This window comes from Ignavibacteriales bacterium (assembly GCA_016709765.1).
Taxonomy (GTDB): domain Bacteria; phylum Bacteroidota; class Ignavibacteria; order Ignavibacteriales; family Ignavibacteriaceae; genus IGN3.
Map to the genome: position 1 here is coordinate 57672 of JADJMD010000015.1, position 205201 is coordinate 262872.

The 205201-nt window shown below is 33.8% G+C and carries 164 protein-coding genes, 1 other RNA gene and 19 pseudogenes (1 of these 184 running past the window's edge); 92 read left to right on the plus strand and 92 right to left on the minus strand.

What is annotated here, in order from left to right:
* The 3 genes and pseudogenes from IPJ23_17555 to IPJ23_17565 form a co-directional block, all read right to left on the minus strand.
* A pseudogene (locus tag IPJ23_17555) lies at nt 1–93 on the minus strand (PhoH family protein); it reaches 1270 nt to the left of the window's first position.
* A gap of 181 nt (nt 94–274) precedes the next feature.
* On the minus strand, nt 275–1729 hold the full coding sequence (locus IPJ23_17560; GenBank protein MBK7632470.1) for a tetratricopeptide repeat-containing sensor histidine kinase: 1455 nt from the start codon (nt 1727–1729) through the stop codon (nt 275–277).
* Nucleotides 1730–1869: 140 nt separating this feature from the next.
* Nucleotides 1870–2202: a tetratricopeptide repeat protein gene (locus IPJ23_17565; protein ID MBK7632471.1), complete on the minus strand. Its 333-nt coding sequence runs from the start codon at nt 2200–2202 to the stop codon at nt 1870–1872.
* A gap of 352 nt (nt 2203–2554) precedes the next feature.
* Here IPJ23_17565 and carA point away from each other — a divergent pair.
* The 15 genes and pseudogenes from carA to IPJ23_17640 all read left to right on the plus strand — a co-directional run bounded on the left by carA (nt 2555) and on the right by IPJ23_17640 (nt 18688).
* Nucleotides 2555–3630: pseudogene (gene carA, locus IPJ23_17570) on the plus strand (glutamine-hydrolyzing carbamoyl-phosphate synthase small subunit).
* A 28-nt stretch (nt 3631–3658) separates the two neighbouring features.
* A pseudogene (gene carB / locus IPJ23_17575) lies at nt 3659–6823 on the plus strand (carbamoyl-phosphate synthase (glutamine-hydrolyzing) large subunit).
* Between the two features lie 604 nt (nt 6824–7427).
* Nucleotides 7428–8015, plus strand: coding sequence for a T9SS type A sorting domain-containing protein (locus IPJ23_17580; GenBank protein MBK7632472.1), 588 nt, complete (start codon nt 7428–7430; stop codon nt 8013–8015).
* A gap of 227 nt (nt 8016–8242) precedes the next feature.
* On the plus strand, nt 8243–8602 hold the full coding sequence (locus IPJ23_17585; protein ID MBK7632473.1) for a hypothetical protein: 360 nt from the start codon (nt 8243–8245) through the stop codon (nt 8600–8602).
* A pseudogene (locus IPJ23_17590) lies at nt 8572–8742 on the plus strand (RNA polymerase subunit sigma-70). Before IPJ23_17585 ends, IPJ23_17590 begins: the two are co-directional and overlap by 31 nt.
* Before the next feature lie 1808 nt (nt 8743–10550).
* Nucleotides 10551–10922 (plus strand): T9SS type A sorting domain-containing protein, encoded by a 372-nt coding sequence (locus tag IPJ23_17595; protein ID MBK7632474.1) that lies wholly within the window; start codon nt 10551–10553, stop codon nt 10920–10922.
* Nucleotides 10923–11139: 217 nt separating this feature from the next.
* On the plus strand, nt 11140–12933 hold the full coding sequence (locus IPJ23_17600; protein ID MBK7632475.1) for a serine/threonine protein kinase: 1794 nt from the start codon (nt 11140–11142) through the stop codon (nt 12931–12933).
* 104 nt (nt 12934–13037) lie between these two features.
* The gene (locus IPJ23_17605) at nt 13038–13643 is read left to right on the plus strand and encodes a tetratricopeptide repeat protein (GenBank protein ID MBK7632476.1); all 606 of its coding nucleotides are present in this window, start codon (nt 13038–13040) and stop codon (nt 13641–13643) included.
* A 197-nt stretch (nt 13644–13840) separates the two neighbouring features.
* Nucleotides 13841–14410, plus strand: coding sequence for a sigma-70 family RNA polymerase sigma factor (locus IPJ23_17610; protein MBK7632477.1), 570 nt, complete (start codon nt 13841–13843; stop codon nt 14408–14410).
* 18 nt (nt 14411–14428) lie between these two features.
* Complete coding sequence (locus tag IPJ23_17615; protein ID MBK7632478.1) at nt 14429–14773, plus strand: hypothetical protein; 345 nt, start codon at nt 14429–14431, stop codon at nt 14771–14773.
* Nucleotides 14704–15273, plus strand: coding sequence for a serine/threonine protein kinase (locus tag IPJ23_17620; protein ID MBK7632479.1), 570 nt, complete (start codon nt 14704–14706; stop codon nt 15271–15273). The genes IPJ23_17615 and IPJ23_17620 overlap by 70 nt, the downstream gene beginning before the upstream one ends.
* A complete protein-coding gene (locus IPJ23_17625; protein ID MBK7632480.1) occupies nt 15255–15893 on the plus strand; it encodes a hypothetical protein in 639 nt (212 codons plus the stop codon). The genes IPJ23_17620 and IPJ23_17625 overlap by 19 nt, the downstream gene beginning before the upstream one ends.
* A 59-nt stretch (nt 15894–15952) precedes the next feature.
* On the plus strand, nt 15953–16606 hold the full coding sequence (locus IPJ23_17630; GenBank protein ID MBK7632481.1) for a tetratricopeptide repeat protein: 654 nt from the start codon (nt 15953–15955) through the stop codon (nt 16604–16606).
* Nucleotides 16607–16652: 46 nt separating this feature from the next.
* A complete protein-coding gene (locus tag IPJ23_17635) occupies nt 16653–16976 on the plus strand; it encodes a tetratricopeptide repeat protein (GenBank protein MBK7632482.1) in 324 nt (107 codons plus the stop codon).
* 228 nt (nt 16977–17204) lie between these two features.
* A pseudogene (locus tag IPJ23_17640) lies at nt 17205–18688 on the plus strand (T9SS type A sorting domain-containing protein).
* A gap of 55 nt (nt 18689–18743) precedes the next feature.
* Here the strand turns inward: IPJ23_17640 and IPJ23_17645 are convergent.
* Both IPJ23_17645 and IPJ23_17650 read right to left on the minus strand, forming a co-directional pair.
* Nucleotides 18744–19543: pseudogene (locus IPJ23_17645) on the minus strand (M48 family metallopeptidase).
* Between the two features lie 104 nt (nt 19544–19647).
* Nucleotides 19648–21015, minus strand: a pseudogene (locus IPJ23_17650) (TrpB-like pyridoxal phosphate-dependent enzyme).
* 277 nt (nt 21016–21292) lie between these two features.
* On the opposite strand from IPJ23_17650, the gene ychF reads away from it, so the two are divergent.
* Both ychF and IPJ23_17660 read left to right on the plus strand, forming a co-directional pair.
* The gene (gene ychF, locus IPJ23_17655) at nt 21293–22375 is read left to right on the plus strand and encodes a redox-regulated ATPase YchF (protein ID MBK7632483.1); all 1083 of its coding nucleotides are present in this window, start codon (nt 21293–21295) and stop codon (nt 22373–22375) included.
* A gap of 15 nt (nt 22376–22390) precedes the next feature.
* Nucleotides 22391–23446, plus strand: coding sequence for an ATP-binding protein (locus IPJ23_17660; GenBank protein ID MBK7632484.1), 1056 nt, complete (start codon nt 22391–22393; stop codon nt 23444–23446).
* Between the two features lie 45 nt (nt 23447–23491).
* Here IPJ23_17660 and IPJ23_17665 read toward each other — a convergent pair whose 3' ends face one another.
* A complete protein-coding gene (locus IPJ23_17665; protein MBK7632485.1) occupies nt 23492–25441 on the minus strand; it encodes a S9 family peptidase in 1950 nt (649 codons plus the stop codon).
* Nucleotides 25442–25576: 135 nt separating this feature from the next.
* The gene (locus tag IPJ23_17670) at nt 25577–25855 is read right to left on the minus strand and encodes a hypothetical protein (protein ID MBK7632486.1); all 279 of its coding nucleotides are present in this window, start codon (nt 25853–25855) and stop codon (nt 25577–25579) included.
* 316 nt (nt 25856–26171) lie between these two features.
* Here IPJ23_17670 and nifJ point away from each other — a divergent pair.
* The 4 genes and pseudogenes from nifJ to IPJ23_17690 all read left to right on the plus strand — a co-directional run bounded on the left by nifJ (nt 26172) and on the right by IPJ23_17690 (nt 33641).
* A pseudogene (gene nifJ, locus IPJ23_17675) lies at nt 26172–29758 on the plus strand (pyruvate:ferredoxin (flavodoxin) oxidoreductase).
* 82 nt (nt 29759–29840) lie between these two features.
* A complete protein-coding gene (locus tag IPJ23_17680; GenBank protein MBK7632487.1) occupies nt 29841–30830 on the plus strand; it encodes a dihydroorotate dehydrogenase-like protein in 990 nt (329 codons plus the stop codon).
* A 275-nt stretch (nt 30831–31105) separates the two neighbouring features.
* Nucleotides 31106–32248 carry a metallophosphoesterase gene (locus tag IPJ23_17685; protein MBK7632488.1) on the plus strand — a complete coding sequence of 381 codons (1143 nt, stop codon included), beginning with the start codon at nt 31106–31108 and terminating at the stop codon, nt 32246–32248.
* A 154-nt stretch (nt 32249–32402) separates the two neighbouring features.
* Complete coding sequence (locus tag IPJ23_17690) at nt 32403–33641, plus strand: T9SS type A sorting domain-containing protein (protein ID MBK7632489.1); 1239 nt, start codon at nt 32403–32405, stop codon at nt 33639–33641.
* A gap of 73 nt (nt 33642–33714) precedes the next feature.
* Here the strand turns inward: IPJ23_17690 and IPJ23_17695 are convergent, their stop codons facing one another.
* On the minus strand, nt 33715–34635 hold the full coding sequence (locus tag IPJ23_17695; protein ID MBK7632490.1) for a hypothetical protein: 921 nt from the start codon (nt 34633–34635) through the stop codon (nt 33715–33717).
* A 267-nt stretch (nt 34636–34902) separates the two neighbouring features.
* Here IPJ23_17695 and IPJ23_17700 point away from each other — a divergent pair, with 267 nt between their 5' ends.
* Nucleotides 34903–35133, plus strand: coding sequence for a hypothetical protein (locus tag IPJ23_17700; protein MBK7632491.1), 231 nt, complete (start codon nt 34903–34905; stop codon nt 35131–35133).
* Between the two features lie 57 nt (nt 35134–35190).
* On the opposite strand, the gene IPJ23_17705 is transcribed toward IPJ23_17700, so the two are convergent.
* The 7 genes from IPJ23_17705 to IPJ23_17735 all read right to left on the minus strand — a co-directional run bounded on the left by IPJ23_17705 (nt 35191) and on the right by IPJ23_17735 (nt 45896).
* Nucleotides 35191–38772, minus strand: a complete 3582-nt coding sequence (locus tag IPJ23_17705) for a T9SS type A sorting domain-containing protein (protein ID MBK7632492.1) — start codon at nt 38770–38772, stop codon at nt 35191–35193.
* Between the two features lie 66 nt (nt 38773–38838).
* Nucleotides 38839–41094, minus strand: a complete 2256-nt coding sequence (locus tag IPJ23_17710) for a T9SS type A sorting domain-containing protein (GenBank protein ID MBK7632493.1) — start codon at nt 41092–41094, stop codon at nt 38839–38841.
* 140 nt (nt 41095–41234) lie between these two features.
* Nucleotides 41235–42617, minus strand: coding sequence for an ATP-dependent protease ATPase subunit HslU (gene hslU / locus IPJ23_17715; GenBank protein MBK7632494.1), 1383 nt, complete (start codon nt 42615–42617; stop codon nt 41235–41237).
* Nucleotides 42618–42641: 24 nt separating this feature from the next.
* Nucleotides 42642–43181: an ATP-dependent protease subunit HslV gene (gene hslV / locus IPJ23_17720; protein ID MBK7632495.1), complete on the minus strand. Its 540-nt coding sequence runs from the start codon at nt 43179–43181 to the stop codon at nt 42642–42644.
* A gap of 72 nt (nt 43182–43253) precedes the next feature.
* Entirely contained in the window at nt 43254–43871 is a 618-nt protein-coding gene (locus tag IPJ23_17725) for an isoprenylcysteine carboxylmethyltransferase family protein (protein MBK7632496.1), read from the minus strand.
* The gene (gene rpoN / locus IPJ23_17730; GenBank protein ID MBK7632497.1) at nt 43871–45325 is read right to left on the minus strand and encodes an RNA polymerase factor sigma-54; all 1455 of its coding nucleotides are present in this window, start codon (nt 45323–45325) and stop codon (nt 43871–43873) included. The genes IPJ23_17725 and rpoN overlap by 1 nt, the downstream gene beginning before the upstream one ends.
* Nucleotide 45326: 1 nt before the next feature.
* The gene (locus tag IPJ23_17735) at nt 45327–45896 is read right to left on the minus strand and encodes a DUF3109 family protein (protein ID MBK7632498.1); all 570 of its coding nucleotides are present in this window, start codon (nt 45894–45896) and stop codon (nt 45327–45329) included.
* A gap of 174 nt (nt 45897–46070) precedes the next feature.
* Here IPJ23_17735 and IPJ23_17740 point away from each other — a divergent pair, with 174 nt between their 5' ends.
* Genes IPJ23_17740 through IPJ23_17750 form a run of 3 tightly spaced genes read left to right on the plus strand, consistent with a single transcriptional unit; the run spans nt 46071 to nt 51114 of the window.
* On the plus strand, nt 46071–46841 hold the full coding sequence (locus tag IPJ23_17740) for an SDR family NAD(P)-dependent oxidoreductase (GenBank protein ID MBK7632499.1): 771 nt from the start codon (nt 46071–46073) through the stop codon (nt 46839–46841).
* A 36-nt stretch (nt 46842–46877) separates the two neighbouring features.
* A complete protein-coding gene (locus IPJ23_17745; protein ID MBK7632500.1) occupies nt 46878–50732 on the plus strand; it encodes a lamin tail domain-containing protein in 3855 nt (1284 codons plus the stop codon).
* 1 nt (nt 50733) lies between these two features.
* Entirely contained in the window at nt 50734–51114 is a 381-nt protein-coding gene (locus IPJ23_17750) for a TIGR03987 family protein (GenBank protein ID MBK7632501.1), read from the plus strand.
* A gap of 24 nt (nt 51115–51138) precedes the next feature.
* Here the strand turns inward: IPJ23_17750 and IPJ23_17755 are convergent, their stop codons facing one another.
* Together IPJ23_17755 and IPJ23_17760 are read right to left on the minus strand one after the other, a co-directional pair.
* Entirely contained in the window at nt 51139–51990 is an 852-nt protein-coding gene (locus IPJ23_17755; protein MBK7632502.1) for a DUF72 domain-containing protein, read from the minus strand.
* A 60-nt stretch (nt 51991–52050) separates the two neighbouring features.
* The gene (locus IPJ23_17760) at nt 52051–52494 is read right to left on the minus strand and encodes a hypothetical protein (GenBank protein ID MBK7632503.1); all 444 of its coding nucleotides are present in this window, start codon (nt 52492–52494) and stop codon (nt 52051–52053) included.
* A 497-nt stretch (nt 52495–52991) separates the two neighbouring features.
* Between IPJ23_17760 and IPJ23_17765 the strand changes: the two genes are divergently transcribed.
* A complete protein-coding gene (locus IPJ23_17765) occupies nt 52992–54503 on the plus strand; it encodes a T9SS type A sorting domain-containing protein (protein MBK7632504.1) in 1512 nt (503 codons plus the stop codon).
* A 20-nt stretch (nt 54504–54523) separates the two neighbouring features.
* Here the strand turns inward: IPJ23_17765 and IPJ23_17770 are convergent, their stop codons facing one another.
* On the minus strand, nt 54524–56830 hold the full coding sequence (locus tag IPJ23_17770) for a hypothetical protein (protein ID MBK7632505.1): 2307 nt from the start codon (nt 56828–56830) through the stop codon (nt 54524–54526).
* A gap of 159 nt (nt 56831–56989) precedes the next feature.
* Between IPJ23_17770 and recN the strand changes: the two genes are divergently transcribed.
* From recN to IPJ23_17835, 13 genes are all read left to right on the plus strand, one after another.
* Nucleotides 56990–58696 carry a DNA repair protein RecN gene (recN, locus tag IPJ23_17775; GenBank protein MBK7632506.1) on the plus strand — a complete coding sequence of 569 codons (1707 nt, stop codon included), beginning with the start codon at nt 56990–56992 and terminating at the stop codon, nt 58694–58696.
* 70 nt (nt 58697–58766) lie between these two features.
* Nucleotides 58767–59678, plus strand: coding sequence for a hypothetical protein (locus IPJ23_17780; protein MBK7632507.1), 912 nt, complete (start codon nt 58767–58769; stop codon nt 59676–59678).
* 12 nt (nt 59679–59690) lie between these two features.
* Nucleotides 59691–60236 carry a hypothetical protein gene (locus IPJ23_17785; GenBank protein ID MBK7632508.1) on the plus strand — a complete coding sequence of 182 codons (546 nt, stop codon included), beginning with the start codon at nt 59691–59693 and terminating at the stop codon, nt 60234–60236.
* An 82-nt stretch (nt 60237–60318) separates the two neighbouring features.
* Complete coding sequence (gene hemW / locus IPJ23_17790; GenBank protein ID MBK7632509.1) at nt 60319–61449, plus strand: radical SAM family heme chaperone HemW; 1131 nt, start codon at nt 60319–60321, stop codon at nt 61447–61449.
* Nucleotides 61450–61596: 147 nt separating this feature from the next.
* Nucleotides 61597–62811: a dicarboxylate/amino acid:cation symporter gene (locus IPJ23_17795; protein ID MBK7632510.1), complete on the plus strand. Its 1215-nt coding sequence runs from the start codon at nt 61597–61599 to the stop codon at nt 62809–62811.
* Nucleotides 62812–62853: 42 nt separating this feature from the next.
* On the plus strand, nt 62854–65553 hold the full coding sequence (locus IPJ23_17800) for an immune inhibitor A (GenBank protein MBK7632511.1): 2700 nt from the start codon (nt 62854–62856) through the stop codon (nt 65551–65553).
* An 82-nt stretch (nt 65554–65635) separates the two neighbouring features.
* Nucleotides 65636–67063, plus strand: coding sequence for a ferrous iron transporter B (locus IPJ23_17805; protein MBK7632512.1), 1428 nt, complete (start codon nt 65636–65638; stop codon nt 67061–67063).
* 76 nt (nt 67064–67139) lie between these two features.
* Nucleotides 67140–68018, plus strand: a complete 879-nt coding sequence (locus IPJ23_17810; GenBank protein MBK7632513.1) for an arsenic efflux protein — start codon at nt 67140–67142, stop codon at nt 68016–68018.
* A 21-nt stretch (nt 68019–68039) separates the two neighbouring features.
* Nucleotides 68040–68816 carry an exodeoxyribonuclease III gene (xth, locus tag IPJ23_17815; GenBank protein ID MBK7632514.1) on the plus strand — a complete coding sequence of 259 codons (777 nt, stop codon included), beginning with the start codon at nt 68040–68042 and terminating at the stop codon, nt 68814–68816.
* Nucleotides 68817–68820: 4 nt separating this feature from the next.
* Nucleotides 68821–70164 carry a deoxyribodipyrimidine photo-lyase gene (locus IPJ23_17820; GenBank protein MBK7632515.1) on the plus strand — a complete coding sequence of 448 codons (1344 nt, stop codon included), beginning with the start codon at nt 68821–68823 and terminating at the stop codon, nt 70162–70164.
* A 212-nt stretch (nt 70165–70376) separates the two neighbouring features.
* The gene (locus tag IPJ23_17825) at nt 70377–72293 is read left to right on the plus strand and encodes a PAS domain S-box protein (protein ID MBK7632516.1); all 1917 of its coding nucleotides are present in this window, start codon (nt 70377–70379) and stop codon (nt 72291–72293) included.
* 130 nt (nt 72294–72423) lie between these two features.
* Complete coding sequence (locus IPJ23_17830; protein MBK7632517.1) at nt 72424–73311, plus strand: rhodanese-related sulfurtransferase; 888 nt, start codon at nt 72424–72426, stop codon at nt 73309–73311.
* 280 nt (nt 73312–73591) lie between these two features.
* The gene (locus tag IPJ23_17835) at nt 73592–75433 is read left to right on the plus strand and encodes a toxin-antitoxin system YwqK family antitoxin (protein ID MBK7632518.1); all 1842 of its coding nucleotides are present in this window, start codon (nt 73592–73594) and stop codon (nt 75431–75433) included.
* A 71-nt stretch (nt 75434–75504) separates the two neighbouring features.
* Here the strand turns inward: IPJ23_17835 and IPJ23_17840 are convergent, their stop codons facing one another.
* The gene (locus IPJ23_17840) at nt 75505–76338 is read right to left on the minus strand and encodes a DUF2911 domain-containing protein (GenBank protein ID MBK7632519.1); all 834 of its coding nucleotides are present in this window, start codon (nt 76336–76338) and stop codon (nt 75505–75507) included.
* Nucleotides 76339–76441: 103 nt separating this feature from the next.
* Here IPJ23_17840 and IPJ23_17845 point away from each other — a divergent pair, with 103 nt between their 5' ends.
* On the plus strand, nt 76442–76984 hold the full coding sequence (locus IPJ23_17845) for a hypothetical protein (GenBank protein ID MBK7632520.1): 543 nt from the start codon (nt 76442–76444) through the stop codon (nt 76982–76984).
* Between the two features lie 43 nt (nt 76985–77027).
* A complete protein-coding gene (locus tag IPJ23_17850; GenBank protein ID MBK7632521.1) occupies nt 77028–77840 on the plus strand; it encodes a TonB family protein in 813 nt (270 codons plus the stop codon).
* On the opposite strand, the gene IPJ23_17855 is transcribed toward IPJ23_17850, so the two are convergent.
* Nucleotides 77833–78972 (minus strand): 4-phosphoerythronate dehydrogenase, encoded by a 1140-nt coding sequence (locus IPJ23_17855; protein MBK7632522.1) that lies wholly within the window; start codon nt 78970–78972, stop codon nt 77833–77835. The two genes, IPJ23_17850 and IPJ23_17855, sit on opposite strands and share 8 nt — an antisense overlap.
* 138 nt (nt 78973–79110) lie before the next feature.
* Here IPJ23_17855 and mgtE point away from each other — a divergent pair, with 138 nt between their 5' ends.
* The 10 genes from mgtE (at nt 79111) to IPJ23_17905 (ending at nt 90628) form a co-directional block, all read left to right on the plus strand.
* Nucleotides 79111–80490 (plus strand): magnesium transporter, encoded by a 1380-nt coding sequence (gene mgtE, locus IPJ23_17860; GenBank protein MBK7632523.1) that lies wholly within the window; start codon nt 79111–79113, stop codon nt 80488–80490.
* A 108-nt stretch (nt 80491–80598) separates the two neighbouring features.
* Nucleotides 80599–81480, plus strand: coding sequence for a glucose-1-phosphate thymidylyltransferase RfbA (gene rfbA, locus IPJ23_17865; protein MBK7632524.1), 882 nt, complete (start codon nt 80599–80601; stop codon nt 81478–81480).
* 4 nt (nt 81481–81484) lie between these two features.
* On the plus strand, nt 81485–82033 hold the full coding sequence (rfbC, locus tag IPJ23_17870; protein ID MBK7632525.1) for a dTDP-4-dehydrorhamnose 3,5-epimerase: 549 nt from the start codon (nt 81485–81487) through the stop codon (nt 82031–82033).
* Between the two features lie 23 nt (nt 82034–82056).
* The gene (locus IPJ23_17875; GenBank protein ID MBK7632526.1) at nt 82057–83223 is read left to right on the plus strand and encodes a DegT/DnrJ/EryC1/StrS family aminotransferase; all 1167 of its coding nucleotides are present in this window, start codon (nt 82057–82059) and stop codon (nt 83221–83223) included.
* Nucleotides 83224–83231: 8 nt separating this feature from the next.
* Complete coding sequence (locus IPJ23_17880; protein ID MBK7632527.1) at nt 83232–84884, plus strand: hypothetical protein; 1653 nt, start codon at nt 83232–83234, stop codon at nt 84882–84884.
* Nucleotides 84885–84890: 6 nt separating this feature from the next.
* Nucleotides 84891–85859 (plus strand): GDP-L-fucose synthase, encoded by a 969-nt coding sequence (locus tag IPJ23_17885; protein MBK7632528.1) that lies wholly within the window; start codon nt 84891–84893, stop codon nt 85857–85859.
* Nucleotides 85856–86983: a GDP-mannose 4,6-dehydratase gene (gmd, locus tag IPJ23_17890; GenBank protein MBK7632529.1), complete on the plus strand. Its 1128-nt coding sequence runs from the start codon at nt 85856–85858 to the stop codon at nt 86981–86983. The genes IPJ23_17885 and gmd overlap by 4 nt, the downstream gene beginning before the upstream one ends.
* 53 nt (nt 86984–87036) lie before the next feature.
* Nucleotides 87037–88284, plus strand: a complete 1248-nt coding sequence (gene pepT, locus IPJ23_17895; GenBank protein ID MBK7632530.1) for a peptidase T — start codon at nt 87037–87039, stop codon at nt 88282–88284.
* 83 nt (nt 88285–88367) lie between these two features.
* A complete protein-coding gene (locus tag IPJ23_17900) occupies nt 88368–89615 on the plus strand; it encodes a U32 family peptidase (protein MBK7632531.1) in 1248 nt (415 codons plus the stop codon).
* 62 nt (nt 89616–89677) lie between these two features.
* Nucleotides 89678–90628 (plus strand): calcium/sodium antiporter, encoded by a 951-nt coding sequence (locus tag IPJ23_17905; GenBank protein ID MBK7632532.1) that lies wholly within the window; start codon nt 89678–89680, stop codon nt 90626–90628.
* A gap of 8 nt (nt 90629–90636) precedes the next feature.
* Here IPJ23_17905 and IPJ23_17910 read toward each other — a convergent pair whose 3' ends face one another.
* From IPJ23_17910 to IPJ23_17925, 4 genes are all read right to left on the minus strand, one after another.
* Nucleotides 90637–90879 carry a signal peptidase II gene (locus tag IPJ23_17910; GenBank protein MBK7632533.1) on the minus strand — a complete coding sequence of 81 codons (243 nt, stop codon included), beginning with the start codon at nt 90877–90879 and terminating at the stop codon, nt 90637–90639.
* A gap of 12 nt (nt 90880–90891) precedes the next feature.
* Entirely contained in the window at nt 90892–91086 is a 195-nt protein-coding gene (locus IPJ23_17915; protein MBK7632534.1) for a signal peptidase II, read from the minus strand.
* A gap of 71 nt (nt 91087–91157) precedes the next feature.
* Nucleotides 91158–91712, minus strand: a complete 555-nt coding sequence (locus IPJ23_17920) for an inorganic diphosphatase (protein MBK7632535.1) — start codon at nt 91710–91712, stop codon at nt 91158–91160.
* Between the two features lie 14 nt (nt 91713–91726).
* Complete coding sequence (locus IPJ23_17925) at nt 91727–93028, minus strand: sodium:proton antiporter (GenBank protein MBK7632536.1); 1302 nt, start codon at nt 93026–93028, stop codon at nt 91727–91729.
* A gap of 194 nt (nt 93029–93222) precedes the next feature.
* Between IPJ23_17925 and IPJ23_17930 the strand changes: the two genes are divergently transcribed.
* On the plus strand, nt 93223–94908 hold the full coding sequence (locus tag IPJ23_17930; GenBank protein MBK7632537.1) for a proline--tRNA ligase: 1686 nt from the start codon (nt 93223–93225) through the stop codon (nt 94906–94908).
* An 82-nt stretch (nt 94909–94990) separates the two neighbouring features.
* Here the strand turns inward: IPJ23_17930 and IPJ23_17935 are convergent, their stop codons facing one another.
* Complete coding sequence (locus IPJ23_17935; GenBank protein ID MBK7632538.1) at nt 94991–96976, minus strand: oligopeptide transporter, OPT family; 1986 nt, start codon at nt 96974–96976, stop codon at nt 94991–94993.
* A gap of 14 nt (nt 96977–96990) precedes the next feature.
* Entirely contained in the window at nt 96991–99801 is a 2811-nt protein-coding gene (locus tag IPJ23_17940; protein MBK7632539.1) for a S8 family serine peptidase, read from the minus strand.
* A 284-nt stretch (nt 99802–100085) separates the two neighbouring features.
* Between IPJ23_17940 and rsmI the strand changes: the two genes are divergently transcribed.
* A complete protein-coding gene (gene rsmI, locus IPJ23_17945) occupies nt 100086–100766 on the plus strand; it encodes a 16S rRNA (cytidine(1402)-2'-O)-methyltransferase (protein ID MBK7632540.1) in 681 nt (226 codons plus the stop codon).
* 8 nt (nt 100767–100774) lie between these two features.
* Nucleotides 100775–101263 carry a hypothetical protein gene (locus tag IPJ23_17950; protein MBK7632541.1) on the plus strand — a complete coding sequence of 163 codons (489 nt, stop codon included), beginning with the start codon at nt 100775–100777 and terminating at the stop codon, nt 101261–101263.
* A gap of 469 nt (nt 101264–101732) precedes the next feature.
* Here IPJ23_17950 and IPJ23_17955 read toward each other — a convergent pair whose 3' ends face one another.
* The 3 genes from IPJ23_17955 to IPJ23_17965 all read right to left on the minus strand — a co-directional run bounded on the left by IPJ23_17955 (nt 101733) and on the right by IPJ23_17965 (nt 106018).
* Nucleotides 101733–103229 (minus strand): response regulator, encoded by a 1497-nt coding sequence (locus tag IPJ23_17955; GenBank protein ID MBK7632542.1) that lies wholly within the window; start codon nt 103227–103229, stop codon nt 101733–101735.
* 528 nt (nt 103230–103757) lie between these two features.
* Entirely contained in the window at nt 103758–105209 is a 1452-nt protein-coding gene (gene rlmD, locus IPJ23_17960) for a 23S rRNA (uracil(1939)-C(5))-methyltransferase RlmD (protein ID MBK7632543.1), read from the minus strand.
* 92 nt (nt 105210–105301) lie between these two features.
* Nucleotides 105302–106018, minus strand: a complete 717-nt coding sequence (locus IPJ23_17965; protein MBK7632544.1) for a methyltransferase domain-containing protein — start codon at nt 106016–106018, stop codon at nt 105302–105304.
* Nucleotides 106019–106154: 136 nt separating this feature from the next.
* On the opposite strand from IPJ23_17965, the gene IPJ23_17970 reads away from it, so the two are divergent.
* The 5 genes from IPJ23_17970 (at nt 106155) to IPJ23_17990 (ending at nt 110656) form a co-directional block, all read left to right on the plus strand.
* Nucleotides 106155–108188 carry a S9 family peptidase gene (locus IPJ23_17970; protein ID MBK7632545.1) on the plus strand — a complete coding sequence of 678 codons (2034 nt, stop codon included), beginning with the start codon at nt 106155–106157 and terminating at the stop codon, nt 108186–108188.
* Nucleotides 108189–108196: 8 nt separating this feature from the next.
* Nucleotides 108197–108613, plus strand: a complete 417-nt coding sequence (locus IPJ23_17975) for a DUF1232 domain-containing protein (protein ID MBK7632546.1) — start codon at nt 108197–108199, stop codon at nt 108611–108613.
* Nucleotides 108614–108717: 104 nt separating this feature from the next.
* Entirely contained in the window at nt 108718–109251 is a 534-nt protein-coding gene (locus IPJ23_17980; protein ID MBK7632547.1) for an NUDIX hydrolase, read from the plus strand.
* Between the two features lie 62 nt (nt 109252–109313).
* The gene (locus tag IPJ23_17985; GenBank protein MBK7632548.1) at nt 109314–110072 is read left to right on the plus strand and encodes a geranylgeranylglyceryl/heptaprenylglyceryl phosphate synthase; all 759 of its coding nucleotides are present in this window, start codon (nt 109314–109316) and stop codon (nt 110070–110072) included.
* 2 nt (nt 110073–110074) lie between these two features.
* Nucleotides 110075–110656: an SIS domain-containing protein gene (locus tag IPJ23_17990; GenBank protein ID MBK7632549.1), complete on the plus strand. Its 582-nt coding sequence runs from the start codon at nt 110075–110077 to the stop codon at nt 110654–110656.
* A 15-nt stretch (nt 110657–110671) separates the two neighbouring features.
* Here the strand turns inward: IPJ23_17990 and proC are convergent, their stop codons facing one another.
* Both proC and IPJ23_18000 read right to left on the minus strand, forming a co-directional pair.
* Nucleotides 110672–111487: a pyrroline-5-carboxylate reductase gene (gene proC / locus IPJ23_17995; protein ID MBK7632550.1), complete on the minus strand. Its 816-nt coding sequence runs from the start codon at nt 111485–111487 to the stop codon at nt 110672–110674.
* A gap of 70 nt (nt 111488–111557) precedes the next feature.
* Nucleotides 111558–112115 (minus strand): DUF192 domain-containing protein, encoded by a 558-nt coding sequence (locus tag IPJ23_18000; GenBank protein ID MBK7632551.1) that lies wholly within the window; start codon nt 112113–112115, stop codon nt 111558–111560.
* A gap of 53 nt (nt 112116–112168) precedes the next feature.
* On the opposite strand from IPJ23_18000, the gene IPJ23_18005 reads away from it, so the two are divergent.
* Nucleotides 112169–113017 (plus strand): S9 family peptidase, encoded by an 849-nt coding sequence (locus tag IPJ23_18005; GenBank protein ID MBK7632552.1) that lies wholly within the window; start codon nt 112169–112171, stop codon nt 113015–113017.
* A 72-nt stretch (nt 113018–113089) separates the two neighbouring features.
* Here the strand turns inward: IPJ23_18005 and IPJ23_18010 are convergent, their stop codons facing one another.
* The 6 genes from IPJ23_18010 to IPJ23_18035 form a co-directional block, all read right to left on the minus strand.
* Nucleotides 113090–113893 carry a 50S ribosome-binding GTPase gene (locus IPJ23_18010; GenBank protein MBK7632553.1) on the minus strand — a complete coding sequence of 268 codons (804 nt, stop codon included), beginning with the start codon at nt 113891–113893 and terminating at the stop codon, nt 113090–113092.
* Between the two features lie 2 nt (nt 113894–113895).
* Nucleotides 113896–114921: a metal-dependent transcriptional regulator gene (locus IPJ23_18015; protein ID MBK7632554.1), complete on the minus strand. Its 1026-nt coding sequence runs from the start codon at nt 114919–114921 to the stop codon at nt 113896–113898.
* Nucleotides 114922–114928: 7 nt separating this feature from the next.
* Nucleotides 114929–115588, minus strand: coding sequence for a metal-dependent transcriptional regulator (locus IPJ23_18020; protein MBK7632555.1), 660 nt, complete (start codon nt 115586–115588; stop codon nt 114929–114931).
* A 90-nt stretch (nt 115589–115678) separates the two neighbouring features.
* Nucleotides 115679–116317, minus strand: coding sequence for a cobalamin-dependent protein (locus IPJ23_18025; protein ID MBK7632556.1), 639 nt, complete (start codon nt 116315–116317; stop codon nt 115679–115681).
* A 126-nt stretch (nt 116318–116443) separates the two neighbouring features.
* Complete coding sequence (locus IPJ23_18030) at nt 116444–116977, minus strand: cob(I)yrinic acid a,c-diamide adenosyltransferase (protein ID MBK7632557.1); 534 nt, start codon at nt 116975–116977, stop codon at nt 116444–116446.
* A 32-nt stretch (nt 116978–117009) separates the two neighbouring features.
* Nucleotides 117010–117948 (minus strand): MBL fold metallo-hydrolase, encoded by a 939-nt coding sequence (locus IPJ23_18035; protein ID MBK7632558.1) that lies wholly within the window; start codon nt 117946–117948, stop codon nt 117010–117012.
* Between the two features lie 121 nt (nt 117949–118069).
* Here IPJ23_18035 and IPJ23_18040 point away from each other — a divergent pair, with 121 nt between their 5' ends.
* Nucleotides 118070–118336 carry a hypothetical protein gene (locus tag IPJ23_18040; protein MBK7632559.1) on the plus strand — a complete coding sequence of 89 codons (267 nt, stop codon included), beginning with the start codon at nt 118070–118072 and terminating at the stop codon, nt 118334–118336.
* A gap of 7 nt (nt 118337–118343) precedes the next feature.
* On the opposite strand, the gene IPJ23_18045 is transcribed toward IPJ23_18040, so the two are convergent.
* The 6 genes from IPJ23_18045 to IPJ23_18070 form a co-directional block, all read right to left on the minus strand.
* Entirely contained in the window at nt 118344–119084 is a 741-nt protein-coding gene (locus tag IPJ23_18045; protein MBK7632560.1) for an NAD-dependent deacylase, read from the minus strand.
* A gap of 71 nt (nt 119085–119155) precedes the next feature.
* Nucleotides 119156–119938, minus strand: coding sequence for a tetratricopeptide repeat protein (locus tag IPJ23_18050; protein MBK7632561.1), 783 nt, complete (start codon nt 119936–119938; stop codon nt 119156–119158).
* 24 nt (nt 119939–119962) lie between these two features.
* Nucleotides 119963–120961 (minus strand): HD domain-containing protein, encoded by a 999-nt coding sequence (locus IPJ23_18055; GenBank protein ID MBK7632562.1) that lies wholly within the window; start codon nt 120959–120961, stop codon nt 119963–119965.
* A 52-nt stretch (nt 120962–121013) separates the two neighbouring features.
* Nucleotides 121014–121523, minus strand: a complete 510-nt coding sequence (locus IPJ23_18060; protein MBK7632563.1) for a UpxY family transcription antiterminator — start codon at nt 121521–121523, stop codon at nt 121014–121016.
* An 8-nt stretch (nt 121524–121531) separates the two neighbouring features.
* Entirely contained in the window at nt 121532–122863 is a 1332-nt protein-coding gene (locus tag IPJ23_18065) for a UDP-glucose/GDP-mannose dehydrogenase family protein (protein MBK7632564.1), read from the minus strand.
* Nucleotides 122864–122942: 79 nt separating this feature from the next.
* Nucleotides 122943–124508, minus strand: coding sequence for a PAS domain-containing protein (locus tag IPJ23_18070; GenBank protein ID MBK7632565.1), 1566 nt, complete (start codon nt 124506–124508; stop codon nt 122943–122945).
* 141 nt (nt 124509–124649) lie between these two features.
* Between IPJ23_18070 and IPJ23_18075 the strand changes: the two genes are divergently transcribed.
* Complete coding sequence (locus tag IPJ23_18075; protein ID MBK7632566.1) at nt 124650–126929, plus strand: TonB-dependent receptor; 2280 nt, start codon at nt 124650–124652, stop codon at nt 126927–126929.
* Nucleotides 126930–127015: 86 nt separating this feature from the next.
* Here the strand turns inward: IPJ23_18075 and IPJ23_18080 are convergent, their stop codons facing one another.
* The 4 genes from IPJ23_18080 to IPJ23_18095 all read right to left on the minus strand — a co-directional run bounded on the left by IPJ23_18080 (nt 127016) and on the right by IPJ23_18095 (nt 131623).
* Nucleotides 127016–127906 carry a T9SS type A sorting domain-containing protein gene (locus IPJ23_18080; GenBank protein MBK7632567.1) on the minus strand — a complete coding sequence of 297 codons (891 nt, stop codon included), beginning with the start codon at nt 127904–127906 and terminating at the stop codon, nt 127016–127018.
* A gap of 451 nt (nt 127907–128357) precedes the next feature.
* Nucleotides 128358–129524 (minus strand): NAD(P)/FAD-dependent oxidoreductase, encoded by a 1167-nt coding sequence (locus IPJ23_18085; GenBank protein MBK7632568.1) that lies wholly within the window; start codon nt 129522–129524, stop codon nt 128358–128360.
* Nucleotides 129521–129745 carry a 4Fe-4S binding protein gene (locus IPJ23_18090; GenBank protein MBK7632569.1) on the minus strand — a complete coding sequence of 75 codons (225 nt, stop codon included), beginning with the start codon at nt 129743–129745 and terminating at the stop codon, nt 129521–129523. The genes IPJ23_18085 and IPJ23_18090 overlap by 4 nt, the downstream gene beginning before the upstream one ends.
* Before the next feature lie 3 nt (nt 129746–129748).
* Nucleotides 129749–131623, minus strand: a complete 1875-nt coding sequence (locus tag IPJ23_18095; protein ID MBK7632570.1) for a DNA primase — start codon at nt 131621–131623, stop codon at nt 129749–129751.
* 129 nt (nt 131624–131752) lie between these two features.
* On the opposite strand from IPJ23_18095, the gene ispG reads away from it, so the two are divergent.
* The 8 genes from ispG (at nt 131753) to ruvA (ending at nt 140253) form a co-directional block, all read left to right on the plus strand.
* Nucleotides 131753–133753 carry a (E)-4-hydroxy-3-methylbut-2-enyl-diphosphate synthase gene (gene ispG, locus IPJ23_18100; protein MBK7632571.1) on the plus strand — a complete coding sequence of 667 codons (2001 nt, stop codon included), beginning with the start codon at nt 131753–131755 and terminating at the stop codon, nt 133751–133753.
* A gap of 186 nt (nt 133754–133939) precedes the next feature.
* Nucleotides 133940–135046 carry a Nif3-like dinuclear metal center hexameric protein gene (locus tag IPJ23_18105; GenBank protein ID MBK7632572.1) on the plus strand — a complete coding sequence of 369 codons (1107 nt, stop codon included), beginning with the start codon at nt 133940–133942 and terminating at the stop codon, nt 135044–135046.
* Nucleotides 135047–135060: 14 nt separating this feature from the next.
* Nucleotides 135061–135795, plus strand: a complete 735-nt coding sequence (locus IPJ23_18110) for a hypothetical protein (GenBank protein MBK7632573.1) — start codon at nt 135061–135063, stop codon at nt 135793–135795.
* A gap of 137 nt (nt 135796–135932) precedes the next feature.
* Nucleotides 135933–136373: RNase P RNA component class A (gene rnpB, locus IPJ23_18115), an RNA gene on the plus strand.
* A 33-nt stretch (nt 136374–136406) separates the two neighbouring features.
* On the plus strand, nt 136407–138140 hold the full coding sequence (recJ, locus tag IPJ23_18120; GenBank protein ID MBK7632574.1) for a single-stranded-DNA-specific exonuclease RecJ: 1734 nt from the start codon (nt 136407–136409) through the stop codon (nt 138138–138140).
* Between the two features lie 2 nt (nt 138141–138142).
* Nucleotides 138143–138865: a YebC/PmpR family DNA-binding transcriptional regulator gene (locus tag IPJ23_18125; protein ID MBK7632575.1), complete on the plus strand. Its 723-nt coding sequence runs from the start codon at nt 138143–138145 to the stop codon at nt 138863–138865.
* Nucleotides 138866–139038: 173 nt separating this feature from the next.
* Complete coding sequence (ruvC, locus tag IPJ23_18130) at nt 139039–139578, plus strand: crossover junction endodeoxyribonuclease RuvC (protein ID MBK7632576.1); 540 nt, start codon at nt 139039–139041, stop codon at nt 139576–139578.
* Between the two features lie 96 nt (nt 139579–139674).
* Entirely contained in the window at nt 139675–140253 is a 579-nt protein-coding gene (gene ruvA, locus IPJ23_18135) for a Holliday junction branch migration protein RuvA (protein ID MBK7632577.1), read from the plus strand.
* A 96-nt stretch (nt 140254–140349) separates the two neighbouring features.
* Here ruvA and IPJ23_18140 read toward each other — a convergent pair whose 3' ends face one another.
* The 11 genes and pseudogenes from IPJ23_18140 to IPJ23_18190 all read right to left on the minus strand — a co-directional run bounded on the left by IPJ23_18140 (nt 140350) and on the right by IPJ23_18190 (nt 149585).
* On the minus strand, nt 140350–141006 hold the full coding sequence (locus tag IPJ23_18140; protein ID MBK7632578.1) for a fumarylacetoacetate hydrolase family protein: 657 nt from the start codon (nt 141004–141006) through the stop codon (nt 140350–140352).
* 13 nt (nt 141007–141019) lie between these two features.
* Nucleotides 141020–142114 (minus strand): glycosyltransferase family 9 protein, encoded by a 1095-nt coding sequence (locus tag IPJ23_18145; GenBank protein ID MBK7632579.1) that lies wholly within the window; start codon nt 142112–142114, stop codon nt 141020–141022.
* A gap of 1 nt (nt 142115) precedes the next feature.
* Nucleotides 142116–143380: pseudogene (locus tag IPJ23_18150) on the minus strand (asparagine synthetase B).
* Between the two features lie 57 nt (nt 143381–143437).
* Nucleotides 143438–144687, minus strand: a pseudogene (gene clpX, locus IPJ23_18155) (ATP-dependent Clp protease ATP-binding subunit ClpX).
* 8 nt (nt 144688–144695) lie between these two features.
* A complete protein-coding gene (locus IPJ23_18160) occupies nt 144696–146534 on the minus strand; it encodes a tetratricopeptide repeat protein (protein MBK7632580.1) in 1839 nt (612 codons plus the stop codon).
* A 95-nt stretch (nt 146535–146629) separates the two neighbouring features.
* Nucleotides 146630–147250 (minus strand): hypothetical protein, encoded by a 621-nt coding sequence (locus tag IPJ23_18165; GenBank protein MBK7632581.1) that lies wholly within the window; start codon nt 147248–147250, stop codon nt 146630–146632.
* A 116-nt stretch (nt 147251–147366) separates the two neighbouring features.
* Complete coding sequence (locus IPJ23_18170; protein MBK7632582.1) at nt 147367–147726, minus strand: energy transducer TonB; 360 nt, start codon at nt 147724–147726, stop codon at nt 147367–147369.
* Nucleotides 147727–147745: 19 nt separating this feature from the next.
* A complete protein-coding gene (locus tag IPJ23_18175) occupies nt 147746–148519 on the minus strand; it encodes an energy transducer TonB (protein ID MBK7632583.1) in 774 nt (257 codons plus the stop codon).
* Nucleotides 148485–148952 carry a hypothetical protein gene (locus tag IPJ23_18180; GenBank protein MBK7632584.1) on the minus strand — a complete coding sequence of 156 codons (468 nt, stop codon included), beginning with the start codon at nt 148950–148952 and terminating at the stop codon, nt 148485–148487. The genes IPJ23_18175 and IPJ23_18180 overlap by 35 nt, the downstream gene beginning before the upstream one ends.
* A 109-nt stretch (nt 148953–149061) precedes the next feature.
* Entirely contained in the window at nt 149062–149286 is a 225-nt protein-coding gene (locus IPJ23_18185; protein ID MBK7632585.1) for a sigma-70 family RNA polymerase sigma factor, read from the minus strand.
* A 47-nt stretch (nt 149287–149333) separates the two neighbouring features.
* A complete protein-coding gene (locus IPJ23_18190) occupies nt 149334–149585 on the minus strand; it encodes a sigma-70 family RNA polymerase sigma factor (protein MBK7632586.1) in 252 nt (83 codons plus the stop codon).
* A 299-nt stretch (nt 149586–149884) separates the two neighbouring features.
* Here IPJ23_18190 and IPJ23_18195 point away from each other — a divergent pair, with 299 nt between their 5' ends.
* From IPJ23_18195 to IPJ23_18215, 5 genes are all read left to right on the plus strand, one after another.
* Nucleotides 149885–150958: a VWA domain-containing protein gene (locus IPJ23_18195; GenBank protein ID MBK7632587.1), complete on the plus strand. Its 1074-nt coding sequence runs from the start codon at nt 149885–149887 to the stop codon at nt 150956–150958.
* 150 nt (nt 150959–151108) lie between these two features.
* Entirely contained in the window at nt 151109–152251 is a 1143-nt protein-coding gene (locus tag IPJ23_18200) for a 1-deoxy-D-xylulose-5-phosphate reductoisomerase (GenBank protein ID MBK7632588.1), read from the plus strand.
* A gap of 26 nt (nt 152252–152277) precedes the next feature.
* The gene (rseP, locus tag IPJ23_18205) at nt 152278–153633 is read left to right on the plus strand and encodes an RIP metalloprotease RseP (protein MBK7632589.1); all 1356 of its coding nucleotides are present in this window, start codon (nt 152278–152280) and stop codon (nt 153631–153633) included.
* Nucleotides 153634–153815: 182 nt separating this feature from the next.
* On the plus strand, nt 153816–154931 hold the full coding sequence (locus IPJ23_18210) for a histidine kinase (GenBank protein ID MBK7632590.1): 1116 nt from the start codon (nt 153816–153818) through the stop codon (nt 154929–154931).
* Nucleotides 154932–154935: 4 nt separating this feature from the next.
* Nucleotides 154936–155655, plus strand: coding sequence for a response regulator (locus IPJ23_18215; GenBank protein ID MBK7632591.1), 720 nt, complete (start codon nt 154936–154938; stop codon nt 155653–155655).
* A 103-nt stretch (nt 155656–155758) separates the two neighbouring features.
* Here IPJ23_18215 and IPJ23_18220 read toward each other — a convergent pair whose 3' ends face one another.
* The gene (locus tag IPJ23_18220; GenBank protein MBK7632592.1) at nt 155759–157714 is read right to left on the minus strand and encodes a TonB-dependent receptor plug domain-containing protein; all 1956 of its coding nucleotides are present in this window, start codon (nt 157712–157714) and stop codon (nt 155759–155761) included.
* A 234-nt stretch (nt 157715–157948) separates the two neighbouring features.
* Here IPJ23_18220 and IPJ23_18225 point away from each other — a divergent pair, with 234 nt between their 5' ends.
* The 7 genes from IPJ23_18225 (at nt 157949) to IPJ23_18255 (ending at nt 164118) form a co-directional block, all read left to right on the plus strand.
* Nucleotides 157949–158233: an HU family DNA-binding protein gene (locus IPJ23_18225; GenBank protein ID MBK7632593.1), complete on the plus strand. Its 285-nt coding sequence runs from the start codon at nt 157949–157951 to the stop codon at nt 158231–158233.
* Between the two features lie 73 nt (nt 158234–158306).
* Nucleotides 158307–158720, plus strand: a complete 414-nt coding sequence (locus IPJ23_18230; protein MBK7632594.1) for a GNAT family N-acetyltransferase — start codon at nt 158307–158309, stop codon at nt 158718–158720.
* Between the two features lie 137 nt (nt 158721–158857).
* Nucleotides 158858–160117 carry a hypothetical protein gene (locus tag IPJ23_18235; protein MBK7632595.1) on the plus strand — a complete coding sequence of 420 codons (1260 nt, stop codon included), beginning with the start codon at nt 158858–158860 and terminating at the stop codon, nt 160115–160117.
* Between the two features lie 36 nt (nt 160118–160153).
* Complete coding sequence (locus tag IPJ23_18240; protein ID MBK7632596.1) at nt 160154–161245, plus strand: alpha-glucosidase C-terminal domain-containing protein; 1092 nt, start codon at nt 160154–160156, stop codon at nt 161243–161245.
* An 11-nt stretch (nt 161246–161256) separates the two neighbouring features.
* Nucleotides 161257–161634 carry a hypothetical protein gene (locus IPJ23_18245; protein ID MBK7632597.1) on the plus strand — a complete coding sequence of 126 codons (378 nt, stop codon included), beginning with the start codon at nt 161257–161259 and terminating at the stop codon, nt 161632–161634.
* Nucleotides 161635–161722: 88 nt separating this feature from the next.
* On the plus strand, nt 161723–162958 hold the full coding sequence (locus IPJ23_18250) for a hypothetical protein (GenBank protein ID MBK7632598.1): 1236 nt from the start codon (nt 161723–161725) through the stop codon (nt 162956–162958).
* An 8-nt stretch (nt 162959–162966) separates the two neighbouring features.
* Nucleotides 162967–164118: an AI-2E family transporter gene (locus tag IPJ23_18255; GenBank protein MBK7632599.1), complete on the plus strand. Its 1152-nt coding sequence runs from the start codon at nt 162967–162969 to the stop codon at nt 164116–164118.
* 61 nt (nt 164119–164179) lie between these two features.
* Here IPJ23_18255 and IPJ23_18260 read toward each other — a convergent pair whose 3' ends face one another.
* The 6 genes and pseudogenes from IPJ23_18260 to IPJ23_18285 form a co-directional block, all read right to left on the minus strand.
* Complete coding sequence (locus IPJ23_18260) at nt 164180–165184, minus strand: DUF4922 domain-containing protein (protein ID MBK7632600.1); 1005 nt, start codon at nt 165182–165184, stop codon at nt 164180–164182.
* Between the two features lie 6 nt (nt 165185–165190).
* Nucleotides 165191–166305: pseudogene (locus IPJ23_18265) on the minus strand (glycosyltransferase family 4 protein).
* Nucleotides 166306–166325: 20 nt separating this feature from the next.
* A complete protein-coding gene (locus tag IPJ23_18270) occupies nt 166326–167678 on the minus strand; it encodes a SpoIID/LytB domain-containing protein (protein ID MBK7632601.1) in 1353 nt (450 codons plus the stop codon).
* A 298-nt stretch (nt 167679–167976) separates the two neighbouring features.
* Nucleotides 167977–170583 carry a DUF4397 domain-containing protein gene (locus tag IPJ23_18275; GenBank protein MBK7632602.1) on the minus strand — a complete coding sequence of 869 codons (2607 nt, stop codon included), beginning with the start codon at nt 170581–170583 and terminating at the stop codon, nt 167977–167979.
* 237 nt (nt 170584–170820) lie between these two features.
* Entirely contained in the window at nt 170821–171645 is an 825-nt protein-coding gene (locus IPJ23_18280; GenBank protein MBK7632603.1) for a T9SS type A sorting domain-containing protein, read from the minus strand.
* Between the two features lie 1044 nt (nt 171646–172689).
* Nucleotides 172690–173246 (minus strand): annotated as a pseudogene (locus IPJ23_18285) (DNA-3-methyladenine glycosylase I).
* Between the two features lie 161 nt (nt 173247–173407).
* Between IPJ23_18285 and IPJ23_18290 the strand changes: the two are divergent.
* From IPJ23_18290 to IPJ23_18300, 3 genes and pseudogenes are all read left to right on the plus strand, one after another.
* Nucleotides 173408–173584: a hypothetical protein gene (locus IPJ23_18290; protein MBK7632604.1), complete on the plus strand. Its 177-nt coding sequence runs from the start codon at nt 173408–173410 to the stop codon at nt 173582–173584.
* Between the two features lie 2 nt (nt 173585–173586).
* Nucleotides 173587–174216: a hypothetical protein gene (locus IPJ23_18295; protein MBK7632605.1), complete on the plus strand. Its 630-nt coding sequence runs from the start codon at nt 173587–173589 to the stop codon at nt 174214–174216.
* A 780-nt stretch (nt 174217–174996) separates the two neighbouring features.
* Nucleotides 174997–175916 (plus strand): annotated as a pseudogene (locus tag IPJ23_18300) (NAD-dependent epimerase/dehydratase family protein).
* Nucleotide 175917: 1 nt separating this feature from the next.
* Here the strand turns inward: IPJ23_18300 and IPJ23_18305 are convergent.
* From IPJ23_18305 to IPJ23_18335, 7 genes and pseudogenes are all read right to left on the minus strand, one after another.
* Nucleotides 175918–176436, minus strand: a complete 519-nt coding sequence (locus IPJ23_18305) for a hypothetical protein (protein ID MBK7632606.1) — start codon at nt 176434–176436, stop codon at nt 175918–175920.
* Nucleotides 176437–176446: 10 nt separating this feature from the next.
* Nucleotides 176447–176692 (minus strand): hypothetical protein, encoded by a 246-nt coding sequence (locus IPJ23_18310; GenBank protein MBK7632607.1) that lies wholly within the window; start codon nt 176690–176692, stop codon nt 176447–176449.
* A 2-nt stretch (nt 176693–176694) separates the two neighbouring features.
* On the minus strand, nt 176695–177309 hold the full coding sequence (locus IPJ23_18315; protein MBK7632608.1) for a YdeI/OmpD-associated family protein: 615 nt from the start codon (nt 177307–177309) through the stop codon (nt 176695–176697).
* A 42-nt stretch (nt 177310–177351) separates the two neighbouring features.
* Nucleotides 177352–177624, minus strand: a complete 273-nt coding sequence (locus IPJ23_18320) for a hypothetical protein (GenBank protein MBK7632609.1) — start codon at nt 177622–177624, stop codon at nt 177352–177354.
* Nucleotides 177625–177912: 288 nt separating this feature from the next.
* Nucleotides 177913–178151 (minus strand): annotated as a pseudogene (locus IPJ23_18325) (DUF1059 domain-containing protein).
* A 78-nt stretch (nt 178152–178229) separates the two neighbouring features.
* Nucleotides 178230–178526: a hypothetical protein gene (locus IPJ23_18330; protein ID MBK7632610.1), complete on the minus strand. Its 297-nt coding sequence runs from the start codon at nt 178524–178526 to the stop codon at nt 178230–178232.
* A 47-nt stretch (nt 178527–178573) separates the two neighbouring features.
* A complete protein-coding gene (locus tag IPJ23_18335) occupies nt 178574–179002 on the minus strand; it encodes a hypothetical protein (GenBank protein MBK7632611.1) in 429 nt (142 codons plus the stop codon).
* A 181-nt stretch (nt 179003–179183) separates the two neighbouring features.
* Between IPJ23_18335 and IPJ23_18340 the strand changes: the two genes are divergently transcribed.
* Entirely contained in the window at nt 179184–179483 is a 300-nt protein-coding gene (locus IPJ23_18340; protein MBK7632612.1) for an inner membrane CreD family protein, read from the plus strand.
* Nucleotides 179474–180307 (plus strand): cell envelope integrity protein CreD, encoded by an 834-nt coding sequence (locus tag IPJ23_18345; GenBank protein MBK7632613.1) that lies wholly within the window; start codon nt 179474–179476, stop codon nt 180305–180307. Before IPJ23_18340 ends, IPJ23_18345 begins: the two co-directional genes overlap by 10 nt.
* Before the next feature lie 119 nt (nt 180308–180426).
* On the opposite strand, the gene IPJ23_18350 is transcribed toward IPJ23_18345, so the two are convergent.
* The 16 genes and pseudogenes from IPJ23_18350 to nuoE all read right to left on the minus strand — a co-directional run bounded on the left by IPJ23_18350 (nt 180427) and on the right by nuoE (nt 197516).
* A complete protein-coding gene (locus IPJ23_18350) occupies nt 180427–180645 on the minus strand; it encodes a hypothetical protein (protein MBK7632614.1) in 219 nt (72 codons plus the stop codon).
* Entirely contained in the window at nt 180642–180824 is a 183-nt protein-coding gene (locus IPJ23_18355; GenBank protein MBK7632615.1) for a hypothetical protein, read from the minus strand. The genes IPJ23_18350 and IPJ23_18355 overlap by 4 nt, the downstream gene beginning before the upstream one ends.
* Nucleotides 180825–180891: 67 nt before the next feature.
* On the minus strand, nt 180892–182049 hold the full coding sequence (locus IPJ23_18360; protein MBK7632616.1) for an MFS transporter: 1158 nt from the start codon (nt 182047–182049) through the stop codon (nt 180892–180894).
* A gap of 47 nt (nt 182050–182096) precedes the next feature.
* Nucleotides 182097–182624 carry a bacillithiol transferase BstA gene (gene bstA / locus IPJ23_18365; GenBank protein ID MBK7632617.1) on the minus strand — a complete coding sequence of 176 codons (528 nt, stop codon included), beginning with the start codon at nt 182622–182624 and terminating at the stop codon, nt 182097–182099.
* A 67-nt stretch (nt 182625–182691) separates the two neighbouring features.
* A complete protein-coding gene (locus IPJ23_18370) occupies nt 182692–183540 on the minus strand; it encodes a UbiA family prenyltransferase (protein MBK7632618.1) in 849 nt (282 codons plus the stop codon).
* A 126-nt stretch (nt 183541–183666) separates the two neighbouring features.
* Entirely contained in the window at nt 183667–183807 is a 141-nt protein-coding gene (locus IPJ23_18375) for a T9SS type A sorting domain-containing protein (protein MBK7632619.1), read from the minus strand.
* A 26-nt stretch (nt 183808–183833) separates the two neighbouring features.
* Nucleotides 183834–184334, minus strand: coding sequence for a hypothetical protein (locus tag IPJ23_18380; GenBank protein ID MBK7632620.1), 501 nt, complete (start codon nt 184332–184334; stop codon nt 183834–183836).
* A gap of 384 nt (nt 184335–184718) precedes the next feature.
* Nucleotides 184719–185228: a PQQ-like beta-propeller repeat protein gene (locus IPJ23_18385; protein ID MBK7632621.1), complete on the minus strand. Its 510-nt coding sequence runs from the start codon at nt 185226–185228 to the stop codon at nt 184719–184721.
* Nucleotides 185229–185441: 213 nt separating this feature from the next.
* Nucleotides 185442–186587: a T9SS type A sorting domain-containing protein gene (locus IPJ23_18390; protein MBK7632622.1), complete on the minus strand. Its 1146-nt coding sequence runs from the start codon at nt 186585–186587 to the stop codon at nt 185442–185444.
* On the minus strand, nt 186568–189048 hold the full coding sequence (locus IPJ23_18395; GenBank protein ID MBK7632623.1) for a hypothetical protein: 2481 nt from the start codon (nt 189046–189048) through the stop codon (nt 186568–186570). The genes IPJ23_18390 and IPJ23_18395 overlap by 20 nt, the downstream gene beginning before the upstream one ends.
* 51 nt (nt 189049–189099) lie before the next feature.
* A pseudogene (locus IPJ23_18400) lies at nt 189100–190583 on the minus strand (response regulator).
* Nucleotides 190584–190982: 399 nt separating this feature from the next.
* Nucleotides 190983–191123 (minus strand): DNA-binding response regulator, encoded by a 141-nt coding sequence (locus tag IPJ23_18405; protein MBK7632624.1) that lies wholly within the window; start codon nt 191121–191123, stop codon nt 190983–190985.
* Nucleotides 191120–193128: pseudogene (locus IPJ23_18410) on the minus strand (4Fe-4S binding protein). Before IPJ23_18410 ends, IPJ23_18405 begins: the two are co-directional and overlap by 4 nt.
* Before the next feature lie 95 nt (nt 193129–193223).
* A pseudogene (locus IPJ23_18415) lies at nt 193224–194948 on the minus strand (iron hydrogenase small subunit).
* 113 nt (nt 194949–195061) lie between these two features.
* Nucleotides 195062–197042: pseudogene (locus tag IPJ23_18420) on the minus strand (NADH-quinone oxidoreductase subunit NuoF).
* Nucleotides 197039–197516 (minus strand): annotated as a pseudogene (nuoE, locus tag IPJ23_18425) (NADH-quinone oxidoreductase subunit NuoE). Before nuoE ends, IPJ23_18420 begins: the two co-directional pseudogenes overlap by 4 nt.
* A gap of 448 nt (nt 197517–197964) precedes the next feature.
* Between nuoE and IPJ23_18430 the strand changes: the two are divergent.
* Together IPJ23_18430 and IPJ23_18435 are read left to right on the plus strand one after the other, a co-directional pair.
* The gene (locus IPJ23_18430) at nt 197965–199413 is read left to right on the plus strand and encodes a hypothetical protein (protein ID MBK7632625.1); all 1449 of its coding nucleotides are present in this window, start codon (nt 197965–197967) and stop codon (nt 199411–199413) included.
* Nucleotides 199414–199421: 8 nt separating this feature from the next.
* Complete coding sequence (locus IPJ23_18435) at nt 199422–200027, plus strand: T9SS type A sorting domain-containing protein (GenBank protein MBK7632626.1); 606 nt, start codon at nt 199422–199424, stop codon at nt 200025–200027.
* A gap of 54 nt (nt 200028–200081) precedes the next feature.
* Here the strand turns inward: IPJ23_18435 and hydF are convergent, their stop codons facing one another.
* The gene (gene hydF, locus IPJ23_18440) at nt 200082–201305 is read right to left on the minus strand and encodes a [FeFe] hydrogenase H-cluster maturation GTPase HydF (GenBank protein MBK7632627.1); all 1224 of its coding nucleotides are present in this window, start codon (nt 201303–201305) and stop codon (nt 200082–200084) included.
* 287 nt (nt 201306–201592) lie between these two features.
* Here hydF and IPJ23_18445 point away from each other — a divergent pair, with 287 nt between their 5' ends.
* From IPJ23_18445 to IPJ23_18455, 3 genes are all read left to right on the plus strand, one after another.
* Complete coding sequence (locus IPJ23_18445) at nt 201593–202762, plus strand: hypothetical protein (protein ID MBK7632628.1); 1170 nt, start codon at nt 201593–201595, stop codon at nt 202760–202762.
* Between the two features lie 105 nt (nt 202763–202867).
* Entirely contained in the window at nt 202868–203071 is a 204-nt protein-coding gene (locus IPJ23_18450) for a hypothetical protein (protein ID MBK7632629.1), read from the plus strand.
* A 189-nt stretch (nt 203072–203260) separates the two neighbouring features.
* Complete coding sequence (locus tag IPJ23_18455; protein ID MBK7632630.1) at nt 203261–203692, plus strand: T9SS type A sorting domain-containing protein; 432 nt, start codon at nt 203261–203263, stop codon at nt 203690–203692.
* Between the two features lie 5 nt (nt 203693–203697).
* On the opposite strand, the gene IPJ23_18460 is transcribed toward IPJ23_18455, so the two are convergent.
* From IPJ23_18460 to IPJ23_18470, 3 genes are all read right to left on the minus strand, one after another.
* Nucleotides 203698–203886: a TrkA C-terminal domain-containing protein gene (locus tag IPJ23_18460; protein ID MBK7632631.1), complete on the minus strand. Its 189-nt coding sequence runs from the start codon at nt 203884–203886 to the stop codon at nt 203698–203700.
* Between the two features lie 257 nt (nt 203887–204143).
* Nucleotides 204144–204347 (minus strand): hypothetical protein, encoded by a 204-nt coding sequence (locus IPJ23_18465; GenBank protein ID MBK7632632.1) that lies wholly within the window; start codon nt 204345–204347, stop codon nt 204144–204146.
* Nucleotides 204348–204766: 419 nt separating this feature from the next.
* Nucleotides 204767–204922 carry a hypothetical protein gene (locus IPJ23_18470; protein MBK7632633.1) on the minus strand — a complete coding sequence of 52 codons (156 nt, stop codon included), beginning with the start codon at nt 204920–204922 and terminating at the stop codon, nt 204767–204769.
* Nucleotides 204923–205201 lie beyond the last annotated feature (279 nt).

Below are 205201 nucleotides of genomic sequence, written 5' to 3' on the forward strand. Positions count from 1 at the left end.
ATTTATTGATGTTGCATCGTGCAAAATTACGTTCGTGTCCAGAACAAATGTTTTAGGAGATTTTTTTGATGAACTAGTTTTTTTTGCAGACATAATATCTCTTTATTATTAAAAAATATTTTTTTGTGGATAATAAAAATGGATGAAATCTGAAAAAGTTTTTTTTATTTAGTTAATATTTTATCAAAATATAGATGTGTTTCTGTATAAAGATTTACTGGCAAAAATCCTAAATAAGATTATCAATTTCAAATTATTAAACATAAAATTATTATTACAATTCAACGTCACTGTTCGGAATATAAATCATAAACTTGCTTCCTGCATTAACTTCGCTTTTAACATTAATTTTCCAGTTAAGTTTCTCTACTAATTCTTTAACTAAAACTAATCCCAAACCGGTTCCTGATTCGCCCATCGTTCCTCTTCCTGTAGAAACCTTACCAAGTACAAAAATGTTTCTTAATTGTGATGGTTCGATTCCAATACCATGATCTTTAACTGAAAAGATAGAGTGCTCGTTCTGTTTATAAAATTCAACAGTAATTTCGCTTAATGTATTTGAAAACTTAATTGCGTTGTTTACCAAATTTCCGATAATCGCTTGAAAAATAAATTTATCAGTTGTAATCAAAACATCAGTTGGGGTATTAACATTTAATTTTATTTTTTTGTTTTGCGCGGACTGCAAATACGGATGTACTGCAGCTTCAACTACATCAGAAAGTAAAACTTTTTCCGGATATACTTCAATTTTATTATTTGATAACCTTGCCCAGGTAAGCAAGTTTTCTAAAAGCCTTATTAAATTTTTAGATGAAACATTCATCTGGCTGATAATATCCTTTTTGTCAGCTTCACTTAGCTTATCAAAATCTTCCTCCAATAATTCGGAAATATTTACAAATGCTGCTATCGGATTTCTTAGATCGTGAGCAATAATTGAAAAGAATTTATCTTTGGTCGTATTCAGCCCAGCAAGTACATCATTATTCTTGCTAATCTCAACTCTGCTGTTTTCAACCTCTTCGTTTTTTATCTGCAATAAATCTTTTGCTTTTAAAATCTTATTTCTATTGCGCAACAATACCCAAATAAAAATAATTGAGGCAATTGCGAGAACCGATATTACAAGAGCAATTATTTTTTGCGAACCTATAATTTTTTTTTGTAATTCATTTTCATTCACTAAGAGTTGTGTTTCGCGCTCTTTTTGTTTTAGTTCATGTTTTGCCTGTAGTTCAGCGATCTTTTCACTATTTGTTAACACATAAAGACTATCACTATAGAACTTGTATTCTAGTCTTAACTCATAAGCCTTTTTATAATTACCGGTATTGTAATAAAGCGAAGCTAGTTCCTGATTTATAATACTCAAATCACTTAATGAGTTTAATTCTTCAGATAGCCTTATTGCTTCTTTAAGATTTTTTTCTGCTTCTGAATAATTTTTGGTTTTATTATAAAATTTTCCAAGTTCAGTTAATGCGTGTATAATTTCCAGCTTATAATCTATACTACGAGCAAGATTAAGTGATTCTTGAAAATAATTTTCCGCCGACCTTTCATTACCTTTACTTAATTGTATTTGTCCTAAGTTTGTATAAGCCCAAATCATACTTTTAGTATCGCCAGAAGCACGGGAATTTGTAATGGCTTTATTTAAATACCCTTCGGCGTCGTCAAATCTTTTGGTTTCTATATAGATTTCAGCAATATAACTTTGCAATAGTGCTAGTGAAGACTTGCTATTTTCATCAGCATAGTCAATAGCCTCAAAATAGTATTTTAAAGACTTTTCATTATCGCCGTTATTATCATACAGAACACCAATGTTTAATAATGTGTTAAGTATCGTTGGCTTATCGTTTATCTTTTAGCATAATCAAGTGAATGGAAAAAGTTTTCAACTGCAAGATTAATATTTCCCTTCATTTGATGATTGATTGCTTGAGAATTAAAAACTTTTATTAGACTAAGCGAGTCATGAAATTCCTCATAAATCGGAATAGCCTTTTGATAATATTCATCAGACTGATTTATTTCACCTAGGTGCCAAAGCGCAACACCTTTGTTAAATAATGCATCTGCTTTGCTCCATTTACTATTAACTTTTTCTGATAAACTAATCGCTTCATCAAGATATTTTATTGCTTCATTTGGATTTTCGGAAGAAAGAAAATATCCAAGCTTAATTAACAATTTTACCCTCGCTTTTCCTTCGGACGAATGTAATAATGTTAATAATGAATCAACTTTTGATTGAGCATGTAAAGTGCAAATGCTAATCAAAATAATTGATAGGCAAAGAAGTAAAAATATTTTAGTTTGTTTAAGCATGTTTATTGTGAAAGAAATTACTAATTAACCGTCATTGAAATATTAGCAAAATTTATATCAGAAATTCTTGTCGGTTTTTAAAAATAATATCATATATTTACGCTTAAAATAACTACGGCATTGCTAAAATACTATTTAGAAATATTACTATGATTTGAAGTTTTAAGCCACTTTTGGAGTGGCTATTTTTTTATCCGAAAGTACTTGATGAACTATGAATAAACAAAAAACAAAAGCCAAACTAATCCTTGAAGACGGAAGTGAATTTGCCGGATACAGTTTTGGATATGAAGGAAACACTAACGGCGAAGTTGTGTTTAATACCGGAATGGTCGGCTATCCAGAAACAATGACTGATCCATCCTACCGCGGACAAATTCTTGTTTGTACATATCCACTAATAGGTAACTATGGAATTCCATCTAAAGATAAAGAAGATGGAATGCTTAAAAATTTTGAATCAGATAACATTCACTGCCGTGCTTTGATTGTTACGGATTATTCATTTGAATATTCCCATTGGAGTGCAGAACAATCTTTATCGGATTGGATGATTGAAGAAAAAATTCCAGGAATTTATGGTATTGATACAAGAATGCTTACAAGAAAACTCCGTGATAAAGGAACAATGCTTGGAAAATTATCGTTGATGAAAATTCTAAAATTGATTTTATAGATCCCAATAAAACAAATCTTGTTGGAGAAGTAAGCGTAAAAGATGTTGTTGAATACAAAGCAGGAAAACAAAAAATTATTCTTGTTGATTGCGGAACAAAGAATAACATAATTCGTGCTTTTCTAGGTAGAGATATCACAGTTATCCATGTTCCGTATGATTATGATTTCACTAAAATTGAAGCAAACGGAATAGTAATTTCAAATGGTCCCGGCGATCCAAAACTTAATAATAAAACTATTGAACATGCTAAAATTGCAATGCAATCAAACAAGCCTATTCTTGGAATTTGTCTTGGTTCACAAATACTCGCACTTGCTGCAGGAGCTGATACTTACAAATTAAAATATGGTCATCGCGGGCATAACCAGCCATGCAATGAACTTGGAACAAAGCGTTGTTACATCACTTCTCAAAATCACGGCTATGCAGTTGATGCAAAAACTTTAGCACAAGATTGGCGTGAATGGTTTGTTAATGATAACGACGGAACTAACGAAGGAATAATTCATATATCAAAACCATTTTTTGCTTCACAGTTTCACCCGGAAGCTTCACCAGGACCAGACGATAGCGAATTTATTTTTGATATGTTTGTGAGGGCATTGAAATGATAAAAAAAGGTAAACCAAAAAAGTTTTAATTCTTGGCAGCGGTGCTTTGCAAATAGGGCAAGCTGGTGAGTTTGATTACTCCGGCTCGCAAGCTATAAAAGCACTTAAAGAAGATGGGATTACGACTGTACTTGTCAATCCAAACATTGCAACGATTCAAACATCAGAAAACTTTGCAGATAAAGTCTACTTTGTTCCGATTAAAACTGAGTTTGTTGAAAAGATAATTATTAAAGAACAACCTGATTCTATTCTTCTACAATTTGGTGGTCAAACAGCTCTTAATGTTGGTGTTGATTTATACGATAAAGGAATTTTAGAAAAGTATAATATTAAAGTCTTAGGAACTCCGGTTGATACCATTAAAGATACCGAAGATAGATTATTATTTGGGGATCGTGTTGCGGAAGTTGGATTAAAGATTGCCAGAAGTAAAACAGCAAAAAGTGTGGATGAAGCTGTAAAAGCAGCTGAAGAAATTAATTTTCCGGTTATGGTTCGTATTGCTTATGCTTTGGGTGGATTAGGCTCAGGTATCGTCAATAACAAAGAAGAACTTGTTGAAAAAGCGCGAAGAGCATTTTCATTTACAAATCAAATATTGATTGAAGAATCACTTTACGGATGGAAAGAGATTGAATACGAAATTGTTCGCGATCAATATGATAATTGTATTACAATCTGTTCGATGGAAAATATTGATCCGATGGGCATACATACCGGCGACAGCGTTGTAATTGCTCCTGTTCAAACATTATCAGCAAAAGAAAATTTTAAGCTCCGTTCAATTGGAATAAAATTAATTCGCCATCTTGGAATTATTGGTGAGTGCAACATCCAATATGCACTCGATCCGAATTCTGAAGATTACCGAATAATTGAAGTGAACGCTCGATTAAGCCGTAGTTCTGCACTTGCTTCGAAAGCAACAGGATATCCGCTTGCATTTATAGCAACAAAACTTGCACTTGGTTATGCTCTAAATGAAGTAGTGAATATCATAACTCAAGAAACATCTGCAAACTTTGAGCCTGCACTTGATTATGTTGCATTAAAATTCCCTCGTTGGGATTTACAAAAATTCCAGCAGGTTAGTACGCAACTTGGTTCTGAAATGAAATCTGTCGGCGAAGTAATGTCACTCGGCAGAAGTTTTGAAGAAGTACTGCAAAAAGCAATTCGTATGCTTGATGTTGGAATGCAGGGATTTGTTGGCAACGACATGAAGTTTGCAAATCTTGATAAAGAATTATCCGAACCAACAGATAAAAGAATTTTTGCAATAGCTGTAGCTCAAAAAAGGTTACTCTGTAGATAAGATTCATGATCTTACAAAAATTACAAAATGGTTTTTGTATAAGATGAAAAATATTGTTGATCTTGAAAACCAAATTTCTGATAATCAATTAAAAAATATTGATACCGACTCAATGCGCCACCTAAAGCAAAATGGTTTTTCAGATTATCAAATCGGCAAACAAACCAGCACAAAAGAACTTGATGTTCGTGAGTATAGAAAATCACTAAATGTAATTCCTGTTGTAAAACAAATTGACACAATGGCTGCCGAGTTTCCTGCACAGACAAATTACCTCTATTTAACTTATCACGGAGTTGAAGACGATATTTCACTTGGTGAAAATGATCAGATAGTTGTGCTTGGAAGCGGTGCATATCGTATCGGTTCATCTGTTGAGTTTGATTGGTGCTGTGTTAACGCAGTAAACCAGGTTAACAAAAGCGGGTATAAGTCTATTATGATAAATTGTAATCCAGAAACAGTAAGCACCGATTATGATATATGTGATAAACTTTATTTTGAACAATTAACTTTTGAGCGTGTGCTTGATATTTATGATAAAGAAAATCCGCGTGGAGTAATTGTTTCAATGGGCGGTCAGGTTCCAAACAATCTAGCAATGAAACTTCACAAAGCAGGATTAAAAATTATCGGAACTTCTCCAGAACAAATTGATAATGCAGAAAGCCGTCACAAGTTTTCGCAAATTCTTGATGATATAAAAGTTGATCAACCTGAATGGCAGGAAGTTACCACACTTACTGATGCAAAAAGATTTTCAAATAGTGTTGGTTATCCTGTTTTGATAAGACCAAGTTATGTGCTTAGCGGCGCAGCAATGAGCATTGTATTAACTGAAGATGAACTTGAAATGTATCTTAAAAAAGCAACTGATTTGAACTCGGAACATCCTGTTGTAATAAGTAAGTTTATAACTGATGCGCGTGAAATTGAAGTTGACGCGGTTGCAAATGAAGGTGAACTTTTCTGTTACGCAATTGCAGAGCATGTTGAAAATGCAGGAGTGCATTCCGGTGATGCAACAATTGTACTTCCCACCCCAGCGTACTTATTTAGAAACAATGCGAAAAGTAAAAATGATAACTCGCGAAATTGCTCAGAAAGCTTGAAATTACCGGACCATTTAATATTCAGTTTATTGCAAAGGATAACGAAGTAAAAGTTATTGAGTGTAATCTTCGTGCATCAAGAAGTTTTCCGTTTGTTTCTAAAACTCTAAAAATAAATTTTATAGAAATTGCAACACGCTTAATGCTCGGAGAAAAAGTTCCAAGGATTGATAAATCATCTTTCGATCTTGATTACGTTGGTGTAAAAGCTTCTCAGTTTTCTTTTACAAGATTAAAAGGATCCGATCCGGTTACAGGAGTCGAAATGTCATCAACTGGTGAAGTTGCTTGTTTGGGTGATGATTTTAATGAAGCTTTTCTAAAAAGTCTGCTTGCAATCGGACAAAGAGTCCCAACTAAAGGTGTATTGCTTTCAACCGGAACACCAAAAAATAAGGCGGAACTAATTGATGAATTAAAAATCCTGCAGAAGATGGGATTGAAATTTTACGGAACAAAGGGCACATCAGATTTTTATAAAGAAAATGGCGGACTTGATGTTGAGGTTCTCTATCGTCCTTTTGATAACCAGGAACCTAGCATTTTAAGTTATATGGCAAATGGAGAGATTGATTTAGTAATTAATATTCCCAAAACTTCTGAAAAAGTTGAACTTGACAGCGATTACATCATACGAAGAAAAGCTGTTGATTTGAACATTGCGCTGTTTACAAATGTACAGATTGCAAAGAGATTTGTGAAGGCACTAAAAAACTATAAGCCGTCTGAGTTGAAAATGAAAAGCTGGGACGAATACGAATAAAAATAAATTAGATTTATATTTTATTGTAAATATACACTTGATTTGAAAATAAAGTCTAATTTATTTACTTTTCGATTGACATTATTGGGACAATTTATTAAACTCCTGTTTATTGGTGGGGATGTTGTTCTTTTAGAATTCACTTAACTTAATCAATCCTTTGCTGAAGTTACCCAAATGGTTCTGCTGCAGCTGGTCTGATACATTACTGCACATGGTTCTGATGCTGATAAGCTGATATTGGCGGAGAACAATTTAACATAACAACTCCTTCTGCATTTATTCTTAAACTAAATTCTGATGGTGAGAAAATTTGGGTTAATGTTTTTATCACACTCAAATTTTAAAAGCAAATTCTTTGGTTTTACTGCACGGAAACACTTTTATACAGGGATTTTCGAAGTAATTCTGTTCCCTGGGCAATTTTAAAACATTCGATTCACTCCAAACAGCTTTTCAGAATAATCAATTTAACAAAGCAATGCTGCTCGCTGCTGATCTTGGACACTATGTTGGTGATATGCATATGCCGCTCCACATCACAAAAAATTATAACGGGCAGTTAACTGGACAAACTGGTGTGCATAGCAGGTATGAATCAACTATGATTGGAAATTACAGCGCACAAATTATTTATTCCGGAGATAGTTTAGTTTATATAAATAATGTATCAGATTTTATTTTTAATACACTGTATGCTAATTATATCTATGTAGATTCTGTTTTAAGATGCGATAGTTTAGCAAAAGCATTTGCAGGTAATACAAATAGCACTGCATATTATTCAAAACTATGGGAACTCAGTAAAGGTTTCACAATAAAATTGTTTAAAGATGCATCCTATAAATTGACTTGCCTTATTTATACAGCTTGGTTGAATGCAGGAAGTCCAGTCTCTGTGGAAGATGACAATTCAATTCAGATTGTATCTGGTTTTGAGTTAGCACAAAACTATCCTAATCCGTTTAATCCAAGTACAAGTATTCAGTATGCAATAAGCAACAGGCAATTTGTTTCATTAAAAGTTTACGATGTAATTGGAAATGAAGTTGCAACCTTGGTTAATGAAGAAAAACCCGCAGGAAGTTATGAAGTAGATTTTAATGCAAATGGATTATCAAGCGGAGTATATTTCTATTCAATTAATGCAGGCGGTTTTATAGAAACAAAGAAAATGATTTTGCTGCGATAGATAATTTGAGGTTTAAGAATCACCGTTAGTAGAAAAGTTATTACCGCCTTATATGTCGTATAAGTAAGAATATTTTGTAACAATAAACTATTGACAAGCCTCCATTAATCCCCTATTTTCAATTGTGAATTCCACTTTCATAAACTAATTATTAATAACATGTTTGAATCAGATAAGCAGAACATAACCTTATTGTTGGAAGATTGTGTTAATGGAAAAAAGAAGCAATTAATGAATTACTTCCACTTGTTTATAATGAATTAAAAAAAATCTCCTCTAAATACTTACACGAGGAATATCGTAATCACACATTACAAACCACTGAACTTGTTCACGAAGCTTATATTAAACTTATTGGCGGACAGGAAATTAACTGGCAGAATCGTGGCCACTTCTTTGGGATTGCAGCAAATTCGATGAGGCAGATTCTTGTTGACTATGCAAGGAAACATAATTCACAGAAAAGAGGGGAAGGTAAAACTCATCTTTCATTGGAAAATGCTGAGGATATTGCTTTTGAATCCGAAGAAGATATAATCGCACTCGATGATGCAATGAAAAACTTGAAGCATTTGATCCAGATTTAAGCAAAGTTGTTGAATTAAGATTTTTCGGGGGATTGAATGTTGACGAAACTTCAAAAGTCCTGAATTGCTCTGCATCCACAGTTAAAAGAGACTGGAGTCTGGCGAAAGCCTGGCTTTTTAGAGAATTAGGAAAAGAATAAGTAAATAATCCTTTCCCAACATCCCATAAAAATAACCTTTCAGTAATTTTCTTCTTTCAATCAAGACTTTTATCATTTGTCCAAACCACCTGCACTTTTTTCTAAATAATTGACCCCGTTTTTTTAATAATACGCATGTACTTGTAGAAGCAAAAAAAATTAAAATCATTTAACAAAAACGGAGTCTTTATGAAACTGTTACAACTTACATTCCTTGGCTGCTTAATCGTTCTTCAGACATCTATATTCTCACAGACAACTTACACATTGGTTTTAGCAAATAATAATTGGGGTAATCCTGCTGCTTGGAGTCCAAATGGTATTCCCGGGCCTGGTGATTTTGCTATTATAAATGGCAAAAATGTAAACATTTCTGATGCACAGTACACTATTTCCGGATTTATTCTAAATCAAGCTACAATTTTTTTCGATGGAATTGACCCCACACTTACAATTACTGATTCTTCTATTTGGTACTCTGGAGAATTAGATGGCGGTAATGGGGCAAACGGTACTGGTAATATAAATAGCCATTTTATAATAAACCCCAGCGCAACACTCACAACTTATACCGATACGACTGCCAATCAACATTTTCTTCATTTTTATGAAGGGATTAAAGTTATTAACCAGGGAACTATAAATTTTGGTGGAATTACAACTTTAGGAATCAGAGGATTATCTCTTATTCAAAATGAAGGGTTGTTTAATATTATTTCTGACGCTGATTTTGGTGGAGAATCATTTAGCGGAGGAACATTTCTCAATACTTCAACCGGAGTTTTTAGAAAAAGTAGTGGTACAGATATTTCAAGCTTCAATGCCTGGTGGAATTTTATTAATGAAAGTGGTGCAATAGAAGTACAATCTGGAACCCTAAAATTTGATTGCAATGGTTCCTTTAACAATGGGACGTATAATGCTAATGCCGGGGCGTTATTAAGTTTTTCTTCTCTTACCCAAACAATAAAAGGAACGCTAAGTGGCTCACCATCAGGAGATGTAAGACTTTCAGGCTCAACAATAAATGTAGATAGCACCGGAGCTACTCTTGATTTTCAGGGCAGCGGCTTTCAATGGAGCAGGGGAACCATTACTGGTGGCGGTACTCTTACGATTCCCGAAGGATCACTGCTGCGTTTAGTAACAGATCCTACTAATCCACAAAATCAAGCTCTCTATGGTGGAACAACACTGTTAAACTTAGGAACTATAAAACAAGAATCGAATAATAGTTTGTCAATCAGAAATCTATCTGTGGTAGATAATCGTTCTCTTTTTGAAGTAACGACAGATGCTGATTTTACGGGAGGAACCGGAAATGGCGGTACATTTATTAACACAGGAATTTTTCGCAAAAGCGGAGGAGTTGATATTACACAAATTAACGCCTGGTGGAAATTCTTCAATCAAAATGGCGGAGTTATTGATGTTGCTTCAGGAGAGTTAGAATTCACAATGACAAATACCAATTTTTCAAATGAACCTGGCGCGATCATTAAAGGCGTAGGCATTATTAAAGTGCCATCAAATTTTACTAACAACGGAATTACTGCCCCTGGTAATTCTGCTGGTACGCTTTCATATATCGGCAACTTTTTTCCTTCTACTACGGCTGTGCTGGATGTTCAGCTTGGGGGTGTAACTGAAACTGATTATGATAAATTAAATGTAACAGGCAGTGCAAAATTAAACGGTACTTTAAAAGTATCTTTAATAAATGGATTTATACCTGCGGCGGGAGACAGTTTTGTAGTACTTACTACAACAAGCGCAATTACCGATAGTTTTGTAACCTTTGATTTCCAATCTGGTTTATATCTAACGATAAAAAGAACGCAAATAATGTTACAATTTTTGTTGATAGTGTCGGGACAATATCATCGCTTGAAAATGAAACCGATATTAGAACAATTACGAGTTATAATTTATCACAGAATTATCCGAACCCTTTTAACCCATCAACCACAATCCAATTTGCTTTACCGCAAGCCGCTTTTGTAACACTTGAAGTTTTTAATGTTGTTGGAGAACGTGTTGATCTGCTTGTGTCTCAGGAATTAAATTCAGGGAAATACAATTATGAGTGGAATGGCTTAACCCTTACAAGCGGGGTTTATTTCTACAGGCTCCAAGCAGGTAGTTTTGTTGAAACACGAAAAATGATTTTACTGAAGTAACTCAACATTCTTTGTTCAAAGACTCTAAACTTATATTCTATTATGTTTATAAAGTTTAGAGTCTTGTTTGCAAATAGCTTTAATAAAAAAGAAGATGAGAAATTACAATTAAAGTCTTTGCTGTAATAATTAAAATCACTAATCTTGTTTTGAGTATAACTATTTGTATCTAAAAATATCTAATCATAAAAAACCAATTTAAGTATCTGAGTGCATTATGGATAAGAATATCTGGACTGATATAAAATCAATCTTTTTTAAGGCTCTTGAGTTAGATGGCAAGGATAGAGAGATTTATTTAAATGAGGTTTGTAAAACTCCTGAAATCAAAAAAGAAATTCTTACTTTAATATTTGCACACGATAAATCTGAAAACTTTCTTGAAGATTCGATAATTGCTTACGAACCTATCACTGATAATTCAAATCTATTTATAGGCAAAACATTTGGAAAGTATAAGGTTGATAAATTAATTGCACGTGGTGGTATGGGCCTGGTTTATCTTGGCTTGCGTGATGATGAAGTAAAACAAAAAGCCGCTGTTAAGATTATCAACCCTGGTGTGTCCAGTGGCATTGTTATTAAGAGATTTCAAAATGAAAGACAAACACTAGCTAATCTTAATCATCCTAATATTTCCCGATTGCTTGATGGCGGTATTACTGATGATGGAATTCAGTTTTTAGTGATGGAATACATTGAGGGAATTCCGATAGATGAATATTGTGATGCGAAAAAACTTGGCATAAAAGACAGGTTGAATCTTTTTCTTAAAGTTGCAGCAGTTGTTCAATATGCACATAAGAATCTTGTTATACATAAAGATTTGAAACCAAACAATATTTTGATTACACAAGATGGCGAACCAAAGCTTCTTGATTTTGGAATTGCAAAAATTCTTTCTCCCGAAAATAACCCACTTGAGACTGTTACTCAAAGAGGTATATGGAACTTAACTCCGGAATTTGCAAGTCCCGAACAAATCAATGGCGAACCAATAACTACATCAAGCGATGTATATTCGCTTGGAATAATTTTGTATAAGCTATTAACAGGACATAGTCCTTACAAAATAAAAAGTGTATTTCATTCAGATATAAGCAAAATCATTACGCAATCAGAACCAACAAAACCAAGTGAAATAATATTCAAAACAATTGTAAATGAATCCGAAGAAAACAATTCTGAAATCAATCCTGAAACCATCTGCAGGACAAGAGAAGGCAGCATTGATAAACTTCATAAAAAATTAGTTGGAGACTTAGACAATATTATTTCAATGGCGATAAGAAAGGAACCTGAAAGAAGATATTCCTCCGTTGATAATTTTGCCGACGATATTAAAAGGTATTTAAACGATAGACCTGTAAACGCACATAGTGATTCTCTTATCTATAGAAGTAAAAAATTTATTAAAAGAAATAAAACCGCTGTTATACCTGCTGCAATAATTTTTTTACTAATAAATCTGGGACTGGCAGGCGTGTTGTGGCAAGGGCATATAGCTGGTATTGAAAGAGATATAGCTAAGCTGGAAGCGGATAAATCGAATAGAATAAAATCATTTTTACTTGAAATGATTTCGTCTCCTGACCCATTAAAAGATGGTAGCGAAGTAAAAGTAATTGATGTTATTCAAAAAGCATCCGCCAAGCTAAAATCTGAGTTAATAAATCATCCGCAAATTGAAGCTGAGATAAGGACAATACTTGGAAACACATATCAAAACCTTGGTATATATGATTCAGCAGAAACTGAATTAACAAAAGCTTTAGGTTTTAAACAAAAAATATATGGTGATCAAAGTAAAGAAACTGCAATGAGTTTAAAGAGTATTGGATTGATCTATCATTACGAAGGTGATTATGAAAAAGCAGAAGAATACTACAAAAAATCTCTCGCGATTTTGAAGTCAATCGAAACTAAGCCTTCTTTTGAAACAGCGTTAGTGTTAGATACATATGGCACTTTAATGACTGATCAGGGAGAATATGAAAAAGCGGAAAAATAACAGAAGAAGCCCTTCAGATTGCTGAATCAGCTAAAGGTCCTGATGATCCTGATGTTGCCCAAATAAAAAATAATCTTGCAACCTCATACAATTACCTCGAAAAATTGGATAAAGCAGATTCGCTATATAAAGAAAGTCTTAGAGTCTTTAGAAAAGTTTATGGGAATTTTCATATAAGAGTATCAAGCAGCCTGAACAATTTAGCTTTTATATATATCTTTAAGAAAGAACATAAGCAGGCGCTTCCATTGCTTGAAGAAGCATTGAAAATAAAAATAGTTGTGCTTGGTATAGATCATCCTGATTTAATAAATGCTTACTCAAACGTTGGCAGCACATATTTTAATATTGACGATTATAATAATGCTGAAAAATATATGAAAGCCTCTATTGATGTAGGACTTAAAAACTATTCTGAGGACAACATTAATTTAAGCCGCCCTTATAGTTGGTACGGAAAAACTTTAGTGGCTAATAAAAAATTTGAAAAAGGAATTTATTATTCAAAGAAAGCATATTTGATTCGTAAAAAAGCTTTTGGAGAGAAGAATAATCTAACATTAATTACTCAATCACAGTACGGACAAAACTTGCTGGACACAGGTAATTTTAAAGAGGCTGAAAAACAGTTACTCGAAAGTTATAAAGGATTGAATGAAATTTTGGAAATAAAAAGAAGCTACCCAGAAAACTTTAGGGGCAATTGTTGAATTGTACAAAGATTTAAAAAAAGAGAATAAGGTTAAATACTATTCAAATTTAATTATTAAGGAGAAAAATTGATTATTGATTGACAAGATAATCGATTTGGTTCAATGATTTTAATTAAATAACTATTGACAAGCCTCAATTATTCTGCTATTTTCATCTCCAAATTGCGCTAATCTTATAACTATCTTCTAATTTCATGCTTGAACTTACTCAGCAGAACGTGACATTATTACTACAGGATTGCATCAAAGGTAAAAAGGGTGCAGTTGATGAATTACTGCCTCACGTTTACAGCGAATTAAGAAGAATTTCATCCAAGTATCTGCACGACGAATATCGCAAACACACCCTTCAAACTACCGAACTTGTTCATGAGGCTTACATAAAATTGGTTGGAGATCAGAATATTTCCTGGCAGAATAGAGCGCATTTTTTTGGAATAGCCGCACAATCAATGAGACAAATTCTTGTTGATCATGCTCGAAAAAGAAAATCATCAAAACGTGGTGATGGCAAAGCAAATATTTCACTTGATGATGTTCTAGAAACTTCCGATAAATCCGATGAACAAATTCTTGCCCTTGATGAAGCTTTAAAAAAATTAGAATTAAAGGATCAACGTTCTAGTAAGCTTGTTGAGTTAAGATATTTTTCTGGCCTAACAATCGAGGAAACAGCAGAAGCACTCCATATATCCCCTGCAACAGCAAAACGAGACTGGAATTTTGCAAAAGCATGGTTGTACAGAGAAATTGCCAGCGTTTAACAATCAAAGGTTTTTATTTTGGATCAAGATAAGTTTTTAAAAGCTAAACAACTTTTTGAAGATGCAATAAATCTTAACTCATCTCTGCGAAAAGTATTTCTTGACGAAAAATGCGGTAATGATCTAGAACTAAAGAAAGAAGTTTATTCATTATTACACTCCCTTGAAAACACAGTTGATTTTTTAGAAAAGCCTATAACTATTTCACAGAACAGTAATGATATTTTTTCCGATCCATATATCGGAAAACAAATCGGCAGCTATATAATTGATGGCGAAGCAGGTGTTGGCGAATGGGAATTGTTTACACGGGGAAAAGAAATGATAAAGAATTTGAACAAAAAGTTGCTATTAAAATATTAAAACACGGTATCTCTTCAGAATATCTATTAAAAAGATTCCAGATTGAAAGACAAACACTTGCAAACCTTCAGCATCAGAACATTGCAAGACTTTTAGACGGAGGCAGAACAAATGAAGGACTTCCCTACTTAGTTATGGAATTTGTAGATGGAATTCCAATTACTGAATGTTGCAATCAAAAAAAATATAATATAGAAGAAAAGCTAAAACTGTTTCGAGAAGTATGTAATGCCGTTCAATATGCTCATCAGAATCTTGTGATTCATCGTGATCTTAAACCTGGAAATATTTTAGTTACTAAAGATGGTGTTCCAAAACTCTTGGATTTTGGTATTGCAAAACTTATTGATGATGAGTTAGAAGAAAATAACGAAGCATTAACTCGGACTGGAGTTTGGCATCTTACTCCGGAGTATGCTAGTCCTGAACAAATTAAGGGAGAAAAATCACAACGGCTAGTGATATTTATTCACTTGGAGTTTTGCTTTATCAAATCTTAACCGGAAAGCAACCTTATAAAATATCAACAAATTCTCCCGCGGCTATAAGCAAAATTATTACTGAAGAAAAAGTTCAGCTTCCGAGTGAAAGTGTAAAACAAATCCATTTAGTAAATACAGAAAACAAAAAAAATAATCCTGAAAAATTTTCACATTTGTTAAAAGGAGATTTGGATAACATTGTATTTAAAGCAATGCATAAAGATCCTTCAAGAAGATATGTTTCGGTTGAACAGTTCGCTGAAGATATTAAAAAACATCTTGTGGGCTTACCAGTTATCGCGCAAAAAGATACTGCTGGATATAGGTTATCAAAGTTTATTCAAAGACATAAAGTTGGTTTTATTTCCTCAATCGGATTTGTAATCTTTTTAATTGCAAGTCTTATTGCAATTATCTGGCAGGTAAATATTGCGTCGCGCGAACGAGACAATGCTAAATCTGAGAACAAAAAAGTTGAAGCTGTAAATATGTTTTTGCAGGATATGCTCTCTTCAGTAGATCCAACAGAAGTTGGAAAGGATGTAAAGGTTTATGATGTATTAAAAAAAGCTTCGGAAGATGTTGGGAATAATTTTAAAGGTCATCCGGAATTGAAGCATCAGTTAGAAAAACGATAGGAAAAACCTTAGTCGGTCTGGGTGAATATAATGAGGCAAAGTCTCATCTGCTAAAATCTTTGGAACTGAATAATAACGCTTACGGAAAAGAAAGCTTTCAAAGCGCTGAAAGTTTACATGAGCTTGCTCTGCTTTATGATTGGGATGGCGATTTTAATTTATCGGATTCATTGTATAGAACTAGCATTTCACTCTTTAGAAAAAACAAAAACTCACCACCTCGTTCTTTTGCAAGTGTACTAAATGATTATGCAACTTTAAAACAGGAACAAGATAAATTTCCAGAATCTATAGATCTGCTTAATGAAGCATATAAAATATATTTGAATAATTTTGGTGAGAAGGATAGAGATGTTGCTAGTGTTTTTAATAATTTAGGCATCTCTTATGAGTCATTAAATAAACTTGATAAAGCAGAAAATTATTATAGAAGATCACTTGAGCTATACTTGGAGCTTTATGGCCAAAATCGCCCGGAAATATCAACACTATATAACAACTTAGCATACGTTTACATTAGTAAAGATAATTTGATCAAAGCTGAAGAGTACTTTAAAAAATCACTTGAATTAAAAATTAAGACTTTAGGCAAAAAACACTCGCTTGTGGGTTTAGCGTACACAAACCTTGGGGCACTTCAGTATACAATGAAAATTACAAGGCATCAGAATCAAATTTATTTTCAGCATTCGAGAATTTTAAAACCTCGCTGAACAAAAAACATGTCTGGTTAGGTTTGGCTGATTTTGGTACAGCAAAATTCTTATTGAACAATCTAGATATGAAGACGCTGAAATTTATTTAAGAAAATCACTTACCATCTATAATAGTAATTATTCGCAAGATCATCCTAATCTTATTTCAACTTATTCAGAGTTAGGAATCGTAAAGTTTTATCAAAAGAAATACAACGAAGCAGAAAAATTACTTGTCGATGGATATGAAAAGATAAAAAAAATAAAAGGCGAGAAAAATTTTAACACTATAAGAGTACTTGAATATCTTGTTAAATTTTACGAAAAAACCAACAATCCATCAAAATTAGCCTACTATAAATCCATTCTAAGTACTACTTCAAAGTAGAAAACAAAATACCTTAAATAAAGTGAGCCAATTCTCAAGTCTTTTTTTTATGTAGTCCCAAATCCTATTTCTATTTTTACTAACCAGGAGAAGTGTATGAGAAGGTCTATATTGTTTTTTGCTGTAATCATCTTTCAATTCTTAACAAGTTTGGTTTTTGCTCAAGTATCACAACAGTGGGTCGAAAGATTTACCTCTGACAGCACTCTTGATGAGTCTGTAAATGATATGTTCGTTGATGAGCAAGGAAACGTTTATGTTACGGGCTCACAAAAAGGCCCATCCCAATCTCAGCTTGAAGCCGTAACAGTTAAATACAATTCTAATGGTGTTCAACAATGGATTCAAAACTATCATGCACCATTGAATAATGGCGCATTCGGGAGAGCAATTCATGTTGATGATGTTGGAAACGTTTATGTTACAGGTGAAAATGCAATAGTATCCGGTGGTGCTAATGAGGCACTTATTATTAAATACAATTCCGTTGGAACACAGCTGTGGTCCTACAGATTCCAATATATACAAGGTCTATATTGTGGTGGATACGATATAGTCACGGATGCTGATGGAAATATTTATGTGACAGGAGAATACTATACAGGCGTTAACTTTCTAAATAATATATTTCTTGCAAAGTTTGATCTTAACGGAAACATAGTCAATCAAATCTTTTATAATTCTGGTAGTGAGGGTGGAAGAAAAATTGCTTTAGATGGTACCGGTAAAATTATTGTTGGCGGATATGTAAATGATAATGACTCGCTTTCTTTTATAGCTATAAAATATGAACAAAATCTTGACTTTGTGTGGGCATCAAGATGGGGATTGAATGTTGGGAACCAAAACGTTATCGATATGACCATTGATAATAATAATAATATTATTCTAGCAGGAACATCAAACCTTGATTATGAAATAGTAAAGATAGACCCCTCAGGCATTGTGCAATGGAGTAAACTTTACAACTCACCTGCAGGTTGGGATTATTGCAAAGGAGTTGTAAATGATGATATCGGAAATATTTATGTTACAGGTGAAACAGGTACTTTAGGATTTCCACTTTCTTATAAAATTACAACAATAAAATACAGTCCAGATGGAAATGAAATTTGGGTAAACAAATTTGACAGTGATACTACTTATACCGATGGATACGCTGGTTACAATATTGCAATTGATAATTTTGCAAATGTCTATGTTATTGGGCAGAAATACAGCAGTTCAGACATTACAACAATAAAGTATAATTCTGAGGGCAGCTTTCAATGGGCTATTAATTATAACGGACCAAGCAATAGTCTGGATATTCCAGTAGCTATTGGAGTGGATCTAAATGGTAATGTCTATTCAACAGCTAAAAGCTTGGATTTTACTACCGGATATGATATTGCTATAATTAAGTATGTTCAGTCTCCAACTTCAGTCGATGGAGAAAGTAATATTCCGAATTCGTTCTCTTTAGAACAGAATTATCCAAATCCATTTAACCCAAGCACCAGTATTCAGTATGCAATAAGCAGTAAGCAATTTGTAACGCTAAGGTTTTTGATGTTTTAGGTAAAGAAATTGCAACACTTGTTAATGAAGAAAAAAGTGCAGGAAGTTATGAAGTTAATTTTAATGCCTCACAATTCTCATCAGGAGTTTATTTCTATGAGCTGCAGACAGGTTCTTTCGTTGAAACGAGAAAGATGATTTTGCTAAAATAATGAGAAGAATTTTAGAGATGACACCTTGAAAAAGATGTCATCTCTAAAAACACATTTATTTTTGATAATACTGTAATGCTTCTGGTAAATGTTTTTTAATATCTGCAATTCTTGTTTCATCAGAGGGATGAGTACTTAACCATTCCGGTGGTTTTCCTCCGCCTTGTGCAGCCATTCTTGTCCAAAAATCTACGGCGGCATTTGGATTATATCCTGCCATAGCCATAAAGATTAATCCTAAATGATCAGCTTCACTTTCGTGTGTTCTACTGAATGGAAGCATAACACCGACAGTAGTTCCAACTCCATAAGCTGTCATAAAAATATTTTGTGTCGTTTCAGGTTCGTTTTTAAAGCAACAGAAAGGGCTACTCCGCCAAGCTGCTGTAATAAACCCTGGCTCATTCTTTCGCCGCCGTGCTGTGCTATTGCATGTGCAATTTCGTGTCCCATCACCACTGCCAATCCTGTTTCATCTTTGGTTATAGGAAGAATTCCTGTGTAAACAACAACTTTGCCGCCGGGCATACACCAAGCGTTTACTTCAGGGCTTTCAACCACATTAAATTCCCACTGATATCCTTCAAGTTCTTTAGATAAATTTTTTTGTGCAAAATAAGTTTCAACAGCCTTTTGTATTTTTAACCCGACACGTTTTACCATATCAATATCTGTTTTGTTTGAACTAAGTGTGTTGGTTTTTAGAAACTCACTATATTGTGCAAAACTCATTGAGTTAATTTCGCTTGCAGAAATAAGGTTTAATTGCGATCTGCCTGTAATTGGAACGGTAGCACAATAATAAACTGTAAATGCCAGCAAAATAATCGGAACAAATACTTTAAGTAACTTCATTTATACCTCTTGGTTGATTATCAATTTTGTAGTGGTTAAATATATAAAATATTTATTGTAAAAGATGACATCTTTAAGAAAGATGTCATCTTTAGAAATGATAATTAGACAGCAATTGGAGTATCAAGTTCTCTAAGTGCAGAATAAAGTTCCTTGTCTGTTAACTCGTGATCCTGCAACTCGCCATTAAAGTAAGCCTGATAAGCACTCATATCAAAATAACCATGCCCGCAAAGATTAAATAATATTGTTTTTTGTTTTCCTTCGACCTTTGCTTTTTGTGCTTCGCGAATTACTTGCGCAATTCCGTGAGTTGCTTCGGGAGCAGGAATAATTCCTTCTGTTTGTGCAAACTTTACTCCAGCTTCAAAACATTCAAGCTGAGCAATTGCTGATGCTTCAATTAATTTATCTTTTAGTAATTGACTGATAATTGCACCAGCACCGTGATAACGCAGTCCACCAGCATGAATAGGCTCCGGAACGAATGTATGACCAAGCGTGTACATTGGAATCAGCGGAGTTAATCCAACTGTATCACCAAAATCATATCTGAATTCTCCCTTAGTAAGTTTTGGACATGATGCAGGCTCAACAGCAATGCAGCGAACATTTTTTCCTTCCTGAAAATTGTAGCGAAGAAATGGAAATGCGATTCCCGCAAAGTTTGAGCCGCCGCCAAATGGAGCAACCACAATATCAGGAAAATCACCAGTCATTTCTAATTGCTTTATAGCTTCCTGTCCAATTACTGTCTGATGCAGAAGAACGTGATTAAGCACGCTTCCAAGAGCGTAATTTATGCCTTCTGTTGTGGCCGCTCTTTCAACAGCTTCTGAAATTGCAATACCTAAACTGCCGGGAGAATTTGGATCCTGCTCTAAAATTGTTCTGCCGGAATTTGTATTTCTGCTTGGTGATGCAATAACAGTTGCACCCTATGTGTTCATCATAACTTTTCTGTAAGGTTTTTGATCATAACTGATCTTCACCATATATACTTCACAGCTTAAACCGAATTTATGACAAGCAAAGCTTAACGCACTTCCCCATTGTCCCGCGCCTGTTTCAGTTGTTAATCCTTTTGCGCCTTCCATCTTGTTATAAAATGCTTGTGCAATTGCTGTATTAGGTTTATGTGAGCCTGCAGGACTTACACCTTCATACTTATAATAAATTTTTGCCGGAGTATCGAGTAACTTTTCTAATTCGAAAGCGCGGTAAAGCGGAGTTGGGCGATATAGTTTATAAATATTCCTTACTTCATCGGGAATTTCAATATATCTTTCTTTTGAAACTTCCTGTTTAATTAATTCCATTGGAAACAATGCTGCTAAATCTTCCGGTCCAATTGGCTGCTTTGTTCCTGGATGTAAAGGCGGAAGCATGGGATTTGGCATATCTGCCTGAATGTTATAATAGTTTTGCGGCATTTCAGATTCATTTAACAGAATTTTTTTTGATGCACTCATAGAGCACTCCTTTATGATTAATACATTAATGAATAAATAATTAGTGATTAACTAAGATTTAAAAAGATCGTACGGATTTTTAGAATATGTAAATGTTTAGAGGCGCCAACGCCATGTTTGGCTAGCTGAAGTAAAAAAGAAGTTATATGTAAGTTTTTTGTTCAAGATTTTTTAATATGAATTTCAAGTTCAAGATAATTTGCTAACCAGGAATTGTCAAGAGAATCTTAATTATATTTACACATAATCTTTAAGAATTTTAAAGTAAGAGGAATAAATGCAAATAGGAATAGTTGGACTGCCATTTACAGGAAAATCAACTCTTTTTCAAACAATAACAAAAACCTTACTTGATCCAAACGAATTAACAAAATCAGAAGCACATCAGGCTATGATAAAAGTGCCGGATGCAAGATTGGATAAGTTAACCGAAATGTTCGTTCCAAAGAAAAAAGTAAATGCTACGATTGAAGTTGTTGATGTTGTAGGATTGCAAAAAGGTGATTCAGGCTCAACTCAGTTTACTGGAAATTTTCTCGGTAAAGTAAAAACAAATGATGCGCTTGTTCAGGTTGTAAGATTATTTGAGAATGAAACGGTCCCTCATCCCGATGGATCAATAAATATGATGCGTGATATTAATTCATTTGAGACAGAATTTATTTTATCTGATATGGCAATACTTGAAAAAAGATTAGAGACGATTAAAAAACAAATCTTAAAAACTCAGGATGATAATCTTAAACGGGAATTGCCAGTACTTGAAAAGTGTTACGAAATTCTTCAGACCGAAAAACCCTTGCGTGATGCAGAACTTACAAAAGATGAACTGCACATTTTAAAAACATATCAACTTCTTTCTGTTAAGCCAATGCTTATAGCTTTAAACTTTGATGAATCACAAATAAACGATACTGAGAAGTATTTAGAAGAACTTGTTAAACATAAACTCGGGCATAACACAAAAGCGTTATCATTCTTTGGTCAGATAGAAAAAGAAATGGCTGATCTTCCTGAAGAAGACGCAAGCGTATTTATGAGTGATTATGGGATTACTGAATCCGCTTTGGATAAGTTGATTAGAGAGGCTTATGACTTACTTGGACTTCAATCATTTCTAACTGCAGGCGAAGATGAATGCCGTGCCTGGACAATTAAAAAAGGAATGACAGCACAGGAAGCTGCGGGAGAAATCCATACAGACTTTTTCAAAAAGTTTATCCGTGCAGAAGTTGTGCATTACGATGATTTTATTGAAACAGGTTCATTTGCAAAAGCTAAAGAACTTGGCAAATGGCGACTTGAAGGAAAAGAATACATTGTTAAAGATGGTGATATAATTTCTGTTAGGCATAGTTAGGGGGATTGCTCAGTTATGAAAACGAAACCTTCTGATAAAAGCATGAAGTTTAGAGGTTTAACAAAAAAAACTAAACGATTACTTTCTGGTGACGAAAATTATGAAGTAGACTTTAAGTTGAAGTCAACCCAAATTGATCCGGAAGATTTTGTTTCATTCGCAAACTCGAAAAATGGTGGTACAATATTATTTGGAGTTAAAGAAGTTAATGTAAAAGGTTTACAAAAGGGTGAAATTGTTGGTTGTGAAATTGGTGACAAACAAAAACAGATAATTTTAGATAAAGCACTAAGTTGTTCACCATCTATCGATATTTTAATACTTGTTGAAAATCTTAAATCCAAACCAATCTTTAGAGTAGAAATCAACTCTGGCGAGAAGAAACCTTATTCAACCAACTCTGGAAAATATTTAATAAGAGAAAATGGTAGAAACAGAGCACTGCATCCTGTTGATTTGTTGAAAATTTTTATAGAAAATGAAACGGGTGAATTCGTTAAAAGATTTAACACAGTAACTCAAGATATTAATACCAAATTGCAAATACTCAATAAGACTTTCTTAGAACATCTCATCCAAACTACCGAAAAGATCATCAAGCAGTCAGAGGAAAAACTCGAAGAAGTAATTGAAAAACTTAGTGGAGTAAACTCAGACATAGATTATTTGAGCGATGATATTAACCAATCCTTAAAAGAAATTTATGATAGTGCAAATAATGCAGAGTCACTTTCTGATGATGCTATGTTGTTATCAGATGAGAATAATTATTTGATCAAAGATATATTTTCTAAAGTTCAATATTTGGAAAATGATTTAATGAATTTGGATAGTAGAATGAAATTACTTTTAAACCATTTTAATATTGAAGATCCAATCATCACGAAGCAAAAATTATTTCTTAAGGATATGTTTAAAATTGATATGATGCAAATTCCAAATAATCGTTATTCCTCCATTGTGAAAAAGATTAAGAAAAGAAAATATTTTGTGGACGATCAAATAGTCGATAAATTTGGTAAGGAATGTTATAATCGAGCTTTAAAGGAACTTAATGAGGAAAACTCATAATTTTTATTTAGCTGTCACGGTCGCACCGTGACAGCTAAAATGTTACTACTTCAGTAAATAGTTTTCTAAAAAAAGAACTTCAGACCAAATATAAAAATCACGATTAGTTTTTTTTCTAAAACCGTGACCTTCATCTTTTGCAAGCAGGTACCAGACTTCTCCACCGTTCTTTCTAACAATATCAACAATCTGCTCTGCTTCTGTATAAGGTACGCGCGGATCGTTTAAACCCTGCACAACAAATAATGGTTTTGTAATTTTGTGTGCGTTTGTTGTTGGAGAAATCTTTTGTAAAAATTCATTCATCTTCGGATCACGTTCATCACCATACTCAACTCTTCGTAAATCTCTTCTGTAATCCTGGGTATTTGTTAAGAACGTTACAAAGTTGCTTATCCCAACTATGTCAACTGCACATTTTAATCTATCATTAAAATGTGTCATCGAAGCAAGCACCATATAACCTCCGTAGGACCCACCGGTTACTGCAACACGTTTTGCATCAAGATCAGGCTGAGTTGCAATCCAATCTAAAAGTTTACCAATATCCTGTACTGATTCTTCACGTTTAAAACCATTATCAAGCTGTAAATAAGATTTTCCATATCCGCTTGAGCCGCGCACATTTGGTTCGATAACTGCAATTCCCATTTCGTTAGCATAGTATTGCACAATCGGATTAAAATATGGCTGTGCCTGCCCTTCCGGTCCGCCGTGAATATCAATAACAACAGGAAATGGACCATTGCCTTTTGGTTTAGTGATAAAAGCTGGAATCATTCTCGGTTTACCATCAACTTGATCAAAAGTTGGGAAGTGAACAAGTTCAGGAATAACAAAGTTAGAAGTGTTAAGTCCACCAACTTCACTGTAAGTCCAACGTTCAAGTGAGTTGTTAGAAAGATCCATAACATAAACATCGCCGGAAGATTGAGGAGTGTTTAAAACCATAGCAAGTTTTTTTCCATCCGGTTTAAAAGATAAACCGTAAACCTGTCCAACCGGAATTCCGGGAACAGCTTTATACTTCATAGTTTTTGTATCAAGTATAAAAAGTTTTGCCATTCCATCTTCATTGATTGTAAAAGCAAGTTTATCGCCTTGTTCAGAAAGTGTAAATGATTCAACATCCCAATTAATTTCTGAAGTAAGAACAGTAAACTTTTTTGATTGAAGATCATAATAGCGAAGTCTTTGAAATTCAGCATTTTCATCTGAAGTGAAAAAGATTCCTTTACCATCCTTTGAGTAGGCAGCACCGCCGTAGGCAATTTTTTCTGATGATGGATTAACCTGAGTTAATTTTTTTGTATTAAGATCGAGTGTATAAAAATAGCTTTCGTTTGCTGAAACATATTTACCAATGATTAATGATTTATCATCCGGAGCCCAATCCACAGCATACCAGGAGCCGCCTTCGCTTGCAACCATTTCTGCATTTTCGGGATTGTTAATATCAGCGACATAAATATCCCAATCAGTTCCATTACGTTTTGTGGAGAAGTAGGAATACTTATCACCTTTATTATTCCAACTAACTCCGCCATTGCTAGATTTGCCATCAGTTAGCATTTTGAAGTTTCCGTTGTCAACATCAAATGAAAATATTTGATAAAATTCAGCTCCGCCAACATCTTTTGTAAAAAGAAAAATATTTTTGTTTTTATCTGGGCAAAGAGTTGCACCGCTAACCGGCTCTGTAAAAAATGTAATTTGTTCACGCGAACCGCCAGGTATTTTTACTTTGTGGAATTGTGAAGTTTCAGCAAATCGAGTAGAAATTAAAATTCCTTCATCATTGTGTAGCCAATCCTGAAAGGAAGCAGAACGAGTGTTTTGATACTGGAAAATTCTATCCTTTAATTGCTGTGGAATTTCAGGAATGTTTTCCATCACAAGATTTCCAACTTCTTTTCTTTCCACCTGAGAAAAAGTTTGCGTAAATGAGAAGAGAAGAATTGAGAGAAGTAAGTAAAGAGTGAATTTAGTTTTCATAGTTCATCCTTTTTTTGTTTGACTGGAAAAATTGCATCTGGAATACAAATACACAAGAAATAAAGTATCAGCGGTCGTATTATTAAATAAAAAACCCGATTCATTTCTGAATCGGGTTTTATTATCTATTTACAATTACACACTGCGAATATTGTATCCGCTAGAAAATAATGAGCTAATTAAAGTCCACATTGCCGCTAAAATGATGACTGCTAAAACGATCATTATTAATGCAAAGATTAATGAAGCCTGCGCCCAGGTTTTTTTGCTTGGATGTGTTCCATCACCAAAAGCCCAAACAAAAAGCATTATAAATCCAACTAACGGTATTGCTTGAATAAGAAAAGTAATTAACCAATCGCCAATAGACATTGGTTTGTAGTTAGTATTAAAACCGGTATTCAAAGTATCCATCTTAGCTCCTGAAAAGTATGTTAAAAAAGTGAAAGTATTATGCTGGCAGTAAAATTATGTTTAATAAAACTTAATGACAATAAAGTGGTTATTATTCAATCCTATAATCTTTACAACTTACAATAGTTTACGTTACCAAAATATTATTCTTAAAAGTGGGAAAAGCACTTCAATTTATTTCTTCACATTTAAAATATTTGTTTGATTATTGCTCAAATTCTTTGTTTTTGGGCTTATTTGCTTGGTACTATTATTGGGTAAATATAGGCACTTGATATCCGAAAAAATTTCAAACTAATAACTAAACGGTATAATAATGGACAGAAAAAAAGTAACTATAGATGGCAATGAAGCAGCAGCGTATGTAGCGTATAATACAAACGAAGTAATTGCTATTTATCCCATCACACCTTCTTCAAATATGGGCGAGTGGTGCGATGCCTGGGCTGCAGTTAATAAAAAAATATTTGGGGCATGATTCCTTCAGTAAGCGAACTTCAAAGTGAAGGTGGTGCTTCAGGTAGTGTGCACGGAGCATTACAAACCGGGGCACTTACAACAACATTTACTGCCTCACAAGGTTTGCTGTTAATGATTCCTAATATGTTTAAGATTGCTGGTGAATTAACTTCTACAGTTTTCCACGTATCTGCAAGATCAATTGCCGCAGCTGCTCTATCAATTTTTGGCGATCACTCAGATGTTATGTCAACACGCTCAACAGGTTTTGCACTATTATCATCAAACTCAGTTCAGGAAGTAATGGATTTTGCATTGATTTCACAAGCAGCAACTTTAGAAGCACGCATTCCTTTCATTCACTTTTTTGATGGATTCAGAACATCACACGAAGTAATGAAAATTGAAGAGCTGACTAAAGAAGATATGAAAGCGATGATGAGTGATGATTTGATTATCGCGCATCGTAAACGCGGATTGACCCCTGATAACCCTGTAATGAGAGGAACTGCACAAAATCCTGATGTTTACTTCCAAGGAAGAGAAACTGTAAATCCATTTTATAACGCGTGTCCTGCAATCGTACAAAAACAAATGGATAAATTTTCAAAACTAACCGGAAGACAGTACAATTTATTCGATTACGTTGGCGCTCCTGATGCTGAAAGAATTATAATAATGATGGGCTCAGGTAGTGAGGCTGCTGAAGAAACTGTGAACTATTTAGTAAGCAAAGGCGAAAAAGTTGGATTGCTAAAAGTTAGATTATACAGACCATTCTCATTAGATTATTTTATAAAAGCATTACCTAAAACAACAAAAACTATTGCTGTTTTAGACAGAACAAAAGAACCAGGTTCCGGCGGCGAACCGCTTTATCTAGATGTTGTAAATGCGATTTCAGAAAAGTATATGGCAGGCGAACTGCAATTCGCTTTTCCTAAAATTGTTGGCGGCAGATACGGTTTATCTTCCAAAGAATTTACACCTGCAATGGTTAAATCAGTTTATGATAATTTGTCGAATGAAAAACCTAAGGCTCATTTTACAGTCGGAATTATTGAAGATGTTACACACAGCAGTTTAGAATTTGATGCAACATTTTCAGTTGAATCAGCTGAAACGTTCCGCGGCAAGTTTTATGGTCTTGGTGCTGATGGAACTGTTGGAGCTAATAAAAACTCAATTAAAATTATTGGTGAAGGAACAGATTATTTTGCACAAGGTTATTTTGTTTACGATTCTAAAAAATCAGGATCAACAACGGTTTCACACTTAAGATTTGGACCAAAAGAAATTAAATCAACTTATTTAATTAACCAACCTAGATTTATAGCATGCCATCAACAAGTTTTTCTGGAACAGATGGACATGTTAAAAGATGCTAGTGAAGGCGCTACTTTCTTACTTAACACAAAAATAGATAAAGAACACGTTTGGGATTCGTTACCTGAAAAAGTTCAGAAAAATCTTATAGACAAAAAAATGAAATTCTGGATTATTGACGCTTACAAAGTTGGTGAAGCAACCGGAATGGGTGCTAGAATTAATACAATTATGCAAACATGCTTTTTTGCAATCTCGGAAATCTTTCCGCAAGCAACAGCAATTAGCATGATTAAAGATTCAATTAAAAAAACTTACGGCGCTAAAGGTGATAAGATTGTTCAGATGAACTTTAATGCAGTTGATCAAACAGTTGCAAATCTTTTTGAAGTTTCTGTTCCTAAAAATGTTACAAGTAAACTTCAATTGCAGCCGCCTGTTTCAGGTAATGCTCCTGACTTCGTGAAAGAAGTTACAGCAAAAATTATTGCCGGCGAAGGTGATCTTCTACCTGTAAGTAAAATGCCTGTTGATGGAACTTTTCCGCTAACAACAACAAGATGGGAAAAACGAAACATAGCATTAGAAGTTCCAGTATGGGATATGGATACTTGTATTCAATGTAATAAGTGTGTTATCGTTTGTCCTCACGCTACAATACGGGCAAAGATTTTTGAAGAAAAAGATTTGAAAGGCGCACCTGCAACATTTAAATACACAAAATTCAAATCCAAAGACTATGGCGAAGATTTATATTACTCTTTACAAGTTGCGGTAGAAGATTGTACTGGATGTGAAATTTGCGTTGATGTTTGCCCCGCAAAGAATAAAAAGGAAACAAAGTTAAAGGCCATTAATATGGCTGAACAGCTTCCAATCCGTGAACAGGAAAGAGCAAACTGGGATTTCTTCTTCAACATTCCTGATCTTGATAGAAGAAGAGTTGCAGTTTCAAAAATAAAGGACTCACAATTCTTGCAGCCATTGTTTGAATTTTCTGGTGCTTGTTCAGGCTGCGGAGAAACACCTTATGTAAAATTAGTAAGTCAATTATTTGGTGATAGAACTATCATTGCAAATGCAACCGGCTGTTCTTCAATCTACGGCGGCAACTTGCCAACAACTCCTTGGGCAGCAAATAATGAAGGTCGCGGTCCGGCTTGGTCCAATTCACTCTTTGAAGATAACGCTGAGTTTGGCTTCGGATTTAGATTAGCAATTGATAATCACAATCATCAAGCAAAAGAATTACTAAAAGGATTTGCTTCAGAGATCGGCACAGATTTAATTGATGCGATAGTTAACGCAAAACAAAATGATGAATCAGATATTTATGATCAACGAGAAAGAGTTGGTGCTTTAAAGAAAAAATTGGAAGATATGTTAAAAGCTGGAGCTAATGGAAAGGCAAGTGAAATAAAGCATCTGCTAAGTCTTGCAGATTATCTTGTTAAAAAATCTGTTTGGATTATGGGCGGCGATGGCTGGGCTTATGATATAGGGTACGGCGGTTTGGATCATGTTCTTGCATCAGGAAAAAATGTCAACGTTTTAGTTCTTGATACAGAAGTTTATTCAAACACAGGTGGACAGTGTTCAAAATCTACTCCACGTGCTGCAGTTGCAAAATTTGCTGCTGCCGGTAAAACCTCTGCCAAAAAAGATCTTGGTTTGATGGCAATGACTTACGGAAATGTTTACGTTGCTAAAATTGCAATGGGCGCAAATGATCAGCATACATTACGAGCCATCCTAGAAGCAGAAGCTTATGATGGTCCTTCATTGATTATTGCATACAGCCATTGTATTGCACACGGTATAAATATGGGAACTGCAATGCAAAATCAAAAAGCGGCTGTGGATTCAGGACATTGGCCATTGTATCGTTACTCTCCTGATCTTGAAACAGAAGGTAAGAATCCATTTAAACTTGATTCAAAAGGGCTTAAGATTCCATTAAAAGATTATGCGTATATGGAAACACGTTATAAGATGTTAACAAAATCTCATCCAACAGAAGCAGCTATAATGATTAAAGAAGCTCAGGCAGATGTTGTGAGAAGATGGAAAGAATATGAGAGACTTGCAGCTTACGTTCCTGAGAAATCAGAACAATAATTAATTGAACTCATTCCGTCCTTTTACTAGGACGGAATGGAATTTTATGAATTTGAAATAAGTATTAGTTAAGGAAAATAAAATGGATATCACAACAAACTATTTGGGATTAAAATTAAAATCGCCAATCGTTCCTTCTGCAGGTCCGTTGTCAGAAAAAATATCTAACATCAGAGAGATGGAAGATGCTGGTGCAGGCGCAGTTGTTCTTTACTCTATTTTTGAAGAACAAATTGAACACGAACAACTAGAATTAGATTATCATACATCTGCTCATACAGAAAGTTTTGCAGAAGCTACATCATACTTGCCGGAGCCATTTGATTTTAAGCTTGGGCCGGATGAATATTTAAATCACATCCGCAAAGCAAAAGAAGCAGTTGATATTCCAATCATTGCAAGCTTAAATGGTAAATCTATCGGTGGTTGGACTGACTACGCAAAAAAGATGGAACAGGCCGGCGCAGATGCACTTGAGTTAAATATTTATCTTCTTCCAACAGATCTAAAAAAATCCGGAAGCGAAATAGAAAAAACTTATGTTGAAATTGTTAAAGCTGTTAAATCAAATGTTAAAATTCCTATTGCAGTAAAGATGCATCCATTCTTCAGCTCAACTAGTTACATGGCTAATGAATTGAGCAACGCCGGTGCAGATGGATTGGTTATGTTCAATCGTTTCTATCAGCCGGATATTGATCTTGAAACTCTTGATGTTGTACCAAATGTAATACTAAGTACTCCAATGGCGATGCGATTACCATTGCGATGGATTGCAATGATGTACGGAAAAGTTAATGCTGATCTTGCTGCAACAAGTGGAATTTACACTGCAGAAGATGTACTTAAGATGGTTATGGCAGGAGCAAAAGTTACGCAAATGCTCTCATCCTTATTAAAGTTTGGAATTGGGCACATTGCAGATGTTACAACAAACTTAGTTGCCTGGATGGAAGAAAAAGAATACGAATCAATTGAACAAATGCGTGGTAGCATGAGCTATATGAATGTTGATGATCCTGCAAAATTTGAACGTGCAAATTATATGAAAGTGCTTCATTCATATAAATAAAAACTAAATTATTAAATACTCACATCCATTGCCGGCTGATGCCCAGAGGAGAGTCCTGATCTTTAATGAAGCAGAATGCGAATCAACCGGCAGTGGATTTTTTGTATTATTTTACTCTTAATGTCATTTCTCTACCAATCTTGTCTGCCTGCGTGTATCACTTCCTCAAAATGACTCTCAACACCTATTACAAAATGTCTTTTGTGATTCACACCAATATAAAATTGAACTTATCTTTATAACTTTTGTTTTAAATAAAAATCATTTAAGGACTTATGGCATTATTCTTCATTATCTTTTTAACTGTTTACACATCACTTAACTTTTATGTGTTTATTCGTGGCTGGCAGGTAATCTCTTCTTATCCTGTATTAAAACCTATTTATGCGATTTTATTCATTATAATTGCCTATGGATATGTAATAGCAAAAGTACTTTATAAGTATTTGTCACCTTTAGCATATGATGTTTTACTCGGAGTTGGTGCAATATGGTTTGCGTTTCTAGCTTATTTTATTCTTTCTCTTTTGTTGATCGATATTGTAAGACTTTTTAATGGATGGTTTCATTTTCTACCTTCAACCATTACAAATAATTATGAAACCGTAAAAAGATTAACTGCAATAATTGTAATTGCTCTTGTTGGATTAATAGTGTTTCTCGGGAATTTAAATAAACGAAATATTGAGATTAGAAATATTGAGATTACGATTCCCAAAGGCGATAGCAAACTTGATGTGCTAAATATTGTAATGGCATCAGATATACATCTTTCTCCTATCGATGGTGAAAGATTATTAGTCGAAATTGTAAATAAAATGAATTCACTTAATCCGGATATTATTTTACTTGCAGGAGATATAGTTGATGATAAAGCAAGCGTATTAGATGAAAGAAATATTGGCAAATCGTTTAAAAAATTAAGATCTAAATACGGCCTTTATTCAATAAATGGAAATCATGAATTTATAAATGGAGTTGATTCATGTGTAAGATTTGCAGAGAAGTTTGGAATAAAATTCCTTCGTGATTCTTACGAATTGATAGACAGCAGTTTTTATTTAATAGGAAGAGAAGACAGTTCTATGCCCCAATTCACAGGCAAACAAAGAAAATCACTTGAAGAAATTGTAGAAAATATTCCTAATAATTATCCGAAAATATTATTAGACCATACACCATTTAAATTAGAACAAGCACAACAAAATAAAATAGACCTACAACTTTCCGGACACACACATCATGGACAAATCTGGCCAGCTAATCTTATCACAAAAATGATTTATGAAATAAGTTGGGGTTACAAGAAAAAAGGCAACACACATTATTACGTTTCATCTGGTGCAGGCACTTGGGGCCCGCCGGTTAGAACTGGCAGCAGTTCAGAAATAGTAAATATCAAAGTGAAATTTGAGTAACTAATATTAAGTTTTTTCTCATAGCCATCTGTTAAAGATGGCTTTTTTGTTTAATCCACCCTAAAATAATTTCCTTTCCCTTCGATAATACATTGTAAATGGTGTGCCTTTATCGGCACAAAAAATATAAATGGGATAAATCGGGTGGAAAAAGATGCAAAAGCTATATTGCTGTGTCTTAATTCTTTTTTTAGCTGCACAAAATATTTTTGCGCAGCAAATAGATAAGATTATAATATCCGGATACGGCGGTCAACACGATCTTGATGTTAAGACGTCGTTTCTTCTTGGTTACGAAAGTTACAACAACACTCCTTTTACCGGCGAGGTAATTCTTTATTCCAATACTCTTCAATCTAGTTATGACTATGCAGTTGCAAATGATTATGATTTAATCATTCGTTCAACTTCTGGCCTTTCTACAGGACTTAGGCTTGCACCAGACTATCCTTCTATAGAATTAGTAATGCCAGCAGGCAGTAACATTTACACTCAAGTTTTTTTTGGTGACGTTTTGACATCTCCAGTGGTAATTACAGGTGCAGGTATAGACAGCAACATGACTGGCTACAGATTAGAGTTTTATTCAAAGGATCCAATTACTCTAAATAATTATTCAAGTTTTTCTAATGGGTATGTTGCCGGGCAACTTGCTTTTGTTGCGAACAAACTCAACTGTAGTTTTGATTCTGCAAGAGCACTTGCAAGAGCCAAAGGGTCTGAAAATGGAAACTGGGATATGTATAATGGATTTGGCGAAGTTAAGCCGGAAAATATCATTACTGATCCCCTTCCCGTTGAACTTACATCATTCTCTGCAAAAATTATTGGCAAAACAATTTTATTAAAATGGCAAACAGCAACCGAAATAAATAATTTTGGGTTTGAGATCGAGCGAAAGATTCTGAACCAAGTTCAGAATGACAACACGGGTTGGGAAAAGATTGGATTTGTAAATGGAAATGGAAATTCTAATTCACCAAAAGATTATTCTTTTATCGATAAAAACCCTGACGGTGTTGCAGAGATAAAATATAGATTAAAACAAATTGATAACGATGGTCGGTTTGAGTATTCAGATATTATAAATGTATACTTTTTAACAAATGATTTTGAATTATATCAGAACTATCCTAATCCATTTAATCCAAGCACTACTATAAGCTGGCAATCTAAAATTGATGGGAATGTTAGTATAAAGATTTTTGATATTCTTGGTAACGAAATTGCTGAACTAATAAATGAATTCAAACCTGCCGGAAAACATGAATTAAAATTTGAATCCAATACGATTAGCATTGGTCTACCAAGCGGTATTTATATATACAAAATTGAAATAAAAACTAATGAATTGTTGTACACGATGAACAGAAAAATGACACTAATTAAATAACGCTAAACTTTAGATACGAAAAAACCCGACTTACCAATACAAGTCGGGTTTTCTTTTTTAAATAATCATAAAATTAAAAAACTACGGTAACACCAAATTTAAATTGATCATAAGAAATTGGTGCTTCACTATTAAACGGCCAATTCATTTTTTTCTGTCTTAACTCATACATTCCGTAAGCCAATCCGTTCTTTAACAGGAAGTTTACGATCGGTCCTGCTGAGGGTGAAGATTCAAAAACCTCATTAATAAATCCATCCAATAAACTTTGTCCTATACCTTCAATTATAGCACTGCCAGCCCACTTCCAGAATAAGTGCCGCTGAAATACGATTGATCTTTCATATCCTGCATCAAAAATAAGGTTATCAAGAGCTTTTATTCTAATGCCGCCTTCGCTGCTTGTACCAAATCTAAAAGATTCATCATACAGATTTAAGACATCATTATCCGGATCAGGAATAAAGGTGCGAATATCAGGGAATTTTAAATCAATGTTAGACCAGTTTAAAGTATAAGAATTGTATGGAATGATTGCAGCAGTTTCACCAAGCTTATATCCGTACCCATTTGAGCTTCCGAAACCAAAACGCCACATACTTGATTCTATTTCAGTACCCAAAGCAGTTTTTCCAGCAAGCTTGTTTGATTCATTACTTAAGTATAAAAACTTATAGTTATGTTTTATAATATAATCAGTTCGCCACGCTTTTATATCTTTAATATAACCTAACTTTAACTCTAACAGATTTGGATCAACAAATTCCGTCTGCAAATCTTCTCTGTTCATTTTTGTTAAACCATATTGCAAAGATATAGCGGGATGTGTATTATGAAATCCAAAATCTAATTCCCAATCTTCTAAATCATCCCAATCCTGCCAAGCCCAATGCCATTTCCAGTCATCTTTTGAATCGGATGAATCTTTTTGGGAAAATAAATTTGGCGAAAGAAATAAAATACATAGTATAAAAAGTAATTTAATTTTGTTCATTGCAAGCCTCATAAAATTAAATAAATAAGCATAGTTTATTAGTTTTTAGAATTTTTAATAATAATTATTCAGTTTGACAATTTGAATTACCAAAAAGTTTAATGATCATATTCAAAAATAGTGAACTATAATGCTCTTTATAATTCAATTGTTAGGTGGGATTATTTGTGTTGATAGATGGTGATTAGTAATTATGTACGGCGATTATATAGAATTATCACAACTCTTACTTATATTTGAAAAAAACAAGAAAGAATTTTTGAGTTTATGTCCAATACAAAATCTAAAGAAAATTTATATACAATATCCCGATTGAATAAAAACTATCCTAAATACGATGAGATAATTAAACTGCACAAAGAAGCTATCGATGAAAAAAATGATATATACATTGATCCTGATACTGATTTTGCGGTACTTACCGCTGAGTTTTTATTAAAACGCGGTTACTGTTGCGGCAGCGGATGCCGCCATTGCCCGTATGATGAGAAGGCTTAGTAAAAAGGCGATCTCCTTATCGCCTTTTTAATGTCAACGATTAAAATAAAGGAATTATTATTTCAAGAGCAGCATCTTTTTAGCTTCAAAAAATCTATCTTTAACTTCAAGCGTGTAAATATACATTCCACTGGCAAATGCACTCCCATTAAAATCTAATTCGTGAATCCCCGATTGAAATTCTTTATTTGTAAGTGTTGCAACTCTTTGCCCAAGAATATCAAACACATCAACTTTTACAAAATCTGCTTCAGGTAAAAAGAAACGTATTTTTGTTGCAGGGTTAAATGGATTGGGATAATTATTATAAACTTTATAAGATGTCAATTTCTCTTCAATCACTCCGCGAGGTGCCGTGAATGTGAATTTGTCAACACCAAACTTAATTTGATTCGCATAGTGAACGGTTACAACATCACCAAGTGTATAATTTGTTCCATAGAATACAAGCACCCAAGTTGCAAGAATATTCTTTAAATCAGAAGTTGAAGCAGTAATTATAGTGTTTGCCTCATACGGTGAATTAACAATTACTGCATACATTCTATTCTTAGGATTCCAAGAAAAGAATGGGTCCGCTGTTGAAGATTGAATCCGATCCCTAAACATTAAGTTAACTTGTTGCTTAGTATCCTTATTCCACACCTCAAATGGTATTCTTAGTAAAAATGGATTATTCAATCCAGGATTGGGATTAAGAGGATGAGTTGCAAGTGAATTGGCAGTAGGGCCCGCAAAGATAGTTGCCATTTGCCCGCCACTTTTTATAAAAAATATTTTTTGAGAATTAACAATTGTTGAATCCCATACCCCGGTAAACTTTAATTCATAATCCTGCTGAAGTAGTTCTAGATCATTAGTACCAAATCCATAAATATCAGCAGCCTTGCTGCTTATCGTACCGCCGAAGATGGTATAATTTTGTATATCAAGATTTGCGGTGGAGCTAAATGAAGATAGTGTTGTTGGACTACTACTAGGACTTAATGATATACTGGAAAATTCTATTGGTGCTTCATAAGCTGCTCTATTAACAGTTACCTTTAATCCATCTGCAACTGGGGAATCATAATAGGTGTAACGTTTATTCAATTCAAGATCACGAGGAGGAAACTGATAATAACCATCTACAATTGATTGATTTGATAGGACCAGCGAATCTTTTGTTACATTTTTTACATTCCAATATTTTGCATCTCTTGTTAAAAATCCTATTGAATTAATGATTGTACTTCCTTCCTCATTTACTGCAGGTATTCCATAACCATCATCAAACACAATCCAATCAATCGACATTGGTGGGGTGAAATGACTGATGAATATTTTCCATGTCTCCCCACCTTTAAAAATTCCATTTCCAGTCTGTTGGTTATTTACTAATCCTAAGTTTACAACATTTCCAACAATTTCGGGATTGATATATTCCCCTGAAGCATAAAATTGTGGAGCTTTAATTATTGTTACATTCGGGGGGAAAATAATTTGTACTCCATCCGCATATGCACCGTTTGAGGAAACTAAATCTAAATTAAAATTCAACTCTATTCCCAGACTGGTTGTATCAGCATATATGGCTGATAGAGATATTGAAGATCCTGTCAGATCGTTAGGACTATTTAATTTATTGACTACAGAAGCCGGAACCCAATCTCCATTTTGATTTCTTATTTCCTGTTGTTCTGAAAAGTAAACTTCGTACTTGTCGCCTGTTAATTTTGTTGGATCTGCTACATCAACAGAAATTTCAGCCTCACCATCACCAGCAGTTTGCGTAATCGTAATATTGTCTCCATATGCTGCCCCAGGGTAGTCATCGTAATATATTGCTTGAATAATATTAGCATTACTTTCGGTACTTCTTGGATCAGATTGAATATCAGAATTGTATGTATAAGCAGTTACCCCAAAATAGTATTTCTTGCCAATAATCATATGCTCATTATTTATATAGTCAAAATCAGTTGCAAAAAATCTATTGATTCCTGAGTCAGTTCCATTTTGCAATATACCTTCAATGGGTAACCCTGTATTTGGATCAATTACTATCCCCTGTATTACAGTTACACCATCTACTATATCAAAAGTAGCAACTCTAACACTGCTTTCCTTCAACACAGAACCTTCAGGATATTGATATACATTATAACCCTGAAATTTGTAACCATTCTTGTTAAAATTTTCAATCGCGTCTGATAAGGTAGAGTTAGAACTCCAATCTATCTTGATTTGGGAAATAGTGCTTTTAACTTCTGCTTTTGGGGTTTGAGTTTTATTGATGAACACATTGCTCATCCCGGAATCATAAAAACTCTTAGTCAGAGCAGTAAAATTTTTCAATTTTCTAAATGAATCCAATCTATCCAATCCAAGAGCTGCAATTTCTGCAATAACAATTTCCTGCGTATCCCCCACTGCCATCTGAAAAGGACCAGAGGCTATTCCATTTCTTCTATCACCTCCAATTAAATCCAGCCATCCATTATTTGTTAGAGGATCACCTGAAAGTGCAAATGATGTTTGATTCCCTGTAATTGGGTTGATAAATGGGTCGCCGGTGTGAGGGTTTCTACCACGCATAAAGTTATAAAACTCAGTTGAGCCATCATGATAACCTTGGGGTGGGTCCCCCCAATCTTGAGATCCGCCATAGAAAAAATAATGCGCTGTCATTGGTAGATTATAATTTTCTGAAATGGTTGCACCTTTTAAAAGACTAAAACCCAAAGCAGGCGGCGATCCAGGATAGTATACATCATCACGTTCCTGTACATTATATACGTAACCAAGATTTAGTGTTGTATCACATCCGGCTAAATCATCACCAGCATCACCCAAATCAATATCTGCCCACATAGAAACATAAACGTCATTAAATGGTGTCCCGGATTTATTGATCATCTTGTATTTTCTGAAAAGAACATTGTTTAGGAATTCATCATTGTTATATGCCCAGGCAGTTACCTGAAGTTCAATACCAAGTGGCAATGTTCCATACAGATATGCAGTTAGCGTGGAATCTAAATCATTCGCTACATACCAAATTGTTTGATCAGCATTTACCACTCCTGGAATATCAATGGCTGGTTCGTAAATACCGTTCGCATTTTTATCTTCAAATGGGGCACCATCAATCGCGCGCCAGTCTAACCAATCTTTTTCATACTGATCCCTTATTTGCTGTTCAGTCTTTCCCTCATCATATATTTCTGAAGATAGATCTATAAATGGTCCACCGGGATACACATCACGTCGAACTCTATAAATTCTTACATGATTTAAGTTTGGATTTTCTGCAACACCGTTTGCAATAATTTTTCCGCCCTTTAATCCGCTTCTATAAGCACTACCACCAACACGTGGCTGAGGATCACCAGGCACTAATGCCCCCCATAATAATCCTGATGAAAATACAGCAGTTTTACCAGTACCTTTCGGATAAACGAATCCAGAATTACCCATATTAGATATATCTGAAATACCATTATTATAGAAGAAAGTAGAAATGTTGTTGATATTTAGATTAGTGAAATTAGGGTTCCCTAAATTTTCTAAACCCTTGTTTTGTTTATTTTCTTGAGCAAATGAATTAGGGTAAAATCCGATACAAAAGATCAGAAGTAAGCAACTAATTTTTCTCATTTAACAATTCTTCCATTAAATCAATTTTTAAATTTTTCACTTAAAATTAACATACTATTATGCAAATTATTTTAGCAATAACATTTTCTTAGTTTCAATAAAAGATCCAGTCTGTAAACGATAAAAATAAATTCCAGATGATAGTTTAGAAGCATCAAAGTTTACTTCATATCTGCCGGCATTTCTATATTCATCCACAAGTTTTACTACTTCATTTCCCAGAATATCATAAACTTTTAATGTTTGCCAACCGCCTATTGGCGCCTGCCAACTTATTTTTGTACTTGGGTTGAATGGGTTTGGATAATTTTGATATAATCTAAATTCTGACAATTGTTCTGGGTTTTGTTCAGTTATATTAGTTATATATTCATTATTGTAGAGAATTAACCCTCCGCTACCCGCAATCCACTTATGGGCAGTATTTCCATCCCTGTAAATAGAAATGGACATAAGCCAACCATTTGTAAAGCTATTTTGCTGATAAGCGTAATTCCAATCCTCTAAATATCTAAAAAGACTTCCTTCCAATCCCGCAACTGTAACATTAATGCTCCCAAAATAATCTCTTCCATCAATCACTAAATCCTGAGTTTGAACCATATATGGTTTCATTAGTGTTGTCCAACTTAATCCGCCGTCTTTAGTAAATTTAATTTTATCCTGCTGGCCATCAATATGTGCAACCCATCCATTAAGAGAATCAAGAAAATCAAAACCGGCAGCCCACCCTTCAACTTCGGAACTAATTTTTGCCCAGGTTTTTATGGTATCTCTTGAAAGCCATACACCTTGTTGATTAACAACCCAGATATGCGAAGGATCGGTTCGTTTTATTTTTAGGAAAGAAGTTAGAAAGGGTTGATCACCCATTTGATACTTTTGCCAGGTTTCTCCGCCATCTGTTGTAAGATAATTTAATGTGTAATCATTCAGGTTCTGACGCACTTCAAAAAGAACACCTAATTCTCTATTAAAGAATTCTACACCTCTTATAAACTCTAATAAAGTATCAACAAAAACTTCTGTCCAATCATAACCGCAATTTGTTGTTTTAAAAAGTTGATTAAATTCAGTTACCCAGCCGATAAGTGAATCCTGCATAAAAAATCCATTGAAGGAACTATTTAGATTTCCATCATACAATTTTGCCCAGCTATATCCGCCATCCGAAGTTTTATAAAAAGAAGATCCACCATAATAGCCATCTCCACCTATTCCAAAACCCAGTTGAGTACTTAAGAATTGAATTTTCATAAAATTAGGTTTTATTGAATTATCAACCTTATTCCAGTTGGTTCCGCCGTTTGTAGTTATCCATAAATCCGAGCCAAAAACAAATCCTTTTTGAGAATTAATAAAATGGAGATTAAAATAGGATTCATAGTAGGAGTAAGGAACGATAGAGGTAGTATCCCAACTTACTCCTCCATCTGAAGAAGAAATAATTTTTCCCTTTGTAGTAACAGCAAAAACTGTTAAAGGATCTATTGCTTTAATTTTAGCAATTGAACTGTAGGGATCAGGATTTATTTCTGAATAATTTAGTTGCCAGGTAATTCCACCATCGGTGGTTTGATAAATTTTATTTTCATTTCCACCCATCCAACCAAAATTATTATCAGTAAATGAGAACGTTGATAAAATCTCTGGCAGATCACACCATAAAGAATCCCAAGTGCCACCATTGTCATCGCTATACAAAATAAACGCAACTGAATCAGTTATTACATTTACCTGGAAAGCTTTCCAACTTGAACCGAGCGCAAGAATTCTTCCCGAGTTTAGTTTTTCGAATTGTTTTATATCTCCATATGGCACGTCAATGTCCCATTCAAAATATGTAGGCATACGATAACGCTCACTCCAAAGTCCAAAAAAATTATCTAGTTTTGATATTGTTCCCTGATCTCCGCTTTTAATTATTTCTGATGTTGATAAAGGTAAAAAAGTTATTGCGTCACTTGTTCCAAGATATGTTGATTCCCAGTAACTGCCTCCATCCGTTGTAAATATAAAATCTCTTGAATCACCTATATAAGAATGAGGCGAAATGCAGAATCCATTTTGGCTATCTATAAATTTTATTTCGGATAAATAATCTCTTTGATAGTGTTTGATAATATTCCAATTCAAACCACCATCGATTGTTTTTAATATACTTCCTGAACTATTTACCGCAAATCCAAATGATTGACTTATAAAGTAAATATCATTAATACCAGAGGTGGGCTGTGTAGGATATCTCATTTCCCATTGAGCAATTGTAATTGATGGGCTGAAGCAAATCAAAGAAATGAAAATTAATCCGAACTTTTTCATAAAGAACCCCTATGAAATAAATGATGGTTTAAACTTATGGAAGGACTGACTGAAAGTAAAGAAGGGATTATTTGCCGATTATCAAACAATTTATAGATGACATCTTTTTGAAAGATGTCATCTATTTAGAATGGGATTGTTTATAATATAAACTTACTAAGGTCTCTATCCTTAACAATCTTTTCTAATTTATCTTTTACAAATTTTGCATCAATTTTAACGGTTTTTGATGGAATTATATCCGGGACATTAAAAAGTATTTCATCAAGTAGTGTTGTTAAGATCGTGTGCAATCTTCTTGCGCCAATATTTTCAACTTGTTCATTTACTTCTGTTGCGATGCGGGCAATTTCTCTTATTCCATCTTTACTGAAACTTAATTTCACACCTTCAGTTTCCAGAAGTGCACCATATTGTTTTAACAATGCATTTTGCGGAGTTGTTAATATTTGAACAAAATCATCTTCGCTTAAACTATTAAGCTCTACACGTATTGGAAATCTGCCTTGCAATTCCGGAATTAAATCTGATGGTTTTGAAACGTGAAATGCTCCTGAAGCAATAAACAAAATGTGATCAGTTCGTACAACGCCGTATTTAGTATTTACGTTTGATCCTTCAACAATCGGAAGAAGATCACGTTGTACGCCTTCACGACTAACATCGGGACCTTGAGCTTTTCCGCCGCCGGCAACTTTATCAATTTCATCTATAAATATCATACCTGAGTTTTCAACACGTTCAATCGCTTCTTTCTGTACAACATCCATATCAATAAGCTTTTGCATTTCTTCTTGTGCAAGAATTTGTCTTGCTTCTTTAACAGTAGTTTTTCTTTTCTTACGCTTCTTAGGCATTATGTTGCCCATAATTTCCTGAATGTTAATTCCCATATCATCCATACCAAAAGGCCCAAGTACCTGCATACCCATTGATGATTGTGCCTGTGAATCAAACTCAATCATCTTATCATCCATTTCGCCGTTTTTAACTTTTAATTTCATCCACTCGCGTGTTTTTTGATTTTGATAGGCCTCATTCTCTTCCCCATTTGCAGACTGCTGCTCTTCATTTTCCTGAGCAACTGGTGCAGGTTTAGTTTTTCGAACAGGCGGAATTAATAAATCAAGCACTCTTTCATCAGCAAGTTCTTCTGCCTTTGCTTGCACTTCAACAGCTTTTTCAGCTTTTACAAGATTAACACCAACTTCAATAAGATCGCGCACCATTGATTCAACATCTCTTCCAACGTATCCAACTTCTGTAAATTTTGATGCCTCAACTTTTACAAATGGAGCCTGGGATAGTTTTGCAAGTCTGCGTGCTATTTCTGTTTTACCAACACCTGTTGGTCCGATAAGAATAATATTGTTCGGCATTATTTCTTCGCGAAGAAAATCAGTAACCTGTTGTCTCCTCCAGCGATTACGAATCGCAATTGCAACTGCGCGTTTAGCTTCGTTTTGACCGATTATATATTTATCAAGTTCCTTTACTATCTGTGAAGGAGTGAAAATTTTCATATCAAAAGATTTTTGTTCCATAATTTATTCTATAACCTCTACATTAATTTTATCATTTGTGTAAATACAAATATCAGATGCTGTTTTAAGAGCTTCGTGTACAATTTCTTTAACGGAAAGTTTGCTGTGTTTTTTTAACATTTGTGCGGCGGCGAGTGCATACATTCCACCTGAACCTATTGCAACTATTTGATCATCAGGAACAATAACATCTCCGGTACCAGAAATTACAAGTGCAGTATCATTGGATATAACAGCGAGCATCGCTTCTAATTTTCTCAAATATTTATCTGTGCGCCAATCTTTTGCGAGTTCAACTGCAGCACGATTAACATTTCCCCGGTATTGTTCCAGCTTATCTTCAAATCTTTCCATAAGCGTAAATGCATCTGCCGATGCGCCTGCAAAACCACAAAGCACTTTGCCATTTGCAATTTTTCTAATCTTCATTGCATTGTGTTTCATCACCGTGTTGCCGAGCGAAACCTGTCCATCACCACCAAGTGCCGCAACTCCGTTATGTACAATTCCAAGCACAGTTGTTGATCTAAGTTTTTGTTTCATTTTATATTCTTTCTAATCATTTTTTTTGTTAATCATAATTTAAAGAGGTTCCATCCTACGGCGGAATGAAAGTTATAACTTTACTGGAAAAATTTTTGGTACTTTCTTTTGATAATCTGTGTATTCCTCGCCAAACAAGCTAACCATTTTCTTTTCTTCATAGTATGAACCGATGTAAAAATAGGCTGTAAACGAAATGAACATTGTGAGGTAAAACAAATCCATCTCTGCCCTAAAAAGTAAAAAGATAATTGAGAAAAAATAAATTGGATGTCGGCTGTATTTATATGGTCCCGCAATTCGCATAGTATAGTTTTCATCTAATTCATTATCTGAATATACATTTTTTAAATATCGATCAACCTGATTTAATCCGATAAATTCTTTAAAGCACACATATTTAAAACACCAAAACATTCCGATTAGAGAAATTAATTGTGGGATCAAAACAAGATAATCATAGGGCGGTGGAAGTTTATAAATTTGTAATGGTGGGTGCGGGGCTAAATCCCAGATAAGATATAAGCCAACAACTCCTAACACATTAAATAACAAACGATAAAAAGCTATTAGCTTTCCAAAAATTTTTTTGATAAATAATTTTACTCGGTTGGATGCAAGAATTGAATGTATAAATCCGTAAAGCGCAAAAAGAAGAATTAAAGTTAGAACATCAAAAAAATAGCTCATTACATCATTTGCTTACGCAATCTTGCAACTGGTAGTTTCAGCTGTTCGCGGTATTTTGCAACTGTTCTTCTTGCTATATGTATTCCCTCTCCATTCAGGAGTTCTGCAAGTTTGTCATCGCTGTGCGGTGCTTTTTTATTTTCATCTTCTATAATCTCTTTAAGCCTTTCGCGGATATGTTTATTAGAAACTTCTTCACCGGAATCCGTCGATAAACCTTCACTGAAAAAATATTTTAACTCGTGTATACCCATCGGACTTTGAACATATTTACCATTAACAACGCGGCTGATTGTTGAAATATCCATTTGAATTTCTTCAGCAATATCTTTGTAAATCATCGGCTTTAAAAGCTTTGGACCTTTTTCAAAAAACTCATACTGTCTTTCTAAAATTGCGCGCATAATTTTCATTAAAGTTTCCCTGCGCTGCTGAATGCACGCTATAAACCATTTTGCCGATTCAAATTTTTCTCTTAAAAATTTATACGTTTCTTTTTCACGCTGATTTTTCTTTCCGCGTTTGTTGGAATCTATCATCTCTAGGTAATGTTTACTTATTGTAACGGAAGGCATACTTCTATCATTTAAAGTTATAATCCAGTTTTCATCAACTTTTTCTACAAGAAAATCAGGAGTAACCTGATTGCTTTCCATTGATGAAATATTTCCTTCACCAGGCTTTGGATTCATGCTTTGAATGAGAGCAACCGTGTCGCGCAAACTTTCATCCGTAAAATTCATTCGGTTCTTTATCAGATCAAATCTTCTTTTTGTAAACTCATCATAATGATTTTCAAGCAGCTTGATCGCAAGAAATTTTGTATATGGATCGGATTTACTTTCACGTAACTGAACAGTCAAACATTCCTGCAAACTTCTGCAAGCAATGCCAATTGGATCAAATTTTTGAATACGTTTTAAAATTTCCTCACCTGTTTGAGCATCAATTTTAATGTGTTCAAACATATCAAGCTCATTAAGTATTTCTACAAGATCACGTTTTAAATATCCATCCTCATCAAGATTGCCTATTATTTCTTCACCAAGAATAAAAAGATTTTCTTCAAGATTAAGCAGTCGTAACTGATCCGTTAAATGTTCACTAAGTGATTCTCTTTGAGGAGCAAGAGGCTGATAAATTTCTTCATCCGCACTTCTGTTAATTCTTTCGTGGTCAAAATCATCATCATTAGAATAATCTTCTAGATCAAACTCTTCATTGTCCTTATCAGAAAACTCATCTTCCTTTTCAGAATCGGAGTCGGAATCTTTCTCTTTATCATCCTGCTCTAAAGTCATTTCCATTTCTTCTTCAAGAACAGGATTCATCTCAAGTTCGGTTTTAATTCTCTGTTCCAAAGCAAGAGTGTTTAATTGCAGCAGCTTCTGATACTGAATCTGCTGAGGTGAAAGTTTTTGGCTTTGGGTAAGCCTTTGACTGAGTGAAAGCATTTTATCTACCTGAATAGTTCATAAGTTTTTTATACCAATTTTCCCCATATAATCGTACTAAAGATTCTTTGCAAAACTCTGCGATTGTGATGTTCTCTTCTTTCCCTTTTTCTAATGCGGGGGCACACTCACTAAATTTTTCATAACGTAAAACATCACCGCTAAAATCTGTAACTCTAATCGGAAAAAGATGACACGATATAGGTTTTCTAAAACCCACTTTACCGTCAAAGAATGCTCGTTCAATTGAACATTTTGCAATGGAGTTATCATAAAACGAAAATACACAATCTTTATTGTTTACACTGGTAATCATGATTTCATCATCTTTTGTTTCGTAGAAACCTTGCTCTTCAATCGTATCAATATTTGTTTGAGTAAGATATGTTTTTACAATAGGTAATATCTTCTCAATCTCTTCAATTTCATTTTTACTAATTGGCGCACCTAGCTCACTTTCCAAAGTGCAGCAAGCACCTTTGCACTTCCTTAAATCACATGAAAAGGGAATTTCTACAATGTCATCTCTGACTAAAACGTCATTTATTGCAAATATTTTATCAGTTGCCATTGGAATAATTTTTGCTATTGTTATCTAAAATATAAGGTAAAAATACTTTTTATCGCAACTTGATTTTTATTTTTTATTCCCACTTAGCCCATAAACCTGAATTTTTATTTACATTTTAGTTGATTTTGACACTTCAATTCGATTATTTGCTGCATACTAAAACTCAGATTTATTATGAACTTTAAAAATTCCGTTATTTTAATAACCGGGGCTTCATCGGGAATCGGTTATCAGATTGCTAAGGATTTAGCGAATGAAGGGGTCCAACTTGCTTTAATTTCTAGAAGGGCTGATTTACTGGAATCGCTGGCCGGTGAAATTCAATCTACATCCAATATAAAATATTATATATGCGATGTAACGATTAAGGAAGAAGTTCAGAGCACTATTTCGGAAATCAAAAAAGATTTTGGAAAGATTGATATCGCTTTTCTTAATTCGGGCGTTGCTTACAGATCAAGCGTTTTGGATTACAACTCTAAAGATGCTGAAACTACTTTTAACACAAATGTACTTGGTGCGGTTTATTGTATCGAACAACTGCTGCCGGAATTTATTAAAGAAAAACGCGGAGTAATAATTGGGGTTTCAAGTCTTGGAGATGGAAAAGGTTTTCCCAAAAGTGGATTTTATTCTGCAAGCAAGGCTGCGTTAACTATTTTGTTAGAGAGTTTACGAATCGAACTTAAAAAGTATAATGTAAAGGTTGTAACCGTTAAGCCTGGTTTTGTTAAAACAGCAATGACTGATAAAAATGAATTTGAGATGCCATTTCTTATGAGTGTAGAAAAAGCAAGCAAAATTATTATTGATGGATTAAAAAAAGATAAACATATAATTGAGTTTCCTATTGCTACAACACTTGGGGCAAAAATATTGCGTATGTTGCCCACAAAATGGTTTGAGTTTATTGCTTCAAAAGATCCTAAACCTAAAAAACAATAACAAAAGTTTAATCAGCAAAATATTTTTGAGTGTGGTATGATCAAGAAAATTTTCTTCTTTTCTATATTTATTTTTAATATAACTTTTTCACAAACCGATACTCTTTTAATTTTTTCCGAAATTATGTTTTCCCCAACTTCGGGCAACAATGAGTTCATAGAAATATATAATCTCAGCAGCACACTGTCTGTTGATCTTAATGGTTACAGTATAAAATATTACACTTCAACTGCAGATCAATTAATTGATGCAGGGTTTGGAACAACACTTTTACCTAATTCTTATGCAATTATATTTGAAAATGACTATGACATAGCAACAGGAATTTATAACGGGCTGGTTCCAGCAAATGCTTTGATTATAAAGATTGCTGATAATTCATTCGGTGCATCGGGAATGGCAAACACAACAAGCAGACCGTTGTGGTTATTTAATTCTGTTGCTGATACAGTTGATTATTATTTTTATTCCGCTAACAACGCTACAGCTATTTCAGATGAGAAGATAATTTTAAATCGTGATTCACTTACAACAAATTGGGCAAACTCACTGATTACAAATGGTACTCCAGGATATATAAACACAGTTACCCCAACAAATTACGATTTACAATTAAGTTCGCTAACTTTTTCTCCTTCAATACCAGTTGCCGGTAATGATATAATGATTTCCGCAAAAGTTAAAAACAACGGAGTATTAAGCGCTGCAAATTATTCAATAGAAATTTTTAATGATATTAATAAAGATTCAGTTGCAGATTTAAGTGAAAGAATATTTAATCAAACCTATACTAATCTTGCAGCTAGTGATTCAAGTACTGCAACAACAACTCTAAGTTCTCTTCCTGCAAATCTTTATCAAATAATAGCACGCGTAACGTTTTTAGAAGATCAAATACCTGCAAACAATATTTTAATAAATCAATTTACAGTCTCTCCACCAGGAAATATTTTTAATGACATCGTAATCAATGAAATAATGTATGCACCATCAACAGGGGAACCGGAGTGGATTGAGATTTATAATAAGACTGCAAATTTAATCAATCTAAAAAACTGGCAGCTCTCCGATGCATCAACAACAATTACAATTACAAGCCAGAATAAATTTATTGAAGCAAATTCCTTTCTTGTAATTTCTCATGATTCATCAATTCTAAATTATTATAGTGTGCCTTCGCAAATAATCACTGCAACTATTCCTACTTTGAACAACACTGGAGACAATGTTGTTTTAAAGGATTTTAATAGTACTATTATAGATTCTGTTTCCTACTTGCCTGCTTGGGGCGGAAGTGTTGGTGGAAAATCTTTAGAACGAGTTTCTGTTGGGGAGCCAAGTAACGATCCAATAAATTGGAAATCATCTGCAAGTATTTTTAAAGCTACGCCCGGAACATTTAATTCTGTTACTCAAAAAGATTTTGATTTGTTTACCGATGATATTTTGTACAATCCACAATTTCCGTTGCTTGGAGATAACGTTAACATCTCCGCATCAATAAAAAATATCGGGAAAAATACAGCTTCATTTTCAATTGATCTTTATGGGGACACTAATCTTGATTCAATTCCTGATTTATTTATTGAATCAATTTCTACTCTAAATCTTACAGCAGCTGATTCTGCTGTTTATCAGTTCACTCATGTCATTCAAAATATTCAAGATAAAAAAGCATTTTTCATAAAGGTATTATTTGTTCAGGATCAAGACACAACTAACAATTCTTTATACAAAACAATCGAACCCGGTTTCCCAAATCAAATAATTGTTGTAAATGAAATTATGTTTGCACCATTTGGCGGCGAGCCTGAGTGGATTGAGCTGTTCAACAATTCCAATGTTGATATCAATTTAAAAGACTGGACCATCTGGGATGTTGTTACCACTCCAGCTAAAGCAACAATAACACAAAATTTTATTATTCCCGCAAACAGCTATGTTGTTTTAACCAGGGATTCATCAATTACAAACTATCATAGATATGTGCCTGCACCAATTTTGGAATTATCGCTTCCCTCTTTTAATAATGATAGAGATGGTGTAGTGTTAAAAGATAATCGTGGACTTGCAATTGACTCAGTATTTTATTCAAATCAATGGGGCGGAACAAATGGGTTTTCATTGGAACGCATCTCTTCGACTGCAGCATCAAACAATCAGTTTAATTGGGCGAGCAGTAATGATATAGAGCAAAGCACACCGGGACGAGTTAACAGCATTACTCCAAAGGAATATGATTTGTCGGTTTCGGAAATTTCTTTCTCCCCACGGTTCCCGACGCTTGGCGAAAATGTTTCGGTTACAGCAAAGATTAAAAACAACGGTAATCAATCTGCACAAAATTTTATTACAGAATTTTACATCGATACTGACTCTAACAATGTTGTTAATTTGCTGTTAAGCTCCGTTGCAACTGCAAATTTAAATCCCGGTGATTCACTTTCCGTTACATCAACATCGCAAATACAATCATTGCAAAATAAGATATTAACAGCAGTACGAGTTATTTATTTATCGGATGAAGATACTCTGAATAATTATTTTGAAAAATCAATCGAACCGGGCTTTGCGCAAAATATTGTTAAGATAAATGAAGTAATGTACAATCCTGCCGACGGCGATCCCGAATGGGTGGAGCTTGTTAATACAAGTACAGAATACATAAACATAAATAATTGGTTTATAAGTGATGTGCTCACAACTCCATCTAAAGATTTTATTACTAACGATGATGTTATCATTGAGCCGAATGAAATTTTTATTGTTGCAAAAGACACATCCTTTAACTCTGCACATCCGAATACAACAGCAAAAATATTTTACTCTAATTTTGGCAGTCTTGCCAGCACTGCCGACGGAGTCGTTATTTATGATTTTAGAAATGGAATTATAGATAGTTTATTCTATCGCTCAAGCTGGGGCGGCAAAAAAGGATACTCATTAGAAAGAATTTCTCTATCCATTGAAACTAACGACAGCACTAATTGGGTTACATCACTTGATGAAAATGGAAGTACGCCGGGCATACAAAACTCAATCTTTAATGTTCCCTCTTATTCAAGAAACGCAATTGTAATAAATGAAATTATGTACGATCCTGAAACAAATGCTAGTGAGTATGTTGAGTTTTATAATCTCAGCTCCGAAATAATAAATATTGGCGGATGGAAATTTGAAGATGAAAACAGCAACACAAATAAATTAATTGAAACAAGTTTTAACATTCCACCGCAGCAATATTTTATTTTAATGGCTGATTCCTCTGCATTAACTGCTTATAATCTCTTTGAATATCAAAATAAAAATATTGTTGGAGAATCAAGTTTAGGACTTGTAAACACTGGCGAATTAATTTTACTAAAAGATGTTCGCGGCAATGTAATTGATTCCGTTGTTTATAATGATAAATGGAACAACAAAAATATCGCATCAACAAAAGGAAAATCTTTAGAACGAATAAATCCAAATCTTAACGGTAATGATCCCTTAAACTGGAGCACTTCTGTAAATTCACTCGGGGGTACCCCGGGTAATCAGAACAGTATCTTTGCAGAAAACTTAAATCAATCAGCAAACATTTCTGTTGAGCCAAATCCTTTTTCACCTGATAACGATGGCTTTGAAGATTATACTGTTATCAATTACAATCTTACGCAAGCAACCGCACAGGTTAGAATAAAAATCTTTGACAGCAAAGGAAGATTAGTCCGTTCATTGATTAACAACAAGGCGAGTGGCTCAAACGGCTCTGTAATATTTGATGGACTTGATGATGAAAACCACGCACTGCGAATGGGGATTTACATCATCTTTCTTGAGGCGTTAAATGATAACTCCGGGGTGGTTGAAACAATTAAAACTGTAGTTGTTGTTGCGAGGAAATTATAGATTGACAACTCCTGTTTTAATATCAACAATACTTATTACATTAGCACTTCTTTTCTATTCACTTGGGGTTTGGTCAGAAAGACTGATTAAATATTTAAAGGGCTGGCATGTTGCCGCATTTTGGATTGGTTTTTCGTTTGATATTTCGGGAACGTATGCAATGCATTTGCTTGCTAAAGGCCCATTTAATATACTGGAACCTCACACTCTATCAGGTCAGTTGGCTTTGTGGCTGATGCTCGTGCATGCAATTTGGGCTACAAGAGTAGTTTTAAAAAAGGAAGAAAAACTCAGATACAGTTTTCACAAATTTAGCATTTTAGTTTGGCTGATCTGGTTGATACCTTATTTTGGAGGAATGTATCTTGGAATGGTTGGTTAATCTTAATTTGAAATAATATAGATACTATTTTTTCAGCCTTTTGAGTTTTTGAATTGTTAATGGTGCGCTGCCTTCAAAATGATTATTTACATTAATATATAAATCAACTTTCTTATTCTTAAGGTAGCTCATTATCTCTGCAACTTTATTCAGATCATCATCTTTTGGTTCTACAATTTGATTCCAGATACTACATGTTTTCTTTTCTATGCCGCTTCTATCGGGACCGTGCAGCCTGATTACCGTTGTAGAATTGATTTGATCTTTGTACTGGTTAAAGACTTGCCAGATAGGGGGCATATAGTACCCTTGCAAAAATACCATTGCCAATCTATTTCTTTCAAGAAAATCAAAGTAGGGTTTATTCAGATAGTTTGGATTACGGATTTCTATTCCGTAAACATATTTTTTATCTGCTAACTCAATGAATGATTCAAACCTATCAATAAATTCTGTTAATCCGCTTAACTTTTGCTTGTTTAGATATTCGAACTGAAACATTAAGACACCAATATTTTTTTCTAATGGTTTTAGTGATTCTAAAAACTTTTCGAAGATATCTGTACTTAAAAAAAACGAATTTGGTTTTAATATTTCTGTTTTATTTTTATTGTAGAGGTGTGTTAGTGTAACGGCGTTTGGAATTTTAATTGTAAACTTAAAATTATCTGGAACGGAATTACTATATTCTTCTACAACCTTTTCAATAGGCAGAAGAACTTTTTTTGGTTCGGATAATGACCAGAACCATTGATCGATTTCTACTGTGTTAAATTGTTTTGAGTATTCTTCTAAGTAATTAATCTTTTCTTTATCCGTATAAACAATTCCCTTCCAGGAATCGTACTTCCAGCTGCAAGTGCCTATTCTTAACACAGTATTCGATGTCCGAAATTTTTAACGTAAATATAAGAGATATATTTATAAAAATATTTGTTAAATGATGAGAGCCTTGGTTAATAATGGATAAGTTACTCCGTAATCTGCAAGAGGGGCGGCGGAGCTATCAGCAAGATTTTTAAGATTGGTAATTACATCGGTTAGTTCTGTATCTCTAAGGTTAGACAGGTAACCTTTTTTTAAGTTGCCAAGAGCCTGTATGCGGGGGTCGTTAGTTGCACTGCCAAGCGCATACAACGCACCGGCTATCGGCAATGCAGATTCAATAAGTTCTGATTGCTGCTGGTTTTTGAGCGTGGTTTTACCTGCGGTAGCCGTGTTCTTCTGGATATTTTTTTCGCTAATAGCGGCGGTAATATCCTTAAAGCTGGTAAGCGCAGTTGCAAAGGCAGTCATTGCAGCAGTTTTGCCGGTGTTTGCATCAAGCAGAGAAGTTACTGCCTGGTACATGGTGAATTTGTTTTCCTGACGATCTGTCATGGCGGGTTCCTCCATAGAAAATTAATAAAGATAATTTATTATAAGAGCCGTTGTAAAATTAATTGCCGTGCAAGGTTTTGTCATTAGTACATGTACTAACGATTTTAGGGCGGATATTGCGATTTTGAAAAGTTTTATTCCGGAAATGAGAGAAGAAAAAGGTGAAATGGGAGGAAAGTTTTCAGTCCACAGTTTGCAGTCGGCAATAAGGATAATTTAGAAGCAGATCCCGAAACAAGTTCGGGATGACAGGAAAAATTGAAATGGATTTCCGCTTCCACCAAAGGCGGACAGGTTCGCGGGAATGACACACAAAGTAAAGAACAGATTCTCACGCCTTCCTACCGGTAGGCAAGTCGCTACGCTCCTCAGAATGACGGAGAAGATCAAAAGTAAAATGATGCATTACAGAACATAATTAACTTGGGCAGACTGTGTTTAATTGAGCAATTAACAAAACCTTTCTTTATTTTTAACAACACAATCACTGGTTTAAAATGCATTTATCAATAAAATTTATTCTGATCTTTATACTTTTTTTATCATTCCAATCTTTTGCACAAAAAGAAATTAACATTATAAACGGCGCAGTTGTTGAATACGATAAATGCGGTTATCCGATGGATGGTTCGGATTTGGGCCAATACATATCTCCGGAGTATATGGGTTACAGCTACGATAGTTTATTGGTGGACCTTGAACTCTGGCGAATGAGTGAATATGTAAAAATCGATTCGATAGGATTGAGCGTACAAGGAAGACCGTTGTGGCAATTAATAATCTCAAGTGATCCGAATAATGTTGCAGGAAAAAGAACTGTTCACGTTCATGCAAGAACTCATCCGCAGGAAACAGAAGGGTTTTATGTAACTGAGCAAATGATTAATCTTTTATTTTCAGAAAGTGAGCTTGCACAAACAGTAAGAGCTAATTGTGTTTTTTATATAATTCCAATGTATAATCCCGATGGAGTTGAATTGGGTCATCCAAGAACAAATGCAAATAATGTTGATCTTGAAGCGAACTGGAATACGATCCCGCATCAACCGGAAGTTGCTGCACTTAAAGCGCGATTTATACAGCTAATGGCTTCAGCAAATCCGATGGAAGTAATGTTAAATATGCATTCTTCATCTTTGTGTACAAGATATTTTGTTTATCATCACGAAAATGGAACAACACCTTCTTATGCTTTAAAGGAGCAGAATTTTATTAATGGTGTTAGAAATTATTTTCCCGGTGGAATTGAACCATATACATATTTTGTAAGCTGGACATCGGGGACCGCACTGCAATATCCTGAAAGCTGGTGCTGGATAAATCACGGTGAAAATATAATGGCACTTACTTATGAAGATATGTATCAATGCACAGGCACAGGAAAATTTGATTCGACGGCAAATGCAATTTTACGAGGTGTTATGGATTATATGAATATTCAAATTCTTCCCATAGAACTTTTATCATTTTCTGCAAATTATTCAAACGGCTTTATTAATCTTAATTGGACTACAGTAAGTGAGATAAATAACCGAGGGTTTGAAATTGAACGAAGCAATGATAAATCTAATTGGAGATTAATCGGATTTAAAGAAGGCTCTGGAACAACAACTGAACAACAGAGTTATTTCTTTGCCGATGAGCTGGATAATATTAATGACAATACTCTTTACTACAGATTAAAACAAATGGATTATAATGGTACCTTTGATTATTCAGACGTAATTGTAATTGAGGTTTCTCCATCTAGTTTTTCATTACATCAAAACTATCCAAACCCTTTTAATCCTTCTACTGTTATTAAATATCAATTGCCCGTTTCAAGTCAGGTTTCATTAAAAGTTTTTGATGTTCTTGGAAATGAAGTTGTAACACTGGTAAATGAAAATAAATCGGCTGGAAGTTATGAAGTTGAATTAAACTCATCGTCTCTTTCAAGTGGAATTTATATCTATCAGTTAAGGACAGCGGGCTTCTTACAGGCGAAGAAAATGATACTGCTCAGATAATTAAACTGAGCAGTTAATGTTTAATCATATTCAACTTTACAAAGCACTGAATTAAGATCATTAAAGATAATCTCTGCAGGTTCTTCGGGTAGCACTGGTAATTTTACTAACGATTCTTTGCCTTTTACTTCTATTCTAATTCTTGCAAATCTATCTCCTGTAAATTTTATGGTTAAAGGTACATACATCTTAAAGTTTTCAGATACATTTTCCGTAATGATTTTACATGTTACTGCAACCTTTCCATCCTCAACTTTTTCTGATGAATAAGAAAAATTGTAAGTCGGTAATTCAGTTCCATAAACAAATTGATTAAAGAACCAAGTCATATCCTGACCACAATATTTTTCAGTAATCTTTTTAAAGTCTAGTGTTGTTGCTTTTTTGCCATAATAAGTTTTGTAAAACTCTTTGATCATTTTTTGGAATGGATCTTCATTCATTGTTTTAAGATCAATTAACATGTTCCTTAACATATGAAGCACCCAGGCTCCTTTTTTATATATTATCAAAGCATAATCGCCTTCAGTATCACTTGTATTTGTTCTGCTGCCAAGCCAAATTGGTCCAGCCTGCTGCCCGGTGCTAAAAAGATATTTTCTGTTATTAAAAATTTCGTCTTTCCAATTTTCAAGAACTTTAAAGAATACTTCATTGTCTTGAAAGGCTGCCTGAACAAACCATAAAGAAGAATAAGTTGCAAATCCTTCACTTAACCATTGGTCATGATAAGAATCAAAATTTACACCTATTCCCCACCACTGATGTGCAACTTCGTGAGCTCTAAAAATTTCATCAGCCTTATCATGAGTGATGCCCTGATAATTGGCAAACGAAAGATGTATCAACCCCGGAAAAGCCTGACCGTGTAAATATGGTATTTCAGTTACTTGTAATTCATTTAAAGGAATAGGACCTATTATTCCTTCAAAAAACTGGATACTTGCTAAAACATCTGTTGCAATTTTTTCATCCATATCAGCCCCGGAAAGAGTGCCATACTCTACAAGAGCACTAGCGAGTTTTTGATGACCTGATTTTGATATAAAAACATTTACTTTATTATTTCTATCATCCATCAATTCAAACTTTTCAAAATATCCAATGTTAAATGATGCGCTGTGAGTAGGTTCAACTGATTTCCATCTGCAAGTTATAAAATCATCAGACTGTTCTTCAGATTCTTTTTTCCCAATACTTACCAGCTTGTACTTTTCTGGATATGTAAAAGTCAAATCGTACATTACATTATCACGATAAGAATATCTTGGGAACCAATAATCAGGTGATTTTAATGCAATCCAGGCTAACTCGTTCTTCTCTAATAATTCACCATTATAATAAATAGTAATTTTATTGTTAGCAGAAAAAGGATTGAGCTTTATCCAAAGTTCAGGATTTTCTTCACCACGGTAATAATCAAAAGTGCGCTCGTCATCTATGAAAACCGAGTCCACAAGAAGATCATAATAGAGATCAAATCTAATCCATTTGGTATTAGTATATTTTCTTTCAAAATAAATTTCACATTTAGCACTAAAATCCAGATTGTCTTCTATCTTTGAAATAATTTTGTAGTTATTAATCTCAATAACATCTTCCTTAAAATTTTTTTCACTTTCATCAGGCTTTTGAAGTGAATAGCTGCTAATAACCTCTTGATAATCAGAGCCAAGAATAAACCCAATATCCCTTTTTTTAAGAAAAGTTACTTCTTCTCTACTGTAGGGTGAAATTTTAAAAAACACAGGATCACCATATGACAATCCAATATGTGCATAGAAAAGAGAGTTAGTATGATTGTTAAGGAAAGAAGTCATAAAATCGGTGTCAAAATATCCTTCGTCTTCATTGTAAGTGTAATCAATAAATTTTTGGTAAACATATTTTACTTCGGATAAATCAGAAGATGGATTAAAGGCAACATTACCCGGTAATTTTAATAATGAAGCATCTGAATACATTAAAACAAGGTAATTAAACTCTTCATCCAAAGTCCGTTTTTCATAAAACCTAAATAGATTATCTTTTTCAATTTGTGAAGGAGGTGAGAAAAGAAATCGTCCTTTTCCCTTAAATAAAATCAATCGTTCCGCCCCCGCTATTTGATTAAACCTATAAATTGTGCCGCTAATCAGCTTGAATGAAGCCTCATTTTGTTGAATTACCAAACCACTATCGGGAACAACTGAAGCAAGAATAGGTTGAACATTTTCAATTTCCGATAAGATGTTTTGATATTCTTGGTTTAACGCCTGGTTTTGTGCCAATAAAATATTATTGCCAATTAAAATAATAAAGAGGCTGAAAAAAAAGAGGTTTTTCATAAAAACTCCAATACTGTTTACCACACTATTGCTACCCTGTTGTTTAAAAGAAGTTGTTCAAATTTAAAGTATTATAGATTATAAAAAAATATTGTAATATCATTGTTTTTGAAGTTGCAGATAAAACGGATTATTTTTAACTAAGTATTAAATTATTTTATGATTAAAACTTTAGAAATAAAAGACTACGCACTTATCGATCATATTAATGTTGAGTTTGGTAAAGGACTTAATATTATTACTGGTGAAACAGGCGCTGGAAAATCAATACTTATTAATGCAATGAGTTTGTTGCTTGGTGAGCGCGCATCTACTGAAGTTGTAAGAAAAGGTGCGCAGAAATCTTTTGTTGAAGGAATTTTTGACGTTGCGACTAATAAAAAAGTAAAATTCCTTCTTGAAGAAAATGAAATAGAGTTTCAGCCTGAATTAATAATCCGCAGAGAAATATCTCTTAAAGGATCAAATAGATGTTTTGTAAATGATTCCCCTGTTGCGTTAAACATTGTTAAAGAGCTCGGTGATTTACTTGTAGATCTTCACGGACAACACGAGCATCAATCATTACTGCGAACTGAAACCCACATAGAATTTTTAGATGAGTTTGCAAATAATCAAAAACTGCTTGATGATTATAAAATCATTTATAGAGATTTAAACTCCAAGCAAAATGAATTAAGAGAATTAAAATCAAAAGAAGACTCACTAAAAGAGAAAAAGGAAATTTATATCTATCAAATGAAAGAAATAGATAATATAAATCCTTTACCAAAGGAAGATGAATTAATTGTAAACGAATTGAACATTTTGGAAAATTCTGAAAAACTCTTGGAACTTACAGATGATGTTTACACAAAGTTGTATGATGGTGAGCCTTCTGTTATTGATTTACTTGGTGAAACAAAACATAAACTCAATCAGCTTTCAGAAATTGATAACTCTTTTTTAGAATCTGAAGGCGAATGTGATTCTGCTTTGGCTGTTGTTAAAGAACTTGCAAACTCACTGCGAAGTTATAAATCCAGAATAGATGTTGATCCAAAAGAGATTGATGAAAAACGAGAACGTCTTGGATCCTTAAATTTTTTAAAGAAAAAATACGGCGGCTCAATTCAAAAAATAATCGAGCATAGAGAAATGGTTGGAAGAGAATTTGAACTTGCTGATAATTTTTCTGCTGCAATTAACAAACTTGAAAAAGAAATAAGTGCATTAAGAAAATCAGCCGGTGATGCAGCAGAAAAACTTTCCTTAGTACGAAAAAAGTTTGCGGTAAAAATTGAAATCGAAGTAAAAAAAGTTTTATCGCAGCTTGGGATTCCTGATGCCGTATTTAAAGTAAATATTTTTCAATCTGAAGTTGAAAAAAGCACAGTTAATTTTATATCCAGTAAAAATAAAAATTTTAATTATACTGATGCCGGTTTTGATGAAGTCGAATTTTATATTTCTACAAATGCAGGTGAAGATGCAAAACCGTTAACAAAAGTTGCCTCCGGTGGTGAGATTTCTCGCATTATGCTTTCGCTAAAAACCATTCTTGCAAAATCAGATAAGCTGCCTTTATTAATCTTTGATGAGATTGATACTGGTGTTAGCGGCAGAATTGCTCAAAAAGTTGGAGCTGCGCTTAAAGAGCTAGCGGCATATCATCAAATAATATGTATAACACACCTACCTCAAATAGCAGGAATGGCAGATAATCATTTTGCAGTTGAAAAAAAACAAGTTGATAATCGTTCCGTAAGTTCAATTAGAAAACTTTCGGGTGCTGAACGAATTAATGAAGTAGCAAAACTTATCAGCGGTGAAGAACTTAGTAAAGCAAGTATAGAAAGCGCGAAGCAATTAATCTCAACTAAATAAGTAATCTAATTGCATCTGCAGTAATTTATTTAGAAGTTTGCAAAAGCAATTCTGATTAAAAGGAGTCAAAATGAAAAATGTTATAGTGATAATTTTTCTCACTTCCATATTTTTATCATCCACATCACACGCTCAAGTAGGCGTAAAAATTAATAGTCTTCCGCCAAATGAGGTCTCGGAATATATAAAACCACTTTCAACCTGGTTTGGTACTTATTTTAATTCAGGTACATATTACGACGCTGCTGTGCCAAATCTTTTTGGATTTAAATTTAGTATTGTTGGGTCATACGTAATGATACCGGATGATCAAAAAACATTTAAACCTGATCCCAAGGTTAGCGGTGTATCAAATGTTGAGCCTACAGCCACAATTTTTGGAAATCGGGCAAGTTATTATTTAGGGAGCAACGGTTTTTTTACTTATCCGGCAGGCTTGGCGCTCAATGCAGTTCCTTTTGGTATTTACCAGTTTTCCGGTAGTACTTTAAACACTGAGCTAATGGTTAGATTTTTTCCAAAAGTAAAGTTTGGGGATGCAAAAGTTGGTGTTTTCGGAATTGGTCTGAAACATGAAATTAGTAGTCATATTCCATTATTACCTATTGATATTTCTGTTCAGCTTTTTTACAATAATTTTGATTTTGAATACGTTGGTAATGATTTTGAGAACTATACAAAAATTAAATCTAATAATATTGCTTTTAACGTCCACGCAAGCAAAACATTTGCTGGAATTTTTATTGCTTATGGAGGACTGCAGTATGAGACTACAAGTATGGACCTTGGATATTATTTTGAAGATCCGAATAATTTATACCTGGGTACTGGGAATGCAAAAAATAATATTAAAGTTGATGGTGATAATAATTTTAGATTTACATTAGGTGGAGCTCTTAAACTGGGATTTTTTGTGATAAACGCTGATGTTAACTTAACTAAATTTACAACTTTTACAACTGGTTTATCATTAGATTTTTAAAGGAATATGAATATGAAAAAATTATATAAATTATTTTTACTTATCGGTCTTATTTTTATCACCCTAGCGTTTAATAGTTGCAATCCCTTTGATGATGCTTATTTAACACTTGCGATGGATGCGGAATTCAGTACAATTGGAGCTGGTTCCGACATTTTTATTTCTACCAATATGTGTCTTTCTGATTTTGATGATTATGATGATAACAAAGATAATCTTGAAGAAATCCGATATATCTCAGCTGCCTATTTGACCATAAATTCAACCCAAGGTTTACAAGGCAATAACTTAACACTTACACTTTATGAGGCAAATGGCACAACCGTCCTATTTCAATATGTTGTACCTACATTTGTTGCGGCAAATTATATAAACAATCCATTAGAGATTTTGCTTACACAACAGGAAATTAGTAATATCAATGCATATCTCACAAATCCACAACAGGATAAATGTTTTGTGGCAACACTAACCGTTTCAAATGTGCAATCAGGCAGTACGCCATATCAACTTTCTAGCAAGTTAGAATTTCTTACAGAACTCAAAATTAAACCTTGATAGTAATATCTGATACAATCTATTATGAAGATGACATCTTTACTACAAGATGTCATCTTTCATTTTATGCAAAGAAGAATTATTGAAAGACAGCGCTTTATATATTCATATACCCTTTTGTGATCACAAATGTATTTACTGTGATTTTTATTCTATCATCACAACAGATAATATTGCTGCATATCTAAATGCACTTAAAAAAGAGATTGAGTACTATTCTAAACTCTACTTCTCTGATAGAAATTTTACATCTATATTTTTCGGAGGCGGCACACCATCTTTAATGCAACCCGAATATCTTTCGGATATTATCAATCAACTAAAAAAATATTTTATTGTTGATGATAACGCTGAGATTACAATTGAAACAAATCCCGGCACTGTTGATATAGAAAAATTAAAAAAGTTTAAAGAAGCCGGAATAAATAGAATTAGTATTGGTATTCAATCTTTTGATGAAGATGAATTAAAATTTTTAACACGTATTCACGATAAACAAACAGCAATCCAAACAGTTAATAATGCGGCAGATATTGGATTTGAAAATATAAGCGTAGATTTAATTTTTAATCTTCCAAATCAAACAAAAGAAAAATGGATTAAAAATCTTGAAACTGCTGTTGCGCTTCCTATAAAGCATATTTCCACATACAGTTTGATTCTTGAACGAGGCACAATCCTAAATAAAATGGTTTTAGATGGGGATGTAAAAATGCAGGATGAAGATTACGATGCAGACCTTTACGAAACCACAATCGATTTTCTTCTATCAAAAGGTTTTTATCAATATGAAGTTTCTAACTTTACAAAACCGGGATTTGAGTGTGTGCACAATAACGCTTACTGGAGATACAGAGACTATTTAAGTTTCGGTACCTCTTCACACTCATTTATGGATGGTAAACGTTGGTGGAATTACTCAAGTTTAAAAAAATATATTTCTGAAATCGAATTAAACAATCACGCAATTATGAATTCAGAAATTATATCTAAAGAACAAATGCATGAAGAGTATGTTATGCTCGCCCTTCGCAGTTCAGGTTTAGAGCTTAATGATTACAGAAATAAGTTTTCTGATGATTGGATTAAAAAAAATAATTCATATTTTGAATTATTAAAGAATGAACATCATTTAACTATTGATAATAATTGGATAAAACTTACATCCAAGGGTTATGCTGTTTGTGATGAAATTTTGAAAAATATATTATAAGTAATTCAAATGTCATTCCCTTGTAAACGGGAATCTAATTTTTTAACAATGGAATGGATTCCCACTTTCTCCCCAAGGGGTGCCTATGGCAGTGGGACTGACAATCAAATAATGATACTCTCGGGATCTTAAAAATAAATAGTACTTATGCTTAAAATAAAACTTCACTGGCAGATATTAATTGCGTTAATTGTAGCAGTCATTTTCGGAATAGCTTTTCCAGACTATGCAAAGTATGTAACGTGGATGGGCAAACTTTTTTTGCGTGCCCTTCAAATGATAATTGTTCCTTTAATACTTACCTCAATAATTTCTGGTGTAACAAACATTGGCGATGCACAAAATCTTGGCCGACTTGGATTAAAAACATTTGCCTATTATATCTCAACAAGTTTGTTTGCCATAATAACAGGATTATTTTTTGTAAATCTTATTCAACCGGGCGTTGGTGCAGATCTTGGATTAAAAAAAGAAGTACCACAACTTGCTGCTAGTTCAGGTGATATTGGTGATGTAATTATGCGAATGGTACCTACAAATATTTTTGAAGCCTTGTCCTCTGCAGATATGCTTGCGGTAATATTTTTTTCAATCCTGATTGGATACTTTATTACTCAAATTCAAAAGGAGTATAAAGATTTTTTAACAACCTTTTTTAACTCAGGCTTTGAAGTAATGATGAAGCTTACTCATTTTGTAATTCTATTTACTCCTCTCGGGATTCTTGGAATTGTTGTAGGTGTAATAGCCGAGCAAAGAGATAATCTTGGTGAAGTACTCGGAAGTATGGGTAAATATGTTTCAACTGTTCTTATAGGTTTAATAATTCATGCAACAATTACTCTTCCGTTAATAATTAGAACAATTGGAAAAGTAAATCCATTAAAGCACTTTAAAGCGTTATCAACACCATTGTTAACAGCATTTTCAACTCGTTCATCATCAGCAACACTTCCGCTTACTATTGATGCAATAGAAAATAATGCAGGTGTCTCTAATAAAATTTCCAGTTTTGTTTTGCCGCTTGGTGCTACAATTAATATGGATGGAACTGCACTGTACGAATGTGTTGCAGCGATGTTTATTGCTCAAGCTTACGGAGTTGAAATGAGTATTCTTTCACAAGCAATTGTTGTTTTTACCGCACTTCTTGCATCAATTGGTGCAGCGGGAATTCCTATGGCAGGATTAGTAATGATTTCTGTAATTCTCACAGCAGTCGGATTACCATTAGAAGGAGTTGGATTAATTTTAGCAGTTGATCCATTACTTGATATGTGCAGAACCACTGTTAATGTTTGGAGTGATAGCTGCGGTGCTGTAACTATTGCAAAATCTGAAGGTGAAATTCTAAAAGTTTAGGGTTATTTTAGTTGTACAACTTTTCTTAAGGAGCGGTCTTATATGAAATCTCTTTTTACTATCACGTTTTTGGTTTTCTCAATCACAATTTCCGCACAGAATTACAAACAAATAAGCATCCCAATCACAAGTCCAAATGATTTTATTATACTAGCCCAAAACGGAATTGACCTTGAACATTCAAGTTTAAGTAAAAGTAATAATCTTAATTTCTTTGTAAGCGAAGATGATTTAGATAAAATCAATTCATTAGGATTTAGTTATACGGTTTTAATAGATGATTGGAAATCGTTTTATAACCAGCAGGCAAAACCAAGTGATAGCGACAGAGAAATATACTTAGCTGAAAGCAAAAACAATTTTAATGTGGATGGGTTCGGTTTCGGTTCGATGGGCGGCTATTACACGCTTGCTGAAATTGCTGCTAACTTAGATTCAATGTATGCACAGTATCCAAACATCATCACACAAAAATATTCGATTGGAACAAGTCAGCAATCACGAACAATTTGGGCGGTAAAAATTTCAGATAATCCAACAATAAACGAAGGTGAACCACCAGTAGGTTTTGATGCACTTGTTCATGCACGTGAGCCTCAATCAATGGCAACACTTATGTATTATATGTGGTACTTACTTCAAAACTATGGAACAGATCCAGAGGTTACTTATCTAGTTAATAATCGCGAAATCTATTGTGTGCCATGTTTTAATCCAGATGGATATGAATATAATCGTTCAACTGATCCTTCTGGTGGTGGAATGTGGAGAAAAAACAGAAGAAACAATGGTGATGGAAGTTTTGGTGTGGATCTGAATAGAAATTTTGGCTACCAATGGGGATACGACAACATCGGTTCAAGTCCGACGCCAAGTAGTGAAACATACAGAGGTCCTTCAGCTTTTTCTGAACCTGAGTGCCAGGCAATAAGAGATCTTGCAACTTTAAGAAGTTATAAAACATATTTTAATATGCATACTTATGGCGGATATATATTATATCCGTGGGGATATATAGATGCAGAAACACCAGACTCATTAGCATACAGGGAATTTGCCTCTCTGCTTACCTCTAAGAGTGGTTATGCTTATGGTTCCGGTTCAGAGCTTTTAGGCTATCCATCAAATGGCAGTATACGCGATTGGATGTTTGGTGAACAAACCTTAAAAGGTAAGACATATGGCTATACCATTGAGATAGGAGATGCTTTTTGGCCGCTGCAGAGTCAAATTTTTCCAATTGCTCAACAGAACTTAAGCACTATGATTTATCAGACATATCTTGCAGGTGCGTACACACAGTTAGTTGATCCTGGCTACAGCGAGGAGTTTATAGACCCAGGTGAAAATGTTTTAATGAACAGTACTTTTAAAAATGTTGGACTTGCAACTGCATATAATCTGCAAATACAACTAAGTTCGCTTAGTCCGTATATAAATGTAACAGCAAATACTGCACAGTTTGATTCCATTCCTGCTAGAAGTAATGCAGCATTAACAACTCCATTAACTTTTAATGTTTTATCAACCGCACCAACCGATGTAACAGTTAAACTTTTACTTACATCAAGTTTTAGCGGCACAGTTGTAAATCAGGATACAATAAGTTTTATACTTGGTACTCCGATGTTTGTTTTTGCAGATACAACAAACGATCCATTAACACTATGGGATATAACAGCAACCCCAAGTACTAAAAAATGGGAAGCAACAAACACGACATTTTATAGTTCGCCAACTTCATTTACCGACAGCAAAATAGGTGACTATTTAAACAACGCAACTGTAACAATGATGCTTAAAAATGCTGTTGATCTCACCAATCATTCAAATCCGCGATTAACTTTTTGGACTAAGTATGATATTGAAAGCAACTGGGATTACGGACAGGTGGAAGCTTCAACAAATAACGGCTCAACATGGTTTCCATTGCAAGGTTTATACACTGAGCCTGGGACAGGTTCTTTCCAGCCAAACGGCGAACCTCTTTATGATGGTGTAAGAACAAACTGGGTTAAAGAAGAAATTAGTCTAACAGGATTTAACTCCAATCAATTTAAACTAAAGTTTGAGTTAAAATCCGATGGATCACAAGTTCAGGATGGCTGGTATATTGATGATATCGGAATAATAGTTTACGGAATTGTTCCTGTTGAACTTATTTCCTTTACAGCTTCTATTGTTGATGGGAAAGCAGAATTAAAATGGCAGACAGCAAGTGAATTGAATAATGCTGGATTTGATATTGAAAAAGCAGTATTCAATCAACAATCCGCAATCGGCAATAAGAAAAATTGGTCTAAGATTGGATTTGTAAATGGACACGGAACAACTACTGAAATTAATAATTATAATTTTATGGATGAGAGTTCACTTGAACAAAAAACTTTTTACAGATTAAAGCAATTAGATTTTGATGGAACTTTTTCTTATTCAGATGAAGTTGAGATTGATGCTTCAATCCCTATTAAGTTTTCATTAGAACAGAATTATCCAAATCCTTTTAACCCAAGTACAAAAATCAATTGGCAGTCTCCAGTAAGCAGTTGGCAAACGTTAAAGATTTATGATATTATTGGAAATGAAGTTGCTACTTTAGTTAATGAATATCGATTAGCAGGATCGTACGAAATAGATTTTCAGTCTTCAATTGGCAGCCGGCAACTAGCAAATGGTGTTTATTTCTACCAACTGAGAGTTGGAGACTATATTGGAACAAAGAAGATGATCTTGATCAAATAGACTTTGCGTTTGATATGGTTTATTATAATCTTTATGGTAGATGGTGGTAAAGATTCAATAATGCTGACAATAAAAATATCGTATGGATGATAAACAATTAAAAAGAGAATCAATTTTAGCTGCTGCAAATAATTTGCGATGGGAGGTTGGTGAAAATTTACACGATACTTTAATGGAATCCATTTACGAAAATGCTACAGCTATTTCGAGTAAAACTGTAATTTATCCGGATAAAAAACCGGCCTTTAGTTTAGATAGAACTTTAGATAAAATACTTACTAGCAAGTATCTCGGTTTTCCGATAATGTTTTTAATACTTGCTGTAATATTTTGGGTAACTATAGAAGGTGCAAATGTTCCCTCTGGTTTAATAGCAAATTTGCTTGTGGATTCTTTTCATCCTGCACTAAAAACATTCGCTGATTCATTTATGCCATGGTGGTTAAGTGGAGTTTTGATTGACGGGGCTTATCTTGCGATGGCTTGGGTAATAAGTGTAATGCTTCCTCCAATGGCAATATTTTTTCCAATCTATACTTTGCTTGAGGATTTTGGATATTTGCCGCGAGTTGCGTTTAATATGGATCCGCTTTATAAACGAGTTGGTGCACACGGAAGACAAGCACTTACAATGGCAATGGGTTTTGGATGTAACGCTGCGGGAGTAGTTGCGACTCGAGTAATTGATTCTCCGCGAGAAAGATTAATTGCAATTATAACAAACAATTTTTCTTTGTGTAACGGAAGATGGCCCACACAAATACTTATCGCCACAATATTTATCGGTGGTGCAGCACCTGCTTATCTTGCAGGAATTGTTTCTGCCGGTGCAGTTGTCTTTATCGCAATCATAGGGATAGCATTTAGTTTATTGGTTTCTTGGGGATTATCAAAAAGTTTGCTAAAAGGTGAAGCCTCTGCTTTTAGCCTGGAACTACCACCATATCGTCCACCAAGAATTTTACAAACACTTTATACTTCTTTAATTGATAGAACAGTTTTTGTTTTATGGCGCGCAATAGTTTTTGCAATTCCGGCTGGAATGGTTATTTGGCTTGTTGCAAATATTTCAATCGGAGGCATGTCTGTTGCAAATCATTTTATAAGTTGGTCTGGTCCGTTTGCATTTATTTTTGGACTAAACGGAGTCATTTTATTAGCTTACATAATTGCTATTCCTGCAAATGAAATTGTAATTCCAACAGTGTTAATGCTAACAGTTGCAAACTTAGGTATTATGAACATTGGCTCAGGTAGCGGAGTAATGTTTGAACTTAGTTCTGTTTCTGATACAGCTTCAATTCTACAGGCGGGTGGGTGGACAATGTTAACGGGTATTAATTTGATGATATTTAGCTTGCTTCATAATCCCTGTTCAACAACTATTTATACTATTTATAAAGAAACAAAGAGTGTTAAGTGGACTGTTATTTCTACTCTTCTTCCAATTATAATGGGATTTACAATTACATTTTTTGTAACGCAAGTTTGGCGATTAGTATTTAATTAATTTCTGCAAGTATCATATCACCTGATTGATTAATGATTTTCTTATTTTTGCACATTCATTAATACACATACTTTTGATGCACATACATTCTCATTCAAATATTGTTGAGATCATTTTAGGTTCTTTTACAGATACCTACTTAATGATCCCCATCCTATTTTCGCTTTATTTTGCATTGGAATATTTTTCGCATACAAAGCAGCTGGATTTAATTTCTTTCCTTAAAATTTCGGGTCCTCTGGGTCCACTTGCAGGCACATTGCTTGGCTTAATTCCAGAATGTGGAATGTCGGTTTTCGTTACATCTCTGTTTTTATCACGTAAAGTTTCAATCGGAACATTAATTGCAACATATCTTGCTACATCTGATGAAGCATTGCCGGTGCTGATAGCAAATCGTGAGCAAGCAATATACATCTTTTATATCCTGGGTCTAAAATTGCTAATAGGTGTAACTTCCGGATATCTTATTGATTTATTAATCTCAAAAAATTTTTATGAGGGAAAAGCCCCTGAAGTTAAATCATCGCACGCAGTGCAAATTGATGTTGAGCTGCACAGAACACGTTATATGGAAATTATTATCCATAGTTTAAAACGTACACTAAGAATTTATTTTTGGGTCTTTGCAATAACAATTGCTATTTCTCTCTTAATTTTTTATACTCATTCATCCGAATTGATTGAAACATTAAACTTTAATCCTATAATAGAAATAATTGCAGTTGCGTTTTTCGGGCTGATACCAAATTGTGCCGCATCAATTGCAATTGCACAGGCATTTCTTCACACAGGATTATCACTCGGGGCAACAATAGCAGGCTTAAGTTCCGGGGCAGGATTTGGACCAATTGTTTTATTTAAAGATGGAGAATTAAAAACTTCAGCCAAAATACTTGCCCTAACATTAGTAAGTGCAATTAGTTGGGGCTTAATAATAAATTTTGCTTTATAAAAATATTTAGGAATTGTTTTTATGAAAAAATTCAGATTGCTTTCTTGGAATGTTAATGGTATTCGAGCAGCTCAGAAAAAGGGATTTATTGATTGGGTTTTAAAAGATAGTCCTGATATACTTTGTTTGCAGGAAACAAAAGCCCATCCAGATCAACTTTCGGAGGAACTGTTAAATATTAATGGATACAAATCTTATTTTTCTTCATCGATCGTTAAAAAAGGCTACAGCGGAGTTGCAATCTATACAAAGCAAGAACCTGTAAAAGTGGAACACGGTTTTGGAATTCCAAAGTTTGATGATGAAGGTAGAATTATTATAGCAGATTATCAAAATTTTGTTTTAATAAATGTTTATTATCCAAACGGCAAAGCAAGAGATGAACGTCTTAAATACAAATTAGATTTTTACGATGCTTTTCTTGATTATGCTGAGGATCTAAAATCCAAAGGCAAAAAATTAATTATTTGCGGTGATGTTAATACTGCACACAAAGAGATTGATTTAGCCCGCCCAAAAGAAAACGAAAAAACGTCCGGCTTTCTTCCCATCGAAAGAGAATGGATGGACAAGTTTTTCTCACATGGTTATCGTGATACCTTTAGAATGTTTAACAGCGAGCCGGAACAATATTCCTGGTGGGATCAAGTAACGCGTGCACGAGATAGAAATGTTGGCTGGAGAATCGATTACTTTTTTATATCTGATAATTTTAAGAAAAAAGTAAAAGATGCTTTTATATTGAAGGATGTAATGGGTTCTGATCATTGTCCGGTAGGAATTGAAATAGAAATTTGATTTAATGATTAACGAAAAAAGAGTTCGTTTACTACAAAAAGGGAATGAAACAAACGGACCAATAGTCTATTGGATGAGTCGTGATCAGCGAGTACACGATAATTGGGCTTTGCTATTTTCACAAAAGTTAGCTTTTGAAAATAAAAAACCACTGGTAATAGTATTTAATCTTGTACCCGATTTTCTTGAAGCCACAATTCGCCAATATGGTTTTATGTTAAAGGGTTTGCAAGAAGTTGAAGCAGAACTTTCGAGTTGTAACATTCCTTTCTTTTTACTCACCGGAAAAACTGAAGAAGAAATTCCTAAGTTTGTTAAAAGTAATAATGCTTCAATATTAGTATCTGACTTTGATCCATTAAAAATAAAAAGGCTTTGGAAACGAGATGTTGCAAAAAAAATAGCAATTCCCTTTTATGAAGTTGATGCTCACAATATTGTACCCTGTCTGTATGTTTCTGATAAAATGGAATTTGCTGCTTATACCATTCGTCCTAAAATCCACAAAGCTTTATTAGAATTTATGGATGAATATCCTGTCTTAGAAAAAATGAATAGGACTGAAATTCAATCTGACAAAATAGATTGGATAAAAATTAAAAAATCATTGCAAATAAACTTTGATGTAAAAGAAGTTGACTGGATACAACCGGGAGAAACTGCCGCGTTAAAATCATTACAAAATTTTCTTGAAAATAAACTCGATACTTATAATGAATTTAAAAATGATCCCACAAAAGATGGACAATCAAATTTTTCGCCTTACTTACACTTTGGACAAATATCTGCTCAGCGTATTGTACTTGAAACTGAAAGAGTAAGCAGTAATGAAGAATACAAAAAAACATTTTTGGAAGAGTTAATTGTTCGAAAAGAGCTTTCAGATAACTTCTGTTACTTTAATAAAAATTATGACTCATTTAATGGTTTTCCCAATTGGGCCAAAACATCATTAAATGAGCATCGAAAAGATGAAAGAGAATTTGTTTACACTTTAAAACAATTTGAACAAGCAAACACTCATGAAGATTTATGGAATGCATCGCAAAAAGATTTAATCACTACAGGCAAAATGCATGGTTATATGCGAATGTATTGGGCAAAGAAAATTTTAGAATGGACAAAATCACCTGAAGACGCGATGAAGATTGCAATTTATTTAAATGATAAATATGAACTTGATGGTCGTGATCCAAATGGTTTTACGGGAATTGCGTGGTCAATTGGCGGGGTTCACGATCGGGCATGGTTTGAAAGACCTATTTATGGAAAAATCAGGTATATGAATCGTAATGGTGCGGAACGAAAATTTAATTTAACTGCCTATTTAGACAGGTTTTCCCTATAAATATTTTCGTTAATATTTTAAGTTTTAATGCAATATTTTCCATATTTTCTCACTATAATACTTAGAGAATAGTTATTTTTTAAAAAAAATCTATTTATTATTCCTTTTTATTCACGGCACTTAAATTGCTAAAAGATAGAAGTTTTTAATAATAATATAAATGAATGCTGAATTTTAATAAAAGAAGTAGGACCCATTCACAAAAACTTCAATTGAAGCTAACAATTCAGTTTGCTTTATTCTTTATTCTGGTTGCTGCATTTATCTTCTTTTATTTTACTAATAAATTTGAGGAGCAGGTAAATGAAAAATATACATATAAAGCAGATTTATTTGTAAACTATTTTTCACAAGCGCCTCAAATATTTATTGATAAAAAATTTTCTGACTATGAAGCAATTGAAAAAATATTAGAATTAAATGGGGCAGTATATTTAGTTGTTGAAAATTCATCCGGTGAGTTACTAGATGCATTAAACTTAGATGTTGCAGAAAAAAACTTATATATACTTGCAAAAGCTGAGCGTGAAGGTATTTCTAAAGATGAATCTATTTACCGTGTAAAATTACCAATTAAAGCGAACAATGTTTCTGGTAGTATTTATGTTGGATTTAGATCTGGCGATGATGCACAGAAACTCTTTAAAAGCAAACTGCTAACAGCTTTATTTAGCCTTTCAATTCTTTTGTTGGGAATATTATTCACATACTTTTTAAGCTCAATATCATTCCGTCCGTTGTCAAAGATCCTGAAGGTTTTGGATTCTGCGCACGTTCCGGTTGATCAAACAAAGTTTAGGTCTAATCGTAAAGATGAACTAGGAATAATTGAAGATAGGGTAAAACTTGTTCTTGCAGAGCTGGATAAATCAACTGCCGAAGTTGAAGTATTGAATAAAAAATTAAGTGATGTATTTAAAGACAAAATAGCTGAACTAAATTTTGAAATAAATCAAAGAAAAAAAGCAGAAATATCTTTACAGAAAAGTGAAGAACAATTTAGAACTGTTTTCCAAAATGCTCCGATAGGAATTGTAATCATTTCTACGGAGGGAAAAATTACAAGCGTAAATAAATCATTTTGCGATACAATTGGATTTCAGCGGGATGAGGTCATAGGTATTCCGATTAAGTACTTGTTCGAAAAAAATGATCTGGAAGGGTTTAGTGAAGAAACATTAAACTTGGATGACAGCCCTGTTGCAGATATAAACACAGAAAAACAGCTTCTAAAAAAAGAAGGTAAAGAAATTAATGTAATTGTTAAATCTGTTTCAGTACTTGATGATAAAGGTGCAGTTAAACATTATGTAATGCAGGTCTTAGATATTTCCCAAATAAAACAGGTTCAATTAGAATTAGTTAGTGCACTTAATCAAGCAGAGGAATCTGATAGACTTAAATCAGCTTTTCTTGCGCAAATGTCTCACGAGATACGAACTCCGCTTAATGTTATTTTAACATCAATTCCGCTGCTGGCTGATGAAATTTCCAGCGATGATGAAGACCTTAAAATAATTTTAGATTCAGTAAAAAGTGCGGGAAGAAGATTACAGAGAACGATAGATATGATTCTAAGCATGTCTTCAGTTCAAAGCGGCAATTACAAACCAACTTTTGAAAAGTTTGATGTAATTGAAGACCTGAATAAGATGTTAAAAGAGTTTAAATCTTTAAGTGATGATAAGGGGTTGAAACTTAAATTTGTTCATCCAAAACAAGAATGTTTAATTACTGCTGATAGGTACACTGTTAATCAAATATTTCAAAATCTTATTAATAATGCTGTAAAATATACTATTAAAGGATATGTAGAAATTTATATTAAAAACCTTGATGATTATAAAGTGAAAATTGAAATAAGAGATAGCGGAATTGGAATGAGTCAAGAGTATCTACAAAAAATGTTTATGCCTTTTTCTCAAGAAGATGTTGGACATAAAAGAGAGTTTGAAGGCAATGGATTGGGGTTGGCTTTAGTTAAAAAATATATCGAGCTTAACCGAGCAGATATAAAAGTTGAAAGTGAAAAAAATATTGGTTCTGTTTTTTCCGTTACTTTTGATAATAATTTAAATTTTTTAGATTCAGAATCCACAACAAAAACCGAATTTAAATCGCATCGTTAAATTAACATATCGTCTACCACTGTATTAAGGAACCTGTTAAACTATCTGCCCACTAATTGTAAAAAAAGATTATGTTTGTTCAGCCGATTAAAATTTTCTTTAACATAAATAATATCAAATTTCAAAGCAAATGAGCACTTATAAAGTAATATCGTTTTATAAATATGTGGAGGTAAAAAATCCGGACGAGCTTGCAAAACAACATCTAAATTGGTGTTTAGACAATGGTGTTCGCGGTAAAGTTTATCTTGCAATTGAAGGAATTAATGGTTCCGTTTTTGGAGATGAAGAAGTTATAACAAAATATAAAAATCATTTAACAAGTTTTATTTTTTTTAAAGATGTTTGGTTTAAAGAAACTATAACAGATAAAATTGCATACAGTAAAATGCACGTTAGGGTTAAAGATGAGATTGTAAATTCCGGTCTAAAAAAAACTAAACTTGAAAACACCGCACCAAAACTAACTCCCGAACAACTACTTAATTTTTATGAAAGCAAAAAAGATTTTGTGATTGTTGACGCAAGAAATTGGTATGAAAGTAAAATTGGTAAATTTAAAAACGCGATTACCCCACACGTAACACATTTTAGGGAATGGCCGCAAGTTGTAGAATCATTAAAAGAGTTTAAGGACAAAACTGTAATAACTTATTGTACCGGCGGAATACGTTGTGAAAAAGCCTCGGCTTATATGCGCGAACAAGGTTTTAAAGATGTTTATCAAATGGATGGCGGCATTCTAAACTATATTCTAAAATTTCCGGATACCTATTGGGAAGGTGGAATGTTTGTTTTTGATGAGAGAAAAGTTTTTGAACCTAACACAAAAGAAGAATTAAAATATACCGCAACCTGCCATTTTTGTAATAAGCCAACTTCATACCATATAAACTGCCACAACGTACTTTGCGATAAAATTATAGTTTGCTGTCATGATTGCAAAATTGAAAAGGAATATTGCTGCAGCGATGAATGCAGAAGTAGTATCAACAGAAGAAAAAACTACAATGGATAATAAATTACTTGTTTTTAATAATCGATTTTAACACCTATAGCTTACAGTTTCGTATTAAAATTATTATTTTTTTTAAAAATGCACTATTAATTAACACTTTCTTGACTTTTTAATTCTAATTAGTAAAGTTTTAATTAAATAAAAAACTTTTTTAAATTAAAAGTTTTTATCTTGGAGAAGTCAGAGATCCATTCCAAATAGTTATTTTAAAAATCAGGGAGAGTGAAAAATGACAAGAGAGGAGCAATTAGAATTTTGTAATAGTTGTTTAAACCGCAGTATGGATTTAAACGAAGATATAATCTGCAAGCTCACAAATAGGATTGCAGACTTCAGTGATCAATGCCTTAATTTTCAGAAAGATGAATTAGCATCTCAGGACCAAATTTCAGGGGAGGAAGAGTATAATATCAATAATAAGTTTACAAATGATTTATTATTCAAACTAAGATCATTTCAAGATTTTAACTTTGCTATAGCCGGTGGAACATTAGTATCAATTATTTGTGCATTTTTATGGGCTTTTATAACTCTAAAAACCAAATATCAGGTAGGTTATATGGCCCTTGGCGTTGGGCTAATAGTTGGTCTTGGGGTAAGATATTTTGGTGCAGGGATAGATAAAAGATTTGGATATGCAGGCCTTCTTTTGTCTCTCTTAGGTTGTTTGCTTGGGAATTTTCTAAGTCAGGTTGGATTTGCTGCGGATGAATATAACCAAGGATTTTTTGAAACTCTTACATATTTGAAACTATCAGATATCCCCATTATTATAAAAGAATCATTTCAGCCAATGGATTTGATTTTCTATGGACTTGCTGCATATGAAGGATATAAATTTTCTTTCCGTTCCATTCCTGAGTCAATTGATGAGGAAGAAGATTTTACCCCTCCTTTTGCAAAATTTAGACTACCGTTGACAATTGTCTCCCTTATCGTAATAACGGTCTTAGTATATAATGTTTCGCAAGGAGCTACAGGATTTAAAACTTTTTTTTATGAATCAGGCAACAAACTCTCAGAGGGTGAGTTTGTAAATGGAATACCTGACGGTAAATGGAAGTATTTTTATGAGAATGGTACTGTACAATTAATTGCCAATTTTAATAACGGTATTGAAGAAGGTAAATGGCAGTGGTTCAGTGATGATAATTCACTGATAAGGGAGGGTTCTTTTAAAAATGGACTTGAGCATGGTACATGGACGCAATATTATGCAAATAATAATATTTCTGACTCAGGATCATATTATTTAGGACGTCAACATGGAGATTGGATTTACTTTTATGAGGATGGAAAAATTAGACAAAGAGGCAAATTAATTCGGGATATGAAAGAGGGTATTTGGGAATTCTTGGACAATAATGGTAAGCTTATTTCAAGCGGAGAATTTAAAGAAAATGAATACTCTGGCATATGGAATTTTTGGTATACCACCGGAAAGCAAATTTCACAAATGCAATTTTTACCTGAGAATAAAAGTAAAATTTTGGCTGCTTGGGATAATAAAAATAGGCAAATCGTAAAAGATGGGAATGGACTGTTTGTTTCTTTTCATCCTAATGGTGTAAACTCTGAGAAAGGAAAAGTTATTAATGGTGATAGGGTAGGATTGTGGCAATCATTTTATTCAAATCATTCTTTGAAGCAAGAGGGGGAATATAAGAACGGTGATTATTTTATTAATAATTTTTGGGATTCTGAGGGCAATCAATCAGTAAAAAATGGAACAGGGTACTTTAATTCAAGTTACGAAGAGAATGACTTTTTTGAATCAGGAAATTACAGCGATGGACTTAAAACTGGAATTTGGAAAACATATTTTCAGCAACCCAATAAAATTATTAGCGAGAATTATTATTTTGACGGCAAGCTATCGGGGTTATCTAAGTTTTATTATGAAAGTGGAAATTTATATACCGAAGGTTCTCATCACAATAACAAACAGGATGGAGAGTGGAATTGGTATTATGAAAACGGCAGTATTCAAAGTTCTGTAAATTTTAGTCAGGGGAAAAAAATAGGCGTTCAAAAGTTTTTTGGGTCAAATGGGGTCTTAGTTAAAGAAGAAATTTATAAAAACGGGATATTTATTAAAGAGCAAATCATAAATTCCCATTAATATTTATCTTATAATATATTTAAATTTTGTTGAGTGTTAAATGATGAATTTAACACTCAACCTTATCCGTTTTACTTGACTTTCCAATCCACCAACATCTGTTTCATCCTATCAAAATCAAATGGAGCGTTTGGCATTTTATTACCAAGCTCAACCGCACTTTCCATAGTTGCAATTGCTTCTGATTTTTTATTCATTTTAGAATAGTATTGTGCAAGTATTCTTTTATTCCAATAATTTTCATTTATTAAAGTTGATGCTTGAATCCATTTAAATCCTTCATCCATATTAATGTTTTTATCCAAACAATAAGTTGCCCCAGCCATTAATTGGTTCCATTTAAAAGCATCCCGTGCTTTTTGTAAAGTTATATCTTGTGTTTTTACATCTACCTTAAACGAAACGTGAAGTTTTTCCCAATTTAAACTTACATTTACAGACGTTTCGGTGGCATCTGTAAACAGAAAAGTCATTCTTTCCATAAAGTGATGTTCTTCAGGCTTAACTTTTATTCGCAGCGCTTCTTTTTTTGGATCAAACGTAGAACTTCCATCAATCTTAGTATCTTTACTAAAAATTACTTCCCACTCGTTTGCATTTGGAATGCAGTGGATCCCATAAGTTCCAGATGCAAGTTCATTCCCATCAACGATTACTGCGTCAGTAAAAGTAATTGTAGTTGCTTCATTTGCTCCTGTACGCCAAACTTCTCCAAATGGAACGAGTCCGCCCCAAATTTTCCTATCTTTCACTGCTGGACTACTGTAATCTATGGTAATATTTGTAACTCCAACAAATTGAGAAACAGTTGCATCCGGACTTGGTCGCGGGGTTCTAAAATCTTGCGCAAAAGAAATAACACTAAAAATCATTATAATGGTAAGTATAGATACAGTTCTTCTCATAATGTAACCTTTCATTTTATTTATTTATAAACGATTGAACGACGGGTTTGGATTAGTTAATTTCGTTGCGAAGTTAAAGATCATTTTTTATTTAAGCAATTTTATGGATGATGAATTAAAAAAAGAGATCGAGCAAAGCCTTAAAAAGGCGAAACCACACACCAAATGGAATGAAATTATAAAATGGATTCCATCAATTATTATTTTACCAATTGCGCTTTATTGGGTTTTAACTCGTGGAGAGTATGGACTAATTGATAACGCCGATTTAGTTATACACGAAGCGGGACATTTTTTCTTTATGTTCTTTGGAAAATACATCTATACCCTTGGTGGAACTTTAATGCAAATTATTCTTCCATTAATAATTTTCTTTTATTTTTTTAGAACTGAATATCGAACAGGTATGCAAGTTTCTCTGCTGTGGCTCGGACAAAATTTTATTAACATTTCTGTTTACGCTGCGGATGCTCAGGCAAAAAGACTTCCTTTACTTGGGGGAAATAAAGTTTATCACGATTGGGAATATTTGCTGCGAGAAATTGGAATGCTTCAGTACGATGCCGAAGTTGGGTATTTCTTTTTGGGAATCGCAATAATTCTTTTTATTACTACTCTTATTATGCCTCTAATTACTCAAAATTAAATACTATCTTTTGCCACAAAAAATTTGTCAGGTTTGGTTTCAAATGAAGTTTATTTTTTCAATTCTGATTTTATTTTCGTTAAATACTTTTTCGCAGCTTGATACTGTAAAAACCTATTTCCCTAATGGAAATTTAGAAGCAGCGGTGGTTTATGAAAAAGATGTAAGACAAGGTGAAACTTTGTTATATTGGGGAAATGGAAATATTAAAGAAAAAAGAAATTATGTTAATGATAAAGTGTTTGGTACTGTTACAACTTATTATGAAAATGGAAAAATAAAAGAACTTTACAGTATTGAAGATGGAAGGCGTGATGGTCCAGCAACCTATTATGATTCATCTGGAAATGTTATTGAAGATGTGATGTTTGAAAATGGTTTGCGAAAGGGACAAGAGTTTTTATTAGTTGGTGAGTATCGCGAAGAAGATTATCAAAAACTATTGGCTGAATGGAAGGAACGGCAAGATCTAAAAAAGAATGCAAAAGATGATCTAAATCTTCCACCTGCTGAAGAAGATAGAACTAATTTGGAAGACGATCCGGCCTATTATTCTAATGTTGAAGTTATGCCGGAGCCAATTGGCGGAATGAATACGATATACAAAAAACTTGTTTATCCAAAAGAAGCGATTGAAAATAAGATTGAAGGTACAGTTAAAATTCAGGCTTTTATTGAAAAAAATGGTGAAGTTTCTTCATCTCAAGTTGTTGAAGGAATTGGTTATGGATGTGATGAGAACGCGAGACTTTCTGTTTATTACACCCGTTTTAAACCGGGGCTGCAAAAAGGGATTAGAATGAAAGTACAAATGGTAATTTCTATTGAGTTTAAACTAGATGAAAAATTTAAGTGATTATATTAAATCTTAACTTTTTAAGCACACTTGTGTTTTCTTCTTTTAAATTATCAAATCGAATGCTATAATTATTAAACTCTCTTCGAGTTGGGTAATTTTTTCTCTGTAAGTCAAATTCGAGGACTCTTTCAGCCCCATTCATTTTGGTCATTTTCCGTATTCGTAAATCATCTCCTTTAATATTGTAAATGCTGCTTAATAAAGAATTCAAACTGATTTCTATTTTTTCTGATGCATTTAAATGTTTTAAATAATCACTCGGATTTTCTAAATCAAAATGAAATGATTTTTCTAAACCTAAAACCCTACACAATGATTCATAAATAATTTTTGTACCATTAATTTTTCCCTCTAAAGAATAACCTGCAATATGTGGCGTTGCAATTAATGTTTGCTCTAAAAGTTCAGGACTTATATTTGGTTCATTTTCCCAAACATCTAAAACAACTTTTAATTTCTTCTTACTAATAACATCAAGCAAATCTTTATTGTTGATTACAGCACCACGCGAAGAGTTTATTAAAACAGTCTCACCTTTAACTCTGTTTAATAATCTTTTATCAAAAAGATGAAAGGTCTTATCAACGCCATTGAGATTTAAAGGTGTGTGCAGTGTAATTATATCGGCAGAAAGAATCTCATCCAAACTTACAAAACTTCGTTTGTCGCCATTTCGTTTTAACGGTGGATCGTTAAGTAAAACATTCATTCCAAGTGCTTTAGCAAAGCCTGCAACTTTACTTCCAACATTTCCAGCACCAACAACTCCTATCGATTTACCACTAAGTTTAAAATCAAATCTAACCGAAAGATTTAATAAAGCAGTTACAACATATTCTGCAACTGAAAAAGCATTACAACCTTTCGCATCTGCAAAAGCAATCTTCTTTTTTTTAAGATAGTCTAAATCAATGTGATCTGTTCCAATTGTAGCGGTTCCAACAAATTTAACTTTTGTATTTTTGAGCAATTCTTCATTTACTTTCGTAATTGAACGCACAATTAGAATATCCGCATTGCTTAAAACCTTGTTTGTAATATCACGCCCAGATAGAAGTGTTACATCTCCAAATTGGTTAAATGCTTTTTGCGCAAAGGTAATATTTTCATCAACAATTAATTGCAACATGATAGCATATCTAGATTGTAATAACTAAATTTTTGATTGTGATTTGAACATAATACAATTATTTTTTGCAAGCCAATGAATTAAAACAAAAACAAAAAATGTAAACAAGATTGTTGTTCCTAAAATAAGGATTTTCAGATGCTTAGTCGATTGTTACAACCAGAAATCAAGTCTCTTATTGAAGAGAGACAACTCGGTGTCTTAAAGGAAATTCTTACTGATTGGACTCCCGCCGATATTGCCGAACTTCTCATAGATCTTTCAGAAAAAGAACGTGTAATTATTTTCCGTCTACTTTCAAAAGAATTAGCTGCCGATACTTTTGAGTATATGGATTTTGATACTCAGATGGAACTCCTAAAATCAATGGGAAGGGAAGAAACGGCAGTTATTCTAAATGAAATGGATCCTGATGATCGTACTGCTTTATTTGAAGAACTGCCATCAACTGCTGCAAAACAATTAATTCAGTTACTTTCCCCGGACGAAAGAAAAACGGCTGTTACGCTATTAGGCTATCCGGAAAATTCTGTTGGAAGGTTAATGACCCCGGACTACATAGCCATTCAACCTTCATTTACAACGCAACAAACGCTGGATTACATTCGTGAGCATGGAAAAAACAAAGAAACACTAAACATTATTTATGTTGTTGATGATAAGGGTAAATTAATCGATGACGTTAGAATAAAAGATTTTCTTTTAGCACCATTAGATTCTACCGTTGCAGATCTGATGGACGAAAACTTTGTTGGATTGCATGTTTTTGATGATCAGGAAACTGCGGTTGAGGCATTTAAGAAATATGATAGAGTTGCTTTGCCAGTTGTCGATCGTGCGGGAATGCTAATTGGAATTGTAACGGTTGATGACGTATTTGATGTAGCTGAAGAAGAGACCACAGAAGATATTCAAAAGCAAGCTGCTATTGAGGTTTTAGAAGAACCATATGCTGAAATATCAATACGCCAAATGGTTAAAAAAAGAGCACCGTGGCTTTCTCTATTATTGTTGGGTGAATTTTTGACCGCTTTAGCAATGGGATTTTTTGAAGAGGAAATAGCAAAAGTTGCAGCACTCGCCATTTTTGTTCCATTAATAATTTCAAGCGGTGGAAATTCCGGTTCTCAAGCAGCTACACTTGTAGTGCGTGCAATGGCACTTGGTGAAATTACTCTAATTGACTGGTGGCACATTATGAAAAGAGAAATTTTTTCCGGATCAATGCTTGGGTTCATTTTAGGGTCAATTGGATTTATTCAGGTTGCTGTGCTTTCCAATTTTACACCTGCAATTGCGCCCCATTGGTTTTTAATAGGTTTAACAGTTGGCTTTTCTTTAATTGGAATTGTACTTTGGGGCACACTAACGGGTTCAATGCTTCCGTTTATTTTGAAAAGATTGGGTGCAGATCCTGCAACCTCATCAGCGCCTTTAGTTGCTACCGTTGTGGATGTGACCGGATTAATAATCTATTTTAGCGTAGCTCTTTTAGTTTTAGGCGGAACTCTACTCTAAATTGCTTTTTTAAGCAAAACTTGCATCATTTCTTGCCAAAATATCAGGATTGATTAGAGTATTATTTTTATATTTACATCATTATTAATAATTATAAAGCGTAATTAAGTGGATGCAAAAAAGAATACTAAAGGAATTATTTTGGCCGGCGGCTCGGGTTCAAGGCTTTACCCCATCACTAAAGTTTATAGCAAACAACTAGCTTTAATTTATGATAAACCATTAATCTATTACCCCCTTTCTATTTTAATGCTTGGCGGAATTAAAGATGTACTCATTATCTCCAACGAAGAAACCATTCCGATGTACAAACATTTGTTTAACCACGGAAGCACTATAGGGATGAATATTCAATATGCGGTTCAGCCTTCGCCTAATGGAATTGCGGAAGCATTTATTATCGGAGAAGAATTTATTGGCAATGATGATGTCTGTTTAGTTTTAGGTGATAACATTTTTTACGGTGATTTGACATTCTTTTATGAAGGTATTCAGAAAAACGTTGGTGCAACTATTTTTGGTTATCAAGTCAATGACCCAGAACGATATGGAATAGTAGAATTTAGTAAAGATGGAAGCGCGATTTCGATTGAAGAAAAGCCTAAAAATCCTAAATCACATTACGCTGTTCCCGGTCTTTATATTTTTAATAATGAAGTTATCAACATCTCCAAAAATCTTAAGCCATCTGTTCGCGGTGAGCTAGAGATTACCGATGTAAACAAAGAATATTTAAATCGTAAGCAGCTTAGAGTGGAAAAGATTGGACGCGGAATTGCATGGCTTGATACCGGAACACCTGAAGCTTTACTTCAGGCATCAAACTTTTTTGGAGTAATTGAAGACAGACAAGGGCTAAAAGTGGCTTGCATCGAAGAGATTGCTTATCACAAAGGATTTATTAATAAAGATCAATTTTTAGAGTTGGTTAACTCAATTCCTAAATCTTTATATCGTGATTATCTTGAAAAAATATTGAAAGAAGGATAACCATTTGGAAGTAATTAAAACCGAATTTGATGGTTTACTTATTATCAAACCAAAAGTTTTTGGTGATGAACGAGGCTATTTTTTTGAGAGTTTTAATGATGTCAATTATCAAAAAGCCGGAATAGATTTTTGTTTTGTGCAAGATAATATTTCTAAATCAAAAAAAAATACAGTTAGAGGCTTACATTACCAGATTGGTGAAAACGCACAGGGTAAATTGTGTAAGGTAGTTTATGGCAAAGTCTTAGATGTGGCTGTTGATATTCGTTTTGGTTCGCCAACATTTGGAAAATATTTTTCATCCGAACTATCCGAAGAAAATCATGCTCAGCTTTGGATTCCACCGGGATTTGCACACGGATTTTCCGTTCTATCCGATGAAGCAATTTTTTCTTATAAGTGCACAGCGCTTTATAGTAAAGAACATGAGCGAGCAATATTATTTAATGATCCGGATTTGAACATTGATTGGAAAGTAAAAAATCCAATTGTATCTGAAAAAGACTTGATTGCCCTAAATTTAAAAGACATCAAAAAAGATTTTACATATTAATTTTATATCAAAAAGGAAATAAAATGCGCGTACCGTTATTAGATCTTAAACCACAATATCAAGCATTAAAAAAAGAACTTGATGAAGCAGTAATTAAAGTTGCAGAATCTCAATATTTTATTCTTGGTCCTGAAGTTACAGCAATGGAAAAAGAATTTTGTGATTATCTTGGATGTAAACACGCATTAGGCGTTTCATCCGGTACAGATGCACTTTTATTAGCTTTGATGGCAATTGATATAAAGCCCGGTGATGAAGTTATTGTTCCAACCTATTCGTTCTTTGCAACTGCCGGAGTTGTATCTAGATTGAACGCTAAGCCTGTATTAATTGAAAATGATCCCATCACTTTTAATATGGATCCAGAAGATTTTGAAAAGAAAATCACTTCCAAAACCAAAGCCGTTGTTCCTGTTCATCTTTATGGCCAAAGTGCAGATTTAGATCAGATTATCAAAATTGCAAAAGCACACAACATAATTGTAATTGAAGATGCTGCACAAGCTATAGGAACACAATATAAGGATGGTCGTTTTGTTGGAACAATCGGAGATATTGGATGCTTTTCATTTTTTCCTAGTAAAAATCTTGGTTGCTATGGAGATGGTGGATTGGTGACAACAAACAACGATTCACTTGCAAAAACTCTTACCATAAAAAGAGTACACGGCGGCGAACCAAAATATTATCACAAAGTTATTGGTGGCAATTTTAGAATTGATGCTTTGCAAGCTGCAGTGCTTAGAGTTAAACTCCCGCATTTAGATAAATGGTCCGAGAAAAGAAGACACAACGCAAATCGTTATACAGAACTTTTTATTAAGGCAGGCTTAGCTGAGGAAACAGGAAAAATTAAATTTGATTCTAATAATAAAGTGCTTCTCCCAAAAGCTGTTTATGAAAAATCAGGAATAAAGAATTATCATATTTATAATCAATATATCGTTCGTGTTGATAAACGAGATGAGCTGAGAGAATTTTTAACTAAAAATGAAATTGGAACAGAAATATATTATCCAGTTCCTTTCCATTTGCAAGAATGCTTTAAAGAACTTGGGCACAAAAAAGGCGATTTCCCAATCTCAGAATTTTCTGCAGATAAATCGCTTGCGCTTCCAATCTATCCCGAGTTGCACGATGATCAATTATTTTATGTTGTTGAAACATTTAAAAAATTCTTTAATCAATAAGAGAAATGATGTTAAAAAAAATATTTCTGTTTTTGGCTCTAAACTATTTAGCCTTTGCACAGGTGGTTTACGAGCCATTGCACAGAGATGTTTATTCGTTTCTTGCAAGACTAAGTCAAAAATCCATAATTGTGTTTGATGATCAAATTAGACCCGTAAGCAGAAAATATATTGCAGAAAAACTTTTAGAAGTTTCTGAAAAATCCACCAAACTTACAGATTTAGAAATGGATGAACTAGAATTTTATCGTAAAGATTTTTTTTTCGAGTTTGATATCATAAACAACAACAAAATTGATTCAAGACAGCTAACTATTGCCGGGTACGATCCTGGTGAAAGATTAAGACTTTTTAGTTTTAGCGATAAACTTTTCAGGATTAATTTAAGTCCAATTTTAGGAATGAAAATCGGCTCACGTGATAATGAAAAATTAACTCACGTTTGGAACGGTGTTTACACTTATGGATATATTGACAAATATCTCGGTTTTAGTTTTGATTTTAGAGATAACACTGAATCAGGAAAAACATTAGATAAGTATAAAACATTTACACCGGTTACAGGAGTTGAAGGTCGGACTAACAGTAATATTCTTAACTATTCTGAAAACAAAACTGAGTACAGCGAAATAAATGCAGTACTTGCCACAGATTGGAACTGGGGTTCCTTTTCAGTTGGAAAAGGTTTTAATGAATGGGGTTATGGTGAAAGCGGATTACTAATTCTTTCTCAAAAGCCACCTTCTTATGGATTTATTAAACTAGATATCAAACCAGCCGATTGGCTTAGATTTAACTATATGCATGGTTGGCTTTCCTCAGATGTACCTGATTCTAATACATTTTTCTACAACACCGCTGGAACAATTAGTTTTTCATTTAAAGATAAATTTATTGCGGAGCATTCCATAATTGTAACACCTACTTCAGGATTAGATTTATCCGTGGGGGAATCGATTATTTATGATGATAAACTAGAATTTTTATACTTGATACCAATCATGTTCTTTCGTTTAGCAGATCATCAGCTTAGCAACCAAACAAATGCCGCTGGTGGAAATGCACAGTTCTTTTTTGCAGCCAGCTCTAAAGGCCATATAAAAAACACTCATTTATATGGAACATTGTTCATAGATGAGCTTACATTAAGTGGTTTATTCGATTCGTACAAACAAAGAAATCAACTTGGCTTTACACTTGGCGGTTCGGTTACGGATTTACCAATTGAAAATCTTACAACAACTATTGAATACACAAAAATTTATCCATTTGTTTATCATCACTATATTCAAACAAAAGATTATAGAAGTGATAATTATATTCTCGGTCACTGGATGGGGCATAATGCAGATCAGATATATGCATCATTAAATTACCGAGTAATGCGAGGATTACAAGCTAAAGTTTGGGGACAATACATTCGTAAAGGTGAAGATGGTAATGTACAACAGCAATATAATATTCAACCACAGCCACCATTTTTATTTGGATTAAGAAAAAATTATTCTTATCTGGGTGCTGAAGTAAAATATGAATATACTCACGAGTTGTTTGCCAAGTTAAGTTTTCAAACTACTAATTCTTCAATACAACAAGATGATTTAACTTTTGTTGATACAAGATTAAATGAATTTTATTTTTCTATTTATTATGGATTATAATTTTTAATGAATGATTTAAAAACTAAAAGAATATATCTCGCCGGTCATACTGGTATGGTTGGCTCTGCAATTTTAAGAGAACTTCAAAAAGAAGGATATAAAAATATTATCCATCAAGAACTTGCAGAACTTGATTTAAGAAATCAATCAGCAGTACAAAAATTCTTTTCTGATACAAGACCTGAGCTTGTAATTATAGCTGCTGCAAAAGTTGGAGGAATTCTTGCTAACAATACTTACCGCGCGGAATTTCTTTATGATAATTTAATGATTGAGGCAAATCTCATCCATACCGCATATTTGAATAAAGTTGAAAAAGTTGTTTTTCTTGGAAGCTCTTGCATTTACCCTAAACTTGCACCACAACCACTGAAAGAAGAATACCTGTTAACAGATGTTCTAGAGTTTACAAATGAACCCTATGCAATTGCCAAGATAGCCGGAATTAAAATGTGTGAAAGTTATTACAGACAATACGGCTGTAATTATATTTCTGCAATGCCGACTAATCTATATGGACCGAATGATAATTTTAATCTAGAAACATCGCATGTGCTTCCGGCATTGATTAGAAAATTTCACGAAGCAAAAGTTGAAGAAAAAGATTCTGTTACTATTTGGGGAACAGGAAAACCATTTCGTGAATTTATGTATGTCGAAGACCTTGCAAACGCAATCGTTTTTATGATGGAAAGCATTGAGGCTAAGGATTTGTATGAAAATGGAATTACACATTTAAATGTTGGATCAGGAAAAGATATAACAATTTCGGATTTAGCAAAAATGATTTCTGATATTGTTGAATATGAAGGTAAGATTGAATATGATTCCACTAAACCGGATGGAACCCCGCGGAAGCTAATGGATGTTAAAAGGCTAAATTCACTTGGCTGGAAATATAAAACCGAGCTAAAAGATGGGATCATAAAATCTTATGAATTCTTTAAGCAAAAATATTTTGAGGAAACAAAATGAAACGTGCACTTATTACAGGTATAACCGGACAAGACGGCAGCTACTTAACCGAAATACTTCTTGAAAAAGGCTATGAAGTTCATGGAATAATAAGAAGAAGCAGCTCCTTTAACACGGGAAGAATTGACCATCTCTATGAAAATAAAGAAATATTGAATAAAAAATTATTTCTTCATTATGGTGATCTTGTAGATACAAGCAACCTAAATCGTCTATTGGAAAAAATTCAACCTGATGAGATTTATAATCTTGCTGCACAAAGTCACGTAAAAGTGTCGTTTGAGGTTCCTGATTATACTGCACAGGTTGATGCTCTTGGAACGTTAAGATTTTTAGATGCAATCAGAGAAGTTGGATTAAGAAAAGTTAAATTTTATCAGGCGTCAACATCAGAACTTTTTGGTAAGGTACAAGAAGTTCCGCAAAATGAAAAAACACCCTTCTATCCACGCTCACCATATGGTGTCGCAAAACTTTATGGGTTTTGGATAATTGTAAACTATCGCGAAGCTTATGATCTTTTTGCATGTAATGGAATTTTATTTAACCACGAATCACCAAAACGCGGCGAAACATTTGTAACAAGAAAAATAACGCGAGCAGCAAGCCGTATTGCAGCAGGGTTACAATCTAATCTTTCACTTGGAAATCTTGAAGCTAAGCGTGATTGGGGTTACGCACCGGAATATTGCGAAGGGATGTGGAGAATACTTCAATACAAAAAAGCAGAAGATTTTGTTTTAGCAACTGGCCAAACAAATACTGTAAAAGAATTTGTTGAATTATCCTTCAAACATCTTGGTGTTGATCTTGAATGGAAAGGTAAAGGCATAAATGAAAAAGGAGTTGTCAGTAAGATAGATTTTGAAAAAGCTAAATCACTAATAAACCATAATAAGAATTCTGAATTGTATAAATTTGATTTTGCAACTAATCTTAAAAAGGGTAATATAGTAGTAACAGTCGATCCAAATTACTATCGCCCAACAGAAGTTGAGTTACTAATTGGTGATCCAGCAAAGGCAAAAAAACTTCTTGGCTGGAAAGCTAAAACAAAGTTTGAAGATCTTGTTAAGATTATGATTAAATCTGATATGGATAAAGTTTTAAGAAGAGGATATTAAATATAGTTGTAAATAGATTTTAAATATTTCTTTAATAAAAGTTAGAGGTTATTATGTTCGATCCCAAATATCAATTTACTTGTGTTGATAGATTTTTAAAGTACGTTAAATACGACACTCAATCAGATGAAGAATCAACTTCATTTCCAAGTTCAGAAAAACAAAAAGTTCTTTCAAAAGATCTTGCAGAAGAGTTAAAATCAATAGGATTAAAAGATGCTCACATGGATGATTGGGGATATGTAATGGCGACGCTTCCGTCAAACACTACAAAAAAGGTTGATCCCATTGCCTTTATTGCACACGTTGATACATCTCCTGCGGTAAGTGGAAAAGATGTTAAACCAATGATTAGAAAAAATTATCAAGGCGGAGATATAAAACTTGAAACCGGCGGCTGGGTAATTTCTGTGGGCGATAATCCGGATTTAAAGAATATGATCGGATTTGATATCATAACTACCGATGGTTCTACTTTACTTGGTGCGGATAATAAAGCCGGTGTTGCAGAAATAGTAGATGCAGTTAATTACTTTTTAACTCATCCAGAAGTTAAACATGGAGATATTAAAGTTTGTTTTACGCCTGATGAAGAAGTTGGAAGAGGAACGGAAAAAATTGATTTGAAAAAACTCGGGGCAAAGTATGCTTACACTATTGATGGCTCAAGCAGAGGGGAACTTGAAACAGAAACATTTTCAGCAGACGCTGTTGTAATAAAATTCTTTGGTAAAAACATTCACCCCGGTTATGCAAAAAACATAATGATAAATTCTGTTAAAATCGCTTCGCATTTTATTGAGAGTTTACCTAATGATGGATTATCGCCAGAAACGACTGATGGACGTGAAGGTTATGTTCATTGTGGTTCGTTTAATGGAAACGAAGAATTAACAATTCTAAAATTTATAATTCGTGATTTCATAACTGCCAAATTGAAAGACTATGAAGAAATATTAAAAAAATTAGCAGAAGAAACTGTTGCAAAATTTCCCGGTTCAAAAATGGAATTTCAAGTAATTGAACAGTACAGAAATATGAAAGAAGTTTTGGATAAACACCCACACGTAAATCAGTATGCAATGGAAGCGATGGAAAGATTAGGAATAAAACCGATCATGCATCCAATTCGTGGGGGAACGGACGGTTCACGTTTATCTTTTATGGGATTGCCAACTCCAAATATTTTTGCCGGCGAGCATAGTTTTCATTCACAACTTGAATGGGTTGCTATTCAAGATATGGAAATGGCTGTTAAGACAATTATTGAAGTTGCCAAAGTCTGGGAAGAGAAAGCATAGCTAAAATATTTGTATTGAACACAGATTAAACTGATTAAATTCAATCAGTTTAATCTGTGTTTTTTTATTAAGTAAATTTTTATATGAATAACATTTTACACAAACCAGAACTAATGGCTCCTGCAGGGGATTGGACAATGCTGCGTGCTGCCGTTAGCAATGGAGCTGATGCAGTTTATTTTGGGTTAGATAAACTGAACATGCGAGCAAAAGCCGCAAACTTTACCGTTGAAGAATTGCCTAGTATTATTTCATTCTGTGCAGAATACAACGTAAAAACTTATCTTACAATTAATACAATTGTTTTTGAAGAAGAGTTATCTGATCTTGAAGAAATAATTATTGCAGCTAAAAAAAATGATGTTGATAGAATTATTTGCTCCGATCTTGCAGTAGCAGATTTATGTTATAAACATCAGATCCCTTTTTGTATTTCCACACAAAGTTCTATTTCAAATTCACTTGCCGCAGATGTTTACAAAAGAATGGGTGCCGTTAGAATTGTGCTTGCGCGAGAATGTTCTATCGATGAAATAAAAAAAATCAGAGCAAAAACTGATTTAGAAATTGAAGCTTTCATTCACGGTGCAATGTGTATCGCTGTTAGTGGAAGATGTTTTATGAGCCATCATTTGTTTGGTAAAAGTGCAAATCGAGGTGAATGTGTGCAACCATGCAGAAGAGAATACGAGGTTTATGATCCTTCGATCAATAAGTCATTAATCGTTGGGGAAGATTATATTATGTCTCCCAAAGATCTTTGTACAATTGAATTTATTGATCAGCTAATTGAAGCTGGAATTGATTCATTTAAAATTGAAGGAAGAAAGCGTGCACCGGAATATGTTGCAAAAGTTGTTTCAGTTTATCGACAGGCAATTGATCTTTACTTTGCACAAAGGGATGGAAAGCAAGAAAATCTTTTAACCGAGGATAAGAAAAAAGAATTATTAGAAGAACTTGAAAAAGTATACAACCGTGGATTTTCATCAGGTTTTTATTTTGATACTCCATCTTCTGAAGAATACGCAGGTGTTCACGGCAGCAGAGCGACTACACGAAAAGTTTACGTTGGAAAAGTCTTAAATTACTTTAAAGATATTGAAATAGCCCACATCATTTTGGAAACCGGCGAGTTAAATTCCAGCGATAACATTTTAATTATCGGTGAAACAACAGGTGTTATCGAAATTAAAATTGAAATGATGAATGTAAATGACAAAATGAGTGCAACAGCAAAAAAGGGAGACGAAATTACATTAAAAATTCTCACACTTGTTAGAAGAAATGATAAAGTTTATTTGATTAAATCGATTGATATATCAAATTGAACTTTTGAATTCAAATCTAAGTTTTATTGGATACTTACAAACTTTCAATTTTATAATCTTTTATGAGCCCATTTGAAATAATATTGTATTTAATTGGAGGATTGATTTTGCTTTTTATTGGAGCAGAAGGATTGATCCGAGGTAGTTCTAATCTTGCAATTAAGATTGGAATTACTCCACTTGTTGTTGGACTAACTATTGTTGCTTTAGGAACCAGCGCACCCGAACTTGTCGTAAGTTTAAAAGCAGCATTAATGGGCAATAGTTCTATCTCACTAGGTAATGTTGTAGGTTCTAACATTGCGAATATCACTTTGATTCTTGGAGTAGCGGCCTTGGTGAGACCTATTAAAATTAATGCAGTCATTATAAAAAGAGAAATTCCAATTCTCCTGTTTATTAGCATTTTGTTTTTATTGTTTTTGTGGGATGGGCAGCTAGGCTTTATTGATGGATTAATTTTTATAGTTGGATTGATTTTATATTCTGCTACGAATGTTGTCTTATCTCGCAAAGAAAAAAATATACTTGTAAAAAAAGAATTTGAAAAGGGGTTAGCCAGTAAACTGGGAATTCCAATCTCACTAACGCTAATGATTGGTGGATTAGCTCTTTTAATTCTTGGCGCAAATCTATTTGTACAAAGTGCGGTAGCAATTGCGAAGCTGTTTAATGTTAGTGATGCCATTATTGGGCTCACTATTGTTGCAGTCGGTACAAGTCTTCCGGAATTGGCAACTTCAATCGTAGCATCGTACAAGAATCAATCTGATCTTATACTTGGTAATGTTATAGGTTCTAATATTATGAACATACTTGGAATTTTGGGAATCACAGCATTAATAATTCCAATAAGTTCAGTAGGAATTACTAATGTGGATTTGGGAGTGATGTTATTTACAGCAATTATTTTATTGCCATTAGTAAAAAGAGGATTTATAATTAACAGAGTGGAAGGTGCTTTTTTATTGTTTGGCTATGCATCGTATATGTATTATTTGCTGCCAAAGTAAAACAGAAATCAATTTGTAACATTTATTTTTTCTCTCTTAAACATTGCCATCAAAAGAAAGATAAAACCAAACGTAACATAGAAATCCGCAATATTAAAAATCCCGCTTTCTATTAAAGGTAATCTTAACCTGATAAAATCAATTACAGTTCCGTTGTTAAAAATTCTATCAATTAAATTTCCAACACCGCCACTAATTATAAATATTAAACCAAATTGTTTTAAAAAATATTGTTCTTTATGTCTAATCACATAAATAAAAATTCAGACTAAAAATAAAGACACAACTAAAATGAAAATTGTAAATTTTAAAGACTGTGACAAATCGCTACCAAGACTTAACATTCCGCCATCATTTTCGGCATATTGAAGATTGATAATGCCTGCAATTTCCGTATTGGCTTTATTCCTTAATTCTGTGTGTGCAATTTTTTTTGTTGCTTGATCACATCCAACCAAAACAAAATTAATGCAAAAATTAAAAGTAATCGTGAAAAATATTTACTAATAAATTTCATATACAAATGATATTAGCCTAACAAGCTGTCTTTATTCTTTTGATAAAGTTCAACCGCTTCAGTAACAATTTTATAAGCATCTTCCCTGCCAAGAAACTGCTCAACAATAACTTGTTTGTGCTCTAACTTTTTGTAATCTTCAAAAAATCTCCTTAATTCCACAATGGTATGCGGTGGAAGTTCTGAAATATCATTGATATAATTTACAGCCATATCATTGTTTGCAACTGCCACTATTTTATCATCCTGCTCATCGTCATCAATCATATGCATAACACCAATTACTTTTGCTTCAATTAAGCAAAGTGGATCAACATCAATTGAACAAATAATAAGTATATCAAGCGGATCTTTATCATCACAATAAGTTTGAGGAATAAATCCATAATTTGCCGGATAGTGGACAGATGAATAAAGTACACGATCTAATCTTAATAATCCGCTTTCTTTATCAAGCTCATACTTTCCTTTAGATCCTTTTGGAATTTCTATAATTCCATTTACTGTGTTGGGTATATCTTTACCAGGACTAACATTGTGCCACGGATGAAATGGTTTTGAATACATTTGTTATTTCTGTTTTAAATAAATAATAGTTCCATTAAAATAAACAGTGGTAATAGAACGATAATTGAAAACTTAATCATGTAACTAAAGAAATCAGGCATCTTAATATTATTTTCTTCAGCAACAGCTTTAACCATAAAGTTAGGTCCGTTGCCAATATACGTCATCGCACCAAAAAATACAGCAGCTGTTGAGATAGCCTTAAGCAACTCTTCAGGAATCCCAGCAACAAGAGTTCCCGTTGTGATGCCAAGCCCCATTGCAAGAGAATGAAATGTTACAGCGGTCGGAGTGTTATCGAGAAAACTACTAAGCAAACCAGTATAATAGTAAAACTGACTGACTGACTGAACCCCCAAGTGTTTTGCATTCACTTCAAGATATAACAATGCTGGAACCATCGTAATAAAAATTCCTAAAAATAAATATGCTACTTCTTCAATTGGGTGCCATGTAAAATTGTTTGATGTTCTTAAGAGTCTTGGAGTAAACTGCATAGATAAATAGGCCATTAAAACAATTACTGCCTCCCTAATAAATTTGAAGTAAGGATTGATACTTATAAAGTTAAGGTATTGTTCATTTATAAATGCGACTGCTAAAACAACACCAATTAAGAAAATAAAATTTCTTTTACCTTCAATCTTAATTGGGCGAATGTTAGTCTCATCACGTATTATTGCCGAAGCTGGTTCTTTTTTGTGATAATAAGTGTCAACAAGAAAATAAATAATTAATAATGCAGCATTTGTGACCAACCATTCAGGTAAAAGATGAAAAAACCACGTAAATGGCGCACCACGCAAATACATCATAAATAATGGGGGGTCACCAAGTGGAGTTAAAAGTCCGCCGCAGTTTGCTACAATTGCAATAAAAAATAAAATGGTGTGCACTTTCAATGTTCGTTCTTTATTTGTTTGAATGATCGGACGAATTAAAAGCATTGCTGCTCCAGTGGTTCCCATTAAAGAAGCAAGCACAGCACCAATGCCCATAAACAGGGTGTTGATTTTGGGCTTTGCTTCAATATCACCCGTTAGCAAAATGCCACCGGTAATCGTAAACAAAGCCCCAAGTAAAATTAGAAACGGCACATAATCAAAAAGCATAGTTTCAATTAATCTATGTAAAAAATTATTTGTAATTAAATAAATGATAACCGGAATGCTTAATGCTATTGCAACATAAAGTTTGTTTTTATTCTTTTCCCAAAAATGATTCCAAAACAATGGAAAGATTGCTATTGATAAAAGCATCAAAACAAAAGGGACTAAGCTCAAAAGGGGTATTTCAATATTAGCAAAATGTTCCATAAATAGCTTTCAATTTTACAAATTTGATAAAAAAATCAGTGCGAACATAAGGAAATTAAAAACATTTTTGAATGCAAATAATAAAGTTTTCTTACCTTAAATCAAATTATACCAACTTTGATAAACCTCCTCAAATCAGTATTTTTCTTACCGAAATTTCACATCAAACCAAAAATTATTTAGAAAAGCTATTTATGAGATTAAGTAAATATTTTGTTCCAACACTAAAAGAAGTTCCAAACGATGCAGTGGTTATTAGCCATATTTTAATGCTAAGAACCGGAATGGTACGAATGCTTTCGGCAGGAATTTATTCTTTTCTTCCTCTAGGATACAGAGTTGTAAAAAAAGTAAGTGAAATTATCCGTGAAGAAATGGATGCAATTAGTGGACAAGAATTTCATCTTCCTGCACTTAATCCTAAAGAAATTTGGGAAGAAACCGGAAGAGTGGAAGCTTTTGGTGATACATTGTTTCATCTAAAAAATCGCGAGTATGTGCTTGCACCAACTCACGAAGAGATTATGACTTATCACGCACGCAATGTCGTTAAATCTTATAAAGATATGCCTCAGATTTGGTATCAGATACAAACAAAATTTAGAAATGAATCGAGACCAAGAAGCGGTGTTATACGTGGAAGACAATTTTTGATGAAAGACGCTTATAGTTTTGATACAAGCTGGGAAAACTTAGACAAATCTTATCAGCTGCATGATACAGCATACAGAAAAATATTTGATCGCTGCGGATTAAAATATTTTGTTGTCGGTGCATCAAGCGGCGCAATGGGTGGGACAGGTTCGGAAGAATTTATGGTTAAATCCGCGGCCGGCGAAGATACGGTTGCTTACTGTGAATCCTGCGGTTACGCTGCAAACGTTGAAGTTGCTGAATCCAGAATTGATGTGGTTGAAAGAGAAGCTGAGAGTAAAATTATTTATGAAATCTCAACACCACATGTTCATTCGATTGATGAACTGTGTGAGTTCCTGAAAATTAATGAAACACAATGTGCAAAATCAAGAATTTATATTCACGACGAAAAACCTGTTCTAATTTTAATGCTTGGTAATGATGAAGTAAACGAAATTAAATTAGAAAAAGTTCTTGGCGGGAATGTTCGTCCTGCACATCCTGAAGAGTTAAAAGATATTTCAGGGGCAGATGCCGGTTCAATTGGTCCTGTTGGTTTTAAAGGAAGAATAATTGCAGATAATCGTTTGAAAGATTCCAACAATGTGTTCAGTGGCGCTAATAAAAATGATTATCACATTGGCGGAATAGATTTTAAACGTGACATTCCAACTGTTGAGTTTGCAGATTTTAGAATTGTAAAATCTGGTGAAGGCTGTCCAAAATGTAGAAAACGATTAGAAGTTTTTGCTGCAATTGAACTCGGACATATATTTAAACTTGGTACGAAATACTCAGAAGCAATGGGCGCAAAATTTCTTGATGAAAACGGAAAAGAAAATCCAATAATTATGGGCAGTTATGGAATAGGCGTTGAGCGTGTTATAGCTTGCTATATTGAACAAAATCACGATGCAGGTGGAATAATCTGGGATAAAACTCTTGCACCATTCCAAGTTCACTTAATCGGATTGAATTTAAAGAAGCAGGAAATTATTGATACTTGCGAAAAAATCTACAATGATTTAACCAAGCAAGGAATCGAAGTTCTGTTTGATAATCGCGATGTTACTGCAGGATTTAAATTTAACGATGCGGATTTACTCGGAATGCCAATTCAAGTTGTAATCGGTGAGAAGAAACTAAAGGAAAACAAGTGCGAAGTTAAAGTTAGAAAAACTGGTGAGCGATTTGATGTTGAGATTAGTGGATTGATGAAGAAGGTTAAGGAGTTGTTGGGATAGAGTAATTTTTTCTTCATGTTAAAAGAATGCCATATCATTTGATATGGCATTTTTATTTGGTCAATTTCAGAAACTTTTAGCTTTATTCTGCCTCTGGTTTTCCTCTCAGGGAATCCCAAATCATATAACCACAAAGTGCGGCAAACATTATAATTCCTAATAATTCCGCAGAATGTGATTCAGCCCATTCTGGATTAACCCAGTTAAATCCTTGCCATCTTAAAATTGCACTTATAACTCCCATCAAAGCACCACCGGCTATAAATCCGGAAGCGATTAATGTTCCGCGTTCTCTTCGTGCAGTATTTATTTTTTCATCTTTGCTACGGGTTGATACAAAGTGTGCAATCAATCCGCCGATAAGCAATGGAGTATTTAATTCAAGTGGAATGTACATTCCAAGCGCGAATGCGAGTGCAGGAACTTTTATCATTGTAAGCACTAATGCTAAAATCGCTCCAACAATATAAAGTATCCATGGTGCTGGCTGCTGATCCATCAGTGGTTGAATAACGGCTGCCATCGCATTTGCTTGCGGTGCAACTAATGATCCTTCGCCAACAAATCCGTAAGTTTCATTTAATATCATAATTACAAATCCAACCGTAAGTGACGAAACAAGAACGCCTAAGAATTTCCATTGTTCCTGTTTGCGTGGAGTAGAACCCAGCCAGTAACCAATTTTTAAATCGGTTATAAATCCACCAGCCATTGAAAGTGCTGTACAAACAACACCACCGATTATTAGTGCGGCAATCATTCCTGATTCGCCTTTTAATCCAACAGAAGTAAGCACGATTGAAGAAAGAATTAATGTCATCAATGTCATTCCGCTTACAGGATTCGTTCCCACAATAGCAATTGCGTTTGCTGCAACAGTAGTAAATAAAAATGAAATAATAAGTACGATTAGTAATCCTGCAAAAGCCCAACCAAGATTATGAACAACGCCCATTTGGAAAAAGACAAAAAGTAAAATTGCAGTAATTACAAGTCCACCAACAATTATCTTCATCGAAAGATCAATTTGAGTTCTTATTGCTGTATTTTCCGCTGATTTTTTTTCAAAAATTTCTTTAACCGCAAGAGCAAGCGCATCTCTTATTATTTTTGAAGAACGAATTATTCCAATAATTCCTGCCATCGCAATTCCACCAATGCCGACGTGGCGAACGTATTGTCTAAATATTTCTTCTGCACTCATTAGAGAAATAATTTTTGAGGCACCAGTTCCAAATGGTTCAGTTAACCCAGCACCGATATAAGAGATTACCGGGACAAGGAGATACCACGAAACGAAAGATCCTGCAGCAATGATAGCTGCATACTTTAATCCAACAATATAACCCAGGCCCATAACAGCGGCGCCAACATTTAAGCGAAAAACAAGTTTAAATTTATCAGCAAGCATTTCGCCAACACCAACAACTCGAGTTGTAAAAGTTTCGCTCCACCATCCAAACGTTGCAATTATAAAATCATAAAATCCGCCTATCAATCCGCTAACAACTAAAACCATTGCTTGCTTGCCGCCTTTTTCCCCGGCAACTAAAATTTCGGTTGTTGCCGTTGCTTCAGGAAAGGGAAATTTTCCGTGCATTTCGGCTACAAAATATTTTCTAAACGGAATGATGAATAACATTCCCAACACGCCGCCAAATGCAGATGCTAAAAAGATTTGATAGAATTCTGCTTGCAGATTTAAAATGTACAAGGCAGGAATTGTAAAAATCGCACCGGCTACTATCAGTCCGGAGTTTTGCCCGATGGACTGAATAATCACATTTTGTCCGAGTGCACTTTTTTTCTTCAGCAATGTTGAAACCCCAACCGCAATAATTGCAATTGGAATAGCAGCTTCAAACACCTGTCCGATTTTTAAACCAAGATAAGCTGCTGCTGCTGAAAACAAAACTGCCATTAACAATCCCATTGTTACAGAGTAAACCGTAATTTCCTGCGGATTAGAATTTGCAGGCATCAGTGGTTTATATTCTTCGCCGGGTTTTAGCTCTGTGTAAGCATTATCTGGTAGCCCTTCAATTTTTCCGCTGTGATGTTCGCTCATATTACTTTCCTTTATTAGAATTTAAAATTAATTGGGAGTTCATACTCTGTTTTACTAGTTGATGGAGATTTAAAATATACTTTTCCATAGCCGACTGCATCTACAGGGATTTTTGATATTGGCTGTGAAAAATTAAAATCTAAATATTTAATATTATTTGGATATAATGTTAATGAAGTTCTACCACTAAATTTTACATCAACTGAAACTGGAGACGAGGAATATGTAATTTCTTTAATATCAACGTTAGCAGATAATCCTTTACTTACGAAGGCCGGGATAATCTCTAATATATATTTTATGCTGTCTTTATCCGCCGGCATATTAACACTAAGATTATCTGTTCTGTATGATAAACCACCTTTTTTTATTGCTTTGCCTTTGTCATCTAAAATTTGGAATGCAAAGTCAGTAGTCTTAATAAAATCTTCTTTGCTCAAAGTAAAATTAAATTCTTTTGAACCTTCGCCTTTATAAATTGTAAAAGGCATTTTGTAGGTATCACTTCCATCAACCGTTAAATTGTAATTGCGTTGATATCCAAGCAATTCTGAACTTATATTATATGTTTGAGACTCATTAAAGTAATTAGCTAATTCAATTCGTTCATCGTTTAGTGAGACTTCTTTGGCATCAACAGTTTGAATTGATAAAAACTCAACTGCAAGATTGTATGTTGAAGGATCAGTTGCTAAGAAAAATCCATCAACATCAATTTCGTAAATTCCAGGCTCTAAATCATAATAGTAGTTTTCCACTTTTTCATCTTTATTAACTGAGTAAAGCACACCTGAACTTTCGATTTGCACCCCATCATTATTACTTAAAAAGTAGCGGCAGCGAGCGTATTTATTTGATGAAGCATCTCTGCTTAATGTAACTTTCATACTGTTCTGCCCCGCAGGAATTTTAATAAAATACCGGTCAATCATTCCCTGGTTTACAACTTTATCTTTCCAAATAATTTTATAATTATTGGATGAATTGATTTCATAAGGAACAACAAGTGTGGCAAGCATATCAAACTCTGGGATTTTACTAGCATCATCGCGATAAGCTGTAATTGTAGTGGTGTAAAGCCCTGGTTCTTTAACTTTTGATTTATCAACTTTAACATTAACAACTGCCGGCTGATCATTTCTTATATAGGTTTTCTTCTGAACGAGCGTAAGCCAATCAGCATCACATTTTAGATTGTAAACTCTATAAAACTTATTTGATTTAATTGAATTATCTCTTTTAACAACATAAGAAAATATTTCATCGCCGGTTAAATAAGATCCATCACGGAGATATAAATTTCTTGATCTGTTATCAGGCTGATTTGGTGCGAATGATGAAACTGTGTAAGTTTCAAATTTTGAAATTTCATTACTCTTTAAATACTTTTTAAGAATTTCATAAGAGTTTAAAACATTAATATATCCCCCACCTTGATCAATTGGAGTGTATTCGTTTCGTTTAACAGCACCTTCGCGGATAATTTTGAAAAGAAGCTGAGAAGGAATTTTCACACCCGGAAATTCTTTTTCAGCAGCACTTAACAATAAAGCCATTACTCCCGAAGTATATGGACAAGCCATACTGGTTCCCCAAAACTTATCGCCGACAGAAAAATTTGGAACGGTTGATGTTGCAGCGCCGGGAGAGATTACATCAGGTTTGCTTACTTCTCCGCCTCGTGAACTAAAATGTAGAAGCATATTATATGGAAGAATGTTTCCATAATTATCACGCGCAATTTCTTGTGTTAAAACTGCTCCTGATGAAAACACATAACTGCTTGATGAAGGTAAGCCGGCAGATGAAATTCCCGGTCCATTATTACCATTGCTTGTGCTAACATACAAGTATGGGTTTTTAGTTAACAAATCTGCAAGAAATTTTTCCATTTCAGATTTTGCTTCAATCTCACTACCAACACCAAAACTCATACTTACGATGCAAGGAACTTTCATTTCTTTAGAAATTTTATCTGCGTACAAGTATGCATTTTTCATAGATTCGGTTACTGTTGCACCGCCAGGATAATTATTATTACCAAGCTTTAACCCTATAACTTTTGCTCCAGGGGCAACTCCATTTATACCAGCATCGCCGATGTTGAATCCTGCTGCAATACCTGCGCAATGTGTTCCGTGTGAACCATCATCAAAATAAAGCGAGATTCTTTTTTCCTCGGAAAAGATATTTAACGCAAGCGTAATTGGTGTTAAACCTTTTTGATTTTCAATTGTAAATGAATCATAATTTTCTTTGTAATTGCGGAATGGTTTCTCGTCGGATAAATCATTGTTTCCGTTTGTATCAAAATAAACAACCCAATAACCTTCAGTTGTTTTATACGTAACCATAAAATATTTATCATCTTTAACACCATTGCCATTTAAATCCTGCGCACCGGAACCTGAATTCATCAAATGGGTTTCATTTAGAACACTCATCCAATAATTATCATCTGCACTTTTTATCATTTTATTTTTATCAGCAAAAACAGAATAGCCCTTTTCCTCATTTTCAAAAGCATCCTTACCATCTTTACTTGTTAGATCAGCTTCAACAAGAGGCATATCTCCTTGTCCGGTAAAATCCTGTGCGTCAATTACTTTTACGTCACCCGTAGATGTTTTTGTAAGTCCGTCTATTCCCATATCAACTCCGGTATCAAGTACGAGAATAATTGTTCCTCTTCCATCAAACTCCGGATGAAGTTTGATAAATTCTTCAACTCCGGTGTCCTTTAGAGATAAAAATGTTTGGTCATTAACTTGTGCAAAAACTGAAATGGTTAGTGATAAAAAAAATGAAAAAAATCGGATTTTCATAACGATTCAACCTGTTTAATTTTGTATTGGATAATTTAATTTTTCTGTGGTGAGAAAATTTGAAATGAAGTAAAATGTATGCTGCTTCATAAGCCTAAATTTAATTATAAAATTTATGCTTAAATTTAAGCACAAATAACGAAAGTTTTCAAACAAAATATGAGATGTTTTTGTTTTGTCATTTCGATCCCGATTCATCGGGAGAGAAATCTGATTTATACTACATAAGATTTCTCAGTCGCTTGCCCCTTCGAAACGACAATATCATTAAATCAAGTTAAAATATGAAACCAAAACTATACATTGTCTCAACCCCAATTGGAAATTATGAAGATATAACTTTACGCGCTTTACGAATTTTAAAAGAATGTGATTTTATTATTTGCGAAGAATTTAAAGAAGCGAGAAGATTATTATCCAATTATAAAATTGAGAAAGAACTTTTCTCGTTAAATGAGCACAACGAAAATGAGAGTGCAAATGAGTTAATCCTAAAATTACTTGAAGGAAAATCAGCTGCACTTATTTCTGATTGCGGAACACCTCTTTTTTCTGATCCCGGACATTTATTAGTTGATCTTGCTTTGCAAAACAAAATTGATGTAATTCCCGTTCCAGGAGTTAGTTCATTGCTTACTGCTTTAGTTGGAAGCGGGTTAAATTTTGAAAAATTTTATTACTACGGCTGGCTTTCACCCAAAAAAGATATAAGAAGAAAGCAATTGATGGATTTGCGAAAGCGACGAGAAACAATTGTTTTAATGGATACACCATACAGATTAAAAACTTTGCTGGAAGATATTGTTAAACTACTTGGCCCAAACATTCCCTGCGTTCTTGCATTTGAATTAACAAAAGAAAAGGAAAAGTTCTATCGTGGTAACACACAGAACATTTTGAAGGCGGTGGAACGAGAAAATCTTAAAGGTGAGTTTGTGTTATTGCTGAGGAACGCAAGTCATTAGGTAAGCAAATGAAAATCATAAAATATAATTTTCTTATTTTACTTTTCTCTTCCATTAGTGTTTGTGCAAACCCAATAGATTCCACGACTGCATCACGTTATACAGGAAATGAATCTTGCTGGGGATTTAAATTGGGAAGATTTCACTTTAGCAAAGAGTATTTTAGCAAAGATGGTGTTTCAGGAACTTTTCTAAATGATTATAGAATTTCAAAATATTTTTATCTCGAAGCAAGTTTACAAATTTATAAAACTATTGGCAGCGATGAAGGTGCAATATCATTAAATGAATATTTAAGTTATCCACTGACCTTTTATAATCAAAAATTCTTTTTAAAAGGGGGAATAGGGCTTGCAACTTTGGGTTATTTATCTCCAATTCTTAATTTCGAACTAGAATATATTGTATTCGATTTTGAAAATACTGCAATCTCAATATCTGTTCAGCACAGTTTTCCAAAATTACCGCTAATTGTTAATCTTGGAATAATTTTCTAATTATTCTTTTTCTAATAAAGCCACATGCTCTATATGTAAAGTTTGAGGGAACATATCAACTGGTTTCATTAAAATTAACTTATAACCAGCTTCAACCATTAACTTAATATCCCGCACTTGCTTCAGATCCGAAGTACGTAACACATAAAATAATTTGTAGTCATTTTTTTCTTTTTAAACGCTCCTGCCAATATTAGTGTCAAGAATGTTATTGCTAATCCGAATAAAATCCACCAAGTCATAATTTGTCTTTTTAGCTGATTATGATCGCTTTTTTGTCGTCAGTTACTCTTGCCACTAACGGTTGGTATATGAAAAGCTGGGCATTAAGGGATGATTATCTGTCAACTCGCAAAAGCTATATGCGAGCTATGCACTTGAAATTATTCGCTATCTCCCCAATTTTTTATCTTCCGTGTTATAGTCATGTGCTTTATTTTCTTTCGTTCGATTGTATGTTTACAATGAATTATTTCCCGAAATACTTTTGAATCAATAAAAGTAATTCGGCTTTATTAATGGGCTTTGCAATATAATCGTTGCATCCGGCTTCAATTGCTTTTTCACAGTCTCTGGATAGTCCATAAGCTGTTTGCGCTATTATGATAACCTCTTTGTTAAATTCCCGGATTTGGCGGGTGGCTTCATATCCTCCCATATCAGGCATCCGAATATCCATCATTACCAAATCTATATCAGGATTCTTTCGGCACGATTCAATGGCTTCAACGCCAGTCCTTGCTTTTATGATTTCTTTACCAAACATTTTTACTGTTATGTCAATCAGCATTTCCGATACTTTATCATCTTCGGCTATCAGTATTTTTAATTTTCTAACTTGATCGGTTTTATCTGAAGGCACAAATTGCTGAACAACTGTTTCTTTTGTTGGTACTGCATTGTATGGTAAGGTGAAATAAAAAGTTGATCCAACACCTTTCTGGCTTTCGACCCAGATTTTACCACCCAGCATTTCGAGGTATGACTTGGAAATAGATAATCCTAAACCTGCTCCTTGCTGAGTCCATTGGTCAGGAATATCTGCCTGAATAAAACGCTCAAATATGGCATCCTGCCTGTCATTTGGAATCCCAATTCCTGTGTCTTTCACATAAAATTCAAGGTTCTTATCCCTTTTTTTATATCCAATCTCTATTGTACCATTGTTACTATATTTAATAGCATTTTTAACAAGGTTGGTAAGTATGGCATATACTTTTTCACGGTCGGTTTTTAGGATTACTTCTTTTGCCGGTAATGGGGTGCTAAATAAGAGTTTCATCCCCTTGGCTTCCACCTCAGGTTTGAAAAACTTATAGATGTATTCGATTTGTTCGTTTACATTCGACTCCTTTATTACAAGCTTCATTAGGCCGGCTTCAATTTTCGAAATATCAACAATATCGTTGATGATGTTTAGCATACGGGTGCCACTTTTCTGGATAATCCTAATGTAACCTTGTTGCTCCTCGCCAGTAAGACCAGGTTCTTTCAGTAATTCGGCAAAACCAAGAATTCCGTTCATTGGAGTTCTGATTTCGTGACTCATATTGGCGAGGAAAGCTGATTTAAGACGGTCGCTTTCTTCTGCCTGTTCTTTGGCTTTCAATAGTTCTTTGGTTCTTTCTTCCACCGTTATTTCAAGGTTTTTGTTGGCATCTAACACAAGCAATCTTTCATTGTCAAGTCTCTGGCTCAGAAAAAAGTTGCGTCGTGCATAATACTCTATGTTATATGCCGCAAACATCCCGATAAGATTTGCACTGATGAAAAAGAAATTGTTATTAATAAGTAATTCGTCAGGCGTACGCGTATAATATATTGCTCCTATATTATACATAAGGAGTATTGACCAACCTGCAATTGTAGCAAAAAAGAAACGGAGTTTAATAAAAAAGTAACCCGCAGAAAAGACTAGCATCATCCCGGCATAATATGCATAATTTTCAGGTGCAAGCATTGTCATAATGCTGATTCCGAAACCACCCGCAATAACACTGATGAGCAACAAGACTTGCCAAACTTTCTGAAATAACTGGGTGAAAGATAAAAGTAATACGATTAAGAGTATTGGAATAACAAATAAAAAGCGGATAGCATGGAAAGCGGTTGCATATTCGGGTATTACTCGCGAATCGAGGTAACCAAAGGCACCATAAAGTATAATAACTAATATAAATGCAATTCTAAATTGAAAAATAGAATCTGAGAAATATTTTTTCAAAAAAAGGCGTTCATCCACTTCAGAAAAAGCCAACGTAATTTTATTAAAATTCATTGATGCGTAAGGTGTGTTTTGAATCATTCTGCGTTTTTTAAATGGACATTAAGAATTGGCTATAACTTATTATTTTCCACAATAATACAAAAAAAACTGATTTTTCTAAAATTACTACGTAAAACATACTTTTTAAATTGTTTTTACGAGTGTTTGATTATGAGAAAACATATTGCGCAAAGTCCAATTGCAAAATTTGGTTAGCTTATAATTTCATCATTTTTCTAGCAGCACAACATTTTCAATATGAAAAGTATGCGGAAACATATCAACGGGTTTTATCTTAATTAATTTATAACCAGCCTCAACCAATAACTTTATATCCCGCACTTGTGTTGCGGGATTGCAGCTAACATATACAATTTTTTGTGGTATAAGTTTTATCACATCATCAACTGTTGTTGGGTGCATTCCACTTCTTGGCGGATCTATAATCATTACATCGGGTTTTGGGATGTTGTATTTATCAACTATCGGAAGAAAAGTTTTGTAAAGATCAGCAATAAAAAATTTAACATTTGAAATATTGTTTAACTCAGCATTTACTTTTGCATCTGCAATTGCTGATTCAACAGCTTCAAAAGCATAAACTTTTTTTGCTTTACCCGAAATAAAAATTGTAATTGTTCCTGCACCGGAATACAGATCATAAACAATTTCACTTCCACTTAACTCAGCATAATCCAACGCTGTTTGATATAGCTTTTCTGCTTGAACAGTGTTGGTCTGAAAAAACGAATTTGCACTAACTCTGAATTTATACTTACCTATCTCATCATAAATAAAACCGGAACCATAAATAACCTTTTCATAATCACCAACTGCAACAGCAGCAAACTTTTTATTGATATTATTGATAACGGTTGTTACTTGTGGAATTTCTTTTCCTAACTCATCACAATACTCGTTAACCAATTCGTCATTTTCTTCTGACGTAACAAGATTAATCATTAAATTATTTGTATGAAAAGATTGTTTGATAACAAGATTTCTTAAATATCCAGTATGAGTTCTTGTGGAATAGATTGAAGTATTTCTTTTCTTAAAAAAATCTCTAGTAAAGTTTAAAATCTTATTGCTAAGCTCTGATTGCAGGAAGCACTCATCAATATCGAGTACTTTATCAAATATTTTGGGAATGTGAAGACCGAGTGCAAAATCTCTATCAAGCGTTCCTTCAACAACAATTTCTTCTTTTGTTAACCATCTTCTTTCACTAAAAGAAAATTCCATTTTGTTTCTGTAATAAAAAACATTTTCTGATTGAATAATTGGTTCCATTTCAAACTCAGTAAATCCACCGAGTTTGTTAAATATTTCCCAAACCTGTTGTTGTTTATATTTTAACTGCGAATTATAATTCAAATTTTGCTGCTTACAGCCTCCGCAAGTTCCAAAGAATTTACATTTCGCTTTTACTCTTTCACTTGAAGGAGTAAGTATTTCCATAACCAAAGCTTCTGCATAAGAGTTTTTAATTTTAAGCAAACGAGCGTTTACTGTATCTCCGGGATAAGATCCCACAACAAATACAACATAATTCTTTTCGTTGCCGTTTTCTTCATTCAAGCCAAGCAGTTCATTCTTAGAAACTTTTGCAATTCCTTTTCCTTCAAATGCATACTTTTCAATTTGGAATTCTACTATGTCGCCTTTTTTGATATTCATTGTCTTTCTTATTGTTCAGGAGTCATTCCCGTGGAAGCGGGAATCTAAATCTTAGTGTTTGCTGGATTCCCACTTCCGTGGGAATGGCAATACTAAATGGTTTTCTTCAGTATCAGCATTTTAAATCCAATGTATCTATCTGCCCCAAGTTTTAAGTAAGCATTGGATTCGTGGCTAATTTTTTTTAACAATTTTTTGTAATAACTTTTTTCTTTTTCGTTCAACTTATAAATAGTATCATCTAATTCCTGAGCTGTGTGTTCATAAAAACTTTGCAATGATGAGGAAAGATCTTCTTCGTACGAAACAGAAAAATTTCTTTCGGTATAATAAGCTCCGCAACCATCATTTAACAAAGGCAACATTTCTGATGTATCGAAAATATTTCTTACAAAAGGAGGATAATCATTAGTTAGAACTGTAATTTCAGCAACACACAATGTTCCATCCGGTTTTAAAATACGCTTTATCTCTTTTACAATCTTATTTCTATGCAATAATGAAATTGAAGCTTGTGCATAAACAAGATCAAACTCTACAATATTAAAATCAGTGTTATCAAAATCCATCATCTTAACAACAACTTTACTGTCTGTGATTAGATTTAAGCGTGCATTAATCAATGAATCGTAATCATTTACAATCATTGTAACTGCACGTGCCCCAGATTCAATCATTTTTTCTGCAATTTTTTCACTTCCTGATCCAATAACTAAAATATTTTTATCGTTTAAAACGTACTTAGTTTTTAGGATCCTAAATTGCTTAAATCCGCCGGGCAGAAATATGTTTTGTGTTTCTTGTTTCATTTTGTAAAAAGTTTGTAACAAAGTTAGTTATAATGATTTTAAGATTGAATTTATTGTTTTGTTCATCTGTTTACTTTGTCTTTATCTAATAACAGTCTTATTTTTGATTTAACAATTAGAACACATCGGAGAACCAATGTTTATTAGAGCAAAAATCTTTCTTTTATTCTCAATTGCAGTATTATTTACAATCTCAGTTTTTTCACAAACCAAAAGAGCAATTAATGTAGATGATCTTTGGGCGATGAAACGCATTGGCACTTATGATGTTTCACCGGATGGAAAAACAATTGTATATACACTTACCAGTTACTCTTTTGAAGCAAACAAAGGAAATACAGATATTTATTTAATTAATGCAGATGGAAAAAATTTAAGGGCATTAAAAAACTCTGATAAAAATGAATCCGAACCAAATTTTTCTCCGGACGGAAAAACAATCGCATTTGCTCGTGGTGGACAAATATGGCAATGCAATATCGATGGTTCTAACGAAAAACAATTAACTAATATTTACACCGAAGCATCGGGATTTGAATGGTCTGCAGACGGAAAGAAAATTTTATTTGTTTCTTCTGTTTATCCGGAGTGTACAACACAAGATTGCAACGAACAAAAAGACAAAGCAAAAGAGGAAAGCAAAGTTAAGGCTGAGATTTTTACAGAATTAATGTATCGTCACTGGAATGATTGGCGAGGACACAAACGCAGCCATTTGTTTTTACTTGATATTGCAACAGGTGAGTTCATCGATTTAACTGAAACTAATAAAGAAGATGTTCCACCAATGGCACTTGGTTCATCAAACGATTACAATTTTTCTCCCGATGGAAGTGAAGTTGCGTATTCTTTAAATCCTGAATTTACTAAAGCAACAAGCACTAATATTGAGATTTATCTTGTTAGTTTAACTTCTCCACAAACTCCAAAGCTTATATCAACAAGCAAAGGTGTTGATTGCCAGCCGGTTTATTCTCCAGATGGAAACTGGATTGCTTGGACTTCGATGAAACGCGAGGGATTTGAAGCTGATAAAAAAGAATTGATTTTGTTTAATCGTAAAACAAGCGAAGCAAAAATTCTAACCGAAGAGTTTGATAAATCTGTTGATGAGTTTATCTGGACACCGGATTCTAAAGCAATTTATTTTATTGCTGCCAATGAAATTTACAATTCAATTTATAAGCTTGATATAAAATCAGGGACAATTGATTTATTTCACAAAGAAAATTATAATACAAATATTGAGCTTTCGAAAGATGGCAAAGCACTTTACTTCTTAAAGCAGCGCACGGATCTTCCGACTGAAATATTTTCATTAAGTACTGATGGTAAGAACACCTTAAAGAGAATTACATTTACCAATGAAGATATTCTTTCCCAGCTTGAAATGAATTCTGTTGAAACATTTTATTGTGAAGGAGCTAATGGAGATAAGGTTCAATCGATATTAGTAAAACCACCATTTTTTGATCCCAACAAAAAATATCCGATGATGTTTTTAATTCATGGTGGACCACAAGGCGCATGGGAAGATAATTTCCATTACAGATGGAATTTGCAAATGTTTGCTGGTGCCGGTTATGTTGTTGTTGCACCAAATCCACGTGGTTCAACTGGATATGGACAAAAATTTACAGATGAAATATCTGGCGATTGGGGCGGAAAAGTTTATACTGATTTAATGAACAGTTATGATTACGCATTGAAGAACTTTTCTTTTATAGATTCTAAAAATACTTTTGCTTCCGGTGCATCTTATGGTGGATACATGATTAATTGGATTGAAGGACACAATGATAAATTTAATGCTTTGTTCTGTCACAATGGGACTTATAATCTTGAAAGCATGTGGGGAACAACAGAAGAATTATGGTTCCCTGAATGGGATGTTAATGGAACTCCTTGGGAAAATCGTGAAGCGTATGTTAAATGGTCCCCGCATCAATATGCAAAGAATTTTAAAACACCAATGTTAATAGTGCATAGTGCTTTTGATTTTAGGTTATCGGAAGAACAAGCTTTTCAATTATTTACAACTTTGCTAAGGTCGGGAGTTGAAAGTAAGTTCTTGTATTTTCCTGATGAAACGCATTTCGTTTCAAAACCACAAAATGCAAAGTTATGGTGGAACACAGTATTTGATTGGTTTAGAGAGCATCAAAAATAGGAGCAGAAATGAAAGAAAGAGAATTTGAAATTATAACTCCCGATGATGAAATTTTTGAAAACCTTGGCGATCTTGGGGCTTTCCGAACAGGCGGGAAAACGGAAAAGGAAATTGAAGAAAACTACCGCGAAAAATCTAACTACGTTGAAGAAAATTTGTGGAGTAAAGTTCAGCGCGTAGGCAAGAAAATATCTTTTGCAAAAGACATTATGGCGCTTTACAGCTATATAAAAGACCCGCTTGTCAGCTGGCATCGTAAAGCCATTGTTGTGATGGGGCTGGTATATTTTATTTCACCGATCGATACAATACCGGATATTGCTCCTTTTATAGGATATCTTGATGATTTAGGAGTTGTAGCTGCAGTGGTTAAATTTCTCGGCAGCGAACTTATTCCATATTATGATTCTAAATACAGAAAGTAAATTTTTATTTGGTCATGCCGAACTTGTTTCGGCTTCCTTACTTTCACAAAAATTGATTCCGCATCAAGTGTGGAATAACGAAACTAAATCCAAAATAATTCCCTATGAACTACAAACTTCTCAAATCAGAAATACGTTATAAAGGAAAAGTATTTGATCATCAAGTTGATGAGATTGAATACGAAAGCGGTAACAGAGGAATAAGAGAAATAGCAATTCATCCGGGCGGAGCTGTTGTTGTTCCTGTTAAAGATGACGGCAAAATAATATTAGTTAAACAATTCAGATATCCGCTTCAAAAAACATTGATTGAACTTCCTGCCGGTAAACTAGATAAAGGTGAAGACCCATTAGTCTGTGCTACTCGTGAACTTGAAGAAGAGACAGGGTATAAAGCAAAAGTAATTAAAAAGCTTGGTGAAATTTACACAGCTCCTGGTTATTGCACAGAAATTCTTCATATTTATTCTGCTGAAGGGTTAATTGCCGGAAATCATAATCGTGAAGAAGGTGAACTTGAAATGGAAATCCTTGAATTTTCATCAAATGAAATTGAAACAATGATTACAAAAGGTGAAATAACTGATGCAAAAACAATTATTGGGATACATTATTTAAAGAATCGCAGTAATCATTGAAAACTCCATCTTTTTTCTCAAAACCTAAATTCCTATATTGAATTAGCTATAAATCAATATTTATGAAGATTTACAACTATCTATTAAATACTATTAAGGAAAAAGGAGCGGCATATTTAATTCTGCTTGATCCTGATAAACTTTCTGAAAACAAACTTGCAGGATTTCTCAAGCATTGTGAAAAATCCGGTGTTGACGGATTTTTAGTAGGCGGAAGTTTAATGGTTAATGGTGATTTTGAAAACTTTATTAAAAAAGTAAAAATCAATACTACACTTCCATCAATAATTTTTCCTGGCAGTATCACGCAAGTTTCTTCTTTTGCAGATGCAATTTTATTTCTTTCAGTTGTAAGTGGAAGAAATCCTGAGCATTTAATCGGAAAACACGTTCTCGCTGCATCATCAATCAAGAAAAGTGGAATTGAACCTATATCCACTGCCTATATTTTAGTTGAATCAGGTTTAACAACAACCGCCGTTTATATGAGCGGAAGTTTACCAGTTCCAAGAAATAAACCAGAGATCGCGGCAGCAACTGCGCTTGCATCTGAATATCTTGGAATGAAATTGATTTATCTTGAGGCCGGAAGCGGGGCTGAGAATACTGTTCCAAATGAAATGGTAAAAGCAGTTTCTAATCAATGTTCCATTCCTGTTATTGTTGGTGGAGGAATTAGAAATCCAAAAGTAGCAAGAGAAAAAGTTGAAAGCGGTGCTTCGATAATTGTAACCGGAAATTATTTTGAAGATGAAAATAATTGGGATTTGATAAGAGAGTTTGCTTCTGCTGTACATATTAAACAATCAATCTTGGTTTAAAATTGGACGCACAAAAATTTATAATTGATTCTCTTAACGAAAGTTCTGAAACAAAACTTAAGATTAAAGATCAGCTTGCTGACGAAATAATTAAAGCCGTTGATATTGTTGTAGCTTCTTACAAAGACGGGAACAAACTCTTACTTTGTGGTAATGGAGGAAGCGCTGCTGATTGCCAACACATTGCTACAGAGTTTATGATAAGATTAAGTCATCATATCCAGCGTCCCGCTTTACCTGCTATTGCGCTCACAACTGATTCATCAAATTTAACTGCCGGTGGAAATGACATCGGTTTTGAAAATGTGTTTGCACGAAATGTTGAAGGACTTGGTGTTCTTGGCGATGTTCTTTTAGCAATTTCTACAAGCGGTAATTCTGCCAATATTATAAAAGCTGTTGAAGCTGCTCATGCAAAAGGAATGAAAGTAATAGGATTATTAGGCGGAAGCGGCGGCAATCTAAAATCAATTGTTGATCTTCCGATTGTAGTCCCTTCTTCAAATACGCAGAGAATTCAAGAAGGCCATATAACAATTGCTCACATTATTTGTGAGCTTGTTGAAGATACGCTTTACGGCTAAACTTAATTCTTTTAGCTAATCAATTTTATACAGAAGTGCTGCTTTATCTGCTGAAGTTATAATTCCTCTAATTAATGCAGAACTAAATCCATTATGTTCCATTTGATTTAACCCTGAAATTGTGCAGCCGCGCGGAGTTGTAACCTTATCAACCTCACTTTCCGGATGTGCTTCACCGCTTAATAATAATGAAGCAGCACCTTTTGCAGTTTGAGCCGCCATCAATAATGCTTCTTCAGAATGGAATCCAATTTCGATTCCACCTTGTGAAGCCGCTCTTACAGCCCTTAAGAAAAATGCTATGCCGCATGCGCAAAGCGCAGTAGCAGGGATCATTAATTCTTCATCAATCACCAGTGTTTTACCAACCTGATTAAATATCTCTTCAGCAACCTTTAAGGATCCACTGTTCTTTGTATCGGCAGAAATGCATGTCATTGATTCCTGGATTGCAATAGCAGTATTAGGCATAGCCCTTATAACTTCAATATTTTTGCCTAAATGATTTTTAATCGCCTTTATGCTTGCGCCTGAAACAACAGAAATTATAATGTGTTTTTCGGGATTCAAATTACTCGAAATTTCAGATAGCAACTCATTCAATTGTTGAGGTTGAACAGCAATAATAATTACCTTTGCATTATTTACTGCTTCTTTATTTTCTGAAGAAACTTTAAATCCTAAATTTTTATATTCATCAAGAAGGTCAATTCTTCTTCTGGTTATATGAATATTTTCTGCATTGTATAAATCAGAATTTTTTAGGCCTCTGGCTATAGATAACCCAATATTTCCACCACCCAGTATCGCAATATTTTTAAACGATGACATACAGTATCTCCTTTAATAATAAATTCTGAAGTATTGAAGAAAAGAATAAAAAATTATATAAGATGCGAAATCATAAACCTAGTTTGGTTCCCATCCAATCAATTTTATCTCCTACTTGAATGTTATGCTTGTCTGTATATCCAGCAATAACTTCTACTACGTACAGTGCAGGTTCTGAGGATGGATAACTTTGGTCTGATAATATCTTTGTGTTTTTATGAATTGTTACAATTCGCTTCTGCTCGTTTACAAAAATCATATCAAGTGAAATTAGCGTATTACGCATCCAAAAGGATTGATCTCTCTGGATCGGAAAAATAAAAAGCATTCCTTGGTTTTCCTTCATTTCATTGCGGTTCATCAATCCAAGTTCCCGCTCGTATTCAGTATCTGCAATCTCAAGATCAATCTTTGATTTTAATGCACTAAGAGAATCCGTAAACGTTAGTTCACCTTCTTTTGTAAAAGTATAATATTCCACTTTAGGCTCGTGTGTTATAAAATTGTTTACAATAAAAAATCCAATTACAGCAAGTGATAATACTGCAATAACAATTGTTTGTAAGGATATTTTACTTTTTGTCTTGTTTGATTTTTGCTCTGTTTGATTAATCTGTTTTTTAGCCATTGTGCTTTTTCCGATATTTGTATAGAGCAAATATATAAAAAACGGTTATCTAAATGAGTAAAATAATTAGTCGTGAAATAGTTGAGCTAAACAAACAACAGCAGAAAATGATTTCCAGTGGCTGGGGAAACGATACGCTGGAAAAATCAATTGTTGAAAAGATAACTTATTTGTCTGATGGATTTAAAGTGATGGGTTATATAGCTTATCCAAAGAACGATTCAAGAAAATATCCTTGTGTAATTTGGTGTCGCGGCGGAATTGGAAATGCCGGAGCAATTGATAAGTTTACTGCTCGGGGTATTTACGGACAACTTGCAAGCTGGGGTTATTGTGTTTTTGCTTCTCAGTATCGCGGTAACGATGGCGGTGAAGGACACGATGATTTTGGTGGTGACGATTTAAACGATGTTCTAAATTTAATTCCACTAGCTGATGATGTTCCACAAGCAAATAAAGATGTTTGGGGAATTGAAGGCTGGAGCCGTGGCGGAATGATGACTTATCTTACATTAACAAAAACAAATCTATTTAAAGCTGCAATTGTATTAGGTGGAATTGCAAATCTTCGTTGTAACTCCGATGAAAGCAAATTTATGCGTAGACTTTATGAACATACTCTTGGTAGGTATGAAGAAGATGAGTTTACAAGCAGGTGCGAAACAAGATCAATAGTAAACTTTGCTGATAAACTATCGCAAAAAACTCCATTGCTTATAATACATGGTAATGATGATACCAGAGTTTTGCCGCACGATTCACTTGATCTTTCTTACAAGCTTTTAGATCTAAAAATTCCTTATCGTTTAGTAATGCTGGAAGGCGGAGATCATTTCTTAAAATCCCACCGTAAAGAAGTTGATGAAATACGTAAGAGATGGTTTGAAAAATATTTGAAGTAAATGGGGCTTTATATTTTAATTATTGTGTTTGGTGAATATTATTTAATTAGAGTTGTAGTCATATTCACATTTTTAATCATTGGATAATTCTACTAATTCTTGTTTTTTAAGATTCCCTAAATCACCATTTCGAATTGCATCAATAATACTTTGATCACCTTCAAGTAAACGTAATGAAACCCAACGCAAATTTGGTAAACCCGGATATTCAAGTTCAATTTCCATACTCAGCCTTTCTATTGCATTATTTAATTCCGAAGAGTTGGTTTTAAGTCTATATGGTTTACAAACATACTTTCCAGTTGCAACTTCGTGAATCATATTTAACAACTCGTTCATTCCCTCCCCCTGTCTTGCAGATGTTGGGATCACAGGAATTCCTAATTCTTTAGCCAAAGTTCTATCATCTACCTGGATTCCATTTCGTTTTGCTTCATCCATAAGATTTAAACACAAAACAGCGCGCTCTGTAATTTCTAAAATTTGTAAAACAAGATTTAAATTTCGTTCAATTCGCGTTGCATCTACAACAATAACCGTTACATCGGGTTGTCCGAACAAAATAAAATCACGTGCAACTTCTTCATCCGTACTTGTAGAAAGTAATGAATAAGTTCCCGGCAAATCAACCAGCTTAAATTTTTTCTCGCCATATTCAAATCCGCCTTCAGCACGCGTTACTGTTTTGCCCGGCCAATTGCCGGTGTGCTGTCTTAATCCTGTTAGATAATTAAACACAGTACTTTTACCCGTGTTTGGATTTCCGGCAAGAGCAACGACAAAATCAAAACTGCTCATATCTATACCAAGTTTTTTTAAATTGCCCATATTGTGAACCGGACAATTTGCACAATTATTTAAATCACCACTTGTCATAATTATTTATCCTTTTCATTCAGCAAATAAATCTTTTCGGTTTGCTGTTTTCGCAACGCAACAGTGGTTCCGCGTACTCTGTATGCAACCGGATCACCGGTTAAACTTTGCAGCTCTGCTTCTATTTTTGTTCCCGGAACAATTCCTAGATCCATTAATCTTCTGCGCTGCTGCCCGCGTAATGACTTTGCTATTCCGAGTATAGTTCCTTCTTCACCAATTTTTAAAGATGAAAGTGCTTTAAACTTTCCTTCAATCTGTTTTTCAAATTGCAAAACACCAACTGTAATATTCTTTGCAATTAAAGGAGAAAGAATACACTCTTCGCCATTCGCAATAAATTTAACTCGCTTATCAGAAATCTCCATCATTCTTATTTGCATTCCAGGAAATAAACCTTCGGCAAGTATCTGTGAATAAATTGCGTTCGGTTCATCTTCAACATGAATAATATTTGCAAACTCGTTAAGTTTCATTTCAGTTAGTAGTTTTCCCTTTTTTATCGGAAGCTCGCCGGAAGCCGATGGAATTGGATCGCCGTGCGGATCAAAAACAGGATTGCCAATTTGCGCAGCAAGTCTATCTGCTTGTTCAGGTGTTAGTATATGTTCTACTTCTTCAGCTTTTTGATGCCATTCGTTTTCTGTAACACTTGTTTCATCTGCAAGATATTTTTCCCATAATCGATGAACACGCACAACTCGAAGTGCATAAGATCTTCCATCGGAGGTTAAACTTAATTCGTTTTTTTTTGCAGATACTAATCCCATCGATTCCAATCTTGAAATTATATCGGTTGCATCATCGGCAGAAATAGAAAGGTTGCCAGCAATTCCATTTAATGTGCAACTAATGTTATTATACTCGCAATTGTATAGATATTTTAAGGCATCTTCAATCAATACTTTTTTATTTGCGCTGCGGGATTTTTTCCAGACTGATATTATTCCTTTGTTCGGATAAAACAATAGCACAAATATTATTATTAGAATGATTCCGATCGTTAAAAGCATTAGTGGTTCGTTCATATTAAGCCTATACTATCTTTTCCACAAAAATGTTTGACGCTATTTTACTACTGAGATTTACTTCTTTTTTATCTAACAAAATCAATAATGATCCATCGTAATCAAGTATATCTTTAATTTTAATTTCTTTACCAAGTGTAATTCCAATTTTTGTAACGTATGATAAAAGATTTTTAACATCATCATTTACCATGATAACTCTTGCGGAATCATTTTCTTTTAATTCCTTAATTGCAACAACTGTTTTTGTGTTTTTTATCTTTCCATTTTTATCAGGAATCGGATAACCGTGCGGATCAACTTCCGGGTATTCTAAAAATTCTTCCAATAAATTTATTAGTTCATCCGAAGAAGAATGTTCTAATTTTTCTGCTTCATCATGCACTTTATCCCAAGTCATCCCAAGAGTTTGATGAAGAAACACTTCCCATATTCTATGGCGACGAAGCATGTTTTTTGCGTAGGTTTCACCTTCTCTAGTTAATTTTATGCTCTTGTACTTTTGATAGTCAACAAAACCATCACGAGATAGTTTGCGAAGCATATCCGTAACGGCAGCATTTGAAATCTTCAACTTTGCTGCAAGTAGATTTTGCTTAATTTCTCCGGCATCATCTAGATTGCGGTAAATAGCTGTTAAGTAATCTTCTTGTGAAATATTAATCATTTAAGTAATTCTAAATATATTTTTAAGTGTGCTTAAGTTTATAAAATTAAAAAACAAAAGGCAAAGGGTAATTCTTTGCCGATCTTTAAATCAAACTGCTTTTTTTATATAAGATTCTAGTGAATTAAGAGAATCAATGTATTTAACATTCTTATACTTTTTCAAAATATTTTCAGAATTTTCAGCTAATGCCTGACCGCCAACAACAATTTTTTTAGTCGGGAAAAATCTGGTCAAATGATCAACCACTTCTAAAAATCTGCCGAGATTTAAGTATAACCCCCAGGAAAGTGCAATTACATCAGGATCAATCTGTTTAACAAATTTTATTATTTCTTTAGCGGGAACTGAAGCACCGAGATAATAAGTTTTCCATCCTTTAAGCTCAAAAACATTAGATACCATCTTAGCACCGATTTCATGAAATTCTTTATCAATGCAAGTTATAACAACTTTTTTGTCTTTATTGCCATCACTAACTGGAGCAAAGCGACTAATAAGTGATTCCACTATTCGTGTAGCTAAATGTTCTTCGGGAATAGATATTTTATTGTGATCCCAAAGTTTTCCAATTCTATATAGTGATTTTTGGAAAAGCTCTACATAAATATCTTTTAAGGCTACGTCCTCTTCTATTAAGGATTGAACGATACTTGCGCATTTGTCCTTATCGCCATCCATAAGAGCGTTGTAAAATCCAAGAAAATGAGTTTGTTTGATATCTTTCATTTCATTAAGTAATTAATTTATCACTGTTTAAAGTAGTAATTCATTTTTGAACAAAAAAGTTCAATTTAGTTAAATTTTTTTACCATTATAATTTTAGATTCCCAACTTATTGTTACAATAAATAGACTAAGACTCAATTCCCTTTCTTGCTAAAACACCATCTTGATAATAATGTTTTATAACTTTCATTTCTGTTACAAGATCCGCGGCTTCAAGAATTTTATCAGGACAATATCTACCAGTCAAAATTAATTCGACATTTTCGGGTTTCATTTTCATAAAAGTCATTACTTCTTCATCATTGAATAATCCAAAATGGATTGCAACTAGTATTTCATCAAGAATTATTAAATCATATTTGTCGCTTAGCATTTTTGCTTTTGCGGTTTCAAGTCCGCGTCTTGCTTTATCCATCTCAACTCTGTTTGGCATTTCTTTGCGGTAAACAAAATCATCGCCGGCAAATTGTTCAATTGTAATCCATTCGCTTAATTGTTCTAAACTTATTAATTCGTTGTAAGGATATTCTTTCATAAACTGTGCTATGTAAGTTTTGAGTCCATAACCAGCAGCTCTAACTGCCTGCCCTATTGCGGCCGTCGATTTACCTTTGCCATTTCCTGTGTAAATCTGGACGTAACCTTTTTCTAATTTATTCATTTAATTTTATGTTTAATTACAAAACAAAAATACTAAATAGAATTGAGAGTAAACGTTTTTCCGATATCATCTAACCCAAGTTTTATATTATAGTTTGATATGGATTTGTTTAACCAAATTAACGGTTCATCAATTGGTTCGCTACCCTGTTTAAAAGTTTTTGTGTGGATTGGAATAAAATATTTCGCACCAATATGTTTTACCGCCATTATCAGTGCTTCTTCAGGATTGCAATGATTTTTTTTCCAAGGATTGTATGCGCCAATTGGCATAATTGCTATTTCTATTTTTTCATCTTTTAGCGGAAGAAATAAATCGTGATAGGCAGTATCACCGCCAAATAAAATTTTCTTTTCATTCTTTTCTAATATTATTGCATTATAACTTCTTCCCTCTTTCATATAACCTTTAGAGCGATCCCACTCCCATGGATATCGCCAGCCAAAATGTTTTACTTCAAGAGCTTTAAATTTAATTCCGAGCAATTCGGTTTCTTCGTTCCAATCAATTTCCTGTAAGGATTTCCATTCTAATTCAGAGATAACATCCGCCGTATTGTAAGCAGTTATACAATCAATATCATTTGGATATTTATTCACAATTGTTGAGAGCGTTTCATAATCCATATGATCCATGTGTGCATGAGATAAAAGAATAATATCTGGCTTTGGAATTTCATCAACTGTTAATGCGGGATGTGTAAATCTGCTTGGACCAAATGTCATTCCAAATATGCTCACACCAACTCGCTCAAATAAAACCGGATCGGTTAAAATTGTTGTACCATAAAAATTTATTAAGACAGTTGAGTGTCCAATCCACGCAATATTTATTTCATAGTCGTTCCACTTTGTTGGATCGGGTTTGAAATTTGTTAAGCTAGGTGGTTGTTTAGCCTGCAGCTTTTCATTTACAAATAAAACTCCTGCAGATGCCAACGATATATTTCTTAAAAATTTTCTTCTATTCAATACTTAACCTTTGTTATTGTAACAATTTTAACAAAAAAATTATTATAATAGTTCTATTCTAAATATGGCAAGAAATTTATCAGAATAAAACCTATTTTTGATTGAACAGAAAGAGGATAAAATGGAAATTATACTTTTACTTATAATATCAGGAATTACAGGTGGAATTGGCCGTTCACTTGTAGGATTTAAGCGAGGTGGATGTATTATTTCAATTGCGGTTGGATTTATCGGTGCTTACATCGGAACTATACTTGCCCGCGAGTTTAACTTTCCTGATTTCTGGTCGATAGAAGTTGGAAGCATAAACTTTCCGATTATTTGGTCTATTGTGGGAGCCGCTGTTTTTACTGCAGTATTAAGTTTGATTGTTCCGAAGAAAAATTAATGGCTAGTTACTTTTGATTGAATTTTTTTATTTCTTTAACAATTTCTGGCAGTATTTTGCCAGCTTCACCAAAAAATGATTGATCACAAAAAGGAGTAATTTCTGTTTCTTCGATGTTAACTTCAACAATAAATGCTCCGGCTTGTTTTGCAACATGTACTAATCCAGCAGCTGGATAAACAACAGCAGAAGTACCAACGACAAAAAACATATCACAATTTAATGCAGCCGTTTCACCGCCGCTAAATTGATCTTCTGGTAAATATTCGCCAAACCAAACAACATCAGGGCGAATCAATCCTCCGCATTTACATTTTGGAACTCCATTTGAGAAATCCAATTCTTCATTATAAAAAGTTTTACAGTTGATACAAAAATTTCTTTCAATGTTTCCGTGTAATTCAAATATTATATCGCTTCCAGCGCGGCGATGTAGATTATCAATATTTTGTGTTACTACAGTTACAACATCAAACAAGTTTTGCATTTCTGAGATAACATAATGCCCGGAATTTGGTTTTGCTTCGTGTACAATTTTTTTGCGATGGTTATACCACTCCCACACCATTTGTGGATTACTCATAAACGCATTAAAATTTGCAAGTTCTTCAGGTTTTAGTTTATTCCAAATTCCATCTTTACCACGGAAAGTTGGAATACCGGATTCTGCAGAAATTCCTGCACCTGTAAAGAAAACAATTTTTTTTGATTCGGAAAGTTTAGTTAGAAATGTTTGATTGAAATTCATTTTCGTATCCCAAAAATCTCTCCCTTTAATTCCCTCTCCTTATTAAGGAGAGGGATAGGGTGAGGTAAAGGTTATTCGTTCTTAATTTCTTCGTAAAGTTTTTTTGCATTTGCTAAAACAATATCATCATCTTCATCAACCTTAGGAGCTTTTTCAACTTTCTTTAAAGTTTCTTTTGCTTTATCATAATCATCCTCTTCTATGTACGCTTTAGCAAGCTCATATAAAAACATTCTAAAGTTGGGTTTAAGTTTTACCGCCGTTTCTAATAATCTAACCGCTTCTTCAGTATCACCCCAGCCTAAGCCTAAAGGTAAACGAACTAGATACGCTTTTTCACAAACCTTTAAATGTCCTCTTCCTAAAACATAGTGAGCAAGAGCCTGAACATAGTTACCGCCATTTCCAAGTTGAATAGCTTTTTCACAATCTTCTTTTATATCGTTTACAGTGCCAATTGCAGAAAATATTCCTTCAAATAAAGCTATTCTTCCATTTGCAATTGCACGTCGTACATAAGTTATCGCCTGATCCGGACCAAGCTTAACAGATTTATCTGCAAACTCTAAAGCTTTTTTGTAAGTTTTTTCTTGTTCATCTTTTTGGACATCAGTTTTCTCGGGCATTTTTTCACCAAGATCAACATAAGCACGACTTATACGCCATAAAACTTCCCAATTATTTGGCTCCAGTTTTTCAGCTTTTTGGTAGGATTCTAAAGCTTTCTGATTCTGAAATTCAGCAACAAATTGATCACCTTGTTTAAGTAACTCATCTACTGTTTGAGCCAAAGAAAAATTTACCCCAAACATAACAAGCAACAGAATAGATGCGAGTTGTAGAATTTTTTTCATTTGTGTCCCTTAGGTTTAGTTTGTTTAATCGAATAATGTTTTATTTTCTTTGATTGATTTTTCAATTCCGTGACTATGAATATCTGTTCCTGCAAGTGAAATGAATTTTGTCCAGTTTGTACCCGGTTTGATTTCATTTGCAATAACATTTTTGTATGCATTAACTTTTGCACTTAGCTCATCTGATTGATAAAGTGTGATTGCTTCCAAAGTTTTTGGAACTACTGGTGACGCATATTCAAGTTTACCTTGATGACTTAAAATAAGATGCAATAAATTATTTTTTAGATTTTCTGGAAAATCAGGAAGCTTATTTATTTCATCATTAACAATCATAGCAGCAATTACAATGTGCCCTAGTAATTTTCCTTTATCTGTATATTCAAAAACAGGTTCAAAACTTAGTTCTTCTATTTTTCCAAAATCGTGTAACATGGCTCCGCAAATTAATAGATCGCGATTTATTTGTGAATGAATATCACACATCAAATCACAAATTCTAATAATCTCTAAAGTGTGTTCAATCAATCCGCTAATGTAACCGTGATGCCACATTTTGCCTGCTGGAACTGAAGTATATTTTTCAAATCTTTCGTCAGAAAAAATATTTTTCATTAAGAATTTCAAATCAGCATCTGTAATCTTTTCCATTCTTGAAGTAAATTCTTTTTTCATCTGGTTAAGATCGCGCAATGATTTTGGAAGAAAATCTTTTGGAGTTACATCATCACTTTGTTTTGATAAACGAATTGATTCGATTTTAATTTGCGGATTTCCCTGATACTCATCCATCGATCCGGCAATCTTAACAATATCACCAACAGTCAAAGAATTTTTTATTGACTTAAATCCTGAAACATCTTCCCAAAGATTTGATTGTGATGATGTGGATTTATCACCAAGTTCTAACGACAGATATTCTTTGCCAGCTTTTGTTAATCTAATTTCACATTTTTTTACAAGTAGAAAGTGATCTATTGATTCCTCTTTGGAAATAGATGATAATTCTGATTGGTTTAACATTTTAAATATATCTTATATTTTACTTCAACTAATAATAATTTTAAGAGCGTAACTAATCTAAAGCTTTTACAATACTCTCATTTGGCAAATGCACAATTATACTTCGGTGAATTAAATCAATAGAAATTGAAAGTGTTCTACCTTTTGAAGTTGATATTAAAATACCAATAACACCCTCAAAAGGTCCATCAATTATTTTTACTGAATCACCAAAAGTGATACCATTTTCAACAGTTATTTCCGGTTTGTACTCTAACACTCTTTTGAGATTTTCAATTTGCCAGTCAGGAATTACAGCTGATCTTCCTGCATCAAAAAGACATTTAACAACTGATTTTTGTTCTAACGAATAAAGCCTTTCTTTTTCGTTAGCATGAATAAAAATGTAACCTCTAATAATTGGAACAATAACTTCTTTTTTCCGGTCGCTCCATTTTTTTAACAAAGTTGTTGATGGCAAATAAGTTGAAACTCCAAGTGTACTTAGTTCTTCTTCAGCTTTAAATTCGCATCTTGATTTTACAACAAGAGCAAACCAGTAACGTACATCATCACTCCCCATAATTTAACCTAATTAATAATATCGGTTCTTCCGATTGAGTAGTAAGTAAAACCAAGAGCTTTAAGTTTTTCAAGATCGTAAAGATTTCTACCATCAAAAATAACGGGGGCTTTAAGGGTTTTCTTAATAATTTCAAAATCAGGATTTCTAAATTCTTTCCACTCAGTTACAACAATTAATGCGTCTGCATCATTTAATGTAACATCAGAAGTTTCCGCATACTTAATAACATCACCCAGAACCGCTTTTGTTGTATTGTTTGCTTCGGGATCGTAAGCTGTAACAGTTGCTCCTGCATCCAGTAATAATTTTATTAGATAATGCGCCGGAGCTTCACGCACATCATCTGTATTGGGCTTAAATGCCAATCCCCACATTGCAAAATGTTTACCTTTAAGATTTTCTTTGAAGTGTTTGGATATTTTTCTAAAGAAATGTTTTACCTGTTCGTAGTTAACGTCGATTACTGACTTTAATATTTTAAAATCATACTTGTTTTCATTTGCCGTGTTAACCAAAGCGTGTACATCTTTTGGAAAACAAGAACCGCCGTAACCAATTCCGGGAAATAAATATCTTTTACCAATACGTGAATCTGAACCGATTCCCAATCTTACTGCATCGACCTGCGCACCCGTAAGTTCACATAATCTTGCAATCTCATTCATAAAAGATATTTTCATTGCAATAAAAGAATTTGCTGCGTACTTGGTCATCTCAGCAGATTTTTCATCCATAAAGTAAACTGGATTTCCGGTTCTTACAAAAGGATCATAAAGCTGTTCGATTACTTTTTTGGTTTTATCATTACTTGTTCCAACAATCACTCTTTCCGGCTTCATAAAATCTTCAACAGCAATTCCTTCTCGTAAAAACTCCGGGTTGGAACAAACATCAAAATCAAAATTTGGAGCGTGCTTTTTTATTGCTGAACGCACCCTATCACTTGTTCCTACTGGAACTGTACTTTTATCTACAATAACTTTAAATCCAAGTTCAGGTTCATCACGAAACATCAGTCCAAGGTCATCAGCGACCTTTAATACATATTTCAAATCTGCAGCACCATCGCCGCCTTGTGGTGTGGGAAGACAAAGAAAAATAACATCAGAATTACGAACAGCATCTCGTAAATTTGTGGTAAAAGTTAATCTTTTTTTTACAATGTTTCTTAAAAATAAAACTTCAAGTCCGGGTTCATAAATAGGAATATGACCATCTTTCATTGTTTCAATCTTTTTCTCATCGACATCAACACAAGTAACATTGTTACCCGTTTCTGCAAGACAAGTTCCTGACACAAGACCAACATATCCGGTTCCAACTACTGCAAGATTCACAAATTCCTCCGATAATAATTTTTTAACTGATGAAAAATAACGAAAGTCTTTTTCAAATTGAATTGATATAATTTATTGATTAATTAAGCGCCAGAGATATTTCTCTGTTAAATTGTTTGATATTAACAGGTTTAGAAAGAATAGATTTGATTCCGATTTCTTGATATGTTTTTATCAATACATCATCATCGGAATCTAAAAGCGCAATTATTGGAGCATAGTATTTTCTATCACCTTTAATAATTGATTTTACAAATTGTATTCCGTTCATCAGTGGTAAATCGTGTGCAGAAATGATTAGTGAAGGATGTTGTTTTAGAACAATATTTATTGCTTCAAAGCCATTATCGGTGCCAACAAATTTAAATTGTGGAAAATTTTCCCTGATAGTTTTTTCTAATTGTATAAAATCAGTTTGACTATGCTCTACAAGCAGAATCGTGTTTTCGGAACTTGGTACTGTAAAATGGAATTCACTTCCTGTTTTTTCTTTAGAATAAAACCAAATTTGTCCTTTATGTCTTTCCACAATTTCTTTAACTAGTGAAAGCCCAAGCCCTGTTCCTTTTTCGCCGCGCGTTCCTCTTGTAGAAAACATTTTTTCGAACTTAAAAATTCTTGATTTATAATTATCCGGGATTCCAACACCTTCATCGGTTATAACAAACTCAACAAGTTCGTTATTAAATCTATCAGTGGATATTTTTATAGTCTTTCCATCTTCAGAAAATTTAATTGCATTGCTTACAAGATTAGTTATAACCTGCATCATCAATCTTTCATCAGCTTCAATAAAAATTGAATCGGGTACATTTACTTTTATTTCAATATTCTTTCGCATTGCGACACCGGTTAGGGCAGAGATACAGTTAAAGACCAAACCTTGCGCCTGAACTCGATGCGGATCCATATGCATTCTTCCGGTTTGAAGATTTGACCAATCAAGCAGATAATTTACAAGCTGTAATTGGTTGGTAGAAGAATCGTTAATGTAGTTAAGATATTCAGTACGTTCAGCATCTGTTAAAGATGCCTCACTTAATAGAATTTCTGTAAATCCAAGTATACTGGAAAAAGGTGCCCGCAAATCGTGTGAAAGTATAGATAAAAAATTATCCCGCGCAGTAACTTCATTTGAAAGATTATTTATTATCTCACCGTAATCACTTTCTGTTTTCTTAAATTCTGTTACATCTATAACCAAGCCTTTTAAGATTTTCTGACTATCAACAGTTTCCCTTTTTATTTGTTCTTTTAACCAGATAATCTTTCCATCTTTTTTCTTGTATCGATAGAGTAATTCCAGGTTTGAAACTTTTCCATTTTCAATTTTATACAACTTCTTTTTTACATCCGAAGCATCTTCTTCAAAAAGCATCTCCCTTCCCAAAGAAGATAGTTTGATTAACTCAGCGGGTGTATATCCGGTCACTTTTTTAATGTTTGGCGAATAAAATATTTCTAAGTTTTCACCATCGGTTTTTAACACATAGTGAAATTGATCATCAAACGCTGAAGCAATTTCACAAAGAACTGAATTTTGTGGTTCGGTAATTAGTTTCTTCTGTTTAATACCTGATAAAAACGAGTCTTTATCCTTCTTCTCGTTATCTTTAGGAATTAAATTATTTTTTTTTCTCGGCATACAATTATTTTTTTTATCATTTTCATCAAAAATATACCAATTTACTCTTATGGATGAAACGATTTATCTTTACCAAATGGAACTTTCTTACTTAAAAAATGTTTTTAACTATTCAATATCTAAAAATAATCCTGAAATGACATGTATAAATTAATATTGATATCAATAATTATTGTTTTATCTAACAACTTATTTGCTCAAAATTTAACTGGTAGCATCTACGGAAGAGTTTTTGATTTTACTACCAAGCAACCATTGCCATTTGCAAATGTTCTAGTATTGGAAACAAACTTTGGCGCAGCCACAAACTCGGAGGGGTTATTTAAAATTGAAAATCTTCCAGTAAATACCTATCGGATTAGAGCTTCCGTACTAGGTTATAATACTCAAATAAAAACTGATGTTGTTGTACAAACCGGCAAACCTTTCGAAGTTAATTTTGAACTCGCACCTCAGGCAATTGAACTTGAAGGAGTAACTGTAACTAGCGATTATTTTAGAAAGGATCCACTTGAAGTTAACAGCATAAGAAATTTCAGTTATGAAGAGATAAGAAGAAGTCCGGGCGGATTTGAAGATGTAATTCGCGCTTTATCTATTTTACCTGGAGTTGCACAAGCAGATGCAGGAAGAAATGATTTGATTGTTCGTGGCGGCGCACCATCTGAAAATCTCTATCTTATAAACGGAATAGAAGTACCAAACATAAATCATTTTGGAACACAAGGAGCAACTGGCGGACCATTAAGTTATGTTAATTTAGATTTTGTTCGTGAAACTTCTTTTTCAACAGGCGGATTTTCTGCTCTATATGGTGATAAACTCTCATCTGTTCTCAATATCAACCTAAGAGATGGAAGAGAAGATAGAATTGGCGGTAAAGGAACTATCTCAGCATCGCAGTTTGGATTGAATTTAGAAGGACCTATCACAGAAAAATCAAATTTTATTTTTTCCGCAAGAAGAAGTTATCTTGATTTTATTTTTAAAGCTGCAAATTTTTCTTTTGTGCCGGAATACTACGATGTTTTATTAAAGGCAGATTTTAATCCACACTCACAAGATGCATTTAGCTTTTTATTTATAAGTGCTTTTGATAATGTTAAATTCTTTAATGATGATGCAGATCAGCGATTTGATAATTCTAGAATACTCGGAACTGATCAAGTTCAATATGTTGCTGGATTTACTTACAGACATTTGTTTACAGACGGTTTTTTTAATCTTGCCCTAAGCAGAAATTATGTTGATTACGACAGCAGACAAAGCGATTCACTTTTAAATCCAATCTTAACCAATAAATCTAAAGAAGAAGAAAACTCTTTGCGCGCTGATCTGGTTTTCAAACTTTCAAAAACTTCCGAAATAAACTTTGGAGGCACAGTAAAATTAATTGAAGCAGATTATGATATTTTGTTTCCAACTTTTGTAACATCGTTCGGTGATTCGCTTCCTGTAACTTCATTAAAGACAGAAAACACATATACAAAGTTTGGTGTTTATACAAACTATAATGCTTTACTCTTTAACAGATTAAATACAAACCTTGGTGTTCGCTCAGATATTTTTACGGCATTAAATAAAAAGATTTATTTTAGTCCGCGTCTTTCACTTTCTTATGCTTTAACTGATTTAACAAATTTAAATTTCAGTACCGGAATTTATAATCAATCACCATCTTACATTTGGCTTGAAGCATTTGAAAGCAATAGAGATTTGAGAATGATACAAGTTAATCAATTTGTTTTAGGTTTTGATCATAGAATTTCTGCTGATGCTTTGTTAAAAGTAGAGGCGTTTTATAAAGATTATAAGAACTATCCCACTAGTACCATCAGACCATATCTTGTTCTTGCAAATACCGGAGCCGGATTTTCTGGCAGCGATGACAATTTCTCTTCTTTTGGTTTAGAACCCTTGGTAGATGTTGGATTCGGTAAAGCGCGTGGCATTGAATTGTCCATTCAGAAAAAATTATCTGATATTCCTTACTATGGAATATTTAGTTTTACCTACAGCAAATCAGATTATACTTCTTTAGATGGAATTGAGCGTTCTGGAAGCTATGATCAAAATTGGATAATTAATTTATCCGGAGGTTATAAGATAAATGAGTATTGGGAAGTAAGTTCTAAATTTAGATTTGCAAGTGGAAGACCATACACACCTTTTAATTTTGATGGCACGCAAAACATTATAGGTTATAATACACGAAGAATAAAATCGGCACATAGTTTAGATGTAAGAGTGGATAAACGCTGGTATTTTGATGGTTGGACTTTGATTACTTATGTTGATATCCAAAATATCTATAATCAAAATAATCAAAACGGGGTACGTTGGGATAGACGCGAAATGCGAACTGATGAATCATCTTCAATAGGAATTCTTCCATCAATTGGAATTAGTGCGGAGTTTTAATCTATTCCTTCATTCCATTAAATCTATTAAAAATACACACCCCTTCTTTTCCCCTCTCGAGAGGGGAATTTAAAAGAGGTGTGTTCTTATTTCATTAGGATCATCTTCTTCGTCTGAACAAAACTTCCGGCTCTTAACTGGTAATAATATACCCCACTTGAAAGTTTATCTGCATTAAACTCTGTATCATAACTTCCAGAATTGCGATATTCATTAACAAGCGTTGCAACTTCATTTCCAATAACATCATAAATTTTTAATGAAACAAATTGCCTGCTGCCTATAGAATACTGAATACTGGTACTTGGATTGAACGGGTTTGGGTAGTTTTGGGATAATGAAAATTCTTTCGGTAATACTTCTTCATCCTCAACAGCAGAAGGATGCCCTTCTCCGCTAATGGGAATTGTTTTGCTGAACGAATAAACATTTCCATCCATAAAAGTAAAAACAAATCGTAAAGTATCTTCAAAGTATTCTTGAACTTCATAATCACAGATTGGACATAAATCTACATCATAAAAAGAAATGTTTATTGAATCGTGTGGCGGAATTATTATTCCAAGAGTATCATTCCATTGTGGGCTGGGTAATGTTTGGAAAAGATAAAACTGATATTCAAATCCAGGTTTGCTTAAGAATCCACGGTAGCCATAAAATGCCCCAACAGAGTTAATTGAATCAATTCTTACTGAATGATCTGATGTATTAAGAATTTTCACAGAACCAGTATCCCCAAGAGTTGGAATGTAAAAGCTGTCTTCAGAATAAATTATTTCTTCAGGATAATTAAATACTGTTCCGTACCTTAAGCCATCTATTTTAGCCCCTTCATAATATGTCCAGAGTCCATCATTTAATTTTCCAATTTTTTTTGAATAAGTATTGAATGGTGGAAGACCTGCACTGGTATCCCCAGAAGTAATATTAATTGAATAATTGCCAATATAGTAGATTGTATCCTGTGGAATATACATTGAGGATATTATTATGCTGTCAATTCGGCGTTCGAAAAGATAATTTCCTGACAGATGATTTAACAAAATTTGGTCAACCTGCCAATTAAAGTTAAATACCAGGGAATCGCTGTTAGAAACTGATAATATATAATACACAGAATCACCCACTATTCTTTCAAAAGAAGTGGTGTAGTCTATCTGGTTTATCCAGGGGGAATAATTTTTTCGTTCAAAGTATTCTTTATTGTTTATTGTGATTTTATTAGTGGAGATAACGATCCATGTCTGGTTTCCTTCATATGAATATTGGACCCCATTACCAGCTCTTAAAAGTTGTGTTTGAGAAAATTGAGGAGTGGTTAATATCAGAATAAATAATAAAACAAATATTAAGGTTTTCATAATAATCCCTTAAAATGTGATGCCAATGTAAGAAGTCAGATTGGCAATGTCAATTAAAGGTTATTTGCTAAACCACAAACACTTTTGCAATATCAACAAGCAATGATGGATTATTAATTAACGCAGTAGTAAACACTTTGCCAAGTGTTCTTTTTTCGATAGGAATTTTTAGAATTGAGTGTGCAATGCTATTAAACTTATCATCAGAAAAATTGTAAATACCTTCTTTAATTCTGTTAAAAGTTTCGTGGCGCTTGCCAAGTCTATCGTGCCACGATTTATCATATGTTAAGATATGATCAAGCTTGTTTTGTTTGATTGCTTCACCCGCAATTGTACCGGCAATCTTTCCGCCAATCATTCCGCTTGCAATTCCGCCACCGCTTAACGGATTAACCTGTCGTGCTGCATCACCAACAAGCATAATACCGGGTCCAGAAATTTTATCAAGCGTTATTGAGCACGGAACTCCGCCCGCAATTTTAGTAAGTACCGGAGCGTTTGGATAATGCATGTTCATAAAATCATCAAGAAAAGACAGTGCAGATTTTTTCTTTCCAATTAAACCGCTAACACCGAGACCGATGTTTGCTTTATTGTGTCCTTTAGGGAAAACCCAAAAGTAGCCATTTGGTGCAACATCTTTACCAAAGTAAAAGTAAAGAGTGTTTTGATCGACAGGAATGTTAGCAGCAGTAATCTGCACAGCACTTTCCATATCTCGGAAATCTATGTGTGTTTCAAGTCCAGCCCAGCGTCCAACACGAGATTCAACTCCATCAGCCGCAATTACAACTTTTGCAGTAACTTCTTTTTGTTCACCGTTGTATTCGTATTTAACTCCACTTACTTTTCCATCATTAAATAATAATCCGTTAACATAAGCACGGGTTACAATTTCTACTCCGGCTTCTGCAGCAGTTCTCGCAAGCTCATAATCAAAAATTCTTCGTTCAAGAACGTAGCCTGCATCACCAAAATCAACTATAACTTCGCTGTCATCGGGGGCATTAAAAGAGAACTTACTAATCCTTGCGGTTATCCATTTATCATCACTTGGAATAAATTCTTCAACGCCAGCCTTGCTAATTGCTTCGCCGCATCGAACTGGATAACCAACATCACGATCTTTCTCAAGCATCAAAACAGAAACGCCTTGTTCTGCAGCAAATCGTGCAGCCATACTTCCTGCGGGTCCGGCACCGACTACTATTATATCATATTTATTCTTCATAAAACCGGAACACCTTCTTTATTAAACTTAATAACCTCTATCGGGCAAGACCAAACACACTTGGCACAATTAGTACACCTTGGATCAATTATAAATATCTCTGCTTCTTTCAGTTCGATCGCATCTTCAGGGCAAACGCCAACACAGCATCCGCAAAAGTCACACTTATCCGGTAAGATTTCTATTAATAGTTTTCCGTTTTTTGCTTGTCGGTAATTCATTGTTTATTGTTTCTCAAGTTCTTCGCGAATATGTTTTCTTTGTTTCTCCAGATCTTGTTTTTCTTTCATTAATTCCAAAAGTCTTTCTTCGCTATCAACATTTTCTTGAGCGGCTACATTTGCAGCTATTTGCAAATCAATTTGCATTTGTTTGTATTTTACTATCAGATCAACTGCATATTTTTTGGTAATCATTTCCTGGGTTATTGATGGATTTAAATCCTGCCAATTATTACTGAGCGAATATTTTTCTATTGTAAGTTCTCGTAAATAAGATTGAACATCCTCATCAAACAAAGAGATTAGATCTGCGGGATTTAGACTGCCACGATTTTCATATTCAAAGTAAACTTTTTCAAATATTGTCCTATGAATATCAACAAGAATATCTTCTTCATGAACATTATATGTAATAAGTCCAATTAGCTCTTCATTATTTTCAAACAACAACCTTATCAATTCTCTTTCGGTGTTATAAAAATGCGGGGCTACCGTTTTCTTTCCCTGTGGAATTAAATTTTCCTGTTGCGTTTCTTCTTTTTTAAAAATTCTTTGCGACTGAATTCTATTTTGCTTCTTCTGAAAATCCAGTGCTTTATCAAGTTCTGATTCTAAAAGTTTTTCTCGCAGATTAAATTTTCTTCCGATATTTCTAATTAAAAGTTTTCTTTTTAATTCATCATCAACGAGAGCTATTGGTTTTACAAGATCGCGAATTGCTTCAGCAGTTTTTGTTGGATCATCAAACATTCCCTGCGCCTCATAATATGCTGTCTGATACTCAAGAAAATTTTCTGCTCGTTTTATAATTTCATCAAATGCATCTTTGCCGAATTTGGTGACGTAGGAATCGGGATCTTCACCTTTGGGAAGAGTGGATATTTTAACATCAAAATCACGGCGTAATAAAATTTCAATACTGCGCATAGATGCTTTAATGCCAGCTGCATCTGCATCAAAAAGCAAAACAACATTTTTAGTATAGCGAGAAAGAAGCTGTGCTTGATCATCGGTTAATGCTGTACCGGAAACTGCGACAACGTTTTTAACTCCACTTTGATAAAGTGAAATCAAATCCATATAGCCTTCAACGATAATTGCTTTATCAAGTTTACGGATATCATCTTTAGCATGTGAAAGTCCGTAGAGAATTCTACCTTTAATGTAAATAATTGATTCGGGGGAATTAATATATTTCCCGCCAAAATCATCTTCACGGAGTTTTCTTCCTGCAAAAGCTACAACTCTGCCATTTGGTGAAAAAATAGGAAAAATGATTCTACCTGCTAACTTATCAAAAACTCTTCCATCGTTGTTGCGTCCGATCAATCCAAGATGCAAAGCCTTTTCTAAATCAATATTTTTTTCTTTAAGAAAGTTCACAAGATTTTCCCATCCGTTAAGCGAGTAACCTAAACCAAAAGCACGCATTGTTTGCACTTTAAGATTTCGTTTCTGAAAATAATTTCTAGCTATCTCACCTTCATCATCGTGTAAAAGATTATTGGAAAAATATTTTGCCGCTTCAGTATTTATATCATAAAGAACTTCTTGCTCAGATTGTTTTTCATTAAAGCCTTCGTCATCATAACTAATTTCAATTCCATTTTGCTCTGCAATTTCCTGCACAGATTCTACAAACGATATTTTTTTATAGTCCATCAAAAACTTAAAAACATTTCCGCCAGCGTGGCATCCAAAGCAATGGAAAATTTGCTTTTCCTCAGTTACAGTAAACGAAGGAGTTTTTTCAGAATGGAATGGACACAAACCAATATAGTTTTTTCCGCGTTTTCTAAGTTGAACGTATTCCGAAATCACATCAACAATACTTATTGAATTGCGTATTTCTTCTATTTTCGATTCGGGGATTCGCATATCCGAAATATAATAAGATTAAGTTTGAAGAATTTAAGACTTTCGGTCTCGGGTGAATTATTTTTATATTTAATTTAGAAACTTAAATCATTTAAAGATTGTTGTTTTAATTAGGAATTTATTCAATTTATGAACTCAAACATTAAAAGCATAAAAAAATACTGCAATAGTTTAACAAAATACTCGCGTTATAAAACACGAGAAGTTTTTATAGGCGATATTCCACTTGGTGGAAATAATCCGATTCGTATTCAATCGATGACAACAACTGATACAATGAACACTATTGCAACAGTTGAACAAACAATAAGAATGATTGAAGCGGGTTGTGAATATGTTAGAATTACTGCACCGAGCATAAACGAAGCAAAAAATCTTGAAGCCATAAAAAAAGAATTAAAGGTTCGTGGTTATACTGTTCCGCTCATTGCAGATATTCACTTCACTCCAAATGCTGCAGAAATGGCAGCAAGAATTGTTGAAAAAGTTCGTGTTAATCCTGGTAATTATGTGGATAAGAAAAAATTTGATTTGATTGAGTACACTGATGCTGAATATCAAGAAGAAATTGAAAAAATAAGAGATCGCTTCACTCCTCTAGTAAAAATTTGTAAAGAGTACGGCACTGCTATGAGAATTGGAACAAACCACGGTTCCCTTTCGGATAGAATTATGAGTCGTTACGGTGATACTCCGCTTGGAATGGTAGAATCTGCTTTAGAATTTTTAAGAATTTGCGAAAGTGAAAATTATCACAGCATTGTTTTATCTATGAAATCGAGCAATCCACAAGTTATGGTTCAAGCCTACCGATTATTAATTAATAAAATGGAAGTAGAGGGAATGAACTATCCGCTTCATCTTGGTGTAACCGAAGCTGGCGGCGGTGAAGATGGAAGAATAAAATCTGCTCTTGGCATTGGTGCTTTGTTAGAAGACGGAATTGGAGATACTGTTCGTGTTTCACTTACTGAAGATCCTGAATTTGAAGCACCTGTGGCAATTGCGATTGTCAATCGTTACCAAGGAAGAGAAAATCACAAACCGATTAAAGAGATTGAAGAATCACCAAAAGATCCATTTAACTATAACAAAAGAAAAACTTCTGAGGTCCTATCAATCGGCGGAAGCAATGTTCCGCGTGTTGTTGCAGATTACAACAATAGAAAAATTTCATCACAAAAAGATTTGATTGAAATTGGCTACACCTATGATGAACAGTCTGATAAATGGAATCTTTCTGATATTGCTACCGATTTAATTTATCTTGGAAAAAATATTCTTCCTTTTGATTGTCCAAACGGACTAAATGCAATTTATGATTTCGAAATTTGGAAGAATTTGGAAAACGCTTACAATAGTTACCCGATCTTTTCTGCAAAAACATTTTTGGATTCTGACAAAAAATCAAACGAATTAAATTTTGTTACATTAAACATTAACGATTTATCAAATAAATTAGTTGAAAAAATTAAAATCGATAAAACAATTGTGATAGTTTTAGAGACTAATAATCAGCATGGAATGGCAGAACAACGCCGAGCGTTTTTTGATTTACTGCAGAATGAAATTGAAAATTCTGTAATTATTAAAAGGACTTATACTGAAATAACTTTTGAAGATTTGCAGCTTTATTCCGCAACAGATTTGGGTGCTTTGTTAATTGATGGCTTTGGCGACGGGGTTTGGCTATCTGTAAATGAATTGAAAAGTGGAGCAGAAAAATCAGGGACTTATGTAAAAAGCTTTATCAAAAAATCCGAAACAAAAGAAAAAATTTTAAACAGACTTTTATTTAACATTCTTCAAGCTGCACGACAAAGAATATCAAAAACCGAGTATATTGCCTGTCCTTCCTGCGGAAGGACCTTGTTTGATTTGCAGGAAACCACTGAAATGATACGAAAACGAACCGAACATTTAAAGGGATTGAAAATTGCCGTAATGGGCTGTATTGTAAATGGTCCCGGCGAAATGGCTGATGCTGATTACGGTTATGTTGGATCAGGTGTGGATAAAATCACACTGTATAGAGAAAAAAATGTTGTTCGGCGTAATATTCCTTCAAAAAATGCGGTTGATGAGCTTATTGATTTGATTCGTGAGGATGGAAACTGGATTGAGGCTTAAATTATAACCAAACAATAATTGTTTATTTTCTCGAATAAACATATATTTATGCACTAAATATGAGAAGAATAAATCCGAAAAAATTTAAATTTCTTGCAAAGGCTGACCTGAACAGTCAAAATGCAAAGACGAAAAATTTATAAGAATGCACCCAATTAAAATTAAGGGTGCATTTTTTTTGCTATTATGAGATGCGATAAGATCATTAAAATAATTGAAGACTGGGCACCAAAATCTATCGCCTGGGAAAAAGACAACGTAGGTTTGCAAGTTGGTTCATTACATCGAGAGGTTAAAAACATTTTACTTTGTTTAGATGTTGATGAAAATGTAGTTGTTGAAGCTAACCGTAAAAATTGTAATCTTATTATCAGCCATCATCCGCTTCTTTTTCGATCATTAAAAAAACTTGATACTAAAAATGATAGTAAATCAAGAATAATTGAAAAACTTATTAAAAAAGATATTACTCTCTACTCGGCACATACAAATTTAGACTTCACTAATGATGGAGTAAGTTTTCAACTTGCAAAAAAACTAAAATTGTCAAATCAAAAATTTCTTGTTAATCTTTCATCAAACCAAAACAAGCTTGTAGTTTTTGTTCCACAAAATAATGCGGATAAGGTTGCGGAAGCAATGCACTCTGCGGGCGCAGGTATGATTGGAGAATATACAAATTGTAGTTTTAGAACTTTGGGAACAGGAACTTTTAAAGGATCAGAAAAATCTAACCCAATGGTTGGGGTAAAAGGGAAAATTGAAAGTGTTGAAGAAGTAAGGATAGAGGTTTTAGTAGATTCATTTAATGCGCAACAAGTAATTGCTGAAATGAAAAAATTTCATCCGTATGAAGAAGTTGCTTACGATATTTATCCGCTTGCAAATGAAAATGTTAATTATGGCATGGGCGTGATTGGAGAGTTGGAAAAAGAATTATCTCAAAAAGAATTTTTAAATCTTGTATCTAAATCTTTAAAGACAAAAAACTTAAGATTTACACAAGGACTAAAATCCAAAATTAAAACAGTTGCTGTTTGCGGTGGATCCGGAAGTGATTTACTTGATGCTACCGTTAAAAATGGAGCAGACGCATTTGTAACCGCCGATGTAAAATATCATACATTTCAGGATGCGGAAAATAAAATCCTTTTAATTGATGCGGGACATTACGAAACAGAAATTTCTGTTTTGGAGGAGTTAAAAAAGAGAATTGAAAAATCTTTAACAGATAAAACTAAAGTTTATAAGTATTCGGGTTCAACAAACCCAATTGTTTTTTATAATAATTAAGGAGCCAGAAAAAATTGTATAATAGATTAAAAGTAATGTACCAATTACAACTTGTTGATGACCAACTTGATAAATTAGAAGAACTACGCGGAGATTTACCTAATATGGTTAGCTCCTTAGAAAACAGCATAAATGCTTTAAAATCTGAAATTACGGAAAAAGAAACTTCTCAAACAGAATCTGTTGAAAAAAGAGCCCAGAATGAAGAAGAGGTAGAAAAATTAAAGGAAAGTCAGAAAAAATTTAAAGCACAGCTTTATCAGGTTAGAAATAATAAAGAGTACGATGCTTTAACAAAAGAGATTGATCACTCTGATGAGCAAATAGTAAAATTAGAAGCGGAAAACAACGCGCTTGCAGATTTAAGCAAAAGTTTAACGGAACAAATTGAAGAAATAAAACCAAAACTTGTTGAACTTGAAGATGAGTTAAAGGAAAGAGAAGCAGATCTTAAAGAAATCATAAAAGCAAATGAAAAAGAAGATACTATTCTGCAGGCAGATAGAAAGAAAATTGAAGAACAGATAAAGAAACCAGATGTTTCTGTTTATATGCGAATCCGAAAAGCAAAAAAAGGGAAAGCTGTCGCCACTATCCGAAGATCAGCTTGTTCAGGTTGTCATAATATCGTTCCATCCCAAAGACAATTAGAAATTAGAAGAAATGCTCGAGTTTTTACTTGTGAGTATTGCGGTAGAATCCTGGTTTCTCAAGAAATAGCTGATGAGGTAGATGGAAATCAGGCTTAGTTAGATTAAGAACAGAATTCTATTTTTATTATATTTTATCCTAATGATTTTACTCAGTTCTCAATCTATATACGAAACTTAATTTAGTAATTGGCAGAATTGGCAGAAATGTTAATTCATTTAAAAGAATAATCTAATACTCAATCCGGGCAATTGCTTCCCGATTTTTTCGGGAGGAGGAAAGTCCGAACTTCACAGAACAAGGTGCCGGGTAACCCCCGGGAGCTAATGGAGAAATCTATTATCGACTGATAGTGCCGCAGAAAATATACTACCCTGAAATTTATTTCAGGGAAAAGGTGAAAAGGCGAGGTAAGAGCTCACCGGCTCGATAGTAATATCGAGTGCATGGCAAACCACACCTGAAGCAAGGTCAAGTAAGAAGATCTTTCTGATTTTATCGGGACAAAGTTGTTCGCTTTGAATTAATGCTTAATTGCATTGATGGATTTTCGGGTGGACCGCTTAAGTCTGCTGGTAACAGTAGAACAAGACAAATAATTGCCGTCTCGATACAAACTTGCCTAAAGGCAGTCAGGTCGGGGTTACAGAATTCGGCTTATAGGATTGAGATTTTAGATTTGTTCTTATAAAATATAATTAATTCTCTTATGTTATATAAACGTTGGAAAATCAGAGAAGTTGAAGACGATAATTCTTTAAAAGCACTTGCTGACTCGCTGAATATCTCGGAAATTTTAGCTAAGCTATTATTTCTTAGAGATATTAAATCCTTTGCTGATGCAAAATTTTTCTTCAGACCATCTATTGAATCTTTACACGATCCCTATCTTATGAACGGAATGGAGGTAGCCTCCAAAAGGGTGATTCATGCACTTACTGAAAATCATCCTATTTGCATTTATGGCGATTATGATGTTGATGGCACATGCTCAACGGCTCTATTATATATGTTCCTAAAAGAACTTGGAGCAAATGTTGATTTTTACATCCCACAAAGATTAACCGAAGGCTATGGTTTATCAAAAGAAAGCATTGATGTAATCAAATCAACCACAGATGCCAAACTTTTAATTACCGTGGATTGTGGTATCACCGCGATTGAAGAGACTGCTTATGCTAATGAATTGGGAATGGATGTAATTATTTGTGATCATCATCAGCCTAAAGATGAACTACCGCCCGCACTAGCAGTGTTGGATCCATTAAAACCAGAATGTAATTATCCATTTAAATATCTTTCCGGTGCTGGAGTTGCTTTTAAACTTGCACAAGGTGTTGCTGAAAAAATTGGCAGACGTGAAATGCCATTAAAGTATCTTGATTTAGTTGCACTTGCCGGTGCAGCAGACATCGTTGCTCTTGTTGATGAAAACAGAATTTTAGTTAGAGAAGGATTAGAAAGTATTAATGCTAATCCAAGACCTGGTATTCTTGCATTGATCGAAAGCAGCAGTCTTCATGCTGGTAATTTAAATTCCGGACAAATTGTTTTTACAATCGCGCCAAGAATTAATGCGGTTGGCAGATTGGGTGACGCAAAACGCGCGGTTGAACTTTTAATTACCGACAGCAAAGAAGAAGCGCTAACACTTGCAAAAGTTCTTGAAACAGAAAACTATGCGCGCCGTAAAATTGATGTAGATACATTTGATAATGCTTTGCAACTTGTTGAAAGATCAATTGATCTTGAAAATGATCTGGCTATTGTTCTTCATCAGGAAGAATGGCATCCTGGTGTAATCGGAATTGTTGCATCGCGTTTAGTTGAAAAATATTATCGGCCAACTATTATGCTTACAACAATAGATGGAATTGCAAAAGGATCCGCAAGAAGTATTACAAATTTTAATATTTACGAAGCACTGCAGCGTTGCGAGAATTTATTAATTCACTTCGGCGGGCATCAGGCAGCGGCTGGTTTGGCTGTTGAACTTCACAATGTTCAAGAGTTTAAAGACAAGTTTAATGAGATTGTAAAAGAAACAATTACCGGTGATGATCTTTTTCCTGAAATAATTATTGATACCAAGATTAAACTGTCTGAAATCACGCCAAAATTTTTAAGAATACTCGATCAATTTGCTCCATTTGGTCCACAAAATATGCGTCCGGTATTTCTTTCGGAAGGAGTGGAAATTGTTAACACGCCAAGATTAGTTGGCAATAAACACCTTATAGCTTGCTTTAAACAAAACGGTAATGACAAGATATTTGATACTATTGGCTTTAATATGCGTGAATATTTAGATTTGGTATCAGATAAAAAATTAAAAGTGGATATTGTTTATACGATTGATAAAACGGTAAGAGATGGTAGAACTTATCCGCAACTTAGATTAAAAGATTTAAGAATAAACCAAAAAGAAATTCAGGAGAATTAGTAATGTCCGGTCACTCAAAATGGGCAACGATTAAAAGAAAAAAAGCTGTACTTGATTCAAAAAGAGGAAAGATTTTTACAAAGCTTATTAAAGAAATTACAATTGCAGCAAGAGATGGCGGCGATGTTAATGGAAACCCAAGACTGCGTTTAGCGGTTGATAATGCTAAAGCTCAAAATATGCCCCTTGATAATATTGATCGTGCAATAAAAAAAGCAACTGGTGAACTTGAAGGCGTAACATACCATGAATTAACTTATGAGGGCTACGGTCCTGCTGGAGTTGCTGTACTTGTTGAAGTTGCGACCGACAACAAAAACAGAACGGTTGCAGAAGTAAGACATTTGTTTAGCAAAAATGGCGGAAGCATGGGTGAAACCGGTTCTGTTGCATGGATGTTTGATAGGAAAGGTGTTATTACACTTCCTGCTGAAGGTAAAAAAGAAGACGATGTAATGGAAATTGTATTAGAAGCAGGAGCGGATGATCTTACTACCGAAGAAGATTTTTTTGAAGTTACGACAACCATTGAATCTTTTGAACCAGTTAGAAGATCTTTAGTTGATAAAAGTTTTACGGTTGAAAATGCTTCACTTCAGTGGATTGCAAAGAATATGATTGAGGTTAAAGGTGAAGATGCTGAAAAAGTTATGAAGATGATCGAAGGACTTGAAGATCTTGATGATGTTCAAAACGTTTTTTCTAATGCTGATATTGTTGAATAATTATTTTCAGTAAATGCTTTTTAATTGTCATTCCCCCATTCGAAAGATTGATAACTCCTTATTAGTCATTTCGAAGTAGTCTTCGTCTGAGAAATCTTCCTTTTATAAAATAAAAAGATTTCTCCCTGCGGTCGAAATGACAATTTATTTGTAAGACAAACTATGAAAGTTAAATGATCATTTTAGGTATAGACCCAGGAACAAGAATAACCGGATATGGAGTTGTTAAGTATTTAAATAATAGCTTCGTAAAAGTTGCCGGAGGATCAATTAACCTTCCAGCTAGTGAACCAATCCCACAACGACTTGTTATAATTTACAACGAAATAAGTAAAATCATAAAAAGATACAAACCTGATGAATTTGCAATTGAAACTGCCTTTTACGGAAAGAACGTTCAATCAGCAATGAAGATTGGTTACGCGCGCGGGGTTTCCATTCTTTGTGCACTACATAATAATATTCCTGCAAGCGAGTATTCTCCGCGAGAAGTAAAAAAATCTGTTGTTGGGAAAGGTGCTGCGAGTAAAGAGCAAGTTTCTTTTATGATTAAAACTATTTTAAATATTAAATCAGAAAAAATTAAAGTTGATGAAAGCGATGCACTTGCAATTGCACTTTGTCACGCTTTCAGATTTAAAAATCCCGTAAAGAAAACTAAAGATTGGAAATCTTTTATAGAAGCGTATCCGGAAAGGGTTATTAATAATTAGTATTGTCATTCCGAACTTGTTTCGGAATCTTTAGACACCACATTTAATATATAAACAAGAAGCTGAAATGAGTTCAGCTTGACAAGAAGAGTTACAATGATTGGATTTTTAACAGGAAAAATAATCTCATCCAAACCAACACAAATTATACTTGATGTAAATGGAGTTGGATATTTGGTTAATATTTCTATAACCACATTTGAAAAGATTTCCGAAAAAGAAACTGCCTCCCTTTTTATCCACACAAGTGTTAAAGAAGATTCAATTACTCTGTTTGGATTTTTCACTCAATCTGAAAAGGAAATGTTTGAACTTTTAATTTCTATAAGTGGAATTGGACCAAAAGTAAGCTTGGGTATTTTATCCGGAATTTCTGTTGATGATTTGAAAGATGCAATTGCCAACGGAAATGTCTCCCGTTTAATTGCCATTCCCGGTATTGGCAGAAAAACAGCCGAACGAGTTGTGCTCGAGTTAAGAAATAAAGTTGATGCGATTAAAGCAGATGGATCAATTAAAATAACATCTGCTAAAGATGAAGCTATTTCTGCATTGGCAACGCTTGGCTACCAAAGACAACTTGCAGAAAAAGTTGTTCGGGATTTGCTTTCCGAAAATGCAAACTATTCTTTAGAAGAGCTCATAAGAAAAGCTTTAGCTGGATTGAATAAATAAATTAAGTACGTCCTTGCGAATCCCGATTAGGGTGAAGCAAATCTGTTTTATATTTTTAGATCGCTTCGTCAAAAACTCCTCGCAATAACTCATTCTCTATTTCACTACACACTCAAGTTTTACGATTCCTTCAAGTTCTGCTTCAAGCTTATCGCCTTTTTCAACCTTACTAACACCCTTTGGTGTACCGGTAAAAATTAAATCACCTGGTTCAAGTTTCATCAAAGAAGAAATGTATTGTACAATTTCAGCAGGTTTGTGCAGCATTTTTTTTAGTTGATCATTCTGACGATACTCACCATTTATTTTTAAAGAAATTTTTTCATCAAGTGTAAGTTGATTAGGAGATTTTTCTACAAATTCAGAAAGCACTGTAGAAGTATCAAAGCACTTTGCAATTGTCCAGGGATGCCCTTTCTTTTTCAAATCAGACTGAACATCACGTAAAGTCATATCCAATCCAATTCCATATCCGGCAATTGCGCGTTCTGAAGTGTCAAGATCAGCATCTTTAATATCTTCACCAATCAGTAAAACAAGTTCAGTTTCGTGATGCATATCGTTTGAAAAAGTTGGATAAACAATTTCATCACCAGAATAAATTACAGATGAGACTGTTTTTAAAAACACAACCGGTTTTTCGTGGATAATGTTTCCAAGTTCGTGAACATGTTCCGCATAATTTCTGCCAACACAAACTATTTTGCCGATTGTAATTTCTTTGCTACTGTTTTTGATTTTAATTGTTTTCATAAAATAAATCTCTTCATTTATTTAATATTTTTTCTATTTCCAAAATAACTTTTTCAGGTGTAATTCTCCTCATACAATCAACAGGACGGATACTCTTACAAATTTCCCATTGAGCCGGTTTGGGATTTGAATGCACACAAGGAATACAGGGCATATCCGACTTTAATATTGTTACTAAATCATTTGGGTGGTATGGCCCTGTTTCGTCCGCATCCGTAAACCCGGTTAAACAAAGAACAGGGATATCCAAAGCAGTTGCAATATGAGTCGGGCCTGTATCAACACCTAAAACCAAATCTGAAATACTGATAAGTGCAAACATACTTCTTATATCAACTGCATTTTCTCCCGCCAACATAATTGCCTTGGAATGCATCATCGATGAAATTTTTTCAAAATCCTGTTTGTCTCTTTTTAATCCGTTAAAGACAACTTTATAACCGTGTTTAGAGATAAAATGATCTGCAACCGGAGCATAATTTTCAAACGCCCAATCTTTTTCAGAATACTGTGTGCTGCTGCCGGGATTGAAAAATAACATTTTATCATTTTCACTTACACTAAATGATTCCAGATGTTTACGTATTTTTATCTTCTCTTCATCAGAGACAAACACTACTGGTTTATCTTTCCCGTCTAATTGTGTCCAATTCTTTACCAATTCAGCTTCGGCTAATGTTGCTTTAATTTTAGGACGATCGATTTGATAGTCACTAAAACCAAGAGGATTTGCAAAGGATGCTATTTTTTTGGGAAAGCAGAACTTACCAACCATTGTGTAATGCGGATTAACCTCTGGTACAATTAACAAATCATATTTATTAGGAATCAACGAAATGAAAAATCCGATTTGTTTTAATATTGATGATATTGAAAAGTTAAAATTAAAAGGAATAATTTTCCTGATTCCTGGAAAATGCTTTAAAACTTCAACAGAAGTTTTTCCAACAATTACATCAATATTTGCTTTAGGGTAGGTGTAAGTCAGTCTTGATAATAATGAGGAGATAAAAACTGTATCGCCCAAAAGTCCGTTTCTAAAAACGAGAATATTTTTAATATTATTTTTATCACAAACAAACGATAAAAACTTCTCGTCTTTTTTCATTTCAGGTTTTCTGTTTTTTCTTTGTGGCTGCAGGAAATAAAATATTATTTAGGATTAATCTGTAACCGGGAGAATTTTTATGCAAACTTAAATCTGTCGGCGGATCACCAACCGCATGCTGATAATCTTCGGGATCGTGACCGCCGTAAAAAGTAAAAGTACCTCTGCCAAAATTTCCGTGTATATATTTTACCTGATCAGTACCCTGTCGCTCTGCTAAAATAATAACAGAGTTCTTAATAAGATTTTTTCTAAACATTGTTGTTTGCCCCATAAATCCTTTTATAACATTAGCATGATCTTGTGTTAACATAGTTGGCACCGGATCATACTTTGCTGAAAAATCAAATAAAGTAAAATAATCGTTTTGTTCTAAGCCTATTTCAGCAGGCTGAATATCAACATCTGAATACTCATAAACATATGGGTTCAAATCAATTTTAAAATTCTGAAAAGCAAATGATTTAGAAAATCTAATTTGCTCTGTGCATCAGGATCAGCTGCGTCACCATCAAATACAGGAGCACAGATATCAACATTTTCTGCCGATAGTGAAATATCATAAGAATCTGTTGCACTGCACATTGCAAAAAGAAATCCGCCCTGCCCAACAAAATTTTTAATTGTAAGCGAAACCGCTTTCATCATATCAGAAACTTTAGCAAATCCATTTTTCTTAGCATCATTTTCATATAATATTTGCTGATCGATATACCATTGTGCATTACTAAAACTTGCATAGAACTTTCCATACTGACCGGTAAAATCCTCATGATGCAAGTGAATCCAATCATACTTTTCAAGATCGCCTCGTAGAATTTCATCATTCCAAATTTTATCATACTTTACATTTGCATACTCAAGTGCCAGAGTAACAGCATCATCCCAAGGTGCAAATCCAGGCGGAACATAAACCGCAATCTTTGGTGCTTTTTCTAACCTCACCACATCCATGTTGTTATCTTCGCTTTGCACTTCAGCATAAATTTGAGATGCCTGTGACAAACTCATTTGTTCAAAGTAAACTTCCTCTAACAAACATTCAGAAACAATTTTATCTGATTGATCAATTAAAAAAGAACCGCCACGGTAGTTTAAAAGCCAATCAGCCTTAAGTCCATCCTCTAATGTGTGAAATGTAATACCATAAGCTTTAAGGTGATCCGTTTGTGTAAGATCCATCGGGATGAATATTTTATTTTGTGAAAACAGTTGAACTGAAAATAAAATAAAGAGATGGAATATTATTTTGTATTTTTTTCTCATATAAATAGATGCCGGATCAAGTCCGGCATGACAAAACATTTAATTTAATAAATCCGACTAAGCAGACTTTGCATCTGACTTTATATAAATCGGTTCTGCATGTTTTTCAACAGCATCTTTTGTAATAATGCACTTATCAACATCTTTTTTATTCGGAAGATCATACATAATATCAATCATAAAATCTTCAACAATGCTGCGTAATGCACGCGCGCCTGTTTTGCGTTCCATCGCTTTTTTTACTATCGAATCTAATGCAAACGGATCAAACTCAAGTTCAATGCCCTCCATCAAGAAAAGTTTTTGTATTGTTTGATGATTGCATTTTTAGGTTCGGTTAAAATATTACGCATCGCTTCTTCTGTTAGCTGATGAAGAGGTGCCGCAACAGGTAATCTTCCTATCAACTCAGGAATCAATCCAAATCTTAACAGATCTTCCGGCTGAATATGGGAAATCAAATCATCTTCTTTTGTTTTTGCTTTTAGATCAGATGAAAATCCCATTCGGTTTTCATTAATTCTTTTAGCAATAATTTTATCAATCCCATCAAACGCACCGCCAACAACAAATAAAATATTTTTTGTGTTAAGATTAATTAAACTCTGTTCCGGATGTTTTCTTCCGCCTTTTGGAGGAATGCCTGCAATGGTTCCTTCTAATATTTTTAATAAAGCTTGCTGAACTCCTTCGCCAGAAACGTCACGAGTTATTGATGTACTTTCACTCTTACGCGCAATCTTATCTATTTCATCAATGTACACAATACCTTTTTGTGCACGCTCTAAATTGTAATCAGCCGCTTGAAGCAAATGAACTAAAACTGATTCGACGTCATCGCCAACGTAGCCAGCTTCTGTTAATGTTGTAGCATCAGCAATTGCAAAAGGAACATCCAAAGCTTTAGCAAGAGTTTGCGCAAGTAAAGTTTTACCAACTCCCGTTGGGCCAATTAGCAGAATGTTGCTCTTTTCAATTTCAACATCATCAAGCTCAAAAAATGTTGTACGGCTTCCAATTCTTTTGTAATGATTATAAACTGCAACTGCTAAAACTTTTTTTGCGCGATCCTGACCAATTACATATTCATCAAGAGCTTTTTTAATTGTTTCCGGTGTATGCTGATTCCATTTACCTTGTTTCTGATTACTGACTGCAGCAAGATTATTTTTTAAAATATCAACGCTGCTTCCGATGCATATATCACAAATGTAAACATCGGGTCCGGCAATCATGCTTCCTACTTCGTTTCCATCTCTTCCGCAGAAAGAACACTTTACAATTTTTTGTCCAGGTTTTTTAGACATTAATAATCCTAACTAATTTTTTTCTTTAACTCAATTATATTTTTTCTTGCTTCATCCAGATAAAGTGATTTTGGAAATTTAGCAAGTAAACTTTCATAAGATTCAACAGCTTTTACATCATCTTTTAAGCCATACTGATAAATCTGACCCTGCAAATATAAGGCTTTATCAGCATAAATGTTTTTTTCAGCTTCATCAACAATAAGCGTTAAATTTGCAATAGCATTTGGGTAATCATCAATTGCAATTAACATTTCCGCAGTTCGTAGCTTGGCAATAGAACTAAAAACAAACGCCTGCGGATTTTGTGAAAGCTGCAAATATAAATCTTTTGCTTCGCCAAATCTTTTTTGCTCAGCCAAAAACTCCGCAGAACAATAAAGTGAAAGGTTAGACGAATCATTTTTTGCAGTGTTCAATAATATTGAAAATTCAATTGCATCGTTTGCTACGTTATCTTTTAAGTTATTCATCACAGTAGTAAGATCTTTGCGTGCAGATTCAAAATCATTCTTAAACGAATTGATTCTTGCAATTTGATACATTGCAAAACTTTTATCTTCCGAATTTATTCGTACTAAATTGCTTACCAATTGAAAGAGTTTTTCTGCTTCATCCAGCTTAGCTTGCTGCATTTTTATGTTTCCAAGTTCAATAAAAGCAAGCGATGCAAATTTTGAAGTTGGATAATCTTTAATAACAATCTTAAAATAATTTTCGGCTTCCACAACATCACCGCGATAATGAGAATATAGAATCCCAATTCTCAGCATTGCTTCAATTGCTGCTTCGGAATGCTGATATACTTTTACAATATCCTGATATGCATTTATTACAGGCTCAATTTCTTTTGCTTCAACTTTTGCCGGAGTGTAAAATGTTTTCCATTCCGGATTTGCTTCATTATACTTTTGGATTAAAAGTGCTTCCTGTGTTTTTGCATATCCCAACTTTGCAAGCGGCGTATATTGTTGATCAGAATAATTATCTAATAAAAATTTAAATACATCAGATGCGGTTTTGTATTCTCCATCGCGATAAACGAACTCTCCAAACGAATAAATATCTGCACCGTTAGTATTTTGTTTTTTGTCTATCTCTTTATAAAGATTAAATGCCTCATCATAATTTTTTTTCTCAATGTATAGCCTGGCTAGCAAATACCTAAAACTTATGTTATCTGATTTATATTTTTCTATAACTTCAATTGTTTCATCCAAAGCGTTTGGCTTATTTGAGTAGGAAAGAATTTTATTTTCTATCTGTGGATACTGCGATGGATTAGCTTTTATTAAATCACAATATTCTTCAGCAGCTTCGCGATAGCGCATTGTGATGTTGTACAGCTCACCAAGATCATAAGAATATAAAAACGCATCTTTAGAAAATTTTTTCCCCTGGTTAAGTAGTTCGATTGCTTTTTCAAAATCTCTTCTTTCGATTGCAAAATTTGCAATGATGCGAAAAGTTATTGGATTTGTTTTAAATTTTTCAGTTGCGTCATCCCAAACCTGGTAAGCTTTTGTGCGATCGCCCGCTGTGTAATATGTTGAACCAAGCAAACCGTATAAACTAACATCCTGAGGATTGGAAATAATTCTTGAGTTTATTATCGCTGCAGATTCATCATATTTTTTTAGTTGTAAATACAGCGTATTAAGTTTATTGAAGTACTGAATATTTGAAGGATCTTTTTTGTTAAGCGTTTCGATAATTTCTACAGCTTTGTTAAAATCACCCTGCTGCTCATAACTTTGTGCAAGCATAAACTGGTTTTGATCCATTGGACTTTGCTGTGCAAAAAGTGAAAAAGCAAATAGAATTACGGGAAGAATTTTCTTTATCATAACTTAAAAATAGCAATTAATTGCGCTCATTCAAGGGGATAAATGCGGCTATAAATCAACCTATTTTGGGACTGTTCTTGAATTGTTCTAAAAAACTACCAACCACTATCTCCATTACCAGCGGTACTAAAACTTATTAAAATCCCTACTGTAAATCCCCAGGACGTGTTGCCATCAGATAATCCAAATGATGGTCCTAAGTAAAAGTGTTTTGCAATAAATATTGGCAAAGTGGCTCCTACTGCTGTAACCGGATTCCCGCTATGTTCTGCGGTCGGAATTCCTACAGCAAATGAGAGTATTGGATACCAGCTTATATCTTTATGTAAAGGAATTTTACTGCCTACATTAAAACCAACCATAATAGCATCGCTACCAAGATCTGAGGTTGAATAGCCCAGGTTTAACTCGAGTTGTGCTTTTTTCTTGATGAGAACAACTCCCAAGGATACAGAGTTGCTGCTAACGTGTATATCTTTGGAATAATAATAATTGTCCAATTCGATTGTTGAGGTAGAAGTTGAAAAACCAAATTCAAAAATTCCACCGAGCGCAAAGCCTCCGCCAAATGATGCAGCGTAACCACTTTCTAAACCAGTGTAGCCGCCGTTCAAAAAAAGACCCGCTTCTCCCTTATCTAAAAAAATACCTTGAGAGTATGTATGAGAAGAAACAAATAGAGTAACTAATACTGCAAGAACAAAACTGTTTTTCATTTGAGATCCCCTTAAATGATAAATAATTGTAATGCAAAATTAAAACAGTTTTAATAAATATTGAAAAGTTTGATTTAGGAAGTCACGAACCAATCCATGACTTCCTAAAAAATATTTTAATCTAGTTTAAACATTATTGGAATTGTTACTTCTGCTTTTACCGGTTTGTTGTCTTTAATTCCGGGAGTGAATTTTGTTTTCTTAATTGCATCCATTGCTGCTTTATCGCAATCTGTATTAACACTTTCTACAACTTCTGTTTCTACCACATTACCTTTTTCATCAATTATAGCTTTAACTATAACCTTCCCTTCAATGCCTGCATCTTTTGCAGTCTGAGGATAGACAACGTTTTTAATCATCTGCTCAATACCACCGACTGGTTCAGGGAATTTATCAAGTTTTTCTTCTTGAGCGAAAAGATTTATTCCAAAGAATAATATGAACAGTAACGAAATATTCATTAAGGCTCTCATTTTAATACTCCTTTTATTTTTATTGTAATTTAAATTTTACTGGAATAGTAATACTGTATTTAACCGGCACACTGTCTCGTACAGCTGGATTAAATTTTACATTTTTTATAGCATCAATTGCTGCCTCATCACATCCTGAACCTATACCTTGCATTACGCTTATGTTTGTGACATTCCCATTTTCATCAATATCAACTGTAAGATAAACAGTGCCCTCAATTCCTGCTCTTTTAGCGATTTCTGGATAATGAATGTTCTTCTGTATTGCAAACATGCCGCCTATTGGTGAGGGAAGAGAATCTACATCTAAACCTCGCTCCAAATTCCCCCAAAAGTTAGTCCAATAAAAAAAAGAAATTTGAAATTTAATAGGGATACTGTCCTTATATACTGGTTTGTCAAATACTTTTACTAATTCTTCTATTATTATCTTAGCCACTTTTTCTTCTTTGCCACTTAGAATAATAATCTTATCAAACTTTCCTTTCTCGTTTACATAAAGCATCAATTGATAACGATCATTTGGTAGAATATTTAACCCCTCCGCTTTTATTTTCTTATCAATACTATTGTAAAGTTTTCTTTGTTCATCCTTGTTGGTTAATTTTGTATTTGGGAGAAAACGCCAGCCAAAATCACCCTCGCTCAAATAACTGTTATCACTTAAATTAATTATTTCCGGTTTCTTTTCTTCTTTACACCCAAATGGAATTACAAAAAGAAGAATCAATAAAAATAATTTCGTTTTCATATTGACCTCAGCTATTTGGTTTAATAATAATTTCGTTATCAAAAGTTGCACGCACTTCAACACTTGGCAAACTGTTATAAAGCATTTGTATTGTTTTAGATTGATATATCATCTGCTGTGAGAGATTATCAACGCGTTCCTGGTAGTTAGAAACTTTAAAGAAAAGATATCCACTTAAAAAAAGTAAAATGAGTGCGGCGGCGTAAGAAATGGCAGAAAATATTTTAATGTTTGAAAATATTCCGGTTCTTGCAGATGTTTTTGATCCAACAGATCTTAAAATTCTTTCTTCTAATTCTACCGGAACATCTTCTATATCACTATCAACAGCATTTCTTATAATACTTAATTGCTTAAAATAATCTCTCGCATTTTGGTCGCTTGCAAGCAAGGAAAAAAGATTTACTTCTTTGCTTTTTGCAAGCTCACCATCAAAATAGAAGTTTATCATTTCTGTTAATTTATTTTCGCTCATATATTTTATCTTTCTATGTTCGTCATTGCGAGTGAGTCTTCGAACGAAGCAATCTCAAATATTTTATGTGTGAGATTGCTTCACCCCGATGAATCGGGGTTCGCAATGACTATTGTAAAACCTTTGATATTTTATTTATTAACTTTTGCCGTGCTTTGTACAACCTGCTCTTTACAAGCTCTTCATCTATCGTAAGAAGAGATGCAATTTCTTTATAGCTTAATCCAGAATATTCTTTTAACACGAATACTTCTTTAAAATCTTCATTCATTAAATCAAGTTCCGTTAAAATCAATTTATTCAGTTCTTTGTTTTCAATTTCATCTGCAAGCAACAGTGGTGATTCAATTTCAACTTCAGTTATATCAATGGAATTAGTTATTAGCTTTTTGTTTTTGTACTTCTATAAAAAGTTAAAATCTCGTTTCTTGCTGTTTTAAATAACCAAAATTGAACACTTTGCCTGTTTTGTATAGAATTGAGATGTTCAAAAAGCTTAATAAACACATCCTGAACAACATCATCTGCGTGCATTTTATCACCCAGCATTTTTAATGCATAACTGTAAACTCTTCTTTTATGCTTGTTAAAAAGAAGCGTAAACTCAATTATTTGATTTTCCTCTGATTTCAAATCGGCTACTGTTTCTTATTTGAAAGATGTAAAAAACGTTAAAATGTTTCCGACAGTTAAAATAATATTATTGGAATAATATTTGTTTCCATATAAATCTAATTTAGAACTAAACTTCAACTGGGTGTATTTTAAAATAAACTTATCTTTTTTATTTACTTTTAACCATTATTGATAAAAGTAATAATATCTTAAAAGGTAAATTTTACTTTATGTCATCTAAAGTTTATATTGGCAATGGAAATTGAGCAATTATTTCAACAATTAACTATTCTTTAACAATAAAAGGACTAACTATAATGCGTAAGCTACTACTAATTCTTGCGTTAGTGTTTACATCACTAATCTATTTTTCATGTGATACCACTGAAGATCCAGCGGATAATTCTGATATTCCAGGCAATCCAACCGGTGTTACGGTTCCTACTCCAACTAAAAATAACGTATTACCTTCAGCTTCCTTTACGACTACTGGAAGTCGTGTTAAGTTAAATCTACTTGGATTAATTGATCCAACAACAAACCAACCTTTAGTATTGTCTTATAATTCAAGCAACCCACAAGCATCTAACATTTTTGTTGAAGAAGATGGAGTTGTTCAAGGATTAAAAGTATCAAAAGTTGGAACAGGAAATGTTTTAACAGCAGATATAGTTTTTTGTGTTGACAATTCTGGAAGTATGAGTGAAGAAGCAGATTCAGTTGCAGCAAGCATTATTGAGTTTGCAAACTTTTTGCAGACTAGTGGTTTGGATGTAAAATTTGCTATTGTAGGTTTTGATAGCTATCCAAATGGTGGAATCAATTTTACAAATGCTCAAACACTTAGCTCTTATTTAGATCGAAATACCGGCACATCCAGAACTTACTACTTTGCTGGACCTGATAGTGTGGCTTTGACTGAACGAGCATACAATTTTGGATATGCTGCTGGTGAAAATGGAGTTATAGCTGCAATCTTTGCTGATAGTGTATACTCATGGAGATCAGGTGCGCAACGAGTATTTATTAACTTTACTGACGAACCAACCCAATCGCTTACTGATGGAACTTGGAATAATGCAATGGGTTGTAGTTTATTAAGTGGCAAGGCAACTGTTCATACAGTTTTTAGCGAAGATTCAACATATTGGACATTTGATTTTGATGATGAAAGACCCTGGGAACTCTCAACTTGCACAGGTGGAACCATTAAGTTTATACCATCAAATGCAAGTGGACTTAATCTAAAAGACCTGCCTGTTGCAGGTGCACTTGCAAACAGTTACTTGGTTGAATATGTTTCAGCAAAAACCGGCGTACAACATACAGTTAAAATTACAATTTATACTTCAACTGCAGATGGTGTTCAAACGTTTAATATAACGTATTAACGTTTTTAATATTTTTTCTTATTAAGCCAATCACCTTATAAAGTGGTTGGCTTTTTTATTTTTCATGATGTAATCACATCACATCTGTATGCGTTATACATTGCTAAACTTCCTATTCTTTGGTACTTTTAGCCGTTAAATTATAAGAAAATGAAGAAAATTTTAATTTTAGGCTCTTCCGGTTCTATCGGTGTTAATACACTTAATGTAGTTAGGAATTTCCCAGATAAATTTCGTGTTGTGGGATTATCAGTAAACTCAAGAATTGATATTTTAGAACAACAAATAAAAGAATTTCATCCGGAATTTGTTGTTGTTACTGATGAATACAAAGCCAAGGAGCTTAAATCTAACATAGGAAATTTGTGCGAAGTATTTTCGGCTGATGATGGACTATTAAAAGCTGCTTCCGAAAAAGATTACGATGTTTTACTTGGAGCAATTGTTGGTTTTGCAGGATTAGCTCCAACGATTGAGGCGATTAAACGCGGCAAGAGAATTGCGCTTGCAAACAAAGAAACACTTGTTGTTGCCGGTGAACTTGTTACAAAACTTATTTTGGAAAATTCTGCGGAAATAATTCCTGTTGATTCTGAACATTCCGCAATTTATCAATGCTTAGTTGGCGAAAATCTTAACGAAGTTGAAAAACTAATTTTAACAGCTTCGGGCGGTCCATTTCTGAATAAAGAAAAATCGTTTTTTGAAAATGCTACTTTAGATGAGGCACTAAATCATCCAAATTGGAAAATGGGAAGCAAGATTACAATTGATTCCGCAACGATGATGAATAAAGGGCTTGAAGTTATTGAAGCACATTGGTTATTTGGGTTGCCGGTTGAAAAAATTAATGTTGTTGTTCATCCACAATCAATAATTCATTCAATGGTTCAGTTTGTGGATGGATCGATTAAGGCACAGCTTGGTTTACCGGATATGAAATTACCAATACAATATGCGCTAACCTTTCCGGAAAGATTTAAAAATGATTTTAAACGCACAGATTTACCGGCAATAAATAATTTTTCTTTTTTTGAACCAGATTTTGATAAATTTGAATGTTTAAAGTTAGCTTTTGATGTTCTAAAAACTGGTGGAACGGCGCCGTGCATTTTGAACGCTGCTAATGAAATTGCTGTAGATAAATTTTTAAATAAAAGAATAAAATTCTCTCAAATTTCAGAGATGATTAAAAACGCTTTAGATAAAATTGAAAATCACTCAGACCCGGATATGGAAACTATTTTTGAGTGTGATAAGAAAACTAGAGAATACGTTAAAATTTTAAGTTAGAAAAAGATAGAGGAGTTCATCGTTACATGGATTATATTATTTATTTCGCCATTACAATTGGCATTTTGGTTTTCATTCACGAGTTTGGGCATTTTGCGGCAGCTAAACTTAGCGGAATGCGTGCAGACGTTTTTGCAATTGGATTTGGAAAAAGATTATTTGGTTGGAATCGTAAATCCGGATTTTCATTCGGTGAACTGCCAAAAGATTTTGACGGCGAAGGACATACTGATTATCGTTTAAGTTTATTGCCTCTCGGCGGCTATGTAAAAATAGCTGGAATGGTTGATGAAAGCGGCGATGTTAGCTTTGCAGATAAAGAACCGCAACCTTATGAATTCCGAGCAAAACCGGTTTGGGCAAAAGTTTTTGTAATTACCGCCGGTGTGTTTATGAATCTAATGCTTGCTTGGGTAATATTTTGGGGCGCAAATTTCTTTCAAGGAAAACCAATCACTCCAACTACAACTTTAGCTTATGTTGAAGATGGAAGCGCTGCATCAAAATCCGGTTTTATTAGCGGCGATAAAATTTTAAGCGTAAACGAAAAAAAAGTTACCAACTGGGAAGATTTACGTGCAGAAGTTTTTATAAACACACTTGGCGAAAATATTAACGTAAAAGTTTTACGTGATGGGAAAGAAGAAAATCTTTCAATCAGCAGAAATTTAATTCCGGACGATGAAACACAAGGCGCATACTTAATTCCCCAAGGCGTTAAACCAGCCATCGATGAAGTTGTAAAAGATTCGCCAGCAGAAAAATCAGGAATAAAAGCCGGCGATATTTTACTTGGGATTAATGACGAAGCACTTTACAGCGCCCAACAAGCAACAAATATTATTTCATCAAACAAAGACAAAGAATTAAAGATTACTGTTGAAAGAGATAAAACACAAAAAGATATTTTTGTTACTCCCGGAAGTGATTCAAAGATTGGGGTCCATATTGCCACAGTGTTTATGGGTGAAACTCATATGCGAACTTACGGCGCCTTTGAATCTGTTTATTATGGATGGAAAGATATCGAGAAAATGACCAATCTAACTTTTTCTATGATAGGAAAAGTTTTTACCGGAAATGTTGAGTTTAAAAAAGCTTTTGGCGGCCCAATTAAGATCGCACAAATTGCTGCTAAATCAGCTGACTCCGGCATTTCAAGTTTTCTATATTTTCTTGCCCTGCTCAGTTTAAGTTTGGCGATATTAAACATAATGCCCTTCCCTGTTTTAGATGGCGGACATTTAGTTATGATAATAGTGGAAGCAGTAATTAAAAGAGAAATTCCGATTAAAATTAAAATGGCTATACAGAACACCGGACTTGTACTGCTGCTGCTTTTAATGGCTTTTATAATTTATAATGATATAATTTCACTTTAGTTGTTTAAACAACTATTGATTTTAATTAGCCCCGCATATTTCTGCGGGGTTTTATTTTTCCATCCATCATATTACTTAACCAATCATAAAAAATATTCTAATTCTATCTGCCCATGCCGATAAGTTAACAGTGTAAAACAAAAAACTGATTCTCTTTTATATAGGTTAAGATTATATTTGATATGAACTCTGCAACACTTAATACACTAACAAGTTTTAGTAAAGATAAACCTGAAACAAAAAGTGAGATTATCGATACTTTGAAAAGAAAAAACTTATACTGGATTTCTCAAGCTTCTGGCTGGAGTTTATATGTAATCGTAAATTTGCTTGTTATTTCATCTTTTGAAACTATTCCATTCAATCGAATTACTCTCTGGGTTCTGTTGGGGTTTTACGGAATTATCTTTTCGCATCTATATCGTTTATATATTAAAAAAAATAACTGGACTAATCTACCGCTTAAAAAAATTATTCCGCTAGTTTTAATTGCAAGCTTAGTTGTTGGAACCATAATTTATATTCCGGTTTATTTCTCAGGACAATTGTTAGAAGTCGAACGACACTCAAAAAATATAATTGCAACATCTATAGCCGGGATTCTAAATATTTCCAGCACAATACTGGTATGGAATTTAATTTACTTTGCAATTCATTATTTTGAAAATTCTAAAAAGGCAGAAATAGAAACTCTAATTTTTGAAGCAGCTGTAAAAGATTTTGAACTTAAAACTCTTAAGGCGCAGCTAAATCCGCATTTTATGTTTAATGCTATGAACAGCATTCGCGCTTTGATTGAAGAAGATCCACAAAACGCAAAAGATGCAATTACGAAGCTTTCCAATCTGATGAGATATACTTTAAAGATTGAGAGAACGGAAACTGTTCCGCTTGCAGAAGAACTAAAAACCATACAAGATTATCTAGATCTTGAAAAGATTAGATTTGAAGAACGACTTAATTATAATATTAAATCGACAACTGAAGCAGATAGAGTTGAAATTCCTCCGATGATGGTACAAACACTTGTAGAAAATGGAATTAAACATGGTATTTCAAAAATTACAATTGGCGGAAAAGTTGATGTTGATGCAAAAATTATCCATTCTAACCTTATAATTGAAATTAGAAACAGTGGTAAATTTGATGAAGAAGCTCTCAAAAATTCTCACGGATTTGGTGTAAGCAATACCAAGCACAGATTAGCATTGTTATATGGAGAGAACGCTTCTCTATCATTAACAAACGAAAACAGCAACATAGTTTTAACAAAGCTTAAAATACCATCAGGAGGTTAACGCAATGAAAGCATTAGTTATAGACGACGAAAGATTAGCTCGAACTGAGTTAATAAGACTATTAGAACCATTTAAAGAAATCGAAATTGTGGGAGAGGCAGTTAATGCCGATGATGCACACAATAAAATATCAGAACTTAGTCCGGATGTAATTTTCTTAGATATTCAAATGCCTGGTAAAACGGGATTTGAGTTACTTGAGGAATTAGACAGCGTTCCAAAAGTTATTTTTACAACTGCTTATGATGAGTATGCGCTTAAAGCATTTGAATACAATGCTCTTGATTATCTTTTAAAGCCAATTGAACCGGCTCGATTGGAAGAGTCAATTAAAAAAATAATTGAAGGCAAACGTAAAGATCGAACGCACGATATCTCTCACGAAACATTAACAGCTGAAGACCAGGTTTTTGTTAAAGATGGAGAAAAATGCTGGTTTGTTAAGTTGGAAAAAGTTCGATTGTTTGAATCTGAAGGGAACTATGTTCGGTTATTCTTTGATGAAAATAAACCACTTATTTTAAGAACGCTAAATTATCTTGATGAAAGATTAGATCGCAAATCATTTTTCCGTGCAAGTAGAAAACATATTATTAATCTTAAATGGGTTGAAAATATTGAGCCGTGGTTAAATGGCGGTTTGCTTGCAAAGTTAAAAGGCGGACATAAGATTGAAGTATCAAGAAGACAAGCAGTTAAGTTTAAAGAGATGTTGAGTTTGTAATATTTGTTTTGTCATTGCAAATCCAGTTTTAGATAGATGAAGCCATCTATAAGTTTGGTAGATTGCCACGCTCTCAAAGCATTGCTCGCAATGACCAAAGTTTTTAATTAAACAGTTCCCAGGCAACACCAAACCTTATACTACGCCCAGGCATAGGATAATAAGGTGTAATGTAATAATTATTTCCTAATAGATTTTGCCACAAAAAATATACAATTGCTACTCTTTGTATCTCTCCAACTAAGCTAAAATCTAATTTGTTTGATGATGGAACTCCTAACAATCCGTTTTCATAAGAAAAAACATTGTTCTTACCAGTGTAATAAAAAACAAATCCTGTTTTCAAATCAAGATCATCATTAAACAATTTACCAGTATAATAAACTCCTGTTTGAGTTTGAAAATCTGGAACACCAATTAATTTGTTATTATTAGGGGTAGAATAATATGATGAGTTTGATTCAAGAAGTAATTTCCAAAGGTTTAATTTTAGATTAAGCCCTAAGCCATCCACATTACCGTAACCAATATAGTTATAAAATACTCCACCACTATAAAAACCATAAGCGTAATCATTTAGGAAATATTTTATATCGGCAGATACAAATTCATTTTGATAATTTGCTCCAATTTCGATTAAAGAATATTTATCATTATTTACACTATATGTTTTAAGAACAGAAGCCCCGATATAAAAGCTAAGATTTTTTTTTATTTTTAATAATAAATCAACTCCTAATCCATTACTATTATTATCCATTGGATTAACTAGATGCTGAGAATTTTGGGGATTATATGTTGAACTCTTGTAATAAAAAGATGGTATAAAAGTTCCATCGTTTATATTCGCAGAAACAACACCGGATATCGAGAATAAATCTGCATCAAATTTATTTTTTGAAGTATTTATGTGACCAGAATCGAAATATGTATAAAAAGAATTAGTGGAAAACATATTTTGTTTTTCATAATCAATATTTAATTGAAACTTAAAAACACTATAATCAAAATTATTACGGATATTTAATCCATATGTTTTGTTTTCCGAATATTTACTTACCGAAGTGTTTTTTTCATACCTGTTAAATAAAAAATATAAACTTGCATCAGATCTCATCCATTCAGCCGGCTTAATTAAAAATTTTAATCTGGGTAAATGCGTGAGAGTTTTCAATTCGCCATTTGGATAAAACATTGGTGCGGCTCTATAATCGTACAGAATATTATCTACAACACCACCATTAGCAATAATACTATCTACCTCAACTCCGCCGCTATATCCGGCATTATAATCGTTGTAGTTATATGTTGCGATAATGTTAACCACATTGGATAACAAATACTTTAGTTTAAATTTTCCTTGCCAGATTGAATAATCAGAATTGCTATAAGTTCCATCATAAATTCTGTTCGCAATATCAAATGAGGCTATTAACTTCTTCATAACAATTGCATTAAAGCTACCATCAAACATCATATCTCTGTTTGCGCCTTGATAAAATCTTATTCTAGTATATGGTTGGCTTGGTAAAAAATCTTTTGTAATAAAATTTACACTAACTGGATTATTATAAGCGCCATAAAGAAATCCGCGCGGTAATGGAATAATTTCTATCGAATCAACATCTTCACTTTGTATAAGATTAAGATTTAATGAGTTGGAATATCTATCGTTATAAGAGATTCCATCCATCAAATAACTAATTGCGTTGTTTCCAACACCGTAAATAAAGGTTTCATTTGGCTGTCCCGTAAAGCCTAAATCCTTTATAAAGTTAAATGGATAGGCTCTTAAATAATCACCGGAATATTGATATTCTTGTTTCAACAGTTCTGAATTTTTAATAATAAAACTTTTTTCCGTTAGAGCTGTAGAATAAATCGGTGCAATTGAATCCAGTTCAACAATTGTTAATAAAGAATCGCTTGATAAAAGAGTATCGGGTTTAAAGGAAAGCGTATCGGGATAAATTTTTAGTTCTGCCGTTGTTGAATCTTGAATTTGTGCAGTAACAACAATAGAGGTAATAATTATAAATGCTAAAATATTCCTGGACATAAAAATTTATCTAAACCATATTTTATTAAAGATTAAAATAACGAATTATCAAATGTGCATCAAAGCCTTAAACCGAGTATAGGATAGAATATGAGTTGATTGTACCCTCAATTTATGGTAGTGAACTAAGTGTGTTAAAAATTATTTTATGAGAATTCTTTTCTTTTGAAATAAAAAATATATATTTTCACTTTGTAAATAAACTTCATTCATTAATAAAAGAGAGGGCTAATTATGGCAGCAGCCAAACCAATGACCAAAGGTCAAATTCTTGATCATATGGCAAAGAAAACCGGCGTAACTAAAAAGTTTGCTGGTGAGTTTTTAGAAGAGCTCGTAGCTTTATCATACAAAGAAGCTAAGAAGGCATTCACAATCCCTGGATTAGGTAAATTAGTTGTTGTAAATCGCAAGAAAAGAATGGGCAGAAACCCAGCCACAGGCGCTACAATGGTTATACCTGCAAAGAGAGTATTAAAATTCAGAATAGCTAAAGCAGCAAAAGATAACGCTTTATAATCTGGATTAAGTATGTTTTATTTAAGCGAAGGATAAGTATTTGTTCTTCGCTTTTTTAATTAATGGAGATGTTATGAGTGAAATAGTTTATGCAATTGAAAAATCTCTTGATGTTTCAGAATTCATTGAAGTACTTAAAAACAGCACTCTTGCAGAACGCAGGCCTATTGATGATGAACAGAGAATTTCATCAATGTGTAATAATGCTAACTTAATTGTAACGGCACGGGTAGATGGAGAACTTATAGGAATCGCTCGTTCTATTACAGATTTTGTTTATTGCACTTACCTTTCCGATCTTGCAGTTGATACAAAATATCAAAAAAAGGGAATTGGCAAAAGATTAATTGAAGAAACAAAAAAGCAAACTTCGCAAGCGAAATTAATTCTTCTCTCTGCACCTGCTGCAGTTAATTATTATCCCAAAATCGGAATGACAAAGCATAATCACTGTTACTATATTGACGATGTTGAAGATTTGCAATAAACATCGCCTTTCTCACTTATTCTTTTCCTCTCATTGTAGTAAATTTGCTTTAGAAAAAACGAACAAAGAGTGTTTAAAAACCCGGGTTTAACAATTCAGCAAAGAAACGATTAGACAATCACTTTTAGGATAACCAAATGTTAAAAAAAATTTTAATTATCTCCCTGTTTTTAATTTCAATAAATTATTCACAGACAATTCGTGATTTAATCCAGCCAATTAACTTATTGCAAGATCAACCAACAAAAGTTTTGATTAGCGATATCTTTTATTCTGATAATTATACTGTTGAATTTACTTCAACAAATAACATTATTGTTAGTTATGATATATCAACACTGGAAGTTTTATTCACTCCCAAAAAGGATTTTTCAGGAATAGAATTAATTCCGTTCAAATTAAACGAGGAGATTTATCAAATTCCTGTTAAGCTTGTAAAAAGTAAAAAATATATCTTTACTTATCACCCGCAAGCTGGCGAAAAAGAGGTAAATTTATTTGGTCAGTTTAATAGCTGGGATAGACAAAGCCTTCCGATGAAGGATACAAATGGCGATGGTGTGCTTGAAGTTGAAATTTCACTTGATCCTGGAAGATACGAATATAAATTTTTTGTTGATGGAAAAGAAGTTATTGATCCCGCTAATCCAGATAAAGTTCCAAATGGTATGGGAGATTTTAACTCGCTAAGAATAATTGAAGAATCTACAAAAGACAAAATGTTTCTTCACATCCTGGGGTCAGAAAAAAGTCAAAATGAGTTAAAACTTAAGTTCTATTTTGAAAATGTTGATCGAAGCAACATGGTTAGCAAAGAAAGTCTAATTGTATTGTTTGATAATAAAAAATTTCCTGCTGAACTTATCCAAATAAATGGAAGAGATATTACTCTTATTACAAAGGGTAAAATGTTAAATGGAAATCATTCAATTAGAGTTGCAGCTAATCGTATGGGCAATGTTAGCAATATCCAAACTGTACAATTATTCGATGGAGTTGTTGCTGGAAAATCAGAAACAAAAACACTTAAAGATAATATAATTTACAGTATTATGATTGATCGCTTTAGTAACGGAGACAGATCAAATGATAATCCAGTTATTCATGATTCACTTTTTACTCCAGCAAATTATCAAGGAGGCGATTTACAAGGAATATTAAATAAAATGGAGGATGGATATTTTGATAAGCTTGGTATAAATGCCCTATGGATTTCTCCAATTATTGATAATACAAATAATGCTTATCGTGAATATCCTGCACCTCATCGTTGGTACACAGGCTACCATGTTTATTGGCCTGTATCATCTACAAAAGTTGAAGAACATTTTGGCGATATGAAGCTTGCCAAAGAATTAATACATAATGCTCACAAAAAGATATTAATGTGTTTTTAGATTACGTTGCTCATCTATGTTCATCAGGAGCATTGGATGTGGAAAGATCATCGCGATTGGTTTGGCACTTACAATCTACCAAACGGTAAATTGAATTTAAGACTTTGGGATGAGTACAGATTAACAACCTGGTTTGAACCATATATGCCATCGTTTGATTTTGTAAGTTCTTACGAGGCGCTTGAGTTTATGACAGACAATGCAGTTTGGTGGTTAAAAGTCACTGGCGCTGATGGTTTTCGTCACGATGCAGTTAAACACGTTCCAAATGAATATTGGAGAATGCTAACCAGCAAATTAAAGCGTGAAATTGAAATTCCGCAAAATAAAAACGTTTATCAAATTGGTGAATCATTTGGTGGAATCGATATGATTGCCTCTTACGTAAACAACGGACAATTAAGTGCACAATTTAATTTTAATCTTTACGATGTTGCTGTTCCAACTTTTCTTGATGAAAAAGCTTCGTTCAAACTATTAGATTATCAAATGCAAAAAAGTTTTCAGGTTTTTGGGTACAATAATTTAATGGGCAACATTATGGATAGCCATGATAAAATACGCTATATGGCTTATGCAGATGGCGATCTAACAATTAATGATGGAAGAGCAAGTGAATTTGCATGGAACAATCCACCCAAAGTTGATAATCCCAAAAGTTATGATAAACTAAAACTTCATATTGCATATTTGTTGACAATTCCTGGTATCCCTATTATTTATTACGGAGATGAAATTGGAATGACAGGCGCAGCTGATCCAGATAACAGAAGAATGATGCGCTTTAATGACGACGAGTTGAATGAGCTTGAAAAACAGACATTTGAAGATGTTAGCAAACTGATTCACATCAGAAAAGAACATTCTGCATTACGATATGGTGATTTTTTAACTCTACAAGCTGATAAAGATATTTATGCTTATTTAAGATCTGATATGAATGAGAGAATTTTGACAATTATAAATAAAAATTCTAATCAACAAAAAGTTGAATTGACTTTACCAGTAATGTATAAAGTAAACAAAGCAAAGGATCTTGTAAGTGGGAAAGATTTAGTTGTAAAGAATAACCAAATTTTGCTGACAATTGATGGAACTAAATATTTAATTTTGGAATTAGAAAAATAAATGGAGATATAATGGCTAAGCTAACAATAGTTTATGGTGTAGTTTTTATTTTAATGGGTTTATTTGGATACTTTGGAATTAGCAGCGAAAGTATAACTGCTCTTATTCCAACTTTTTTTGGAATTCCAATGCTAATTTTTGGATGGCTAGGACTTAACGAAAAATATTTAAAGCACTCAATGCATGGCGCTGCAGTTTTAGTATTAATCGGTTTTGCAGGCACCATCAGCGGGCTTATTAAGTTCTTTAAAATGCTTGGTGGTGCAGAAACTGCAAGACCAGCGGCTGTTACGGTTCAAGCAATTATGGCTTTGCTCTGTTTAGTGTTCATTGTTTTAGCTGTTAAATCTTTTATAGATGCAAAAAAGAATAGGACGAAAAGTGAATAAGTTATTAATATTTTTATTAGCAGGATTGATTTTTGTTTCCTGCTCAGATAAAAAAGAACCAATTATTCAAAGTGATCTTGAGTTAAAAATGAACAATATCGCCGAAGATTATGTAAAACTAGTTTTAGACATCGGACAGTACGATGCTGATTTTGTTGATGCTTATTACGGACCGGAAGAATGGCGAGCAAATTTTAAATTTGGTTTACCATTTGATTCAACTGCATTTAAAAGTTTATCAAAGCAAGCAGATGATTTGCTTAATCAACTTGAATCTCTTGGTGAATATAAGGCTGATGAATTAGAAACTCTTCGCTTCAGGTATCTTTACAAACAAATTCTTGCTTGTAAAACAAAAATCTTTATGCTTAATGGAGTTCTGCTTCCTTTTGATGAAGAAACAAAAGCACTGTATGATGCTTCAGCACCAACACATAATGATGATTTTTTTCAAACAACAATAACAGAGCTTGATAAAATTCTTCCGGGTAATGGTGATGTTGCAAAAAGATTAAATGATTTTAAATCCAAGTTTGTCATCCCGACAGATAAACTTAAAGATGTTTTTGATACAGCAATAAAAGAATGTAAAACTAAAACACTCGATCATATAAAACTCCCAGAATCAGAATCGTTTAAAGTTGAGTACGTAAAAGACAAACCTTGGGGCGCTTACAATTGGTATAAGGGAAATTTTTATAGCGTTATTCAAGTAAATACTGATTTACCGATTTATATAGATCGCGCTGTTGATCTTGCCGCACACGAAGGTTATCCGGGTCATCACGTTTATAACGTTTTATTAGAATATAATCTCGCAAAAAAAAGAAATTGGGTTGAGTTTAAAGTTTATGCACTGTTTTCACCGCAATCTTTAATTGCAGAAGGAACTGCTAATTATGGTATTGCAGTTGCATTCCCCGGTAATGAAAGAATAAAATTTGAAAGTGAAGTTTTGTTTCCGCTTGCAGGCTTAAATCCGGATGATGCTGATCTTTATTACAAAGTTTTAGCTCTTCAAAAGAAATTTAGCTATTCGGGAAATGAAGCCGCAAGAAATTATCTTGATGGTAAATGGACTCGCGAACAAACAGTTGCATGGCTTCAAAAATATGCTTTGCGAACAAAAGATAGCGCAGATAAATATGTCTCTTTTATTGAAAAGTACAGAAGCTATGTAATTAACTATAATTTGGGTATGGATATAGTTAAAGATTACATAGAACGAAATGGTGGAACTGAGAGCAATATCGAAAAACGCTGGCGATTATTTGAACTTTTATTATCAATACCCCAAACACCAAGTGCACTAATAAAAAGATAGAGTAGCTGATGGCAAAAAGAAATCAAATAGATGGTACAACAAAGTTTTTTATTACAATTATTGGATTAGTAGTCATTGGCATTGTACTTAGAGAACTGAGCAACATATTCATTCCTTTAGTAATTGCAATTTTTTTGTTTTTTGTTTTTGCCCCTTTTAATTCATGGTTAACAGGAAAAAAGGTTCCTATGCTCTTTATTACCCTGCTGGATATTGCTATAACTTTTGGTTTGCTGTATGGAGTTGGAAGAATAGTTGTTGATTCATTTTTTCAATTTAGTGCAAGCTTGCCTTTTTATGGGGACAAACTAAGTAATATGATTAAAGTGACAGCGACTTCCTGGGGAATTACTGATCCATTCTTTACTGAATTTTCAATTGACAATTTACTTGCAAGTTTAAATATTAAAAATATTGCTGGTGGTTTATTTACCTCCACAATCTCACTTCTTGGAAATGTACTATTTGTATTGTTCTTCTTTGTTTTTGTTCTTTCAGGAAATAAAACAATTTATGAGGCTATTAAACATCGGTACGTTAATAAAAAAGTTAGTCCACAATTAAAAATAATTAAAAAAAGTCTTCAGCGTTCAAATGATGCCGTTGATGAACAAATATTATTGGACAAAATTAATCAGGAAAGAACGATACGAGAACAGCAACTTGAAATAACTTTTAAAAAAATTACTGAACAAATACAACGTTATATAATTGCAAAATTTACGGTTAATCTTACTGCCGGAATTATAACAACAATTGTTCTTGCAATTATTGGAGTAGATTTTCCGATTGTCTGGGGATTGTTTGTTTTTCTTTTCAACTTCATTCCAACGATTGGTTCTGCCGCTGCACTTGTGTTTCCTGTTTTGTTTACATTAGTTCAGTTTGATTCTTTTGGAACAGTAATTCTTGTGTTAGCTTTAATGGCCGGCATACAAACACTTGCATTCAATGTTGCCGAACCAATGCTGCTTGGCAAACGACTTAACTTAAATCCTTTGTTAATTTTGCTTTCTGTTTTAGTGTGGGGTTACATTTGGGGAATTGTAGGAATGCTTCTCTCTGTTCCTCTTACTGCAATTATCAAAATTATCATTTCAAATTCCAATTCAGCTAATATGGAATTTTTTGAACAGTTGATGAGCCAAGAAAAACTATAACTTTTTTGCTTAATAAAATTTATTATCCTTATAAAAACATTGCATTAGCCGTTTTTACAAATTATACTATTTCTCTTAATCTCATCAATACATGTTCAAACTGTTTCTCATCAATAAAAACTTCATTAAATATATTCACAATTTGATCTTTTGTAATTTTGTTATAGTCTTCCTCACGCGGGAAAACACAAACCCCGCCTAAATCAATTGCTGCTGGACTTACCAACATTTTACTTTCATCTTCTGCAAAGAAAACTGCTGGGCGGTGTTTTGCTCTTAGAAATACTATTACTCGCCATCCATATTTTTCTTCATAAAAAGAAACAAGATTTAATAATGGCTCTTGCTCCTCTTCCATCAAATTAGAATATGTTTTATAGAATTTATTAAAAAAATCAATAACCAAATCTTTATCAATACTTTCAATCGATAAAAATTTTCTCAATTCATCATTAATCGCATAAAAAGATAAATCATCATCTTCAAAAATCATTTTACCGTATTCATTTTTAATTTGATGAAACTCGTCATCAATTGGCATGAAATATTTATTGCCGGCTTGAAAATGCAGATGATCCGGTGCTGAAGCTCCGCATCTTGGTCCGTTGTAAATAACAGAATAGTGTTTTGAAAGATCTTTGCTCAAATCCAGCATATCAGTAAAAGTATCAATTATGCGCTGTGGTTGATGCTCTTTGTTAGTTAACGTAAAATGAGTTGGAAATATTGGGAATGGGTTGCAAAGTATAATGTAATTATCGTTGTACAAAATCCCCTTTTGCTCGGAAGGAAGGTTTTCAACACACAAAAAACATTTTCTTTTGCTTATAGATTTTGGATCAACTTTTGCGGATGTTGATATCATTCTTCCAGCATTAAACTGCGCCTTAATCTGAAATCCATCAAACTGAAATGATTTTGATTTTACTGTTTCAAGTGATTGAACCCCTGTTTTAAGCATCTGCCACTGTTCTGTTTGGATATCAAATAATCTTTTTGCTACGTCGGAAAAATTATTTTCATCAATTAGGTTTAGTATTAATTGGTCATTGGATAATACATTCATATAAATTCAATTTCTATTTAAATAATTATTGTAACTCTCGATTATTTTATCGGTTACAATTTCAATATCAAACATTTTTAAAACCCGCTCTCTAGCAGCTTTGCCAATAGATAATCTCAAATTCTCATCAAGAATAAGCTTCTCTGTTTTCTTTGCAAGATCTTCCGCATTTTTATTCTGGAATAATATATTAGTTTTCCCATCAACCGCAATATCAAGCACACCATCGGAATTAGCACAAACCGACGGTTTTTCCATAGCCATAGCTTCAATAAGTGCAATACCAAACGCCTCCGCATGCGATGGAAAAATGAAAATATCAAAAGCAGAAATAACATCAGGTATATCACTTCGAAATCCAGTAAGAATCAAATTTTCTATTTTAAGATTTTGACTCAAGCTTTTAATCCTGTTTGCATAATCATCTTCCCCACGGCTTGCTTCGCCAACTATCATAAATTTTAAGTTGATAAATTTTGTTGAGAGAATCTTTGCAGATCTTAAAAATTCTTCATGTCCTTTCCCCGGACTAAATCTTGCAATCATCCCAATTACAATATCGTTATCACTATAACTAAATTCTTTTCTCACCCTATCCCGATTTGAAATTGTTGGATTAAATTTTTTAGCATCTACCCCATTGTAAATTAATTCAATTTTATGGGGTGGCAATGAAGTTGTATCGATTAAATTATTTTTTATCACACTACTTATGGCTATTGCAACATTAATTCTGCTATAAATTTTATTGTGTAAATAATCTTTTTTAGAATAAATGATCCAATATGTTTTGTAAAAAACAAAAGTGTTTTGTTTTTTATAATTTTTAATGCTGGAACAATTACCCACAAATCTTTAGATGCATGACTATGTATTAAATCATAACACCCGGATTTAATAATTGTAGATGTTTTTAATATTGTAATAGGGTTTGGAAGTTTACTAATATTAACTGAATGAATTATTATTCCAAGATTATTCGCTTCTAATTGCAGCCTCGAATCATTGGCGCAAAGAAGTTCAACTATAATGTTGTGTTTTAAAAGTTGCTTTATTCCGGTTAGCGTAACCATTTCCATTCCGCCCCAGCTTTTAGATAAACAGGAATAAAGTATTTTCATAAGTTAAAAATCTTTGTCACTTAATAAATCTTTTTGAGCAGAGCACCTTTAAAGTAATGAATTGTTATTTCATCAAATTGGTAACCTTGTTCTGCCATAACTGCTGCACCTATTTGGCAAAGCCCAACACCATGACCCCAACCGGCACCGTGTAAAATAAATTTTTCAGGAACGCCGCTAACATCTCCAGTTTTTTCAACATAAAAAGCCGAACTGTAAAGATGTGTTTCTGAAAAAGTTCTTCTTATCTCTAGTTCTTTACCTATAGTTAGTGTTTTTTTTGAACCAACTATTTTTAATTTAACAATTCGCGACGAAAACCCACGTTCAATCGGGATAAGATCTTTAATCCTTCCAAAATCAATCCCACTTTTTCTATTTATAAGATCCGAAAGCTGATCTTGAGTAAACTCAACTTTCCATCTATAAAAATCTTTTGTTTCTTGATCATAATCTAAAAGGATTTGATTTAATATTTTAGGATCCGCGGTATTACAAAACGCTGGTGGGTTTGCTTGAATCCATTTTACTGCATTTACTTCTTTTGTAAAATCATCATCTAGTTCATCTGCAATAAATTTGTAATCATAAATAGCAGAAAGTGACGGGTGCTTTACAGGCTCCCAAACATTTTCAAACGATTCTGAAATCCCACCGCAGGATTTAGAAAAGCGTGCATCGAGAATTTTCCCATCCTCCAGCAATACAATTCCTACCGTTTGTTCAACAGCCGCTCTTACAGCATCAGAAGTCATTTTAGTAACACCTTGATAACGCTGACAATGATCATCGGCACAAACATCAAAAAGTTTATGATCTTCCCTATCGTACCATTTAATTATTTCATCTTCTGATTGAAATCCTGATTCATAATTTGCTTTCTTCTTTTTCAGCAATTTTGATTTTTCAATTTGTGCAAGCAGCCAGCTTCTTGATACAACCGCTGTGGCTTTTAACATTTGCATCGAACACTTTGCGCTCATTTCAGACGAGATAACACTCATTAAGTATTTTTCAATAGGTACAATATTTACTACTGTAATTTTTCCGTTGTCTTTAATAAGTTTTAGCGAGTGTGTAAAACGCTGCTTCTCTTTTCTCTCCCAGTGGAACTTAACTCCAATCACAACATCTCTTATAAGAAAAGATTCGTTATCTGGTTCTTGGGGTTCAAAAATAATTTCATCAGTTATATCAATTTTATCTTTATCACTTTTACAAATTATTCTATTATCTACTAGTTCAGCTTCAAATCTTCCGCTAAAGAAATTTTTAAAACCATAAGAACTAAAATCTCCATAAAGTTCAAATTTAATTTTTGTGTCGCTAAGAATTCCAACACTAATTAAGGGTTCGCTGTCATATCCCAACATTATATTGCCCATTGAAATTGTATTTAAATAATAAAAAATGTTTACTGTTAAAATATAAGAATTGTGGAGATATTAGCTTACAACATTGTTTGTTAAATACATGAATTTTTAACTTTATTATTTACTGATTGGCGATTATGAGTTGAAAATCAAATAATTGCAAATGATAAGTTTATTAGGAAGTTACTTTATTTATTTGGGGATTTCGTGGAGAGACAATTTGATGATTAAAAAAACAGCTCAGTCCGTTGCAGCGAACTGAGCTTTGAATAAGTATTTACAGAGGAGACATTTCTCGTTATTTCATTAAGATCATCTTTTTTGTTGAACTGAAATTATCCGTTTTTATTGAATATAAATAGACACCATTACTTAAACTTGATGCATCAAATCTTAGATCATACTTTCCAGCTGATTGTGTTTGATTTACAAGTGTTGATACTTCATTGCCTAGTATATCATATACTTTAATAGTTACAAATGAATTTTGTGGAATACTGTAACTGATTATTGTTGATGGATTGAATGGGTTTGGATAATTTTGTTCTAATGCAAATACAGACGGTGCTGTTAAATCTACATTTAGAATATTCGAATATTCAAACGATCCATCAAAATCCACTTGCTTAAGTCTGTATGAATAACTTCCTACTGGCAACTTAGAATCTGTGAATGAATAGTTCTGTATTTCTGTTGTAGTTCCTTTCCCTCTAACAAAACCGATACTTACAAAACTTTCACCTGATTTTCTTTGTATTTCAAATCCGTTGTTATTTGTTTCTGTAGCAGTTGACCAACTAAGGCTTACATCTGAGCCTTTAACATTAGCTGTAAACGCACTTAATTCAACAGGAACGACTCCTTGATTTAGGGAAATGACCGTTCCATTTGGAAGTGCTGCAAACAAACCAAATGCTGCTCCATTTTGATTGCCCGAAGGGTTAAGGAACCCAGAAGCAAAAACTGCTGCAGCTCCGCCGCTTAATCCCGCCAACGGGGCTATAAAGGAGGCAACCAATGTTGTCCCATCTGCCAGATATAGATCAAGAGTGTAATTACCTGCAGGTACAGAGAAATAAGGAGTTAGATCTCCATAAGCTGCGTCATTAACTAATACAAGGTTACCTGCTTCTCTTGCTTTTACATCAACTGTCGGTGCATCTGTAGATCCGTGTAATACAAATAAATCAACATCAGAACCAACTGCCGTTTCTCTAGCCATTGTTTTTACTAAAAGGGTAAATCCTGTATTTCTTCCATCAGGATTTGGTAAATAACCACCGGTTAACAATCCATTAGCAATTACAACATATTTTTCATCAGCAGAAAGTATTACAGGAAAATTTGCCAATGTATCATTTACAGATGTGCTGTTACCAGGGGCAACACCTATGTTTAATGTAACGCCCGCAGGAAGATCAATAAACGGAGTTGCTGTTCTAAAAGCAAAATCAGGAATTGCTAAAGCATCATTTACATAAACATCCACACTACCAGCCAATACATCTGCCGAGTTGTGAATAACCTGTACTCTTGCACTAGGAGCTGTGGCTGCAGGCAATTGAACAACAGTTCCGTTTGCTAAAGCTGCAAACAAACCAAAGGCTGCTCCATTTTGATTTGATGTTGGATCAAGGAAACCAGAGGCAAATACTGCTGCTGATCCACCACCTAAACCGGTTAGCGGTGCAGTGAATGATGCTACATAGTTAACACCGTTACCAAGATATAAATCTAAAGTTATACTTTGCGCAGGCGCTGTAAGATAAGGGGTTATATCACCATAAGCTGCATCATCAACTATTGTTGCGCTGGATAGTTCGCGAACTTTTACATCAACAGTTGGCGCATCTGTTGATCCGTGCAATACAAATAAATCAACACCCGAGCCCGTTCCAACTTCTTGCGCCATGGGCTTTACAAATAATGTAAAGTCTGTGCTTCTACTATCAGGGTTTGGAGCGTATCCGGAAGTTAAAACTCCATTTGCAAATACTACATATTTTTCACCACTGGCTAAAACAACCGGAAAATTCTTCAATGTATCATTTACTGATGTACTATTACCCGGAGCCACACCAATATTTAATGTAACACCAGCAGGCAAATCAATAAATGGTGTTGCAGAACGAAATTCAAAATCTGGAATTGCCAATGCATCATTAACATAAATATCTACACTGCCGGCTAGAACATCTGCAGAATTATGAATGACTTGTACTCTTGCTGTATTGGATTGTCCTGAAGTAACAATAAAATGATCAACCCAAACATTATCAGAGTTATTTCCTAATGGTCCTCCGTCTACAATGTAATAATTAACAGCGGCATAAATTTGTGATCCTGCAAATGCAGAAAGATCAAAAGCATATCTATTCCAGGCGCCAATCGGGCCACTTACTAAGAAGTATGCTATTTCTGTAAAACTACTTGGATTTTGATCAGTTGTTGAAATTAAAACTTTTAAAGAATCCGGGTATGTTCCACCAATTGAACCAGCATAAAAAATCAAGCTATCACCAGATGCAATTGTTGGAATTTGTGGACTAATTAACCATTCATCTATCAACCCACTGCTGTTTGCATTTGTATAATTACTGAACCAAAAACTTTGTCCAGCTTGTGGAATTACGTTTCCGCCAGTAAAAGTTATTAGTTGTTCAAAAGTGTAGGCTGATCCGCTCCCATCGTTATCTATTACAAGCCAATTAGATGGTTGAATCAAAGTGTTAAATGTTTCTTCCCATTTGATGTTTCCTTCAGCAAAATTGGGCTTTATTGTTGTAGGCTTAAAGTCTGAACTATTGGGAAGCCTTAAGCTTCTTGTGTTTGCATCCTGTGCAAAAATATTGGGCGTAATTGCAAAAATTACAATTACCAGCAAAAAGTTTAGGAATTTGTTCATAATTGTCTCCTTTTAATTATAGTTAATTAGTTGTTTTTAGATAGATCAAGATCTATAATCAAAACGGAGAATAGAAATTTAAAGTTCCCTCGAAAAAAAATTTTGCTTTGGGAACTTATTACACTTAGATGCTGTTTAGATAAGTTATTTTAAAAGCTAAGTTAATAAATAAAATAAAAAGGCACGATTGCTCGTGCCTTAAAAGAATCCATCCTGAATTCTTAATGATTATCAAAATTATTTCATTAAAATCATTTTCTTTGTTGAATTGAAATTATCTGCTTTTATGCTGTAAAAGTATACTCCATTGCTCAAGTTTGATGCATCAAATCTTAGATCATACTTTCCTGCTGATTGTGTTTGATTAACAAGTGTTGCAACTTCATTTCCAATTATGTCATAAACCTTTAGCGTTACAAATGAATTTTGCGGAATGCTGTAACTAATTATTGTTGATGGATTGAATGGGTTTGGATAATTCTGCTCTAAAGCGAATACAGAAGGGGCAGTAACTTCAACTTCAACGATTTCTGAATAAGCAAACTCACCATTGAAATCAATTTGTTTTAATCTATAGTAAAATTTTCCATTGCTTACAGAGTTATCGATATATGAATAACTTTGTGGTTCCGTTGTTGTACCGAATCCAGGAACAAATGCGATATTAGTAAAATTAATTCTATCGGAACTTTTTTGAATTTGAAATCCGGAATTATTTATCTCAGTTGCTGTATTCCAGTTAAGCACCACATTGCCATTAACGTTTGATCCAACAAACGAAGTTAGCTCAACAGGTACTATTGAAAAATCAATTAAATTTACGTACTGTGCACTGATACCGGATACAATATTTCTAACAAGTGCGCCGGTAGTATCATCTATTTCTGCTATAAAAGATCCATTAGTAACGATATAATTTCCACCAGGCAACTGATAACATCCACGCAAACCTGTAACTGCGTTAAACGAGTTTAGCAGTGTTCCAGTTGAGTTGTAAATATACAACGCGGATGGAATTGAAAATCCCGCAACACAAATATTACCATTAGATGATTCAAACATTTGTTGAGGAAATGCTATGCTTGGAATAAAATTATCAATATAATTGCCATTCAAATCATAACGATGTGCTGCATTGCTTGTGCTTGCAGTTACCAAACAATCGTTTGTTCTAAAAAGGATATCGAACGGACTGTTTAATCCCCCGGCACCTATAGCAATAAAATTGCCAAGATAATTTCCGACTGCATCAAACTCTGCTATTCCATTTTGATTTCCACTGCTACCAACCGTTACTACCATATTTCCGTTTGGTCTAAAATTGTGTCCACGGATATTATCAAGAATAGCTGTATTAACGCCCGCAACTGGGGCAAAAAATCCGAGATATGTTCCCGCTGTATCATACTTTTGGACAAGGTCATCAGCTTGATCTGAGAGAGTTAAAAAGCCGTACGGTGATAATCTTATTTGCTTAGGCGATGATAAGTTAGTTGGATCAAGAATAAAAGCATTATCAACCAAATCGCCGGTTATTGCATCAAGAAGTACAACTGCATCCGTTGTCCAATCTGGAATAGCAAGGTAAGATGTTGATACTCCTCTATTTAAAATGCTTGAGTAACCGAGTGAAGGGTTTTGGATAGGTTGATTTGAATAGTGGACTCTTGCTTTGGATATATCATAATCTCTTTGAATCTCTACCCAATATGCAACGCTTCCACTAATAGCATCTTTAACATTGTTAACTACAGCATAAACAACTTTTCCATTTTCAATTCCTCTTGCTTCGATAAAAACCCCATCTGCAGTGTAGATTGTATGAGGCAATCCTAACTTATCCGCAAGTTTTCTTGCATCAAAAACAAGTTGAGAGTTCTCTTCTGCAGAGATAGTAAGTTCTGAATATGTAATTCTACTCTGAACCTGGGCAAAAACCAGAGAAAAAGAAAAAATAACAAATAGAAATGTAAACAGTTTCATTTTGTACCTCTTATTTAATTGTTGAAAATAATTAAAGGACTTTGTTTGAACGCTCAATCTGGTTATAAAAATGACAAAATTATATATATAAATCAATCGATTGAGTTAATTAGTTTTTGGGAGTCACAATTCACTGTGTCTAAAACAACTTATTAAATGATCATTTACCATCCCAGTTGCTTGCATGTGCGCATAGATAATAGTTGAACCAACAAACTTGAATCCTCGTTTTTTCAGATCTTCACTTATCAAATCAGAAAGTTCTGTTCTTGCTGGCAGTTCTTTTATTGATTTGAATTTATTTTTATTGGTTTACAGTTTACAAATCCCCAAATGTATTTATCAAAGGTTCCAAATTCTTTTCTTACTTCTAAAAATGCTTTTGCATTTGTCACTGCTGAATTTATTTTCAACTGATTTCGAATGATTCCAGCATTCTTCATTAAAGAATTAATTTTTCGTTTATCATATTTAGCAACTTTGTTAAAATCAAAATTATCAAATGCTTTTCGAAAGTTTTGTCTTTTATAAAGAATTGTTCTCCAGCTTAATCCAGCTTGAAAACCCTCCAGTAATAAAAATCCAAAAAGCTTTTTATCGTTGTGGATTGGTAATCCCCATTCTTTATCGTGATATTTAATATATAAGTCATCTTGGGCTGGCCAGGGACAGCGAGTCATATTTTTCATTTACAAATCCTCAGTTTGATTCTTGTACCTAGTATAAATTAAATAATTATTTAATAAACAACTAAAAATAATTTAACAACTATTTGTGCATGATCAAACATATTTCAATTTTTGAAGTGTCGCTATAAAACAATCAAAATAGGAGCAATTTTATGAAAAAGATATTTTTTGTTCTTCCATTAGTTTTACTTATTGTTGGTTTTACTGCTGAACGTATTATTAATGACAAGTTAAAAGCTTACTTCAGCAATTTAAAACTGATGAAGATGCGGCTAAATCCAATGTTTTTTATGCTATATCTGGTCCATCATTTTATATCCCCAATGTAAAAGTGATAAAAGATCTTGCCTTTGGTGACAGAATATCTTTAATTCAATCTATTGGAATAAATGTAAAAGAATATACTGCTTCAAAAGATTTTATTGCAAAGTATAATCAATTAAGAGAAGACAGAAAACCAACTCCGCCAGAGGCTCCAAAATATTCGGCTCAATTAAAACAGGAGCAGAAAGAAAGCTTAAAGAATAGCATTGCTGAAATGGAAAAATCAAAATCACAAGCAGCTAAAGATCAACAAAGTATGTTTGATGAAATATTAAAAACCCTAAAACAACAATTAACTGATATGGATGATCCTAACAAATCAATGTATACCCCAGAGATGGACGAGTACATAAAGCAAAGTTATCAGATGCAGGTTGATGATTATAATAACAAAGTAGCTGAATGGAAAAACGAGTATCCTGAAAATAATCCAAAACCAATGATAAAAAATTGGTTAAAAATGTTTTTAGAAAAATCTGCGGATATAAACTTTGATGCAAAAACTGTAAAAGGAAAGGATGGATTGTATAAATTTGTTGATCAACAATATGAATACAAAGACAGCCAATGGAAACTTTATTATAGAGCTGGCAAAGAATCTGTTGCTGCTGCAAAACATTTGCGCAAAACTGGTTAAGTGAATTAAAATAAATCTCTTAAAATTTAGTTGCATAAGTTATCAATTACTATGTTTTTCTTTATTAACCAATAACATAGTTTTAATTTTACAATAACAATCGAAATGTAAGTATGAAATATTTAGGGTTTATTACAATAGTAATTTTGGTTTTGGCCGGGTGTTCAAAAGATGATAGCTCAAATCCTGTTACCTCGGATAAAAATGCCACAGGTTTTGTAAGAGGAGATTTAAAATGGTTCTAACTGGTACGCAAATAAGATTATCACAAGTAAAAGCGGAAACACCCGGACTGTTAAAGCTACATTAGATTTTACAAATGACCCTGTATACACAACTTCAACTCTTGAGTTTAAGATAAGCGTTAGTCAATCCGGAATTTTTGGAATTGGAGAAGACGAGCCAGGATTTCAATATGTCATCAAGGCATATTATAAGCTGATTTCCCGCAGCGGAACTAATGACGAGAACTACAAAGCATACTACGATAACATTAGTTTTTTAACTATCAATAGAATTACAGATAAAGATCTTGATGCTATTTTTACATTTACTGCGCGCACTGATGATTCATTAAAAACAGTTGTATTCACCAATGGATCTATACAGATAAACTACTAAACTAAGTTTGTAAAATTCTTAAGACGTATATCACAAACCGAGTAATATTGCTTGATCGGGTTATATTTTGTACAAATATGTGATTTCTACCAAAACATAAATCAAATTCTTACCCCATATTTAACGCACATTTATTTTATACTTTCTAGGAATCTCAAAATGCAAACCATACTAGGTTCATCCGGTATAATAGGTACAGAGCTTGCCAAAGCTTTAACTAAATATACGGACAAGATCAGACTTGTAAGCCGCAAGCCCAAACGTGTAAATCCAACAGATCAACTATTTGTTGCTGATCTTACAAATGCACAACAAGTTTTATCCGCTGTTGATGGTTCTCAAGTTGTCTATCTAACCGTTGGACTTCAATACAAAATCAGCGTTTGGCAAAAACAATGGCCAGTAATTATGCAAAATGTTATTGATGCTTGTAAAACACACAAAGCTAAACTTGTTTTCTTTGATAATGTTTATGCTTATGGTTTGGTAAATGGATGGATGAGAGAAGATACACGTATCAATCCAACTAGTAAAAAGGAGAAGTGAGAGCGCAAATTGCACAAATGATTATGAGGGAAGTAGAAGGTGGAAACCTGGATGCGATTATAGCAAGAGCAGCAGATTTTTATGGTCCGAACACTCCACTAAGTTTTGCCACCGTAACTGTATTTGATAATTTTAAGAAGGGAAAAAAAGCGCAATGGTTTATTGATGCGAATAAAAAACATTCGATGACTTACACTCCCGATGCAGGAAAAGCAACAGCACTTTTAGGAAATACGAATTCAGCCTACAATCAAATCTGGCATTTACCAACCGATAAAAATGTTTTAACAGGTAAGGAATTTATTGAGATTGCAGCAAAAGCATTTAGTGCTAAACCAAATTACACGGTTTTGAAAATGTGGATGATAAAAATGGTTGGATTGTTCATTCCTATTGTAAAAGAAAGTATTGAAATGCTATATCAAAACGAGTACGATTATTTATTTGACAGCACTAAGTTTGAAAAAGCATTTAATTTTGTCCCAATAAGTTATAAAGATGGTATTGCAGAAACTGTAAAATCAATGAAATAAATTAAAATAATTTACCCCAGCCAGCTTTTGGTTTTCCCAGCCAAACCCAAGCAATAAAATCTGTTATTGGTGGTTCGCCACCAAGTTCTCGTAAGCGAGTATTAATTTGGGCGCGATGATATGTGCTGTGAGAAGCTACTTGAAGTATTGTTTCTTCAAGTGTTGCAGGTACAACTTTCTTTCCAATTCTTCTTTCCATAAAAACAGACCATGGAATTTGAACTAATTTGTCTTTATCAAATTCATTTTGCAATGAGAAAAAATCGTTTAGCTTTTGTTGATATTCAAATCCCCATTTTGCAATTGACTTAAGATCAGCAAACTCTTCAGGTTTGGGAATTTCCCTTGGTGATTCATTCCACAAAAACAAAAAGGCATATTGTACTTGATGGATATGATATAGAAGCTTTTTAATTCTTTCATCTTTGTCAGATTCTGAAAATGATAAAACTTTTTTCCAGACCTCTGCATCTGCCCACTTCATATGGTTAAATAAGGTTTCTATTGCGCCCGATTTCATATTAATTCTTTCAGCAGTTTTTATTAAAAATTATATTATCTAGTTCCACCATATCATCCAGCCGAATAATTTTTCCATCAATGGTTTTAAGAAACTCAATTTTATCCTTTGAAAATAAATCCGCAATTACACATTCAATTATCTCGTTTTCATTATTATCATTTGTATAAGAAAGCTTAATGACTTGTTTTCTTAAAGCCCGGAGTTCCAGTTCATCATAAAGTTCACACGCAATAGGTTTATACTCTTTGCTCATATTTATTTCTTCATGTACTTCCAATTACGTGATTTTCCTTCAGCCATCCACTCAATCGCGGTTTCAATTCTGCGGTTCTTTGTGTCCTCAGTTTTTGCGTCAGTAATCCATTCAGCATACTCTCTTTTGTGTGATGGACTAAAATCTTCGAAAGTTTTAACTGCTTTTTTGTTTTTCTTTAATTGTTTTAGAAAATAACCTGGAATATCAATTTCTTTTTTTGAAGTTGGAGATTTTTTATAGAAAAGTTTGATTCCTTTTTCATTTAACATCATTGCTTCTTTAATGTGTGCACTAACTTTTTTATCCGCTGGAAGATCTTTTAATGACGTAATCTTTCCATAATGTCCCATCGCAGATTTAGATTTAGCAGTTGCAACAAAATTTTTATCTTTAATTAATGAGGCTTTCCAAAAACTAAAAGCACAATGCTTTTTAAACGAAGCCATACTGCACATCATCCCCTTGTAATCAAAATGAGGAAAACCCCACTTTATTTTTTCTTCAACATCCGGGCAACCAGTATGCACCAATTTTCTAAAATGAATTAAAAGAGGTCTTGCAAACTCTGCTGCTTTTGAAATATATAAATCAACCTTAGGCTCCTTATATCCCATAAATATTCTTTCTATTTATCCCACTTTTGAAGTTCTATCATATTACCTTCCGGATCTTTTACATAACACCATGTTACTTTTTTTCCCATCTGATCTTTTTAATGAAATTGTTTTCCCTACTTTATTTCCGCCGTTTTCAATAACCATTTTATAAGCAATATTAACATTATTTACTTCAAATGCGAGATGAGTTAATCCTGGAGTATTTACTTTTCGGTTTTGTTTTTTAAGTACTGGAGAATATGAAAATATTTCTAAAGTCGGTCCGTTTGTTTTATAACCTGGCAATCGAAGATGAACGCCACGTAATAACACGTTTTTAATGTTAACAGCAGAATCTAAATCTTTTCCATTATACTTTCTAATTGGTGGAACGATTGAACATCCAAATACTTTGATATAAAAATCTGCAAGTCGTTTCCAATTTTTTGCAACAATGTTTGTGTGGACGTATTTGATTTTTTAATGACATTAATATTCTCCATTCCGAATTAGTATTAAGCCAAAATTAAATAACAATAAACTTATCAGAAAATTACTATTTCCCATCTAGTTGTTTTAAGATTTATAATTCTTCTATTACCAAATTCCGAAAATAGTTTACTATTCGTCTTCGGGAAGGGCTTTAAATTCTTGTTTCTTGTCTGCAAACCATTTATTCATAGCATCAGGATCTTTCATTAATTCCATCATTTCATTCATCTTTTTAATATGTGCCTCATCACCCTTCTGAAACATATCCAGACCATGCTTTTACTCAATTCAGCTATTTCCTCAAAACTGTCAGTTTTAAATCTTTTATTACAAGCCCCAGCAAGTTGATTACAAGTCATCGTTTTCATTTTTTATGCTTCCTATAAATATTTGTATAGAATTCTTTATGAAAAAAAATCCCCTCACATTTGGAGGGGATTTGAAAATTATTTTTTAACATATCCAAGATCTGGTCGTGGGTAACCATATTTATTTTCAATTGAAATAATGTACTGAGACATTTTGCCCCAAAGAGTACCGGCTTCCGCTTCCATTACTGCATTTTCTTCTTTTTGAGTTATGTAAAAATCTGCACCATCTTTATAACTTTCTGTTAATGCAATCATGTTATTATCTAATCCCAACTCGATAAGCCAAATTGTGTACCCTGAATTAATCTTTTTGTCCTCGTATAGTTTCTTCCATTCTGTTAGGATATCCATTACTTCTTTTCTGTTTTCCATTTTGTAGGTGAAGAACATCCAATGAATAAAATTTGATTCCTCCTGTTTTAGTCTTGGAGTTTTAGCATGTAGGAATATTTAGCTGATCTTGTGGCAATAAAATCTTTACTACTTTCTATGGTGGAATTATTTTCTACCATAAACTTATTCCATTTTTCTTTTCCAACCTTTTCTATTGCAGAACTAAATATCCCTTGCATTTTATCTATTTCTGCATAATTAGCAATAGGAATTAAATAATAATAATGACCATCATCTCTTTGTGATACCTGAATATATGGCAAGTCAAGTCCGGCTCCATTCATTAGTTCAACCCATTCTTTGGAAGTTGATTCATATTTATCCCACTTGTCAACTTTAACGGTTTCTTCGTGCACCATAAACAATTGATCGTTCATTTCTTGTGAGAATGAAAGTGTTGAAAGTAAAGACATCCCACAAATTAAAAAGATAGAGAACATAGAAAGTTTACGCATAAGGGCCTCCTTATAATGATTAATTATTATTTGTTATGACACTAAATCGGAAAAGTGTTTTATGTTGAGGAAAACTATAGAATCCACTGATTAGTTGCAACAAGATAATTATTTATCCATAGCAGTAGTTGGTTTCGTTCAGCAGTTTGGTTTTGTAGATACACCAATCACCGATTTATAATTGACCCGATTATTACTGAACAATTTAACTCTCATCTTATCTAAACAAACAAATCACATCTTTATAATTTTTAAGGGAAAATATCTTGAAAAAGAATCAATCACACTTCGAATAATTTTAATAGCAGCGGTAATAATAATATTGCTTGTTCCACTCTTTATGATTCAATCATTAATAACTGAAAGACAATATTATAGGGATGAAGCTGTGCGAGAAGTAAGCAAAAGTTGGGCTGAAGCACAAACTGTGGGTGGACCAATTTTAACTCTAATTGACAAAAGTGAAAATTTGTGCAGCTAAAAATAAATGAATCCACATTATCTCTTTTTCCAGGATTAAAAAATATAGACATTTATCAAAATGGATTATTTGCAGATGTTCAGCTAAATGAAAATACAAACAAGTTTGATTTTAATTTAGAATTAAATTTAAACGGTATTGATGATCTTTCATTTTTGCCTGTTGGTAAATCTACAATGGTAAAAGTAAAATCATCGTGGAATAATCCAAGTTTTAGCGGGACGTTTTTGCCTTTTTCAAGGACAGTCAATAAAGATGGATTCAGTGCGGACTGGAAAGTAAATCATTTTAACAGAAGTTTTCCACAAAACTGGGAGGACAATGCTGAAAATATTTTTCAAAGTACGTTTGGAATAAAATTTCTAATACCAGTTGATGAGTATCAACAAACTATGCGTACATCAAAATATGGTTTAATGATAATTGTACTAACCTTTCTTAGCCTTTTTATGATAGAACTTTTTGGGGAAATCACAATACATCCAATTCAATATCTTTTAGTCGGTTTGGCATTAGTTATTTTTTATTCGTTACTGCTTTCAATTTCAGAATATCTCTCTTTTGATTTTTCATATTTGATATCTTCTTTACTTGTCATCTCATTAATTAGCTTTTATGTAAAGAACATCTATAAAAGCTTTAAGGTTGGTGGATTAATTTTTACCGCATTAATAGTTTTCTACGGATTTATGTACACAATACTTTTATTACAAGATTACTCTTTATTGATTGGAAACATCGCTTTGTTCTTAATACTTGCGATAGTAATGATGCTAACACGTAAATTAAATTGGTTTGAGGTTCTAAAGTCTAAAACAACTTAGAATATAAAAAGGAGGTAGATTATCAGCCTTCAGCAACAATATATGTTGCGCTGAAGGCTGATTTTAATAATTAATTTCTTCCAAAAAGTTCTGTAAGATTTAATGTTGGGGACCGTGTTTTACTTGCAAGCGTTACATAAGTTAAAGCAAGCTCTTCTTTGCCCGCTCCAAGAACTGTACTTACCAGACCCAGCGCTTCTCCGAGTTTTCCGGTTCAATATTTTTGTAACACGAGTCCATATTTCTTCTTCAAGTGCGTTAAATGCTGTGTGTACTTCGTGCAAACCAAAGCCGGCATTAAATCTTTCCGTAGCAATTTGTGATGCATACTCTTTCATCGGAAGAAGTTTTTCTCAACAACACATTGCTGAGTAAGGGTTAAAAGATTAAGTAATCTTTTTTTGTTATCCGTGGGTGATGATTTATCATAAGATTTTAAATGTGCGCAGTTTAATAATTGTGTTGCGCTTTCTAAAATTTCTGCACTTTGCGTACTTAATAATTCTTTTAAATCCATTTTAAATTCCATTTGTTTTTTATATTACAAAATTACAAAAGGTTTTGAACAGAAATAATGACAAAATCTATTTCATAATTTTATTTACCAAACTGTTATCCTTAATAAAAAACATTAATACTGTAGTTATTAATCCTAATACAAAAGCACCGCTCCATAAAATCACTGAGCCGTAATGCTGATAAACAACTGTTCCAAGCCACGGACCTGCGGAAAAGGCAAAACTAAATGTCATTTGATAATATCCCATATACTCGCCGCGTTTATTTGCCGGTGCAATTTCTGAAGTATATGCTGCAGTAATTGGAAAGAACACCATTTCACCAAATGTAAAAACTACAATTGCTATAACAAGTGGCACTACAGTATTAGCAATTGCAAAGCCGCCAAAACCTATTCCTGCAAGTAACGCTCCAATCATTAATGATTTTTTATACGGTGTGTCATTCATCCAATTGTTAAGCGGAACTTCTAAAAATATTATCAACACAGTATTGATAGCACCAAACAATCCAAATGCCGCAGTTGTATAACCCAAGTCATCAACAATGTATAATGGCAGCGCACCAAGATGCTGGAAGAAAACAAGGTTTGCCGGAATAATAGCAAAAAGGAAAAACAAAAAACTTTTATCGTTTAGTATTTCAAATCGTAACTGTGGTTTTTCTATGCTAACTTCTTCAATTTTTTCTGCCGTTAATGAAGACCATTTTGTTGTGCTCAAATAAATTCCCGCAGCAATAGAAGCAACAGCATTTGCATAAAATAAATAATGGTAGTCTATTAATGTTAAGAATCCACCGATAACAGGGCCTACACTCATTCCGGCATTAATTGCAAGACGGTTGAGTGCAAAAGCAATTCGCCGTTGTGAAGGTGCAACAATCTCAGTAATCATAGAAAGGTTTGCCGGGCGGAATGCCTCGTTAACGGCAGCAAGTATAAAGGATGCAACTAAAATCCAATAATAATCGGATACAAATGAGTAAACAAAAAATAAAATTCCGGAACCAAACAAAGCGAACTTCATTACTTTTAATGAACCAAGTTTATCTGAAAGTTTTCCGGTTATTGGTGCGGCAAGAAATGCTGCGGCACCGTAAACAAGTAAAGCTGTTCCGGCTTCTGCGGGGCTAACACCAATTTTTTTTGTAAGATAAAGTGCAAGAAAAGGAAGAACCATTGTTCCGGAACGATTTATAAGTGATGTAAAAACAACACCCACATATCGTGTGGAAGACCTTTTAATCCTTTATAGGGATTCATAAAAAATTACCAGCCCATTTTCTTTTTTAATTCAGTTATGTGGGCAAGATGATGTTTGCTGTGCCAGGCATAAAGTGCAAGTGTTTTGCTAACAGTAATATTTCCCCAGTCTGGATATTGCATAGTTCTTTCAAACTGTTCATCAGTTAATGAGCTTATAAGAATTACCCATCTGTTGTGAAGTAAATCTAAAAGAGTTAATGAAAGTTCTATTGGTGTTTCAAATATATCTTTCAGTTCTGCCCAAAGTTGTTCTTCATAAGATTTTATTTTGGGATTGTCTTCCGTAAGCGCAAGTTTAAATCTTACATAAGCATTTAAGTGACTATCCGGCAAATGATGAATGACTTGCCTGACAGTCCAACCACCATCACGATAAGGTGTATCTAATTGTTGAACAGAAAGATTTTCAACTTCTTTTCTTAATAATTCCGGAAGTGATTCGATTGTTTTGATAAATTTATTTTGCATTTCTTTTGTAACAATCATATTTCTATCAAACTTGCCAATCGGGTAACTTGGATCTTTTTGCATCGGGACTCATTATAAATTTTTAGCGGGGGAAAGTTAAGAAAAGTATGGATAAGTGACGTGCTGAAAATTACAGACCAATCAGCCGCATAATCAGAAAAACTATTAACCCAAATGTTGCGCCCAGGTAAAGCAAGCGGATGTATTTTCGTCCTTCTTCATCTTTTGATTTAAGTAGTTTAAGAGCTGAATATCCAATTGCAAAATCCATTATGGTAATCGGGATTAAATATATAATTGGAAACCACTTTAACAAAAATGGTATTGTACTTAAAAAAACAACTACAAAAAATATAATCGAACTTATTTTAATAGCCGTTGTTTTACCATGTTTTATTGCAATTGAATTTGAATCAATAAGAAGATCACCTTTTACATCCATTGAATCAGCCGCAATTTCTTCTCCTAAATCTACCAGCGCTGCAATAACAGCAAAGAACATTACAATCTTATTAAATGGTAACCCGACAGAAAGGCCACCAAAAACAAAAGTCATCCCTACAGAAAAACTGACTAGAAGATTTCCAATTATTCCGTGCTTCTTAAATTTTCTATTGTACAAAAATCCTATTACCGTTAAGCCAATAGAAAACAGTAATGCTGAAACGCTTATAAAATAGCTTAACACAAGCCCTGCAAACAATAAAAATATTGAAAGGAACAAAGCTTCTGCAGGAGTGATAAGATTAGATGGAATTGGTCTATGTGGTGCGTTAATTTTATCAGTCTCTAGATCAAAGTAATCATTTGAAACAAGTATTGATGCAGAAATTAGAAAGACTGACAGAGACGCCGCTAATATTAGATTAAATGGAGCGAACTCACCAAGCGCAAATAACTGTCCGAGTATAACACAAATTCCTGCCGCAAGCGGAAGTTCAAATCGTATTAGAGTAAGAAAACCTTTTAGTTTTTTCATACACCAAAAATAAAGATCAAAACAAAAAAAATTAGTACCTGTATAAAATAAAAAGGCACGATTGCCCGTGCCTTAAATTTATGATTTGATATGTACACTTCGACTTCGCTCAATGTGACAAAGCAATTATTTCAACAGCATCAATTTCTTTGTTGCTGAATAATTTTCACCTTCAATCTTGTAGAAATATATTCCTGATGAAATTCCTGATGCATTAAATATCATCTCGTGATACCCTTCTTCAAGTTCGCCGTTAAATATTTCCAACCTTTTCACCAAGACGTTATAAACATTTAGCTTAAGCTTGTTTTAACCGGCAATGCAAACTTAATTGTTGTGTTTGGATTAAATGGATTTGGGTAGTTTTGATACAGATTATAATCCGGTACGGTTTGATAATCTTCAACAACTGTGGGACTATCTTTTACTGCAATTAGATTTTGAGTATGATAAGGAAATGTTGAACTTTTATGTGCACCAATATATAGAGTACCATCTGAACCAATAGCTGGACAAGAATCATATTCAAGATCACCCATATCCAATGTCCATAGAACTGTACCATCAGAATCGAGACAACCAAAGTATGAGGCTATACTTGTGCCAAAATAAACTTTTCCCTCCGCGTCGCAAACTAATTCATGATCAATACGGTTTTGAAACAGATCGTTATTAAAATCAAGAATGGTTGTCCAGTTTTCATTACCATAATAATCCAAAGAAATTATTACACTTTTCTGTACACCATTAATGATTAAATAAGCAGGAAAAATTATATTGCCATTTTTGTCCATTGTCGGACCAGTATAAAGATTATATGAAAATATCTCATATTTCCAATCAATAGTACCATTTGGTTTAAGACAATAAAGAAAACTTTTTGACAGACTCGTATCTCTTCCGAAAATATAAATTTTATTATTGTTATCAATTAGCGGAGTACCCCAATTAATGAGAATCCAGATGAATCTCCAATATTACATTACCTTCCAAATCTGAAGAATTTAATTAGCCAGGGCATTAATCACCCTGTCCGCCGCCATCAAGTAATACATAGTATCACCGGAAGGTGAAAAACATTATTCCTCTAATCCATATCCCAGACCAAGTAATTTTCTTTCTAAGAAACCTTGATGATATTACAACATTATTGTATCCTAGGCTGGTATATATAAATTTCATTCAAATCTATTGAGATTGAATAATTGAAGTCCTATCCTAAGATTCGGGACACTCCATTTATTTTGTCCATCAAATTCAATCGCGTATAAATTACTATTTCTTGAACCAAAATAAATGGTTGAGTCGCTACCTAGTAAAGGCCCCACATTATTAGCATAAGATGTTTCTGTCTCAAATATCCAATTTTCATTTCCGTTTTTATCAAGAGAATAAAAATAATTTACAGTATCTAATGATAAGGCTCTTTCACCCATATAAAGATTATCATTATACCCTATAACCGGACCATAAACTACACCAAGCGGCATATCCTTTTTCCAAATTACATTGTTTGTTCTTGGCCCAACATATTCCGATCTTCCTGTCCCCTGCATATCACCTCGCAGTGTTGGCCAGGGTGAATCCGCTAATGAAGGCCAGGGAATTTTAACTTGCTGTTGACTTTGCAGTTCTGTGGAATAAAAACTGAACAGCAATAGGAATAAAAATATTGTAAATGTTTTCATTATTTAACCACGATTTCAAAATGTACTAAATATAGTTTCAATAGATAATGATTTAAATGAATAGAATAAACCATTTAAAGTCAAATTAAATCTGTGTTTAAATGCTTGCCAATCACCAATAAAAAAGACACGATTGCTCGTGCCTTTTAGAAAATTACTTCACACTTCGTCCCTCGAATACGCTCGGGATGACAACTCAGTGTGACAAAGCAATTATTTCAACAACATCAATTTCTTTGTTGCTGAATAATTTTCACTTTCAATCTTGTAGAAATATATTCCTGATGAAATTCCTGATGCATTAAATATCATCTCGTGATAACCTTCTTCCATTTCACCCTTAAATATTTCTGCAACTTTTTCTCCAAGTGTGTTGTAAACACTTAAGCTTAAGTTTGTTTTAACCGGTAATGCAAACTTAATTGTTGTACTTGGGTTAAATGGGTTAGGATAATTCTGATATAAAGCAAAATCTTTTGGTCCGGTTACTTCAACTTCTATTTCATTGCTGTAGCTAAAAGTTCCATCAAAATCGATTTGCTTTAATCTGTATAAGTATGTTCCAGGTTTTTCATTCTTATCAGAATATGAGTAGAATGTTTTTTCAGTTGTAGTTCCTTTACCACTTACAAATCCAACATTACTGAATTCCGTTTGACCTTTCTCGTTTGACTTTTCACGTTTTTCAATTTGAAATCCATTGTTATTCGTTTCAGTTGCTGTACTCCAGTTAAGAACAACATTTCCATCAACCATTTCTGCATTAAATGAAACCAGTTCAACAGGCACTTCGCTGGAAACTGTCATTGTAATAGGAACAATCATTAATGTGTTTGCGGGATCATTAGTTGTGATTTCCATATCCATAGTATATTCACCAAGTTCCATCCCTTCGGTATCTATCAACAAACCAACATTAATAGAATTACCGCTGTAAATAGTACCAGAATAATTATTTAATGACAACCATTCAGGATCAGCAGCAAGTTGTACGGCTAAATTATTTGCAAGATAAGCGGCATCATAAACTATTTGAAGTCCATCAGTACCTGAACCATTTTCAATTCCAACAGTTGCACTTGTTAAAGTTGCGTTTAAGTTATTGTAATAGAACATAATTCTATCATTTGATTTGATCACAACTTGAAAAGTAAGTGAACCGGTTCCATTGTATTTTTGCCAGTTAGTAAACTGAATAGTAAATTTATCTGTTTCTCTTAAATAATGAACAGTTCCCTGAGTTCTTCCATCAAGATCATCCCAGAAAGGCGCGATGATATTATTAGGTGCCGCCCCATCGGGTATTGCAGCATTGCTGTAATATGAAGATGTTAGAGCGCTAAAACTTAAAAAATCCATTTGTCGTTAAATAGATATCCGAATAATTCGTTCCGTAAAACTTAAAATCAAATCCAATCGGAATTGCATTTGTATATCCATCGTCAAGAGTACCGTTCCAGGTTGTAACTTGTACAGCAATTGGGTTTGCTGCAATATCAGTCCAAACATATGCGGGACCATTAGGATCATTACTGTCTTTCCATCTATAACCAAATACATCAGGACCACCGGCACCTTTAAAACTATAACCTAAATCATTACGTGGAAAATCTTTTTTATCTTCTCCTTTTCCAGTGAACTTTTCGTTAGCTCCAGTTAATACAATCATTACATTATCAGGGAAAGTACTGTTAGTAAGTTCTATTGAATAATCAAGAGTAGAACTCTGTGCAGAGGTATTTGATAATAAAAGAGATTCAGTAAATGTAGTATCAGGAATTGAGAAACAATTCATTGAGTCCACACTAAGTTCTGCAACCGGTGGGAATAAGGTTACACCTGTTGGCACATTAGACATAACAGATTTATTATTCCACATATCCAATGCTTTGGCAGCAAAGTAATATGTTGTATTAAAGTCCAATCCATCAATTGCAAATGATCTTGGAGCACCTAAAGTATCAGAAACTCCGGTAAACAATTTTTGTGATGCGCTATTAAAATCAACATCGTTAGTAATTGGATCTACAGAATACCTTAAATCATAAGACGTAACACCACCCACTGTAGAATCATATGGAGCAGTCCAATTTATTGTTAGCGAATTTGATGTAGCATCTCCAACACTTAAGTCTGTGATTGCATCAGGCGGAGTAGTATCTGGAGGAATCTGACGTACTACAGGCATTGAAGGATCGCCCATTAAATTATACATTTCCATATAGCGAAGTACGGTTGCAGTAACACCACCGTAATGTGTTGCAAGATCAAACTTTGCTTTGTCAAACATTGGTGTAACACGAGTCAACTCTTCTAGAAACATTGCATCAATTAATCTTCTTTCAAGAATATCATCTTCATCCCAATAAGAATTTACAGATGAACCGTAAAATGTTGATCCGCCGTTTGTTGTACGAATCCATGTCTCGCCGAAACTTTCTGCGATTTGATATGATCCGGTAATACATGCAAATGAATAAACAAATGGATACATAACCGTATTTGTTAATGATCTAACTTGTGATTGTGTAAGTTGTGGACCATCAGCCCAGTAAGTTTCTGCGCCGTGTCCGGAATAAATTGCAAATCTTTGGTTAGCATTTAAAGCATCAATCAATTGCTGTGTTGTTGCATTATGAGTAACAGTATAAAGTTTTAGATTCTCCCAACCAGCTGGTTGAAAATGTGTGTTAATAACGTAATTATGTGTTCCTTCAGTAATAGCATAATTATCCGTTGAAGCCATAAAAACATTTTTCTTTGCAACAGTAGCAATGTAGCTTTCCATATAAATGGATTTAGTTAAAGCATTCTGTAGTTCCTGTTCTGTTGTTACTGAAAATCTTCCTATAAATGCATCTGCAAATTTATCCGTGCCTGCAAGCTGTACATAGTTTAAATCTGTATTTGGATTTCCTTCTCCAGTTCCAATCCAAGATGGAATATGCTGAACATCACCAACAAGTAATACAAATTCAGGTCTAGTCTCTGCGTTATCATATCTGGCTTGTATAAATGCTTTGATAGCTGATGTGGTAGTTCCAGTTGTTGTTGTATTAAAAACATCAACTATAAATCCTTGTGCAGATTTATGTGTTATAAAAGAGGCTAATCCTGCTTCAAAAGTTGGTGCTGTAATTATTAAATATCTCATTGAAAGTAAAGATTCTGTTGGTTGGTATCCAACAAGCACATTTTTCAAAAACTCATTATATGTTTCTGATTTATAAACGGAAGATTCTAATTCCGAATTAATGTTTATTTCAAACGATGCTGAATTTGTAATTAAAAGTTTATTATCCTTCGGATTGTATGAGAATGGGAAAACAGTAACCATAACTCCGCTTACGCCGCCTATTACAAATGGTTCAGAAATGCTTACCAAAGGTTTTTCAATTCCTGCCGAACTATAATAATCGGAATTGATAACAAATGGTCTTTCACTTAAAGATCTTTCTCTGCTCCAGTACATTTGTTTGGGATAAACTTTTTTGCTCAGTATCTGTGTTGATTGATCAAAAGAGTTTATGCTAACTGTTGGTTTTTGTTCATCACTGGGAATAAAAAGATTAAAAGATATTTGTGGTATGGCTGGCATTCCAACATCTGGTGTAACACCGTAACCGGGAATTTGAATATCAACAAATTCACCTTCTGCTTCCGTTATTGAAGCAAAATTATATTGTTGTAAAGAAAAGTTAACAACGTAGCCGTTATTTGATTTGGCTACTGAAATTCCCTCTGGTTGAGCAAATATTGTTGTAATCATTAATGAAAATGAAAACGACACAACGAACAAGAAACTGTAAATACGCTTCATCTCTGTTCCTGTATGTGGTTTAAAAATAGCCCCTGTAATAGAGCGGAGTAATTAATTAGACATTATTGTTGGTAAAAATACTTTAAAAGTTGTTCCTTCGCCATAGTCAGATTCAACTTCTATCATTCCGGAGTAAGAATCGATAATACGTTTCACGATTGATAAACCTAAACCTGTGCCGCTAATGTTTTTTGTTTTTTCATTTTTAGCACGGAAAAATTCTGTGAACAATTTGTTCTTTTCTTCGGGTTTTAAACCAATTCCATTGTCTTTTATAGTGGTAAGAAGATAATCATCGGACATAGAAAGTTTTATTGTAATTGTTCCTTGTTCACGATTATACTTAATAGCATTGCTTATTAGATTTGTAAATAATCTTGTAATCTCATCGCTATCAGCCTTTATACATTGCTTGTATTCAGCATGATCAAAGATTACCTGAATTCCTTTTTGTTGATGTCAACCTGGAACAGTTCAAGAATGGATGCTATAACTTCGTGAATACAAACTCGTTTTATTTCACGATGGACTGCTTTCATTTCCATTCGTGATATATCTAAAAGATCATTTACCATTTTTAATAAACCATCTAAACGAATCATCGAGCGGTTTTCATATTCTTTCTTTTGTTCAGGACTAAGCTTAATCGAATCATCATTAAACAATTTTAAAAATCCATATACCGCTGCTATTGGGGCTTTTAGTTCATGAGAAACCATCGATACAAACTGGGATTTTACAAATTCAATTTTTTTAAGCTCGGTTATATCTTTAAAAACTATTACAACTCCTGCAACATTTTCCCCTGGATGAAACACGGCGGATGCAGTTGCTTCGATAAAAAATTCACGATTGGGTTTTAATTCAATCTGTATGGTATAAGAATTATGGTCTGATGATTTTTCATTAACAAACTTTTTAAACAGCGCAAGTATTTCAGGTTTAAGCTTATCTAAAATGTATTCTTCAATGGCAATTCCTGTCAACTCTAAAAACCTTAATGCGGCAGGATTATATAGAACAGCAAGTCCATCCTTATTAACAACCAGAACACCATCTGTAATTGAGTTTACAATAGTGTTCATTCTTGTTTTTTCAAATGCTACTTCAAGCAAACGTTCTTCTCGTTCCTTGTGCCATTTTTCCGCTTCAAGATTTACTAGTCTTATTTGATAACCTTCTTTAAGGTTTGATAAAAGCTCTTCAGGTGTAAATGGTTTTGGTATGTAACTATGCGCGCCTAATCGTGTTGCTTCAACTGCAGTTTCATAACTAGCAAATGCTGTTGCAATAAAGCAAACTGTATTCGGATATTTATCGCGTATTCTTTGAAGAACTTCAAGTCCATCAACATCGGGCATCTTTAAATCAATAACGGCCAGATCGAATTCGGTTTCAGTTCCAAGTTTTATTCCATCAGTTCCGTTTTCTGCAGTTGTTACATCATAGTTTTCGCGGGTAAGTAATCTTTGTGCACCAATCCGAAGACCTTTTTCATCGTCAACAATCAGAACTTTTGGTTTGTAAGTGTTCATATATTTTGTTTTGTTATTCCGGGCTCAACCTGGAATCTATGCTTCAATTTGTAGATTCATGCGAAAGTGGGAATGACATTGAATATATTTTAACGATATTCACATTTCGACTTTGCTGAATGTGACAAATGATTTCTATTTCCTTAACTCAAAAAATGCTTCAAGTTTCTGAACAAATTCTTCTATAACTACTGGTTTATTAAGGAGTGCATCCGCTTTTATCCATTCCTTTTCTTCAGAAGTTGACGCACCAAATTTGAATCCTGTATCGTAAGTTGCTGAAGTAAGAATAAAAACAGGAATATTTTTTCCATAATCATCCCGCTTAATTCTGTAACAAAGTATAAAACCGGAATCATGTTTCTTCCATAATTAAATCGACAACGCAGGCATCTGGTTTTACTTTTTAAAAACCTCAAATCCTTCTTTGCCGCTGTTTGCTGTAATTACTTCATAACCTTTGGATTCAATTAATAATTTATTTTGTTCAAGAAGATCTAAATCGTCATCGACTAATAGAATTTTTTTCTTTGTGCTCATAAAGCTTTCGTTCCTTCGTTTGCTTCAATTATTTTAAATACTTGATGTTTAGGCAACACAACCTTAAATGTCGTACCTTTTCCAATTTCGGATGTAAATGTAATGTTGCCTTTGTGCATTTTTATTATGCCATAGGAAATTGCAAGTCCTAACCCGGTTCCTTTTCCCATACTTTTTGTTGTAAAGAAAGGTGTAAATACTTTACTTTGATTTTCTTTTGGTATTCCATTTCCTGTATCAGCTACCTCAATTTTAATATTATGGTTATCAGATGTAAGATTAACAATAAGTTCTTTGTTTTCAGATTCGTTCATCGCATCACAAGCATTTTTAATAATATTTACTATCACTTGCTTGATCTGATCTTCATCACCTGTCATCAGATAATTGTTCTCTTGCACATCAAATTTAAAAATAATCTGCCTATAAACAGGATTAACAGTAAATGGTTTTAAAACTTCCCTTATTATTTCTATCAAATCAAATTGTTTAAGATTTAATTTCCCCTGTCTTGCAAAGTTTAAGAGATTTGCAACAATATTTTTGCATCTATTTGCTTCTTCAACAATCAACTCTAAATCTTCAGTTCTCTGATCATCATTGTAAATTTTTTCTAAATCTTTTTTTAGCATTGATGCATAAAGCAGAATTGTTCCAAGCGGATTATTTATTTCGTGCGCAACTCCCGCAGCAAGCTGCCCGATTGAAGCAAGTTTTTCAGCAACTCTTAACTGTTCTTCGGTGTCGCTTAGATTGTCGTAAGCTATTTTTAATTCATCCAGAACATATGGCAAGCACATTTCTTTTTCCGCAAGATCTTTTGCTATTGCAACTGCATATTCTCTGCATGTTGGATAACCACATGCACCGCAATTTAATTCATCTTTTGCTTCGTATTTTTTTGTTTGTGCAAGAATCTCTTTAATTTTTTCTTCAGATGGATATGGTCTTCTTTGATTATCAATTCTAAAACTTCTTTGCAGATTTAATTTTCTTGCATTATAAAGATTACTTTTCCAAACGCGTTTATCTACATTATTAATCTTTTCATCAATGTAGTTTATAACTTTCTCTCGTCTTGCATAATAATTTAATTCTGTATCGATTGCTGGTCCGCTAATACAACCTTCACAAAAAAGAATATCTGTAAACTTTGCATTGATATGATTGTTTGAGATCTCTTCAATTATCTCTAATACTTTTTCTTTCCTTCAACAACAATTATATCTTTTTCAAGTATATCGCCGCTAACATCAATAGTTTTAATCAAACCGCCTGCAAGCGGATATGCTTTTCCCATCATAGCATGCGGTTCATCAAAATCACTGTCCTCAAGTTCATCAACCATAATTTTCTGTTCATCAAACATTTGTTTTAGTTCTGTGAACGTTAAGACAGAATCTATAACACCTGCAACATCTTCATCTTGAGCTTCATGTTTCTTTGCAACGCAGGGACCAATAAAAACTATTTTAACATCTTCACCAAGATCTTTTTTAAGATATCTTCCAAGTGCAATCATTGGAGAAACAACTTGTGCAAGATTGGGAACTAGCTCGATGTAATATTTCTGGATAAAACTTACAACGGCAGGACAAGCAGAACTGATAACTGTTTTATCATTATCGGCTTTTATTAAATCCATATAATCATTTGATATAAGATCAGCACCAAAAGCTGTTTCTATAACTTTTGTAAATCCAAGTTTTCTTAGTGCAGCAGGAACTTTTTTATATTCATCCGGAAAGGAAGCTGCAAAAGATGGAGCAACTATTGCAATAGCATTCCCTGATTGAAGTAGATTATATGTGTCGTCAATCTCAGAAAAAATTTTCTTTGCATCCTGTGAGCAAACTTTAACGCAATGTCCGCACGCAATACATCTTTCTTCAATCACTTTTGCCTGCGCATCAATAACACGAATAGCCGCAGCAGGACATTCTCTAATACAAGAGTAACATCTTTTACATCTATCGCTTATTGTGCTAACTATTGCGTGATTCATTATAATTCTTTTATCACTGTGATTCCGGGCTTGACCCGGAATCTTCTTAACTATAAATAGATTCCCACCCTTGCGGGAATGACAAATAAATAATTTTAGTTTTTAAACATCTTTTTTTTATCAAAATATTCTGTATGAAGAATCTCGTGTGCTTTATGCGAATTTGGTTCACCAAAAAATTCTTTGTACAAAGTTTTTACAGATTCATTATCGTGTGATCTTCTCGTCTTTGCATTTTCATCAATCTTGTAAAGTACTTTTATACGCTTCATAACTTTTTCAGGTTTCTGATGAATCGGCTGACCGCCGCCGTTTATACATCCACCGGGACAAGCCATTACTTCTATAAAATGATGTTTGGAAGTTCCATATTGTACCTGATCAAGAATCGGATCAACATTTCCAATTCCGTTTACAACTGCAATGTTAACATTAAGATCACCAATTTTATTGTTGCTTCTTTAACTCCAGCCATTCCACGGATTTCATCAAACTCAACATTCTCAAGTTCAGTTCCTGTCATTTTAAAGTATGCTGTACGTAAAGCAGCTTCCATAACTCCGCCGCTTGTTCCAAATATTGCAGCCGCACCAGTTGATTCACCAAGCGGATTATCAAATTCACTTTCTGGTAAATCATTGAAATCAATTCCTGCAATTTTAAAAATCTTACAAGCTCTCTTGTTGTTAAAACAGCATCCACATCTGCCATTGCATGTTCAGAAAGTTCAGCGCGATTTGATTCATACTTTTTAACTGTGCAAGGCATAATTGAAACAACATAAATATCACCTGGATCAATTCCCATTTTCTTTGCATAATAAGTTTTTAAAACTGCACCTTCCATTTCGTGCGGTGATTTGCAGCTTGATACGTGCTCCAAAACTTCCGGTCTGTTCATCTCAACATATTTTACCCAGCCAGGACAGCAGCTTGTAAACATCGGTAAACTTCCGCCATTTTGTACTCTGTTAATCAACTCAGTAGCTTCTTCCATAATTGTAAGATCAGCAGCAAAGTTTGTATCGAACACTTTTTTAAATCCCAATCTTCTTAAACCTGTAACCAGCAATCCTGTTACATCTGTTCCAAGCGGCATATTATATTCTTCGCCGAGTGAAGCACGTACAGCAGGAGCAACTTGTACTATACAATATTTTTTCTGTTATAAATTGCATTTGCAACTTCTTTAACTGCACTCTTTTCACGCAAAGCTGCAGTTGGACAAACAAGAATGCACTGTCCGCATAAAATACAATCGCTTACATTTAAACCTTTATTATAAGGTGTAGTTACGATTGAAGTGAATCCGCGTTTAGTAAAATCTATTGCGCCAACTTTTTGAACTTCATGACAAACACGAACACATCTGCCGCAAAGAATACATTTTGCCGGATCACGTTCCATTGATGCGCTTGAAATATCAATCGCGTGGCATTTTGTTTCACCAACATAACGATGCTCACGAATTCCGTATTGTTCGGATAAATCCTGAAGCTCACAGTTTTTATTACGCACACAAATTAAACAGTCCTGCGGATGATTTTCTACAAGAAGTTCCACAATTGTTTTTCTTGCTTTGCGCACTCTTGGTGAATCTGTTTCAACAACCAAGTTTTCAGAAACCGGATAAGCACACGAAGGAGTTAATCCTCTGAAGCCTTCAACTTCAACAGCGCAAATTCTGCAAGCACCGGTTGGATCTAAATTCTTTAAGTGACAAAGTGTTGGTATAGATATTCCTACTGATTTAGCAGCATCAAGAATTGTCATTCCTTCTTCTGCATTTACTTTTATTCCATTTATTGTTAACTGAACCATTAATAACTCCGAAAATTCAAATTTATTTTCTTTTTGTCATTCCGAACTTGTTTCGGAATCTCTATTAAATATTATCATCAAAGAACCTGAAACAAGTTCAGGAGAACATTAAACTAATTAATGTTGATCGCTTCAAAGCGACAGACTTCATAACACATTCCGCATTTAACACATTTGTTATCCAATATATAATGTGCTTGTCCTTTTCACCAACTATTGCATCAACAGCGCATTTCTTAACACACAATCCGCAGCCGGTACAAATTTCATTATCAATTGTAAAAGTTAACAACTCTTTGCAAACACCTGAAGAACATTTTCTATCATACAAATGCTCTTCGTATTCGTGACGGAAATATCTTAATCCTGACAAAACAGGATTTGGCGCTGATTGTCCTAATCCGCATAACGATGTATCTTTAATTACATCAGCTAATCTTTGTAGATGAATCATCCCTTTAAATCTTTGCAACTGATTAAGTTTGTTTCCATCATTGCCATAACGCTTTGGAATGCGTTCTATTATTTCCAGCATTCGTTTTGTACCTTCACGACAAGGAACGCATTTACCACAGCTTTCTTCCTGAATGAATGTTAAGAAATATTTTGCAACATCAACCATACAGGTTTCCTGATCCATCACAACAAATCCGCCTGATCCCATCATCGCGCCAACTTCTTTTAGTGATTCATAATCAACCGGAGTATCAATTACGCTTTCAGGCAAGCATCCGCCTGATGGCCCGCCGATTTGAACTGCTTTAAATTCTTTTTGTCAGGTATTCCGCCGCCGATTTTAAAAACAATATCACGTAAAGTTGTTCCCATCGGAACTTCGACTAATCCGGTATTCTTTACGTTACCGCTTAATGCAAAAACTTTTGTGCCTTTTGATGATGCAGTTCCTACCGATGAAAACTTTTGTGAACCCATCATTATTATCGGCGGAACATTTCCAAAAGTTTCTACATTATTAATAACAGTTGGTTTGCCAAATAATCCGGCAATTGCCGGATATGGCGGACGAGGTTTTGGCATTCCGCGTTTACCTTCAATCGAACCAATAAGTGCGGTTTCTTCACCGCAAACAAATGCGCCCGCACCTTTTTTAATTTTTATGTGAAGTGAAAATCCGCTGTTAAGAATGTTATCACCAAGAATTCCATACTCTTCACATTTGCTGATCGTATTTTGCAATCTTGAAATTGCCAATGGATATTCAGCACGGCAATAAATGTAAGCTATGCTTGCACCTATTGCATAAGCTGCTATTGCCATTCCTTCAACAACTCTGTAAGGATCGCTTTCTAAAAGCGATCGATCCATAAATGCGCCAGGATCACCTTCATCAGCATTACATATTAAATATTTTTGTTCTGATTCTTGTTTAAGTGCTAGTTCCCACTTCTTTCCTGTAGGAAATCCGCCGCCACCGCGACCTCTTAATCCGGCATCTAAAACTTCTTTGATAACTTCTTCAGGTTTCATTAATCTTAAAACTTTATCAAAAGCTTTAAAGCCGCCGTGTGCTAAATAAGCATCTATAGAAATCGGATTAACAACTCCGCAGTTTGCAAGTACAATTTTTTGTTGATGTTCAAAAAACGGAACTTGTTTTAAGCTTATAACACCGTTTGATTTTCCATGACTGCCAAGAATTTTTTCTTTATAAACTTCTTTATCAACTAAAGTAGTTTTAATAAATCTTGAAACATCCTTAACTGTAATTTCCTGGTAAGATATTCTGTCTTTGCCCGGAAGTTTTATATCAACAATTGGTTCAACAGCGCAGTAGCCAATACAGCCTGTTCCTTCAATTGTTGCTTCGATGTTTAATTTTTTTAATTCTGCTTCAATTGCTTCTTTAACTTTAGCTGCACCTGATGCAAGACCGCACGTTCCCATTCCAATAATTATTATTGGGAGATCATGTTCTTCATATTTTAAATGTTTGCGTAATGATGATATTTCGTGTTCGCATTTATCATCGTGATGACAAAGCGGGCCTTCTGTGCAGCATTGAATAAAATGTTCGCAAGGCTTATCTGTTGTGTGCCAGCATTTTTCGCAGCAAAGTTGATTAAAATCTTTCATTTAGTTGCCTCAGCAGTCTCAGTCTTTTTAGCTGTCTGATATTTTTTCAAAATCTTTGGTATATCTTTTACAGTTATTCTTCCGTGATAATCATCATTAACTAAAATGACCGGAGCGATTGAACAAGCTCCGATACAATTAACAACTTCAAGAGTAAATTTTTTATCGCGTGTTGTATGTCCTGCCAAAACTCCTAATTCCGCTTCTAACGCAAAAGTATATTTGCAGAATTTTTAACATGGCAAGCTGTTCCGCGGCAAACACGAATAATATTTTCGCCAAGCGGCATTAAACGGAATTGATTATAAAAAGTTGCCACACCATAAACTCGGCTAAGCGGAACTTTTACAAAATCAGAAATATCTCTTAAAGCATTTTCGGGTAAATAACCATAGATGTTTTGTACGTCCTGAAGAAGGGGATTAATGTGCTTCTGTCATTCGGTTGGTAGTTTTCAAATATTTTATTGTGCATTTTTTCCTCAAGTGTTTCGTATAGTCGCTTGAGTTGTGCATGCAAAATGCCAGATAAGTTAAAACAAAAAGCGCTTTTAAGTAAAAAATTCACATCAATAAATAATAATTAGCAATTAACTTTTCTTGCTTTTGAGAAGTGATTTATTGAATGATGGAAATGATAATAAATATTAAAATATAAAAATTATTCAAAAATACTTGATCATTATATAGTTTTTGAATAAGTTCAAGTTACTACAAACGATATTGAGCGAATATCAAATAAAAATTAATTTCATACATCAATCATTAGGAGGTTCTATGTACAAATTATTTTCCGTTTTTTTAATTGGCGTACTTTTATTGGGAGCAGAAATTACAGCGCAATCAATAACTGTCGGCGTTGGTCAGTATTTTACTGCTTTAAATACCTATGGTCCTATGAGATCTAACACAACGGCAGATCATTGGAACAGGCACGCATATATATATCCTGCTACAGGGCTCACAGGGTTAGGTCATATGGTGCAAATATTGGGAGCATTGAGTTTTTTAAATATGAAGCACTCGACTATATAGGTGGTGAAACATTTAAGATATATATTAAAAATACCTCTGATCCTGATTGGGGTACGGCTGCTCTGGATTGGCCAACTGCCATTACCGGCGCTACTTTAGTTTTTGATGGCGCTCCTCAAGCAAACGTAGCCGGTGATCAGGGATTTAAGAAGTTCTTTTTCTCATCACCTTATACATATGATACTACAAACGGACATAATCTGGCAATATTGGTTGATTACTATCAACCAACTGCTCAGGCTACAGCAATAAGTTGGTTATATGATAGTGACGTTTCATTTCCTCCTTATGCTGCAAATCAATGTAAATATATTAGTGGTACAGGCATCCCTACAAACTCTTTAACTTCTTCAAATGTAAGGCATCCTTATCTAAAGATTAATATTCCGACTGCTATTAATATGGAAGCAACTGCCGTTATACAGCCAAGTCCAACTTCAACTTTGTATGGAAGTTCCCCAGTTGAGGCTAGGTATACTAATACCGGCTTAAATGCGATTTCTAATGGAAACGCTGAAGTTAAAATATTTGACCCGGGTATGAGTCTAGTTTATACTGGTACTGGTGTTTTTGCATCTGTTCTACCAAATGAATTTGTTGATGTGCCATTTTCACAGACATTCACTCCTACAACCTCCGGATTTTATACAGTTCAATCTGTAGTATCTGTTACAGGTGATCTTTACCCTGGAGATGATACCTTGACTACGACGATCAATGTAGTAGTACCGACTTTTCCTGTTGTTATTTGTTATAGCAGAGCTACAGCAAATGAAAGATCAAATATTGATAGTGTTCTGCTAGCATTAGCCACTTTTAATTTCACATCATTTGATACACTTAACAGGGATTTCGGAACCCCCGACTTAACTCACTGGGAAACTGTAATATGGTGTGAAGAAAGTTCAATACCTGCCCTAGAAATTCAAGCTATAGAAGATTTTCTAGACGGCGGTACAACTGGAATGCAAAAATCACTTCTGATTGCAGGAGACGATATTGGGTACTACCATGGCAGATTAGCTTCAACAACTTATGATTCAGTTTTTTATAGTGAATACCTCCATGCTTTATATTTCGCGGATGATGGGAATGGTACAGCAGATCAAAGTAGGATTTGTGGTGTTGCTGTTAATCCAGGTCTGTGTGATTCTCTTACATCATCATTTCCGGATGGTATTGGAGTAGTGAATGGCAGCGTGGTAGCCTATCGATTTAATGATCTTCCCGCAGCAAGCGACACTGTTATAAGTGTTGCTTTTGACGGTACTACATATAACGTACTCTACCATGCATCGAATTTAGAGAAATCGTTATACCTGTTACTGAAGATGTAAGTCAAATAATGTTAGGTTCATTATCTTGGATAGTTGGCGCCGGCGGATCGATTCCGGTAGAACTAACATCATTTACTTCTGTAGTCAGAGATAATGATGTAACTTTAAACTGGAAGACTGCAACTGAAACTAATAACAGTAGTTTTGTAGTTGAAAGAAAATCAAACCACAATAGTCAATTCACTCAGATTGCAAATATTCCAGGTAGAGGGACCACAACTGAGCCTGTAAGCTATTCATATACTGATGTAGATCTAGTTGCTGGTACTTACACTTACAGACTAAAGCAAATTGATTTAGATGGTACCTTTGATTATATCGGTTCCATAGAAGTGGAAGTTGTTCCTCCAAAAGTATTTGCTCTTGAACAGAATTATCCAAATCCGTTTAACCCAACAACCACAATAAAGTATTCAGTTCCAACTTCTGGATTGGTAAATTTGAGTATCTTTAATGTTTTAGGAGAGAAGGTTACTGATTTGATTAACAAAGAAGTAGAGGCTGGTTCTTATGAACTAAACTTTAATGCTTCAAACTTATCAAGCGGTGTTTACTTCTATAAACTAGAAGCTGGTAGTTTTACATCTATCAAGAAAATGATGCTTATTAAATAGCATCAAAATTAGAATGACAAAAAAGCCAGACAATTGTCTGGCTTTTTTATTGGTCTACTTTTTAATTTTTATCTTGTCCCATTCAGCAAAAGCATCTGTAAACGGAACGAGGGCTCTTGGTATTGCTCCATTCATAAATGATGTTATCACACCATATGTTACAACAGGAACATCCATAAGTTTTGCTTCATTAATTCTAGTCTGCAAGGCTCTGTGCGTTAACAAACATCCACCACAATGAACAACAAGTTTGTATTCAGATAAATTGTCAGGCAGATCATTGCCGTGAACAATATCTATATGCAATTCTTTTTTTGTATAACTGCGAAGCCATTTAGGAATCTTTACTGTTCCAATATCATCTTCCAGAGTATGATGAGAACAGACTTCAGCGATTAGTACTTTATCTCCGCTTTTAAGCCCATCAATTTTTCTTAATCCTTTGATGAACAAAGGAAGATCGCCCCTGTGGCGTGCAATTACAAGTGAAAAAGTAGTAAGCCTAATTTGGGGAGGAATATCTTCTATAATACGAGTTACTGAATTACTATCAACAATAACTAGATCAGGATAAGATTTTAGATTATTTAAAGTTGATACAAGTTCTTTCTCGCGACAAACAGTTATTATCGCATTCTCATCAAGCGCTTCTCTTATCATATGAACCTGAGAAAGAATTAATTTTCTGTAAGGCAATGTGTGATCAGCAGGAATAACCATTACAACAACATCACCTTGCTTTACAATATCTTTAACTAACGGCGGTTCATCATCCTCTGGAAGTAGTCTAATCATTCTGCGTTTAAGTTCTTCAATTCCCGCTTTCTCTTTACAAGAAACTTCAAAATGTGTCATCCTAAGTTCTTTAAGTTCTTCTAGTAAAACAGGATTAACACCAAACTCAATTTTATTTACTGCTACGATGTAATTTATCTGAAGTTTATCAAGATATGCAAAAAGTTCAAGTTCCTTGCTTTGCAAAGTTTCACGAGCATCAAGAACAACCAATGCAAAATCTGATGAAGATAAAATTTTTATTGTTTCTGTAATTCGCTGTCTGCCTAGTTCACCTTCGTCATCAATACCAGCAGTATCTACAATTACAACAGGACCATAAGGTAGTAGTTCGTACTTTGTGCTAACTGAGTCGGTGGTAGTGCCCGCAACATCAGAAACCTCAGAAACATTTTTCTCAAGCAGAGAATTTACAAGCAAAGATTTGCCTACATTTCTTCTTCCAACTATGGCTATATGCGGGCGATTTGAATCAACATTCATAAAGATTTGGACTTTCTGTATCTACGATATTTGATAAACACCTAAATTTATTAGGCATATACCACTTCCCTGAAAAAGTCAAAGTTCAAAAAATGTTCCATAGTATAAACCTTCTTTATTTTCAGATATGTTTGCTTTTATGAATGAATATTATTTCACAATTGTGTAGTAATACCAAGATCAAAAAATCATTTCTCTGAATTAAGAAATTATTGAGCTTGACAATTGAATATTAATTCTCCTTTTTTGAAGTAGATATTTTTAATCATTTTCGTTCGGGGACTTTTATGAAAAAGATCATTATTGTTTTCGCTTTCCTTCTTACACTTTCATTTCAAATAAATGCACAGTGGTTTTGGCAAAATCCTTTGCCGCAGGGAAATGATCTATACTCAGTGTGTTTTATTGATGAAAATATTGGTTGGGCTGTTGGAAATGCCGGTACATTTCTAAAAACTATAGATGGCGGTATCAGTTGGATAAACCAAGCGAGCAATGTTACTGACCAGATTAATGATATTTGTTTTACAGATATAAATAATGGCTGGTGTGTAGGGGCTTATGGTACAATTTTGAATACATCGGATGGGGGCGTAAACTGGACAAAACAAATAAGCGGAACAACTGAATGGATTAATTCAGTTTACTTCCGAAATATTTATGAAGGTTGGGCTGTTGGCAACAATGGAGTAATACTAAAAACTGTAGATGGTGGAACGACTTGGGAAAGTGAATTAAGTGGAACGATTAATATACTTTCAGATGTTTTTTTTATAAATAGTAATTTGGGGTGGTCTGTTGGAAACCAAGGAACAATTTTAAAAACTAATGATGGTGGGCAAAACTGGTCAGTTAAACCAATAGGGATTAACAACTGGCTTGGGTCGATATATTTTATAGACGAAAATATTGGGTGGTCTGTTGGTTCTTATGGTACAATCCTTAAAACATTTGATGGCGGCGAAAATTGGACAATTCAATCTGCTGACACTAATGCTTGGTTTTCTTCAATTCATTTCTTTGACAATGACATTGGCTGGATTGTTGGGCAAAATGGATTAATTCTTAAAAGCACAAATGGCGGGAGCACTTGGGATAATCAACCATCAGGTACGGCAGGTAATCTTATTGATATTGACATTATTAATCAAAATAGCAGCTGGATAGCAGGTTTAAATGGAGTTATCCTTAAAACAACGGATGGTGGGACTGGGTGGTCAAAACAATCTCTTGGAACAACAAATAATCTTTATTCAATTTCATTAATAAATCCTACGCTGGGATGGGCAACTGGTCAAAATGGTACGATATTAAAAACCACAAATGGAGGAAATAGCTGGAATAATAGACAAAGTGGAGTTTTGGAAGATCTAAAATCTATCTATTTTATCGATAGCTTATATGGTTGGACTGTAGGAAAAAATGGTTTAATCCTTAATACTACTGATGGGGGATAAATTGGGAAACACATTCAAGTGGAACAACTAGCTACTTAAATTCTGTATTTTTATAAATAAAAACGAAGGCTGGACTACAGGGGTTATCCATATTCAGGTACTATATTGCACTCAACTGATGGCGGTATAAGCTGGAATCATCAATTATTTGGAGAATTATCACATTTAGAATCAATATATTTTGTTAATAGTGAGGTCGGCTGGGCAGTTGGTTATGCGGGTACAATTCTCAAGACAACAAATGGTGGAATTAATTGGTTTCACAATTTAGTAACTCAATTGAGTGGCTTTTCTCGGTACACTTTATAGATGAAAATGTTGGTTGGGCGGTTGGAAATGCTGGTACTATTTTAAAACAACTAATGGAGGAAATAATTGGGTAACTAAAGTGAGTGGAACACAAGTAGTTCTTTATTCGGTCAACTTTAGTAATAACAATATTGGTTGGGTTGCAGGAAATGGAGGTCTAGTATTGAAGTCCACAGACGGAGGTGAAACTTGGGACATACAATTAAAAGAACAAATAAATCTCTTCATTCAATTAATTGCATTGATGAGAATAATGTCTGGCTTGTTGGTGATGGAGGTTCTATTCTCCATACAACAAACGGTGGTGTTACTTTTATTGAAGATGAAAAAAACTCAACTCAACCACAAGAATTTTTACTACAACAAAACTATCCAAACCCATTTAATCCAAGCACAAAAATCAGTTGGCAATCTCCAGTCAGCAGTTGGCAAACTGTAAAGATTTATGACATTTTAGGAAATGAGGTTGCTACTTTGGTTAACGAATATAGACAAGCTGGAAATTATGAGGTAGATTTCGAGTCCACTGTCGGCAACCATCAGTTAGCAAATGGAGTTTACTTTTACAGACTTCAAGCTGGAGAATTTGTTGAAACAAAGAAAATGGTACTGCTTAAATAATTTACCTAAGAACTTTCGGGATACTGTTTTTTAAGCTCAGACATACCTTTGGGATTACCAATGATTGTTAGCCTGTCCCCTTCTATTAAAACAGTATTTCCTTTCGGAATGATGGTTTCTCCGCTTCTTCTTACCATTGCAACAAGGCAATCTTCGGGGAATTTTATTTCTTTTAACTGTTTATTCAAAAGCAACGATGTATGTGTAGTTCCATCCCACAACTAGGAAAAGCATCTGTCTTCATGCAACATCACTTCTTTTATTTCCTGATCATCCTTTGCTGTTTTCCATTCTTCTACAAAAACTTTCTTCATCCACCTTCCGGCTATCTGCGCTAATATTCTAAGATGCTGTGTGGGATCTTTTCAGGACTAACTAAAAGATTGCATTAACATCTTGTTCTTCTTCATCCAAAATCAGTTAACATTTTTTGAATTTCATATGCACACCTTTATTTGCACGGACAAGCACCATTTCTGCTTGCTGCAAACCAAGCAATCTTAAATGTGGTAATGCAATTCCATATTGGAATGTTGTAACCCATCTCAGTGTTCCTTCCTAAGAATTGTTTTTGGATTTGTTCCGCAGTATGCTGAACAAATTGGGATACCACTCGAAGCGTTTTAACAACATCCTCTAAATTTCTGTTTTTCATCTAAATCTATAACATTACTTCTGGTAACAATTTCATCAAAAGGATCCCGAATCTCTCAAACCTTTATCTTTTAAATACCCCGCATTTCCCCTTCAAGCCTGCGTATCGTTGTCTTCCTAATCTTTCCAAAGATGTGATAAATGGCTCGGTTCGTACAACTCTTTTTGCGTATGAGAAATGCCATATAATCCTGCGACCACTGGCCAGTGGAAAAAATAATTGAAAGCCAACCCATCTCGTAATAAATACTATTGGAAGAATGATTTGGCTTAATTTGCATCCAAGGGTATAGAGGGGTGATTTTAAATCCGGATCATAAGATTCAATTCTGCTTTCTCTTATAATAACAATCACGGCTTCAAAGCAAACAAATCTCCAAACATTAAAAAGCTAGAATGCGCTGGCAAGTTTTAGCAATCTTAATCGGGTTCAAAAACGGGAATTATTGAAACAATAGCAGTAATTGTTAATATTAGAGATATAACTGGTGCCCCAAAATGATTACAGGCTTCCTGAATATTTTTAGGAAGAATATGGTCCCCTCTTCCATTGCTAAGAGGGATATATTGAAGCACTCATAATTCCTGCATTAGCAACAGAGATGAAAGAAATAATTGCAACTATAGATAGTAAAATCATATTTACTCTGCCCAGTATGGGGATTGGCTGCTGTAACCACTGAGTTAAATTCGATAAGTTCATTCATTGGAATTACATTGACCATTATCAAGGTACCAACAAAATAAATTATCCTTGGCAATTGCCAAGAGAAAGAAATATTCCAAGGGAATATTTGTTTATTCTCCCCTACCGGATTTTCAATTTCCTCAGAGAGACTTGCAATATTTGTGATG

What these genes read in the sequence shown, in the direction of transcription:
- IPJ23_17580 (MBK7632472.1), top strand. Translation starts at nt 7,428, where the DNA reads ATGATTGGAAATTACAGCGCACAAATTATTTATTCCGGAGATAGTTTA.
- IPJ23_17600 (MBK7632475.1), top strand. Translation starts at nt 11,140, where the DNA reads ATGGATAAGAATATCTGGACTGATATAAAATCAATCTTTTTTAAGGCT.
- IPJ23_17610 (MBK7632477.1), top strand. Translation starts at nt 13,841, where the DNA reads ATGCTTGAACTTACTCAGCAGAACGTGACATTATTACTACAGGATTGC.
- IPJ23_17620 (MBK7632479.1), top strand. Translation starts at nt 14,704, where the DNA reads ATGGGAATTGTTTACACGGGGAAAAGAAATGATAAAGAATTTGAACAA.
- ychF (MBK7632483.1), top strand. Translation starts at nt 21,293, where the DNA reads ATGCAAATAGGAATAGTTGGACTGCCATTTACAGGAAAATCAACTCTT.
- IPJ23_17660 (MBK7632484.1), top strand. Translation starts at nt 22,391, where the DNA reads ATGAAAACGAAACCTTCTGATAAAAGCATGAAGTTTAGAGGTTTAACA.
- IPJ23_17665 (MBK7632485.1), bottom strand. Translation starts at nt 25,441, where the DNA reads ATGAAAACTAAATTCACTCTTTACTTACTTCTCTCAATTCTTCTCTTC.
- IPJ23_17670 (MBK7632486.1), bottom strand. Translation starts at nt 25,855, where the DNA reads ATGGATACTTTGAATACCGGTTTTAATACTAACTACAAACCAATGTCT.
- IPJ23_17680 (MBK7632487.1), top strand. Translation starts at nt 29,841, where the DNA reads ATGGATATCACAACAAACTATTTGGGATTAAAATTAAAATCGCCAATC.
- IPJ23_17685 (MBK7632488.1), top strand. Translation starts at nt 31,106, where the DNA reads ATGGCATTATTCTTCATTATCTTTTTAACTGTTTACACATCACTTAAC.
- IPJ23_17690 (MBK7632489.1), top strand. Translation starts at nt 32,403, where the DNA reads ATGCAAAAGCTATATTGCTGTGTCTTAATTCTTTTTTTAGCTGCACAA.
- IPJ23_17695 (MBK7632490.1), bottom strand. Translation starts at nt 34,635, where the DNA reads ATGAACAAAATTAAATTACTTTTTATACTATGTATTTTATTTCTTTCG.
- IPJ23_17700 (MBK7632491.1), top strand. Translation starts at nt 34,903, where the DNA reads ATGTCCAATACAAAATCTAAAGAAAATTTATATACAATATCCCGATTG.
- IPJ23_17705 (MBK7632492.1), bottom strand. Translation starts at nt 38,772, where the DNA reads ATGAGAAAAATTAGTTGCTTACTTCTGATCTTTTGTATCGGATTTTAC.
- IPJ23_17710 (MBK7632493.1), bottom strand. Translation starts at nt 41,094, where the DNA reads ATGAAAAAGTTCGGATTAATTTTCATTTCTTTGATTTGCTTCAGCCCA.
- hslU (MBK7632494.1), bottom strand. Translation starts at nt 42,617, where the DNA reads ATGAAAATTTTCACTCCTTCACAGATAGTAAAGGAACTTGATAAATAT.
- hslV (MBK7632495.1), bottom strand. Translation starts at nt 43,181, where the DNA reads ATGAAACAAAAACTTAGATCAACAACTGTGCTTGGAATTGTACATAAC.
- IPJ23_17725 (MBK7632496.1), bottom strand. Translation starts at nt 43,871, where the DNA reads ATGAGCTATTTTTTTGATGTTCTAACTTTAATTCTTCTTTTTGCGCTT.
- rpoN (MBK7632497.1), bottom strand. Translation starts at nt 45,325, where the DNA reads ATGCTTTCACTCAGTCAAAGGCTTACCCAAAGCCAAAAACTTTCACCT.
- IPJ23_17735 (MBK7632498.1), bottom strand. Translation starts at nt 45,896, where the DNA reads ATGGCAACTGATAAAATATTTGCAATAAATGACGTTTTAGTCAGAGAT.
- IPJ23_17740 (MBK7632499.1), top strand. Translation starts at nt 46,071, where the DNA reads ATGAACTTTAAAAATTCCGTTATTTTAATAACCGGGGCTTCATCGGGA.
- IPJ23_17745 (MBK7632500.1), top strand. Translation starts at nt 46,878, where the DNA reads ATGATCAAGAAAATTTTCTTCTTTTCTATATTTATTTTTAATATAACT.
- IPJ23_17760 (MBK7632503.1), bottom strand. Translation starts at nt 52,494, where the DNA reads ATGACAGATCGTCAGGAAAACAAATTCACCATGTACCAGGCAGTAACT.
- IPJ23_17765 (MBK7632504.1), top strand. Translation starts at nt 52,992, where the DNA reads ATGCATTTATCAATAAAATTTATTCTGATCTTTATACTTTTTTTATCA.
- IPJ23_17770 (MBK7632505.1), bottom strand. Translation starts at nt 56,830, where the DNA reads ATGAAAAACCTCTTTTTTTTCAGCCTCTTTATTATTTTAATTGGCAAT.
- recN (MBK7632506.1), top strand. Translation starts at nt 56,990, where the DNA reads ATGATTAAAACTTTAGAAATAAAAGACTACGCACTTATCGATCATATT.
- IPJ23_17780 (MBK7632507.1), top strand. Translation starts at nt 58,767, where the DNA reads ATGAAAAATGTTATAGTGATAATTTTTCTCACTTCCATATTTTTATCA.
- IPJ23_17785 (MBK7632508.1), top strand. Translation starts at nt 59,691, where the DNA reads ATGAAAAAATTATATAAATTATTTTTACTTATCGGTCTTATTTTTATC.
- IPJ23_17795 (MBK7632510.1), top strand. Translation starts at nt 61,597, where the DNA reads ATGCTTAAAATAAAACTTCACTGGCAGATATTAATTGCGTTAATTGTA.
- IPJ23_17800 (MBK7632511.1), top strand. Translation starts at nt 62,854, where the DNA reads ATGAAATCTCTTTTTACTATCACGTTTTTGGTTTTCTCAATCACAATT.
- IPJ23_17805 (MBK7632512.1), top strand. Translation starts at nt 65,636, where the DNA reads ATGGATGATAAACAATTAAAAAGAGAATCAATTTTAGCTGCTGCAAAT.
- IPJ23_17810 (MBK7632513.1), top strand. Translation starts at nt 67,140, where the DNA reads ATGCACATACATTCTCATTCAAATATTGTTGAGATCATTTTAGGTTCT.
- xth (MBK7632514.1), top strand. Translation starts at nt 68,040, where the DNA reads ATGAAAAAATTCAGATTGCTTTCTTGGAATGTTAATGGTATTCGAGCA.
- IPJ23_17820 (MBK7632515.1), top strand. Translation starts at nt 68,821, where the DNA reads ATGATTAACGAAAAAAGAGTTCGTTTACTACAAAAAGGGAATGAAACA.
- IPJ23_17830 (MBK7632517.1), top strand. Translation starts at nt 72,424, where the DNA reads ATGAGCACTTATAAAGTAATATCGTTTTATAAATATGTGGAGGTAAAA.
- IPJ23_17835 (MBK7632518.1), top strand. Translation starts at nt 73,592, where the DNA reads ATGGATTTAAACGAAGATATAATCTGCAAGCTCACAAATAGGATTGCA.
- IPJ23_17840 (MBK7632519.1), bottom strand. Translation starts at nt 76,338, where the DNA reads ATGAGAAGAACTGTATCTATACTTACCATTATAATGATTTTTAGTGTT.
- IPJ23_17845 (MBK7632520.1), top strand. Translation starts at nt 76,442, where the DNA reads ATGGATGATGAATTAAAAAAAGAGATCGAGCAAAGCCTTAAAAAGGCG.
- IPJ23_17850 (MBK7632521.1), top strand. Translation starts at nt 77,028, where the DNA reads ATGAAGTTTATTTTTTCAATTCTGATTTTATTTTCGTTAAATACTTTT.
- IPJ23_17855 (MBK7632522.1), bottom strand. Translation starts at nt 78,972, where the DNA reads ATGTTGCAATTAATTGTTGATGAAAATATTACCTTTGCGCAAAAAGCA.
- mgtE (MBK7632523.1), top strand. Translation starts at nt 79,111, where the DNA reads ATGCTTAGTCGATTGTTACAACCAGAAATCAAGTCTCTTATTGAAGAG.
- IPJ23_17875 (MBK7632526.1), top strand. Translation starts at nt 82,057, where the DNA reads ATGCGCGTACCGTTATTAGATCTTAAACCACAATATCAAGCATTAAAA.
- IPJ23_17880 (MBK7632527.1), top strand. Translation starts at nt 83,232, where the DNA reads ATGTTAAAAAAAATATTTCTGTTTTTGGCTCTAAACTATTTAGCCTTT.
- IPJ23_17885 (MBK7632528.1), top strand. Translation starts at nt 84,891, where the DNA reads ATGAATGATTTAAAAACTAAAAGAATATATCTCGCCGGTCATACTGGT.
- gmd (MBK7632529.1), top strand. Translation starts at nt 85,856, where the DNA reads ATGAAACGTGCACTTATTACAGGTATAACCGGACAAGACGGCAGCTAC.
- pepT (MBK7632530.1), top strand. Translation starts at nt 87,037, where the DNA reads ATGTTCGATCCCAAATATCAATTTACTTGTGTTGATAGATTTTTAAAG.
- IPJ23_17900 (MBK7632531.1), top strand. Translation starts at nt 88,368, where the DNA reads ATGAATAACATTTTACACAAACCAGAACTAATGGCTCCTGCAGGGGAT.
- IPJ23_17905 (MBK7632532.1), top strand. Translation starts at nt 89,678, where the DNA reads ATGAGCCCATTTGAAATAATATTGTATTTAATTGGAGGATTGATTTTG.
- IPJ23_17920 (MBK7632535.1), bottom strand. Translation starts at nt 91,712, where the DNA reads ATGTATTCAAAACCATTTCATCCGTGGCACAATGTTAGTCCTGGTAAA.
- IPJ23_17925 (MBK7632536.1), bottom strand. Translation starts at nt 93,028, where the DNA reads ATGGAACATTTTGCTAATATTGAAATACCCCTTTTGAGCTTAGTCCCT.
- IPJ23_17930 (MBK7632537.1), top strand. Translation starts at nt 93,223, where the DNA reads ATGAGATTAAGTAAATATTTTGTTCCAACACTAAAAGAAGTTCCAAAC.
- IPJ23_17935 (MBK7632538.1), bottom strand. Translation starts at nt 96,976, where the DNA reads ATGAGCGAACATCACAGCGGAAAAATTGAAGGGCTACCAGATAATGCT.
- IPJ23_17940 (MBK7632539.1), bottom strand. Translation starts at nt 99,801, where the DNA reads ATGAAAATCCGATTTTTTTCATTTTTTTTATCACTAACCATTTCAGTT.
- rsmI (MBK7632540.1), top strand. Translation starts at nt 100,086, where the DNA reads ATGAAACCAAAACTATACATTGTCTCAACCCCAATTGGAAATTATGAA.
- IPJ23_17950 (MBK7632541.1), top strand. Translation starts at nt 100,775, where the DNA reads ATGAAAATCATAAAATATAATTTTCTTATTTTACTTTTCTCTTCCATT.
- IPJ23_17955 (MBK7632542.1), bottom strand. Translation starts at nt 103,229, where the DNA reads ATGACAATGCTTGCACCTGAAAATTATGCATATTATGCCGGGATGATG.
- rlmD (MBK7632543.1), bottom strand. Translation starts at nt 105,209, where the DNA reads ATGAATATCAAAAAAGGCGACATAGTAGAATTCCAAATTGAAAAGTAT.
- IPJ23_17965 (MBK7632544.1), bottom strand. Translation starts at nt 106,018, where the DNA reads ATGAAACAAGAAACACAAAACATATTTCTGCCCGGCGGATTTAAGCAA.
- IPJ23_17970 (MBK7632545.1), top strand. Translation starts at nt 106,155, where the DNA reads ATGTTTATTAGAGCAAAAATCTTTCTTTTATTCTCAATTGCAGTATTA.
- IPJ23_17975 (MBK7632546.1), top strand. Translation starts at nt 108,197, where the DNA reads ATGAAAGAAAGAGAATTTGAAATTATAACTCCCGATGATGAAATTTTT.
- IPJ23_17980 (MBK7632547.1), top strand. Translation starts at nt 108,718, where the DNA reads ATGAACTACAAACTTCTCAAATCAGAAATACGTTATAAAGGAAAAGTA.
- IPJ23_17985 (MBK7632548.1), top strand. Translation starts at nt 109,314, where the DNA reads ATGAAGATTTACAACTATCTATTAAATACTATTAAGGAAAAAGGAGCG.
- proC (MBK7632550.1), bottom strand. Translation starts at nt 111,487, where the DNA reads ATGTCATCGTTTAAAAATATTGCGATACTGGGTGGTGGAAATATTGGG.
- IPJ23_18000 (MBK7632551.1), bottom strand. Translation starts at nt 112,115, where the DNA reads ATGGCTAAAAAACAGATTAATCAAACAGAGCAAAAATCAAACAAGACA.
- IPJ23_18005 (MBK7632552.1), top strand. Translation starts at nt 112,169, where the DNA reads ATGAGTAAAATAATTAGTCGTGAAATAGTTGAGCTAAACAAACAACAG.
- IPJ23_18010 (MBK7632553.1), bottom strand. Translation starts at nt 113,893, where the DNA reads ATGACAAGTGGTGATTTAAATAATTGTGCAAATTGTCCGGTTCACAAT.
- IPJ23_18015 (MBK7632554.1), bottom strand. Translation starts at nt 114,921, where the DNA reads ATGAACGAACCACTAATGCTTTTAACGATCGGAATCATTCTAATAATA.
- IPJ23_18020 (MBK7632555.1), bottom strand. Translation starts at nt 115,588, where the DNA reads ATGATTAATATTTCACAAGAAGATTACTTAACAGCTATTTACCGCAAT.
- IPJ23_18025 (MBK7632556.1), bottom strand. Translation starts at nt 116,317, where the DNA reads ATGAAAGATATCAAACAAACTCATTTTCTTGGATTTTACAACGCTCTT.
- IPJ23_18030 (MBK7632557.1), bottom strand. Translation starts at nt 116,977, where the DNA reads ATGAATAAATTAGAAAAAGGTTACGTCCAGATTTACACAGGAAATGGC.
- IPJ23_18040 (MBK7632559.1), top strand. Translation starts at nt 118,070, where the DNA reads ATGGAAATTATACTTTTACTTATAATATCAGGAATTACAGGTGGAATT.
- IPJ23_18045 (MBK7632560.1), bottom strand. Translation starts at nt 119,084, where the DNA reads ATGAATTTCAATCAAACATTTCTAACTAAACTTTCCGAATCAAAAAAA.
- IPJ23_18050 (MBK7632561.1), bottom strand. Translation starts at nt 119,938, where the DNA reads ATGAAAAAAATTCTACAACTCGCATCTATTCTGTTGCTTGTTATGTTT.
- IPJ23_18055 (MBK7632562.1), bottom strand. Translation starts at nt 120,961, where the DNA reads ATGTTAAACCAATCAGAATTATCATCTATTTCCAAAGAGGAATCAATA.
- IPJ23_18060 (MBK7632563.1), bottom strand. Translation starts at nt 121,523, where the DNA reads ATGGGGAGTGATGATGTACGTTACTGGTTTGCTCTTGTTGTAAAATCA.
- IPJ23_18070 (MBK7632565.1), bottom strand. Translation starts at nt 124,508, where the DNA reads ATGCCGAGAAAAAAAAATAATTTAATTCCTAAAGATAACGAGAAGAAG.
- IPJ23_18075 (MBK7632566.1), top strand. Translation starts at nt 124,650, where the DNA reads ATGTATAAATTAATATTGATATCAATAATTATTGTTTTATCTAACAAC.
- IPJ23_18080 (MBK7632567.1), bottom strand. Translation starts at nt 127,906, where the DNA reads ATGTATATTCCACAGGATACAATCTACTATATTGGCAATTATTCAATT.
- IPJ23_18085 (MBK7632568.1), bottom strand. Translation starts at nt 129,524, where the DNA reads ATGAAGAATAAATATGATATAATAGTAGTCGGTGCCGGACCCGCAGGA.
- IPJ23_18090 (MBK7632569.1), bottom strand. Translation starts at nt 129,745, where the DNA reads ATGAATTACCGACAAGCAAAAAACGGAAAACTATTAATAGAAATCTTA.
- IPJ23_18095 (MBK7632570.1), bottom strand. Translation starts at nt 131,623, where the DNA reads ATGCGAATCCCCGAATCGAAAATAGAAGAAATACGCAATTCAATAAGT.
- ispG (MBK7632571.1), top strand. Translation starts at nt 131,753, where the DNA reads ATGAACTCAAACATTAAAAGCATAAAAAAATACTGCAATAGTTTAACA.
- IPJ23_18105 (MBK7632572.1), top strand. Translation starts at nt 133,940, where the DNA reads ATGAGATGCGATAAGATCATTAAAATAATTGAAGACTGGGCACCAAAA.
- recJ (MBK7632574.1), top strand. Translation starts at nt 136,407, where the DNA reads ATGTTATATAAACGTTGGAAAATCAGAGAAGTTGAAGACGATAATTCT.
- IPJ23_18125 (MBK7632575.1), top strand. Translation starts at nt 138,143, where the DNA reads ATGTCCGGTCACTCAAAATGGGCAACGATTAAAAGAAAAAAAGCTGTA.
- ruvC (MBK7632576.1), top strand. Translation starts at nt 139,039, where the DNA reads ATGATCATTTTAGGTATAGACCCAGGAACAAGAATAACCGGATATGGA.
- ruvA (MBK7632577.1), top strand. Translation starts at nt 139,675, where the DNA reads ATGATTGGATTTTTAACAGGAAAAATAATCTCATCCAAACCAACACAA.
- IPJ23_18140 (MBK7632578.1), bottom strand. Translation starts at nt 141,006, where the DNA reads ATGAAAACAATTAAAATCAAAAACAGTAGCAAAGAAATTACAATCGGC.
- IPJ23_18145 (MBK7632579.1), bottom strand. Translation starts at nt 142,114, where the DNA reads ATGAAAAAAGACGAGAAGTTTTTATCGTTTGTTTGTGATAAAAATAAT.
- IPJ23_18160 (MBK7632580.1), bottom strand. Translation starts at nt 146,534, where the DNA reads ATGATAAAGAAAATTCTTCCCGTAATTCTATTTGCTTTTTCACTTTTT.
- IPJ23_18165 (MBK7632581.1), bottom strand. Translation starts at nt 147,250, where the DNA reads ATGAAAAACAGTTTTGTTCTTGCAGTATTAGTTACTCTATTTGTTTCT.
- IPJ23_18170 (MBK7632582.1), bottom strand. Translation starts at nt 147,726, where the DNA reads ATGAGAGCCTTAATGAATATTTCGTTACTGTTCATATTATTCTTTGGA.
- IPJ23_18180 (MBK7632584.1), bottom strand. Translation starts at nt 148,952, where the DNA reads ATGAGCGAAAATAAATTAACAGAAATGATAAACTTCTATTTTGATGGT.
- IPJ23_18195 (MBK7632587.1), top strand. Translation starts at nt 149,885, where the DNA reads ATGCGTAAGCTACTACTAATTCTTGCGTTAGTGTTTACATCACTAATC.
- IPJ23_18200 (MBK7632588.1), top strand. Translation starts at nt 151,109, where the DNA reads ATGAAGAAAATTTTAATTTTAGGCTCTTCCGGTTCTATCGGTGTTAAT.
- rseP (MBK7632589.1), top strand. Translation starts at nt 152,278, where the DNA reads ATGGATTATATTATTTATTTCGCCATTACAATTGGCATTTTGGTTTTC.
- IPJ23_18210 (MBK7632590.1), top strand. Translation starts at nt 153,816, where the DNA reads ATGAACTCTGCAACACTTAATACACTAACAAGTTTTAGTAAAGATAAA.
- IPJ23_18215 (MBK7632591.1), top strand. Translation starts at nt 154,936, where the DNA reads ATGAAAGCATTAGTTATAGACGACGAAAGATTAGCTCGAACTGAGTTA.
- IPJ23_18220 (MBK7632592.1), bottom strand. Translation starts at nt 157,714, where the DNA reads ATGTCCAGGAATATTTTAGCATTTATAATTATTACCTCTATTGTTGTT.
- IPJ23_18225 (MBK7632593.1), top strand. Translation starts at nt 157,949, where the DNA reads ATGGCAGCAGCCAAACCAATGACCAAAGGTCAAATTCTTGATCATATG.
- IPJ23_18230 (MBK7632594.1), top strand. Translation starts at nt 158,307, where the DNA reads ATGAGTGAAATAGTTTATGCAATTGAAAAATCTCTTGATGTTTCAGAA.
- IPJ23_18235 (MBK7632595.1), top strand. Translation starts at nt 158,858, where the DNA reads ATGTTAAAAAAAATTTTAATTATCTCCCTGTTTTTAATTTCAATAAAT.
- IPJ23_18240 (MBK7632596.1), top strand. Translation starts at nt 160,154, where the DNA reads ATGTGGAAAGATCATCGCGATTGGTTTGGCACTTACAATCTACCAAAC.
- IPJ23_18245 (MBK7632597.1), top strand. Translation starts at nt 161,257, where the DNA reads ATGGCTAAGCTAACAATAGTTTATGGTGTAGTTTTTATTTTAATGGGT.
- IPJ23_18250 (MBK7632598.1), top strand. Translation starts at nt 161,723, where the DNA reads ATGAACAATATCGCCGAAGATTATGTAAAACTAGTTTTAGACATCGGA.
- IPJ23_18255 (MBK7632599.1), top strand. Translation starts at nt 162,967, where the DNA reads ATGGCAAAAAGAAATCAAATAGATGGTACAACAAAGTTTTTTATTACA.
- IPJ23_18260 (MBK7632600.1), bottom strand. Translation starts at nt 165,184, where the DNA reads ATGAATGTATTATCCAATGACCAATTAATACTAAACCTAATTGATGAA.
- IPJ23_18270 (MBK7632601.1), bottom strand. Translation starts at nt 167,678, where the DNA reads ATGTTGGGATATGACAGCGAACCCTTAATTAGTGTTGGAATTCTTAGC.
- IPJ23_18275 (MBK7632602.1), bottom strand. Translation starts at nt 170,583, where the DNA reads ATGAACAAATTCCTAAACTTTTTGCTGGTAATTGTAATTTTTGCAATT.
- IPJ23_18280 (MBK7632603.1), bottom strand. Translation starts at nt 171,645, where the DNA reads ATGTTTGAATCATCTAATGGTAATATTTGTGTTGCGGGATTTTCAATT.
- IPJ23_18290 (MBK7632604.1), top strand. Translation starts at nt 173,408, where the DNA reads ATGAAAAAGATATTTTTTGTTCTTCCATTAGTTTTACTTATTGTTGGT.
- IPJ23_18305 (MBK7632606.1), bottom strand. Translation starts at nt 176,436, where the DNA reads ATGAAATCGGGCGCAATAGAAACCTTATTTAACCATATGAAGTGGGCA.
- IPJ23_18310 (MBK7632607.1), bottom strand. Translation starts at nt 176,692, where the DNA reads ATGAGCAAAGAGTATAAACCTATTGCGTGTGAACTTTATGATGAACTG.
- IPJ23_18315 (MBK7632608.1), bottom strand. Translation starts at nt 177,309, where the DNA reads ATGGGATATAAGGAGCCTAAGGTTGATTTATATATTTCAAAAGCAGCA.
- IPJ23_18330 (MBK7632610.1), bottom strand. Translation starts at nt 178,526, where the DNA reads ATGGAAAACAGAAAAGAAGTAATGGATATCCTAACAGAATGGAAGAAA.
- IPJ23_18335 (MBK7632611.1), bottom strand. Translation starts at nt 179,002, where the DNA reads ATGCGTAAACTTTCTATGTTCTCTATCTTTTTAATTTGTGGGATGTCT.
- IPJ23_18350 (MBK7632614.1), bottom strand. Translation starts at nt 180,645, where the DNA reads ATGAAAGAGTATGCATCACAAATTGCTACGGAAAGATTTAATGCCGGC.
- IPJ23_18355 (MBK7632615.1), bottom strand. Translation starts at nt 180,824, where the DNA reads ATGGATTTAAAAGAATTATTAAGTACGCAAAGTGCAGAAATTTTAGAA.
- bstA (MBK7632617.1), bottom strand. Translation starts at nt 182,624, where the DNA reads ATGCAAAAAGATCCAAGTTACCCGATTGGCAAGTTTGATAGAAATATG.
- IPJ23_18370 (MBK7632618.1), bottom strand. Translation starts at nt 183,540, where the DNA reads ATGAAAAAACTAAAAGGTTTTCTTACTCTAATACGATTTGAACTTCCG.
- IPJ23_18380 (MBK7632620.1), bottom strand. Translation starts at nt 184,334, where the DNA reads ATGGACAAAAATGGCAATATAATTTTTCCTGCTTATTTAATCATTAAT.
- IPJ23_18385 (MBK7632621.1), bottom strand. Translation starts at nt 185,228, where the DNA reads ATGAAAACATTTACAATATTTTTATTCCTATTGCTGTTCAGTTTTTAT.
- IPJ23_18390 (MBK7632622.1), bottom strand. Translation starts at nt 186,587, where the DNA reads ATGGATTTTTTAAGTTTTAGCGCTCTAACATCTTCATATTACAGCAAT.
- IPJ23_18395 (MBK7632623.1), bottom strand. Translation starts at nt 189,048, where the DNA reads ATGAAGCGTATTTACAGTTTCTTGTTCGTTGTGTCGTTTTCATTTTCA.
- IPJ23_18405 (MBK7632624.1), bottom strand. Translation starts at nt 191,123, where the DNA reads ATGAGCACAAAGAAAAAAATTCTATTAGTCGATGACGATTTAGATCTT.
- IPJ23_18435 (MBK7632626.1), top strand. Translation starts at nt 199,422, where the DNA reads ATGTTAGGTTCATTATCTTGGATAGTTGGCGCCGGCGGATCGATTCCG.
- hydF (MBK7632627.1), bottom strand. Translation starts at nt 201,305, where the DNA reads ATGAATGTTGATTCAAATCGCCCGCATATAGCCATAGTTGGAAGAAGA.
- IPJ23_18445 (MBK7632628.1), top strand. Translation starts at nt 201,593, where the DNA reads ATGAAAAAGATCATTATTGTTTTCGCTTTCCTTCTTACACTTTCATTT.
- IPJ23_18465 (MBK7632632.1), bottom strand. Translation starts at nt 204,347, where the DNA reads ATGAAAAACAGAAATTTAGAGGATGTTGTTAAAACGCTTCGAGTGGTA.